This window comes from Nonomuraea sp. MTCD27 (genome assembly GCF_041950495.1).
Taxonomy (GTDB): Bacteria; Actinomycetota; Actinomycetes; order Streptosporangiales; family Streptosporangiaceae; genus Nonomuraea.
This window is the reverse complement of sequence record NZ_JBGNUW010000004.1, coordinates 383,792-610,562: the sequence shown is the minus strand read 5'-3', so window position 1 is coordinate 610,562 and position 226,771 is coordinate 383,792. Positions and strand designations below refer to the sequence as shown.

Sequence of the window (226,771 nt, the reverse complement as noted above, 5' to 3'; positions counted from 1 at the left end):
TCGGCGGCGATCCTCGCGTCGCTCGCCGTGCTCCTGCCGCTCAGCCTGCCGTACTACGACGCTGAGGCCTGTGCCGAGGTGCGGGTGTTCAGCGGCAGGTGGTTCGCGGAAGTGGTGAGCCATCTCGGGACGGGCACGAGCGTGGCCCTCCTGGGTGCCGCCCTGCTGGTGCTGCTCGCCACCCGGACCACGGGCCCGGCCGAGGAGAGGCCCGCCGGGGTGGCGGTGCGGCGGGTGTCGGCCTTTCTCCTCTGCTACTGGACCGTTGCCGTGTTCCTGCTGGTCAGCGGCATCATGCCGATGGACTTCGTGAGCGCCGGCCTGCTGGCCTGGCTCAGCATGGTCTTCGGTCCCTGGCCGCTGTTCGGGCTGGTGGCGGTCCTCGCTCTCCTCGTGGCGGTGCTGCGTCGGCTGCGGGTGCCGCGCTGACGCGGGTCAGGCCGTGGCGCCGCCGTCGATCACGTGGTCGGCGCCGACGACGAAGCTCGACTCCGGCGACGACAGCCACAGCGCCGCGGCGGCGATCTCCTCCGGGGTGGCCACGCGGCCGATCGGCAGCGCGCCCCTCATGCGGTCGTCCCGGTCCTGCGGCGTCTCGCCGGGCCGCATGGACATGGGCGAGTCGATCGGGCCGGGGCTGATGGCGTTGACGCGGACGCCGTCGGCGATGTGGTCGCGGGCGGCCGTGCGGGTCAGGTGGCTCACCGCGGCCTTCGAGGCGGCGTACGCGCCCGCCCCCGCCAGGCGCCAGTGCGCCCCCAGGTTGGAGGCCACGTTGACGACGGCGCCGCCCCCGTGCGCCCGCATGTGGGCGATCTCGTGCTTCATCGACAGGAACACGCCCTTGAGGTTGACCGCGAGCACGTCGTCCCAGGTGTCCTCGTCGTAGTCGGCCAGCGGCGCCACCTGGCCGAAGATCCCGGCCGCGTTGAGCGCCACGTCGAGCCCGCCGTACCGGGAGACCGCCGCCTCGACCATGGCGGCGACCTCGGCCGAGCGGGTGATGTCCACGGTGAACGCGCTCACCCGCCCGCCGTTCTCCTCGGCCAGCTTCACGACCTCGGCCAGGCGGTGCGCGTCGCGCCCCGCGACGAGCACCGCCGCGCCTTCCCGCGCGTACGCCAGCGCCGCCGCCCGCCCCACGACCCCGCTCGCGCCCGTGACGAGCGCGACCTTGCCGGCAAAACGTCCAGTCATAATTCCATACCAATCGTTCTCAAATCACGACAGCTGTCATGGCCTGTTCGACCGCGTCCCGCAACCTGCGCGGGTCCGGGTCGGCCCGGCCGAGCACCCTGAGCCCCTGCAGCAGCACGAGCAGGAACCGGGCCAGCGCGTACGGGTCCTTGCCCGCCTGCAACTCCCCCTGGGCGCGCGCCCTGACCAGCGCCCCGGCCAGCGCCGTCTCCAGCCCCGCCCAGCTCTCCGTCACCTTGCGGGACACCTCCGCGTCGCGCGTGGCGAACTCCACGGCCGTGTTGACCACCATGCAGCCCCGCCGCAGCTCGTCGGCCAGGCATTCGGCCACGTAGGAGTCGAGGAAGGCGCGGATGGCGGGCAGCGCCGGGCCCGGCTGGGCCAGCGGCGCGACCACATCGCGCTGCTGGAGGTAACGCTCCAGCGCCTTCAGGTACAGCTCGCGCTTGCCGCCGAAGGTCGCGTAGATGCTCGCCCGCGCGATTCCGAGGCGCTCCACGAGGTCGGCCATCGACGTCGCCTCGTAGCCCTGCTCCCAGAACAGCTCCAGCGCCTGCTGCAGCGCCGCGTCCGGATCGAACTCCTTGGTCCTGGCCATGGTCGTGAACGCTAGCAGTATCGAGAACGATCGGTCAATAAAATTACTTCACGGCCCCGCGCAGCACGCCCGATATCACCCAGCGCTGGGCGAACAGGTAGACGAGCAGCGCCGGGGCCAGGGCCATCAGGTAGGAGGCGAAGGCCGTGGTGTAGTCGGTGCTGAACTGGCTCTGGAAGACGTACTGGACCAGCGGGAGGGTCCTGGCGCTCGGGCTGGACAGCACCACCAGCGGCAGCAGGAAGTCGTTCCACGCCCACAGGAACGTCAGGATGCCCACGGTGGCGTTCATGGGGGCGAGCAGCGGGAAGATCACCTTCCAGAAGACCGTCCACGTGCCCGCGCCGTCCGTGCGGGCCGCCTCCTCCAGGGCCCGCGGGATCGACTTGATGTACCCCACGTAGAGGAAGATGTTGAAGGCCAGGCCGTAGACGACGTACAGCAGGATCAGGCCTGCCTGGTTGTCCAGGCGCAGCAGCGAGGTCTGCTTGATGACCGGCAGCATGATGATCGGGAACGGCACGAACAGGGCCGAGACGAAGTAGAAGTACAGGCCCTTGAACAGGCGGCGGTGCAGGTTGCGGGCGATGGCGTAGGCCACCAGCGAGTTGGTCAGCAGCGTCAGGACCACGGCGCCGACGGTGACCAGGGCGCTGTTCAGGGCGGCCCGCGGGTAGTTCGTCAGGTGCCAGGCGTCGGCGAAGTTGCTCCAGCGGGGGTCGGCGGGCAGGCCGAAGCCCGCGCCCGCGAGTTCGGCCGGCTCCTTCAGCGCGGTGACCACGGTGAAGTACAGCGGGACGAGCACGGTCAGCGCGCAGGCCGCCATCAGGGCGGTCAGCCAGGGGTTGGTGTGTCGCATCAGGCGCTCATTTCGCGGCGTTGCAGGACGCGGAGCTGGAAGGCGGAGACGGCGACGATGACGAGGAAGTACACGATGGCGTTGGCCGTCTGGTACGCGTACTCGCCGCCCTCCAGGCCACCGCTGTAGATGAGCAGGGAGACCGACGTGGTCGCGGTGCCGGGGCCGCCGTTGGTGAGGGCCACGATGTGGTCGAAGACCTGCAGGAAGTTCTTCAGCGACAGCACCATGTTGATCGTGAAGAACGGCGCGATCAGCGGGAAGACGATCGACCTGAACTGCCGCCACGAGCCCGCGCCGTCGATCGTGGCGGCCTCCCGCACGTCGTCGGAGATCGTCTGCAGCCCGGCGAGATAGATGATGATGTTGAACGCGGCGGCCTGCCAGACGGCCACGGCGACGATGCCGAGCCAGGCCAGCCCGGGGTCGGCCAGGAGGTTCGTGCTCAGCGCATCGATGCCGAGCGCCTGGGCGACGGCCGGGATCGAGTTGGCGAACAGGTAGTTGAAGATGTAGCCGATGATGAGGATGGCCAGCACGTTCGGGATGAAGAAGATCCCGCGCAGCGCGGTGCGGAAGCGGATGCGCGCGTTGAGCCCGAGCGCGATGGCCAGGGCCAGGGCGTTGGTCAGCACGGTGGCCACGACGGCGAACCGGAAGGTGAACAGGTAGGCGTCGAGGATCCGGTCGTCCCTGAGGAGGTTCACGTAGTTGCGCAGGCCGACGAATCCGTACGTGCCGTACCCCGGGGAGTCGGTGAGGCTGTAGTAGAAGCCCTGGAGGACGGGCACGGTGTGGAAGACCAGGAACAGGACCAGGGCCGGCAGGACCATCCAGTAGTAGGCGCGGGAGGTCGTCATGAGGTGCTCCGGGCGGCGACCTTGTCCCACTCGCGGTCGAGGTCGCGTAACAGGCGGGCCTGGTCACCGTCGATCAGGAACTGCTGCAGGAGCTGCTCCAGCGGGATCGCCAGCGGGATGTGGTGGTCGGCGTAGCCGGTGAGCCGTCCCTCCTCGAAATACGGCATCAGCCCGGCCAGCGCGGGGTCGCCGGAGGCGGCGTCCTCGATCGGCGGCACGGCGCGCTGCTCCCGCGCGTAGGCGGTCATCACCTCCGGCCGCAGGAGGTGCTCGATGAAGGCCAGCGACTCCCGAGGGTGCTCCGGCTCGCGGGGCATGGTGAGCGCCACGTCCACGCCCGAGACCAGCCGGGTGGCCGCGGGGTCGCCGGTCGCGGGCAGGGCGAACGTGCCGATCTCGAAGCGGGGGCCGGAGGTGGCGATGGCCGGGAGGGCGAAGCTGCCCTGCAGGTACATGGCCGCCTTGCCCTGGGCGAAGGCGAGGTTGCCGTCCTCGTACGTCCGGGAGTGCCGGTCCGGCTGGGTGAACCCGAACAGCTCCCGTAACTTGGCCGCCACCGCCGGATACGCGGCGGCGAACGAGGTCCGCCCGGCCGCGCGCCGCGCGAAGAAGTCGGGCGGCGCCGCGTTCGCGGCCAGCGCGTTGAAGGCGGGCAGCACCGTCCACGCGTCCGCCAGCGTCCCGTAGAACGGCGTGACCCCGGCGGCCTGGAACGTCCTGGCCGCGGCGACCACCTCCGGCCAGGTGGTCGGCGGCCGCACGCCGTGCCGCTCGAACAGGTCCTTGTTGTAGATGACGCCGTTGCCGTTGGAGGCGAACGGCATCCCGTTGCGCTCCCCCGCCCGGTGCACGCCCAGGTCGTCGAGGATGCGCTGGATGGGCGGGGAGACGCGGGACGGGGTACCGGAGAAGTCGTAGAACACCCCGGCCGAGGCCAGCTCGCCGAAGACGCCGTTGCCGTTCAGCGCCATCACGTCGGGGACGTCGTCCTTGACCAGCCTGGCCCTGATGGCGCTCTCGGCCGTGGGCGTGTGGTTCTGCACGACGTGGATGCCGGGGTTCGCGGCCTCGAAGTCCCTGATGATCCGGTCGAAGGTCTCGATCGCTTCCGGCTTGAACTGGAAGAACTCCAGCGTGACCCGCGTGTCCGCGGGCTGCGCGGCACAGGCGGTGATGAGCAGCACCCCGGCCACGAAGAGGGCGGTCCGCTTCATGACCGGGTCGCTGCCCCGTCAACGCCCGGTCATGTCTCCCGGCCGCCATCCGGCTATCTGGGTGTGAGGACCCACCGCCAGGCGCCGTCCTTGTCGCTCTTACGGTTGGCGGCGAGCTGGGTCATCCTGGAGCCGTCCACGCTGACGAGCACCAGCCCGTTGTCGAACTCGTCCTCGCACTCGCCGGCGCAGCCCAGCGCGAGGACGTTGTCGTTGTCCGCCCAGGCGTGCAGTTGCAGCACCCGTTGCCGGCCGGCGACCCTGCCGGTCGCGACCTCGGTGATCTCCGTCGGCAGGCCGTCCCGGCCCAGGACCAGCCGGCCGTCGGGCGAGGTGGCCGAGATCCGCGAGTAACCGACGTACCGCTGGTCCTGGGGGGCCTCCCGCCGCCGGCCGTCGAGGGTGAGGAAGATCCGGTCCGGGTCGGTGTCCGTGGGCGTCCAGATCATCGTGCCGTCCAGGCTCCAGCCCAGGTCCTGGCGACCGTTCAGGTTGTAGGGCGGCAACGCGTGATAGTCGGCCGTCCCCGCCCGCACGTCGACGATGTAGTAGCCGATGCGCGGGCTCCCGCCCCGCGGTGGCGCCGCCTGGTCGCCCTTGCCTTCGAGGAGGTCGGGGTAGCGGGAGTAGGCGGTGGCCAGGATCCTGGTGCCGTCGGGGGACCAGGCCACGGACCCCACGGGGTGCTCCAGGTCGATCCAGGTGAGCATCCGGCGGGTGTTCAGGTCGAGCACGCCCAGCCGCCTGCTGATCAGGTCGCCTTCGAGCACGGCCGCCACCTGGAGCCCTGGGGCGACGTCCACCCAGGCGTACGGGGTCTCCTCGTAGCCGCCGGTGCGCGGGTCGTACAGGGACCAGGTCCGCCGTACGCGCTGCTCGGTCTCCGAGATCTCCTCTCGCCGGGTCACGTAGTACGCCGACACGGCCATGCCCCCCGCGGCGATCAGCTTGGCCGGCGGGCTGTTCCCGGTGTCGGTCCGCACGTCCGTCGGGGCGGGCGACGGCCGGGCCGGCAGCGTGATGCCGGTGGCCGGGACGACGACGCGCTCCGGCTCCCGCCGGCCGCCGACGAACACGGCGACGGCCACGATCATCACCGCCACCAGCACCGCCGCTCCCACGGGCTTCCAGGCACGCCTCCGTAGCGCCCGGTCGGCCAGGTCGTGCGGCACCCTGGCCTCGCCGGCCCATTCCTCCAGCGTGTCGCGCAGCAGTCGGGTCACCTGGCCACCTCCAGTGCCTGTGCCAGCTCGGGGGCGATCTCGCGCAGCCTGGCCAGGGACCGGTGCGCGGTGCTCCTGACCGTGCCGACGGAGCAGCCCAGCATCCGGGCGACCTCCTGCTCGGGCAGATCCTCGAAATACCGCAGCACCAGCACCGCGCGCTGGCGGGCGGTGAGCCTGGCCAGGGCGGCGCGCAGCACCATGCGCAGCTCGCTCTGGTGGTGCGCGTCGCGCTCCTCGCGCTCGGGCGGGCTCGCCTGCACCACCTCACCGCGCCGCACGCTCGCCCGCCACCAGCTGACCTGCTGCCGGTACATGATCTGCCGGGCGTACGCCTCCGGCGCCTGCACCCGCCGCCACTTGCTCACCAGCCTCGCCAGCGCGGTCTGCACCAGGTCTTCGGCCGCGTGCTGGTCACCACCGGTGAGCAGGAACCCGAGCCGCATGAGGGCAGGCGAACGCGCCGCGACGAACTCGCGGAACCGTTGCTCGTCCGCGGCGTCCACGGTCACCTCCAGGGGGATCGACATCACCCTCTCAGACGCCCCCCGCGGCTCCCGCTATGCGCCGCCTACCGCATCAGATCAGGATCGCCTTCGTCCGGCCCGGCCTGCCTGGGCACCTCCAGCAGCCCGAGGGTGTCCTGCTCGCCCCTCCGGGTGATCACCTCGTTGATCGCCTCGGTCAGCTCCTGCCTGTCGTAGGCGCCCTCGGGCAGCTCGTTGAGGTGCGTCAGCAGGTCGGCCGGCAGGCCCACGTGCCGCGAGACCTGCGAGTAGACCTCCCTCATCGCGACCCGCTCGCGCCCCTGGAACGCCTCGTCGATGGCCTGCTGCAACTCGTCGAGCACCGCATGATCCGTCATCGTCATCCTCCCCTAGGTCCGGTGAGCAGGTCTTCGGCCTGCTCCATCACCATGTCCACCGAGACGTCGCGTACCCATGACACGTCGTGCGGGCAGCGCTCGGCGCCCGGAGCCACGCCGCCGGCGCCGCAGCGCGGGCAGGCCGTGGTCCAGGAGATCAGCGGCCGGTGCGCGGTCCTGCTGAGCGGGCCGGCGTTGATCAGGTTGCCGCACCAGTAGACGGCGACGGTGGGGGTTCCGACGGCCGCGGCCAGGTGGCGCGGGCCGGTGTCGTTGGCGATCAGCAGGTCGCAGCGCTCGTACAGGGCGGCGAGGGCGCCGATGCCGAGCGTGCCGACGACGGGGATCGCCGGCCGGCGCATCGCGGCGATCACGCCTGTCACCAGGTGCTCCTCCTCGCGCGTACCGGTCACGGCCACGGGACGGCCCGTGCGGTCGGCCACCTCGGCGAAGCGCTCCACCGGCCAGCGCCGCCGGGGATCGGTCGCGCCCGGGTGCACGGCCACCAGCCCGCGCGGCGGCTCCCCGAGCGCGCGGGCCAGCTCGGCGCGGTCCTCGGCGGTGACCGCCACCCGCGCCTCCAGCCCGCCGCCCACCGCGCCGACCAGCGCGGCGACCTGGAGGAAGCGGAGGGTCTCGTGGTGATAGTCGGTGTACGGCACCCAGCGGTCCAGGCTCTCCGCCCCCGGGGCGCGCATCCCGGCGGTCACCCTGGCGCCCAGCCGGCGCATGAACGGGTTGGAGAACCGCCCGCCCCCGTGGATCTGCACGGCCAGGTCGAACCCGCGCCCCCGCAGCTCCTCGCACAGCCCGTCGGGCGCCGCATGCCCGGCCTCCGGCGTGGAGACGCCGGTGATCGGCGGCAGCGCCACCACGTCGTCCACCGGCCCCGGCCGTCCCGTGAGGAACTCGGCGTGCCAGGCGGTGCCCAGCAGCGTCAGGTGCGCGCCGGGGTAGGCCCGCTTGAGCGCCTCCAGCGCCGGCACGGCCATGAGGTAGTCGCCGAGCGCGTTGGCCCGCAGCACCGCGATCCGGCGTACGCCGCCGACCAGCGCCTCCAGGGCGGGACCGTCCCTGGCCGGCACGAGCACATCGAGATCTGAAGGGCCGCGCATAGCGGCCTGGCTACCCAGGGATCTCCTGTCCGTAACTTCCGCCATACCGGGTTTGAGCAGGTCTTTCGCAGGTACTCGCCTTCCATGGGCACAGACAGGGTGATCCGCGCCGTGGTCGTCGGCGACGTCATGCTCGACTCGTGGCTGCACGGCTCGGCCAAGCGTCTGGCCCAGGAGGCGCCGGTGCCCGTGATGAGCCTGGAGGCGACCGAGGACGCCCCGGGCGGCGCCGCCAACACCGCGGCCAACCTGGTGGCGCTCGGCGCGCGGGTGCACCTCGTCGGCATCGTGGGGGACGACGACTGCGGGGACAAGCTGGTGCAGTCGCTGCGCCTGCTCGGCGTCGGCACCGACCTGGTGACCGTGCCCGGGCGGCGGACGGCGCACAAGCGGCGGCTGGTCACCAGCGGCCAGCTCACCGCGCGCTACGACGAGGAGGACCTCGACGCCATCCCGGAGGAGGCCGAGCGGGAGCTGCTCGGCCGGCTGGCCGCGGCCGTGGCGGACGCCGACGTGGTGGTGGCGTGCGACTACGGCGGCGGGGTGTTCACCACCGCCGTGCGGCGGGCGCTGGCCGGGCTGCCGCTGCTGGTGGTGGACGCGCACGCGGTGGCGCCGTGGCGGGAGTGCGGGCCGGCCGCGGTCCTGCCGAACTACGCCGAGGTGGTGCGCCTGCTGGGCGACGGGACGGGCGGCTGGACCGGTGACCGGCCGGCGTACCTGATGGCCCGCTCGGACCGGCTGCTGGAGCTGACGGGCGCCGGGATCGTGGTGACCACGCTGGACGGGGAGGGCACGCTGCTGCACAGGAGCGGCCACCCGCCTTACCGGACCTACGCCTCGCCCGCGCCCCAGCACATGGCGACGGGCGCGGGCGACACCTACGCCGCCGCGTTCGCGCTCTGGCTGGCCGGCGGCGCGTCGCCGGAGGAGGCGGCGGAGGCGGGCCAGGCGGCGGCCGGCGTCGTCGTACGCCGCCAGGGCACCGCCATCTGCACCCGCTACGACCTGCTGCGCGCCCTGCGCCGCCAGGAGGGCACGGTGCAGACGGCCGAGCGCCTGGCCCAGCTCCTGGACGAGCACCGGCGCAGGGGCGAGCGGGTGGTGTTCACCAACGGCTGCTTCGACGTGCTGCACCGGGGCCACGTGACCTACCTGGAGCAGGCCGGCCAGCTCGGCGACGTGCTGGTGGTGGCGGTCAACAGCGACGCCAGCGTGGCCCGGCTGAAGGGACCGGGCCGGCCGGTCAACCCGTGCGAGGACCGGATGTCCGTGCTGGCCGCGCTGAACGACGTGGACTACGTGACCGAGTTCGACGAGGACACCCCGGAGCGGCTGCTCAGGATGATCCGGCCGGAGCTCTACGTGAAGGGCGGCGACTACACCGCCGAGATGCTCGCCGAGGCCCCGCTGGTCCGGTCGCTGGGCGGCGAGGTACGGGTGCTCGGCTACCTGCCGGACCGCTCGACCACCGCCATCATCGGCCGCATGCGCTCGCTCCCGTGAGGGTTTAACCGGGGTGCCGTTCGGTAGGCGCCACACCATGACACAGACCCTGCGGACCCCTCCTGACCTGGACGAAGGCGTACGGGAGCGGCGGGAGCGCAAGCCGGTCGCGCGTGCCGCCGCCCGTGGCGCGATCGCGTCCATGGCGATGTCGGGCCTGCGGCAGCTCACCACCGCGTTGGGGCTGGTCCCCACGACGCCGCCGGAGTCCGTCATCGAGCGGACCGCGCCCACGGCCTTCCACCGCATCCCGGTCGACCGCCGGCCGGCCGTGGTGGAGATGGTGCACTGGTTGTACGGCGCGGGCGGCGGCGCGTTCTTCGCCCTGCTGCCACGGGTGGCGCGCAGGCAGCCGTGGGCGGGCCCGGCCTACGGGGTGCTGGTCTGGGCCGCCTTCGAGATGGCCATCGCGCCCGCGCTCGGCCTGCACCGCCGGCACGGCGCCGCCGAGCGGCTCGCGCTGCTGGCCGACCACGTCCTGTACGGCACGGTGGTGGCCGCCTCGCCCTGGCCGCACGAGGACGACCGCTGAGGGCGCCTACTCCCGCAGCGCCCTGGTCAGCCACGGGCGCAGGATCGGCAGCACGGTGGCCGCCTGCATGGCTCCCATGTGGTCGAGCCCGTCCAGCACCTCGACGTCCCAGCCGAGCGCTTCGAGCTCCGCCCGGTGCCGCACCAGCGGTCCCCCGATGTCGACGACCACACCGCCCCACCGCTCGTCGTAGCTGATCGCGTCGGCGGACCCGGCGAAGCACAGCCGGGGGCAGGAGAGCCGGACCGCCCGGTCGTCGAAGCCCCGGAGGGCCTCGTACAGCGTGACGAACTGCTTGGCCTGCTCCTCGGTCGTGCTGACCGCGGCCGAGGACCAGTCGTAGGCGTCGTCGGAGCTCTTCAGGACGGGCGCGGGGTTGACGGCCTCGGCGTACGCGGCCTCGGTGACCCGCAACATCTCCGCGTACGGCCCGCCGTACGGCGGATACCCGCCCATGACCAGCGCGGCGAGCCGGTCGGTCCGGATCGCGAGCTGCAGCCCGCTCAGCCCCAGCCACGAGTACCCGTAGTACGCGAACCGCTCGGCCCCCACCGCGTCGGCCACGGCCAGCAGGTCGGCGGCCACGTTCTCGGGCGTGAGCGTGTCCGGCTTGGGGGTGCTCAGGCAGTGACCCGTGTAGTCGAAGGCCACGACCTGGAAGGCGTCGCTGAGCCCGTCTATCAGGGAGCGCCCGAGCGCCGGATCGGCACCCCACTTGCGCAGCTCCTCGGCCTGCTCGCCTTCCACAGGCTGTGGATCGACCGGCAGCAGCACGGCCGGGCCGGACCCGTGCACCTCCACCTCGATGGTGCTCCCGTCGTGCATCCTCGCTCGGCCCATCGTGCGCCCCCTAACTCAGTACGCCGTAAAGAATCGTCACCGCAAGGATAGCTTATGGCGTAAAGAGTCTCAACGGATTGGGGACGGGCACCCACCGCATGGCCGCGCCGTCGGCGTCCAGCCAGCGCAGCAGGAGGTTGGCCTTGGCGGGGATGTGGGCGGCGGCGAGCAGGTCCCGCAGTTCGGGCGGATCGCCGTACTCCTTGGCGGCGGCGGCGAACACGGCTCTGGCCCGCGCCCACAGCTCGTCGCCCAGCCGGGGACGGCGGGCCGTCACCGCACCGGCGATCTCGCACAGGTTGTTGGTCAGCAGGCAGTAGACCAGCCGCTCCCACGCCCGCACGCCGCCCAGCACGGGCGAGCCGAGCCGCGGGTGCCGCTCGGCGACGAGCTTGACGCCCTCGTGGTCGCGGAACAGCGCCTGCGCGGGCAGTCCCCGCTCGTCCACCGCGACCAGCACGTTCTGCAGGTGGCATTCGAGCACGACCCCATGGCGCAGGTACGCGTGCAGGACCGGCGGCACCACGTGCTCCAGGTACCGCTCCCACCACACGAGCGCCCCGTCCTCGTCCAGCCCGTCGAGCGGGTCGCCGGGGAAGCCCTCGCTGATCCCGGCCGCCTGCAGCGCGGTCAGCCCGGGCCGCACGTGCTCGCGCAGCCCGTCGCGGACGATCACCGCCAGCGCCTCGCCCCCGTCCCCGCCCAGCTCCGCGCTGCGGTAGCCGCGGTCGCGCAGCACGGCCGGGCGCGGGAGGTGCTCGGGAAAGTCGTCGAAGGCCGCGTCCACCAGGGCCACCACCGTCTGGAGGTGGCGCAGGTCGTGCAGCCACAGGCGGCGCACGTCGTTCGTGATCCGCACGTCCAGGCTGAACTTGCAGAACAGGTCCGCCTCCGGCAGGTACACCGTGCGGATGGACGCGGTGGGCACCGCCGTGGCCGCCGTGACCCCCAGGTGCCGCAGCCGGCCGTCCCGCAGGCCGCCGAGCAGCTCCACCTGCCAGGGGTGGGCGGGCAGCAGGACCAGGCCGTCGCCGGCCGGGCCGCCGAGCCGGTCCAGCGCGCCCGCGTCCCCCTCCTCCACCAGGTCCTCGGCGGGCACGCCGAGGAGCGTCAGGGGGAAGCTCGTGCGCGCCTCGGGCGAGTAGCGCAGCCACGCCTCGGGGCCCGACCCGCCGCGCGCCTTGGGCGCGGGATGGTAGCGGTGGCCCGCCACGAGGGCCTGCTCGGAGCGCAGGTACGGGTCCGCGGGCAGCACGGCGGTCCGCCTGGCCGCCAGCAGCGCGGCCGTGACGTCCCGGCTCTGGAGGATCTCGGCGGGCAGCACGTCGTTGCCGACCCCGGTGCTCGCCCGCAGCTCCGCGGCCGTCAAGGCGACCAGGTCCGCCAGCGGCAGCGGGCACCAGCCGTCCGGGGTGCGCAGGGCGGGGGCGGTGGGGAAACGCGTGCCACCAACGCGCAGCACTTGGCCGGTCGCGGGCAGCAGGTACGTGCCGGGGCCGTCGGGCCGGGCCACTTCCCGGATCAGGCAGTTGAGCAGCGCCGTCACCGCGAGGACCTCGGCCTCCGCAGCTGCCTCCCACCCCGGCCCGGAGGGTGGAGGAAGGACTTCAGTAGATGCCATGTCGACCCTACTCCTACCCTTTGTCCCGATTAGTGCCCACAGGGTAGCTACGCGGCATGTTTCTGGGAAAGGTGGGAAATATGAGGCCGTTGGAGGCGGACTTCGCCGCGGAGCTGGCCCTCGTGCGTCCCGACCTGTCCGCCGCGTACGCCGGGGCGCTCCCCGGCGCGCGCGCCGCCGTCCTGGGCCGCCTGTGGCGGGGGCTGCTGTACGAGCCGCTGCCCGGGCTGACGGCCTCCGGTCCCGCCTGCGTGCTGCTGGCCGACGGGCGCAGCCTCACGGGGCGGGCGCGGCGGCCGTACGACCTCGGGGTCGAGCCCGCGCTCTGGCTGGACGAGCGCCCCCACACGCACCCGGCCGAGTTGCTGGCCGCCCTCGGCCTGCCCGGCACGGACCGGCTGGTCGAGGACCTGGACAACAGCGTCGCCTCGCTGGCCCTCTCCCGCGCGGGCGCCTCCGCCCGGCCCGCCGCCACGCTTGAGGACTACGAGCAGAGCGTGGTGGACGGCCACCCCTATCACCCGGGCTGCCGCAACCGCCCGGGCGTCTCCGTGGCCGAGCAGCTCGCGTACATGCCGGAGCACCGCCCCACGGTCGCCCTCGACCTCCTGGCGCTGCCCGTACGGGACTGCCTGGTCACGGGTCCGTGGCCGGCCTCCCTCATGGACGGCGACCGGCTCCTGCTGCCCGTGCACCCCTGGCAGACCAGGCACGTCCTGCCCGCCCTGGGCCTGCGGCCGTACGCCACGGGGGTCATCAGGACCCGGCCGCTCATGTCCGTACGGACCCTCGCCCCGCTCGACGGCGGCCCGCATCTCAAGACGGCCTTCACCACGCGCATGACCTCGGGCGTCAGGGACATCTCCCCCGGCTCGGTACGCGACTGCGTCCCCCTGTCGCACCTGCTCACCACGCTGTCCGCGCGGTGCGGCGGCGGGCTGCGCATCGCCCGCTACCTGGCCGGGGCGGCGGGCTCGGTGCACGGCGAGCACAGCGCCGACCTGTCGGCCATGCTCCGCGAGCCCACGCACGAGGCCGGGACCGTGCTGCCCGTCGCCGCGGTCACCCGGGCGACGGCGCGCACCCCGGGCGCGTGGCTGGCCGCGTTCGCCCGCCTGGCCCTGACGAACGCGCTGGGCCTGCTGTCGCTCGGGGTGGCGCTGGAGGCGCACGGCCAGAACCTCGTGGTGGCGGTCGGCGGTGACGGCCTGCCGTACCGGCTGATCTACCGCGATCTGGCCGACGTCAGGATCAGCCCCGCCAGGCTGGCCCGCAACGGGATCGAGGTCCCGCCGGTCAGCGCCCGGCTCCTCACCGACGACCCCGCGGTCCTGCACGCCAAGCTGTTCGGGTCGCTGGTCGGCACCACGTTCGGCAGCCTGATCTCCCTGTTCGGGCAGGGCGACCGGGCGGTGGAGGCCCGGCTCTGGGACGTGGTGGCCGCCGCCGCCCGGCGGGCGTTCGAGGCGCTGCCCGGCACCCCGGACGTACGCGCCGACCACAACGCCCTGTTCGGGGCGCGGGTCGCGGTCAAGGCCCACCTGCTCTCGCGGCTGGAGGGCGCCCCGCCGGTCGACAGCTGGACGAGCCTGCCCAACCCCCTCGCCGCCCGCGTGGCCCTTTGATACCGAATCACCTGGCTCTTTCCGCCGCCGGGTAGGAGGATGGGCGGCGAGCCGGAAATCCGCCGGCGCGGCGGTCCCGATCGCGCGGTGGCGGGTGGGGAGGGGGGCTTGCGATGATGCAGCTGTCGGTGCGCCTTGTCCCGGTCGACGACGCCACCCTGGTGGTCGCCCTGACCGGAGAGCTGGACTCGACGACCAGGCCGGTGCTGGCCGCCTTCCTGGATCCGCTGCCGAGGTCGCCGGTGAAATACGTGCTCGTGGCGGCGGGAGACCTCTGGTTCTGCGACCTGAACGGCCTGGAGCAGTTCGCGTACACTCACGGCGTCCTGCAGGGCAAGGGCGGCCACCTGGCCATCGCCGAGGCCCAGCCGGCGCTGCGCCGCCTCATCGGGCTGATGGCCGCGCATGCCTGCGCGGCGATGCCGGTGTTCGCCAGCATGGCGGAGGCCCTCGCGGCCGCCGGAGTGGTGGAATACCAGACGCCGGCGTTGCTCCCTGCCGGCCACCGCCACCTGCCGCGCCTGCGCAGCGTGCCGCGCGTCCAGCCGTCCGTCCGCGACCGTCCCCGGCCCGCGCGCGAGCTGCCACCCGGCCGGTCGGAGACCGATCCGCCCAGGCCGCCCGCCGGCCCCGAAAACGGCCCACCCGAAAACGGCCCACCCGAAAACGGCTCACACGAAAACGGCTCACACGGGCACGGCTCACACGGGCACGGCTCACACGGAAACGGCTCGCTACCGGCGATCATCCATCAGTCGCGCACGCTCTGCGAGCAGGCCGTCCACCAGCAGCAGACCCTGGCCGACCAGCTGGCCGCGGCGGCCAGGGCCCGCATGCGGCTGATCACCGCCCGCGAGCGCTGCCACGACAGCCTGGGAGCCCTGCGCGCCAACCTCACGCATGCGCGCTGGGCCCTGGAGCCCCGCTGCGCGAGCTCGGCCGGGCCCCGATTTCCGCGTCCCGGTCCCTGATCTCCGGCCGAGGCGCATGTCCTCCCCATTCCTGGACAGGGGGAGGAGATGGCGACAGCGGTGCGCGACGTGGTCGTGGTCGCCGCGTCCGCGGGCGGTGTCGACCCGCTGCGGATCCTGCTGAGCGAGCTGCCCCCTGACCTGCCCGCCGCGGTGCTCGTGGTCCTGCACGTCGCGCCGCGGGGAGGCAGCGTACTGGCCGGCATCCTGGACCGGGCCGGACCGCTCAGGGCAGCTCCCGCCGTGGACGGCGAACCGGTGCGCCCAGGCCGCGTGTACGTCGCCCGTCCCGACTTCCACCTGCTCCTGAACGACGGCAAGGCGCGCCTTTCCCGGGGCCCGCGGCACAACGGGCACCGCCCGGCGGCCGACCCGCTGTTCATGAGCGCGGCACTGGACGCGGGACCGCGGGCGGCGGGCATGGTGCTGAGCGGCACGCTGGACGACGGGGCCAAGGGTTGCGAGGCGATCGACAGGCAGGGGGGCGCGGTGGCCGTCCAGGATCTCACGGAGTGCGCCTTTCCCGGCATGCCCAGCGCCGCCAGGACGGCGGTGCCGAGCGCCCAGGCGCTCCCCGTACGCGACCTCGCGAGGTGGATCCTGCGGCAGAGCCGTACCACTGTCGGCACGGAGGGCCAGGTGTACGACAACGAGATCGAGCAAGAGGTCGACCAGTTCCTGCGGGAGACACCGGCGCTGGCCGAGCCGGGGGGCGAGTTGATCGCCTTCAGCTGCCCCGAGTGCAATGGCCCTATATATGAGCAGAAGGTGGGCACGACGACGTCCCGATACGTCTGCCGGGTCGGCCACGCCTATACCGGCGACAGCATGATGAGCGCCCAGTCGGATGCGGTCGAGCGTGCCCTGTGGGTGGCGATCCAGCGGCTGGAGGAGCGGATACGGGTGCTGGAGCGGCTGCGGCACTCCGCCGGGGAACGGGGGCGGGAGCACTCGCTGCGGTACTTCCACGAGGAGGCGGAACGCAACCTCGAAGCCCTGAATACCATTCGCATGCTGCAATCCCGCATCGGCCGCAACGGCGGCACTCCACTGCCAAGTTGACCTCACGGGATCGGCGTAGTCTGCCGTTGTGGCATCAGAGGAAGAGCGTGAGTTCGACGACCTCCTCGTCCTCCTCAAGGAGACCCGCGGGTTCGATTTCACGGGATACAAACGCAACACCCTCATCCGGCGGATCGCCCGCCGGATGGAGACGCTGAAGCTGCGCGACTACGGCGAATACCGCGATCTGCTCGAGCTGGAGCCGGAGGAGTTCACGAGGCTCTTCGACAGCTTGCTGATCAACGTCACCGGCTTCTTCAGGGACACCTCGGCATGGCAGCGCCTGCGCGAGCTCGTCGTCCCCGCCCTGCTAGACCAGAAGCCCACCGGCCGGCCCATCCGCGTGTGGAGCGCCGGCTGCGCGACCGGCGAGGAGGTCTACACGATGGCCATGGTGCTGGCCGAGGAGATGGGCATCGACCAGTTCCGCGACCGGGTGAAGATCTACGGCACGGACCTGGACGACAAGGCGCTGCAGGTCGCCAGGACGGGCGTCTACGCCGACCGCACGCTCACCGACGTGCCGATCGACCTGCGCGAGACGTACTTCGAGCCGCTGGACAACGGCCACTCCTTCCGCCGCGACCTGCGCCGCCAGCTGATCTTCGGGCGCAACGACCTCACCCGCGACGCCCCCATCTCCCGCGTGGACCTGCTCCTGGCGCGCAACACGCTCATGTACTTCAACACGGAGATGCAGCTCAACATCGTCCGGCGCTTCCACTTCGCGCTGTCGGACCCCGGCTTCCTGTTCCTGGGCAAGGCGGAGATGCTGCTCAACCACAGCGACAAGTTCGTGCCGGTGGACCTGCGCATGCGCCTGTTCCGGAAGGTCAGGCCGGCTCACCACGACGACCGGGCGCCGTGGCCGGTCACCGGCACCGCCGACGATCTCGCCGCACGCCCGCCCACACTGGTGTCCGTGGCGCTGGCGGCCGGGCCCGTGGCCCAGATCGTCGTGGACGCCGCGGGCAACCTCGCGCTGGCCAACGCCAAGGCCGAGTCCCTGTTCAACCTCAACCCGCGCGACGTCGGCCGCCCCTTCCAGGATCTGGAGGTCTCCTACCGGCCCGTCGAGCTGCGCTCGGTCATCGAGCAGGCCCGCCACGACCTGGGGCCGGTCGAGCTGCGCGAGGTGATCTGGCACCGCGCCGGCCTGCCGGAAAGGGGCGTCTTCGACGTCTCCGTCGTTCCGATGCTCGCCTCGGGCACCCTCGTCGGCGTGGGCATCCACTTCTGCGACGTCACCCGCTACCGCACGCTCAGGACCGAGCTGGAGCTGGCCAACGGGCAGCTCGAACAGGCCTACGAGCAGCTGCAGTCGCTCAACGAGGAGCTGGAGACCACGAACGAGGAGCTCCAGTCCACCAACGAAGAACTCGAGACGACGAACGAGGAACTCCAGTCCACCAACGAGGAGCTGGAGACGATGAACGAGGAGCTCCAGTCCGCCAACGACGAGCTGCAGCACATCAACGACGCCCTGACGGCCCGCACGATCCAGCTCGACGAGGTCAACACGTTCGTGTCCTCGGTGGTGCGCAGCCTCGGCGACGCCGTGGTGGTGCTGGACGAGGAGCTGCGGGTGGCCGTCTGGAGCTCCGGGGCGGAGGAGCTGTGGGGCGTGCGGGCGGACGAGGCCATGGGCCAGGCGCTCGGCGGCCTCGACATCGGCCTGCCCCTCGACCCGCTGGTGCCGCGCCTGCGGGCCGCGCTGACCGACGGGTCCGATCCGCTCCAAGCGGTGGACGGCCTGGTGCTCGACGCGGTCAACCGCCGGGGGCGGCCGGCGCCGCTGACCGTGCACCTGTCCCACCTGCGTACGGAGGACGGCGCCGTCCACGGTCTCATCATGGTGATGAACGTGCTCACCTCTTAGGCCGGGGTCTCAGCCGGTGACCAGCTCCGCGAGCGGGATCCGGCGGAAGGCGATGGTCTCGTACGGGCCGAAGTTCCCGGTCTCGTACAGCAGGCCGACCGTGTCGCCGTCCACCCGCACCAGGTCGGAGTAGGCCGCGGGCAGCCCGGACACCGTGTGCGCCACCCGCCAGGTGACGCCGTGGTCGTCGCTGGCGCGTACCGTCATCAGCGCCCGCGCGTCGGGGGCGGCCGGGCCGGAGAACAGCAGCACGTCCGGCGAGTCGCACCACGACACGCTGCCCTCCACCACCGGGCCCACCAGCCCGGCCTGCGGGCGGAAGGGCAGCTCCAGCGTCTGGCCGCCGTCGGCCGAGTAGGCGTCGGCCCTGGTGCCGGGGGCGGTGGAGTCGGTGCGGGTGTTGAGGTAGACGCGCCCGCCGGGCAGCTCGGTGGCGGTGGTCTCGTTGACGTTGACGTACCCGTCCGGGTTGTCGTCGACGTACCCGATCCGCCAGGTCTGGCCGCCGTCGTCGCTCAGGAGCGCGTGGCCGCCGTTGTACTTGCCCTCGGTCCCGTTGTCCTGCCCGCTCGGCGGCAGCGAGTGGTTGGCGGGGACCACGAGGCGCCCGGCGTGCGGGCCCTGCCGCAGCACGAGCGCGTGGCCGGGCGTCGTCGCGTACCAGCGCCACTCGGCCCGCTTCACGCTGCCGGTGATCTCGCGCGGCTCCGACCACGTGACGCCGTCGTCCTCGCTGACCTGTACGAACACCCGCCGCCCGTCGGCCGCCGCCACCTGGCCGCGCCTGATCTTCTCCTCGGTCGCCGAAGGGCCCTGCCGGACGAAGACCAGCACGATCCGGCCGTCGTCCAGCACGACGGGTGCCGGGTTGCCGGCCGTGCCCCGGCGCGGCTCCGTGGCCACCACCTGAAGGGCGCCCCACGTCTGCCCGCCGTCCGTGGACCGCCTGAGCACCAGGTCGATGTGGCCGGAGTCGGAGGCGGAGCCGCGCCGCCCCTCGGCGAAGGCCAGCACCGTACCGGTCGTGGTCACCACGGCCGCCGGGATCCGGTAGGTGTGGTAGCCGTCCGTCTGCTGCCGGTACGGGACCGACGTCGGGTAACGATCCGCCATGCGAGCACGCTACGGCTCCCGGGTTAACGGACTTCGACGCCAGCCGTACGTGAAGACAAATGAGGCGAGCGGTGGAGTAGCGGTGTAAACGACAGAAGGGACGCCCGCATGACCGCCCCTCCAGAGGTGGACGATCCACCCAGACAGGCCGACGACGCGAGCGTGATGAGCGAGTCGTTACGCCGGCCGGAGCGGTTCGCGATCCTCTACGACCGCTACTTCGAGGAGATCTACCGCTACCTCGCCGCCAGGCTCGGCACCGAGGCCGCCGACGACCTCGCCGCGGAGACGTTCCTGATCGCCTTCCGCAAGCGGCACACGTACGACGCCGGGCTCGGGGCCGTACGGCCGTGGCTGTACGGCATCGCGACCAAGCTCGTCGCCGGCCACCGCAGGGGCGTGACCAGGATGCTGGCGGCGTTCCGCCGCGCGCGGCCGGCCGACCCGGTCGAGGCGGGCCCCGAGGACCGGGTGCCGAGCCGGGTGGACGCGGCGAGCGTGCGGGGGCCGCTCGCCGGGGCGCTGGCCGCGCTCTCCCCGGGCGACAGGGACGTGCTGCTGCTCGTGGCCGTGGCCGGGCTGAGCTACGAGGAGGTGGCCGAGTCGCTGGGCATCCCGCCGGGCACCGTCGGCTCCCGCCTCAACCGGGCGCGCAAGCGGGTCAGAGCCGCGCTCGGCGACGTCAATCCCATGATCGGAGACGCAGATGGATGACCTGTCCGCGGTGCGGGAGCAGCTCGCCGTGCCGGGGCCCACCACGGAGACGGTCGCCCTGGGGCGGGCCAGGCTCCTCCGGGAGATCGCCGCGGAGCGGCCGCCGAAGGCGAGGATCCGCGCGGCTCGCTGGACCACGTTCGGCCTGGGACTGGCCGGAGCGGCCACGGCGGCCGTCATGATCGCCTCCACGGTCGCGGCCCCCGAACCGGTCGCGCCACCCTCGGCGCGGCAGATCCTGCTGGCCGCCGCCACCTCCGTCGCCAAGCGGCCCGCGGAGGGCTCCTGGTGGGGCAACAAGCTGGTCAGAGGCGCCCGCTTCCACGATCCCACCGGCCGGTACGTCATCCAGACGGCCACCGCCGAGGAGACCTGGATCCAGGCCGGCGAGGTGACCAACCCCCACTGGATCGTGCAGCGCTACCTCGGGGCCAAGCCCGCCACGCCGCGGGACGAGGCCGCCTGGCGCGCCGCCGGCTCGCCGTCGTCCTGGGCCTACAGGACCGTCAACCCCTCCGACCTGGCCGGCAACCCGTTCGACGTCGAGGCCGCGCCCGGGGAGCCCGAGTCGTACGAGTCGCGGGACGTGGAGTGGCGCCTGCTCTTCACCGGCAAGACGCTGGCCGACATGGACCAGCTCCCCGCCACCCCGGAAGGGCTGCGCGCCCTGATGGAGCCCTCCTCCGGCGACATGGAGGGCCTGCTGCACAACCTGCAGAGCCTGATCGCGTACGTCCCCGTCCCGTCCGAGGTCCGGGCCGCGGCCTACCGGCTCATGGCCTCGCTGCCCGGGGTGATCGCCCAGGGACCGGCGACCGACCAGCTCGGCCGGACCGGACAGGCCGTCCTCTACCGCCAGCCCAGCCACACGCGGTCGGGCCGGCAGGTGCAGACCCGGCTGATCGTCGACTCGGCGACCGGCGAGCCACTGGCCGTCGAGACGCTCACACCGGACACGGGGGAGCTGATGTCGTTCGTGGCGATCGAGCAGAGCGTGTGGACCGACCAGAAGCCCGACTTCCCCAACCCGCAGCCGCGCGACTGACCAAGAGAGACCTTCATGCGAACCCTACTGACCACGGCCCTGACCACAGCGGCACTCGCGGCCCCGTCACCCGCCGCCCACACGCTCCAACCGCCGGCCCACTCGACCCCCGCCCTGACGTCCGGCCACCACGCACCAGCCACCACGGCCCGGACGGCCGAGACCCGCACACCGCCCAGCACCACCCTCACCGCCGCAACCCACACAACTGCCGCCACCACCCTCACTGCCGCCGGACACACGACAGCCGCTACCGCCGTCACTGCCGCCGGACACACGACAGCCGACGCCACCCTCACTGCTGCCGGCCACATGACTGCCGCTACCGCCCTCACTGGCGCGAGCCACACGACGTCCGCCGATGCCACCGGCCGGACCGGCGTCGGGACACGGGAGGCGGTCGCCGAGGGCAAGTACTGGCGCACCAGAACCCTGCAGGTCATGACCCACCCCCGCCAGGTCGGCCGGGGCGACAACAAGTACTGGCTGGTGGAGCGGCGGCTCAGCGAGACCTGGACCTTGCGCGACGGCCGGGCGTGGACGACCTTCCGGCGGCTGGGCGCGACACCCAAGTCCGCCGCCGACCGAGCCGCATGGAAGCGGGACGGATCCCCCAGGAAGTGGAGCTACCGCACCGAAGGCATGCTGCTGGAGCTGTCGATGGAGCCGCAGAAGGGCCGCGTGATCCCGCCCAGGCCCCCGCACGGCTGGTTCCTGGGATACACCCGATTGACGTTCGAGGAGCTGCAGGCCGCCCCCACGGACCCGAAGGAGTTGAAGACCTGGCTGCACAAGCTCTACAGCACCCCGGGCGAACCTCCGATCGACCCGAGCGCTGACCTCCCGTCCGCGTACGCAGACTTGATGCACCGCCTGCCCGCCCCCAAGGCCGTACGAATGGCCGCGTACCAGCTGCTGTCCCAGATGCCCGGCGCGACCGTCACCGACGCGGGCAAGGGCCGCAAGAAGGTCACCGAGCACTCGGAGCGTCCCAACACCAAGGCCCGGCACGCCCGGATCATCGACACAAGGGACCTGCTGCTGGTGGGGACGGAGCTCGACACCATCCACAACGGCAAGCAGCTGAACGCCAAGACGTGGACCACGGATGTGAAGTCCGGCTGGACCGACAACGAACCAGCCGCCTCCTGAGCCCACCCGCGGACACGCCCCTGCCGCCGTGGAGTCGCCTCCACGGCGGCAGCGTCCTGGGGTCCCAGCTCAACGGATGACCGGATCGCGGGGTGCCGGCCCGCACCGGTAAGCCCCTGAGGGACCGGGGCACCGACCCCACGACGGCACCCCGGGCCCCGCCTCAACGGTGACAGGACCCAGGGTGCCGACCCCGCATCGGCAGGCCCCGGGCCCACAGCACCACCGCCCTACGGCGGCAGGGCCCCGGACAACAGCCGGATCACCCGCTTCACCCGCTTCAGCCGGCGAACACGATCACGTTGTCGCGGTAGCTGCCGCGTGCACGGTCGAACGTCCCACCGCAGGTGATCAGCCTGAGCTGGGCACGGCCCCTGCCCGAACCGTAGACCTCCTTGTTCGGGATGCGGTCCTTGGCGTAGCGGGCCAGGCGGCCGACCACGAAGGTGGCCGTGCTGCCGTCGGCCCGATCGACGTGGACGCGGTCACCCTTGCGCAGCTGGGACAGGCGGTAGAACACGGCCGGTCCGGTCTTGGAGTCGACGTGACCGGCGATCACGGCGACCCCCTTCTCGCCCGGCTCGGGCCCCGCCTTGTTCCAGCCCACCCGGTCGAACCTGGTGGGGGCGATCAGACGGCCCTCGGCATCGAGCCGCAGCGGGGTCACCCGGGTGGAGACGTTGATGGCCGGGATGCGTAACCGTACGGGCTGGGCCACGTCCCCGGACCCACCTCTACGACTCCCTACGCTCAGCGCCGACCCCTCGCCAGCCCCGTTGGTCGTCCGTGCGTTGGCCCCACCCGCGCTGCCACCAACCGCAGGCCGCACCCCGTCGCCGGTCCCGACGGTCCCGTGGTGAGGGCCGCCGCCGAAAGTGTTTCCGGTGGTGCAGGCGCTGGTTGCGAGCAGGGCGCACGCGGTGGCAGCCAGGAGCGCGCGCATGGTCAGCCCCTCGCGAAGAAGGTGCGCCGCAGCCAGTAAGCGCCCACCGCGAACAGCCCGGCGCCCGCCAAGCTCAGCGGCACCAGCGGCACCGCCCCGCCCTCGTCGGTCGCACTGCTCCCCGCGGCCTCACGCACAGTGAGCTCACCGCTTGAGGACCCGCTTCCGTCAGACCCACCAGTGGCAGTCCCACCGCCGACGGTCCCATCGCTGGCGGTCCCACCGCTGGCGGTCCCGCCCATGCCGGTGTCCACGCCACCGCGAGGGGCGCCGTCGTCATCATCGTCGTCATCGCGCGACGCCGCCCCGCCGACACCGGTGTCCACGCCACCACGCGGCGCACCATCATCGTCATCGTCGTCGTCCCGCGACACCGCCCCACCGACGCCCGTGTCGACGCCACCGCGAGGGGCAGCGTCGTCGTCATCGTCGTCATCGCGCGACGCCGCCCCGCCGACACCGGTGTCCACGCCACCACGCGGCGCACCACCGTCGTCGTCACCGTCTCCATCGTCCCCGTCGTCCTCATCGTCGTCGTCGTCGGCCGAGGTGGTGACGTGGATGCTCGTCGGGGCGGTCGCCGCCTGGGCGGCTGTTGTGGTGAGGATGGCGCCGACGGCAGCCGGCAGGAGTGTGATCGTGATGGCGAGCAGCAGTCGCCGTAATGCCTGACCCATGGAAACCCTCCTGGATGGTGTCCCGCGGTGACTTCCGCGGGTGGTTTCAGGGTGTCGGGCGGCCGTTGGACCACGATGAGGTCGAGATGAAAGGACTCTCACGGCCGACGCCGGCAGTCGTCCGCTGCACCGGGGTTCGGCAGGTTTTCCGGCCCGGCGTGATAGGCCGCCGACCTGTCGTGAAACCATTTCAACGTAGCCGAGCGAGCACATGTGGAGGCTGGGGTGGCTGACGAATTCGACGTCATCGTGATCGGTGCGGGTCCCGCCGGTGAGAACGTCGTGGACAGGGCCGTGCGGGGTGGGTTGACGGCGGCGATCGTCGAGGAGCGGCTGGCCGGCGGCGAGTGCTCCTACTGGGCGTGCGTGCCGAGCAAGGCGTTGCTGCGGCCGATCGACCTGGCCGGCGAGGTGCGCCGGGTTCCCGGGCTCAAGCTCGGGGAGATCGACGTGGCCGCCGTGCTGGCCCGGCGCGACGAGGCCGTCTCCAACTACAGCGACGCCGGCCAGGTGCGCTGGGTCGAGAGTGTGCCCGCCGAGTTCGTACGCGGCCGCGGCCGCCTGGACGGCCCCAAGCGCGTACGCGTCACCACGGAGGACGGCGGCGAGCGCGTGCTGACCGCCCGCCAGGCCGTCGTGCTGGCCACCGGCAGCACCGCGGTCGTGCCGCCCGTGCCCGGCCTGGCCGAGGCGAAGCCCTGGACCAGCCACGAGGTGACGGCGACGAGCTCGATCCCCGAGCGGCTGGTCGTGCTCGGCGGCGGCGTGGTCGCCTGCGAGATGGCGCAGGCCATGCACGGTCTGGGCGCCCGGCAGACCACCGTGCTGGTACGCGGTGGCCAGTTGCTGAACCGCATGGAGCCGTTCGCCGGGGAGATGCTCGCCGAGTCGTTCGCCGAGGACGGCATCGACGTACGCTTCCACGCCGACATGGTCAGGGTCGAACGCCCCGAGCCCGGCGGCAAGGCGACCGTGCACCTGGCCGAGGGCCCGCCGCTGGAGGCCGACGAGCTGCTGGTGGCCACCGGCCGCCACGTCGCCACCCGCGACCTGGGCCTCGACACGGTGGGCCTGCCCGACGACGCGCCCGTCAAGGTGGACGACAGCATGCGGGCCACCGGGGTCCCCGACGGCTGGCTGTACGCCGTGGGCGACATCAACGGGCGGGTGCTCCTGACCCACATGGGCAAGTACCAGGCCAGGATCTGCGGCGACGTGATCGCCGCCCGCGCGCGGGGCGACGAGCTCCCCGCGATGCGGGACCTGGCCGACGGCTACGGGGCGCCCCAGGTCGTCTTCACCGACCCGCAGATCTGCGCCGTGGGCCGGACCGAGGAGGCGGCTCGCGCGGACGGCTTCCGGGTCCGCGCGGTGGACTACGACATGGGCGCGGTCACCGGGGCCTACCTGCTGGGCGACGGCTACCGCGGCCGGGCCAAGGCCGTCGTGGACGAGGACAGGAAGGTGCTGCTCGGCGTCACCTTCGTCGGGCCGGGCGCGGCCGAGTTGCTGCACGCCGCCACGATCGCGGTGACCGCCGAGGTGCCGCTCGACCGGCTCTGGCACGCGGTGCCGTCGTTCCCGACGGTGAGCGAGGTGTGGCTGCGGCTGCTGGAGGCGTACGGGCTGTAAGCAGGCGGGCCCGAAGGAAGGCGAGCTGCGAGAACGCGGGCCTTGAGAAAGGCGGCCTGTAAGAAGGCGGCTGTGAACGGCGGGCAGTAAGGGTAAAGGCGCGGGCGGGGTCGAGACCGGCTCAGAGCTCAGGCTCAGGCTCAGGGCTCAGGGCTCACGGCTCAGGCCGCGTCTCTCGGCGGGCCGCGCAGGATCGCGGTGGTGGGCTCAGGGGAGCGTCCTCCCGACCGCAGCATCAGCTCCGCCACCGTCTCCTCGACGCTGTCACGCAACTCCACGTGCGACAGCAGATCCGTCAGCCGCAACACCGAGAGCAGGTGGTCGGAGGGCCGCACCAGGATGATCCGGCCGTCGCCCTCCTCCTCCATCCGCTGCATCGCCATCGCCAGCACCCCGATGACCGACGAGTCGTAGAAGTCGAGGTCGGCCAGGTCCAGCACCAGAACAGGTCCCGCCGACCAGTTCCACACGGCGTTGATGCGAGCGCTGAAGCGGACCCTGCCGTCGTGATCGAGCACGCCGCTGGCGCGCATGACCGTGCAATGGAGATGCCGGGTCGTCTCGATGCGCAAACCGCTTCTGCCCACACAGACAAACTGCCCAGTGAGCGGCGTTATCACAGGTGATCGCTATTTTTCCGGACCTATTGGGCCCCGCCGTCCCCCCGATTACCGAGAGGACCGCTGACCAGCTTGCGCATGAGCACGGTGAGCGTCTCCATGTCCTCGCGGGTGAGGGGCGAGGCCAGGCGGGCCAGGTTCGCGGCGTGTTCGGTAAGCGCGTCGTCGACGATCCGCAGGCCCTCCTCGGTCAGCCGGACGCGGAAACTGCGCCGGTCGGCGGGGTCCAAATTGCGCTCCACCAGCCCGGCGGCCTCCAGCCGGTCGAGCCGGTTGGTCATGCCGGCCCGCGACATCATCAGCACCTCCGACAGCTCGGAGGGGATCAGCGTGTACGGCGCCCCAGCCCGGCGCAGCGCCGCCAGCACGTCGAACTCGCCCTGCCGGAGCCCGCGCTTGGTGAAGACCCGGTCCACCTGCGGCACCATGAGCCGCATGGCCTGGGCGAGCCGGCCGAAGACGTCCATGGCCGACAGGTCGAGATCGGGCCGCTCGCGCCGCCACTGCTCGAGGATCCCGTCGATAGCGTCGCCCATGAACCCGCATCTTATTCGAGCGAAAACTATTCGCGCCCGTAGCACCCGGTGCCGACGTCCGTCCTCGGCGCGGATCCCGGGGAGGAAGGCGCGGGTTCCCTGGAGGGAGGCCCGCGCGCCCTGACCGAAGGGAGTGCGGCCGGCGGTGGCCGGCCGGAGGCGAGTGGCGGACGGTGGTGGCCGGCCGGAGGCGAGTGGCGGACGGTGAGGCTAGTGCTGGGTGCCGGACTCCAGGGTCGGTACGGCGTCCGGGCACGGAGCCAGGACCACCAGCAGCGGCGAGTTCGACGGGCTGGGCAGCACCAGCTCGGTGATGTTGCCGCGCACGTTCTGCTCCGGCGCCCCCGCGTCCCCGTCCCTGACGCTGAGCACCCGCTCCACGGACGGCGCCGCAGAGTTCAGCAGCTTCCTGGTGGCGTGGCGCAGCCAGCGCAGCTCGCTGTTGACCCGCCGCCACGTCGCGGGGATCACGCTCACCGCCTCCGCCTTGGTGCCGAGCCGGAGCGTGATCAGGCCGCTGGACCCGAACCGGTCCTTGAGCACGGGGTTGACCACGAACATGCCCGAGCGCAGCGCGCGTACGCCCTGCCTGTTGAGGTTGGCCAGCCCGCCCGCGCTGATCAGCGAGTAGAGCTCGCACCGCGACCCGTCGAGCGTGTCGGGATCGTAGTCCACCGGCGGCGGCTCCTCGAACACGACCTTGTCCAGCCGCACCCCCGCCACGCCGTCCTCGGCGACGCGGCCCGACACGGCCCGGCGCACCTCCTCGCTGACGCCGTCGCCCTCGGTGATGTCCAGCGCCTCGATGCAGATCAGGCCGTCGTCGGGGATCTCCTCCGGCGACAGGTCGAAGGCCACCCGGGCGTGCGACTTCCGGCCGCGCAGCAGCACGCACTGGCGCAGCCGCCCCTGGGAGCGGATCTGGACGAACCGCGGCAGCGTGCTCGCCGGCTCGGTACGTCCCTCGTGCCAGCCGCTCACCGACCGTTCGTCGGTGGACAGCGCCACCTGCACCCGCAGCGGCCGCCCCTGCGCCGACACCTTGAAGCCGGCCAGCCCTGAGGTCTCGAACCTGCCGAGGATCTGGCGGCCGCGGTGCAACCGGTCGGTCACCTGCAAAGGAGCGGCCTTGCCGCTGGTCAGGTGTACGGGCGGGATGGCGGGAAGGATCACCTGGTCCAGGTCGGTGGCGGATCCTGAGCTGCTCATCTGGTGCTCCTCGAGGGGGTGAGTGTGGTGGCCAGCCCAATCGGGTCGTGGAAGTCGAATCGGGTGAGGACGGGTTCGCGCCGTTCCCACATGCGGGCGACCGCACCGTAGAGGGGGTCGCCGTCGTGCTCGACGTGCCGCAGGTTGACGGCGAGCGCCTGGGCGTAGTCGTCGCCGTGCTCCCAGTGGGGCACGAGCTGGCTGGGCACGTCGGCGCCGCAGCGGCGCAACCAGAGCCACAGCCGGGCGCGCTCGCGCTGCTCGGGCCCGAGGAGGGACTCCCCCTTGGCGTGCCTGGCGACGGCCTCCCCGAGCAGCAGCCGGTGTTCGGACGGCGAGCCCGGGACGTGGGTGGCCCCGCAGGCGGCGCCCTCCGACCAGCCGGCCTGGATGACGGGGATGCCGAAGGCGGGCAGATCGCTGTCCTCGAACGTGACGCCCACGTCCGCCATGCTCCACAGGAGGTTGGCGGACAGCCCGCCGGTCACGCCCCTCATGCGGGGATGGCCGGCGACGGGGGCGGGGTTGAGGAACAGCCAGTTCGCGGACTCGTCGGCGGCGGCGAACTCCGCCGTCGTCCCGAACAGCTCCGCGTCGCGATCCGGCGCGTGGCCGAACACGACGATGGTGGGCCGGTCGGGGTCGAGGCCCAGCCGGGCGCAGCCGTAGTAGCGGAGCTGGCGGCGCTCGGTGTCCGTACGGACCTGGTAGCCGCTCTTCGCCCGCCAGGCCACCCGCTCCGCGCCGGGCCTGATCAGCTCCCTGTGCGGCCAGACCTGCCGCTCGAAGAACGCGCCGACCCGGGCGGGCAGCTCGTCCTCGATCGAGCACGAGCCCTGGTCGGGGAACAGCGCGTACGCCTTCAGCGACCCCGTGCCGTGCACGTGCACGACGGGGACGTCCCTGCGCACGGCGCGGTCCGGCCGGCTCGTGACCAGCGCGCGGGGCGGCACGTCGGGCCGGATGTCCCCCGCGGCGCCGAACGCCTCGGCCAGCCGCCGCCACTCCGGCGCGGTCAGCGCGACCAGCCGCGCGGAGAGCAGGCCGCAGACCGCCCTGGCCACCAGCAGCGTACGCACCACGACCCGCAGGTCCTCGTCGTACGCCTCCGCCACGACGCATCCGTCGCCGCCGGCGGGCTCGCCCCAACAACTCCTGGCAGCGGCGAGCAGACGATCCACGTGCTCGCCATCCCCGACGCGACGCATAAGCCCCTCCACCAAGGCCAGGAAGAAATGCCCTGGTAGACGTTGCCAGATCGCGGCCGGGCCGCCCCGCCGCCAACACGCTTCTTTGCCGCCGGCTGGCAGAAACTAAAGTCTCCCGTCACAGCCAGCGCAGGAGCCCCAAGATGCCCGAACCCCTGGTTTGCGCCTGAATCCGGCGAAAAACCCCGCGTACGGCCGAACAATCGAGCCGCGGAAGGCGTCCAAGGTTTTACATGGAGCACGTCATGCCCGGGTTTAGGATGCACCCTAAATGCCACGAGGGGGAGGGTTTACCGTTATGGGTTCCCGTTTGTCGAGTGTCGCACGCCTGACGGCGGCCGCGGCGGCGGCCGGCGTCGTGGCCGCCGCCATCGCGCTGCCCGCGGTCGGGGGTACCGGAGCGATGTTCGTCTCGGCATCGGAGGATCTCGGCATCAAACCCGAGGAGCTCAAGGAACCCCCGCTGGCCGAGCGGACGACCGTGCTGGACGCCAAGGGCAACGAGATCGCCTACTTCTGGGAGGAGTACCGCGAGAGCATCGCGCTCGACCAGGTGGCCGACATCATGAAGACGGCCATCATCTCCATCGAGGACTTCCGCTTCTACGAGCACGGCGCGATCGACATCGAGGGCACGATCCGGGCCCTGGCCAAGAACTTCACCTCGGGCGGCATCGCCCAGGGCGGCTCGTCCATCACCCAGCAGTACGTCAAGCAGGTGCTGCTCAACTCGGCCACCACCGACAAGGAGCGGAACGCGGCCCTGGAGGCCAGCTACGCGCGCAAGCTCAAGGAGCTGCGCTACGCGATGGCGGTGGAGAACAAGTACACCAAGGACGAGATCCTGGAGAAGTACCTCAACATCGCCTACTTCGGCGCCGGCGCCAACGGGGTGGAGGCGGCGGCCAAGCGCTTCTTCGGGGTGAGCGCGTCGGAGCTGACGCTGGTGCAGGCCGCGACGCTGGCCGGCGCCGTGCAGGACCCCAACTCGACGGACCCGAACCTGGGCAAGGCACAGCAGAAGGCCCTGCTGGCGCGGCGCAACGTGGTGCTCGACCGGATGGCCGAGCTGAAGAAGATCACGCCCGAGCAGGCCGCCGAGGCCAAGGCCAAGAAGCTCGGTTACAAGGGCATCGACATCCCGGGCGGCTGCGGGGCCAGCGACTACCCGTACTTCTGCATGTACGTACGCAACGAGGTGCTCAGCAACCCGGTCTTCGGCAAGACGGCCAAGGCCAGGAGCCAGTTCCTCAACCGGGGCGGCCTGACGATCCAGACCACGCTGGACCCGAGGATGCAGAAGGCCGCCGACGCGGCGATCAGGAAGCACGTGTTCGCCTCGGACAACCCGGTCGCCTCCGAGGCCCTGGTGGAGCCGGGCACGGGCGCGATCAAGGCGATGGCCGCCAGCCGCAAGTACGGCAACAACAAGCGCAAGAAGGAGATGTCGTACAACGTGGTGGCGGACGCCGTGCACGGCGGCGGCGTCGGCTTCCAGGCGGGCTCGACGTTCAAGACGTTCACCCTGATCACCGCCCTCAAGGAGGGCATGAAGATCAACGACGGGTTCAGCGTCGGCAGCGGCTACCGCGCCCCCTACTACTCCACGTTCAAGAACTGCAAGGGCGAGAACATCGGCGACCCCAGCCACACCGTCACCAACGACGAGGGCGGCGGCGGCTTCAAGTCGCTGGCCACCGGCACCTGGGGCTCGGTGAACACCTTCTTCATGATGCTGGAGCAGAAGGTCGGCCTGTGTGACACCATCCAGACGGCCAAGTCGCTGGGGATCAAGCGCTCCGACGGCCTGGCGCTGACGGAGTACGAGACGTTCACGCTCGGCACCAACGAGATGGACCCGGTGACCGTCGCCAACGCGTACGCGGCCATCGGCGCGCGCGGCAAGTACTGCGCGCCCATGGCGATCACCAAGATCACCGACCGCTTCGGCAAGGTGAAGACCTACAACCCGAAGTGCAAGCAGGCCCTCGACCCCGAGGTGGCGGACGCCGCGGCGGACATCCTGTCCGGCGTGTTCACCAAGGGAACCATGCGCGGCGTCGGCGGCATCGGCCGTCCGGCGGCGGGCAAGACCGGCACCACGGACGCGCAGGCCACCGCCTGGTTCGCCGGGTTCACCCCGGACCTGGCGGGGGCGGTCAGCATCGGCGACCCGCGCGGCTCCCAGGACTACAAGCTCAACAACATCACCATCGGCGGCCGCTACTACGCCTCGGTCTTCGGCGCCTCGATCCCCGGGCCGATCTGGAAGGACACCATGATCGCCGCCCTGAAGGGCACCCCGGCGACCGACTTCACCCCGGTGAACACCTCCCGCTTCGGCGGCTGCGGCTCGGGGTGCCGACCGGTGGTCCAGCCGGAGCCGGACGAGGACCAGGAAGGCTTGATCGACGAAGGGGATCTGGCCGAGTTCGGAGAATGATCACGGGTAGGAGGGGTTTCCTGATTGTCGGATAAGACAAATCGGACACGTAAATATGCCGTGATCCACACCCGACACAGAAACCTCTGCCGGTTACCAGCGCCTCTAGCTGAGCAAATTCGGAGTGCGTCCGCACAGTGGGACGCACTCCCTGCAAAGGCCCTATTAACAGCGGCGAAACATTGGTAACGTGGGAGCGCTCCCAGGATCTTTCCGCGAGGTGCTCCATGACCGAGCAGCCCACACTGGCACAGGTGGCGGCCGCTGCAGGGGTTTCCCCCGCGACCGCATCTCGAGTCCTTACAGGCTCGGTGCGGGTCAGTACCTCGACCCGCCGCCAAGTCTACGACGCCGTGTCCCGCATGGGATACGTCCGACAACGCGCACCCCGGGGAACGGCCGCGAAAACCATGGCCGACGGAGTCACAGCGGTGATCTGTGACCACCTTCCCCGGCTCTTCTCCGAGCCCTACTACGCCAGGCTCCTGTCCGCCGCGGGCGCCGTGATAAACGAGCACGGCACCCACCTCATGGTGACCACCGTCACCCCCACCTCATCCACGCTGCCCGCCCTGTCCGGCGCGGTGCTCATCGTGGGCGCAAGAGAGCGTCATCCCCTGGCGATCAAGTTATCCACCTCGGGCATACCGGTGCGCAACATCGGCCGCCCGCCCCACGACCTCAAACTCCCGTTCGCCGACGTCGACAACCTCGACGGCGGCCGTCAGGCGGCCGAACACTTCCTGCTGTCGGGCCGCCGTAACGTCGCCGCCATCGGCGGCCCGCCGTCCTTACCCGGAGCCCGTGACAGGTTGGAGGGCCTCATACGCACCTTGCAGGCGGCCGGCGCACCCGACGTACCCGTGGCCTACGGGGACTTCACCGCCGCGTCGGGCACGCACGCGATGCAGTGGCTGTTACGCCACGCGCCCGGCCTGGACGCGGTCTTCGTGGCCTCCGACCTGATGGCGGCGGGCGCGATCCAGGCCCTGCGCAGGGCAGGACGCAAGGTGCCGGCGGACGTCGCGGTGATCGGGTTCGACGACGCCCCGGTCGCCAGGCACACCGTCCCGGCCCTGACCACCATCCGCCAGCCCGTCGAGGAGCTCGCCACCGTCGCCACCCGGCTGCTCCTGACGGGGGCCGCGGGAATCGACCCCGTACTCCCCACGGAACTGGTCATCCGTGAGTCGGCTTGAGCCTGGGGACGTGCTGGCCCGGCGGTATCTGTTGCTGGACCCGCTGGCCCGCGGGGGCATGTCGGTCATCTGGCGTGCCTTCGACCAGTCCCTGCACCGGATGATCGCGGTCAAGGTGCTCACGGCCTCGCTGCACACCGACCCGGGAGATCGGGTCAGCGTACGCAGCGAGGCCCGCGCCGCCGCGCGCTTCATCCATCCCGACTCCATCGAGATCTACGACTACGGCGAGACCGTCACCACGAGCGGCGGCGTCGCGGCCTACGTCGTGATGCCGCTGCTCGACGGCACGCCGCTGGCCGAGCGCATCGAGACGGGCCCGCTGCCGTGGCCGGACGCGGCGTCCATCGCGCTGCGGCTGGCGCGGGTGCTGATGGCCGGGCACGCCCGCGGCCTGGTGCACCGGGACGTCACGGCGGAGAACGTGCTGCTCACCGCCAACGGGCCCAAGCTGCTCGACTTCGGTATCGCGGCCTGGGCGGGCGACCCCGACGACGATCGCGGCACCCCTCCCTACGTCGCCCCCGAGCGGCTGCTCGGCGCGCCGACCCATCCGGCGGTCGACGTGTACGCCCTGGGCGTGCTGATGCACGCCATGCTCACGGGGCGGACGCCGTACCCGGAGACCACGTGGGAGGAGATCGAGGCGGCTCACCGCACCGAGCCCCCTCCCCGCGTCCCCGGCGTGCCGAACGCCGTCGCCTCGCTCTGCCAGCGCTGCCTGGCGCACGAGCCGGAGGAGCGGCCGACGGCGGCGCAGATCGTCTCCGCGCTGACCTCCGCGCTCGGCACGGTGACGCTGGGCCGGCACGTGCGGCGCGGCCTCACCGTGACGGGCTCGGCGGCCATCGCCCTGTCCGCCATGCTCTGGTTCCAGCAGCAGACGGGGCCGCCCCCGCAGCAGCAACAGCAGCAGCGAGTGGCCGAGCCGGCGCCGGGGCCGACGGCGCGGCTGATCGAGAGCTCGCCGTCCGCGACGATCACGGTGGAGCAGGCCGCGGCCGGCTTCAGGACCGTGCTGGAGGCCAGGACGCCGTGCGGCGCGACCGACGCCGACGTCGTGCTGGACCTCCGGCAGGTGCTGGACACCGCCGTGGCGCCGCGGCACGGCCCGGCGGAGTCCAGGACCGAGAGCCTGCGCCAGAAGCTCTCCGACCGCATGCGGGAGGGCCGGCTCACCCCTGCCTGCCTGAGCGAGCTGCAGGCCAGGCTGGACGACATCGACGCGGCGCTGCGGCACGACTGAGATTGATGAGGGGTACGGCAGCACCAGCCGTACCCCTCCGCGCGCGGGCTGGGCCCCTCGCAAAGCGATGCCCGCGCGAGCCTCATGCGCAGGTGTAGCCGCTGGGTACCTGCGTGTTCCCGGCCGGCCGCGTCGCCTGGTAGCCGAACGACGTGGTGGCGCCGGACGCCAGCGGGCCGTTGTGCGACAGGTTCCGGACCGTGACGGTGCCGCCGCTGACGGTGTAGCTCGCGTTCCACATGCCGGTGATCGTGTGCCCGGACGGCAGCGCGAACGTGACCGTCCAGCCGTCGAGCGCCGAGGTGCCCCGGTTGGTGACGGTGACCGGCTGGATGACGTAGCCGTTGTTCCAGGCGGTCTGGGTGGTGGCGGTGGCCGTGCAACCGCCGCCGGTCCCGCCGGTCTGGGTGGTCACCGTGACCGTCGCGGACTCGGGCGAGAGGTTGCCCGCGGCGTCTCTCGCCCTGATCCGGTAGCGGTAGGTGGTGGCGGGGCTCAGGCCGGTGTCGGTGTAGGAGGTGGTGCTGCTGGTGCCGACCCTGGTGAACGTGTCGCCGGTCGCGCGCAGCACCTCATAGCCGGTCACGCCCACGTTGTCGGTGGAGGCGGCCCAGGTGAGGGTGGCCCCGGACGAGGTGACGTTCGAGGCCGACGGCGTGCCGGGGGTGCTCGGCGGGGTCGGGTCGGTGGTGCCGCCGCCCGAGCCGAACGAGAAGGAGTTGACCGCCAGGCCGGTGCCGCCGATCCAGGGCTCGAACCCGGCCTGGACGCTGGTCAGATACCACGACCGCTGGCCGTAGCCGCGGTTGACCACGTCGGAGTAGAAGGTGTCGATGGTGAAGTCCAGCGAGGTGGCGGGCGAGGTGCGCACGTAGGAGATCACGTTCCAGCCGATGTTGCCGTACCAGACCTGCCAGGTCGCGCCGGCCAGGTTCACGGTGCCGACCTGGGAGCCGATCGGCTGGATCGAGCCCTGCCGGTTGAGCCAGATCATCAGCTCGGCGCCGGTGTTCTGGCCGTCGGTGCGGGGCGTGGGGTCGAACCAGAGGTCGTAGGAGGCGTTGTAGGTGCCGGAGCTCGGGTACGTCATGCTGACGCTGCTCCGGAGCCCGGCGAAACCGCCGGCGCTGGCCTGCATGGGCAGGTTGCTGCCGGTGGTGCAGTTGGCGTAGTGGCAGCCGGCGTAGATCGACGGGTAGCCGGCCGGCGCGCCGCTCGTGGAGTTGTTGTGGGCCGCCTGCGTGACGGTGAAGCCGCCGTTCTGGTTGACGTCGACGCACTGCGCGGTGCTCGCGCCCCAGACGTTGTTCTGCACGATGTAGCGGCCGTTCTGGATGCTCGCCGAGCCGTACTTCTCGCAGAGCACCGGAGCGGCCTGCGCCGGCGCGGCGAACAGGCCCATGGCGAGTAACGCCCCGATGATCAGGTGGATGTGCGCGTGCCTCATGGCGTGTTGCTCCCGCCTCTCTGACAGTGGAGTGTAGTGGGAGCGCTCCCAGCGTTCACCCTCTCCGGGGCCGTCCGGTACGGCAAGCAGCGGTGCCCGCGTGCGAGCAGGGGCGGGGCACCCACCAGGGGAAACCGTGACCAAGATCGGCTGAAAGTTTCACCGATCGTTGTCGAATCCGGAAAAAGCGTGATTCAATTCGCTCGCCGGGCGGGCAGGTCGTGGGCAGGTTTCCTCTGTCGTCAGCGCAAGGGAATCCCCATGAAGTTATTCAAGTCGGCGGCACTCACCGCCGTCCTGGTCCTGATCACAAGTGTTCTGATGGTGCCCACGCAGGCACAGGCCCACGGCGTGTCCATGTTCCCGGGCAGCCGTACGTTCCTGTGCTGGCAGGACGGCCTGCGGGACAACGGGCAGATCCTCCCCTACAACCCCGCATGCGCGGCCGCGGTCAACCAGAGCGGCGCGACCCCCCTGTACAACTGGTTCGCGGTGCTGCGCTCCGACGGCGCGGGCCGGACCACCGGATTCATCCCCGACGGGCAGATCTGCAGCGGCGGCACCGGCGGGCCCTACGACTTCTCGGCCTACAACGCGGTCCGCTCCGACTGGCCGCTGACCCACTTGACCTCCGGGGCCTCCATCCAGATGCGGCACAGCAACTGGGCGCAGCACCCCGGCGCGTTCAACTACTACGTCACCAAGAACGGCTGGAACCCCAACGGGCCGCTCAAGTGGTCCGACCTCGAGCCGTTCGGCAGCGTCACCAACCCGCCCGCCAGCGGCGGCGCCGGCGGGCTCAACTACTACTACTGGAACGCCCAGCTGCCGTCCGGCAAGAGCGGCCGGCACATCATCTTCACGCACTGGATCCGCTCGGACAGCAACGAGAACTTCTACAGCTGCTCCGACGTCGTCTTCGACGGCGGCAACGGCCAGGTGACCGGTGTCGGCCCCGGTGGCAGCAGCCCCGGCCCCAGCCCCACCGTCACGCCGACCGACCCCGCTCCGACGGGCGCCTGCACCGCCACGTGGAAGGCCACCGACACCGGCTGGGCCGGCCACTTCCAGGGTGAGGTGACCGTGAAGAACACCAGCACCAGCGCCATCAACGGCTGGACGGTCAAGTGGACGTACGCCGGCGGCCAGAGCTTCGACGGCTCACCGTGGAACGGCGTGCTGTCCACACAAGCGCCCAACGTGACGGTCAAGAACGCCACGTACAACGGGCAACTCGCACCGAACGCCTCCACCGCGTTCGGATTCAACGCCACCGGCTCGATCCCGAGCCCCGCACCGACCCTGACCTGCACCAGCCCGTGATCAAAACGCGTCGCGGGCTCGTCGCGGCAATCGTCACCCTGGCCGGCCTGACCCTGGCCGGGGTGACGTTCTTCGCTGCCAGGCAGCCGTCCTCCCAGCTCAACGCGGAGCTCGCCGCCCAGGTGACCCTGATACTCGAGCAGGCCTCGCCCGGCGAGCACCACGCCCACGGGCACAGCTTCGACTCCCGCGTCGTGTGCGCCGTGGAACCCTTCGGCACCGAACCCCGGAACGCCACCTCGCTCGTGGAGGTGACGTGGGTGTATGCCCGCCACATGTGCGCGATCACCGGGGAGAGCCCGGACTGGGCCGCCTCCGTACGCGCCTCGGGGCCGATCGCCGTCAAGATCAGCATCCCGCCCCAGGTCAGGGTGCCCGAATCGGGAGCCGGCTACCCGGACCGGGTCCGCCGGCTCATCCCCCGGCACTATCACGAGGAGGCGTTCGCCGAGTTCGCCGACGACACGGCGATCGAGGCGGCCCGCGAACGCTTCGCCCTGGCGACCTCGACCGCCAAATAGCCCCCCACCCGTGAGGAGGCCCGGCCCCCTGGCCGCGCCTCCTCACGGCCTTCAGGGGCCCGCCGAGGCGCTGACGCGGCGCCCGCGGAGGGGCTTGTGCCAGGGGGGGACGTCCGGAGCGGCACGCCACACACGCGGCGAGCCCGACGGCCACCGCGCCGCGGTCGAAGACGGCAGTCGGGCAGTGTCGTCGGCGTGCGACCTTTCGCGATCACGCCTCCAGCAGCGCAGCAGGCGCCGGCGAAGCAGCAGCGCGGCACGGCGAGCGCGGCGGCGGCGCGGCAGCGCGGTGGCGGCGCAGTGGCGCGACGGCGCGGGACTGCGAGCGCAGTGGCGCGACGGCGCGGGACTGCGAGCGCGGTGGCGCGGTGGCGCGGGACCGCAGGCCGGGCGGGAGCGGGAGCGGGGCCGAAGCGGGTGGGGAGAAAACGGACGCGGCCGAGTGGAGGTTTCGGCCGCGTCCGTCCCATCCGGGCGGGATGGTTTGTTGGGCAGGAATAGCTGGTTAGGGCCTCACCTCCTCATACGCACCCGGCTGCCGGGCAGTTCGGTTGGCGCACGTGTAACCGGACGGGATCGACGTGTTCCCGGCCCGCCGGCCGGCCAGGAGGCCGAAGGTGGTGCCGGCGAAGTCCGGCGCGGTGCGGAGCGCTCTCATGTGCCGCCTTTCCCTGAGCCGATGGAGCCGCCCCCGCCGCTACTGCGGCGGGGGCGGAGTCTCGGATCAGGCGGGGGTGCAGGTGATCGGGTCGGGAGCGGTGGAGGCGCCGTTGGCGATGAAGCCGAACGTGGTGGTGGCGCCCGGCGCGAGCGCGCCGTTCCACGCCTCGTTCTTCACCGTGACCGTGGAGCCGGACACGGTGTGCTTGCCGCCCCAGAGCTGGGTGATCGAGTTCTGGGAGTTCCAGGTGACCGTCCAGGCGCTGGTGGCCGACGTGCCGGCGTTCTTCACCGTCACCTCGGCCTGGTACGCGCCGCCCCACGTGTTGACCACCTTGTAGGTGGCCGTGCACCCGCCGGCCGCGGCGTCGGAGGTGGTGAACGCGGTGCCGTCCGAGGCCGCCGAGCTGTTGCCCGCCTCGTCCCGCGCCACCACGGTGACCGTGTAGCCGGTGGCGGGGGTGAGGCCGCTCAGGTCGAACGACGTGGTCGTGGCCGTGCCTGCCTTGGTGGACCCCAGGTAGACGTCATATCCGGCCACGCCCACGTTGTCCGTGGACGCCGCCCAGCTCACCCGCGCCGCCGAGGAGGTGATCCCGGACACCGTCGGCTTGCCGGGCTTGCTGGGCGGCGTCCCGTCCACCGTGTCTGACGTGGTGAACGCCGTGCCGTCGGACTGCACCGACGTGTTGCCTGCCGCGTCCCTGGCCACCACGTGGGCGGTGTAGGCCGTGGCAGGGGTGAGCCCGCTCAGGTCGAAGGACGTGGACGTGGCGGTTCCTACCTTGGTGGACCCCAGGTAGACGTCGTAACCGGTCACGCCCACGTTGTCGGTGGAGGCGGTCCAGCTCAGCCTCGCCGAGGAGCCCGAGATCGCGGAGACCGCGGGCTTGCCCGGCTTGCTGGGCGCCGTCGTGTCCACTTCCTCCGGACCCGGCGGGTCACCCCAGATCTTGGTGGCGCCGCTGTAGAGGGTGATGTTCCCGGTGCGCACCGGCGTCGTGCCGGGCGTGGTGGGGATGTTCCGGTACGACCAGTCGTTGGCCGGGTCCCACGTGCCCGCGCTGGCGATCCTGAACTGCACCTCCCTGCGGTGCTGCGACTGCCCGGCGGGCGCGATGGCCTGGCCCGAGCAGTCGATGTTCACGTAGTACGTGCTGCCGCTCGCCTGGTGCAGCGTCGGCGCCTTGCACTGCGTGTAGGCCGACGACACGCTGATCTGCGAGGCCGTCGTCGAGCCGTCGAGGGTGAAGTAGTAGCGGAACGAGCCGTCGGACAGGACCCTGGCGGGCCAGGCCGACTGGTTGCGGACGATGGCCTTGATCTCGGTGAACCCGGTCCCCGAGGCGTTCACGCCCGCCTCGACGAAGATCTCCGGGCCGTCCGGGGTCTCCTCGGCGGGGAAGCCGGCCGCCGGGGCGCCGCCGTACTCCTTGTACAGCCTGGCCACCGCGCTGGTGAAGCCGGCGTTGTAGTCGGTGGCGACCTCGTTCATGACGTAGTCGTCGCGCTTGTCGGTGTAGGCGTCGTTCGGGTCGGGCGGGCCGCCGACGAGCGCGCCGTACAGGGTGTGGCGGGTCTGCTCGGGGTTGGTGATCTGGTCGGTCCACGAGCCGTGCGCCGTGCGGTGGTGCGGGTTCTTCGGCGGGTTGGCGCCGAACCCGATCAGGTACGAGGAGTTGCGCGGGTTGTCGCCCAGCGTGTAGTTGATCTGCCGGACCGCGAAGTCGTGGTAGCGGGCCTTGCGCGTGGCGTCGGTGATCGAGTCACTGTGCACCAGCGCCGCGAACGAGGTGTTGGCCGCGTACCGCAGCGAGCCCCACCGGTCGAGCACGGCCTGCCCGCCCGGCGAGTACTTGACCTGCGACCCGTTCACGCCGACCGTCCACCAGTCGAGCCAGCGGTTGGCGTCGTCCAGGTACTGCTGCTTGCCGGTCAGCTTGTGCAGCAGCACGTACGCGCCGTACGACTTGTCGTCCCAGGCGATCGTCCACTTGTACGACTTGGTGCTGGTCTGGGGTTCGGTACCCAGGTTGGCGTAGCCGCTCTCAGCCTTGGCCAGGTAGGAGGCGTCGTTCGTGGCCCGGTAGAGCCAGATCGCGCCCCACACCAGCTCGTCGTTGAAGCCGCTCCACGAGTTGTAGAAGCTCGACGCGTCGGTGATGCACTCGCTGTACTTCTTCCTGACGGTGTCGGCGAAGGAGTAGAGCTGCTTGGCGTGCGTCACCAGCGTGTCGGCATAAGACGGATTTGTCGGGCGGAAGACGATCGACGATGCCGCCATCGCCGCCGCCGTCTCCCCCGCCAGGTCCGACCCGCCGCATGACGCGTCGATCTTGTACGCGGGCCGCGCCATCGACATCGCCTCGGCCGGGCCCCACCAGGCGTGGTCCGTTCCGCCGTTGCCGACCTGCCCGTAGAGCACGTTCGGCGACGGGTGGGCCTTGATGAAGTAGTCGTTGACGAACTTGAGATTGTTGAGCAGGTGGGTGAGCTGGCCGGAGCCCGCGTAGGCGTCGCGGTACTCGACCGCGCCCCAGGCCAGCATGGTGGCCGAGAACGCCATCGGGAAGCCGAACTTGACGTGGTCGCCCGCGTCGTACCAGCCGCCCGTGAGGTCCACGCCCACGTCCTTGCCGTCGTTCAGGCCCGAGTCGCCGCGCCAGGAGACGCGGTTCCAGTCGGGCAGCGCGCCCGACTGCTGGGCCTCGTAGAACCACAGCGACTTCTGCAGCGCCTCGCCGTAGGCGAAGGCGGGTGCGGCAGCGGCGGCGTGGGCCGCCGGCCCCGCCCCGAACAGGGGCAGGACCAGCGACGCCACGGCGATCAGTGTTGCCTTTTTCACGGGAAGAGCCGCCCGTACTCGGCGAGGGCGACGGCTACGTCCACCTGCGCCCAGAACCGGTGGTAGTTGAAGACGGGCGCCGGGCCCGTCCCCTTCAGGAAGGCGTCGACCTTCGGCCAGTCCGGGTCGTTCCGGTAGAAGGACCGGATCGAGATGAAGGTCGAGCTGGAGTTGATCGTGTCGCCGTTCGGCATCTCGCCGGTCCAGCCGGCGGGCACGTACACCGGGTCGTCGATGCGGTTGTAGTCGGCCTTGGTCTCCGGCACCGACACGCCCTTGGCGTCACGGTTCTCCCAGACGCCGTCGAGCAGCGCCTTGGCCGTGTCGCGCGCCTCGGCGTGGTTCGCCCTGGCCGCGTAGTACATGAGCACCTTGGCGTAGGAGCCGGCGACGCCCACGTCCTGCGTGTGGTCCACGACGGTCACGTGCAGGCCGGGGTTGGCCGGCGGCATGCCCGTCGTCGCGTTGAAGTTGCCGGCCGGCTGACCGGTCCAGCGCAGCGTGGACGGGATCTGGTAGCTGCCGTCGGAGCCGATCGTGGTGTTGTCCAGCGCCCACGTCACCCACTTGTCGAGCAGCGCCTTGGCGTCGGCGTTGCCGGTGGCGTAGTAGAGCTCCGCGACCCGCTCCATCGTCCACGCCTGGAAGCCGAACCACTGGTTCGACGGCGGGTCGTGGTAGACCGGCTGCCAGTCGTAGGTCATGCCGTGGAACTTCGGCAGCCCCGCCGGCGGCGTGGCGTAGTGGCCCTCCCAGCTGTTGGTCGCGCCACCGGCGATGGCGCCCTCGGCCGACTGCAGCCACGTGTAGAACTGCAGCTGGCGCGTCATGCTGGTGCTCCAGTCGGCGGCACCGGTCGAGCTCTTCGGCTTGAGCTCGGCCACGTTGGCCAGCGCCCAGGCCGCGAACGGGTTCTGGTAGCCGGAGTGGTTGTGGCTGGAGCCGATGCGCCAGGCCCAGCCGGCGCTGGAGTCGGTCGCGCCGCCCCATGCGTAATACCAGCTCAGCAGGTAGTTGGAGGCGTTCTTGCCGGTGCCGGCCGGGCACGAGGGGCTCGTGCAGCCGGGCTGCTTGAAGTACTTGTCGTACATCGCGTAGCGCAGGTAGTCGCCCATCTTGGCGGCCTTGGCCACCGTCGCGGAGATCTGCGACTCCTTGCCCTGCTCCTTGGCCCAGGTCTGCGCCCAGTACGCCACCTGCACCGCGCGGGCGTCGGCGTCGGGGGCGTTGGTGTACTTCCACTGCTTGGCGTACGAGGAGTCCTTGATGAACAGGTCCAGGTAGCCGTTGGTGCCGCCGTGGGCGAAGGTGTCGCAGGACGGCTGCGGGATCGTCTCGAAGACCGACTCCTCCGGGCCGCGCTGGTAGGTGTTGATGTAGGCGGGCCTGGTGGTGCCGTCGCCGCAGCGGCCGAAGCCGTAGGTGTTGTCGACGTCGAGCAGCCAGTGCATGCCGTAGATGTCGCGCGTGCCGTACGCGCTCTGCAGCTCACCGGCGATCGGATCGGTGCCCACGCTGACGCCGGAGTCGATCTGCGACGGGTAGCTGCTGATCGAGTTGTACTCGGCCGCGTACGTGGCGGGCTTCGAGGCGTTGTAGAACGAGTTCGTCGGCTGGTCGGCGGTGGCCGGGATGATGTACTTCTCCATCGAGGCCCACGCGTTGTTGAACTTCGTCCAGTCGCCGGTCACCTGCCCGTAGGTCGCCTCCAGCCACAGGTAGTAGCTGTAGGCCTCGGACGTGGTCTCGTGCCCGTGGTCCGGCGCCTCGACCAGGAACGTCTCGACCGAGTGGTACGGCACGCCCTCGGGCGAGAAGTAGCCGTTGGCCGGGTCGTGCAGCTCGTTGTAGAGCTCGACGAAGCGCTGGACGTACTCGTTGTCGCCGCCGACGTCGTCGTCCGCCTCGGAGGCCGCGACGTCCACCGGCGTGTACCCGGTGGCGCTCACCCTGATCACGGCAGAGCCGCTCGTCGTGTCGCCGTCGTTGGCCGCGGCCAGCGTGACGTTCTGCGCGGTGTTCCAGTTCGACGGGGTGAACGTGAGGCTTGCACCGGCCGACACCGTGACGTCGGCGTCACCGCTGGCGCGGGCCGTCGTGACCGTCACGTTCGACGAGGGAGCCTGCGACAGCTTCACGCCGAAGGTCGCCGTCCCCGCCTCGGGCACGGACAGCGTGGTCGGGCTGACCACGAGGGCCGGCCCGGTGTTCGGCGAGACCGTGATCCCGACCGGCGACGAGGTCGTGGTCAGGCCGGCGTTGTCGGTGGCCCTGGCCGTGATCGAGTAGCTGCCGGCCGCCACGTTCGTCCAGCTGTAGCTGTACGGCGAGGAGGTGTCGGTGCCCAGCAGCGTGGAGCCCTGGAAGAAGTCGACCTTGGCGACGGTGCCGTCGGAGTCGGCCGCGTTCGCCGCGATCGGCACGGTGGCCGGGGCGGTGAACGTCTGGCCGGCGGTCGGCGAGGTCAGCGACACGGTGGGCGCGGTGCCGGTGCCGGGGCCGCCGCAGGTGACCCCGTTCACGCTGAACGAGGTCGGGCTCGGGTTGCTGCCCGTCCACGTGCCGTTGAAGCCGATGTTGGTGGAGGCGCCGGTGGCCAGGGTGCCGTTCCACGGCATGTTCGTGGCCGTGACCCGGGTGCCCGACTGGGACCAGTTCGCACCCCAGCCGCTCGGGGTGTACCGCTGTCCGGTGGTCGGGAAGTCGAAGCCGAGCGACCAGGACGTCAGGGGGTCACCGGTGTTCTTCAGCGTGATGTTCGCCGTGAAACCGCCCGAGCCGGTGCCCCACTGGTTGGCCGCGTACGTCACGTCACACGCCACGGCCGCCTGGGCGGGACCGGCTGCCAAGGCCGTGGTCGTGCCCGCGACGAGGACGAGGGTCGTGGCCACGGCCAGCCGTCTCGATAAGCGCGTCAAAAGGGATGAAGGTCTGTACTTCACGGGGTCTCCATGGGAGTAGGGATGTGGGAGCGCTCCCAAAGTGGATTGTGGGTGCCCGGCGGCGTATGTCAACGGAATGGCGGTTCGGTAACCCCCGTGTTTCCTCTCACCAGGCTGCCAGGGATGAAAGTTTCATCCCCGTTCCGGGGTATTCAACGAGCATGCGGGGCGGCGGACACCTTCTCGACGGCCGCCCTCTGTACAGGGCTCCGAGCGCGGCTCACCATGGGAGCGCTCCCAGCCACCTAAGTACTGGAGATGATCGCTCGTGAGACTCCACCGCGGCCTCCGCAAATGGGCCGTGACCATGACCGCCGCGAGTGTCGCGGCCTTAGGACTCGTCGTCGGCCAGGGCACGGCCGCGAACGCCGCCGTCACCTGCGACGTGGCCTATACCGCCAACCAGTGGGGCACCGGCTCAGGCGGTTTCACCGCGAGCGTCACGCTGAAGAACACCGGTGATCCCCTGACGTCGTGGTCGCTGGCCTTCGACTTCCCGACCACCGGCCAGAGGTACACGCCGACCGGCTGGGGTGCGAACTGGTCCCAGTCGGGCACCCGGGTCACGGCCACGAACATGCCGTGGAACGGCACCCTGGCCACCGGCGCCTCCACCAACATCGGGTTCAACGGGACCTGGACCGGCACGAACCCGAACCCCACCTCGTTCAGCGTGAACGGGGTCACCTGCGGCGGCACCGGCCCGACCACCCCGTCCGTGGTGGCCTCGGCCAGCGCGGTCGCGGTCAACGAGGGCGGCACGGCCACCTTCACCGCCCGGCTCTCCTCCGCGCCCACCTCGAACGTGACCGTCACCACCGCGCGGACCAGTGGTGACACCGACCTGACCGTCAGCTCGGGCAGCTCGCTCACCTTCACCCCGTCCAACTGGAGCACCGCGCAGACGGTGACCCTGGCCGCCGCCCAGGACTCCGACACCGCCGCGGGCACCGCCGCCTTCAGCGTCGGCGGCACCGGCGTCACCGGCGCCTCGGTCACCGCGACCGAGGTGGACGACGACGCCACAGTGGAGCAGTCGATCATCGTGTCGCCGCCCGCGGTGACCGTGCCCGAGGGCTCGACCGGCACCTACACGGTCCGCCTGGCCGCGCAGCCGTCCTCGAACGTGACCGTCACCACGACGGCCGGCAGCGGTGACACCAACCTCACCGTCTCCTCCGGGGCCAGCCTGACCTTCACCCCGGCCAACTGGAGCACCCCGCAGACGGTGACCCTGGCCGCCGCCCAGGACTCCGACACGGCCAACGGCAGCCGCCCCTTCACCGTCGCCTCCACCGGCCTGACCTCGCGTACGGTCACCGCCACCGAGGCCGACGACGACGGCGGCACCAACCCGACCCACGTCGAGAACCCGTACGCGGGCGCCACCGGCTACGTGAACCCGAACTGGAGCGCCAGGGCCGCGGCCGAGCCCGGCGGCTCGGCGGTCGCCAACACCTCCACGGCCGTGTGGATGGACCGCATCGCGGCCATCGCCGGCTCCTCCTCGGCCATGGGCCTGCGCGCCCACCTGGACGAGGCCGTCCGGCAGGACGCCGCCAACGGCTCCGCGCCGCTGACGATCCAGGTCGTCATCTACAACCTGCCCAACCGCGACTGCTCGGCGCTGGCCTCCAACGGCGAGCTGCTCATCGCGCAGGACGGGTTCAACCGCTACAAGACCGAGTACATCGACCCGATCGCGGCCATCATGCGCGACTCGGCCTACGCCAACCTGCGCATCGTCACGATCATCGAGCCCGACTCGCTGCCGAACCTGGTCACCAACCTCAACTCCTTCGAGAAGTGCCGCGAGGCCAACGGCGCCGGCGGCTACCGCGACGGCGTCCGCTACGCGCTCAACCAGCTGCACGCCATCACGAACGTCTACACCTACATCGACGCCGCCCACCACGCGTGGCTCGGCTGGGACTCGAACTTCAACCCGTCCGTGAACCTCTTCTACGAGACCGTCGCCGCCACCACCGCCGGGGTGGACAGCGTGGACGGCTTCATCGTCAACACCGCCAACTACTCAGCCACGACCGAGCCGCACTTCACCATCAACACCATGGTGGGCAGCACCACGGTCAGGCAGTCCAAGTGGGTGGACTGGAACTACTACGTCGACGAGCAGAGCTTCGCCACAGCCCTGCGCAACGCGCTCATCAGCAAGGGCTTCCGGCAGGGGCTCGGCATGCTGATCGACACCTCCCGCAACGGCTGGGGCGGCAGCGCCCGCCCGAGCGGGCCGAGCACCTCGACCAACGTGGACGAGTTCGTCAACCAGTCCCGCATCGACCGGCGCATCCACGCCGGCAACTGGTGCAACCAGAGCGGCGCCGGCCTGGGCGCTCGGCCCACGGCCAGCCCGGCCACCGGCCTGGACGCCTACGTCTGGATCAAGCCTCCGGGCGAGTCCGACGGCGCCAGCCGGGACATCCCGAACGACGAGGGCAAGAAGTTCGACCGGATGTGCGACCCGACCTACACCGGCAACAGCCTCAACGGCAACAACATGTCGGGAGCCAAGGCCGACGCCCCGCTGTCCGGCCAGTGGTTCTCGGCCCAGTTCCGTGAGCTGCTGCAGAACGCCTACCCGCCCGTCAACTGAAGACCCGGCCGGCCGGGGGACCCGCCTGACCCGGGCCCCCGACCAGCCTGAGGGGCCCGCCTGACCCGGGCCCCTCAGCTGCCGGAAGGGGCTCGGGGGGCCACACCCCCGGGCCCCTTCCCAGGGTCAACGCCCCCGCCGCCACTCCGACACGATCTCGTCGGCGTCGAAGGGCATCAGGTTCAGCGGCGGCCCCGACAATCCGGTCCTGATCGCCTCCCGGATCCTGTGGTTGATCTCCTCGACGATCCGCCGGGCCTCGGCCTCGGAGCGAGCCCCACGCGCCGCGGCCAGCGCCTCCTCGGCCTCCTTGCGCAACGCCAGCGTGGGCGGCAGGGGCATCGACAGCCCCTCGCTCTCGACCTTCTGCTTGATCCACCACATCTCGTCGGGATGCCGATCGAGCCCCGGCAGCGGCTTGCCCTTGCCGGGCAGGTCGTCGAACTCGCCCCGCTCCTCCGCCTCACGGATCTGCCGGTCGATCCAGGTCTCGAAGGGAAGCCCGACGGGTTTGCGGTCGGTCACGTACGGATCTCCTCACGCGAGGTTGTGACTGGGTGCCACCGGACCGCGCCAGCCCAGCACGGCCTCGGTCATGCGCACGGACGCGACCGTCGCGGCCACGTCGTGCACGCGCAGGATGCGTGCGCCCTTGAGGACGGAGACGACGTTGACGGCGATCGTCCCCTCCTTCCGCTCCCCCTGGGGGCGGTCGATCGTCTCCCCGATGAAGTCCTTGTTGGACAGCGCCACCAGCGTCGGGTAGCCGATCGAGGTGATCTCCTCGAGCCGGCGCGTCAGCTCGAGCGAGTGGAAGGTGTTCTTGTTCAGGTCGTGCCCCGGATCGATGATGATCTTGTCGGGGGCGATCCCCGCCTTCAGTGCGAACGAGACCCGCTCCCGCAGGAAGTCCGCCACCTCGGAGACGACGTCTGAATAGCTCGGCCGGAAGACCCGGCGGCCGGGCCCGCCGAGGCTGTGGGTGACCACCACGCCGACCCCGGTCTCCGCCGCGACCTCGGCGAGGCCGGGCTCACGCAGGCCGTTGGTGTCGTTGATGACGTCGGCGCCGGCCTCGACGGCCGCCTTCGCCACCTCGGGGCGGTGGGTGTCGACGGAGATCACGGCGTCGGTGGCGGCCCTGACCCGGGCGATGACGGGGGCGACGCGGTCGATCTCCTCAGCCACCCCGATCTGCGCCTGGGCGGCGCTGAAGGCGAAGCCGCCGATGTCCACCCAGTCGGCCCCGGCCGCCACGGCCCGCGTCGCCGCCGCGACCGCGCCGTCGAGCTCGAAGGTGCGGCCCTGGTCGTGGAAGGAGTTGGGCGTCCTGTTGACGATGGCCATGATGGCGACCTGGCGCTCGAAATCGAACTCACGCCGCCCGATGCGCCGGACCGGAGAGATGATCCCGGGGAAAAGCATTTCGCCGCTCACGTAGTGATCCCTTTCCGTCCCCTCGAGCCTACCTGGCGCCCGGCCAGGTCAGATGGCCCGGGACGGCACCGGGATCAGGCGGTGAAGCGGCCGAACAGGCGTCCTCCGCACGCCGTGACCCTGATGCGCCGCATGCTCCTGTGGGTCCGGTGATCGGGGCCCCGCGGTAACCGCATGGTGAGCACGACCGTGGTGCCGGCGGGCCCGGTACGGAAGTCGGCCACGTCGCACAACCGGCGGATCAGGTAGATGCCCCGGCCCGTGTAGGAATGGTCGGACGGCCGCTTGCCGCCGTTGACGTACTCCTGGGGAATGCCCGAGCCCCGGTCGCTGGTCTCGGCGCGGATGACGCCGTCGACCGTCCACAGCTTGAAGCGCCCTGCCCCGCCCGCGTGCTCCACGGCGTTGACCACGCTCTCGTGCACGGCCAGGACGAAGTCGTCCAGCCGGGGACCGTGCAGGCCACAGCTCGCGGACTGCTCGGCCACCGCATGGCGCAGCTTGGTGATGTCTTGGAGGGTGAACCTCTCGGTCATCAAGGTGCGCATGTGCTCCTCCGTGTCTTTCCGACACGCAGGGCCACGCTTCAGGACCTCGCGTGGTGATTCCCTTTCCCCGACAGCCGGAATTTACACACAGTCAGCTCTTTACGGACGTCCGCCAATGCCGCCGGCGAGCTCGCGTACCCGGCCGATCGGGCCGCCGTCCGGGGCCAGCGGCGCGGTGTCCATGCCGGCACCCTCGCGCAACCCGTCGAACAGCTCCCGCATGGCGTCGAACGACGTGTGCCGCGGCTTCCAGCCGAGCACCTCTCTGGCGCGCTCCGTCTTCATGACCGGAATCCGCAGCGCCAGGTCCAGCAGGCCGGGCGCGGCGGGCACGAGCCGCAGGTGCCAGCCCGCGGACACGGCCGCCCTGGCCAGCCCCTGCGGGACCGGCACCGTCCGGGCGCCGAGCATCCTGGCCAGGTCGTGCGGGTCGAGCACGGGCTCGGCGGCGATGTTGAACGCGCCCCGCACGGGCTTGGTGACGGCCAGCCGGTACGCCTCGGCCGCGTCCTCGGCGTGCAGCACCTGCATCCGCAGCCCGGGGATGTCCGGCACGAACGGGATCCGCCCGGCCTTGATCAGCCGCCGCGGCACGAACGGCCCGGCGAACAGCCTGCGCTGCTCGGTCGCGGCCGCCCGCTGGAAGATGAAGCCGGGTCGCATCCGCACCACCCGGATGTTCGGGTGATCGTGCTCGAAGACGTCGAGCACCCGCTCGACGTACGCCTTCTCCCGCCCGTACGCGGCCCCCGGCCAGCCGTGCGTGGGCCAGCTCTCGTCCACCGGCCGGTCCTTGGGCCCCGGCGAGTACGCCCCCACCGAGGAGGCGTGGACCAGCGCGGGCACCCCCGCCTCCGCGGCGGCGCGGAAGACCCGCATGCTGCCCAGCACGTTCGCCCGCCAGGTGGTGGCGGGGTCCCTGGTCGGCTGGAACAGCCACGCGAGGTGCACCACCGCGTCCGCCCCGTCGAAGATCCGGGTCAGGTCGCCGGTCGCCACGTCGGCCTGCCGCCAGTCGGTGCGGTCTATCCGCCACCCGGGGAGCCGGCGGGCGACCCCCACGATCGAGGTCACGCCGCCGTCCGCGGCCAGCGCGCGCACCACGCTGGTGCCGACGTTCCCGGTTGCTCCCACCACCACGACTCTCATGGATGCTCCGCTGCCCGCCTCCCGGGCCGCGAAACCCCTCTGAGCTGGCAGGTCACGGCTGGAGCAGGATCTTCACCGCGCCGTCGGCCTTCTTCTGGAACATCTCGTACGCATGGGGCGCATCCTCCAGCGGCAGCCGGTGGGTGGTCAGGTCCATCACGCCGAGCGGGTCGGAGTCGTCGGTCAGCAGCGGCATCAGCGCGCTGACCCACTTCCTGACGTGGGCCTGGCCCATGCGCAACGTGATGCCCTTGTCGAACATGCGCAGCATGGGCAGCGGGTCGGTCATGCCGCCGTAGACGCCGATGACCGAGATGACGCCGCCGCGGCGGACGGAGTCGATGGCCTGGTTGAGCGCGGCCAGCCGGTCCACGCCGGCGTTCGACATGAGCGGCGCGGCCACCGCGTCGGGCAGCAGCCCGGTGAGCGTCTGGGCGATCTTGGCGGCGGTGGAGCCGTGGGCCTCCATGCCGACGGCGTCGATGACCGAGTCCGTGCCGCGTCCGGAGGTGCGCTGGCGGATCTCCTCGGGGACGTTGTGCACCTCGCTGGCGTCGATGACCTCGACACCGTGACGGCGGGCCATCTCCAGGCGGGTGGTGATGCCGTCCACGCCGATCACGCGGTGGCCGAGGTGGCGGGCGATGCGGGCGCACATCTGGCCGATGGGCCCGAGCCCGAAGACGGTGACGCTGCCGCCGTCGGGGATCTCCGCGTACGCGACGGCCTGCCAGGAGGTCGGCAGCACGTCGGACAGGTACAGGAACCGCTCGTCCGGCGGCCCCTCCGGGACCTTGATGGGCCCGAACTGCGCCTCGGGCACCCGCAGGTACTGGGCCTGACCGCCGGGCACCTGCCCGTAGAGCCTCGTGTAGCCGAACAGGGCGGCGCCCATGCCCTGCTCGCGGACCTGGGTCGTCTCGCACTGCGCGTAGAGCTCCATCCCGCACATGTGGCAGTGGCCGCAGGCGATGTTGAACGGGATGACCACCCGGTCTCCGGGCTTGATGTTGTCGATGGCGGAGCCGACCTCCTCGACCACGCCCATGGGTTCGTGCCCGAGGATGTCGCCCTCGGCCATGAACGGCCCGAGCACCTCGTACAGGTGCAGGTCGGAGCCGCAGATGCCGCTGCTGGTGACCCTGATGACAGCGTCGTTGGGCTCCTTGATCGCCGGGTCGGGGACCTCTTCGACCCGTACGTCGCGCTTGCCGTGCCAGGTGACTGCTTTCATGCTCGTCTCCTCATTGCCGGGGCACAAATGCCGCATACCCCCACATAGCTCATCAAACAGCCTCCAGGCCCCGCAGCGCGCCTAGACTGCGCGCATGGCACCCACACCGCTCACACCCGACGAGGCCGCCAGATTCCGCGTCACCATGTCCGAGTGGCTCGCCAAGGAGCTCCTGGACAACGGCTCGGTACGCCTGTCCGCCGTGGACGACCCCGACCTCCAGCGCAACTTCCAGGAGGTGGTGCACCGGACGAGCGAGCTGCTCCGGCGACCGGTGATCAGCATTGCCGGCAGCCGCGGCATGACGTTCGAGCTCGGCGACGAACAACTGCCTGGCCAGGAGCGCTCCCCCATAACACCGTGATAGGGGCCATTTGCCACGACCGCTCCTCGTATCCGGTCCCGTACGGTGACGGCACCCCCCAGTACGAGGAGAGTCACCAATGCTCCCCAGAAAGACCCGGACGGCGGGCATCGCGTTAGCCGTCACCCTCATCGCCGTCCCGGCCGTCGCCCTCGCCGCGAAGGGCGCCTCGGCCCAGGACGACAACCTCTACGAGATGGCCAGGACGAGCGCGTCCATCGCGGCCGACCCCCCTCCCGGCCTCGTGGACGCGCTCGCCCGCGACCTCGGCGTCACCGGCGAGCAGGCCGAGGCGCGCCTGGTGAACGAGGCCGCAGCGGCCGGCGTGGAGCCCAGGCTCAGGGCCCTGCTCGGCCCGTCGTACGCCGGCACCTGGGTCACCGGCCCCACCGCCACCCCCGTCGCCGCCACCACCGACCCGTCGAAGACCGCGGCGATCGCGGCGGCCGGCGTCGCGGCCCGCGTGGTCAGCCGCTCGCTCGACCGGCTCGACCAGGTCAAGGCCACCCTCGACCAGGCGTCGGCCACCGCCCCGGGGACCGCGCCGGTCTGGTACGTGGACGTCGTCGAGAACACCGTGGTCGTCCTGACCTCCACGCCCGCCAGGGCCGCCGCCTGGGTGCGCGCCAGCGGCGCCGACGTCTCCGCCGTCCGCGTCGTACGCTCCGACGAGCGGCCGGAGCCGTACTACGACGTGCGTGGCGGTGACGCGTACTACATCGGCTCGGGCTCGCGCTGCTCGGTCGGGTTCTCGGTGACGAGGGCCGGCTCGCAGGGCGGCTTCGTGACCGCCGGCCACTGCGGCTCCACGGGCGCGACCACCACGGGCGTCAACCGGGTGGCGCAGGGCACGTTCCGCGGCTCCTCCTTCCCCGGCAACGACTACGCCTGGGTCGAGGTCAACACGCAGTGGACCCCGGTCGGGGTCGTGAACGGCTACAGCGCGGGCATCCTGCCGGTGCGCGGCTCGGCCGTGGCCCAGCCCGGCTCGTCGATCTGCCGCTCCGGCTCGACCACCCAGTGGCGCTGCGGCTCGGTCCAGCAGCTCAACACCAGCGTCACCTACCCGCAGGGCACGGTCAGCGGCGTGACCAGGACCAGCGTCTGCGCCGAGCCCGGCGACTCGGGCGGCTCGTTCATCTCGGGCGACCAGGCCCAGGGCGTCACCTCAGGCGGCTCGGGCAACTGCGGCTCGGGCGGGACGACGTACTTCCAGCCGGTCAACGAGATCCTGGCCACGTACGGGCTGACCCTGGCCACCCAGGGCGGCGGCCCGACCGGCTCGCCGACCGTCACGCCGACCGACCCGGGCGGCACCTGGGCGCCGAACACGGCGTACGCGACGGGCGCCACCGTCACCTACGGCGGGGCCACCTACCGCTGCCTGCAGGGCCACACCTCGCAGGCGGGCTGGGAACCGCCCAACGTGCCCGCGCTCTGGCAGCGCGTCTAGCGGAAGCTCCAGGCCGGGGAGCCCCCTCCCCGGCCTGGGCCTATCCCCGCTCCCGCTCCTCGGCGATGCGCATGGCCTCCTCGACCAGCGTCTCCACGATCAGCGACTCGGGGACGGTCTTGACCACCTCGCCCTTGACGAAGATCTGCCCCTTGCCGTTGCCGGAGGCCACACCCAGGTCGGCCTCGCGCGCCTCGCCCGGTCCGTTGACCACGCATCCCATGACCGCCACCCGCAGCGGGTGCGGGAACCCCTCGAGCGCGGCCGTCACCCGGTCGGTCAGCGTGTAGACGTCCACCTGGGCCCGCCCGCAGGACGGACAGGAGACGATCTCCAGCCTCCGCTGCCGCAACCCCAGCGACTCCAGGATGCCGATGCCGACCTTGACCTCCTCCACGGGCGGCGCGGACAGCGACACCCTGATCGTGTCGCCGATCCCCTCGTCGAGCAGCACCCCGAAGGCCACCGCCGACTTGACCGTGCCCTGCATGAGCGGCCCGGCCTCGGTCACCCCCAGGTGCAGCGGGTAGTCGCAGCTCCTGGCCAGCAGCCGGTACGCGGCCACCATCACCTGCGGATCGTGGTGCTTGACCGAGATCTTGATGTCGCGGAACCCGTGCTCCTCGAACAGCGAGCACTCCCACAGCGCCGACTCCACCAGCGCCTCCGGCGTCGCCTTGCCGTGCTTCGTGAGCAGCCTGGGGTCGAGCGAGCCGGCGTTGACGCCGATGCGGATCGGCACGCCCCGGTCGGCCGCCGCCCGGGCGATCTCGCCCACCTTGTCATCAAATTTCTTGATGTTGCCGGGGTTGACCCGCACGGCCGCGCAACCGGCGTCGATGGCGGCGAACACGTACTTCGGCTGGAAGTGGATGTCGGCGATGACCGGGATCTGCGACTTGCGCGCGATCTCCGGCAGCGCGTCGGCGTCGTCCTGCGACGGCACCGCCACCCGGACGATCTGGCAGCCGGCCGCGGTCAGCTCGGCGATCTGCTGCAGGGTGGCGTTGACGTCGGCCGTGACCGTGGTGGTCATCGACTGCACCGAGACGGGCGCGTCGCCGCCGACCGGCACGTCACCCACCATGACCGTCCGCGAGGCCCGCCGGGGCCGGCGGGCCGAAGGTATCCCGAGATCTACAGCGGCCACCTGTTCAGCTCCTTCCTGATGGCGTACGCGATGCCCTGGCCGGTCAGCCCGGCCTCGGCCAGCAGCTCGGACCGGCTGCCCTGGCCGACGAACTCGCACGGCAGCCCGAGGTTGAGCACGTGCCGGCCGGGCTCGCACGCCTGCCGCAGCAGAGCGCCGGCCCCGGAGGCGGCGATGCCGTCCTCGACCGTGACGACCAGCCGGCTGGCGCAGGCCGCCTTGCGCAGGTCGTCGGAGACCGGGATGACCCAGCGCGGATCGACCACGGTCACGCCGACGCCCGCCGCCGACAACGTCGCGGCGGCGCTCAGGCACGGCTCGGCCATCGGCCCGACGGCCACGAGCAGCACGTCCTGGCCGCTGGACGACAGCACGTCCACCTCGCCGATGCTGCCGGCGGGCGGGATCTCCGCCTCGACCGCGGCCTTGGGGAAGCGCAGCGCCGTGGGGCCGTCGTGCTCCACGGCCTCCTCCAGCAGCTCGCACAGGCGCACCACGTCACGCGGCGCGGCCACCCGCATGCCCGGCACGATGGACAGCGCCGCAAGGTCCCACATGCCGTGATGGCTGGGCCCGTCGGGACCGGTGATCCCGGCCCGGTCGAGCACCAGCGTGACGGGCAGCCGGTGCAGCGCGATGTCCATCAGCACCTGGTCGAGGGCGCGGTTGAGGAACGTGGCGTAGATCGCGACCACCGGGTGCAGGCCGCTCATGGCCAGGCCCGCGGCCGAGGCCATGGCCTGCTGCTCGGCGATGCCGACGTCGAACATGCGGTCGGGGAAGCGCCGGCCGAACGCCGCCAACCCGGTCGGGCCCGGCATGGCCGCGGTGATGGCGACCAGGTCGTGGCGCCGCTCGCCCAGCGCGCACAGGTGGTGGGAGAAGGCGTGCGTCCAGGTGCTCCCGCCCGTCGAGCGGGGCCGCCCGGTGGCGGGGTCGGTGACCGGGATCGCGTGCAGGTGCTCGTCGAGGTCCTGCTCGGCGGGCTCGTAGCCGCGGCCCTTGCGGGTGACGCAGTGGATGACGACCGGCTCCCGCAGCTCGCGGGCCGTACGCATGACCTGCTCCAGCGCCTCGATGTCGTGCCCGTCGACGGGCCCGAGGTAACGCAGGCCGAGGTTCTCGAAGACGGTCACGCCGGGGGCGGCGCGCAACCGGCCGAGGTGCTCGGCGCAGCCCCCGAACGTCGGCGCGTAGGAACGGCCGTTGTCGTTGAGCACCACGATCACGGGCCGGTGCCGGGCGGCGCCCAGGTTGTTGAGCGCCTCCCAGGCCACCCCGCCGGTGAGCGCGCCGTCGCCCACCACCGCCACCACGGCCCTGGTGTCGCCGCCGGCGATCCGGCGGGCCTTGGCCATGCCGTCGGCGTAGGCCAGCGCGGTGGAGGCGTGGGAGCTGTCCATGTGGTCGTGCGCCGACTCCTGCCGGCACGGGTAGCCGCTCAGGCCGCCCCGGCAGCGCAGCGCGTCGAAGCCCTCGCGGCGGCCGGTGAGGATCTTGTGCACGTATGCCTGGTGGCCCGTGTCGAACACGATCACGTCGTCGGGCGAGTCGAACACCCGGTGCAGCGCGATCGTGAGCTCCACGACGCCGAGGTTCGAGCCGAGGTGGCCGCCCCTCGCGCTCACCTTGTCGATCAGGAAGTCGCGAATCTCGCCGGCCAGCCCCGGAAGCAGCTCGGCGGGCAGGGCTCGAAGGTCGTCAGGGGTCGAAACGTAGGGCAGCAGGGTCTTCATGAGATCCCCAGACCTTGTAACTGCTGTGGCAAAAGAAGGGTTGAGCTACTAAAGACACTTTACACGCTCCGTATTCAATGAGTAACTATTGGTAGTGACGGACTGACAGAAGGAGCCGCGCGCATGCCGGTGAGCTTCACTCAGCACTCCCTTGGTTCAAGAATTGACCGGCGCCTGAGCGGTTTCCTGGAAACCTGGCGCACCCCGGTTTCCGACCCAGGTGTCGAAGCCGCCTACGGCCTGCTGGCCGACTTCATCCTCGGCGGCGGCAAGCGCGTGCGGCCGCAGCTGTGCTACTGGGGCTGGCGCGGCGCCGGTGGTGACGATTGCGAAGAGATCATCAGCGCGGCCGCGTCCCTTGAGCTGTGTCACGCGGGCCTGCTGATCCACGACGACATCATGGACGGCAGCGAGCTGCGCCGCGGCCAGGCCACCGTGCACCGGAACCTGGCGGGGCTGCACGACGGCCCGGGCGCGGAGGCGTTCGGGCGGGCGGGCGGCATCCTGCTCGGCACGCTCAGCCTGGCCTGGTCCGACGCGCTGCTGTCGTCGTGCGGGGTGGAACCGTCCCGGTTGCGGGCCGCGCACCACGTGTTCGACGCCATGCGGACCGAGGTCATCAGCGGCCAGTACCTCGACGTGCTCGCCCAGCTCCGCTCGGGCGCGACCGAGGCCGAGGCGCTGACGGTGATCCGCTACAAGAGCGCCAAGTACACCGTCGAGCGGCCGCTGCAGATCGGCGGCGCGCTGGCCGGCGCCTCGCCGGAGCTGCTGGACGCCTACTCGCGGTTCGGCGTGCCGCTCGGCGAGGCGTTCCAGCTGCGCGACGACGTGCTCGGCACGTTCGGCTCGTCGTCACAGACCGGCAAGTCGGCGCTGGACGACCTGCGGGAGGGCAAGCAGACGGTGATGTACGCGCACGCCGTCCAGCACGCCTCACCCGCCCAGCTCGGCCACCTCAGGACCTGGCACGGCAACCCCGCGCTGACCGAGGAGCGCGCCGCCGAGGTGCGGCAGATCCTGGTCGACACCGGGGCGCTGGCCAGGGTCGAGCAAATGATCGAAGAACGCGTGCGCGAGGCCGTGTCGGTCCTGGCCGAGGCGCAGATCAAGCCCGAGGCCGCCACCGTGCTGGCCCTGATGGCCGATCAGCTCGCGCACCGCATCAAGTAAGGAGATCCCCCATGGGACGGGTACTTCTCGCGGCTCCGCGCGGCTACTGCGCGGGCGTCGAACGCGCGATCATCACCGTGGAAGAGGCGCTGAGACGCTTCGGGCCACCCGTGTACGTGCGAAAGCAGATCGTGCACAACACCTTCGTCGTCGACGACCTCACCCGGCGCGGCGCCGTCTTCGTCGAGGAGCTCGACGAGGTCCCCGACGGCTCGCTGGTCGTCTTCTCGGCCCACGGCGTCTCGCCGGCGGTGAAGGGGGCGGCGGCACGGCGCGGGCTGCGGACGATCGACGCCACCTGCCCGCTGGTCACGAAGGTGCACAAAGAGGCCGTACGGATGGCCGAGGCCGGCTACGAGATCGTGCTGATCGGCCACGCCGAGCACGAGGAGGTCGAGGGCACGCTCGGCGAGGCCCCCGAACGCATCCACGTCATGGACCCGGCCAGGCCCGACGACCTGACGGCCGACGGCTCCCGGCCGATGAGCTGGCTGTCGCAGACCACGCTCGCCGTGGACGAGACCATGCGGGCGGTCACGGAGTTGCGCCGGCGCTTCCCCGACCTGGCCGACCCGCCCAGCGACGACATCTGCTACGCCAGCCAGAACCGCCAGGAGGCGATCACCAGGATCGCGCCCGAGTGCGAGCTGGTCATCGTGGTCGGCTCGGCCAACTCCTCCAACTCCCAGCGGCTGGTGGAGGTGGCGCTGAACGCGGGCGCGGACGCGGCCTACTTGGTCGACCGGGCCGCGCACGCCGAGGAGGAGTGGCTCGACGGGGTGCGGACCGTCGGCGTCAGCTCCGGCGCCTCCGTCCCCGAAGGGCTGGTCGTGGAATTACTCGACTGGCTCGCGAACCGCGGATACGCCGACGTGGAGCCGGTGACCCTGACCGAGGAGACCCTCACGTTCTCCCTGCCGCTCGAACTCCGATCGACCCGCAACCCCGGCTAGGCCCCGAGATTGGTGGTGCAGCACGATGACCGAAACGACTCATTCCTCCGCTCCCGAGAACGGCAACGGACAGCTCAGCCTCAGCACCGATGCCGCCAAACAACTCGCGACGACGACCAAGACGCCGCCGCAGATGCAGGAGATCACCTCCCGCTGGCTGCTGCGGCTGCTGCCCTGGGTGCAGTGCTCCGGCGGCGTGTTCAGGGTGAACCGGCGACTGACGTACACGCTGGGAGACGGCCGGATCACCTTCAGCAACACCGGTTCCGAGGCGCGGGTCATCCCGGCCGAGCTCACCGAGCTGCCCATGTTGCGCGGATTCGACGACATGGAGGTGCTCGAAGCGCTGGCGGGTCGCTTCACCCAGCGTGAGGTCGCGGCCAACGAGGAGATCGTCTCCGAGGGCGGCCCGGTGGACCGGCTCGTGCTGATCGTCCACGGCCGCGTGGCCAAGGTCGGGCGCGGCTCGTACGGTGACGAGCAGAACCTCGGCGTGCTGGCCGACGGTGACTATCTCGGCGAGCAGACCCTGATCGAGGGCGGCCAGTTCGAGTTCAGTGCCCGGGCCAAGACGGCCACCACCCTGCTCACGCTCTCCCGGCAGGACTTCGAGCAGCTCGCCGAGCAGGCTCCCGCGCTGCGCGAGCACGTGGAGCGCTGGCGGACGAGCGGCGACCACGACACGAACGACTACGGCGAGGCCGCGATCAACATGTCGGCCGGCCACGTCGGCGAGGCCGTGCTGCCCGGCACGTTCGTGGACTACGAGCTGAGCCCGCGCGAGTACGAGCTGAGCGTGGCCCAGACGGTCCTGCGCGTGCACAGCCGGGTCTCCGACCTGTACAACCAGCCGATGAGCCAGCTCGACCAGCAGCTCCGCCTCACGGTCGAGGCCCTGCGCGAGCGCCAGGAGAACGAGCTGATCAACAACAGGGAGTTCGGCCTGCTCCACAACGCCGACTTCAGCCAGCGCATCCGCACCCGCTCGGGCCCGCCCACCCCCGACGACCTCGACGACCTGCTGTCCACGGTCTGGAAGGAACCGTCGTTCTTCCTGGCGCACCCGCAGGCCATCGCCGCCTTCGGCCGGGAGTGCAGCAAGCGCGGCATCTACCCGCAGTCCAGCGAGGTCAGCGGGCATCGCGTGCCGGCCTGGCGGGGCGTGCCGATCTTCCCGTGCAACAAGATCCCGGTCTCCTCGACGCGGACGACGTCGTTCCTGCTCATGCGGACCGGCCAGGAGAACCAGGGCGTCGTCGGCCTGCACCAGACCGGCATCCCCGACGAGTACCAGCCGAGCCTGTCGGTCCGCTTCATGAGCATCAACGAGAAGGCCGTCATCTCCTACCTGGTCAGCGCCTACTACTCGGCCGCGGTCCTGGTGCCGGACGCGCTCGGCGTGCTGGAGGACGTCGAGCTCGGCAGGAACGGCTAGCCGGGCCCCCTACCTCGTCCGTCCGGTCCACAGAGATTGGTGGTGTTCATGTCAACGCAGCCCGACCAGGGCCCCGACCAGCGGCTGAGCCTCGACACCGCGGCGGCGCGCAATCTCGCCACGACGACCAAGACGCCCCCGCAGATGCGGGAGATCTCTCCCCGCTGGCTGCTGCGGGTGCTCCCGTGGGTGGACGTCACGGGCGGGGTCTACCGGGTGAACCGGCGGCTCACGTACGCGGTCGGCGGCGGCCGGGTGAGCTTCTCGAACACCGGGTCCCGCGTCCGGGTCGTCCCGCCGAGCCTGACCGAGCTGCCGCCGCTGCACGGGCTCGACGACGACCGCGTGCTCGACATCCTCGCGGGGCTGTTCGAGCAGCGGGAGTTCGAGCGCGGCGACACGATCGTGCGGGCCGGACGGCCGGCGGACGAGCTGGTCCTCATCGCGCGCGGCAAGGCGACCAAGCTCCAGGCGGGCCGGTACGGCGACCGCGTCGTCCTCGGCTCGCTGGCCGGCGGCGACCATGCCGGCTCCGACCGGGCTGGCTCCGACCGGGCCGGCTCCGATCTGCAAGCCGGGGGCGCGGTCTGGGAGTACACGCTGGAGGCCGGCACCGCGTGCACGGTGCTGGCCCTGCCGTGGGAGGAGTTCCACGCGGTGGCAAGCCAGTCGCCGGCGCTGCGCGAACACCTCGCCCGCCACCGCGCCCGGCGGGCCGCCCCGCAGAACAGGTGGGGCGAGGCCGAGATCGTCACGGCCGCCGGGCACCGGGGCGAGACCACGCTGCCCGGCACGTTCGCCGACTACGACCCCGGACCGCGCGAGTACGAGCTGAGCGTGTCGCAGACCGTGCTGCGCGTCCACACCCGGGTGTCGGACCTGTACAACCAGCCGATGGACCAGCAGGAGCAGCAGCTCCGGCTGACCATCCAGGCGGTGCGCGAGTCCCAGGAGCGCGAGCTGGTCAACAACCCCGACTTCGGGCTGCTGCACCAGGCCCACCCCGGGCAGCGCGTCTACACCCGTACCGGCCCGCCGGGTCCCGACGACCTGGACGAGCTGCTCTGCCGCAGGAAGAAGTCGCGCTTCTTCCTGGCCCACCCGCGCGCCATCGCCGCCTTCCACCGGGAGTGCAGCGCCAGGGGCGTCTATCCCGACAGCGCCGAGGTCGAGGGCTCCTGGGTGACCGCCTGGCGCGGGGTGCCCATCCTGCCCTGCGACAAGATCCCGATCACCCGGGCGGGCACCAGCTCGATCCTCGTCCTGCGTACGGGCGAGGAGGACCAGGGCGTCGTCGGGCTCTTCCAGAAGGGCGTCCCCGGCGAGCGGGAGCCGGGCCTCAGCGTGAAGTTCACCGGGATCGACGCGCGGGCCGTCGCGTCGTACCAGGTCAGCGCCTACTACTCGGTCGCGGTCCTGGTGCCGGACGCGCTCGGGGTGCTGGAGGACGTCGAGGTGGCGCGCTGACCGTCCACATGAAGGAGTGACGATGACCCAGCCGTTCGAACTGCCGGACTTCTACATGCCGTACCCGGCCCGGCTCAATCCCCATCTTGAAGAGGCTCGCGTGCACTCCAAACAGTGGGCGCGCGACATGGGCATGCTCGAAGGCTCGGGCGTATGGGAGGAGGCCGATCTCGACGCGCACGACTATCCGCTGATGTGCGCCTACACCCATCCCGACTGCGACGGCGCCGAGCTCAGCCTGATCACCGACTGGTACGTCTGGGTCTTCTTCTTCGACGACCACTTCCTGGAGGTCTTCAAGCGCACCGGCGACCTGGCGGGCGGCAAGAAATACCTCAACCGGCTGGCCCGGTTCATGCCGATGGGCGGGGACCTGGCCGTGCCGGAGCCGGCCAACCCGGTCGAGGCGGGGCTGGCCGACCTGTGGCCGCGTACGGTGCCGAGCATGTCGCCGGCCTGGCGGGCGCGCTTCGCGGAGAGCACCCGCAACCTGCTCGACGAGTCGCTCTGGGAGCTGGCCAACATCAACCGTGGCCGGGTGTCCAACCCGGTCGAGTACATCGAGATGCGGCGCAAGGTCGGCGGCGCGCCCTGGTCGGCCGGCCTGGTCGAGCACGCCGTGGGGGCCGAGGTGCCGGAGCGGATCGCGGCGTCACGGCCGATGCGGGTGCTGCGGGACTCCTTCTCCGACGCCGTGCACCTGCGCAACGACCTGTTCTCCTACCAGCGGGAGGTCGGGGACGAGGGCGAGCTGAGCAACGGCGTGCTGGTGCTGGAGCAGTTCCTGGGCTGTGACACGCAGGCGGCCGCCGACGCGGTCAACGACCTGCTGACCTCGCGGATGCAGCAGTTCGAGCACACGGCGGTCTTCGAGCTGGGGCCGCTGTTCGTGGAGCACGCCATCGACCCGCTCAGCGCGGCCGGGGTGCTGGCGTACGTCAAGGGGTTGCAGGACTGGCAGTCGGGCGGGCACGAGTGGCACATGCGCTCCAGCCGGTACATGAACGCGCGGGCCAGGGCGAGCCGGCCGCTGGGCATGTCGTCGATGGTCGACCTGCTGGGGGCCAAGCGGCTGCGCAACTTCGCGCACGTGCCGTACCGGCGGGTGGGGCCCTCGCAGATCCCCGACCTGTACGTGCCGTTCGAGCTCAGGCTGTCGCCGCACCTCGACGCCTCCCGGCGGGACACCGTGGCCTGGTGCCGCGCGATGGGCATGCTCGAGGCCCAGCCGGGAGTGTCCGGCTCGGCCGTGTGGGACGAGCAGAAGCTGATCGACAACGACCTGCCGCTGTGCGCGGCGGGCCTGCATCCCGACGCCACGCCCGAGGAGCTGAACCTGGCGTCGTTCTGGCTGGCGTGGGGCACGTACGGGGACGACTACTTCCCCGTCGTCTTCGGCCGGTCGCGCAACCTGGCGGCGGCCAGGGTGACGGTGGCCAGGTTCGGGGCGTTCATGCCGCTCGACGGCTCGGCCCCGCCACCACCGGCCAGCGCGCTCGAACGCGGGCTGGCCGACCTGTGGGCGCGCACGACCGCGCCGATGCCGCCCGCGGACCGGCGCAAGCTGCGCACGGCGGTCGAGCACATGTGCGAGGGCTGGTTGTGGGAGCTGGCCAACGAGATCGCCCACCACGTCCCCGACCCGGTGGACTACCTGGAGATGCGCCGGCTGACCTTCGGCTCCGAGCTGACGATGAGCCTGTGCCGGCTGCGGCACTCGAAGGGGATCCCGGAGGAGTTCTACGCCGGCGGCACGATGGTGGCGCTGGAGAACGCGATGATGGACGCCGGGCTGCTGGTCAACGACATCTTCTCGTACCAGAAGGAGATCGAGTTCGAGGGCGAGGTGCACAACTGCATCCTGGTGGTGCAGAGCTTCTTCGACTGCGACTACCCGACGGCGCTGGCCATCGTGAACGACCTGCTGGCCTCGCGGGTGCGGCAGTTCGAGCACATCGTGGACCACGAGCTGCCGATCGTCTGCGACGACTTCGGCCTCGACGCCGAGGCGCGGCGGGATCTCGACGCGTTCGTGGTGGAGCTGCACAACTGGCTGGTGGGCATCCTCAACTGGCACCGCGGCTGCTTCCGCTATGACGAGCCGTCGCTCCTGCGCCACAACCGGCCGCCGACGTGGCGGCTGGGCGGGCCGACCGGGTTCGGCACCTCGGCCGCGACCGTCAGCCCTACAGGGGCACGTGGTGGACCCTGGGCTGGTAGAACCACCCCATCATGCGCAGCAACCGCCGCTGGTACGGCGTGACGTTGTGCAGGCGGATCCAGCGCTCCGAAGGCGGCACCGTGGGCATGACGAGCACGCGCAGCCCGGAGACGTCGATGAAGGTCAGCTCGCCGGTGTCGACGACGATGTAGGTGCCCTGACGGCAACTCGCCAGGGCGCCGGCCAGCGCGGAGCTGTTGGTGGCGTCGATCTCACCGATCAGCGTGACGGCCGGAACCCCTGGCGCCGTCGCCACCGTGATCCTCAGCTGCTGGTCCTGATAGAGCAGCCGTTCCTGGACGCTCACGCTCCCCGCACCCCCCAACACGCGCTCTGGGGGTCGTCTTGCCGGACTGCCACTGGCAGGGGATGACCGCCTTGACCGCTGGCGATTAACCCGAATCCAGGCTACACGAGGTATGTAACGCTATGTAATTTTCGCCGTGAAATGACCGAATTACGGGGAAATCATGGCGGGCAGCGCTTTCCGAACAGGCCGGCCGTACCCGCGCCGGCTGCGGGCTTGACGAGCACCGGCCTGTTCGGAATCGCGATCTACCGTCGGTGGGGCTCGCCGCGCCCGCGCCCGGGCACGCGACCGGCCTCGAAGTCTCTCCGGCAAGGTGCCGCCACGAGGGGCCGTGGCTGCCGGAGCGCCTTCATGCCGGGCGTGCGGACGTGGGCCTGAGCCGCCGCCACCCGGGACGGATCAGTTGTTGTCGCCCGTGCCCTTCTCGTTGTTGAGCACATCGAGGTCGATGTCTTGCAGGTGCAGGGCCGTGAGAACGTCGATGTACTTCACCGAGTCGTTGAGGACGTCGTTGAGCACGGTCGCGTCGTCCAGGATGCTGAGCTGGCTCAGGATCTGCTTGTCTTTGTTGAACGCGTTGGGGCCGACGTCGGCCGAAGCGCTCGTGGCCGAGAACCCGAACAGGCAGCCCGCGATCGCTGCACCGGCAAGAACGCGACGCATCATTTCTGTACTTCTCCTTCGTCGGAATCGGCGCGGGATGCGCGTCATCGTAAATCACTCGCAAGGGCTGCGAGATTCCACGGGTAACAATCTCGCGGGCCGTCGACGGGTCGCAACCTGGCCGTGCTAAGTCAAAGTCAAATGCGCACCCCAATTCCTTGGCCGTAAATCACAACTAGTTCGGATATGTCCGAGTGGCCCTCATTTGTCCGGGGTGGCTTGCAGGGCAATTTTTCATCTTATGGCCATACGCGCGTACCGCATGGCCAAAGGGCGTTTTATCCGCATAGGGAAGGAGGAATGCTAGCGGAGGAACGACCTGGTGCGCGCCACGGCAGGGTTCGGCGCCAACGAGTCAGGGAGCGCTGAATATGCCATGAAAGGACTACGGGCGCTGCTGCTAATTGCGGTGGCGCACACGATTCCGGGCGGGCCGGTTCTGCCGGCCGCGGCGGCGGTCAATGGCTGTCCCACGCACATTTGCCGACCCCACTCGGCTCCGACCGTGCGGTCCGGGGCCGGGGCGATCGCGGTGCGGGCGGCGATGGAGATGATCGGCGTCCCGTACTCGTGGGGTGGCGGCGGGATCCGGGGGCCCGGGTTCGGGATCGGGAAAGGGGCCAAGGTCTGGGGGTTCGACTGCTCGGGGCTGACCGAGTACGCGTGGGCGCGGGCGGGGGTGCCGATCGGCTCGACCACGCAGGAGCAGTGGCGCTCGGGGATCAGGCTCACGAAGGAGCAGGTGGAGCCGGGGGACCTGGTCTTCTACGACAACGACCCGGGAAGCGCGGGGCCCGAGCACGTCGGGCTGGCGGTGGACGCGACCCGCATGGTGCACGCCCCGTACACGGGGCAGTTCGTCCGGGTGGATCCGCTCGACCGGCGGACCTTCATGGGAGTGGTACGGCCGACGGAGAGCGCGGCCAACCTCGATCCGCCGGTCGATTCGGCGGACGAGGTCTGAACGCGACCGCGCGGCCCAGGTCGTCCTGCAGTGATCGACCTGGGCCGCGCGGCGCTGAGAGCTCGGTGCGCACCAAGCCCGTGCCGTGGCTTCGCGAATTTCCACGGCCCGTACATCGGTACCTCAAGGCACCAGGAAGTCAATCTTGGCCGGGCGGGCCCCCGCCATTGCCCGGGAGCCGCCGATCAGCTTCCTGCCTACGCCACGTGAGGAGCCGTCAGTTGTTGTCGCCCGTGTCTTCCTCGTTGTTCAGGATGTCGGCGTCGATGTCGTTCAGGTGCAGCAGCGTGAGAATGTCGACGTACTTCACCGAGTCGTTGAGGACGTCGTTCAGTGCGGTCAGGTCGTCGAGGATGCTGAGCTGGCTCAGGATGCTCTGCCCGCTGTTGTTCGGGTTGGGGCCGACACTGGCCGAGGCCGCGGTGGCGGAGAAGCCCAGGGCGGCGGCCGCGATTGCTGCACCGGCCAGAATGCGACGGATCATGTTTGGTTTCCTCCATGGATCGGCGCGGAAAACCCGACGCCATAGTCGTTTGTGCAGGGCTGTGAGGTGCCGCCAATAACAATCGCGGCAGGCAGCGAGAACCGCAACTCAGAATGCCCTCATGAAGGTCAAGGAGGCGCCTCGATTTCTTGGCACTCGGTTTTCCCGCTCATCGACGGCGCTCGGTATATTGCGTGTACCGGCAGGCCGTCGAACGAGATTTGTTTTGGCCGCCCCCGAGAATGCCCGCGCAATCGTTCACCGCCGGTTAGGCAACGATCACCCGAAACTTGAGAATCTCCCGCACGCCGATCGGCGAATGGAGCCGGCGGCCGGACGGCATTGATCACCGGCCCTCATAGAAAACGACCATGAATTCCGGACGCCGGAGCTCGTCATCGCGGCCGGGGGTACGCCCCCGGGCGGGTCAGGAGGGGTCGCTCAGGTGGTCGAGGGCCGCCGAGAGCCGCTGGACGGCCTCCAGGCACTCGCGCGCCCCCTCGACCCCCAGCTTCCCCACCAGCCGGTCGGCGAACGCCTGGTGGGCGGGGACGATCTTGGCGATGGCCTCCCGCCCGGCCGCCGTGGGCTGGAGCAGCTTGGCCCGCCGGTGCGCCGGATTGGGCCGGTATTCGGCCAGCTCCCGCTCCACCAGCAGATCCGCGATCCGCTGCACCCCCTGCCGGGTCATCCCCATGGCCCGGGCGATGCCGGCGACGGGCAGCGGCTCGCGCAGGACGGCCCCGAGCACCTGCCACCACGCGGCCGTCATCCCCACCGGCCGCGCCAGACCCTCCGCCACGTGCAGGAACTGGCCGTAGAGCCGGAAGGAGCCCAGGGCCAGCCCGGACAGCAGGTCACCGCTCTCGCTCATGCCGCCATCAGCACCTCGTAGGCCGTGGCGTCGCTCCTGGAGAACAGCCGGAACCAGGCGTCCAGCACCTCGGGCCGGTAGACGTCGAGCCGCCGGAAGATCTCCCTGGCGAACGCCACCGGCTCCGTCGGCCCGGCCGTGACGAGGTCACCTCCGAGCACCGCGTCCCGGTCGAGGTAGTGCTTGGAGCCCGCGTATCCCGCCTGCGCCTCCAGATACTGCACCACGGCGCTGGTGTGGTCGCGGTCGTCCAGCAGCCCCTCGCGGGCCAGCCCGGCCGTGGCGCCGCAGATGGCCGCCACCGGCACCCCGGCGTCGAGGAACTCCCCGGCCTTGCGCGCGAACGGCGCCAGCTCCGCGCCCGCGTCCCACAGATCGGCCCCCGGCAGGATGAGCAGCGCGCTGTCGGCCGGGGAGAGCTCTTCGAGCGCGAGGTCCGGCGTGATCCGCAGGCCCCCCATGGTGACGATCGGATCGGTGGTCGGGCCGACGGTGACGATCTCGTAGCCGCCGGGCTCCCGCATGTAGCGCCCGTTGCGCAGGTGGGCGGTGGCGTGACCGGTTTCCCAGTCGGCGAGCGTGTCGTAAACGGCGTGGTGAACGATTCCCTTCATGACAGCATCTTGTCATTTCGACATCATGTTGTCAATCGATTCCCGTGCGAGGATAGGCGGCATGGCAGAGATCGTCGGCGGAGGACGTCCGGTCAACGACGCCGAACGGCGCGTGATCGCATATCTGCGAGACCACGCGCCCGCCGACTGGCTGCTGCTGCACAACGTCGAGGTCCCGCGCGGCCATGACGTCTTCGAGGTGGACCTGATCGTGCTGACCGGCCACTCGCTCGTGGTCGTCGACGTCAAGGGCACCCGGGGGCGCATCGAGGTGTCGGGCACGCGCTGGTTCCCGCCGCGCAGGGAGGCGTTCGGGTCTCCGGTGGCCAAGCTGCGGGGCACGGCGAAGGCGCTCAAGGGCCTGCTGGTCTCCAGGGCCACCCAGCTCGAACGCGTCTACGTCGACAGCCTGGTCGTGCTGACCTCGCCCGACGCCGAGCTGATCGACCCGGCCGGGCGCGACGCGGTCAACGTCGCCGACCTGCCCGGCCTGCTGGCCACGCTGAGCGACGTCTCGCGGGTCAGGCGCGGGTGCAGCCCCGACGCGAAGCCGTACATGACGGCGATCCTCGACGCACTCAACCAGACCGTGCGCCGCAGCACCGCCCCGCCCAGGTTCGGCAACTGGGAGGTGGAGGAGCAGCTCGGCGGCGACACCAAGGTCACCGAATATCGCGCGTTCAACGCCACGCTGCCGGGCAGCGAGACCGTGCTGCTGCGGGTCTACCAGGCCGACCCGCTGGCCGACCACACGGCGCGGGCGGCCGAGCGGCAGCGCATCGCCAACGCCTACCAGACGCTGGCCCGCATCCCGCCGCACCCGTGCGTGGTGCGCTCGCGCGACTTCTTCGCCATCGACGACGAGAGCCGCTTCGTGCTGGTGCTCGACGACGTGCACGGCGAGGCGCTGCACCTGGCGCTGGGCAAGGGCGCCCCGCTGGGCGTGATCCAGGACCTGATGCGCGGGCTGGCGCACGCGCACGCCAACGGCGTGGTCCACCGCGCGCTGACCCCGGCCGCCGTGCTCGTCACCGACGACGGGCGCGCGGTGCTGACGGGGTTCGACTACGCCAAGCCGGGGCCGCGCAACTACACCGTCGCCCACGAGCTGGGCAACGTGCTCGACGCCCACTACGTGGCGCCGGAGTGCCAGGAGCGGCCCGACCGCATGACGACCGCCTCCGACGTGTACGCGGCCGGGGTCATCGCCCACCAGCTCCTCACCGGCCTGCTCCCGACCAGCGCCGACGCCCAGGGCCCCGAGGTGCCCGAGGTGGTGCGCCGGATGCTCGACCACTCGCCGGCCAAGCGGCCCACGGCGGCCGAGGCGCTGCAGGCCCTGGAGAGCGCGCCGGCCGCCCCGGAGTCGAGGCTCAAACGGCTCGTACGCCGCATAGTGTCCCGCTCATGACGATCAACCTGCGCCCTGTGGAAGAGGACGACCTGCCCTTCGTCCACAGGCTCACCAGCGACCCGCACAGCACCGGCGAGTTCCAGTGGTACGGCTTCCAGAGCCCCCACCGCCTGCGCGACCGCTGGAGCAGCGGCTCCTCGTGCGCTACCTGTTCGACCACTCCACGGCCAACCGGATCGAGGCGTCCACCGAGCTCACGAACGTGGCCGAGCAGCGGGCGCTGGAGAAGGCCGGCTTCACCCGTGACGGAGTGCTCAGGGGCGCCGGGTTCCGGGCGGGTCAGTGGCGTGACGGCGTGCTCTACAGCGTGATCCGCTCCGACCTGGGTCAGAGGCTGGCGCGCAGGGCGCTGGCGTGCCGGAGATAGTCGAGCGCCAGCCCCGTGCGCCCGGCCGAGCGGTGCAGCTCCCCCAGGAGCTGGGTGGTGGACGCCTCGCCGCTGCGGTCCCCCAGCTCCTGGAAGATCTCCAGCGACCGTTCGAGCCCGGCCGAGGCCGGGGCCAGCTCGCCGCGGGCCGCCTGCAACCCGGCCAGGCTCTGCAGCGCGTACGCCCCGCAGTGCCGGTCCCCCAGCGACTCGAAGATCTCCAACGCGTGCCGGTGGAACGACATCGCCTGGTGCAGGTGGCCCATCTGGAGGCACACGCAGCCCTCCCGGTGGGCGTCCCCGAGCTCCTGGGCCAGCCGCATGGCCTGGCCGAGTGACTCCGACGCCTGCGCCAGGTCCCCCGACTTCAGGCACACGCGGCCGATGGCCTGGCGGGCGAAGGCCTCGCCGTGCCGGTCGCCGGTGGCCAGGAAGATCGCCAGGGCGTGCCGGAAGTGGCCGAGGGAGCGCGCGTGGCGGCCGCGGAACTGGCTGACCGCTCCGAGGCCGCAGATGGAGGTGGCTTCGGCCCTTCTGTCTCCTAATTCATGAAATATCCGGCGGGAGCGGGTGAAGCCCTCGGCGGACTCGTCGTACCGGTCCTGGTAGAGGCTCACCTGCGCCAGGCCCCTCAGCATGGCGGCCTCGCCGTACCTGTCGCCGGCCGCGCGGGCGGCGGCCAGGGCGGCGGCGTGTGTGCGCCGCCACGTCTCCAGGTGGCAGTGCAGGTCGAGGTAGGGCACCATCGCGGCGGCCAGCCCCCACGCGGACTCGGCCAGCCCGAGCCCGGCCGCCACCTCCACCGCCCCGGCCAGGGCCTCGTGCTCGGCCTCGAACCAGGTGACCGGGTCGGAGGCCAGCCGTTCGAGCGTGTGCTCGGGCAGCCGCCAGCGCGGCGCCCTGGCGGCGGTGAGGCTGAAGACGGTGGTAGGCAGCCGCGCCATGGCGTGCTCGGTGGTCGCGGTCCACGCCGCCAGCACCCGCCCGACCGCGTCCAGGCCGTCCCCGCGCTGCAGGGCGTGGCGGGCGATGAGGCCGGGCACCCGGTAGCGCGGCTGGCCCATCGGGTCGGTGCCGACCAGGTCCAGCAGGTTGACGTCCACCAGCAGGTCAGTGACGTCGTGTGCGCCGTGCCGGCCGAGGGCCGCGTCGACCACCCAGCCGGGCTGGGCGGGCGCGCCGAGCAGGCCCAGCGTGCCCAGAGTACGGGCGGCCTCCCGCGGCAGGCGCTCGTAGCCGTGGTCCAGGGTCGCCCGCACGTCCCGCAGCTCGCCCAGCCAGTCGTCCTCCAGCCGCTGCCGCAGCACCGACAGCGACCATCCGGGCCGCGCGGCCAGCCGCGTGCCCGCGTTCCGCACGGCCAGCGGGAGCCCGCCGCAGGCGGCCACGATGGCGCGGGCGGCCTCCCGCTCGCGCGCCACCCGCTCCGCGCCCGCGATCTGCCCGAGCAGCGACAGCGCCTCCTCGGGGGCCAGCTCGCCGAGCTGGATGCGGACCGCGCCGGGTAACTCGGCGATCCGGCGGCGGCTGGTGACGATCACCGCGCTGCCGGTGCCGGGCAGCAGCGGCCGTACCTGCCCGGCGTCGCGGGCGTCGTCGAGCAGCACCAGCATGGGCCGCTCGGCCAGCAGCGAGCGCAGCAGCGCCGAGCGCTCGGGCAGGGTCGGCGGCGCGGCGTCCACGCCGAGCGCCCTGAGCGCCTCGGCCAGCAGGCCGGCCGGCTCCCTGCCGCCCAGCTCCAGGTAGAGCTGCCCGGCCGGGTACGCCTCGCGCAGGGCGTGCGCCGCGTGCACGGCCAGCGCCGACTTGCCCGCCCCCGGCGGCCCGGAGATCACCGCGACGGCGAACGGCCGGCCCAGCTCGGCCACCGCGTCGGCCCGGCCGGTGAAGTCGGGCAGGTCGGGCGGGAGCTGGCGGGGCGCCGCCCGGAATACCCCGGCGGCGGTCCGGCGGCGCGGCGACGCCTCGCCCGCGCGGGTCGGGGCCTCGTCCGCCAGGATCAGCTCGTACGCGCCGCGCAGCCCGGCCCCAGGCTCGACCCCGAGCTCGTCCACGAACTGGTCGCGGACGCTTGCGTAGACCCGCAGGGCCTCGGCCTTCCTGCCGTCCTCGTGCAGGGTCAGCAGCAGGCGCCCCCACAGGTCCTCCCGGTAGGGGTGCTCGGCCAGCAGCCCGCGCAGCTCGGTGATGGCCCCGTCGCGGTCACCGCGCTCGATCCGCCGCTCGACCATCGCCTCGGCGGCGCGCAGGCGCAGCTGGTGCAGGGGTTCGAGGCGGCGGTCCCAGACGGGGCTGCCGGGCAGGTCGCACAGCGGCGCGCCACGCCACAGGGCCAGCGCCCCGGCGTGATCGCCCCGGTCGACCAGGTCCTCGAACGCCAGCAGATCGAGCGCGCCGCGGTCCACGTCGATCGCGTAGCCGCTGCCGTCGGCCCGCAGCCACTCGGGGCCCAGGTCAGTGCGGAGGTCGGAGCGGAGCGAGCTGACGTACGTACGCAGGTTGGCCTGGGCGGAGCGGGGCGGGCGGTGCGGCCAGAGCACCTCGGCCAGCCGGTCGGCGCCGACCACCCGCCCCGCGTCCAGCAGCAGCGTGGCCAGCAACAGTCGTGGCTTCCTGCCGGAGATCCGGACGGGACGCCCGTCGGAGCGGACCTCGAGTGGCCCGAGCACGTGGAAGGTGACCGTCATCCGCATCAGCTCCTCTACGGAGGCCTGACAGCTCTTTGTATCGGTTCTGGACGATTCTTGTGCGGCCTGTGCGGACCCTGGTCTCAGAGATCCCACGGGAAAGGATCACCTCATGAAGCTCAGCGGAGCAATGGTCGCGGGCCTCGCCTTGTTATTCGGTCTGGGTACGACCTCCGCCGCCGCGGCCGACCCGGAGCCGGAATCGCCGCAGGCGCAGATACTCGCAACGAACTTCCAGCTGCCGTTCCCCTGCGGCCAGAGCTGGACGGGCAACTCCAGCGCCAGCAGCGCGCACCAGTCGTGGGAGATCGACTTCAACCGGGGCAGCACCGCCGGCGCCGACCTCGGCGACCCCGTGGTGGCCGCCGCCTCGGGGACGGTGGCGATCTCGGCCCACCAGGGCTCGACCAACGGGTTCGGGAACCTCGTCAAGATCGACCACGGGGGCGGCTGGGCCACGTACTACGCCCATCTGAACGTCCGCTCGGTCAGCGCCGGCCAGGCCGTCTCGCAGGGCCAGCAGATCGGGACGGTCGGCAACACCAGCAAGCCGGGCAACAACATCTCGCCTCACCTCCACTACGAGGTACGGCTGGGAACCAGCTACCCGTCCAACATCCAGAAGGCCGTTTTCAACGGCGTCACGTTCGGGTACCCGCAGCAGACGCTGACCTCGAGGAACTGCGGCGGCTCGACCAACCCGTACACCCCGCAGGAGGTCTGCGGCTCGGGCTACAGCGTGATCGACTCGGCCGCGCTCGGCAGCGACGGCACCGTCTACCTGCTCTACAACAGCGGCAACGGCAACAACTGCGTCGCCACGCTGAAGTCGAGGTCCCTCGGCACGGCCACCGCCACCAGCGCCTACCTGGAGGTACAGGGCAGCACGAGGAAGACCGACTCGGGCAACTACGGCTACTACGCGGGACCGGTCATCGCCTCGGCGGCCGGCACGTGCGTCAGGTGGGGCGGCAAGGCCGGCGCGTCGGCCTACGACAGCCCGTTCGAGCACTGCGACTGACCTGACCCGAGCAGGCCGGGCGGAATTCCGCCCGGCCTGCTCGGCGGTGCCTATTCGGGAGTGATGGTGTCGAGCACGTCGATGACGTAGAGCATGGGCCGCTCCCCCGGGGACGGCACGGCCACCCGGCTGCCGACCCGCTGCCCGGCCAGCGCGTCCACCCAGGCGGCCGGCACGGCCCCCTCCTCCAGCGTGAACGCGCTGGGCCCGCCCCGCCGGTACGAGGAATCAACGACGGTCCTCGACGGCCAGGACGCGGCCACGTACTGGATGACCACCTTCGACCCCGCCACGACCTCCCGTCCCGACCCGTCGATGACGGTACGCGGCGGCGCGGCCGGCGTGAGGTCGGCCGGGATCACCGGCAGCGTGCGCCCGACGAGCCGCGCGTCCGGCGGGTAGCCGCCCAGGATGTCGAAGACGAACACCAGCGTGTCCGTCGGCGAGACGCCGGTCAGCGGCACGTTCGGGCCGAGGGCCTCGCCCGCCGAGCTGACCAGCATGACCCTGGTGCCCGCCGGCCGGCCGATGAGCGACTGCCGCCAGGTCTCCGACACCTGCCTGCCGTCGAAGACGACCGTGGTGGGCTGGTTGCCGTCGTAGGTGCTCATGTACGGCCGGTTGCCGGACCAGCGCCGGATGTCCACGTCGGCGAGCACCACGTCACCGGGCACCGTACGCCGCCCGCTGCCCACCGACAGCACCGTGATCCGCGGCATGCGCCCCGGCTGGCCCTTGGGTATGGAGACGATCGGCTTGCTGCCGAACCGCCCGGTGACGACGGGTTGCGTGCCCTCCTCGGCCAGGCCACACGACGTGGCGAGCATGAGGAGGGCAGGCCAGAACAGACGCACGATTTCCTCCCGGACCAGATCCGAAGGAGTTACTTGCCGCAAGTGCCAAAAGGAAAGCTTCGGGACGCGCCATCTCACGACAAACTTGTCCCGTGAGCGAGCGAGTCATCGGATGCGGCAGTCTGCTCTCGGGGGAGGAGTCGCTGTGAGCAAGCCCAACTTGGCGCGGCGGGTGGCGGAGGCGGCCGAGATCGCGCTGACCACCCGCAAATACGTGACGTTCATCGACGTCGTGACCGGCCTGCGCTGGCTGCACTCCAGGCACGTGGACACCTGGCGGCAGGGCCGGGCGGCCACGCTGGCCGAGCTGGCGGCGGTCGACGAGGAGCGCCTGGTCACCACGGCCGCCCTGCTGCGCGACTGGGCGCGCGCCAAGGGGCTCAGGCCGGTGGACACGCCCTACGTCGCCGGCACCCGCGACCGCCGCGAGCTGCGCTTCACCGCGCGGCACCCGCAGGAGCCGTTCCGGGTGCACTGGCTGTCCCCCGACCTCAGCGAGGCCAGGGTGCGGCGGCTCACCGAGACGCAGAGCAAGGCGCCCGACCTGGTGGCGGTGGCCCCGCTCGACGCCTGGACGTGCGCGTCCTGCGCCGACACCGGCCCCTACCTGATCATGGAGGACGACCGGCCCCACTGCCTGACCTGCGCGGACATGGACCACCTGGTGTTCCTGCCGGCCGGGAACGCGGCGCTCAGCCGCCGCGCCAAGCAGGAGAGCGGCCTGTCGGCCGTGGTCGTCCAGTACAACCGGCGGCGCAAGGTCTACCAGCGCCTGGGCCTGCTGGTGGAGGACGCCGCGCTGGCCGCCGCCGAGGACCGGTGCCTGGCCGACGAGGAGGTGCGCCTGCGCCGGCGCGAGCGCGACCGCGTACGCCGGGCGGAGCAGGACGTCGACTTCCAGGCCCGGATGGCCGCCGAGATCGCCCGGCTGTTCCCCGGCTGCCCCGAGCCGCGGGCGCGGGAGATCGCCGAGCACGCCGGCCAGCGCGGCAGCGGCCGGGTGGGCAGGTCGGCGGCGGCCAGAGCCCTCGACGAGAACGCGATCACCCTCGCCGTGATCGCCTCGATCCGGCACCTCGACACCGACTACGACCGCCTGCTGATGGCGGGCGTGCCCCGGATGGAGGCCCGGGAGCAGATCAGGGACCGCATCGAGCGCAAGCTCGATGAGTTCCGCGGGCCGCGCTAGTGTCGAAAACATGAGCGACTGGCACGACACACGGGAACAGCTCCGCGCGTTCGCACTCGGGCTGCCCGAGGCTCACGAGGACCACCCCTGGGGTGACACGGTCATCAAGGTCAACAAGAAGGTGTTCCTCTTCCTCGGCGTCGACGAGGAGACCGAGAAGTGGGGTCCCGCGTTCGGCGTGAAGCTGCTGTCGGAGGCCCACGGCCACGCGCTGACCGTCGAGGGCGCCCAGCCGAGCGGCTACGGCCTGGGCAAGGCGGGCTGGGTGACCGTGCCCTTCCTGTCGGCGCTGCCGGAGACCGAGATCCTGCTCGACTGGGTGGAGGAGAGCTACCGCGCGATCGCCCCCAAGCGCGCGATCAAGGAGCTCGACCTCAGGTGACGGCCAGCCGCGTGGCGTACCTCTCGTCCCGCCAGAGCTCCTTGTCCAGCACCTCCAGCAGCGTGGTGGCGGCGTCGTAGGTGTCGGCGTAGCCGATGTAGAGGGGCGCGAAGCCGAACCTGAGGATGTCGGGGGCGCGGAAGTCGCCGTGCACGCCCTGGTCGATCAGCGCCCGCATGACCGGGTAGCCGTCGGGGTGGCGCAGGCTCACCTGGCTGCCCCGCGCGGCGGGGTCGGCCGGTGAGGCCAGCTCCAGCCGGTCGCCGACCAGGTCGACGAAGAGCGAGGTCAGGGCCATGCTCTTGGCTCGCACCTGGTCCATCGGCACCCGCTCCCACACGTCGAGCGCCGCCTCCAGCGCCGCGAACGACAACACGTGCGGGGTGCTCACCGCGAAGCGCCTGATGCCCTCGGCGGGCCGGAAGCCGGTCTCGAACGCGAACGGCTCGGCGTGGCCGTGCCAGCCGGACAGCACGTTCTCGGCGGTGGCGTGGTGGCGGGGGTTCACGTAGAGGAACGCGGGCGCGCCCGGACCGGCGTTGAGGTACTTGTACGTGCAGCCGACCGCGAAGTCGGCCTCCGAGACGTCCACCTCCATGGCGCCCACGCTGTGGCACACGTCCCAGACGATCAGCGCCCCGGCCGCGTGCGCCTCGGCGGTGACCGACGGCACGTCGTGGCGGGCGCCGGTGCGGTAGTCCACCTCCGACAGCAGCACCACGGCGGCGTCGTCGAAGCGCCCCTCGGCCAGGTCGCGCAGCTCGTAACCGCCGCCGAGCAGTTTGGCCAGGCCCTGCACCATGTAGTGGTCGGTGGGGAAGTTCCGCACGTCGGAGACGATCACCCGGCGCTCCGGGCGCAGCCTCAGCGCCGCCGCCACCGCCTGGAAGATCGCGATCGAGGTCGCGTTGCCCACCACGACCTGCCCGGGGCCCGCGCCGATCAACGGGGCCAGCCGGTCGCCGGCGCTGAGCGGCTGCGCGTACCAGCCGGCGTGGTTCCAGCCTCCGACGAGCTGCCTGCCCCATTCGTCCTCGACGGTCCGCCGCACCCGCTCCGCGGTACGGCGGGGCAGCGCGCCCAGCGAGTTGCCGACGAGGTAGACGACCCCCTCGGGCAGGACGAACTCCTCCTTGAAGGCCCGCAGCGGATCCTCGGCGTCGAGGGCGAGGCACTGATCGCGATCCAAGTTCACTCCTGACGTGGGGGGATGGTGGCCAATACCCGGTTCACGCCATTCTGGTACTTCCGGACGTACCAGTTCTGCACCGGGTTGTGCCGCGCGTCCAGGCGGAACGTGCCGCGCGGCCCCGACAGCTCGCCCAGCTCCCCCAGCCGCCGCCCCAGATCGCCGCCCCTGGACAGCGCCGCGTCGATGAGGCGCATGGCGTCCCAGCTCTGCAGCGCCACCGCGGACGGGTTCTGGCCGGTCCTGGCCCGCCACCTGGCGACGAAGGCGGCGTTGTCCGGGTTGTCCAGCGCGGGCGAGTACATGCCGACGGTCGTGATGCCCTCGGCGTCCGGGCCGACGGCCCGCAGGACGTCCTCGTCCGTCAGGTTCATGCAGGCCAGCAGCTCGATCTTGGTGTCGTAGCCGAGCCGCTTGAACGCGGTGGTGAACGCGACCGCCTCGCCGCCGGCGTAGAAGGCGTACAGGAGCTTCGCCTCCGGCGGGATCTGCTCGAAGTACGGCTCCAGGTCGGTCAGCCGGCCGTACGGCGTCAGGATCTGCTTGAGCGGCTCGGCCCCGAAGCCCTCGGTGAAGCCCCTGAGCGTCTCGACGCCCGCCGAGTAGTCCGAGGCCATGACCACCACGCCCTGCCCGCCGTACCGCTCGGCGGCGTGGCGGCCGGCGGCGTGGCCGTGGTCGTGATTGGTGTAGGAGACGCGGAAGACGTTCGGGCCGGCCAGCTCGTCGGCGCCCGCGTTGGCGACCACCACCGGCGTACGGCCCGCCTGGCCGGCCACCGCCACGGCGACGGGCGAGGCGATCAGACCGGTGATCGCGTCCACGCCCTCCTCGTCGATGAGCTTCCTGGCCGCCTGCTGGCCCTGCTCCGGCGAGCCCCCGTCGTCGGCCACGACGAGCTCGGCCGGCCTGCCGCCCAGGCGCTCGCCGTGGTCGTCGAGATAGAGGCGCATGGCGGTCTCCATGTCGTCGCCGAGCACGGCGTACACGCCGGTTTGCGAGATGATCGCGCCGATCCTGACCGGGCGCTCGTCCTCATCGGGCGGCGGCACCGACCCGCCGCACCCGGCGGCCATCAGCACCGCCAGACCGACCGCGGGCAGCCCCAGCACGGGTACGCGCATGGGGTGGCTCCCTTCAGCCCAGGAACGCCTCGGCGTTGCCGGCGAGGAGCTTGGCGCGGGCCGCGCCGGACAGGAAGCCGGCGTTGCGGATCAGGTCACCCGAGGGTGACTCGCCCAGGGGATAGGGAAAGTCGCTGCCGAGCATCACATGGTCCTCCCCGAGGATGTCGACGAGCAGCCGCAGCGCGCGCTCGTCGAAGACGGCAGAGTCGACGCTGAACCTGCCGAGGTAGTGGGACGGCGGCCGTTCGGAGCCGCCGACCACGTCGTGCCTGCGGTGCCAGGCGTTCTCGACCCGGCCGAGCCAGAAGGCGAACGAGCCGCCGCCGTGCGCGAAGCAGATCCGCAACGTGTCCGGCACGCGGTCGAACACGCCGCCGAGGATCATCGCCAGGATGGACAGGTGGGTCTCCGCCGGCATGCCGACCAGCCACTGCGCCATCCAGCGCGCGACGCGCGGCCCCGTGGGCATGTCCCACGGGTGCACGAAGACGGGAACGTTCCGCCCGGCGCAGTGGCGCAGGAACTCCACGACCCCGGGGTCGTCGAGGTCGCGATCGCCGACGTGGTTGCCGATCTCCACGCCGCGGTGGCCGTTGTCCAGGCAGCGGTCGAGCTCCGCGCAGGCCAGCTCCGGGTCCTGCAGCGGCACCTGGCAGAACGGGATCAGCCGATCGCCGGCGCAGATCTCCAGGGCCAGGTCGTTGAAGACCTTCGCGATCCGTACGCCCTGCGCGGCCGGCCGGTCGTAGCCGAAGAAGACGGGCGTGGGCGAGACCACCTGCCGGTCCACGCCGTCCTTGTCCATCCGTTCCAGCCGGACCCGAGGATCCCAGCAGTCATCCTGAATTTTCCGGAATTGTCGGTCGTTGATGAGGATCGTCGCTTCGCGCTCCGACTCGATCCTCAGCCTGGGCGCCCCGGGCCAGCCCAGCTCGGGCCAGCCCTTGGGCACGTGGTGCGTGTGTACGTCAGTGACCATAGAGGACCATCTAGCCCTTGCCAGGGTGCAGCGCGCCGCATTGACCGCAGGTGCGGGCCTTCTCGTCGCCGTAGAACGCCTCGAAGACCGGCGGCAGGTCCTTGACGATGTCGCGGACCTGCAGCTCGACCTCGTGCACGAGGCCCCCGCACTCCATGCAGTACCACTGGAACTTCTCCAGCTCGCCCTCCGGCCGGATCCGCTCCACCACCAGTCCCACCGACCCGGCCTCGGGCCGCTGCGGGGAGTGCGGCACGCGCGGCGGCAGCAGCCACATCTGGCCCTCGCGGATGTGCACGGTCCCGGGGCCGTCCTCGGTGACGACGTTGACGTGCATGTTGCCGCGCACCTGGTAGAACAGCTCCTCGTACGGGTCCACGTGGAAGTCGGTCCTGGAGTTCGGCCCGCCGACCACCATCACGATGAAGTCGTTCGCCTTCTCGAAGACCACCTTGTTGCCGACCGGCGGCTTGAGCAGGTGGGCGTGCTCGTCGATCCACCTGGTGAAGTCAATGGGCGCAATCATGATCGCTCCTGCGGATGGTAGGCGACGGCTTGCATCTCGATGAGGAGATGGGGGTGCGGCAGCTGGTGCACCGCGACCGTGGTCCTGGTCGGCCCCTCCTCGTCGAAGAACTCGGCGTAGACCTCGTTGTATCCCCTGAAGTCGTTCATGTTCACCAGGTACGTGGTGATCTGCACCAGGTCGGCGAGCGAGCCGCCCGCCGCCTTGAGGATGTCGCCGACGTTCTCGATGACCGCTCTGGTCTGGGCGCGGATGTCCAGGTTCGTCGCCCCGTACTTGTCCACCTCCACGCCCACGAACGTGTCGTCGGGCCGCCGGCAGCTGGTGCCTGAGACGTACAGGAAGTCGCCGGCCCGTTTGACGTGCGGGAACCGCCCTCGGGGGGTGGCCTTGCCCGGCACCCGGATGGCCTTGGGCCTCACTTCCCGAACACCGCCCGCACGGAGCCGAGTCCCTCGATCCGCGCCTCGAACACGTCCTCGGGACCCACGGGCACCACCGGCCCCAGCGCACCGGTCAGCACCACGTCCCCGGCCCGCAGCGCGAAGTCGGTGCGGCCGAGCCGGGAGGCCAGCCAGACGGCGGCGTTGAGCGGGTTGCCCTGGCACCTCTCGCCGGCGCCGGTCGAGACCTCCTGCCCGCCGCGGCTCATCGTCATCCCGGCCGCGCGCAGGTCGAGCCCCGCCAGCGGCACGGGCGTGCAGCCCAGCACGAACGCGCCGCCCGAGGCGTTGTCCGCGATCGTGTCGGCCGCCGTGATGTCCCAGCCGGCGATCCGGGAGTCGGCGATCTCGATGGCGGGCAGCGCGAACTCCACCGCCCTGATCACGTCGGCCACCGTGAACGGCCCGCCCTCCAGGTCCCTGCCGAGCACCAGCGCGACCTCCGCCTCGGCACGGGGCTGCAGGAACCGCTCCACCGGGATCGGCAGCCCGTCGCCGTGGCACATGTCCGCGAAGAGCATGCCGAAGTCCGGCTGGTCGACGCCGAGCTGCTGCTGCACCACCGGGTTCGTGAGGCCGATCTTCCTGCCGACCAGCCGCCGCCCCGCGCCGAGCGCCCGCCTCGTGTTGATCTCCTGTACGGCGTACCCGTCGGCCGCCGTGCTGACCAGGTCCCTGATCGGTGCGCAGGGCTTGCCCGAGCGCGCCGCCTCCGCCAGCCGGTCGGCGGCCTGGGCGCGCGCGTCCACTGCCTGGGACCATTCGTCATGCATCGGGCTGCTCCAGTTTGATGGTGATCGTGGTGGGTTCGGAGTAGAAGTCGAGTGACCGGGTGCCGCCCTCCCGGCCGATGCCCGAGAGCTTCACCCCGCCGAACGGGGTCCGCAGATCGCGCAGATACCAGGTGTTGACCCAGACGAGCCCGGCCTCCAGGCGCTGGGCCACGCGGTGCGCGCGGTCGAGGTTGGTGGTCCACAGCGTGGCGGCCAGGCCGTAGTCGCTGCCGTTGGCCAGGTCGATCGCCTCGGCCTCGCTGTCGAAGGGGGCGACGTGGCACACGGGACCGAAGATCTCCTCCCTGTTGAACCTGGACCACTCCGACAAGCCTGTCACCACCGTCGGTTCCACGAAATACCCGGAATCGCGATGATCGCCGAATACAGGGACGCTGCCCCCCGTGAGCACCTTGGCTCCCTCCGAGCGGGCCAAGGCGTAGTAGGAGAGCACCTTGTCGCGATGTTCCGACGAGATCATCGGCTGGGGCTCCACCTCCTGGGCGCGAACGGCCAGCCGGGCGCAGAAGTCCTCGAAGATCGAGCGGTGGACGTACATCCGCTCGGTGCACAGGCAGACCTGGCCGCCGTTGGTGAAGACCGACTTCATGGTGCCCTCGACCGCCCGGTCGAGGTCGCAGTCCTCGAAGACCAGCCCGGCGTTCTTGCCGCCCAGCTCGAACGAGATCGGCTTGACCCGGTCGGCCGCCGTCTTCATGATCGCCGTGCCGGTGGCGGTGGACCCGGTGAACGTCACGGCGTCCACGCCCGGGTGCTCGACGAGCAGCTGGCCGGCCGGCCCGTGCCCGAAGATGATGTTGACCACGCCGGGCGGAAGCCCCGTCTCGGAGCAGATCTCGGCGAACACGGCGGCCGAGCCGGGCGTCTGCTCCGACGGCTTGACCACCACGGTGTTGCCCGCGACGAGGGCGGGCGCGAGCTTCCAGGTCATGAGCAGGAACGGCAGGTTCCACGGGACGATCACCGCGACCACGCCGTGCGGCCTGCGTACGGTGTAGCTGAGCGTCCCGGACAGGTGGAAGGCGTCGTCGGGACGCTGGGCGGCGATCTCGGCGAAGGCGCGGAAGTTCGCGATGCCGCGCGGGATGTCGAGCGTGCGCGTCTGGTCGAGCGGCTTGCCCGTGTCGGCGATCTCCGCCGCCACCAGGTCGTCGAACCGGGCCTCGATGCCCTCGGCCAGGCGCCGCATCCACCCGGCGCGCTCGCCGACGGGCATCCCCGCCCAGTCGCGCGCCGCCTCCCTGGCCGCGCGCACCGCCCGGTCGGCCACCTCGGGATCGGCCTCGTGGACCTGTCTGACCACCGCGCCCGTCACAGGGTCGTGGACGGGAAACGCCTTGCCCGCGGCCACCGGCTGGCCACCGATGAAATGGGTCAGCACAACAGTCTCCTCATCTCTCCCTCACTCCCCGGTATAGATCGCCGTGCGCTCCCTGGACAACAGGGTGTTCCGGGACACGGAACCCCCGATCGCATCGTCTCGCCGGAACGCGGCGCGCGCCATGCGCGATGCTGGTGGACATGCAGACCCGTACAGATCGAATCGCCGCCCACGACGGCTCCTTCGACGTCCGCGTGTGGCTTCCCGACTCCGGCACCGGCCCCGGGCTCCTCCTGGTGCAGGAGATCTACGGAGTGGGCCCGTACATCGAGAAGGTCGCCCTCGACCTGGCCTCCCGCGGTTACGTGGTGGCCGCGCCGGACCTGTTCTGGCGCCTGCGGCCACACTGGCAGGGCGAGCACACGCCCGAGGGCACGCAGGCCGCGATCGAGCTGAGCGCGGGCTTCGATCTCGCGCAGGGCGTGGCCGACTGCGCGCTCACGGTCGCCCACCTGGACGCGCGGCCCGAGGTGAGCGGCGGCGTCGGCGCGCTCGGCTTCTGCCTGGGCGGCTCGATCGGCTACATGCTGGCCACCCAGGTCGAGATGGCCGCGGTCCTGTCCTTCTACGGCTCGGCCGTCCCCGACGCGACCGGCCTGATGGAGCGCATCGAGGCGCCGCTGCTGCTGGTGTTCGGCGGCAGCGACCCCTACATCCCGCGCGAGCGGGTGGCGGTCGTCGAGAAGGCCGCCGAGTCCAGGCCGAACGTGGTCATGCACGTCGAGGAAGAGGCCGGGCACGCCTTCCACAACAGCGAGTCGCCGATGTTCCACCACCCGGAGGCCGCGGAGCGTGCCTGGCGGGTGGCGCTGGCCTTCCTTGAGGAGCATCTTCCCGCCCGATGAGACCTGTCCAGATGGACATCTTCCGGTACCCCTAGATCAATCGCCATCATGGTCGGATGGCGCGGACGTGGGAATTGTGGGGAAACGTCATTATTGCTGGTACGTTTGCGCTCCCCCTGGCCTTGCTAGCAATCTTGCTCCTCTCCCGCCACCGCGCCCGCGCCCGCCATCCGGCTGCCCTGCGCACCTCGATCGCCGACGTCGGCATCGCGGTCGGGACCGCTCCATGGATATGGATGATCCTCACGCCGTCGGACGGCCCGGCAGGGGTCGGCCTGGTCCCGTTCGCCGACCTCGCGGACCTGGCCGAGGCCCCGTGGGAGGCGGTGTCGGTGCAGGTCGGAGGCAACCTGCTGGTCTTCGCGGCGCTGGGCGCGCTGCTTCCCGTACGCAGCCGCGCCATGTCCTCGATCGCCCGCGTTGCGGCCATCGCGGCGGCATTTTCGGTCCTGGTCGAGGTGCTCCAGTATGTGCTGCGCCTGGGTCGTTTCTCGTCCGTGGACGACGTCATCCTCAACGCGGCAGGCGCTGCGATCTTCGCTTTGGTTACTCGCCGCTGGTGGGCCGATCGAATACCGGCCGGGACCGTTCCACGGTAACGGTCCGCTAAAACATCGCGGAATTCACCACACGGGCACGATCCGCTCAAAATCAGCCCGCGACCATCGCTTGCTTCTGTGCGATCGTGGACAAGACGGGGCAAGTTCTCTGGAGACGCCACAACCTGGTTGGTGACAGAGGGTGATCAAAGTTGTCTGAATCCCCGGTACCCCACGAGCCCCCTATCTATCGACGCATCGCCGACGGTCTCCGCGCCCGGATTCTGTCCGGCGAACTGCGCGACGGGGACCGACTACCGGGCGAGAACGCGCTCATGGCCGACTACGCAATCGCACGAGCCACCGCCAGGCAGGCGCTTGCCGTACTGATCAACGAAGGGCTGGCGGTGCCCAGACGAGGTTCGGGGGTTTACGTGCGGCTGTTCAAACCCATACGCAGGCACGGCTCGCGCCGTCTGTCACGAGAGCAGTGGGGCCAGGGGCGGGCCATCTGGGACGCGGACACGCGTGGCCGGCCTTTCACCGTGGACCGGGTGGAGGTGGCGTTGGAGCGAGCCACGGAGGAGGTGGCGGGCGTCCTGGAGAGCGGCGAGGTATGGGTACGGCGGCGCCGCTACTCGGTGGACACCAGACCCGTGCAACTGGCCACGTCCTACTTCCCCGCCCATCTGGTCGAGGGCAGCGCGATCACCCTCGCGGACACCGGCCCGGGCGGCGTCTATGCCAGGCTGAGCGACCTGGGCGTCCCGCCCGCCCACTTCACCGAGGAGGTTCGGGCCCGGATGCCGGGGCCGCGCGAGAGCGGGCTGCTCGACCTGCCGGGCGGCACCCCCGTCATCGTGATCTCGCGGACGGCGTACACGTCGGGCGGGTTGCCGATCGAGCTCAACGAGATGGTGCTGGACTCGGCGGCGTACGTACTCCAGTACGACTTCGACGCGTGATTCAAGCCGATCTGTCAAGCGATAGGTTGACCTGTCCGTCACGATCATTGAATTCTCTAGAGAGGTGCCGCATCTTCTAAGGAGATGGAAACCTCGCCTGGGGGCCCGGGAAAGGTGGACAGCGATGTCCTTTGATCGGCACCTTGCCGAAATCGCCCGGGAATACCCCCAGTGGACCATCTGGCGGAGCGATGCGGGCCGCTGGTGGGCCACGAGACACCATCCGCTCAGCGCGGCGCAGCGCGATGCCGGATGTGCGATGACCATCGACGCGGACGACCCGGACGGCCTGCGCGACCAGCTCCGGGACCAGGAGAGGCGGGCCGGCGAGCAGACCACGTGGCGGGCCGGCCCCGCACCTCCTTGACGCAGGTCGTGGAGCGTTCCGCGACCGGCGTACACAAGCAGCCCGGTGCCGGGTCCAGCGTCTCGGCGGCCCCGGTACCGGGCCCCCAAACAGGAGGGGCCACGAACGCGGAAGCCTCCGACCCTATCGGGGGCGGGGGCTTCCGCTCCCCACCCCCGTAGAGTCGTCGGCATGCTGTTCGAGCGGCGCCTGCGCGAGGGCATCCAGGATGGTTCGATCACCCTGGCCTTCAGGCGATGGAAACGTCCCCAGGTCACGGCCGGCGGGCGCTACCGCATGGGTCACGGGCTGATGGCGGAGGTCACCTCGGTGGCGGTGACCTCCGCCGAGGACGTGACGGAGGAGGAGGCCAGGGCGGCGGGCTATCCGGACCGCGCCGCCCTCCTCGCGGACCTCGCGGCGCGGGGCTCCGACCCCGTCCACCGCCTGGCGCTGCGCCTGGTGCGCGAGCCCGACCCGCGCGACGTGCTGGCCGCGAGCTCCACACTGGCCCAGGAGGAGGTGGCGGCACTCACCGCGCGGCTGGACCGGATGGGCCCCTGGGCGCTCCCCACGCTGCGGCTCATCGCCGCACGGCCCGGGGTGCGGGCCGGGGACCTGGCGCCGGAGGTGGGCCAGGACGTCGCCCGGTTCAAGCTCAACGTGCGCAAGCTGAAGGAGCTCGGCCTGACGATCAGCCTGGAGACCGGCTACCGCGTCTCACCACGGGGTGCGGCCTACCTGGCGGCCAGGCCCTGACCCCTGTCCCCACGGGGACAGGGGCGAGGCGGCCTGGTTACTTCTTCGCCTCCGACAGCCGGACGATGTGCACGTCCGTGTCGTCCGAGATGCCCTCTTCCTTGGGCTGCTGCTGCTCCTCGGGCTCGTCCTCCTCGACGATCACCCGCACGTCGTCCTGCGGGTTCTGCGGCGCCGGCGGCGTCGCGGCCTCGGGGACCAGCGGCCCGGCGTTCGACTCGCTGCGCATGAGGTCACCGAGCACCGAGCTGATCTCCGTCAGCCGCCGCACGACCTCGGTGTGCGTGTTGGACAGGTATTCGACCCGCCGCCCCGCCTGCTCGTCCAGCGCGGCGGTACGCTGCCGCGCGGCGGCCAGCATCGAGTCGGCCTCCCCGCGCGCTCCCGTCGTGAGCTGCTCGGCCTGCGCGGTCGCGGACTGCACCAGCTGCTCGGCCTGCGCGGTGGCGGACTGCACCAACTGCTCGGCCTGGGCGTGGGCGGACTGCAATGACTGCTCCGACTCGGACCGGGCCGAGGAGAGCAGCTGCTCGGCCTCGGACCGCGCCTCCCTCAGCGTCTCCTCGGCCTCCGTGCGGGCGGCGGTGAGCTGCTCCTCCGCGTCGCTGCCCGCCTGGGCCAGCATCCGCTCGGCGGCCTGCGTGGCCTCGCTCACCCGCCGCTCGGCCTCCGCCTGCGCGGAGGTGAGGATCTTGTCGGCGGTCTCGCGGGAGCTCGTGACGAGCCGGTCGGCCTCCGACTTGGCCGCGTCGCGCACGCTGGCGGCCTCGGCCTCGGCGTCCTCGCGCTTGGACGCGGCCTCCTCCTCTCCGAGCCGGAGGATCTGCGCGAGTCTGGGGCTGAGGTCCTCGTAGCTCTGAGGGGTCTCGACCATGCGCCGCCTGGCCTCGGCCAGCTCGATGCGGCCCTGTTCCGCCTGGTCGATCGCCCGTGCCAGCCTCTCCTCCAGATCCCGTATCTGGTTACGGGTACGGATCATGTAGTCGTGGACCTGGCGGCGGTTGTAGCCGCGCATCACGACTTCGAAGGTGTCCTCTTGCATCAGATCGGGAATGCTCTCGTGCTGGTGTGTCATGGGGGTTACCTAAGGGTGGTTTGCGTGAGGCGGGGGAAAACTGCGGGTTGTGAGGGTCTGGCGACGAGACGTCAGGAAACGACTTTCCTGCCATCTGCCCACGTCCGCAACCCGAACGCCATACCCCGACCTGGAATTACGATGTGTCGAATGTACATAGCAGCGTTGGACAACGGAGCAGTCCCAGACATACACCCTGAGGCGTACATAGCCCCCAGCGCCGTCGTGGTCGGCAACGTACGCGTGGGCCGGGCGTCCAGCATCTGGTACGGCTCCGTTCTCCGTGGGGACGACGAGCGGATCGAGATCGGCGCGGAGTGCAACGTCCAGGACCTGTGCTGCCTGCACTCCGACCCCGGCGAGCCCGCGATCCTGGAAGACCGCGTCAGCCTGGGTCACAAGGCGATGGTCCACGGCGCCCACGTGGAGTCCGGCGCGCTGATCGGCATCGGCGCGATCGTGCTGGGGGGCGCCCACGTGGGGGCGGGCACGCTGGTGGCCGCCGGAGCGCTGGTGGGCCCCGGCAAGAAGATCCCCGCGGGCGTGCTGGTCGCGGGCGTGCCGGGCAAGATCGTGCGTGAGCTCACCGACGACGACCGCGACTCTTTCGCGCGTACGCCGGACAACTACATGGCCAAGGCGCTCAGGCACCGGCAGGCGTCATCGCTTTGATCAGGACCTCGTCCGACACCGACGCGCTGTTGAGCGGGTCGGCATATTCCGGCAGCTCCGGCCTCAGGAAGCGGACGAAGTCGACCGTGACCTCGAGGTCGGGCGTGCCCTTGACCTGCGTGGCGTTGGCCTTGGCCGCGTCCTTCTTGAGCAGGCTGTAGCTGTCCCAGTCGGTGTAGGCCGTGATCCCCCACTGGAGCACGTCGGGCAGGGTCGACGGCCAGCGCCGGCCCACCTTCCACTTCCCGCCGTCCTCCTTGTACAGCGCGACGAAGACCCGGCCCACCCTGGCCAGCGAGAGCTCCACCCACCCGCTCTTGACGGCCAGCTCCTGCGGTTTGGAGCTGCCGTCCTGGGTGTACTTCACCTCGACCTGGCCGCTCTTCTCGCCGGTGCCGGTGGTGACCGACACCCAGTTGGGCTTGGCGTACGAGTTGGGCTGGCGGGCCATCAGCCCCCCGAGCGAGAACTTCCGCTTGGGCTGGCCGCCCTTCTTGCCCTCGACCTTGATCCGGGCGTGCATGACGATGTCCCCGGCGAGCTCCTGGTAGACGAAGGGGCCCCGGAAGCCGTCGAACCAGGCCGAGGTCTTGGGCTCCAGGTACAGCGAGCCCTTCACGGTCTTGTTCACGTCGTACTTGGCGATCCGGTCGATGTCCTTCTCGGTCTCGCTGAGCTTGGTCCACATCGTCAGGTCGGCGGCCTTGTCGAACTCCGTGGAGGCCGCGCCGACCTCCCCACCGGGCGCCGGGGGCGTGGCGTTCTGTAGCGTGAGTATGCCGGGACCGGTGGGCGTCGGCCGCGCCGACGTGGACGTACCGCAACCGGAGAGCACGCTTACGACTGCCAACATCCCTGCTACCTTCGCCCTCATAGCGGACATTCTGCCGTGAAATGCCGATGGATGATCCGAGTACTCCCAGTACGATGACCGCCGTGCCACCCTGGGACGCGTTCACCGCCACAGAGGCGGAGGTCCGCGCGATGGTCGCGGACCCGCGCTGGCAGGGCCTTTCCGTGCCCGACCGCGCCCACGTGCTCGCTGCCAGAATTCTTGTGACCCCAGCCGGCGACCGATGGATCTTCGGGGCCCACGCCCGCTGGCACCTGCTCGACCCCGCCGACGGCCGCTGGCACCTGGCCCCGCCGCCGAGGGGCACGCGGGTCCGCCAGGTGGGGCACCCGGCGGCGGCCCTGCCGGACGACGTGGTGCCGGCCGGCCACGACTTCCACGCCGAGCCCGGCTCCGTCCAGTCGTTCGTCGGCCCCGACGTGCCCGAGAGCCTCACCGAGCAGGTCCGCGTGCTGGTACGCGCCGGCGGGCGCAAGTCGGAGCTGGACTACCCGCTGACGGCGTTCGACGAGATCTTCGCCTCCGACGTGCCGAGCACCGTGGCGGCCGTCTGGGGCACGATCATGTGGTGCGCGTACGCGCCGGCCTTCGACGGCAACGAGCGGCTGATCACGGTGTTCGGCGAATACCTGCGCCGCCCGCTGCCCGGCGACGAGTGGGTGCGCTGGCTGCCCGCCCCGCCGCTCCTCGACCTCGTCACGCTCGTGGTCGAGCGGCTGCGGGCCGGGCGCTCGCGGGAGGCGCTCAGGCTGGCCGCCGTGATGGCGGACACGGCCCAGATCCTGCTGCTGGACACCCGCTTCAGGCCGCGGGCGCTGGCCCTGCTCACGATGGTGGAGCCCGTGCTGCGCCGGCCGGGGCTCGACGACGCGCACGACGCCGCCGAGCCGGTGCGCCGGGCGTGGCTGGGGCGCTGCCCGGCGCGGCTGTGCCGGGCCCTGCTCGTGGAGAACGACCCGGAGGCGCACTTCTCCCACGCCCTCTACGACCTCGTGGAGGCGCTGTCCTTCATGCCGGACCCGCGGGAGGCCGCGGCCGCGTTCCTGGCCGACCTGTCCGACTCCAGGGGGACGCTGCCGGGGCGGCTGGACCACCGGCTGCGGCTGGCGTACGAGGAGTTGCGGCGCGCGGGGCGCACCGGCACGTCCGCCGCCGAGTCGACGCAGCCGCAGGGCTTCCCGGTCCGTACGGGCGGGGTCTCGGTCGCGCCGGCCCCGGTGCTGGAGGTGGCGCCGCCGGACCGGGCGAGCGGGGCGGCGGTGCTCGGGGCCGCGTATGCCATGGGGCTCGCGTGGGGCCGGCTGACGGGGGCCAAGGTGCCGGAGCGGGGGCTGGCGGGGCAGGCGGCACTCGTCCGTAAGATCGTCCACGAACGCGACGATCACCACACCGGTCACGCCTAAACCACTAATACCGTTATTTCACCCTTACTCCCCCTATATCGTTCTAACACTTCTGATAACAGCAAATTCGCTGAATTGTGATCTCGGATTCGGGAAATGATCCTCCTGGGGGCCCCGCGGCGCGGAAAGGAATGACTCCGATGGGCCATGTCGCCGGAAGGGCCTCAGCCGTAACCTCGTAGAGGGTGTGGGCTGCGGAAGGAAGGACGACGCGGTGGGGCACGACGACCTGGACTCTCGGGTCCACGACCGTGTCGCGTTGGACGAGATTGCGCTCTACGCCGAGGTGCTCACGGCCGTGGCTGTCAGCGAGCGGCGGCTGACCTTGGACGAACTCGACGACGCGCTCGGATTGCGGACTTCGGCGAGCCGCTGAAGGACCAACACGATTACTAGCCCCGGGGACCTAGTTCCCGGCTCCAAAGGGGTCGGGAAGGCTGGTTTCCGGGGTTTCTCATAACTAGTCAATCCGCCGCCCGGTCCTCCGACTTACGGACGAGACGGCCACTCCTACGAGCGCACGAGGCGGGCGATCGCCGCCGAGGCCTCCTTCACCTTCGCCTCGGCCTCGGGCCCGCCGGTGTTGATCGCGTCGGTCACGCAGTGGGAGATGTGCTCCTCGAGCAGCCCCAGCGCCACCGCCTGCAGCGCCCGCGTCGCCGCGGAGACCTGGGTGAGCACGTCGATGCAGTAGGCATCGTCGTCGACCATGCGCTGCAGGCCCCTGATCTGCCCCTCGATCCGCCGCAGGCGCGTCAGATAGGCCTGCTTGTCCCCGCTGTACCCATGCATGGTTCTACGGTACCCGTAACAGGTATCCGCTAGCGGAGATCGGCGATGAGCTTCTCCCACTGCTCGGCCACCTCGTCGGCCGAGTGGCGCACCGCCGTGTCCCGCGCCCCCGCCGCGAGCGAGCGCCGCCTGCGCTCGTCGTCGATCAGCGCCAGCAGCGCCGCCGCGAACAGCTGCGGATCGCTGTCCGCCTCGGGCACCAGCACGCCGTTGTAGCCCGTCGCCACGAACTCCCTGGGCCCCCTGGCCCCCTCGAAGGCCACCACGGGCACCCCGCACCCCATGGCCTCCAGCACGGTCATGCCCAGGTCTTCACTGTGCGAGGTGTTGGCCACGATCGACGCCTTGGCGAACTCGCCCGCCAGATCCGGCGTGGTGCCCATGAAGTAGACGTGGTTGTGCAGGTTGAGGTCGCGCACCAGCGCTCGCAGCCGGCGCTCCTCGGGCCCGCCGCCGTAGAGCCGCAGCCGCCAGTCCGGCCGCTTGTCCGCCACGATCGCGAACGCCCGGATCAGCCGGTCGTAAGCCTTCATCGGCACCCACCGCCCGCCGGCGGCCACGATCCGGTTGTCCATCCGCGAGCGCGGCCACGGGCCGCTCGGGAGCGCGTCCAGCACGCTGTGCACGACGGGCCCGTCGCCGAGGAGCTTGGTCCACTCCTCCTGGGCCGACTCCGTGGCCGTCACGACGGCGCTCAGGCGCGGGTAGAAGCGTTGCACGGGACCCGGCACGGCCGGTCGGCCCCACTCCCGGGCGATCTTGATGGTCTCGCGCGGCGCGTGCCGGGCGGCCTGGACGCCGATCCCGGGCCGGGTCGTGATCAGGACGTCGGACCTGAGGTTGCGCAGCACCCGCCACAGCGCCACCTCAGTACGCACCTGGCCGCGCGGCAGCAGGTGCCTGACCCCCGGCCTGGCGTCGACCACGCTGCGCATGGTCACCTTCGGGCCGACGGGGAAGAACGGCTTCTCCTTCTGCCGCCTGATGCTGATCACCTCGACGTCGTGCCGCTCGGCGAGTGCGGTGGCGAGGTTCAGCGTGGCGCGGACGTCGCCCCGCATGGCGTACGCCGAGGCGAGGACCAGGCTGACCTTCATCCGCCGACCTCGATCCGCAGCTCGTCGTCCGCGGTGTAGCAGGGCTTGATGAGCACGCCGTCCACCCTGGCCGACGGGTAGTGCAGGCGGCGCCGCTTGCCGTCGACGTCGTCGAGCCGCGCGCCCAGCCGCAGCGGCGTCGGCACCCCGTCGACCTCCAGCGCGGGCTCCCAGGTGCCGGAGCTCGCCGCGCCGTCGGGGTCGGCGGCCAGCACGTCCACGAGGGAGACGGCGGCGTGGAAGCGCACGCCCTGCACCGTGGCCGTGGCCGACAGGTGGGCGCTGGTCTGCCGCCGGTCGAGCGTCAGGACGGCCTCGTGGCGGGAGTCGTCGTCCTCGAGCCCGGTGAAGGCCAGCAGGCCCATCACCTCGAAGCGGCCCTCCCTGAACCAGATGGAGCGCACCTCGGCCACCGGCTCGGCGTCGGAGATCTTCAGCGCCAGGAACCCGTTGCGGGTGCGGTAGGAGCGGTAGGCGAGGGACCGTTTGCACAGCGCGTACGCGTCGAGGTGGTCGAGCGAGAAGCCCGGATCCACGCTGCGCAGCCTGCTGCGCTTGCCGTCATTGCGCAGATAGGCGTCCCAGCGCCCGGTGCTGAGCTCCAGCGGCGCCAGCGAGACCGCCAGCGTGGCCTCACGCGCCCGCGCGCCTGGACTGCCGAGCAGCACGTCGCGTTCCACCCCCGTGGTGCGATGCCTGAGAACGAGTTCGGTGCCGTCTTCCAGTGGTTCGTCGATGGCTAGTCGCAGGGAGAGCACGTCGGCCAGGGTGACCTCGGCGTCCGTGACGACGACGCCCATCACGAGCCCCCTCCCCGTCGAATAGAGCCATGCGACGTTGAGGTTACCGTGATTTTCCCGTTATGTGGATGCCGGATTTCGCGCAGACACACCCGTTGACAGGCGAAACTCCTCCACACCAGGTGTGGAGGAGTCCGACATCTCGTGGTCAGGAAGCTCCCTTGACCGACTTGATCAACAGCTGGGCCACGTCCACGACTTCGAGCGACTCCTTGGCCTCGCCGTTGTTCTTCTTCTCGTTGATGGCGTCACCGAGCATCACCATGCAGAACGGGCAGGCGGTGGAGACGGTGTCGGGATTCGTGGTCAGCGCCTCGTCCACGCGCTCGGTGTTGATGCGCTTGCCGATGCGCTCCTCCATCCACACGCGCGCGCCGCCGGCGCCGCAGCAGAAGCCGCGGTCCTTGTGGCGGTGCATCTCCTGGGTCTGCACGCCGGGCACCTTCGACATGATGTCGCGGGGCTGGGAGTAGACCTTGTTGTGGCGGCCGAGGAAGCACGGGTCGTGGTAGGTGATCTTCTCCTCGATCGGCGTGACCGGGGTGAGCAGGCCCTCGTCGACCAGCTTGGACAGCAGCTGGGTGTGGTGCACGACCTCGTACGTGCCGCCGAGCTGCGGATATTCGTTGGCGAGGGTGTTGAAGCAGTGGGGGCAGGTGGCCACGATCTTCTTCACGCCCGCGTCGTTGAGCGTCTCGATGTTCTGCTGGGCGAGCATGTTGAACAGGTATTCCATGCCCAGCCGCCGGGCCGGGTCACCGGTGCACGCCTCCATCGGGCCGAGCACCGCGAACTTCACGCCCGCGATGTGCAGCAGCTCCGCGACGGCCTTGGTGGTCTTCTTGGCCCGGTCCTCCAGCGCGCCCGCGCAGCCCACCCAGAACAGGTATTCGGCGTCCTCGGGCATCTTCTCCTCGACGACCTCGACCTCGAAGTCGAGCTCCTCGATCCAGTCGGCCCGCTTCATCTCGGACATGCCCCACGGGTTGCCCTTGTTCTCCAGGTTCTTCACCATCACCCCCGCCTCGGACGGGAACGACGACTCCACCATCACCTGGTAGCGGCGCATGTCGAGGATGTGGTCGATGTGCTCGATGTCCACCGGGCACTGCTCGACGCAGGCGCCGCAGTTGGTGCAGGACCACAGCACGTCGGGGTGGATCACGCCGTCCTCGCCGACCAGCGGCTTCTCCAGCAGCGCCAGCACGTCGGTGTCCTTGTGCTCGACACCACCCGCGGCCGCCATCAGGTACGGTGCCACCTTGAAGGCGTGGTCACGCTGGTCGAGGATGAGCATCTTCGGCGACAGCGGCTTGTCGGTGTTCCACGCCGGGCACTGCGACTGGCAACGGCCGCACTCCGTACAGGAGTAGAAGTCGAGGAAGCCCTTCCACGTGGTGTCGCCGATCTTGCCGCGCCCGAGCCGCTCCGGGTCGAGGTCCTCGTCCTCGAAGTCGACCGGCTTGCCGTCCACGCGCATCTCCGGCGCGCCGCCCAGGCCGTCGGGGCGGCGCGAGAAGAGCACGTTGAGCGGGGCGGTGAAGATGTGCAGGTGCTTGGAGTTCACCACGATGACCAGGAACACCAGCATGAAGCCGATGTGCAGGAGCAGCGCGATCTCCTCCAGCAGCCCGCTCTGCGGCAGCACGTCACCGAGCGCGAGCGACACGAAGGCGCCCGAGGAGTAGGGGAAGTTGCCGTTGGCGGCGGCCGCGCCGCGGGCGAGGAAGAGCGTCCAGATGATGTTGAAGATCATGAACAGGACGAGCCACGCGCCGCCCAGGTGCGAGCCGGAGAAGCGGGAGTCGCGGCCGAGCGTCTTGGGCGAGTTCTTGATCCGGATGATCGCGAAGGCGACCAGGCCGAGCAGACACGCGACGGCGATGAAGTCCTGCAGGAAGCCGAGCACGCCCCAGGTCCCGATGAGCGGGATGTGGAAGTCGGGCCTGCCGGTGATCGCCCCCTGGATGATCGCGCCGTACGCCTCCACGTAGACGGTCAGCAGGATGAAGAACGCCCACATGACGAAGAAGTGGGCGGTGCCCGACGGCGTCCACTTGAGCAGCTTCTTCTGCCCGAACACCTCGACGAGCTGAGCCTTGAGCTCGTCGCCCACATGTGTCCTGGCATATTCGATGCGCTCGGGCGCGGGCGGTCCCACGGTCGCGAGCCTGTACAGGAACAGCGCCCTGCGGCCGGCCATTGCCACCGCCAGGACGGTCATGACGAGCCCGATGATGGCTACCCAGAGCACGGGGTCCTCCCACAGACGACGTTGGCTGTCAGCGTACGGTCACCCGCTGCGCAGGCATACGACCAGATCCTACCCACGAGTAACTTTACCGGTCTACGTGACATACCCTAAGGTCACCGACATATCCAGAACAATGCTCTAGGCGGTGAAGTACCTCTGGATGGTCGGCGCGAGCAGCTCGACCAGCTCGTCGTGACCGGCGCTGGCCAGCGGTTCCAGCTTGATGACGTAGCGGGCCATGATGACGCCGAGCATCTGCGCGAAGGCGGCCTCGACCCTCAGGTGCGGCACCCGCAGCCGGTCGGCCACCTGGAAGAGCAGGGCGTTCGTGATGAACTCCCGGAACATCGCGACCGCCTGGTCGTGGGTCACGGCCGAGCGGATCAGGGCCAGCAGCGGCTCCCTGGTCTCCTCGGAGGCGGTGACGCGCAGGATCATGCGTACGAGCCGCTCCCCGATCTCCTCGCGCGGCCCCTCCAGCAGCACCGGGAGGACGTCCTGCGGCGTGATCGGCAGGGCCATGGCCGCCGCGAACATACCGGCCTTGGTGTCGAAATAGTGGTGCACGAGGGCGGGATCGACCTGGGCCTCCCTGGCGATGCCGCGCACGGTGGCCTTGTCGAACCCCTTCTCGGCGAAGACCCTCCGCGCCGCGGTGAGGATCTCCCCCCGCGTGTCGGCCGACCCGGGCCTGCGCCCGGGACGCCGCTTCACCGTCACCGGCCCACCGCCAGGTAGACCCGCATCGGCACGGACAGCAGCCCCTCGGGGAACGCCTTGCGCAGCTCCACCCGCTGCCGCTCGACCAGCTCGTCGGCGCGCTCCTGCGACAGCGCCGCCATGTAGGAGTGGGAGCGCAGGTCGAGCAGGAAGTCCTCGATGCCGACCAGCCTGGTCCACGGGATCCAGCGCTCGGCGATCACCTCGAAGGCCGAGGCGATGGGCGGCACCGACCACTCCTCCACCGCGGGGCCCCAGTAGCTGGGAACCTCCTCCGCCAGGCGCGCCTCGTAGGCGGCCAGCCACTCGGCCTGCGCGGCGTGGTTGAGGTTCCAGCAGCCCGCGATCGCGCCCTCCGGCCGTAGCACCCGCCTGGCCTCGGCGATCGAGGCCACCGGGTCCAGCCAGTGCCACGACTGGGCGTACGTCACCAGGTCGGCCACCCCGTCGGCCAGCGGCAGCGCGTTGCCGTCCGCCAGCACGGCCGCGGCCGGGGCGCCCTCCTCGGCGCCGGTCCTGGACACCAGGCGCCGCAACATCGGCTCGCCCGGGTCCACCCCGATGACCCGCGCGCCGCGGGCCCTGAGCGCGCGCGTCATGATGCCGGTGCCCGCGCCGATGTCGACCGTGGTGGCGCCGTCCAGCTCGACGCCGGACACCTCGGTCAGCGCCCGGTAGAGCTCGTCGGGGTAGTGGGGCCGGCCTGCGTCGTAGGCGTCCGCCACGCGATCGAACGACCTGCCCAGATTCTTGATGGGACCTGTGTTCATGTGGATGCCGCCAGGTGCAGCCGGGCGAAGGCCAGCCCCTCCGCCAGGTCGTCGATCCGCTCGGTGCGGCTGGTCGCCTTACGGGTGTTGATCTCGAGGACCACCAGCCCGGAGTAGCCGTTGTTGGCCAGCCGCTCCAGCATCTGCGCGCACGGCTGGTTGCCCCTGCCGGGGACCAGGTGCTCGTCCTTGTTCGTCACGCCGATGCCGTCGGCCAGGTGCAGGTGCGCGAGCCGGTCGCCGAGCTTGACGGCCATCTCCATGGCGTCGGAGCCCGACACGGCGGTGTGCGAGAGGTCCAGCGTCACCTGCGGGAAGTCGTAGTCGATCGGGTTCCAGTCGGGCGAGTAGGGCACGACGTCGTTGCCCCTGGCCCGCAGCGGGAACATGTTCTCCACCGCGAACGTGACATCGGTCTCGTCCCGCATCCTGGCCAGCCCGGTCTCGAAGTCGCGGGCGTAGTCGCGCTGCCAGCGGAACGGCGGGTGGACGACGACCGTCGAGGCGCCCAGGCGTTCGGCCGCCTTCTGCGCCTTGACCAGCTTCGCCCATGGGTCACGGCCCCAGACCCGCTGCGTGACCAGCAGGCATGGCGCGTGAATGGCCAGGACGGGTATCTCGTAGTGCGCGGAAAGCCGCTCGATCACGTCGATGTCCTGGCTCACCGGGTCGGCGCCGACCATGATCTCGACGCCGTCGTAACCCAGGCGGGCGGCCAGCTCGAACGCGTCAGGAGTGCGTTCCGGATATACCGAAGCGGTGGACAATGCGATCTTCGCATTGGGCACGCGGATGACATCAGCCACGCTGCCAGCCTAAGCCGGAGAAGCCGATCTGGCGCGCGAGCCCCTGTGGTGAGGCGCGTTCCGGGTTACCGCTCCATCTACTGTTATGGCATGCCACGGATAGCGAAAGGTGCGATTCCCAGCCCGAACATCTGGAACACGCCCCAGGTCTACGAGCTGGAGAACCGCGCCGTCGATCCCGAGGGGGCGGCCGACGCGGCGATGCGCGCCCTGCGTCCCTGGGACGGCGCCACCGTGCTCGACATCGGCTGCGGCACCGGTTACCACCTGCCGGTCCTGGCCGCCCAGGCGGCGCGGGTGATCGGCGTGGAACCGCACGGCGACCTGGCCGCGCTGGCCCGCCGCCGCTGCGCGGGCCTGGCCAACGTGACCGTGCACGCCGCCGCCGCCCAGGACCTGCCGCTGCCGGACGCCGGGGTGGACGTGGCCATCGCGCGCTGGGCGTACTTCTTCGGTCCCGGCTGCGAGCCGGGGCTGCGCGAGCTGTCCCGGGTCGTACGCCGCGGCGGGGCGGCCTTCGTCGTGGACCTCGACGCCACGCGGGGGTCGTTCGGGCGCTGGTTCTCGCACACCGTGCCGACCTACTCCGCCCGCGAGGTCGAGGCGTTCTGGGATCTGCACGGCTGGCAGCGCCGGCCGCTCGACCTGCGGATGGCCTTCCAGCGGCGGGCGGACCTGGAGGCGGTGCTGCGCATCGAGTTCGCGCCAGAGGTGGCCGAGCAGGCCATCGCCGAGACGCCGGGCCTGGAGCTCCCCTACCCGAACGTTCTGCGCTGGCGCTACTTCTGAGGCTTGACCCTGACGCCGGTGTCAACGTTTACCGTGGTGGCATGCGCATCGGTGAGCTGGCGGAACGGACCGGAGTGAGCACCCGCTCGCTCCGCTACTACGAGCAGCACGGGCTGCTCAACGCCCGCCGCGGGTCCAACGGCTACCGCCACTACAGCGAGGACGACGTCAGGCTGGTGTCCGAGATCCGGGCCCTGCTCCAGATCGGTTTCACGCTGGAGGAGACGCGGCCGTTCGTGGACTGCCTGCGCCGGGGGCACAGCACCGGGGGGTCGTGCGCGGAGTCGGTCGAGGTCTACGAGCGCAAGCTCAGCGACATCGACCGGGAGATCCGCGTGCTGCTCGCCCGCCGCGCCGAGGTGGCCGCCCAGCTCGCCCAGTCGTGCCCAGGATGCTTTGTTAGGGGATGAAGATGATCACGTTGACCACGGACAACTTCGAGGAGCAGGTGCTCAAAAGCGACAAGCCGATGCTGGTCGACTTCTGGGCCGAGTGGTGCGGGCCGTGCCGGATGGTGGCGCCCGTGCTGGAGCAGATCGAGTCGGAGTACGGCCTGGCGATCGGCAAGCTGAACACCGACGAGAACCCCGAGATCATGGCCCGCTACGGGGTGATGGGCATCCCGACGATGATGTTGTTCGAGAACGGCGAGCCGGTCAGGCGGATCGTGGGCGCCAAGCCGAAGCGCATGCTGGTCTCGGAGCTGGGGCTGTCCCAGGAATAGTCGTGGATCGCCGGCGACTGTCGAAGATTGTCGGTGCCGGCCGCTAGCCTGCTCCGCATGGCCAAGACTGCCCAGAAGCCCGGATACCGCTGCGCGGAGTGCGGTTGGCGCACCACCAAGTGGGTCGGCAGGTGTGGAGAGTGCCAGGCTTGGGGCACGGTCGACGAGGAAGGCGCCCGCACCGGGGTCAACGTCGTCCAGGCGGGGGCCACCACCGCTCCGGCCCTGCCCATCGGCCAGGTCAAGGCGGAGATGGCGACCGCCCGCACGACCGGCGTGGCCGAGCTCGACCGGGTGCTGGGCGGCGGCCTGGTGCCGGGCGCGGTGGTGCTGCTGGCCGGCGAGCCGGGCATCGGCAAGTCCACGCTGCTGCTGGAGGCCGCGGCCCGCATCGCCGAGCGCACCACGGTCCTCTACGTGACGGGCGAGGAGTCGGCGGCCCAGGTGCGCCTGCGGGCCGACCGCATCGGCGCGATCCAGGACCAGCTCTACCTCGCCGCCGAGACCGAGCTGTCGGCCCTGGTGACCCACGTGGAGAAGGTCCAGCCCCAGCTGCTCGTGGTCGACTCGGTCCAGACGGTCGGCTCCGCGCAGGCCACCGGCGTGCCGGGCGGCGTGACGCAGGTGCGCGAGGTCGCGGCCAACCTGGTGCGCCTGGCGAAGGAGCGCAACATGGCCACCGTCCTGGTGGGTCATGTCACCAAGGAGGGCTCCATCGCCGGCCCCCGCACACTGGAGCACCTGGTGGACGTGGTGCTCAGCTTCGAGGGCGACCGCCACTCCAGGCTCCGCATGGTGCGAGCGATCAAAAACCGGTTCGGCCCCACCGACGAGATCGGCTGCTTCGACCTGCACGAGCGGGGCATCGAGGGCATCACCGACCCGAGCGGGCTGTTCGTCTCCCGGCGCAGCGAGCCGGTGCCCGGCACCTGCGTCACCGTCACGGTCGAGGGCACCCGCCCGCTGCCCGCCGAGGTCCAGGCCCTCGTCGCCCGCACCGAGGCGCAGCAGCCCCGGCGCTCGTCCTCCGGCCTCGACACCTACCGCGTGCAGATGATCCTCGCGGTCCTGGAGCGCCGGCTCAACGCCCGCCTCGGGGGCTGCGACGTGTTCACCGCGACGGTCGGCGGCATCAAGCTGGCCGACCCGGCCGTGGACCTCGCGCTCATGCTCGCCGTCGCCAGCGCCGCCGGTGACAAGCCGCTGCCACCCGGCCTGGTGGCGCTGGGCGAGGTGGGGCTGGCCGGCGAGCTGCGCCCGGTCAAGGACGTACGCAGGCGGCTGACCGAAGCGGCGCGACTCGGTTTCAAACGTGCCCTCGTGCCCGCGGGCTCCCTGGAGGAAGACACCCGCAGGCGCGGCAGCCAGCGCGCTCTGGTGCCCGTGGGGCCGGTGGCGTTCGCACCCGGGTTCGAGGTGGTCCAGGCGGAGAACGTCTGGGACGCTCTCACACACGTCACATAGCGCGGCTAAGCTGAGGTGACCGATCGACACGGGGGTCAGGTGGATAGGAGCTCGGACGACCGCCGTCGCGAAGCCCTGGCCGCTGTAGCGCCGGGCACACCTCTGCGCGACGGCCTGGAACGCATCCTGCGCGGGCAGACCGGCGGGCTGATCGTGCTCGGCTACAACAGGGTCGTCGAAGAGGTCTGCAGCGGCGGCTTCGAGCTCGACGTCGAGTTCTCGGCCACCAGGCTCCGCGAGCTGGCCAAGATGGACGGCGCCATCGTGGTGAGCGGCGACCAGAAGATCGTGCGGGCCGCCGTGCACCTCGTGCCCGACCCCTCCATCCCCACCGACGAGTCCGGCACCCGCCACCGCACCGCCCAGCGCGTGGCCAGGCAGACGGGCCTGCCGATCATCGCCATCAGCAAGTCGATGCGCATCATCGCCCTCTACCTCGACGGCATCCGCTACGTCCTGGAGGAGTCGGCGGCCATCCTGTCCAAGGCCAACCAGGCCCTGGCCACCCTAGAGCGCTACAAACACCGCCTCGACGAGGTCTCCGGCACCCTGTCGGCCCTGGAGATCGAAGACCTGGTCACCGTCCGTGACGTGTCGGCCGTGGCGCAGCGGCTGGAGATGGTCCGCCGCATCTCCGACGAGATCAAGGGCTACGTCGTCGAGCTCGGCACCGACGGCCGCCTCCTGTCCCTGCAGCTCGACGAGCTGGTGGCCGGCGTCGACTCCGAGCGCGAGCTGGTCATCCGCGACTACCTCCCGGCCCCCGCCGGCCGCCGCCAGCGACGCCTCCTGGAGGCTCTGCACGACCTCGACAAGCTGTCGGGCAGCGAACTCCTCGACCTCTCGGCCGTGTCCCGCGTCCTCGGCCACAACGGATCCGACCAGCTCGAAAGCCCGGTCAGCCCCCGTGGCTTCCGCCTCCTGGCCAAGGTGCCCCGCCTGCCCGCCACGGTGGTGGACCGGCTGGTCAACCACTTCGGCGGCCTGCAGAAGCTTCTCGCGGCCAGCATCGACGACCTTCAGGCGGTCGGGGGCGTCGGGGAGTCCCGGGCGCGCAGCGTCCGCGAGGGCCTGTCCCGCCTCGCCGAGTCCTCCATCCTCGAACGCTACGTCTGAGCTTCGCCGGAGGGCGGCAACCCCCATACGCCTCGGGCATGACCCGACGCTCGCCCCGCTGGACAAGGCGCCCATCACGCGCGCCGGGAAGAGCGGGCGCGACCGGGTCCCCGATCGGGCGGGACGTACGCGAAGCCGGGCTACCGGAGGTGGAAGACGCCCTTGGCGCTGCGCAGCTTGCCCATGCGGACCATGGCCACGTACGTCCCCGGCAGGGCCGCCGCCGGTGTGGCGCGGCAGTCGGAGCTGGAGCGCCGCCGGTCCCACTCCAGCGAACGCACGTACGGCACCCCCCGCTGCAGCTCCTTGACCTCGGCGCCCTCGCCGCTCACGCAGTCGGCGGTGGACCAGATGCGGTCCGCGCCCGAGGTGATGCGGACCTCCATGGCGCGCGGGCCCACGTCGGCCGTGCACATCACCGACCCCGTGTTCACCAGCGTGACCAGGAAGCCGGGCCGGGAGTCACCCGGGTAGATCTGCTCCTTGCCGCCCTGGAGGCTCAGCACCAGGTCCTCCTCGGCGCACGGCTCCCCGGCCCGCTTCGGACGCTGCGTGGGCGTCGCCTTCGGGGTCGTGGGGGTCGGGGACGGGCTGGCCGTGCCCATGGCGAGCGTACGGAGGCCCGCCAGCAGCGGATCGACGGCAGGGGTAGCACTCGTGCCCGCGCTCACGCTCGCGCTGGGTGAGGACTGCGCGCTGGACGAGCGTTCGGGGCCGCTGCCTCCGCTGGAGCACGCCCACGCCACAACGGCCACCACGACGAGCACCGCCACCAGCACGCTCATCCGGCGCCGCCAGTAGATGTCACCGCCGTCGCCACGCATCGTATCCGGATCCATACACCAAGGATGGTGAGCGGCCGACGACGCAGAGTGACGACACGCCGAGCTTGGCCATCTCGCAATACCCTTGACCGCGTGGTTGAGCCGAACCTCCTGCACGCGCCCGTTCTGGACTGGTACGAGGACAACGCCCGGGACCTCCCGTGGCGGGCGACCGACGCGACCCCGTGGGGCGTGCTGGTCAGCGAGATCATGCTCCAGCAGACCCCGGTCGTACGCGTCCTGCCCATCTGGCACGAGTGGATGGAACGCTGGCCCACGCCCAAGGCGCTGGCCGCCGAGCAACCCGGCGAGGCCGTACGCCACTGGGGCCGCCTCGGCTACCCCCGCCGCGCGCTGCGCCTGCACGCCTGCGCCCGGGCGATCACCGAGGAGCACGGCGGCGAGGTGCCGTCCGACCACGCGACCCTGCTGGCGCTGCCCGGCATCGGCGAGTACACCGCGGCCGCCGTCGCCAGCTTCGCCTACGGCGGCCGGCACGCCGTCCTCGACACCAACGTCCGGCGCGTCTTCGCCAGGGCGGTCCGCGCGGAGGAATACCCGCCCACCGCCACCTCGGCGGCCGAGCGGCGGCTGGCGGAGAGCCTGCTGCCCGAGCTGGGCGCCGCCCGCTGGGGAGTGGCGGTGATGGAGCTGGGCGCCCTGGTCTGCACGGCGCGCGCCCCGCGCTGCGCCGACTGCCCGATCACCCACCTGTGCGCCTGGCGCCTGGCGGGCAAGCCCCCGCACACCGGCCCCGCACGCAAGGGCCAGACGTACGCGGGCACCGACCGCCAGTGCCGGGGCCGCCTGCTGGAGGTGCTGCGCTCGGCCCACGGCCCGGTGCCCAAGGCCGCGCTGGACGCGGTGTGGGACGATGCGGTGCAGCGCGAGCGCGCCCTGGACGGCCTGGTCGCCGACGGCCTCGCCGAGGCCCTGGACGACGGCACCTACCGCCTCCCCCACGCCTGACAACCCTCCTGCACCCACCAGGCCGCCCTTCCTACCGGGCTCCCCAGCGCCCGGCAGACCACCGCTCCCACCACCTCACCGCCCCAGGCGCCCACCTCCTCTACCGGCCCCCGGCACCGGCCGGGTCGCCGCTCCTCCCGCGGCTCTCCGACACCAGGCGGGCCATCGTCCCCACCGGCTCCCCCACACCAGGCGGGCCGCCATCCCCCGGCTCCCCGGGCACCCGGCGGGCCGTCCCTCCTACCGCCGGCTCCCGTGCGCGGCCGGTGGTCGCCGGGCGGGGGAGCTCATCGCACCCAGGGCGGTACGAGGCGCTCGGCGTCCTTCGGGGCCAGGTCGCACGCGTCCGGCTCCGAGACCCCGCCGGGGTTGTACGCCTGAGCCCCCGCCGGGGCGACCACCACCGACACGAACCCGCGCTCGGCATCGGCGAACATCTGCCGGCTCACATCCGCCGGCAGCACCATCGTGTCGCCGGCGCCCACCTCGTACCGCTCGCCGCCCAGCTCCACCACGGCACCCCCGTCGAGCCACGTCCACACCAGCTCGGCATCGAACGCGTGCACCGGCCCGACCATGCCCGGCCTGGCGTCCACCCGCCAGACGGCCTGCCCCGCCTGTCCCTGCGTCGGGGAGGCGAGGGTGGTCATGACCCCGTTGGGCGTCTCGACCTTGCGGGACTCACCCGCGAGAACAACGGACATCGATCTCTCCTCACTCTCACGCGATCCACGGCGGAACGCCGTAGTCGGCACCGTCCGGGGCGAACGCGCGGGCACCGGCCGCGGCCGTGACGACGGCGGTGTACCCGGTGCCGGGATCGGCCAGGACACGCCGTACCGTACGGGCCGGCATGACGACCGTGTCCCCGGCGGCGACGGCGTACGTCTCCCCGCCCAGCTCGACGGTCGCCGCCCCGGCGACCCAGCTCCACACCTGCTCGCTGTCGAAGTCGTGCACCGGCCCCTCGGCGCCGGGCCGGGCATCGACCCTCCACAGGGCTCTGGAGGCCCCTCCCTGCGTCGGCGAGGCGAAGGTCGTCATGACCCCGCCAGGAGTCTCCGACCGCCTCGCCTCGGCATCACGTATGACGGACACGCCGCTTTACCCCCTAAGATAGGCAACCACGTTGTCCATATAGTTAACCAGGTTGTCTATCGTGTCAACATACGGCTTCGAACTCCCGCTACGCCTGCTGCTCGCGTTCCGCACGCTGATCGACGAGCTGCACGCCGAGCTCGCCCGGCAGGGCCATCCGGACATGCGGCCCATGCACGGATTCGTCATGCAGGCGATCGGCCCCGGCGGCACCACGGCCGTCGAGCTGGGCCGTACGCTGGGCGTCTCCAAACAGGCCGCGGGCAAGACCATCGACACCCTGGAGCGCGTCGGCTACGTCGAACGCACCACGGACCCCCACGACAGCAGACGCAAGATCGTCCGCCTGACCCCGTACGGGATGGACGCGCTCAACCGTTCGGCCCGCATCTTCGACGAGCTGCGCGCCCGCTGGGCCGGCGAGCTCGGCGAGGACCGCCTGAGCGCCCTGGAGTCCGACCTGCGCAGGATGACCCCGGGCAACCCCTGGCGCCTGGACACGCCGGGGTGGTTCGGCAACCTCTAGACAACCGGTCCTGAACGACCGGTCCTGAACGACCGGTCCTGGACGACCGACATTCTCCTGGCGGACGGTCCTGGAGGGCCGCCGGCAATCTCCCGGCGGACGGTGGTCCTACGCGGCCAGCTGCAGGCCCAGGCTGGTCAGGCTCGTACGCGCCCAGGCCAGCTCCTCGGCCAGCAGCGACACCAGCGCCCCCGGCCCCTTGGCCCGCCCGGGGACGGTCAGGTTGTGCGTCTCCACCTCGATGTGCGCGCTGCCGCTCACCGCGCCCGACAACATCGCCGTGAGCGTGTCGTGCAGCACGGCACCCGTGTTCGGCGTCTCGCCGGTGTGGTTGTGCACGTGGCCCAGCTTGACCACGGGCGCCCCGGCCTTGGCCAGCCCCTTCAGCGCCGCGCCCGGCTCCTCGTCACCGCAGGCGAGGTGGCAGGCGTCCAGGCACACGCCCAGGTGCTCGGAGTCGATGCCGCCCACCCGCTCGAGCGCCTGCTCGGTGGTCTCCAGCACGCACCCCGGCCACGGCTCGAACCCGACCCTGATCGTCTTGCCGGTCGTGCTGTAGATACCGCGCAGCTCACGCGCCAGCCGCTCGAGGCGACGGGTCGCGATGGAGTGCAGGTCGGCGGGCCAGTCGCGGCGCCAGCCGATCGGGATCGTGGAGATGCTGCCGAACCGTACGTCCTCCGGCAGCAGGAACGCCAGGATCTTGGCCAGCGCCATCGTGTAGCGGTAGCGCTCCGGCTTGGCCCAGTCGGGCCCCGGGACCTCCTGGTTGCGGCCGCCGGTGCCGTTGAGGCTGACGACCTCCAGCCCGCGCTCCTCCAGGGAGCGGCGCAGCCGTACGAGCTCGATGCGGTCGGCCGTGAGGTGGTCGGCGACGCTCGGGGACAGCCACAGCCCGATGCCCATCCGCTCCACACCCAGCCGCTTGCGCACCGGGACCGCGTATCGGGTCAGGTGCGCGATGAGGTTCTCCAGGTCCTCAGCGGGGTGGACGCCTGCGTTGTAGGCGAGGTGAACGAGCGTTCCGTCATCGTGACGCAGGCGCATCGGTTTCCTCCACGGCTTGCTTGTGTGTGTTCCCGTCGCCCGCATCGGACGTGCGAACCCTGCGAGCATGCCTGCTAGCTGATGTCTCGCGCGTCCGCCCTGAGTTGATTTCTCACTACTCCCCGGGGAGCAGCCCTCAACTTAGGAACACGATCTTGTGGCTCACTTGGATGAGACTTGGTGAAGCTCTACGCAGTGTAGTACTACTCGCGGTGGCGGTATACCCGCACACCCAACATTTACGCAACGACGGCAACCTTCTCACTTCTCCCAAATCCCGGAAGTGAGGATCGCCAAGACGCCGTACGTGCCGCCCATCGCCTCGTGCGGCGAACATCGGACATAGGGGGAGGGATTGCCCGGACACGTCCCTATAGGCCCCCAGGGACGATCTCAGACCCGCCGCGCCCCTCCCCCGCCACCGCCGACGGCCGGCCGTGACTCCCCTCCCCGCCACGGCCGACGGCCGACCATGGCCCGGAACGCCTGGACGCGCCTGGCAGGCCCGCCCAAGCCATCACTATCGAGCGGGCACGCTCACGCGCCCGGCGTCACCCGCGCGGCCACGTTGATCCGGTTCCAGGTGTTGATCATCGCGATGGCCACCACGAGCACCGCGAGCTGCTCCTCGCTGTAGTACTCGGCCGCCTGCTGCCACACCGCGTCCGGCACCGCCTCGCGGTCGGCCAGCCTGGTCGCCTCCTCCGTCAGCGCCAGCGCGGCCCGCTCCGCCGGCGTGAACACCGTGGCCTCGCGCCAGGCCGCCACCATCCAGAGCCGCTCGTCGCTCTCGCCGGCCTTCTTCATGTCCCGGCTGTGCATGTCCACGCAGTAGGCGCAGCCGTTGATCTGGCTGGCCCGCAGCTTGACCAGCTCAAGGGTGGCGGTGGGCAATCCGCTGTCGTGCAGCAGCTTCTCGACCGAGAAGAAATGGCGGTAGATCTCGGGAACGTGCTTGGCGACGTTGATCCGCTGAGTCATGGGAACCTCCGTAATTTCGTCGTACGCAGCTAGGACAGGACAGCCCGTCCCGCTGTGACAGCTCCCGGCGAAAAAGGTTCGCACCAGGGCCCCTTCCCCTGGCCTCGGCTCTCTCGGCCCCGCCCGACTCCACGGGCCCGCCCATCGCAGCAGCGCCACTTTCCCGGTTCCCGCCCCGACGCCGGCGCAGCGCGGCGCCCATGAGCGGTACGGCCGCCCCCCGTACGCCAATGGCGACGACGGCGGACAGACCCGGGTGGGACGACGGGACGATGGGCAGCCCCTTCGAGGTAGTAGCGGGCAGCCGAATTCGATATGCACCGCTCACGCGAAACCCTGTACGGGCACGCGAAAAGCCCCCGCGTGAGTTTCCTCACACGGGGGCTTCCGTCAGAACGTCGTCAGTTCTGGATCGGAGCGGCGATCGCGGCAGCCGAGTCCGGGATCTTCGAGGACGTCTCGCCCTTGAAGAGGAACTTGGCGTTGTCGCCCTCGCCCTCGATCGTCACCTTCACGACCTGCCCCGGCCGGAGCTCGCCGTAGAGGATCTTCTCCGACAGCGAGTCCTCCAGCTCGCGCTGGATGGTCCGGCGCAGCGGCCGGGCGCCCATGACGGGGTCGTAACCCCGGTCCGCCAGCAGCTGCTTGGCCTCGGGCGAGACCTCGAGCCCCATGTCGCGGTCCTTCAGCCTGGCGTCGACCTGAGCGAGCATCAGATCCACGATCTTGATGATCTCGGCCGGCGTGAGCTGGTGGAAGACCACGATGTCGTCGACACGGTTGAGGAACTCGGGCCGGAAGTGCTGCTTGAGCTCCTCCTGCACCTTCGCCTTCATCCGCTCGTAGTTGGACTCGGTGTCGTTGGACTTGGCGAACCCGACCCCGATGCCCTTGGAGATGTCGCGGGTGCCGAGGTTGGTGGTCATGATGATGACCGTGTTCTTGAAGTCCACCACCCGGCCCTGGGCGTCGGTCAGGCGACCGTCCTCCAGGATCTGCAGCAGCGAGTTGAAGATGTCGGGGTGGGCCTTCTCGATCTCGTCGAACAGCACCACCGAGAACGGCTTGCGCCGCACCTTCTCGGTGAGCTGGCCGCCCTCCTCGTAGCCGACGTAGCCGGGAGGCGAGCCGAACAGCCTGGAGACGGTGTGCTTCTCCATGAACTCCGACATGTCCAGGCTGATCAGAGCATCCTCGTCACCGAAGAGGAACTCCGCCAGCGCCTTGGACAGCTCGGTCTTACCGACCCCGGAGGGACCGGCGAAGATGAACGAGCCACCGGGACGGCGCGGGTCCTTCAGACCGGCGCGGGTGCGCCGGATGGAGCGCGACAGGCCCTTGATGGCGTCGTCCTGACCGATGATCCGCTTGTGCAGCTCGTCCTCCATGCGGAGCAGGCGCTGCGACTCCTCCTCGGTCAGCTTGAAGACCGGGATGCCGGTGGCGGTCGCCAGGACCTCGGCGATGAGCTCCTGAGTGACCTCGGCCACGACGTCCATGTCGCCGGCCTTCCACTCCTTCTCCCGCCGCTCGCGCTTGAGCTGGAGCTGCTTCTCCTGGTCACGGAGGGCAGCGGCCTTCTCGAAGTCCTGCGCGTCGATCGCGGACTCCTTGTCGCGGCGGACATTGGCGATCTTCTCGTCGTATTCGCGCAGGTCCGGCGGAGCGGTCATCCTGCGGATGCGCATCCGGGAACCGGCCTCGTCGATGAGGTCGATCGCCTTGTCGGGCAGGTAGCGGTCGCTGATGTAGCGGTCGGCCAGCTGCGCGGCGGCCACCAGGGCGTCGTCGGTGATCGACACGCGGTGGTGCGCCTCGTAGCGGTCGCGCAGACCCTTGAGGATCTCGATCGTGTGGCTGAGGCTGGGCTCGGCCACCTGGATCGGCTGGAAGCGCCGCTCCAGCGCCGCGTCCTTCTCCAGGTACTTGCGGTATTCGTCGAGCGTCGTCGCGCCGATCGTCTGCAGCTCGCCGCGGGCCAGCATCGGCTTGAGGATGCTGGCGGCGTCGATCGCGCCCTCGGCGGCGCCCGCACCCACGAGCGTGTGCAGCTCGTCGATGAACAGGATGATGTCGCCGCGCGTGCGGATCTCCTTGAGCACCTTCTTCAGGCGCTCCTCGAAGTCACCGCGGTAGCGCGAACCGGCGACCAGAGCACCGAGGTCAAGCGTGTAGAGCTGCTTGTCCTTCAGCGTCTCGGGCACCTCGCCCCTGACGATCTTCTGCGACAGGCCCTCCACGACGGCGGTCTTGCCGACGCCGGGCTCGCCGATGAGAACCGGGTTGTTCTTGGTCCTCCGGGAGAGGACCTGCATGACCCGCTCGATCTCCTTCTCACGGCCGATGACCGGATCCAGCTTGCCCTCGCGGGCGGCCTGGGTCAGGTTTCGGCCGAACTGGTCGAGCACCAGGGAGGTCGACGGGGCCGACTCCTGCGGCCCGCCCGCCGCGGCAGGCTCCTTGCCCTGGTAACCGTGCAGCAGCTGGATGACCTGCTGCCTGACACGGTTGAGATCAGCTCCAAGCTTGACCAGCACCTGGGCCGCCACACCCTCACCCTCGCGGATGAGCCCGAGCAGGATGTGCTCGGTGCCGATGTAGTTGTGACCCAGCTGCAAAGCCTCACGGAGCGACAGCTCGAGGACCTTCTTGGCCCGCGGGGTGAACGGAATGTGCCCCGACGGAGCCGACTGGCCCTGGCCGATGATCTCCTCGACCTGCTGGCGCACACCCTCAAGGCTGATGCCGAGGCTCTCCAGAGCCTTGGCGGCTACGCCCTCACCTTCATGGATCAAACCAAGAAGAATGTGCTCAGTGCCGATGTAGTTGTGGTTGAGCATCCTGGCCTCTTCTTGGGCCAAGACGACAACACGCCTCGCTCGGTCGGTGAACCTCTCGAACATCTCGTCGCTCCTCACAGAGCGGTCAGTCAGGCCGGTAAATCCGGTCCCGTCCTCCCGCATGCTAGCCCTGGCTCGGCGAACCGTGCCCACTCGCCGCTGACACGCTCTATAGCAGACACGTTCCCCGAGAGCAGGGCGTTCACCCTCCATCCAACTACTGTTCGGGGGTGACGTGTTCCCGATACGCCGCAAGCGAACGATGTTTAGGACCCTTCGCGGAAGCGGCTGTAAATTGCCGCCCGCGGCGTACGCGGATCCGCACGGGCCGGCCATCGGACGCCGGGGCGTGAAGCCGGCGCAGGGACGCCTCTACTCCCATGCATCTCAGATGCCGCGCCCGTATCTTGATACCTAATCATCCTATGTCCCACCGCAATGCTTGGCCAAGCGAGCGCGCTACGCCCTGAGCACAACACGGTACGGACCGCACATCCGTACGGCGGGACACATACGGTACACACGGTAATCGATAATCCGGCATCCGGTCAGCCCGGTTACCGGATCCATCCCGCATCATGAGACGCCATCCCCGGGCGGCGGCGGGATTCCGGCACTCTCCTCACTCTTGCAGTTGCGTGGCAATCGCACTCTGAGGGGCTGAAGATTGTGCACCGGTGCCCCGGGAAGCGACATTGTGCGAGGGATGCTCATACTTGCGGGTTATGCCCCGCTCCCGGCGGCCGTTATACCCAGCGCCCCCGCAACCCGCCGAGCGAGGCGACGCTTCCGCACAGAGCGGGGTTTGGGCGGCCGGACGCCCATGAAGATCTCGCGAAAAGCGTTACAGCGAGTGATGATCGCCACCGGGTTAACCGCGCCCGCGATTTTCGCGATGGCCCGTTCCACGGGCGCGGTTGGATGGGGGCGGCGCCCGCCCGCCGCGGCTGGCCAATGTCGCCGCCTCGTGGCAATGCACGGCGGGGAACGCCATGCCGCGCGTGCCGGGCGTTCGTTGAATGCGGCGTGGGCACACCACACGGCATTCGGCCGCGCAGAGCATGGCGCCATCACATATCTGGCACCGCCCGGTGAGGGCAGGAACGTGTGCCCAAAACGCCCGCATATGGGGCCCAGGAGATCAACATCCGGGGAGGATCCCGGTTTCGGGAACACCCCAGAAACGATCATGCGCTTATGGCGGCCGCCGGGGTCCAAGGCGAACATCATAAGCGCATGGTCGAGAGCCGGCTCCTTAGTGAGCAGCTTCGTACTTCTCCACGACGGTGGAGGCGATGCGGCCGCGCTCGCTGACCGGCAGGCCGTGAGCCTTGGCCCACTGCCGGATCTCCGAGCTCTTCTCGCGGCTCATCGCACGGTTGCCGCCGCGGCCACGGCGACGCGTGGGTACGGCGCCCGCCCTGCGCGCATGCTGCACGAAAGGCGTGAGAGCGTCCCTCAGCTTCTTCGCGTTAAGGTCGCTGAGGTCAATCTCATAGGAGGAGCCGTCAATAGCGAAGCTGACCGTCTCATTGGCCTCGCCCCCATCGAGGTCATCGATGAGAATCTCCTGGATCTGCTTGGCCATCTACGCAATCCTTTCGCGGAGCATTGTTTCATTCGCCTGCCCAAACATATACCCGGAAAGGCGTGGAGACAATTCAGCGCTACGGGGATTCGGCTGACTAGCCGATCAGTTCTGGCTCTCGGGCTGATCCTCGCGGTTTCGACGGCCTCCCAGGGCCTCCGACCGGACCAACTTCACTACGCCAAAGATGAAGGCGCCGCCCACCACCACAGGGGGGATGAGCGCTGACAATACGTCTGTAAGGGCTTCCATTCGTCCTCGCCTCCACGGCTAGCGGGGTTTCGGGGGCGCATTATGCGCTGGGAGCGCGGCCCGGTGAGCCCGGCTCCTCATGACAGCGCAGGCGACTACCGCCCGCACCCGACCATAGCGGCACACAGATGCCCTGCGCGTCGCAGGGGCGCCAACATCCGGCAACCCGGACGCCCCATAGCCTAATGCCAGTCTCTCCAGGCTCCTTACCGGATCAAGCGAAAATTTTGCGAAAAGGCACCCACCAGGCATCTGCCCAGGTACGGATGGCTCAGCGAAGATCTTTTACCACCCGCGTACCGGCCAGCCGGTCGTGCGGGCCCCGCTCCAGCGGCTTGTCGATCAGGATGAGCAGCCCGACGCCGAAGAGCAACATTCCCGCCAGCAGATTGGCGACCGGAATGCCCATCAGCATCACGGGGGCGGGATAGACCAGGGCCCGTTTGAGCAGTGCGCGGGACGGCAGGTCACCCGGCGCCAGGCGAATCCTCATGATCGCCTTACCGAACGTCCGCCCGTACCGGGAATGCGCCCACCAGTCGTAGCCCGCATAACCCAGCCCGGCCACCAGCCACGCGAACACGCCCGGGAGCCGCCCCTCGAACACCTCCATCATCCCGACAGTTCGGAAGATGCCCCACAGCGCGATGAACAGAATGTAATAGAAGACCCCGAAGACGAGTGCTTCAATCAACCGGGCGGCGAGCCGTTCCCACCATTCCGCGGGCGGCGCGTCCGGCCGCGGGACCGTCCCGGCCATAACTTCCCACCTCGCGTCATCGTCGGCTTGGATCTCCATTCTGGTACGGGCACGTGGACAAAACACAGGGGCCGGCGGGAAGCCGGCCCCTGTTTTGTGTGTGCGGAGGACTACTTGATCTTCACCACCACGGTCTTCGCGAACTTGTCCGCGAAGGTCAGGTGCAGCGGCTTGTCCCAGAGCTGCGATGCACCATTGAGGGCGTAGATCACAGCGGCGAGCAGGGGGCCGAGCAGAGGCACCCAGTAGAGGATGTAGCCGCCCACCGTCACGAGCGCCCGCTTGAGCGACACGTCGGTCGGCAGGCCCTCCGGCTGCACGTGCCCGCCGATCTGGACGACCTTGATGCCCATCACCATCTTGCCGACCGTCTGGCCCTTCATCTTGACCAGGAGGAAGTCGTAGGCGACGTAGATCAGGGTCGCGACGATCGAGACCACGAGGTAGTACAAAAGCCCGAAGGTGAGGCCGCTGGTGATCCCGGTGATGGAGCTGTAGGAGGGATAGAGCGGGGTGAGGACCAACTGCACCAGGAACAGCACGATGCCGAAGATGACACCGTCGATGATCCTGGCCACCAGCCGCTGCCACCACTCCGCCAGCGGCGCCGGCGCCCCGGGCGGCTGGACGCCGACCGGCTGGCCGTAGGGCTGGCCGTAACCGGGCTGCTGCCCGTAACCGCCCTGGCCGTAAGCCTGGGGCTGCTGCCCGTAGGCCTGGCCGTACTGCTGCTGGTCGCCGTACTGCTGCTGGCCGTAGCCGGGCTGGGCGTAGCCGGGTTGGGACTGCTGCTGCTGCCCGTAACCCTGCTGCTGACCGTAGTCAGGCTGGGACTGGGGCTGCTGGCCGTAGCCCTGCTGCTGACCGTAACCCTGCTGACCGTAGTCGGGCTGGGACGGCTGCTGCTGTCCATAGCCCTGCTGGCCGTAACCCTGCTGCTGACCGTACTGCGGCTGCTGGCCCGACTGCGGCTGCTGGCCGTAGCCCTGCTGCTGGCCGTAGTCAGGCTGGGACGGTTGCTGGCCGTAGCCCTGCTGGCCATAGTCGGGCTGGGACGGCTGGGACGGCTGGGACGGCTGTTGCTGCTGGCCGTAACCCTGCTGGCCGTAGTCGGGCTGGGACGGCTGCTGCTGCCCGTAGCCCTGCTGGCCGTAACCCTGCTGCTGACCGTACTGCGGCTGCTGGCCCGACTGCGGCTGCTGACCGTAGCCCTGCTGCTGGCCGTAGCCCTGCTGACCGTAGTCGGGCTGGGCCGGCTGTTGCTGCTGACCGTAGCCCTGCTGCTGGTCATAGCCCTGCTGGCCGTAGCCGGGCTGGGACGGCTGTTGCTGTCCGTAGCCCTGCTGGCCATATTGCGGCTGCTGCTGGCCGTAGCCCTGCTGCTGGCCGTACTGAGGTTGCTGGCCGTAGCCCTGCTGCTGGCCATAGCCTTGCTGGCCGTACTGGGGCTGCTGCCCGTAGGCATCGTCCGCCCGGTAGCCGACCACAGTGACGTCGGGATCGGGCTCGCCGGGGTGGCGGCCCGTGTTCTGCTGCCCGTAGGGGGTGGCAGGCGCAGAATTTTCGCCGGATTCGTCCTGTGGATACGGCGGCTGTCCGGTGCTCACCGTGTCACCTCGCTTCGAGTGCGCATGTGGCACGTGTCAGGACACATGCCTGTGCTGCCCAACGTATCGACATAGGTATCAACAATCACCTTTCCATCTGGTCAAGGTCCGCGTCACCCGATGTCAGATGGAGCAGCATGCGGGTGTTGCCCAGGGTGTTCGGTTTGACGTGTTCCAGGTCGAGGAACTCCGCCACACCCTCGTCGTACGAGGCCAGCAGTTCGGCGTACACCTCAGGGGAGACCGGTGTGCCCTGAATCGGGCGAAAGCCATGCCTCGCGAAGAAGTCGACCTCAAAAGTCAGGCAGAATACACGCCGCAGACCCAGATCCTTCGCCTGCTGTATGAGAGCTGAGACGATCCGATGGCCGACGCCCATCCCCCGGCACTCGGGGTCCACGGCAACGGTGCGGACCTCGGCGAGGTCCTCCCAGAGCACGTGGAGTGCGCCGCAGCCGACCACCTGTCCGCCCAGCTCGGCCACCCAGAACTCCTGTACGTCCTCGTACAGGGTCACCGTGGCCTTCTCCAGGAGCCGCGGTCCCGCGCCCGCGTAGGTGTCCACCAGGCGCCTGACCGTCCGCACGTCGGGCGTGCGGGCACGCCGGACCACCACCGCGGTCTCGGGCACTGTCAGTTCGGCCACCTGCTCCATGGCTCTCCAGAGTACAGATGTCATTACGGCTCAGCCCTAACTCCCATCTCTGGGCTCATCCTGTTACATCCCGTTGCCATGCGGGCACGCACCCCGCGGATCTCTGCATTCGGCCCCATCGACGGCAAACAGGACATAAAGTCGGTTCTGCACGAGCGTGCACGAGATCACCTTGTGACCCTTCGGTTGTGAAACCTCTACAGACTCGGCAGTTCTGGTTGAGCACGAACCCGGAGTGCATTAGTGTCCTGCGACGATGTTCCCCGCGTATCGCGACGAGGGGGACACGCCCAATCCCCGCGAGGGGAGCCGGGGACCCGCCGGTGGCGTCACCCGACGCCACCACTGGGGTGAATCCGAATCATTCGGTAGGGCTGCTCCGGCCCGAACCCGTCAGCTAACCCGGTAGGCGTCTATGAGAGGAGCTGGTTGGTGGAGCTCACGCTCAACCGTGGGGGGAAGGCGGCGGGCAAGCACGCCCGCCCTCCGGAACGGGCCCGGCGACCGCGCCGCTTCGGTGTGGTAAGTGTCACAATCGCCGCGCTGCTGATAGCCATCCCCGTCGGTTCGGCGTCCGCGGACCCCAAACCGTCGCTCCAGGACCTGGCCAAGCAGGTCGAGAAGATGCACACGGAGATCGAGACGCTGTCCGAGGAGTACAACGGCCAGCGGGAGAAGCTCAAGACCGCCAAGAAGGCCTCCGAGGCCGCGCAGAAGACGCTGGCGACCAGTGAGGCCGATCTCGAGGCCAAGCGCGCCAAGGCCGCCCTGCTAGCCGAGAACGCCTACATCACCGGCGGCCTGGGCAAGGCGCTGGCGTTCGCCACCTCCGAGGATCCCGACACCTTCCTCGACCGCGCCGCCACCACGTACGTGCTCGAACAGCAGCAGGGCGAGGAGGTCAACCAGGTCGCCAGGGCCAGGGAGGCCGCCGAGCGCGCCAGGGCCGGCGCCAAGACGCGCATCGAGGAGGTCCAGGAGCTCGTCTCCGAGCTCGACACCAAGCGCGACAAGATCACCAAGCTGGTCACCAAGGTCGAGAGCAACCTGTTCCAGCGGGCGCTGGGCGAGGCCGGCCGGCCCGGCACGCGGGCGGTGCGCGTGAACCTGCCGATCATCGGCGGCGGCAAGGCGGCGCAGGCCGCCCGGTGGGCGCTCACGCAGCAGCTCAAGCCGTACGTCTGGGGCGCAGAAGGCCCGAACTCCTACGACTGCTCGGGCCTGGTCATGGCGGCCTACCAGCAGGTGGGCATCTCCCTGCCGCACTACACGGGCAGCCAGTGGACCGCCGGCAGGCACATCTCCCGCGAGGAGCTGCGGCCGGGTGACCTGGTCTTCTTCTACAACGACCTGCACCACGTGGGCATCTACCTCGGCGGCGGCATGATGGTGCACGCGCCGCAGACCGGTGACGTCGTCCGCATCGCCTCGATCGCCCGGCGGCCGTTCGCCGGCGCCGTCCGCATCGCCGACTGAGCCCCGGGCACCGCCCGCCGCTAGATCAACTGGCGGCGGGCAGCCCAGGCCACCGCCTCGATCGCCGTGGCCACGCCGATGCGGTCGCAGATGCCCCGCAACCTCCGGCGTACCGTCCGCCCGCTGATATCCAGTCGTCTCCCCACCCGGTCGACCGTGACCCCCTTGGCCAGCTCCGCCAGCAACGCAAGGTCCGCATGGCTCAGCTCAACACCTTCAGTGAGCACATCCATCGGGAGCCCTCCCCCCCAACAGCAGAACTTGGACCGATCGACCCGGCCAAAGTTGCTCCTCGCAGACGGTAAACGCATCCTGGAAAGGTCGTCAAGCATGACAATCTCCACCCTTGACGAGCACTATTGACATGATCCGAAATATGTGACGTACTCGCGATATGTCGGCACCGATCGTCGCCCGATGAGTGATCTCGTCGAGCCTTCCCCAGCTCCGGATCCGGCGTCGATGAGCGCGGCGGACGTCCTGGGTTTCGACCCGTTCGACAAAGGGTTCCTGCGCGATCCGTACGCCCGTTATCGCGAGATGAGCGCGCGCGGGCCTCTCTTCCGCACGCGCGGCGGGCTGCTCGTCGCCACCACCCACGAGCTCTGTACGGTGCTGCTGCGCGACCCGCGTTTCGGCCGCGGCTCCGCCGAGGCGAACCGGAACAACCCAGGTCAGCCCGTCGAATCGTTCCTGTGGCTGGACCCGCCCGACCACACCAGGCTGCGTGCCCTGGTGAGCAGGGCCTTCACCCCGCGCATGCTGGAACGGCTGCGCCCGCGGATCGAGGCGATCACCGCCGAGCTGGTCGCCGGGTTGCCCGAGGAGGCCGATCTCGTGTCCGGCCTGGCGTACCCGCTGCCGGTCATGGTCATCAGCGAGATGCTCGGGGTGCCTCCGGAGGACGAGGAGCGCTTCCGCGGCTGGAGCGAGATCCTGGCTCGCGGCCTTGACCCGATGCTTACAGACGACCTCGTATCGGAAACCGGGCGCGCCAGAAGGGAGTTTCGCGACTACTTCCGCGAGCTCTCCGCGATCCGGCGCGAGCGCCCCGGGGACGACCTCCTGAGCGCCCTGACGCAAGTACGGGAGCTGACCGAGGGCGAGCTGCTGGCCACCTGCGTGCTGCTGCTCGTGGCCGGGCACGAGACCACCGTCAACCTCATCGGCAACGGGGTGCTGCACCTGGCCCGGCACGGCCTGCTGGCGCACGCCGCGGAGCGGCCCAAGCAGGTGGTCGAGGAGGTGCTCAGGTACGACCCGCCGGTCCAGCTCACCTCCAGGCTCGCGATGGAGGACGTGGAGCTGGCCGGCGTGCCGGTGCCCAAGGGCACCCTCGTGATGGCGGTGATAGGCGCGGCCAATCGCGACCCGGCGGCCTTTCCCGATCCCGACCGCTTCGACGTCACCCGGGAGCCCGGGCGGCACCTCGCGTTCGGGCTCGGCATCCACTTCTGCCTCGGCGCCACGCTGGCCAGGATGGAGGGCGAGATCGCGCTGTCCGCCCTGGCCGCGGCGGCGCCCAAGCTGGAGCTGGCCGACCCGGCGCCGCCGTACAAGGAGAACGTGGTGCTACGCGGCCTGGCCGCGCTGCCGGTGCGCCTGCCCCGGCCCTAGTGGGTGGGCTTGACCAGCGGGAACAGGATGGTCTCGCGGATGTTGCGGCCGGTGAAGGCCATGATCATCCGGTCGATGCCCGCCCCCATGCCACCCGTCGGCGGCATCGCGTATTCGAGCGACTGCAGGAAGTCCTCGTCGAGCTGCATCGCCTCCAGGTCGCCCCCGGCGGCCAGGAGGGACTGCTCGACCAGGCGGCGGCGCTGCTCGATCGGGTCGTTGAGCTCGGAGTAGCCGGTGCCCAGCTCGGTGCCGAAGCCGATGAGGTCCCACTTCTCCGTCAGCAGCGGGTCGTCGCGGTGGGTGCGGGCCAGCGGCGAGGTCTCCAGCGGGTAGTCCATGACGAACGTGGGCTGGACGAGCGTGTGCTCGACGAGCGCCTCGAACAGCTCCTGCACGAGCTTGCCCGAGCCCCACTTCGGGTCCCAGTGGATCTCGCGATGGTCGGCCAGCTTGCGGAGCTCCTCCAGGGTGGTGGAGGTGGTGATGTGCTCGCCCACGGCCTGCGAGACCGCGTCGTAGAGGGTGACGCGGGGCCACTCGGCGATGCCGAGGTCGATCTCGGTGCCCTCGTGCACGACCACAGAGGTGCCCAGGGCGGCCATGACGGCCTTCTGGTACATCCGCTGGGTCAGGTCCGCGATGCCGTTGTAGTCGAGGTAGGTGCCGTAGGCCTCGACCATGGTGAACTCGGGGTTGTGCGTGGAGTCCGCGCCCTCGTTACGGAAGTTGCGGTTGATCTCGAAGACCTTCTCGATGCCGCCGACCACGAGCCGCTTGAGGTAGAGCTCGATCGCGATGCGGAGGTAGAGCTCCATGTCGTAGGCGTTGATGTGGGTCTTGAACGGCCGGGCCGTGGCGCCGCCGTGGATCGGCTGCAGCATCGGCGTCTCGACCTCGAGGTAGCCCTCCTCGTGCCAGAAGTCGCGCACCGCGCGCACCGTGGCGCTGCGGACCCGCGCCATCTTCCTGGCCTCGTCGTTGACGATGAGGTCGACGTAACGCTGGCGCACTCGCGCCTCGGGGTCGGTGAGGCCGACGTGCTTCTCCGGCAGCGGGCGCAGGCACTTGGCGGTGATCTCCCAGCTCTCGGCCAGGATCGACAGCTCGCCCCGGCGGGAGGTGATGACCTCGCCGCGCACGCCCACGTGGTCGCCCAGGTCGACGTCGCGCTTCCAGCGGGCCAGGGACTCCTCGCCCACCTTGTCGAGCGAGATCATGACCTGCAGGTCGGCGCCGCCGTCGCGGAGCGTGGCGAAGCAGAGCTTGCCGCCCACGCGGTTGAGCATGACGCGCCCCGCGACCGCGACCGTGTCGCCGGTGGCGGTGTCGGGCTCCAGGCCCTGGTATTTCTCCCTGACCTCGGCGTTGGTCGCCGTGCGTGGGAAATTCACCGGGTAAGGATCGACGCCCTCGCTGCGAAGGCGGTCGAGCTTCTCCCTCCGGATGCGCATCTGCTCGGGAAGTTCGTCGCTCACAACATCAAAGGGTAGGGGATATGGCGAACTGCAAGGGCTCGTCGGTTCTCTGCAGGACCGCTGCAAGAGCCCTCGCCTATCAATATCTCACGAGCTCAGGGGGGAGCCGGCAGGGAGCCGGCCCAGGGGAGCTCAAGGAGAGAAGATGTTGAAGAAGATCGCGACCGGTTTCCTCGCTGTCGCCGCGACCACCGCCGTGGCCCTGTCGCTTCCGTCGGCCGCCAGCGCCACCACGTCGGACCACGACGACTACTCCGAGTACTGGGGCCCGGTCTACTCCAAGTACCACCTGGCCAAGGCCGAGGGCCGGGTCAGCGTCGACTGGGACCACCAGGGCGACTCCAACGAGGTCTCGGTCAGAGGCCGCCTGTACGACCTGGACAACCGCTCCTACGGCCAGGGTGGCAAGTGCGCCTTCGTGAAGTTCGAGGCCAGCGACTTCGACCACGACTGGTCCCCGGTCTACTACAAGAAGTACTGCGGCTACCCGGGCTACAAGAAGTTCTCCTTCCAGGAGCACGACGTCTACAGCCTGCGCGCCAAGGTGTGCCAGATCGGCCCGCACAGCAACTACCCCAGCAAGTGCGGCCCCTGGGAGTACCTCTACACCGCCGAGAGCGAGTGACGTCTGAAGACACGAGCGGCCCCCTGCCCGAGCGGGGGCCGCTCGTTCGCCTTGTCAGGTGGTGTTGCGGTGGTAGACCAGGCGCAGCCCGATGAGCGTGAGCCACGGCTCGTGCACGTCGATCGACCGCGACTCGCCCACGACCAGCGCCGCGTGCCCGCCGGTGGCCACCACGGTCACCTCGTCGGGGTCGTCGGCCAGCTCGGCCGCCATGCGCTCGACGATGCCGTCCACCTGGCCGGCGAAGCCGTAGATGATGCCGGCCTGCAGCGCCTCGACCGTGTTCTTGGCGATCACCGAGCGCGGCCGGACGAGCTCCACCTTGTGCAGCTGGGCCCCGGCGGCGGCCAGCGCGTCCACGGAGATCTCGATCCCGGGGGCGGTGACCGCGCCGACGTATTCACCCTTGGCCGACACCGCGTCGAACGAGGTCGCGGTGCCGAAGTCCACGATGACGCAGGGGCCGCCGTACTGGTCGATGGCGGCCAGCGCGTTCACGATGCGGTCGCTGCCGACCTCTTTGGGGTTGTCCATGCGTACGGGCACCCCGGTGCGGATGCCCGGCTCCACGATCACCGCGGTCACGTCGCCGTAGTAGCGGCGGCACATCTCGCGCATCTCGTTGAGCACGCTCGGCACGGTGGAGCAAATGGCGATGCCGTCGACGTCGGCCCCCTTGAGCAGCGGTGACTGGGTCAGCAACCCCTGCAGGACGACCGCGATCTCGTCGGCGGTGCGGCGGGCGTCCGTGGCCAGCCGCCAATGCTCGATGACGTCCTCGCCCTCGAACAGCCCCAGCACCGTGTGCGTGTTGCCGACGTCGATCGTGAGCAGCATCAATTACCCCCGCAAATCCAACGCGATGTCCAGGGCCGGCGCAGAGTGAGTCAGCGCGCCTACCGCAAGGTAGTCAACGCCAGTTTCCGCTACATCACGGGCCGATTCCAAGGTCAATCCCCCGCTCGCCTCAAGCGCAACCCTGTTTTTCGCCCGATTTTTCACGACATGTACCGCATGTGCGGTGTCCTCAACCGTGAAGTTGTCCAGCAAGATCAGCTCCGCGCCTTCCTCGAGAACGGGGCCGAGCTGGTCCAGCCGGTCGATCTCCACCTCGATCGGCAGGTCGGGGTAGCGCTCCCTGACCGCCCTGAACGCCTCGGCCACGCCACCGGCGGCCACCACGTGGTTGTCCTTGATCAGGGCCGCGTCCGACAGCGACATCCGGTGGTTGACGCCGCCGCCGCAGCGCACCGCGTACTTCTCCAGCGAGCGCAGCCCCGGCAGCGTCTTGCGGCTGTCGCGCACGCGCGCGCCCGTGCCGTCGATCGCCTCGACCCACCTGCCGGTCAGCGTGGCCACCCCGGACAGGTGCGTGAGCAGGTTGAGCGCGGTGCGCTCGGCCGTCAGCAGCGCGCGCACCGGGCCCTCGACCGTCATCAGCACGTCGCCGGCCCTGACCCGCTCGCCGTCCTTGGCCCGGCGCTCGGCGCGGGCCGCGCCCAGCCGCACGAACACCGCCTCGGCCACCGCCAGGCCGGCCACCACGCCGTCCTTGCGAGCCACCACGTCGGCCACCGAGCGCTGCTCGGCGGGGATGGTGGCCAGGCTCGTCACGTCGCCCGCCTCCTGCAGGTCCTCGGCCATCGCGCGGTCGATCAGCGCGTCCACCTCGGCCGGGTCCAGCCCGGCGGCGGTGAGCTCCTGCGCCAGGCGCGGCGGCATCGCGTCACCGTGGGGCGTGTACGTCATGAAGGGGCCCTCCTCTGCCAGGGTCACGTCCAGGTGGCCCAGCCATTCGTGATCGTCGCGCTCGTCGTGGTCCTCGCGCCAGTGTGAACCGCGCGTCTCCAGCCTGGCGGCCGCCGCGCCGGTGAGCACGGTGGCGACGGTGAGCAGGTTCGTGGTCTCCCAGGACTCGGTGCAGGCCGGCACCTCTACAGGGGTCCAGCGGGCGTCGCGCAGCGCCCGCGCGGTGGCGATCAGCGACTCGCGGCTGCGCAGCACGCTCGCCCCGGTGCTCATGTGGGCCTGGATCCTGGCCCTGACCCTCGGGTCCACCAGCCCCTCGGCGGCCTCGTTCGCGACCGGCTCGCCCGGCGCCGGGCGTACCTCGTGGATGTCCTCGGCGATGCGCTCGGCGAAGACGAGCCCTTCGAGCAGGGAGTTGGAGGCCAGCCGGTTCGCGCCGTGCACGCCCGTGCAGGCGACCTCGCCGCAGGCGTACAGGCCGTCGATGGAGGTACGGCCGCGCAGGTCCGTACGGACGCCGCCGCTGGCGTAGTGGGCGGCCGGCGAGACCGGGATCGGCTCGGTGGCCGGGTCGATGCCGTGCTCGCGGCAGACCGCGTAGATCGTCGGGAAGCGGGACTCCCACTTGTCGCGGCCGAAGTGGCGGCCGTCCAGGTACACGTGGTCGCGCCCGGTCAGGCGCATCGTCCGCATGATGGCCTTGGCGACGACGTCGCGCGGCGCCAGGTCGGCCAGCTCGTGCGCGCCCTCCATGAACCGGTTGCCCTCGTGGTCGATCAGGAAGGCGCCCTCGCCCCTGACCGCCTCGGAGATCAGCGGCTGCTGGCCGGTCGAGCCCTCGCCGAGCCAGAGCACGGTCGGGTGGAACTGGACGAACTCGATGTCGCGCACCACCGCCCCGGCCCGCAGGGCGAGCGCCACGCCGTCGCCGGTGGAGACCACGGGGTTGGTGGTGGCCGCGTAGACCTGGCCCATGCCGCCGGTGGCCAGCACCACCGCCCTGGCGCGCACCGCGCCCACCCCGTCGCGGGCGCCCTCGCCCATGACGTGCAGGGTCACGCCCCTGGCCCGGCCCCGGGCATCCTTGAGCAGGTCGAGCACCAGCGCGTGCTCGATCACCTCGATGGAGGCCGCGCGGACCGCCTCGATGAGGGCCCGCTGCACCTCCGCGCCCGTGGCGTCGCCGCCCGCGTGCACGATCCGGCGCCGGTGGTGCCCACCCTCCCTGGTGAGCTGGAGCTCGCCGTCGGGCGTACGGTCGAAGCGGGCGCCGCGCGCCATGAGCCGCCGCAGCGCGCCCGGCCCCTCCGTCACCAACGTGCGCACCGCCCGTACGTCGCACAGCCCCACCCCGGCGACCAGCGTGTCGTTCAGGTGCTCCTCGGGGGTGTCGCGCGGGTCGAGCACGGCGGCGATGCCGCCCTGGGCCCAGCGGGTGGAGCCCGACGACAGCACGTCCTTGGTGACGACCAGGACCTTGGCCGCCGGTTCCAGCTCGGCGTAGCGCAGGGCCACGGTCAGGCCCGCGATGCCCGAGCCCACGACGACCACGTCCGCCTCTACGGTCCAGCCGGGTGCGGGAGCGGTCAGACGCAGGGGAATCGCCGGTGCACTCATTGGGGGTCTCCTCACTGAGGCGATTTCGTCACTATGACGATAACGCCTGGCGTGGCGTGAGCATGCCCCGGGGGGCTCAGAGACCCTCGGTCTTCTTGATGAAGGCCTCGTACTCGGCGAACGGCTCCAGCCCCATGGCCCTGCGGCGCTCGTCGAGCAGGCCGGGGTCCTCGATCGGCATGGGTTCCAGACCGTCGCCGCCGTCGTGGAACTGGGTGCCGTAGAGCTGGGGCCGGCCGGAGCGCACGCGTACGCGGTCCTCCAGGTACGCGAAGTCGTGCGCCGAGGCCTCGTCCGACTCCACGGCGTCGGCCATCACGTAGTGGAACAGGCGCTGCACCTCGGGCGAGGTGGCGTGCTGCGCCAGGAGCCAGGCCGCCCGCGCCGCCCGCTCCCCCACCTGGGAGATCAGCGGCCAGCCGCGGTTGGCGACCACGGAATAGAGCCAGGCGGTGTTGCCCTCGTCGAGCCTCTGGAGGCGCGCGAGCCGCTTGTCCCCGGGAAAGCCCTTGGCCGGGTCGCGCATCGCCTGGTCCATCTCCATGCGCCGGAGCAGCTCGGCCCGTAACTCCTCGTCCGTCATGCTCCCGACGGTAATCCGCCTCAGGCGGGATTCAAGGTGAGGGTGACGTTGTCGATCAGCCGGGTGCTGCCCACGCGGGCGGCCACCGCCAGCACGGCCATGCCCTGGTAGGAATCGCTCACTTCGACGAACGTGGCCGGGTCGACCAGCGCCAGGTAGTCCACGTCGAGCTCGGGGCCGGCCTCGTCGAGCACCGCCCGCGCCGACGCCCGGATCTCGCCCGGCGTCAGCTGGGCCGCGCCCGCCCGCAGGGCCCGCGAGAGCGCCAGCGCCATCCGCCGGTCGTCCTCCGACAGGTAGCGGTTGCGGCTGGACAGGGCCAGGCCGTCCGGCTCGCGTACGGTCGGCGCGCCCAGGATCTCGATGGGCAGGTCGAGGTCGGCGACCATGCGGCGGATGAGGGCGAGCTGCTGGGCGTCCTTCTGGCCGAAGACCGCCAGGTCGGGCTGGACCAGGTTGAACAGCTTGAGCACAACCGTGAGCATGCCGTCGAAGTGGCCCGGCCTGAAGGCGCCCTCGACGATCCGGCCCATCTCGCCGGAGGAGACGCTGATCTGCCGGTCGGGGGCGTACATGTCCTCGACGGCCGGGTGGAACACGACGTCCACGCCCTCGCCCCGGCACACATCCAGGTCGGCATCAAATGTACGGGGATAGCGTGAAAAATCCTCGTTAGGAGAAAATTGCAGAGGATTGACGAAAATGCTGACCACAACCTGATCGGCGCGCACCCGAGCCTGCCTGATCAGCGACCTGTGGCCCTCATGGAGCGCGCCCATGGTGGGGACCAGCGCCACCGGCCCATTGCGGCGCGCCTTGACCAGGTCTTCCCGGCTCCTGGCGACGATCAGCTCCATAACTGCCCTCCGAACGCGACGGTCAGGTCCATATATTGCCCCCCAGCGCGTCGAGCAGCCGCTCCGCCTCCTCCGGTTTGAGCAACCCCGCAGCCAGCGCCCGGTCCGCCGTGAGCCGGGCCAGCGCGATGTAGGCGTCGGCCGCCTCGGGAGCCGCCAGGATCAGCGCGTCGACGTGCTTGCGCACCGTGCCGGCGTCACCGCGCACGACGGGGCCGGTCAGCCCGGCGATGCCCAGCCGCAGCACGTTGTCGAGCGCGGCGCCGAGCAGCGGGCCCAGCATCCGCCCCGGGTGCTCGACGCCGATGCCCCGCAACAGGTCGGACGACTCCGCGATGAGCGTGACCATGTGGTTGGCCGCCCCGGCCAGGGCCGCGTGGTAGAGCGGGCGGTCGGCGTCGGCGATCCACACCGGCTCGCCGCCCATCTCGATCACCAGGGCCTCGGCGACCGGGCGCAGCATCTCCGGGGCGGTGACGCCGTAGGAGATGCCGGTGAGCTTGTTGAGGTCGTCGTCGCGGCCCGTGAACGTCATCACGGGATGCAGCGCGAGCGGCAGCGCCCCGGCCCGGGCCGCCGGGTCGAGCACCGACAGGCCGTACGCCCCGCTGGTGTGCACCAGCATCTTGCCCTGGAGGTCGGCCCCGGTGGCGGCCAGCCCGTTGACGAGGTCGGGCAGCGCGTCGTCGGGCACGGTGAGCAGGACGAGCTGGGCCGCCGCCACCACCTCGTCGGGACGGCACGGCGTCACGCCGAGCCGGTCCGCTGCCCACCGCTGCGAGTTGTCCGACACTCCGCTGGCGGCCACCACCCGGTGTCCCGCCTGCGCCAACGCGGCGCCGAGGGCCGAACCGACCTTGCCTGCCCCGAGCACGCCGACGGTCAGCCGTGCCGGGCGATCACCTGCGTCCATGACGTCTCACCCCTGTCGACCGTGATGGCACTGCCGACCAGCGTAACGGCCTCTCAGGAGTGAGAGCGTGACCGGTGCTTTGCCGCGCGTTGAGTTAACGACAAAAGCGACAAGGGCATACAAAACGTGCACCCCCTGTCGGAAGAGATGAGGAGAGGGGTTCATCGCATGGCAGCGGGCGCCGAGGCCCCGGATCGGGACCTGACGCCCGCACGATGCGACCTCTTGGAGGTGCGCCGGCTGGTCACCCGCCGAATGACCAGCGGGGAGACGAGCCCGGGGCGGCCTGCGCCGACCCGGGCTCTTTCCCTGCTCAGTGGTGACTGGGCGCGTAAGCGTTCGCGCCACCCTTGCAGCCCGCGACCGCGAGGCCGATGACAGCCACCGCGTTGCCGCAGACGTTGATCGGCGCGACGATCGGGATGTGCACTTGGTTGCCGGAGATCACGCCGCCGGTGCCGTTGGTGATGTCGGCGTGCGCCGGAACGGCCAGCGACATCATGGCAACGGCTCCGGTGACGACCATGACCTTCTTCAGCACGAGGGCTCCTCTCAGTTTCGCGGCCTGCGCCGCAGGTGCTTGCTCGAGAGTGAAGTGCTCCGCCACTTGGGGGTTGGCGCAACGCAATCACTCGATGACAATGGGTAAACGTTATCGCAAGTTGGCGACTTTGAGTAGTCATTCGATGACGATGCGTATCATCGGCCAGTCATGAGATAGTCCAGACATGTGGCTCACCTGGCGCGTCGCAACGGAGCGCGCGCTGTACGGCGAGGAGGGCTTCTACCTCCGCGAACGCCCGTCAGGCCACTTCCGCACCTCGGTCAGCGCCTCGGCGGCCTTCGCCGGGGCGGTGCTGGCGCTGCTGGCGGAAGTGGACGCCGAACTGGGCGAACCCGACGTGCTCGACCTGGTGGACATCGGCGCGGGGGAGGGCGTGCTGGTCACCCAGGTGCTCGACGCCGCCGAGCCACGGCTGCGCGACCGGCTGCGCGTCACGGCCGTGGACCTGTCCCCCCGGCCGGAGGGGCTGCCCGAGCGGGTCGAGTGGTCCAGCAGCCTGCCCTCCGACATCACCGGGCTGGCCATCGCCAACGAGTGGCTGGACAACGTGCCGCTCGACGTGGTGGAGCAGACTCCCGACGGGCCGCGGCTCGTCATGGTCGACGTGCACACGGGCGAGGAGCGGCTCGGCGGGCCGCTGCGACCGGCCGACCGCGTCTGGCTCGAGCGGTGGTGGCCGCTGACCCGCGTGGGGGCGCGCGCGGAGATCGGCCGCCCGCGCGACGAGGCGTGGGCCTCGGTCCTCGTCCGCCTCACCAGCGGCCGGGCGATCGCCATCGATTATGCACACCCTGTGGACAACCGGCCGCTGCACGGAACGCTGACTGGATACCGCGACGGGGCGGTCGTCGCCCCCGTACCCGACGGGACCTGCGACATCACGGCTCACGTCGCGCTCGACGCGTGCGCGGAGGCCGGGCGGCGGGCCGGCGCGATATCCACAACCTTGTCCACACAGCGCGCGGCGCTGCGGGACCTGGGGCTCACCGGCACGCGTCCGCCGCTCGACCTGGCCCGCACCGATCCGCGCGGCTACCTCCGGGCCCTGGCGAGGGCCTCGGAGGAGGGCGAGCTGATCGACGCGTCGGGGCTCGGCGGCTTCGGCTGGCTCAGCCAGCGCCGCTGAGCTCCGCCTCGGCCGGCGCGACTGAGCTCCGTCTCGGCCGGCGCGACTGAGCTCCGTCTCAGGCGGTGGCGCTGAGCTCCAGGGATTCGAGTCCGCGGATGATGTAACCGGGCTTCCAGGCCGGCTCCTGCCGCAGCTCCAGCTTGGGGGCCCGGTCCAGCAGCGCGCCGAACGACTCCACCAGCTCGATGCGGGCCAGCGGCGCGCCCAGGCAGAAGTGGATCCCGGCGCCGAAGGAGATGTGCGGGTTGTCGGCGCGGCCCACGTCGAGCCGGTCCGGGTCCTCGAACACCGCCGGGTCCCGGTTGGCCGAGCCGAACAGCAGCGCCACCTCCGAGCCGCGCGGGATCCGTACGCCGTGGACCTCGATGTCCTCCAGCACCCAGCGCTCGAACATCTGCAGCGGCGTGTCCCAGCGCATCAGCTCCTCGACGGCCGTGGGCAGCAGCGAGCGGTCCTCGCGCAGCCGGGCCAGCTCGCCGGGGTTCCTGAACAGCGACCACCAGCCGTTGCCCGTCACGTTCACGGTGGCCTCGTGGCCGGCGTTGAGCAGCAGGACGCAGGTGCCGACCAGCTCGTCGTCGGTCAGCTCGTCGATCTGGGCGAGGGCGCTGATGAGGTCGTCGCCGGGGTCGGCCCGGCGCTCGGCGGCCAGGGACTTGAGGTAGCCGGCGAACTCCGACGCCGCGCGTACCGCGGTGTGCTGGGCCTCGGGGGCGGGGTTGAGCTCGTACATGCCGCAGATGTCGGCCGACCAGGGGCGCAGCAGGTGGCGGTCCTGGTCGGGGATGCCGAGCATCTCCGCGATCACGGTGACCGGGAGCGGCTCGGCGACCTCGGCGATCAGGTCGCCGCCGCCCTTGTCCACGTACGCGTCCACCAGGCCCCCGGCGATGGCCCGGACCCGGGGGCGCAGCGACTCGACCATGCGCGGCGTGAACGCCCTGGAGACCAGCCGGCGCAGCCTGGTGTGCACCGGCGGCTCCACGTCGAGCATGCCCGCCCTGATCACCCGCCAGAACGGCTCCTGGAACTCCGGCTCCGGCTCCCTGCCGAACTCCTCGTGGGTGGCCACGTGCAGGTAGGAACGGCCCAGCCGGCGGTCTCTGAGCAGCGTGTTCACGTCGGCGTGCCGCGCGATGAGCCACTGGCCCGTCGGCTCGAAGTAGCTGACGGGCGCCTCGCGTCTCAGCTGGTCATAGACCCGGTACGGGTAAGCGACAAAATCCGGATTCCAAGGATCAAAGCCCACTATTGCATCTTAGGAGCGGGGTCCTCCTGCTTCGCATGCCTGCCGCGCATCCGGATGTTGAGCAGCTCCACGATGACCGAGAACGCCATCGCGAAGTAGATGTAGCCCTTGGGGATGTGCTGGTCGAGACCCTCGGCGACGAGCACCACGCCGATCAGCACCAGGAACGCCAGCGCCAGCATCTTGATGCTCGGGTGCGCGTCCACGAACCGGCTGATGGGCCCGGAGGCGAACAACATCACCAGCACCGCCACCACGACGGCCGCGATCATCACGCCGAGCTCGTCCACCATGCCGACGGCGGTGATGACGGAGTCCAGCGAGAACACGATGTCCAGGATCATGATCTGCACGATCACCGAGGTGAAGGAGATGGCGGCGGCCTGCTTGCCGTCCTTGCCGGGGCCGGGCTCCATGCTGTGGTGGATCTCGGTGACGCTCTTGCCCAGCAGGAACAGGCCGCCGAGCAGCAGGATCAGATCGCGTCCCGATATCTCCTGGCCGAGGACCGTGAACAGCGGCTCGGTGAGCTGGACCACCCATGACAGGCCGAGCAGCAGGAGCAGGCGGCTGATCAGGGCCGCGGCCAGACCGAGCACGCGGGCCCGGTCCCGTTGTTCCGGTGGGAGTTTCCCGGCCAGGATGGAGATGAAGATGATGTTGTCGATCCCCAGCACGATCTCCAGGGCGACCAGGGTGAAGAAGCCGATCCAGATCTGTGGGTCGGCCACCCATTCCAGCATCTGCGTACCTCCATGACTCATGGCTGACGGGGGTTTCCGGTAGCAACGAGTCAGGGGCCGGATTAGTTCGCGGCTTGCGATTCCTACCCTGGTGTCGGTTATAGTGCCGAACGTAGGTCATGAGTGCCAGCGACAAGCCCCGGCTAGCTGGCCGGCAACCCTCGCGTCCGCGGCGGGGTGCCCCGGGTGAAGACCTGGTCCGTCACGAGGTGTGGCGGGCAAGCGCGGGCTCCGTGGCTGCTCCCAGGGGTCCGACGACCCTGAGGAGGTTCGCCGTGTCCACTCTGACGATCTTCAGCTCCACCCCTGCCGCCGGGACGACGGCTCCCCCGGCCGCCACCGGCCGGACCATCCCCGCCGTGCTCGGCGCCGACCTCGAGGTGCCGGTCAAGGGCGGCCGGCTGGTGGGGTACGCCAACCTGGACTACGCCGCCAGCGCCCCCTGTCTGGAGCCGGTCAGCGCCGCCGTCGCCGCCGCGCTCCCGGCCTACTCCAGCGTCCACCGCGGCGCCGGCTACGCCTCGCAGCTCACCACCGCCAGGTACGAGCAGGCCCGCCACACGGTCAGGGCGTTCGTCGGCGCCCGCCCGGACGACGCCGTGATCTTCACCCGCAACACCACCGACGCCACGAACCTGCTGGCCGGCTGCCTGCCTGCCGGGACCACCACCGTGGTCTTCGACACCGAGCACCACGCCTCCCTGCTGCCCTGGCAGCGGTCCGTCCGGCTGGCGCCGCCCGCCTTCCCCGGCGAGGCCGTGCGCGCCGCCGACGAGGCGCTGGCCGGGATCGACGGGCCGAAGCTGCTCGTGGTCACCGCCGCCTCGAACGTCACCGGCGAGCTGTGGCCGATCGCCGCCCTGGCCCACATCGCGCACCGCCACGGGGCCCGCATCCTGGTGGACGCGGCGCAGCTGGTGCCGCACCGGCGGCTCAACCTCACCGCGCTCGACCTGGACTACGTGGCCTTCTCGGGGCACAAGCTGTACGCGCCCTTCGGTGCCGGCGTGCTGGTCGGGCGGCGGGACTGGCTGGCCGACGGGGAGCCGTACCTCAAGGGCGGGGGTGCGGTTCGCTCGGTCGGGGAGAGCGCCGAGTGGCACGACGACCCGGAGCCGCGCCACGAGGCGGGCACCCCGAACGTGCTGGGCGCCATCGCCCTGGCCGCCGCCTGCGACGCGCTGACCGCCACCGGCTGGACGGCCCTGGTGCGCGAGGAGGAGCGGCTGATCGCCCGGCTGCGCTCGGGGCTGGCCTCGATCGACGGCGTGCGGGAGCTGTCGCTGTGGGGGGACGATCACCCGCGGGTCGGCATCGTGTCGTTCACCGCGGCCGGCTACTCGGCCCGTGAGGTGGCCGAGGTGCTGTCCAGCGAGTACGGCATCGGGGTGCGCGACGGCAAGTTCTGCGCGCATCCCTTTGTCCGGCACCTGCTGGGTACGGCCGACGGCGGGTGCGAGGACGACACGGCCTCCGCGGTGCGGGCCTCGATCGGCATCGGCAGCACGCAGGAGCACGTGGACCGGCTGATCGAGGCGGTGCGCGACCTGGTCACCCGCTGACGCTCAGCGGTTCGGCGGCTTGCGGTGCTGCGGCGGCTCGTCCGAGACCAGGGCGTCGATGTCCCTCATGTCCTCGTCGTTGAGCCTGCCGGAGGTGGGTGCGGCCGGCTGCCTGGGCACGTCCGGCTGCTCCCGGGTCGTCTCCGCGGGCGTCGTGGGCCCGCCGACGTGGCCGGTGGGCGTCGTGCCCGTGGTCCTGCCCGGGGTGTAGGCGGCGAGGTCGTCCTCGGCCGCGCGCCGCTCCGAGCGCCGGCGGAACATCGCGTTGAAGATGCCGTCCAGCCCGATCCGGCCGCCGCCCAGCGCCAGGAACAGCAGGCACAGCGCGCCCAGCGCCCCCGGCAGCTCCCAGCCGCCGCCCTCGGTCAGGATGCCCCTGCCCCCGTGCACGAACGCGATCGCGCCGAGCATGTTGAGCAGCAACAGCAGCGCCACCGGGCGCACCAGCAGGCCGAGGATCAGCAGGATGCCGCCCACGGTCTCGACGAACATCGCGTACCCGGCGGCCAGCTCGGGCATCGGGATCTGCATGTCCCTGAAGCCCTGCGTGGTGGCGCCGTGGCCGCTTGCCCACTTCTGCCACCCGTGGGCCACGAAGATCACGCCGGTGGCGATTCGCGCGATCAGTGCCGCCACATCAAAAAGAACTCTCTTCATGGTGATTTCTCCCCCCGTTCCCGATATTCCTCCCCATGTCCGGCTTCGGGATGCATTTCCATACCATGTCTTGACCAACCCCCCTGCTGGATCACCAGCGGCGACGGTGGCAGCATGGCCGTATGACGGAACGTGTGGTCGGAATCGGCGCGGGCGCGAAAGAGCTGGCCACCGAGGACATGATTCTCAACATCGGCCCTCAGCACCCGTCCACGCACGGGGTGCTGCGGCTCCGGCTGACGCTCGACGGCGAGCGCATCGCCACCGCCGAGCCGATCATCGGCTACATGCACCGGGGCGCGGAGAAGCTGTTCGAGGTACGCGACTACCGTCAGATCATCATGCTGGCCAACCGGCACGACTGGCTGTCGGGCTTCGCCAACGAGCTCGGCGTGGTGCTCGCCGCCGAACGCCTGCTGGGCATGGAGCCGCCGGTCAGGGCCGTGTGGGCGCGCACGCTGCTGGCCGAGCTCAACCGGGTGCTCAACCACCTGATGTTCCTCGGCTCCTACCCTCTCGAGCTGGGCGCGATGACGCCGCTGTTCTACTCCTTCAACGAGCGCGAGCGCATCCAGGCCGTCATGGAGGAGATTTCCGGCGGGCGCATGCACTACATGTTCAACCGGGTCGGCGGGCTCAAGGAGGACCTGCCGCTCGGCTGGCTCGACCGGGTGGCCGAAGCCGTCGCGGAGACCCGGCGCCGCGTGCCCGACATCGAGAACCTCATCCTGCACAACGAGATCTTCGTCGCCCGGACCAAGGGGGTGGGGGTGCTGACGCGGGAGCAGATCATGCAGTACGGCGTCAGCGGCCCCGTCTCCCGCGCCTCCGGGGTGGACTTCGACCTGCGCCGCGACGAGCCGTACCTGGCCTATCCCGAGCTGCCGGTGAAGGTCGTCACGCGGAGCGGGGGCGACTGCCACGCCCGGTTCGAGGTCCTGCTCGAACAGCTCAAGGTCTCGCTCGACCTGGCCGAGGCGTGCGTCGAGCGGCTGCGCTCGCTGCCGCCCGGGCCGATCAACCAGCGGCTGCCGAAGGTGCTCAAGGTGCCGGAGGGGCACACGTACGCGTGGACGGAGAACCCGCTCGGCATCAACGGCTACTACCTGGTCTCCAAGGGGGACAAGACGCCGTGGCGGCTCAAGCTGCGCTCGGCCTCCTACAGCAACATCCAGGTGCTGCGCGAGATGCTGCCCGGTCACCTCGTGGCCGACATGGTGGCGATTCTCGGCTCCATGTTCTTCGTGGTGGGTGACATCGACAAGTGAAGGCCGCCGACGCCACCGACCGCGACAAATACGTCGACTGGCTGCGGGCGCTCAGCCTGATCGTCGTGGTGGTGTGGCACTGGGCGTTCACGATCCTGCAGTGGAAGCCGCACGGGCCCGAGCCCACCAGCCCGCTGGGCTTCACCTCGGGTCTGTGGATCCTCACCTGGCTGCTGCAGGTACTGCCGCTGTTCTTCTACGTCGGCGGGCATGTCCACCTGCTGTCCTGGCGCCGGGCCCAGACGCGGGGCGTGGGCATCGGCTCGTTCGTCTGGCGGCGCATCCGCGCGCTCGCCTTACCGGCGCTGTTCCTGTCCGGGGTGTGGGTCGTCATCGGGGCGGTGGTGACGTACACGTTCGGGGTGGACTGGATGTGGCGGGTGGTGCTGCTGGTGCTCAGCCCGCTGTGGTTCCTCGGCGTCTACCTGGTGCTCATCGCGCTGCTGCCGGTGTCGCTCTGGCTGCACCGGCGCTACGACGTGCTGACCCTGATCTGGCTCGGCGGCGCGGCACTGGTGGTGGACGTGCTGCGCTTCCGGTACGGGATCGACGGGGTGGGCTGGCTCAACATGGTCATCGTCTGGGGGCTGGCGCACCAGGCCGGGTTCTTCTACGACCGGGTGGTGGTCCTGCCCAGGCGCTATGACGTGGCCCTGCTGTGGACGGGGCTGTTCGCGCTGTTCGGGCTGGTCTACTCGGGCATCTACCCCGGCTCGATGGTGGGCGTGCCGGGTGACAAGTGGTCGAACATGGCGCCGCCCACGTTCGTGATCGTGGCGCTGCTGCTGTTCCAGATCGGGCTGGTCGAGGTGCTGCGGCCGGCCATGGAACGCGTGCTGGAGCGCCCGGGCTGGCAGCGGGTCAACGACTTCATCAACCGGTACTCGCTGCCGCTGTTCCTGTTCCACACCACCGGGATGGCCATCTCGCTGGGGCTGTCGTGGTGGTTGTTCGGCAGCCTCGGCGACCGGATCCCGCCGGACGTGGTGTGGTGGCTGGAGCGGCCGATCGCCGTCCTCGGCCCCCTCATCTGCACGGCCCCGGTCATATACCTCTTCGGCCGCCGCCGCACCCCGGTCAGGCAAATGCAGGACAAGGGTGTCGGCGGGTCCATAAGCTCTGAGCATGGCTGACATCGCCTTCCGGGCCAACGCCGAAGACGAGCGGATCATCCGCGCCGCCCTGCGGGAAGGTGAGCGGCCCAGCGACGTCCTGCGCCGCGCATTGCGCCTGCTCCAACGCGAGATGTGGCGCGACCGGCTGACCACCGGCGCCCGCCCGGCCGTCGAAGGGCTGGGCGAGCACAACTAAGAGCTGTTTCTCAGTCCCGCTTCTGGTCGTCCGGCTCCTTGGGGACGCGGCAGGCGTGCTCCAGGTAGAGGGCGGCGCAGATCAGCACGACACAGGACACGAACGACGCCGTAGCGACGAAGAACTCGCCCCGTGGCGTGTCCCGCTCGAGGATCCGGACCGTGTAGAGGGCGAACCCGGCGAACACGCCGCCGAACACCGCCCCCGCGTACGCCGACGCCTTCGCCAGCGCCGCCAGCCGGGCCACGGCCAGCGGCTCCACCGGCTTGGTGCCCGGTTTCCGGTCGATCCTGGCCTTGGTCGCCCAGGCGGTGTAGCCCTCGCCCAAGGCCAGCAGCAGCACCGTGGGGATCGCGGTCCACGGCATGAGGGGCAGCTCGGAGTAGAACGGGCTGATCGCCGCCATCGTGAGCAGGGCCACGACGACGACGATGCCGACCAGGTGGCCGGGGTGGGTGGGCTTCAGCTTCAATCGGGCCTCTGCAGCTTCAGGTCTTCGCGCAGGCGTACACCCTGCCTGTCGACCCCCTCCAGCAGCTCCGCCACCCGGCCGTGGCCGGGCAACCGGCCCTCGGGGTCGGCCTTCGACCAGGGCACGAGCACGAACGCGCGCTCGTGTGCCCGCGGGTGCGGCAACGTGAGGTCGGGGTCGTGGCAGACGGTCTCGCCCACGACGATCAGGTCGAGGTCGAGCGTGCGCGGCCCCCAGCGCTCCGCGCGTACGCGGCCGAAGGCGTTCTCCACGCCCTGCGCCCGCTCCAGCAACGTGCGCGGCTCCAGCGTGGTCTCCGCGATCACGATCGCGTTGAGGTACGGGCGCTGCCCGCCGGGCCCCCCGACGGGGTCGGTCTCGTAGACGGGCGACGCCTTGACGAACTCCAGCCCCGGGGCGTCGAACAGCGTGTCCACGGCACCCTGCAACGTCTGGAACCGGTGTCCCAGGTTGCTGCCGAGAGAGAGCACGACCTTCATGCGCGGCTCCGCTCGATGGTCACGATCACGTCGTCGAACGGCAGCGGGATCGGCGCCGCCGGTTTGTGCACGCTCACCTCGACCTTGTGCACCAGCTCGCTGGCCAGGCACACGTCGGCCAGGCGCTGCGCGAGCGTCTCGATCAGCTCGACCGGCTCGCCCGCCACCACCTCGACCAGCGCCTGCGCCAGCTCCCCGTAGTGGACGGTCTTGGTGAGGTCGTCGCCGGCCGCCGCCGGCGCGGTGTCGAGGAACAGCGTCGCGTCCACCACGAACTCCTGCCCGAGCTCCCGCTCGGCAGCGAGCACGCCGTGCCTCCCCCGGGCCCGCAGGCCCCTGAGAGCGATGCGATCAGCGCTCAAGCTCGCCTTCCTCCTCCTCGTCGTCGTCTCCCTGGAGCACCGGCGAGCCGTGGTGCATCCACAGCCGCCAGCCCTGCGAGGTGCGGATGTAGACGTTGCTCGCCACCACCTTGCCCGCGGCGAAGCTGGCCTCACCCTCCTCCCCGGCGGTCAGGATGTTCTCCACGCAGGTGAGGACGGCGACGTCACCCAGCACGGTCGTGTTGACGTCGGTCAGCACGAACTGGATGTAGGTGGTGTTCGCCATGATCAGGGCCCATGACCGCAGCACCTCCGAGCGGCCCGTCAGCAGGGTCCAGCCCGGGTGCACGCAGCTCACCTGGTCGTCGGTGGAGTCCTCGGCCCAGATCTCGGTCATCTTGTCGAGATCGGCGCTCTCGATCGCGGCGTAGAACTCCTGGTTGACCGTCTCGATGGCGGCGGTGTCGACGCTCATGTGTTGGCTCCGGCTCTCTTCCATGCGGCGGCCACGCGCACGGCATCGGCATTGGGACCTACCTCGTGCACGCGTACGCACCAGGCGCCCGCGTCCGCGGCCAGCGCGGTCACGGCCAGCGTGGCGTCGTCGCTGCGACTGAACGGCCGGGGCGTGCCGTCGGGACCCGCCAGCAGCCGCCCCAGGAATCGCTTGCGCGACGCCCCGATGAGCAGCGGGTAGCCCAGCTCGGCCAGCCGCGGGATCCCGGCCAGCAGCGCCCAGTTGTGCTCGGCGTTCTTGGCGAAGCCGAGGCCCGGGTCGAGCACGATCTGCTCCTCCGTGACGCCCTCGGCCAGCACCAGATCGACGCGCTTGCTCAGCTCCTCGCGCACCTCCGTGACCACGTCGGTGTAGACGGCGCGGGTGTCCATGTCATGGCTGTGACCGCGCCAGTGCATCACCACGTAGGCGACTCCGGTCGCGGCCACCACGCGCGCCATCTCCGGGTCGGCCAGCCCGCCGCTCACGTCGTTGACGAGCTGCGCGCCCGCCTCGACCGCGGCCCTGGCCACCTCGGCCCGCATCGTGTCGACGCTGACCGGAACTCCCTCGGCGCGCAACGCCCTGATCACCGGGACGACCCTGGCCAGCTCTTCCTCCAGGGGCACCCGGGCGGCACCCGGGCGGGTGGACTCGCCACCCACATCGACGATGTCGGCGCCCTCCTGGACCAGGTCAAGGCCGTGCCGGATGGCGGCCGCCTCGTCGAACCACATGCCGCCGTCGGAGAACGAATCGGGCGTCACATTGACCACACCCATGACGAGGCACCGCTCCGCACCTCCCGGCACGCTGATGGGCACGCTAGTCATGGGCCAAGCCTAGGCGCTTCCCCACACCTGGTGACATCGTGGGTACCCCGTTCGGTCTTCAGCGGCCCAGGATGAGCGCCATGGCCTCGGATCGGGTGCTGTCACTGGTGCGGAAGCTGCCGCGGACGGCCGAGGTGACGGTCTTGGCGCCCGGCTTGCGCACGCCACGCATCGTCATGCACAGGTGCTCGGCCTCGACCACCACGATGACCCCGCGCGGCTCCAGCACCCGCATCAGCGAGTCGGCGATCTGGGAGGTCATGCGCTCCTGGACCTGGGGCCGGCGGGCGAACACGTCGACCAGGCGAGCCAGCTTCGACAGGCCCGTGACCTGGCCCTTCTCGTTGGGGATGTAGCCCACGTGGGCCAGCCCGTGGAACGGGACGAGGTGGTGCTCGCAGGTCGAGTAGACCTCGATGTCACGGACGAGCACCATCTCGTCGTGGTCGACGTCGAAGACCTTGTTGAGCACCTCTTCGGGCGTCTGGCCGAGCCCCGAATACTGCTCGGCCATGGCGCGGGCGACCCGGGACGGAGTCTCGAGCAGGCCGTCGCGATCGGGATCCTCGCCGATGGCGTAGAGGATCTCGCGAACGGCCTTCTCGATCCGCCCCAGGTCGACGTGGTCCTGCGTCACGCACTGTCCCCTGACGGCAGGGCGTCCTGGTGCCCCGTGGTGAGCGAGCCGTTGGCCGACTGCTCCTTCGGGGTCAGGATCGGCGGGCGGTCGGACGGGAGCCGCTTGCCGTAGCCCGCGTAGGACGGACGGTGCTCCTTCACCACCACCGGCGCGAAGATCTGCAGCACCATGTCGCGGGAGAGGGTCTCCTTCTCCATGAGCTGCAGCACCAGGTTGTCGAGCACGTCGCGGTATTCGACCAGGATGTCCCACGCCTGGTCGTGCGCCGTCTCGATCATCCGGCGGACCTCCTCGTCGATCGTGGAGGCGATCTTCTCGGAGTAGTCGCGCTCGTGGCCCATCTCGCGGCCCAGGAAGACCTCGGCCTGGCCGGTGCCGAACTTGCGGGCGCCGAGCTGCTCGCTCATGCCGTATTCGGTGACCATCCGGCGGGCGACGGCGGTGGCCTTCTCGATGTCGTTGGAGGCGCCGGTGGTGGGCTCGTGGAAGACGAGCTCCTCCGCCGCGCGGCCGCCGAGCAGCATCGCGAGCTGGTCCATCATCTCCGACCGGGTGGCCAGGAACTTGTCCTCCATCGGCAGCGTCATCGTGTAGCCGAGCGCGCGGCCGCGGGACAGGATCGTGATCTTGTGCACCGGGTCGGAGTTGGGCAGCGCGTGCGCCACCAGCGCGTGACCGCCCTCGTGGTAGGCGATCATCTTCTTTTCCTTGTCGGACATGACCCGCGTCTTGCGCTCGGGCCCTGCCATGACACGGTCGATCGACTCCTCGAGGACGTCCATCGAGATCAGCTTCTGGTCGGCCCGCGCGGTGAGCAGGGCCGCCTCGTTGATCACGTTGGCCAGGTCGGCGCCGGTGAACCCGGGGGTGCGGCGCGCGATGACGTCGAGGTCGACGTCGGGCGCGAACGGCTTGCCGCGGCCGTGGACCTTGAGGATGCCCTTGCGGCCCTCGAGGTCGGGGCGGTCGACGGTGACCTGCCGGTCGAACCGGCCGGGACGCAGCAGCGCCGGGTCGAGGATGTCGGGCCGGTTGGTGGCGGCGATGAGGATCACGCCACCCTTGACGTCGAAGCCGTCCATCTCGACGAGCAGCTGGTTGAGCGTCTGCTCGCGCTCGTCGTGACCGCCGCCCAGGCCGGCGCCGCGGTGGCGGCCGACGGCGTCGATCTCGTCGATGAAGATGATCGCCGGGGCGTTGGCCTTCGCCTGCTCGAACAGGTCGCGAACACGCGAGGCACCGACACCGACGAACATCTCGACGAAGTCGGAGCCGGAGATGGAGTAGAACGGCACACCGGCCTCGCCGGCGACGGCGCGGGCCAGCAGCGTCTTACCGGTGCCGGGCGGGCCGTACAGGAGCACGCCCTTGGGGATCTTGGCGCCGATCGCCTGGAACTTGGCCGGGGCCTGCAGGAACTCCTTGATCTCCTGGAGCTCCTCGATGGCCTCGTCGGCACCCGCGACGTCGGCGAACGTGGTCTTGGGGGTGTCCTTGGTGATGAGTTTGGCCTTCGACTTCCCGAAGTTCATCACCCGCGAGCCGCCGCCCTGCATCTGGTTCATGACGAACAGGAAGATCAGCACGATGATGACGATCGGCAGGAAGCTCACCAGGATGCTGACGAGGAAGTTTTCCTGCGGCACGTCGGTGGTGAAGCTCTTGGTCTTCTTCGCGGCGACCTGAGCTTCCAGCTCGTCGGTCAGCTTGGCGCCATAACCGGTGACCCAGTAGGACTGGATGAGTTTGGTCGGGGTGTCGCCCTGCTTGACCACGATCGGGCTGTTCAACGTCAGCTCGATGCGCTGGTCCTTGTCGACGATCTTGGCGTTGCTGACGTTTCCGGCGCGAATCTGCTGAAGAACCGTGGACGTGTCCGCCTGCTTGAAACTACCGCCGCCACTCCAGAGCTGGGTGACGAGCAGGAGCAGCACGACGATGCCCAGGATCCACAGCAGTGGCCCACGTGTAAATCGCTTGAGATCCATCCGATGCGGAACCCCTTGCGGGCCCGTCCCTTCCTGACCATGGCCTGGAACCCCGGGCATGCCCGGGGCCGCGGCATCCGACACCGCGACTTCTGACTACCCGAAGGGGACGCACGGTCACCCTTCCGGAGTCTGAAGGTACACCGGCAGAGCGCACGGAGGGACCCGCCGCTACACCGGCCTTGCCCTATCAACGTACGTCACGTTGCGCGATGTTCCCGGCCATGGCGGAGAGTGCTACTTATAAACGTGTGGTGCCAGAGTTCCGATGAACGGCAGGTTCCGGTATCTCTCGGCGTAGTCGAGCCCATAACCGATGACGAACTCGTTGGGAATGTCGAAGCCCACATATTTGACGTCGATCGGCACCTTCACGGCATCGGGTTTGCGCAGCGCGGCGCAGATCTCCAACGAGGCCGGATTGCGCGACTTCAGGTTTTCCAGCAGCCAGTGCAGGGTCAGGCCGGAGTCGATGATGTCCTCGACGATCAGCACATGACGGTTCAAGATGTCGGTGTCGAGGTCTTTCAGCACGCGCACGACGCCGGAGGACTTGGTGCCCGCACCGTACGACGACACCGCCATCCAGTCCATCTGCACCGGGACGTGCAACGCTCTGGCCAGGTCGGCCATCACCATGACGGCGCCCTTCAACACGCCCACGAGCAGGATGTCCTGACCCGCGTAATCCTCGTCGATCCGCCCGGCAAGCTCTTTGATCTTCGCCTGGAGCTCGTCCTCGGGAATGAGGACCTTTTCCAGGTCATTGCCCATGTCGGCAGCGTCCACCTGTGGTTCCTTACGGGATGGGACTGATGGCGAATATCAGGGTGCCATACCGCCGTGCGGCGGCCAGACCCCCGGGTAGGTCCACGGCCTTCTGCCCGCGCCACCGCGTGATCAGCCGGTCCACGGCGAGCACATGGGTGGCGGACAGGGCTCCGGACGGGGCGCCCGCGGCGAGTGCCGCCTTCCGCAACACCCTTCGCCTGACGGCATCGGGCAGCTTCTCCAACTCCGCCACCGCGAGCTTTATCGACACGCCGATATCGCTAAGAGCGCAATTCTGGTACGCCGTCTCGGCCCATTGATCGAGCGCGTCCGCGTCCTCGCGCGCCATCCCGGCAGTCCTGGCGAGCGCCTCGGCCACCCCCGGACCGAGCTCCGCCTCCAGCACGGGCAGCACCTTCCGGCGGACGCGGACCCTCGTGTAGCGGGGGTCCTCGTTGTGCGGGTCGTCCCAGGGGTCGAGACCCAGGGCCCGGCAGGCGGCGACGGTGGTGGATCTGGGGAGGTGGAGCAGGGGGCGGCGGTAACGGCCGGCCGTGGCGGCCATGCCGGACAGCGAACGGGGCCCGCTGCCCCTGGCCAGGCCCAGGAGGACCGTCTCGGCCTGGTCGTCCCTGGTGTGGCCGAGCAGCACGACCTCCGCTCCCAGGCGGTCGGCGGCCTCCGCCAGGGCCGCGTACCGGGCCTCCCTGGCCGCCGCCTCCGGGCCGCCCGCCGTGCCCACCGTCACGGTGAGCACCTCGGCCGGGGTCAGGCCCAGCCGGTCGCGGGCCAGGTCCGCCACCGTCCTGGCGCGCTCGGCGGAGCCGGGCTGGAGCTGATGGTCGACGGTGAGCAGGCCGGCGCGCAGGTGCATGCGGGGCGCGACGAACGCGAGGGCGGCGGCCAGGGCCAGGGAGTCGGCTCCGCCGCTGCACGCGGCGAGGATCAGCGCGCCTTGCCGTACGTCGGCCAGCGCCTCACGCACTGCCCGGCGGACGTCGGCTACGGCTGGTTGTGGGCCCACGGCTGCCATTGTCCCGGCTCCCCACCCACCACCGCGCCACCCACCCGCCCTGGACGGCCGGTCACGGTGAAGGGGCGCCGACCGCCGCGGCGCTGCGCACGCGCGCCCGACCCGCCGATACGCCCCGCGCGGGCACCGTGAACGGGCGCCGGGCGCCGCCGCACCGCCACCCGCCGGTGCGGGGCGGCTTACGCGGCCCGGCCCGCCGAAGACGCCCGGGTGGGGACCATGAACGGGCGCCCAGCTCCACCGCGCCGACCCTCCGACGCGGCGTACGCGCGCGGCCTGCGCGGCGAGCGGTCAGGCGGGTCAGGCGGGTCAGGCGGAGGGGTCGGCGGGCGATGGGTGGACGGGTCAGGCCGGGAGGGCCGGGGTGCCGATCACGCGGCTGATCCAGGCGTCGGGGTCGGCGATCTCCTGGGTCGTCGGGAGGGTCTCCGGGGACGTCCAGACCTTGTTGAAGCCGTCCATCCCCACCTGGCCGACCACCTTGCGGACGAAGGCCGAGCCCTCCGCGTACTGCTTCATCTTGACCTCGATCCCCAGCAGCCGCCGCACCGTGCGGTCCAGGCGGGAGCCGCCCTCGCGGCGCTGGGCGAACTTGGCGCGGATGTCGGCCACCGAGGGCACCACTGAGGGCCCCACCGCGTCCATGACGTAGTCTCCGTGGCCTTCCACGAGGGTCATCACGGCGGTCAGGCGGTCGAGGATCTCCTTCTGGCCGGGCGACTGGATGGCGTCGATCAGGTTGCCCTCCCCGCCGCGCACCACGTCGGCCACCGTGTCGGCGGCGTTGCGGAGGCGTTCGAGGAGTGTGGGCAGGTCGAGGTCGGAGGCGAGCAGGAACTCGGTCATCTGCGAGCGCACGTATTCGCGCAGCCAGGTCACCCCGGTGAACTGCACCCGGTGCGTCTCCTCGTGGAGGCAGACCCACAGGCGGAAGTCGTGCGGGTTGACGTTCATCTCACGCTCGGCGTGGACGATGTTGGGGGCGACGAGCGTCAGGCGGCCGGCGGCCTCCTGGCCCGTGGGGTCGGGCGGGAGGAACAGCTCGTACTGTCCGAGGACGCGCGAGGCGAGGAAGGCCAGCACGGCCCCGACCTCGACGCCCGTGATGCGGGAGCCGACGGCCGTGACGATGGCCGGCGGCGCGTTGGAGCCGTTGCTCATGCGCTGCGTCAGCGGTTCGAGCACCACGCGGAAGCCCTCGACGTTCGCCTTGATCCAGCCGGGCCGGTCCACGATGGTCGCGGGCTGCGGCGCGGTCTCTGTGTGGATCTTGGTGAACTCGCGCACGTGGCCCTCGGCCTCGCGTGACAGGGTGCGGAGCTCGGTGACGGCCTGCCTGGCCTCCTCCCGGCTCACCTGAGGACCGGGGCGCACCAGGCGCGTGCCGGTCGTGACGGCCAGATCCCAGTCGATCACCTGCATAACGTCCACCGTACGTGGTTCTCCTCGACGCTGCGAAGGACCGCCGTCACGAACGTGCGACGGTCGCCGCCAGCCGGTCGAGCACGGGCTCGGCGTTCACCGGCACCTGGTCGGCCATGAACGCGAACGTGACCAGCCGCCCGTCCTTGGTCGTCGCCATCCCCGCCAGCGTGTTGATGTTGTTGAGCGTGCCGGTCTTGGCGCGTACGAGGCCCACCTGCCCCTTGCTGTCCTTCCCCGTGAACCGGCGGCCGTTGCCCAGCGTGCCGGTGAAACCCGCGATCGGCATGCCGGAGGCGATGGCGTGCAGGTCGGGGTGGCTCGCGGCGCCGGCCAGGGCGAGGGCCTTGGCCAGGGCGTTCGGGCTGATGCGGTTGCGGATGGACAGGCCGCTGCCGTCGTCGAGGGAGACGTTCTGGGCCACGCCGAGGCGCTGGAGCACGGCGACCACGGCCTTGGCGCCGCCCGCGAAGGACGCCGGCTGGCCCTCCTTGAGCGCGACGTGCCGCATCAGGGCCTCGGCGAGGTCGTTGTCGCTGCGGGTGAGGGTGTGCTCGACGAGGGAGTAGAGGGGGGCCGAGTCCACCTTGCCCAGTTCGGGGGCGTTGGCCGGGGCCTTGGCCGGGCGTACGGACTTCGCGACCGAGATGCCCTGCTTGGTGAGGAGCTTGGCGAAGGCGGCGGCGGCGTATTGGGGCGGGTTGGGCACGCGCGGGCTGCGGAAGCGGGGGTCCTGGCGGCCCTCGTCCATGGTGAGGGCGTAGACGGGGGCCACCTCGCCGTCGGGGATGTAGTTGGGCTTCCAGCCGGGGGCCTTCGGGGTGCCGGTGAACAGGGTGGTGTCGTACGACAGGGTGACCTTGCGGATGCCCTGGGACTTGAGGGTGGCGGCGGTACGGGCGGCGAGCGTCGCCAGGCCGGCCTGCTTCGGGTAGGTCGGCTTGGCCGAGGGGCCGGCGAGGAGGGGGTCGCCGCCGCCGACGAGGACGACGGTGCCCGGCTTGGGGCCCTGGACGGCCCTGGTGGACAGGCGGGTGTCGGGGCCGAGGGAGGCCAGGGCGGCGGCGCAGGTGACGATCTTGGTGGTGGAGGCCGGGGTGACCGCCATGTCGGGGTTGGCGGCGAAGAGCTGCTCGCCGGTCACCGTGTCGATGACGACCGCACCCACCCGGCCGCCGAGCGCTTTGTCACCCAGGGCGCTGGTGAGCTGCCGCGTCAAAGTACCCTTAGTCGGGAGAGGTCCGTCTCCTGACCTCGCCGACAGCTGGGCCAGCACAGGCCCGGAGGTGACCACGGGGACGGGGGGAGTGCCTTCCGCCGGTGACGCCGTCGGCTTGGTCGGTGAAGACCCGCTCGTCAGCGCGCCAAGGCTGAACTCGGTGGTCATCGCGTAAACGCCGGTGACGATCGTCAGGGCCTGGAGCACGGCGAGAGTGGTCAGCATCACCCACCGGTCGCGCCGCGCCACGTCGCCTGCCCTCTCTCCTGTGTTCGCTTACGAGACATTAACGCCCAGCCGGGGGTGCCCGGGGGCCTGAGCGGAGGAACCGCGGTGGAGTTCGACGTTGTCGTTGAGATTCCCAAGGGGCAACGGAACAAGTACGAAGTGGACCACGAGACCGGGAAGATCAGGCTGGACCGGCTCCTGTTCACCTCCACGCAGTACCCCGCCGACTACGGCTTCATCGAGCACACCCTCGGTGAGGACGGCGACCCGCTGGACGCGCTGGTGCTGCTGCAGGAGCCGACGTTCCCCGGCTGCTACATCACGTGCCGGGCGGTGGGGATGTTCCGCATGACCGACGAGAAGGGCGGTGACGACAAGGTGCTCTGCGTGCCGTCCACCGACCCCCGGATGCATCACATCCAGGACATCCATCACGTGTCGGAGTTCGACCGCCTGGAGATCCAGCACTTCTTCGAGGTCTACAAGGACCTCGAGCCCGGCAAGTCCGTCGAGGGCGCCAACTGGGTCGGCCGCATCGAGGCCGAGGCCGAGATCGAGCGCTCGTTCCGGCGGGCCAAGGAGGAGGGGCACCACTAGAGCCCCCTCAGCGGGGCCTGGTGGCGCCCACCAGGTCCCCGCGCCAGATCGAGGCGACCCGCACCACGTCGCCGGTCTGCGGAGCGTGCACCATCTGGTCGCGCCCGACGTAGATCCCGACGTGGTGGATGGTCGATGGGTCGCCGGTGTGGGCGAAGAAGAGCAGGTCGCCGCGGCGCAGCTGGTCCAGCGGCACGTGCGGGCCGGAGGTCCATTGCGTGCCGGTCCAGTGGTCCAGCCGCACGCCCGCCTTCTCCCATGCCCGCATCGACAGGCCCGAGCAGTCGTAGGTCTCCGGGCCGTCGGCCGCCCACACGTACGGCTTGCCGAGCTGGGTGAGCGCCCAGTTCGCGGCCGCGTCGCCCATGGTCGACCCGCCGGCCACCAGCCCGGCCAGGGCCGCCGCGCGCCGCCTGGCCAGCAGCTCCGCGCGGCTGCGGGCGGCGTCCACCTGGCGCTGCAGGCTCTCCTTGCGCGCCGTGAGCTCCTTGGTGTCGCGCCGCTGCGCGGCCACCGCGGTCTCGGCGGCGATCTTGGCCTGCCGGGCGCGCTCGGCGGCCGCCTGCCGAGCCGCGTACGCGCCCTCGGCCTGGGCCCGCAGGATCGCCGCGACCTCCTGGGCGTCGCGCATCCGGCCCAGGATCGCGGACCGCTCACCTCTGAGGTGGCCGAGCACTCCCGCCCGGTGCAGGAACCCGTCCGTGCCGCCCTGGTCGAGGAGCATGCCCACGACCGGCTTCATCAGCCCCAGCCCGCCGTAGCTCTCCGCCGCCAGCAGGGCCACGTCCCGACGGGCCAGCTCCACCTCGGCGTCGGCCGCCGTCAGGCGCGCCCTGGCCTGCGCGTACGCCTGCTCGGCCTGCCGGAGCCGGACGACCTCCCCGTTGTACGCCTCGACCAGCCGCTCCACCTGGGCGGCCAGCTCGTCCAGCCGAGACTGCGCGGTGACCAGCTCGGCGGTCGTCCGGCTGAGGTCCTGGGACCGGTCGCGGACGGCCTGCCGGGCCTTCTTGACGTCGCGCGAGGAGGGGCCGGGCTCGGCCTCGACGGGCGGGCACAGGGCGACCAGCAGGCAGCCCGCGAGGAGCCCGGCCCGAAATGCGCGCATAGGTCCCCCTGACCACGGATGGTTACTCTATGCACACAGTTCCCGGCCATTCACTCACGTAACGTAAAGACTCCTCACGTCAGCTCGTCGTCTCCGACGGGGTGACCGACGGCTCCTCGGTGGGCGTGGGGGTGGCCGTCTCCGTCGGCGTGGCGGTCGGGGTCGGGGTCTGGGTGGGAGTCGGGGTGGGGGTGGGCGTCGGGGTCGGGCAGGGCGTCCGCGTGCCGGGGCCGGACGGTTGCGGCTCCTCGGGCGCGTCGGTCGGCGGGGCCTTCGTCGGGGGCTCCTCCGGCGGCCGGCTCGGCTCGGGCCCGGGATCGGAGCCTGGGTCGGGCTCGCCCGGAGGCGACGACGGGGGCGGGCCGCTGGTGGGCGAGGACTGGACGTACGACGGCACCGCGGCCGGCGGCCCTGGCGTCGGCGACCCGGTCACCCCGAGGGGCTGCGTCGAGGTGCTGTCGAGGATGGGCACCACGGTCAGCGGCGCGTCCTGGGGATCGGCCCGCCAGGGCAATCGGATCCCGGGCGGCTCGCCCGTCGCCGGGAACGCGGCCGTCGCGACACCTGTCACCCCACCGTTCTCCCTCCCGATCTGATCGAAGATCACCGCTATCGCCACCACGGCCGCGACCGCCGCCAGCGCGCCCGCCAGCGCCTGAGGCCACTTCCGGCCCTGCCTGCCCGCGGAAACGGGAAACCCGGCGGCGCCCAGCACACCGCTGCGCCTGGCGACATAGCGGCGGTAGGGCAGCAGCTCGGGATCGACGAAGCAGCTCATCACCCTGATGCGCAGCGAGTCGGGCAGGACGGCCCCGGGCAGCAGCTCGTAGACCTTCGCCGCCGAGATCTCGCGCGCGCGGTGCGGCGCGCAGACCTCGCAGCGCGGAAGGTGCCTGACGAGGTGCTCGCGCATCTCCTGGGTCAGCTCGCCGGAGAACCCGGCCAGGATGCGAGCGCGCCGCGGGCAGTCGTACGGGCCCTTCCTGGCCAGGATCTCGGCGGTGATCGCGTCGCGCAGGCGCTCGCGGGCCTCCGCCAGGAGCAACTCCACCTGGCGCGGCGGCAGGCCGAGCACCTGGGACAGCTCGGCGGCGGGCAGCTCGTGCCGGTGGACGAGCTCCAGCGCCTCCCGTTCGGCCAGGGGCAGGCTCTGCACGGCGTTCCACGCCATGACGCGCAGGTCGGCGTCGGCCGGATCATCCAGTGGGGGCGCCTCGGCCAGCGCCTCCGCCGCGCCGGGCGGCGCGGCGGCCCTGCGGCGCAGGCACTCGACGCGGGCCAGCGCGTAGAGCCAGGCGGCCAGCCGGTCGGGGTCGGCCAGGGCACCGGCGTGCGCCTCGGCGGCGATCAGCGTGTCGCGGAGCGCCACCTGGGCGCTGTCGGCGCTCAGGAGCAGGGACCAGCAGTAGCGGTAGACGCTCTCCGCGTACGCGTCATAGAGCGCGGTCAGTGCTCCTGGATCACGGGCGCGGAGTGCTTCGACCAGGACGCGGTCATTCATGTAACCGAAGGTAATGGATCGGTAACTAGTAGTTCTACCGGTTCCACGCCGATGGCATCGCTTGTCGGGCAGGACGCCCGAATTCCGTGCTGATAATTCGGGCTATCGCGCTATAAAAGCGATTTACTGCTTGTGCTCGGAAACTACCTGTGTGCTCCGGTCCACCACGAACGGCTCGCTCGTCGGCTTGACCGTGTGCATGGGCACGGCCCCGGAAAGGGCCAGGTCCTCGTACGGGCGGCCGGTGGATCCCCAGGTCCTGGCGGCGATCTCGGTCTTGGCCACCTCGGTGCCCTTCGGCAGGCCGGTCACGGTGAGAATGAAGCGCGGCGGGCTGCCGGCCTCCACCTCGTCCACGAACGTGCTGCCGCCACCGAGCAGTTTGCCCGACTTGTCGCGCAGCAACGCGTTCACGACGAGCGTGGTCGCCGAGATTTTATAAGGATTTCCGACATATCCCGTAATAAGGTATGAGCCATCTTTCTGGCGCATAGTCTGAACACGCGAGATCGGGAACCGCTGGAAGGCCGAGGCGATCCGCGCCGCCGGCCGCCACTGCGCGGGGCGGTACTGGATCGTCACCTTGGCCGGCTTCTGCGTGGCGCTGGCCTGGCCGGTGAAGGCCAGCGACCCGCCCGGCGGCACGGCGTCGAGCGGCTGGTCCATCTTGAGCACCTCGGCGCCCTTGGCGTCGTGCCCGACGATCGTGGCCACCACGTGCTCGCCAAAATGCCACGGGTTGGCGTTGCTGAGCACGCCGGCCCAGTTGACGGCGTACCCGTCGGCGGACTTCACGATATTCGAGACCTGCTCCTTGAGAGCGAGCGGCTTGAGCTGTTGTACGGGCTGTTCCTCACTCGCGCACCCGGAGAGGCAGAACGCCCCGAGTGCGAGGAGGCTGACGGTTCGGCTACGCGGGATCACTTTGCCGTGATAACCCGAGCATGGGTACGGCTGGCAGTGGACACGCGCCAGCCGTACCAAGTCTTTAACGCTGGCGGACCACTCTGGCCTCGTCCCAGACCGGTTCGGAGGATTCGTAGACGTTGCCGTCGGAGCCGAAGACCAGGTAGCGATCGAAGTCGGCGGCGAACCAGCGGTCGTGGGTGACCGCCAGGACCGTGCCGTCGAACGCGTCCAGGCCCGCCTGCAGCGCCTCCGCGCTGGCCAGGTCGAGGTTGTCGGTCGGCTCGTCGAGCAGCAGCAACGTGGCCCCGGACAGTTCGAGCAGCAGGATCTGCAGGCGCGCCTGCTGCCCGCCGGACAGCGTGTCGAAGCGCTGCTCGGCGATCAGCCCGGCCAGCTCGTAGCGGGCCAGGGCCTTCATGGCCTCGTTCTTCAGCTTGGCGTGCTCGGCCATGACGATCTCGACCGGGGTGCGGCCGAGCAGGTCGGGCCGGGCGTGGGTCTGGGCGAAGTGGCCCGGCACCACGCGGGCGCCCAGCCTGGCCGCCCCCTCGTGGGCGATCTGCTCCCCAGCCAGCAGGCGCAGGAAGTGGGACTTGCCCGAGCCGTTGGAGCCGAGCACCGCGACGCGCTCGGAGTACCACACCTCCAGGTCGAACGGCCGCATGAGACCCGAGAGCTCCAGCCCCTCGCAGATGACCGCGCGCTTGCCGGTGCGGCCGCCGCGCAGGCGCATCTTGATGTTCTGGTCGCTCGGCGCCACCTCCGGCGGCCCGGCCTCCTCGAACTTGCGCAGCCGCGTCTGGGCCGCGTGGTAGGCGGCGGCCATGCCGTCGTTGTAGCGCGCCTTGTTCTTGAGCATGTTGACCAGGGCCTTGAGCTTGGCGTGCTCCTCGTCCCAGCGCCTGCGCAGCTCGTCGAGGCGCTCGTTGCGGGCCTTGCGGGCCGCGGCGTACGTGGTGAAGCCGCCGCCATGAATCCAGATATTTCCGGACTCGACGGTGATGATGCGGCCGACCGCGTTCGCCAGGAGCTGGCGGTCGTGGCTGACCAGCAGCACGGTCTTGGGCGTCTCCTTGAGCTGCTGCTCCAGCCACTCCTTGCCGGGGACGTCGAGGTAGTTGTCGGGCTCGTCCAGCAGCAGCGTCTGGTCGGGCCCGCGCAGCAGCGCCTCCAGGACCAGGCGCTTCTGCTCCCCGCCCGACAGCGTCGACACGTCCCGATATTTCACCCGGTCGAAGGGCACGCCGAGCGCGGCCACCGTACAGGTGTCCCAGAGCACCTCGATGTCGTAGCCGCCGGCGTCGGTGTAGTCGCTGATGGCCTGCGCGTAGCGCATCTGCGTCTTCTCGTCGTCGCGCTCCATCATGGCCAGCTCGGCCGCGTCGAGCCGGTCGGCCGCCTGCCGCACGGCGGGTGGCGCGACGCTCAGCAGCAGGTCGCGCACGCTGCTCCCGTCGCGCACGCTGCCGATGAACTGCCGCATCACGCCCAGCCCGCCGGAGCTGGTCACGCTGCCCTCCACCGGCTGCGCGTCGCCGGCGATCAGGCGCATGAGAGTGGTCTTGCCCGCGCCGTTGGGCCCGACGAGCGCCGCCTTGACGCCTTCGCCGATCCTGAAGGACACGTCGTTGAGCAGGGGCCGCCCATCGGGCAGCACGTATGTCAAATGTCCTACTTCAACGTGGCCCATCCTGGCAGGGTAGCCGCCGCCCGCCACGCGGTCACCCGGATTTCCGCTCGCTCACACAGGCCCTAGACAGTAAGTGATCTAATGACTAGAACTGTAGGGAACCCCCTCCCCTAGGACAAGTGATGACGCGATTCCGCACTGCCCTCGCACCCCTCGCCATCGCGTTGCTCGGCCTCACGGCCGTACCGCAGCAAGCCTGGGCCGCCCCGCCCAAACCCGTACCGACCGTGCAGGGGAAGCAGGCCGCCACGGCCGCCTCCCCCTGCGCGCCCACGGTCACAGGGGCCACCACGAACGCCCGGCTGACCAGCCTGTTCACCACCCACGGCAACGACAACAGCAGCCTGAACGACTGGACCGGCGCCGACGGGACCTACTCGCTCAGGCTGCCGAGCGGGCGGGAGCTGTGGGTGTTCTCCGACACCTTCCTCGGCCGGGTCGACCCCGACGGCTCGCGGCCCCCGGTGGTCGAGGAGGGCGGTACGACGGTCTTCCTCAACAACTCCTTCGCCGTCGAGCGGGACGGCCGGCTGTCCACCATCCATGACGGCACGGCCGCGAAGCCGGAGGCCGTCATGCCGCCGCGCGACAAGAACCACTGGTACTGGGCCGGTGACGCGACGCTGGCCGGCGGGATCGTGGAGGTCACCTACCAGGAGTACGAGCGCTACGGCCCCGGGGCGTGGGACTGGCGCTGGCACCGGAACGTGCTGGCCAGGTTCGCCCCCGGGCGGCTCCAGCAGCCGATCAGCGTGCACGACCTGCCGTCGGGGCACGGCGTCTCCTGGGCCTCCGGGACCCTCAAGGACGGGGGTTACACCTACGTCTACGGGGTGGAGGACCTCGGCTCGCCCAAGTACATGCACATCGCCCGGGTCAAGGGGCAGAGCCTGCTCGGCGCCTGGGAGTACCTCAAGGCCGACGGCACCTGGTCGGCGAGCGAGGCCGACTCGGCGCGCGTGATGAGCGGGGTGGCGAACGAGTACAGCGTCAGCCGCGTCGGCTCCGGATACGTGCTGATCACGCATGACACGACCGAGGCGCTGAGCGCGAACATCGTGGCCTACTCCGCGTGCTCCCCCTTCGGCCCGTTCACCGGCAGGCAGCACGTCTACACCACGCCCGAGACCGGCGGGAACATCTTCACCTACAACGCCCACGCCCATCCCGAGATCGCCGGCGGCGGGCTCGTGGTGTCGTACAACGTCAACAGCTTCGTCAACACCGACCACTACCGCGACGTCTCCATCTACCGGCCCCGGTTCCTGGATGTGACGTTCGGGTGAGACGCAACTGGGCGGCGCGCCTGCGGCTCGGCACCATCGCCGGGCTGCGGGCGGTCACGCTGGAGAACGAGCGGCTGCGCGTGACCGTCCTGCCCGGCAAGGGCGGCGACGTGGTGGAGTTCCTGCACAAGCCCACGGACACGGACTTCGTCTGGCTCTCGCCGCAGGGTCTGCGCGACCCGCACGACCACCTCCGGGGCGCGGCCGACGACGTCGCCCAGTTCGTCGACCACTACGAGGGCGGCTGGCAGGAGGTCTTCCCCAACGGCGGCGCGCCGAGCGAGTACCGCGGCGCGCGGCTGGCGCAGCACGGCGAGGTGTCCGGGCTGCCGTGGGAGTGCGCGGTCGTGGCCGACTCCCCCGAGGAGGTCGCGGTACGGCTGAGCGTGCGGACGCGGCGGCTGCCGTACCGGGTGGAGAAGGTCTTCCGGCTGCGGTCGGGCACGGCGGCGCTGGAGATCGAGGGGCGGGCCACCAACGAGTCGGACCTGCCGCTGCATGCCATGTGGGGGCAGCACATCGTGTACGGCCTGCCGTTCCTGCGCCCGGGGGCCCGGATCCGGCTGCCGGAGGGTGTGCGCGTGATCCCGCACGAGAGCGCGATCAACCCGGCGGCCGGGCGCAGGGTCCGGGCCGGCGGGCCGTGGGAGTGGCCGGTCGTGCCGGCCGACGGCGGCGGCGAGACGGACCTGAGCGTGGTGCCGGGGCCGGGCGGGCCGAGCGACATCGTGTACCTGACAGGCTTCGACGAGGGTTGGTACGAAATTTCGGGGGATATCGGTATGCGGGTGGAGTGGGAGGCGGCGCTGCTGCCGTACCTGTGGATGTGGCAGGAGCTCGGCGCGTCCACGGGCTACCCGTGGTGGGGGCGGGCCTACACGGTCGGGCTGGAGCCGTTCTCCAGCATGCCGACCGACGGCCTGGCCGCCGCCGTGGCCAACGGCACGGCGCTGGCCCTGGACCCGCAGGAGACGAAGGTGCTGAGGTTGCGCGCGGAGGTGCTGGCATGAACGAGTTCGGCGGCAAGGTGGCGCTGGTCACGGGCGGTTCGATGGGGATCGGGCGGGCGGTGGTGGACCGGCTGGCCGACGGCGGGGCGTCCGTGGTCTTCTGCGGGGTCGACAAGGACGCGGAGCTGGACAGCGAGCACGTCACCGGCAGGATCGCCGACGTGCGCCGGGCCGGCGAGATGCGCGACCTGGTGGACCTGGCCGTGACCAGGTACGGCGGGCTCGACATCGTGGTGACCTGCGCGGGCGTGCAGCGCTACGGCACCGTCGAGGACACCCCGGAGGACGTCTGGGACGAGGTGCTGGACATCAACCTCAAGGGCGTCTACCTCGCGTGCAAGGCCGCCGTCCCCCGGATGCGCGAGCGCGGCGGCGGCTCGATCGTGATCATGTCGTCGGTGCAGGCGTTCTCCTCGCAGGCGCAGGTGGCGGCGTACACGGCGAGCAAGGCCGCGCTCAACGGCCTGACCAGGGCCATGGCGCTCGACCACGCGGCCGACGGCATCAGGGTGAACGTGGTCTGCCCCGGCTCGGTGGACACCCCCATGCTGCGCTGGGCGGCGGACCTGTGGCGGGGCGAGCTGTCGCAGGAGGAGCAGGTGGCGCAGTGGGGCCGCGCCCACCCGCTGGGCCGCGTGGGCCGGCCGGAGGAGGTGGCGGAGCTGGTGGCGTTCCTGGCGGGGCCGCGCTCGTCGTTCATCACGGGGGCCGAGCACCGCGTGGACGGCGGCCTGCTGGCGCAGAATCCGGCGGCGCTGCCGGAATAGCCGCACCGATCGCCGCGCGAACAGCGTCACGAATGGCTTCCGAATAGGTCTTGCGCAGCCCACGGGTTCCTCCGGTCGCACACCCGAGCTGGCAAGAGTTGCGTCAATGCGACGAAGTCTCCGGTCATACCCCTGATACGAGTGGGTCTGGCGGGCCTGGGCACGCGACCCCTTTCCCGGGGCGCGCAGCCCTTATGGAATCGGCGAGTCACGACGGCTCGTATTCGATTCGGCACGCTAAGTTACGAGGTCGAAACGACTCACCCATGAGGAGAGACCTGTGAGGCTATCCAAGAAGGCCGCCGGCTTCGTCGCCGCGGCCGCTATCTTCGCGGCGGTCGTCCCCGCTGCCGCCGCGGTGGCAAGCCCCCGCTCGACCTGCTACGGCGGTCGTGTCTGCCTGTACGCCGGCTTCGACTACAACCGCGGACAGGTCGACCACTGGCGGGACTTCGTCAAGGACGATTCCAACTTCGCCGACAACAACTGGCTGAACTGGGACTTCAGCAACTCCTGGCACAGCATGAACAACGAGACCAGCTCCGTCAGGAACCGCATCGGCTGCAGCGCCACTCTCTGGCAGCACCCGGGTTACACGGGCGCCCACAGCACGTTCACGCACAACTCGAACGACGGTTTCCTGGCGAACAACGCCATCGGCAACAACCGCACCAGCGCGATCGACATCTGGTGCCACTGAGCAATAAGGGGAGTGCCGGTTTCCGGGCTTGGCCGCCGGAAACCGGCTGCCGCGGTCTCCTCGCCAGCGCGCTGTTGCTGGTGACGACCACCGCGGCCTGCGGCGCCGACGAGCCCGCGCCACCGACGCCCGTGCGGGGCGTCACCAAGGTGTCGCAGCTGGTGCTGCCGTTCGACGCCTACAAGACCACTCCCGAGCAGCGGGCCGTCCTGGGCAACGCCCACAACCACCTCGTCGTCCGATGCATGCGCAAGCAGGGCATCAGCGTCGCCCCACCGGCCGAGGACCCGGCCGAACTCGCCGCCGTGGACCCCGGCAACTCCCGCCGCTACGGCGTCACCGACACCGAGGCCGCCAAGCGTCACGGTTACCACCTGGCCAGGCCGCCCTCTCCCGACACGACCGGCGCCTGGGCCACCAAGCTGCCGAAGCGGACCCGGCACCGCCTGTACGGCACCGCGGCGGACCGCGGCTGCCTGGACCGCGCGACGCTCACCCTGGACAAGGGGGCGCGCAAGGCGGACTGGCCGTGGCTGTCCCTGCAGGACTCGCTCACGCTGGAGCAGGCCGCCAAGCACCCGTCGGTGACGGCGGCGATCAAGCGCTGGCAGTCGTGCATGAGCCAGGCCGGCCACTCCTACCCCGCTCCCGAGGCGGCCATCGCCGACGGCCGCTGGAACCTCGACGAGGCCGCGGTGAGCGAGGAGGAGCGGCAGACCGCGACCGCCGACACCACGTGCAAGTGGTCGTCGGGCCTGGTCGCCGCCTGGTACGCGGCCGACGCCGAGTTGCAGCGGACCGTCATCCGCGACAACCCGGGCCGCTTCGCCGCCCTGCGCGCCAACCTCAGGCAGCGCCTGAGCCGGGCCTCACGCCTGCTCGCCGAGCACGAAGGCGGCCAGGTCCGCTGACTGGGCGAGCCTGCTGGGCTCGTGGACGTACATCATGTGGCCGGCCTCGTAGTACCTGAACTCCACGTTGCCGGCCAGCTCGGCGGGCACGGGCAGGTGGGCGAAGGTGTGCTCGGCGGCGAAGTACGGGGTCGCGCCGTCGTGGTACCCGCAGGCCACGTGCACGCGCAGGTGCGGGTTGGCCCGCATGGCGGCGGCCAGGCGCGAGGCCACCTGCACGTGCGCGTTCTCGAACTCCTTGTACGACCAGGGCCGCACGCGCGAGGTGAGCACCTCGTACGGCAGGTCGTTGGCGTAGCCCAGCTCCGAGCGAAGGTAGTGGTTGAGGGCCGCGCTGTAGGGACCCATGATCGCGTCCATGCTGGGGTCGGCGGTGAAGTGCTCGCGACCGGAGTCGGGGTCCCAGCCGGTGAAGCGGCCGTCGAGCCGCCCCACGATCTGCCGCCGGGAGCGCAGCACCTCCGTGAAGTACCGGATGTGCTCGATGCGCAGGTTCACCCGGTCCACGTAGTCCTCGCTCAGCCCGGTGAGCGCGGCCACCCTGGCGACCGCGGCCGCACGCTCCTCGGGCGTCAGGCGGTTGCCGCGGGTCAGCGCCCACAGGTAGTCGCCGCCCGCGTACTCCTCGGCCTCGCGCAACACCTCGGCCAGCGGCCGGTCCCCGTGCAGCCCGTGGTAGTGCGCGATGGCCGCGTAGGTCGACAGGTAGAGGGCGTAGGCCAGGTCGTTGCCCTCGTTGAACTCGCCCGTGATGAAGTCGAGCACCGAGGAGATCAGCATCACGCCGTTGAGGTACATGCCGTAACGCGACTGCAGGTGGTCGGCCAGCCCGGCGGCCCGCACGGTGCCGTACGACTCCCCGGCCAGGAACTTCGGCGACATCCACCGCCCGTTCCTGGTGGTCCACAACCTGATGACCTCGCCGACGGACTCCAGGTCGCCGGTGAACCCGTGGTACGGCTCCGCCTTCTCCCCCTCGGCCGCCCGCGAGAACCCGGTGGAGACCGGGTCGATGAAGACCAGGTCGCTCACCCGCAGCAGGCTCTCCTCGTTGTCGGCCAGCCCGTACGGGGGCGGCAGCAGCGCCCCGGCGTCCCCCATCACGACCCGGCGCGGCCCGAGCACCCCCAGGTGCAGCCACACGCTGGACGACCCGGGCCCGCCGTTGAACGCGAACGTGACCGGCCGGCTCAGCGGCTCGGCCCCGTCCAGCGTGTACGCGGTGACGAACACCTCGGCCTTCGGTCGCAGACCCTCGAACTTGCCGTCGGTGATCACCTCCTCGCGCAGCACCATGGTGCCGGTGGTGGCGGTGTAGGACTGGCCGGACGGCAGCGTGTGGGAGGTGGCGACGAGGTTGTCGGCAGGCGCGGCAGGCTTTGACTCTTCAGACATATCGCCCCATTATGGTGCGATTTCCCGATGCGGGTCCGCGAAGCGCTCGTTGGGCACCGTGGCGTACCAGCCGGGCCGCCCGGGGTCCCGGTCGTACGGGTAGCCGCCCAGCTCCCGGTAGAGCTCCGCGTAGCGGGCCACCCGCTCCCGGTCCAGCCGCACGCCCAGCCCCGGCCCCGGCGGCACGGCGATGGCGCCCTCCGAGTACGCCATCTTGCCGCCCTCGATCACGTCGTCCCTGAGCTGGTGGTAGTGCGCGTCGGCGGCGTAGGTGAGGTTCGGCAGCACCGCGCCCAGGTGCAGCATGGTCGCGAGCTGGATGCCCAGCTCCCCCGACGAGTGCACGGCCACCCCGAGCTGGAACGTCTCGCACACCCCGGCCGCCTTCACGCACGGCCTGATGCCGCCCCAGAAGGTCGTGTCCAGCAGCACCACGTCGGCGCCCCTGCGCAGGACGTTCGAGGCCAGCTGCTCGAAGTTGACCACGACGGTGTTGGTGGCCAGCGGCACCCGGACCTGCTCGCGTACGAGCCTGAGCCCTTCGAGCCCCCAGACCGGGTCTTCCAGGTAGTCGTTGTTCAGCCCCTCGATGGCCCGGCCGAAGCGCAGCCCCTCGGCCACCGAGAGCACGGCGTTCGGGTCGTAGCGCAGCCGGTCGCCGGGGAACGCCGCGGCCAGCGCCCGGTAGCACTCCAGCTCGTAGTCCGGCGGGAAGACCCCGCCCTTGAGCTTGTGCACGGTGAACCCGTGGGCCTCCTTGAGCGCGGCGGTGTGCGCGACGAGCTGGTCGGGGGTGCGGATCTCGGCGTGGCCGTCGGCGGCGTACCGGAAGAACAGGTAGGAGGCGAACGGCACCTCGTCGCGTACGCGCCCGCCGAGCAGGTCGTGGGCGGGCACGCCGAGATGCTGGCCGACGAGGTCGATGCAGGCGAACTCGATGGCGGCCAGCAGCTGCGTGCGGTTGTTGTAGAGCGAGGCCGTCGGGTTGGCGATCTTGAAGCGCAGCGCCTCCAGCTGGAAGGGGTTGTGGCCCTTCAGGTACGGCATCAGCGCACGGAAGGCCGACTCGGCGCTCTCCCCGCCACCTCCCATCTCCCCCAGGCCGATCAGCCCGTTGTCGGCCTCGACCTCGACGATCGTGCGGACGAACCGGCCCCAGTGGGCGCCGTTGCTGTGCCGCAGCGGCGCCTCCAGCGGCACGGCGACCGTCGTGGCCCTGATGTCAACGATCTTCACTGGCGCGTCCCCCTGACGACGGCCACCCCGCAGGCGGGCAGCCGTACCTCGACCGTCTGTTGCCCCGGCATCGACACCCTGACCTCGACCGGCTCGGCGGCCAGCGACTGCAGCCGCACGCCGTCCCAGCCCAGGGACGTGACCAGCACGTCGGGATGGTCCACGGACACGTACGTCTCGGAGACGTCGGGGCTGTCGGTGATCAATGCGCCCACGAACGGCTCGCACAGCCCGGAGGCCGCCGCCGCGCCGAGCCGCCTGCCCTGGACGCCCGCTTCCGAGGTCACCGCGTAGCGGAACGTGGTCTCGCCCTGCTGCTGCGCCGGGAAGTTGGTGTCCCAGATGTTGTTGAGCGCCCAGGAGTAGACCGTGCCGTCCTCCTGGTCGAGCGTGGGCGGGAACGGCGCGTACGGCATGTGGATGGTGCCGAGCTGCACGAGCGGCGCCTCCAGCGTGGCCCAGGCGACGGTCAGCTCGGGGTCCTCGAAGGCGATCCAGTGCCTGATCGGCAGCATGTACTCGGCCGAGCCGGGCACCCGGGGCACCTCCGGGCCGCCCACCCCGCCGGTCAGCTCCCAGGCGGTGGGCCGGCCGGCGGCGAACGGGAAGGCCAGGAAGACCGCCTCCTTGGCCGGGGTGCCCTGCTTGGCCAGCTGGTAGGTGAGGTCGAGGCGGGGCACGCCGTGGTACAGCTCGATCGTGGTGCGGATCCAGTCGACGCCCTTGCCACTCAGCTCCACGACCAGCTTCTCGCCCACGGCCGTCCGCTTGGCCTCGGTGATGGTGGCGTGCCTGCCGATGGCGCGGTCGCCGAGCAGCGTGCGGTCGTGCGCGCCGACGTGCCCGGACAGGTGGTTGAAGTGCGGGGCGGTGGCGTACTGGTCGTAGACGTACTGGCCGAAGCCGGCCGCCGCGTCGCCGTTGACCAGCTCCCGGCCCGCGCGCTTGTCGAAGATCGAGCTGAGGTAGCCCTCGCGCACGTCGTACGCCACCCGGTAGAACTCGTTCTCGATCACCCCGCTCAGGTCCAGCTCGACCGGCTCGGGGGCCTGGCTCTCACCCGGCACCACGTCGACGCGGGCGTAGCCGAACCCGGCGACGTCCGGGACGACCGCGTGGACGTGCCGCCCGATCGGCCGGGTCGGCCAGTCCACCGGGTCCACGAACTCCTCGTGGTGCGGCAGCGTCCGGCCGGTCCGCGAGTCCACCAGCGCGATCGGCACGTCCACGCCCACCACGTCCCTCGGCAGGAACGCGCGCACGATGTCGGTCCGCGTCCAGGTGCCGGGGTTGAAGACGGCGAAGGAGGCCAGGGCGCCGCCCTCGGTGCCCGACTCCGACAGGGCGGCGGCGAACCTGCGGGTGGCCGCGTGCAGCAGGTCGGCCGCGTCGTCCTGGGCCGAGTACGCGCCGGAGGACTTGCGCGTCCACTGCAGCCCGCCCGAGTCGCCCGCCTCCTCGGCGTCCTCCCACGGGTTGGCCGCGCCCCAGGTGTGCTCGTTGAACAGCGCGACCTTGTCGTAGGCGGCGTCGATCTGCTCGGTGGCGTCCACGCCGGCGATGGTGTGCAGCGTCTCGGCGACGCGCAGGGCCGACTGCGCCCGGCGTACGTACCCGAGGGGGCGCGCGCCGGAGCCGAGCCCGTCGGCCCACCAGTCGGTCCAGTCGCCCTCGTGCACCGCCAGCCGGTCGTGGTAGCGCTCCTCGACGTGCTCGAAGAAGTCGCTGTTCACCGCACTTCTGAGGCGGGGGTAGGCCCACTGCTCGTTCCACCGGCGCGCGATCGACGCGGGCACGATCGACGGCCCGGCGTTGTCGGCGTGCGCGCCCTGCACCCGCAGGTGCAGCACGTCCAGCTCGTACGGCTCCTTCGGCGCGTCCGGCCCCTGCCACCCGAACGTCCCCGGCCCGTACGGGTAACCCCGCGTGGCCAGCGCCGACAGGTAGCGCGGCAGCAGGTCGTCGGCCAGCTCGTAGGAGTCGGTCAGCCCGACCGTGTTGCCCTCCATGTACGCCATCCCGTGCGGCGTGTCGGTGAACCACACGATGATCTCGTTCCCGCTCGGCGCCCGCCACCGGAACGGCCTGGTGAGCTTGTCCCCGCCGTGCAGGTAGGGCACCGACCGCCCGGCCCAGTTGTGGGCGGCGGCCAGATAGCGCACGCCCGCCGAGCTGAGCGCGTCCACCAGCCCCACGACCGCTCCCGGCACGTCGGTGTGCATGGCCGACCTGGTCGCGAAGCCGTACTGCCGCTCCAGCTGGGCGGTGAAGCGCAGCTGGCGGTACAGCTCCTCGGTCGAGCACGCCTCGGTGTGCAGCTGGAACGGCAGCGCCGTCACCTCGATCACGCCGGCCCTGGCCAGCGCGGCGAACGAGTCGACCATCTCCTTGGGCCGGGCGTCGAGCCACTTCAGTGCCGGCATCGACGACTCGACCGTCCACCTGAACTTCGCGTCGTCCGGCCAGGACGCGGTCTCCTCGGCCAGCCGCAGCGCCGCGTCGAGGTAGTCGAGGTGGTGGCGCAGCACCGTGCCCTGCGGGTCGGTGTAGCCGATGTCCAGGTGCGAGTGGTGCACCACGAACACGCTCCACTTGCGCTGGGGGGTCACCGTGACCTGCGCGGTGCCGACCACCCCGGCGTCGTCGCGGCACTCCAGGGTCAGCTCGCGCGGCGCGTCCACCTCGGGCACCAGCAGCGTCACGTCGGTGCCGGACGCGCTGTCCACGCCGACCAGCACGTGCGTGAGCGGCTCGGTGCTGGAGACCCGGACCGCCTGGCGGCCGTCGTGGGTGAACAGCGGCAGCACCGCGACCCGTACCTCCAGCCCGCGCACGCTGATGACGGGCGTCGAGGTGTCGTCGCGCAGCGCCTGCCTGATCCCGTCGTAGTCGGGGCTCCCCAGGCTGCGCTGGAGCAACCGGCTGGTCATTGAACACTCCCTAGAGACAGGCCCCTGGCGAAGAGGCGCTGGGTGGCGAGGAACAGCACGACGGTCGGCAGCGAGACCACGAGCCCGGCGGCCAGGCCGACGGGGACGGGGGTGCCGGCGTACACGTCGGTCATGAGGCCCGCGATGGCGGTCATCACCGGCCGCACGTCCTCGGTCTGCGTGAGGGTCAGGCCGAAGATGAGGTCGTTCCAGATGAAGGTGAACTCGAGGATGAACACGGCCATCAGCGCGGTGAACGAGATCGGCAGGTAGATCCGCCAGAAGATGCGCCAGGTGGTGGCGCCGTCCATCCGGGCGGCCTCGAAGATCGAGAAGGCCACGCCGGTGTAGAAGTTGCGCAGGACGAACGCGGCCAGCGGCACGTTGATGGCCGTGTAGATGAGGATCATGCCGACGCGGCTGTCGTACAGGCCGGCGTCGCTGTAGCCGACGAAGAGGGGCACGAGCAGCATCTGGGAGGGGAACACGGTGCCGCCGAAGATCAGCAGGAACCACCAGAAGCCGTGCCTGAGCCGCAACACCACGATCACATACCCGGCCAGCGCCCCGATGATCACGCCGAGCAGCGGCGAGACGAGGCTGTAGAGCGCGGTGCTGGCCAGGCTCTGCGTGAGGTTCGCGCCCTCCAGGGCCCGGCCGAAGTTCTCCAGCAGCGCGAAGTCGCCGGACGGCACCCACGCCCGGCCCGGATCGTACGACTCCGCCGGCCGGGAGGCGTTCACGAGCAGCAGGTACGTCGGCCCGAGCCAGATCAGCCCGAGCACGACCAGCACGACCCGCCTGATCATGCGGCCGTCACCTGCCTCCGGAGGTACAGGTAGGACGCCAGCCCCGTGACGACGGTCAGCATCACCGCCACCGCCGAGCCGTAGCCGTAGTCGCTGGCCACGAACGTCTCCTTGTACATGGTCACCGCCAGCGTCTCGGAGTTGCGCCCGGGGCCGCCCTGCGTCAGCACCCACACGATGTCGAACGTCTTCAGGCTGGCCACCAGCGCGAGCCCGACCACGACCGCCGTCAGCGGCCGCATGAGAGGCCAGATCACGTGCCGGAACAGCCCCCACCCCGACGCACCGTCGAGCCGGGCCGCCTCGATCGGCTCCTTGGGGATGGACTGCAGCCCGACCACGAACAGCAACGTGTTCACGCCGAGCTGCTGCCACGTCCAGACCGCGAGCATCGCGAACGTGTTGGCCGGCGACTCCTGCAGGAACGCGGTGTCCACGCCCAGCAGCAGGTTGGCCACGCCGTCATGCGACAGGATCGGGCTCCACACCATGGCCAGGCCCGCGCCGCTCAGCGCGTACGGCAGCATGAACGGCACCCGGAACCACGCGCCGCCCTTGATGTCGTAGGACAGCACCGCGACCAGCAGCCCGAGCCCGACCGGCAGCACCATGGTGCCGATCACCCAGATCAGCGTGTTGCGGGTCGAGGTGAGCAGCGCCGCGTCGTCGAACAGCTTGGCGAAGTTGGCCAGGCCGATCCACTGCGGCGGCTCCAGGCCGTCGTACCGGGTCAGGCTCAGGTAGGCCGTCCACAGGAACGGCGCGTACAGCAGCCCCGCGACCAGCAGGGCCGCCGGCGCCACGTAACCGTGCCGGAACCGCCCGAGCATTGGGCGTGCACTCACTGATGCGTGCTCCAGTACTCGTCGGCGGCCTTCTGGATCGTGTCCAGGACCTCCTTGTAGGTGTCCGGCTCGGTGACGAACTTGGAGAAGCCGTCCAGCGCGGCCGTCAGGATGGGCGGCGGCGTGGCCTCGAAGTAGCGGTTGACCAGGCGGTACTTGCCGCCGCCCGCGTCCTTGGTGACGGTTCCGAGCACCTTGTCGTCGATCGTCACCTTGGGGTTGGCGCTCACGTCACCCCGGCTCGTCGCCCACTTCTCCTGGGCCTGCGAGGTCGTCCACCACTTGAGGTACTTCATACTGGCGTCGGGGTCGGCCGCCTTGGTCAGCGAGCACAGCGGCCCGCTCTCGAAGATCATCGAGGTCTTGGGGAGCGACGGGTTGACGTTCGGGATGACGAAGAAGTCGTAGTCGGTGCCGGCCTTCATGCTCCGCTGGGTCATGCTGGTGTTGAACCAGGTGCCGAAGGAGACCATCGCGGCCTTGCCGTTCTTCATCACGTCGCCGGGGTCCGTCTTGTCACCCGGGTTGATGAAATATCCGGCGTCGATGAGCTGCTTCCACTTCTCCATCACCTGGACCACGCCGGGGTCGGTGTACTTCGCCTTGCCGGTGGACAGGCGGTCGTACAGGTCGGGGTCGGTGCCGGCCATGAGCTGCTCGAACCAGACGAAGGAGAACAGCACGCTGGTGTGGTAGAAGGCCTTGACGCCGTTCTTCTTGAGCGTCTCGGCGGTGGCGACCAGGTCCTCCCACGTCTCCGGGGGCTTGAGACCGTACTTGTCGAAGATCTTCTTGTTGTAGAACATGCCCCAGTACGCGACGTTCATCGGCACGCAGTACTGCTTGCCGCCGATCGTGTAGTAGGGGACGAGGTCCTGCGACAGGTCACCGGCCTTGATCGCCTCCTGCCAGACGGCCGTGGTGTCGGCCACCTGCTTCTGCTTGACGATCTCCTCCAGCATCCCCCCGGTCTGCCAGGTGAACAGGTCGGGCTTGACGTTCGTCCGGAACGACGCCTTGATGAACGCCTGGTACTGGGCCGAGTCGGTGTATCCCGTCGGCTTCATGCCCAGGCCGATGCTCTGCTTGGACAGCGCGCCCATCTGGTCGAAGTACTTCGTCCACGCGCCCTTGTCGTTGTACAGCGTCAGTTCGGTCTTCTTCTGCGGCGCCGCGGCGCCGTTGCCACCGCAGGCGGTCAGGACGAGCGCCGCCACGCCGAGCGTGGCCACACGTGACCGGAACATGGGCCGGCCTCCTTGGTTCTTATCGGGGGGTTCGCAACCTTTGCTCTACAACCGTCTTCACGTCGACCAGGTGGGCCCGCATGCGCGCCTCGGCCTGCGCCGCATCGCCTGCTTCGATGGCCTCCAGGATCGCCAGGTGCTCGTCGTAGTCACGGCGCCGGTCGTCGAAGATCTGCAGGATCTCGCGCTGCTCCGGCCCGTGGACGGTGAGCAGCGAGTCGACGACCTCGTGCAGCACGCTGTTGCCCGCCATCCGGGCGGTCGCCCGGTGGAAGGTCATGTTCGCGTCGTGCAGCTCGGCGTCCTCGCCGCGCAGGTGCCTGCCCGCCTCGTCGAGCACCCGCCTGAGCGCCGCCAGCTCCTCGCGGCCGACGTGCTCGGCGGCCATCGCGGCCAGCGGCGGCTCGATCACGATGCGCGCGCCGAGCAGCTCCAGGAGCTGGGCGGCGTGGATCTCGCGCATGTTCGGGTTGGGCAGGACCAGCCGTTCGATGTCGGCCCCGACGTAGATGCCGGAGCCGTGCCGCATCTCGATGGCCCCGGTGGCCTCGAGCCTGCGTAGCGCCTCGCGCAGCGTCGGGGTGGTGACGGCGAAGCGCTGGGAGAGCTCCCTGGTCGAGGGCAGCCTGTCGCCGGGCCGGTGCCCTCCCGTACGGATGAGCTCCAGCATGCGCTCGGTCAGAGCGTCGGAAAGCGTGGGCCGCGCAACCTCGGACATATCAAGTGATCTAATCACTTCTGGCGATCGGCGTCTATGAGGAAAGTGTTTTTCGCCCCAGGAGACGGGTGATGGTGCGGATCGCGGCCGTCCTACTTCTTGATCAGGTTCATCATGATGTCGATCTGGCCCTTGCGGGAGCTCTGCACCTGGGCCGCCCACCGCTGGACCTCGGGGTTGGCGCCGCCCGACACCTCGGCGGCGGCCATCTGAACGGCGTCGTCCTGGTGCGCGATCAGCAGGTTGCACAGGTCGTACTCGAAGTTCTTCGACTTCTTCAGCGCCTGGACCTGCTTGACGTCGGTCTCCGGCATGCCGCCGTGGTGATCGTGGGCGCTTGTGGCCGGGGCGAGCGGCTGGTCCCAGGAGTGCAACCAGCGCAGCATCATCTCGACCTCGCCCTGCTGCGTGCTCTCGATGGCCGCGGTCAGCGTCTTCAGCTCGGGAGTGGTGGCGCGGGACGTGCCCACCTTGGCGATCTCGATGCCCTGCCGGTGGTGCTGCACCATCATCTGGACGAACATCACGTCCTCGGCGTTCACCTGCGGCTCGGGCTCGCCCTGACCGCACGCGGCGGCCAGCAGGAGGCACAGGGCCGCTAAGACCTGCCTTACGCGCACTGGTGACTCCTCTAACTGATAGGAAACCTTCCTAAGAGTTGACGATTTCCACCAGGCGCGCAAGGCCCGGCACATCCGCACCGTAACCGTACACAAGGGGTTACGTCATGTCCGCAGGAAGCCGAGCGCCTCCTCCGTGTGCTGCCGGGCGATGCCCAGCATGAACTCCCGGTCGGGGAAGTCCCCGTCGAGCAGCCGCAGCGGCCCCGCGACCAGCGACAGGTGCTGGGCCAGGCGATAGAACCGCAGCCTGCGCTCGTCCAGCCCGTCGACGCGCAGCGCCGCGTAGTGGTCGTGGAAGCGGATGCGCAGGAAGACGTGCTCCCATTCGACGTCGAAGAACATGGTGCCCTCGATGTCGATGAGCACCGGCTCGTCGTGCTCGTCCATCAGCACGTGGTCGGGCCCCAGCTCGCCGTGGATGAGACCGTGGTCGGAGCGCGGCTCCACCCTCGCGGCCAGCTCCCGCGCCTTCTCCTCCAGCGCCTCCCGGGCCCGCCCGATCGTCACGACCCGCGACGCGGCCTCGGCCAGGTCCCGCAACGCCCACTCCAGCACCAGCTCGGGGCAGGACCGCCGCAGACCCTGGCCGCTCTCGACCAGCGCGACCCGCCCGAGCTCCGGCGACCGGCACCCGGCCATCGCCCGCAGGCTGCCCGCGAGCCGGTCCAGCGCCTTCGGGTCCCTGCCGAGCCGCTCCTCCAGCGTGCCGCCGCGGACGTCCTCGATCAGGGCGACGTCGGCCGGGTAGTGCTCGTGGCCGGCGTCGGCGAAATGCAGGCGCGGAACGCGTACGCCGAGGGAGCTCAGGCGCGCGTGCGCGGCCTCGAAGAGCCGCAACCCGGACGGCTCCGTATCCCTTGCCGCGGTGTCCCAGAAGTTCTCCTCCTCGGACCAGACGTAGAGGACGACGCTCGGGCCGCTGTCGAAGGAGAGCCGATAGACCCCCTTGCTGCTGCCCCCTCGGAGCCGGTCCACCCCGGCGAGCCGGCGGCCGGGCCCGAAGACCTCGCGCACCAGACCGCCGAGCCGCTCCCGATCCGCGAACCTACGCGGCCCCCTGCCGCACCGATCCCCCACGGCCGGTGCCGCGTCGCTCATGTCCCCCGCTCCAGCCGGGGCCGCGCCGGTCATGTCCCCCGCTCCAGCCGGGGCGGCGCCGGTCATGTCCCCCGCCCCAGTCGGGCCCGCGTCTGCCTGCTCGCTCACAGCCCCTGCTCCAGCCAGTGCCGCATCGGCGCGAAGCCCAGGCCGTCCTCGAAGAACGCCAGCGCCGTCTTGTTGACGGCCCACACGTCCGTGACCAGGCTCGTGCAGCCCACCTCCCTGGCCGCGACGCGAACCGCCTCGACCAGCGCCGAGCCGGCGCCGCCCCTGACCGCCGCCGGATCCACCGCTATGTGCTCGATGGCCGCGAAGTTCCTGGGCCGCGTCAGCACGTCGCCGGCACGTCGGTGGACGGTGGCCGTGACGTAGCCGATCGCACCCCCGCGCGACTCGGCCAGGACGGTGGCGTCTTCCTGTGTGGCGGGTCGCACCCGTATTCGGTCGTCTGTCATGGAGGGATCGTGGACCTCGATCATCGGGCGGCGCCACGGGTTTTCCCGGCCGGTCCACGATTGACATCAACTTCGCTTGAGGTTGCACCGTGTCGGCATGGGACTCTTCGAGATCGGCGTCATTCTGCCCGGGGTAGCCGTACAGCGCAGGGACGGCCTCACGCTGCAGGATGCCGCCCGGCACGCCGAGGACGCGGGGCTGGACGGCATCTGGCACGGCGACCACCTGGCCGTCGGCGGGCCGACGCTGGACGCGCCGATCGCCCTGGCCACCGCCGCCGCCGTCACGAGCCGGATCCGGATCGGCACCAGCGTGTTCATCCCGGCCATCCGCCCCCTGGCCTGGGCCGCCAAGCAGATCGCGACCCTCGCGTACGTGTCCGGCGACCGCCTCGTGCTCGGGGTGGGGTCCGGGGGCGGCGCTGGGCAGTGGGCGGCGGCCGGGGTTCCGTACGGGGAACGCGGGCGGCGTACGGACCTCGCGCTGGAGCTGCTCCCCCGGCTGCTGGCAGGCGACCCGGTCACCCTGCCGACCGACCACACCCCACCCGGACCCACCCCTGACCAGCCACCCACACCCGACCCCGCCACCCCCGCGCCCGGCCGGCCGCGCCTCCCGTCCGAGACCGGACACCGGCAGAAGCCGGGGCCGGTTTCAGCGGCCGGGCAGCGGCAAGGGCCGGGCGGTGCCGGGGCGAGCGTCCAGTTGGCGCCTGCCGTGGCGATGCCGCAGGTGTGGGTCGGGAACGCCTCGGCGGCGGCGATCCGGCGGGCGGCCCGCCTCGGCGACGGCTGGTTCCCTTCCCTGATCTCACCCCACGAGGTCGCCTCGGGCCGGGCCCGTCTGGCGGAGCTGGCCGCCGGGCACGACCGCCCGGCGCCGCTCATCGCGATCGGCGGCACCGCAGCCCTGGGCACCGGCCCCGGCCTCCCCTCCCGCGAGGAGATCGCCTCGAACATCGCCACCGGCTACGGCCGCCCCCTCCAGGACGTCATCGACCTCCCGCTCACCGGCCACCCGAAGGCGGCCGCCGAACGGCTGGCCGAGTACCGCGAGGCCGGCGCGACCCACGCGGTCATCGGCATCTCGGGCGGCGACTGGCGCGCCCAGGTGGACCTGCTGGCCGAGGTCAGAAGCCTGCTGGGCTAGCGGCTCCCCAGGGATCGGCGACCCGCGGGGGTCAACCGCTCCCCAGGCGTCTGCCCTTCGGCGCGCGCGTCAGCCGAGCCGCGAGGCGGCGGTCCAGCAGTCCTCGGCGCCCGGCTGCCCGCACCCCCTCAGCCGATCGAGCACCCTGCCCAGATCGGCGGTCCTGGCATGGTCCGGGTCGTTGGACTCCTGCCCCGGATCCCGCACGGTGTCGTAGTACTCGGGCCTCGGATCCCCTTCGTACTCCACGTACAGCTCCCCGGCCGTCCGCACGGCCGCGTAGCTCGGCGGCCCCGGGTTGCCCGGCTGCGGTTCCTCGGCATCCGGGTCCGGCTCCCCGGGCGCGGCCGGATCCGGCTTGACGTGCTCGATCAGCGCGGCCTGCCGCCAGTCCGTCACCTTGCGCCCCTGGACGAGCGGCAACAGGCTGCGCCCGTCGCGGTTCTCCGCCGTCACCCCCGCCATGTCGAGGAAGGTCGCGAAGAGGTCCACGTTCTGGGTCAGTGCCGCGCTCACCAGATCACCCCGCCGCCCGGCGGCCGGCCGCTTGACCAGCAGCGGCACCCGTACGTCGTGGTCATAGGCGGTGGACTTGCCGCGTACGAGCCGATGCTGCCCCAGGTGGAACCCGTTGTCGCTGGTGAAGACCACATAGGTGGCCCGGCGCTCGGCCTCGGTCAGCGTGGCCAGCACCCGCTCCACCATGTCGTCCACCGACTGCACCATCCGGATCCGGTCCCGGAAGTCCTTGCGCAGCTCCTTGACCAGGCTGGGCCCGATGGGCGCCCGCCGGACCCAGGACGGCTTGTCGGCCGTGTCCTCGTCGAACGCGGGCAACGCGGCCACGTCGATGGTGGCGCAGTCGGGCCCGCCGCAGTCCCCGTGCGGAAACTCGCCGGCGGGAAACTGGTTCTTCGGCCGGTCGCGCCGCGCGGGCGGGAAACGCGGCTCCTTGTCACCCGGCTGGGCCCCGATCCTGGCATGCGGCGCGAACGGCGAGACCTGGAGGAAGAACGGCTCCCCCGGCGCGTGCCGCCGAGACCGCTCGATGAAGTCCACGGCGCGCTGCCCGAGCTCGTCCACCAGATAGGTGCCGCCGGAGGGGTCGATCGGCTTGTCCCCGGCCGTCTCCTCCTTGATGTAGCGGGTGAGCTGGTACTTGAACTCGCTGTATCCACCGCCCGCCGACACGTGCCACTCGTCCCACCCGACCGGCACGTGATAGTCGTCGGCCACCGGATATTCGTTGATGTACTTGCCGAGGTAACCCGTCCGATAGCCGGCCTGGTCCAGCGCGACGGCATACGTACGCCCCTCGTGTGGCGCGAACGCCCGGTAACCGCCACCGTCCGACCCCGTGTTCGTGGCGACCCCCGTGTTGTGCGGGAACTGGCCGGTGAACATGGAGGCCCGCGACGGGCAGCAGAGCGAGTTGGACACGTAGTAGTCGGTGAACGTCGTGCCGTCGTGGGCCAGGCCGCGCACGGCGTCCATGTACTGGAGCAACTCGGCCGACATGTCATCGACCAGGAAGAAGATGATGTTCGGCCGTCTGGGCGCGGCCGACGACGTCCCGGCCCCCGCCTGCGTGGCCACGGTCATGGCCAGCACGACGGCCAGCGCCACCGCCAGGCCTCTCCTGATGTTCCCCGCCACGGACATGACTGCCCCTCTGACAGACGATGGAGATCGGCGTCGACGCTAATCCCGGACGAAACCTCCGGGCAACCGATCCGCCCTCCAAATCTCCTGGGAAACCGCGAAGTTGCCGCCGGCCGGCGAAGTCCAGCAGGATTGTCGGCACACTTTCCACGAAGGCGGCCTGGTGGATTTCACCGTTCAGTACGACCCCACTCCCGACGAAGTCGTGCGGGCTTTCGAGCAGGGCGCGAAACGCCAGCTCAGGTTCTTCTACCGGCTGCTCCCGTCAATCCTGGTGATCGCGGGCGTCGTATGCGTCCTGACGGGCGGGCGCGCCCTGGGCGTCGGCATGTTCGCCGGAGCGGTCGCGTTCCCCTTCGTCCTGAACTGGTCGATCCGCCGGATGTCCAGGCGCCAGGTCGCCTACCTCTGCGTGCCCACCACGCTCCACCTGACCGGCGACGGGTACGAATGCCGCACGGAACAGATCACCACCACCATGCGCTGGTCCTTCTTCACCGAAGTGGTGACGGGCCCGGAATTCTGGCTGCTCATCGTGAACAAGCAACCCGCGGCCTTCCTCCCCAGGCGCGCCTTCACCCCGGAGCAGCAGGCCGAACTGGAGGCGGTCCTGTCGGCGACGGGAAAGACGGGGGCCGCCTGAGGCACGGCTCACACGGCCTCGCTCTGACGCCTCCCCGGCCGGCCCTTGGCCTCGCGGTTCTTGCGCCCGTTCCTCCTGCGCTGCTCCACCACGAAGAGCAGGAACGGAAAGATCAGCGAAAGGGCGAACTCCTTCATGCCCAGGCCTCCCAGCCCCACGGCGAGGCCGCCGGCGCCCACGGAGACCACGACCAGCCCCGACGGCCAGTGACGGGTCAGCCTGGAGCGCAGCACGACCTTGCGGTGATGGGCGCGCAGGATGGCGGCCGGCGAGCGGTCCCGCGCGCTGCCGCGCTGCACGACGACGGCCTCCCGCGACCAGGTCGTGATGTCCCCGGCCCGCAGCAACGGCACGCGCTTCAGGTCGAGGAGGGCCTGCATGCAGGGCCAGGTGCTCCAGAGCGTCGGCTGCTTGCTGGTGTACTGGCCCGGCCAGTAGCCGGAGAAGCGCCTGTCGTCGTCCTCGGTGATCTGCGAGCGGATGATGGTGTTGGCGGCCCTGGTGACGAGACCCGCGGGCGGGCCGTCGGGGTGGCGCAGGAGCGCCGACAGCGCGATGGGCAGGGCGTGATGGTAAATGACCTGATCCCATCCCTGGTCGCGGTCCCGGTCGTCATTTCTGGAATTCGGGTACGGGCTCACGTGATATGACTCGATGGACCCGTCGATAATGGTCGGATCGACATTCTCGCAGAGCCAGGAATAAGCCCGCAGCAAACGCTGGTCCCGCCATGTCGCGTTGATCTCCGAGAGGGTGAGGAGCACGAAAGACGTGTGCGGCACCGTGGTCTGCTCCCCGGCATTGGCGCTCCATCCGAAATTGCCCTCGTCCTGTTGCCGCAGGAGCCAGTTGACCCCGTCCGCGACGGCCTTGTGCCGGGGGTGGAGGCAGTTCAGCGCGCGCAGGCCCAGGCAGGTCAGCCACACGCGCGATCGGCATCCGCGATGCGACCCCCAGCCGCCGTCGTCGTTCTGGTTGTTGATCAGCCACGAGAGCGCGCGCCCCACGTCCGGCCCGCCCTCCGCATGGTGCAGCCGGGCGTGTCCCAGGAACCTCGCCACCCAGCCCGTCGCCTCCATCAGCGGGACCCGGGCCTGCGTCTCGGTCCACCAGCCGCCGTCCTGGAGGGGGTCGTCGGACGCCACCTGGCTGGCCCGCAGGAACGACAGGCCGGCATCGAAATTCGCGAACCCCACCTGTTGCTCATGGAACGCGGTCAGGGCGATGGCGGTCGCGGTCGCCGCCGGCTTGGGGTCGGCCAGCCTGTGGTGCCACCCGCCCCCGTGGGGTGTGGCGGTGTAGGTGGCCTTGAGGAGGCCGAGCGCAGCTTTCAGACACTCATCGACGTGCATTACGTCAATCGCTTGCGCCATACGGAATGCCGATCTACCTGAGGGGTTGTCTAGAGAGATACCCGGCATTCATGCACATATCACCTTGCGTACTTTATGAGCACTATGCGGCTGGAGTAACACAAGGGATTGCATGCAATACTGACTTGGGTGTCATCTCGCAAACACTCACTCGGGCATTTTGTATCATTCCTCCCAAAATGGGGAGATGTGGTCATGATAGGCGGCCACCACGATGATGCGGCACAATTGATGGCAGATGGGCGATATGTAGCCCATCATGCGCAGTGGTCGGGATCGAATTCGCCGGGGCACCCGCGCTCGCTGAGACGCGCCCCTCTCGGCGACTCCAAGCTCCCCTACCCGGCCGCCGCCTTCGCCGGCGCCTGGCTCCACGTCGAAGCGGACACCCCCAACCCGGAGAAGCTGCTCGGCGAGATGGCCCGTACGGTGCGTGCCGAAGGCGTGATCGGCGTGCACACGGCGGACGCGACCGACCTGCACGACTCGATGCTCGCCGAGGCCGACCGCCTCGGGCTGCGCCCGCGACCCGGCGGAGCGGGCCAGTCGTTCGTGGCCACCGCCCCGGACCTCGCGGACGGCGCCCACGGCGACGAGCACTGCGTCTTCTGCCACCCGCTCCGGTTCCGGATGAACAGCGTCGCGGGCCTGCCCGGCGCGGCCGGGGTGCTGTGGGGCGACGACAACGTCTTCGTCATGCCCGACCTCGCGCCCGTCGCGCCCGGGCATCTCCTCATCGTCACCACCGAGCACCTCACCGCGCTGGCGAGCGCCGACCCGGGCCTCATCGACGTCGTCGAATCGGCGAAGAACCGCGTACGAGAGCTGTTCCGGGCCGCCTACGACGGCTCCGACACGGTCTTCGTCGAGCACGGCCCGGCCCAGCCGTCCGGCGGCGGCAACTGCGTCGACCACGCGCACCTGCACTGCCTGCCGGCCGCGCTGGTCGGCTCCATCGGCGACGAGCTGGACGCGTTCCTGGCGGAAGGCCGACTTCCGGTGAGCCGGACCCGGGTCACCTCCCCGCACGACGTGCGAGCGCCGTACATTTATCTGGAGGAGGCCGGAACAGCCCAGGTGGCACACCTGGGACCGGTGGTCACGAGCCAGCTGCTGCGCCAGATCGCGTTGCGGACGACCGGCGACACCGGGCCCTTCCGGTGGCAGGAACGCTTCGTGCGACACGACAGTGTGCGACTCCACCATGACACACTCGGCTCCCTACTACCCTTCCTTGGCCCGTGAAATGAACCTGCGTCCCGGCGCGACCCTCGCACAGTACGGCGAGCGCGCCATCCTCGAAGACGTCGTCCTGCCCCGCTTCGGCATCCAGTCCGACGACTGCGCCACGCTCGCGCCCGTCCCCGCCGGTCACGACATCGTCATGACCATGGACCCGTGCCCGACCCCCGTCGTCTGCCTCCTCGAACAGCACCTCGACGGGAAACCCGTCGACTACTGGCACTACGGCCGGCTCACCGTGCTCATCAACGTGAGCGACCTGGCGGCGATGGGCGCCAGGCCCGCCGGTCTGCTGGTCTCGACGGTGATGCCGGCCGACATGCCGATGACCGACTACAACCGGTTCCTCGACGGGCTCGAGGAGGCCGGCGAGGAGTGGGGCTGCCCCGTCCTCGGCGGCAACATCAAGGACGGCGACGTCTTCACGGCGACGGGCACCGCCGTGGGCACCGTCCCTCGCGGGACCGCGCTCGCCAGGACGGGCGCGAGCACCGGCGACCTGGTGTGCGTCCTCGGGGACATGGGCCTCTTCTGGTCCGCCGTGCTCGCCCGGCTGCGCGACGTACGGCTCGACGGTCTCGACCCCCAGCATTCACGTGCCCTCGACCAGGCCCTCTACCGGCCCTCCGCCAAGGTGGAGATCGGCATGGCGCTGGCGGCCGAGGGGCTGGTCACGGCCTGCATGGACGCCTCCGACGGTGTGAGCGGCTGCCTGGTGGAGCTGGCCCGCCGCAACGGCGGGTCCGTCCACCTCGACCAGGCGCTGCTGACCCCGTCGGCGCCCGTCGCGTACGTGGCCGAGGCGCTGCGTGTCGACCCCCGCAGCCTCATGCTGGCGTGGGGCAACTGGGAGCTCGTCGTCACCACGCCACCCGGCCGGCTCGACGCGCTGATGGCCCTGGCCGCCCGGCACGGCACCACCTGCCGACAGATCGGCGAGCTGCGGGACCCCAAGGATCATCTGGTCCTGCTCGACGGGGAAGAGGTGACGGACTTCTCCTCCGAGCGCTTCACGAACCGCTCCTACTTCACGCACGGCCTGAACGCGTACGCGGACTGGCTGCTCAAGCAGACCTTCACCGTCCCGCCCGCGGCAGAGGAGGGCCTCTAGGCTCTCATCACCCCGCCATGCCCCGGCCACCTTCCGCCCGGGGCATGGCACCGCCGACCGGTCAGAGCGTGAGGCAGCCCACGAGCGGGACCTCGGGCGGGACGGTCACGGCGGCGACGGGATCCGCGGCGCCGCCGGTCGTGCAGTTGGTCATCAGGATGGGATCCACCTTGCTGGCCGACTCCAGGACCTGGACCTTCGCGGGATCGACGACGGCGTGGGCGGCTGTGGCGGGCAGGGTCATGCCACCGGCGACGGCGATCAGCGCGGCTACCTTACGGGGCGATACACGCATCCGAAACCTCCTCGATGTGTATGCGAACAACTATCGTTCGTTACGGATAGTAGTTAAGACCTAACGCCTTGTACATGACAGGTACATGAGAAACGCGCCGCCGTTGCGCTCCCGTATCGGTCAGGGGGTCAGGACGGTCTTGCCGGCCAGCCGTCCGGCCGCGGCCTCGTCGTGCACGGCGGGCAGGTCGGCCAGCGTCCGTCGCCCGGCGACGTCGATCCTCAGATCCCCGGCGTCGACCCGGGCGACGAGCTCGGCGAGCTGGGCGGCATCGCTGCGCACGAAGACCCGCACCGTACGCACCCTCCGTCCGGCGTCCTCGGGCCCCGGGGTGGTGGTGCTGACGAAGACCCCGCCGTCAGCGACCAGCTCCACCAGCGCCGCCGTCTCCTCCGGGCCGGTGGACACCAGGTTCAGCACCGCGTCGAACCGCTGCCCGGCCACCGCCTGCGGCAGCGGGGTGGCCGTGTAGTCGACGATGCGATCGGCACGATAGGAGCGCACGCGGTCGAGGCTGCGCGGGCCGGCCGTGGCGGTCACGGTCGCACCGGCCTGCTTGGCCAGCTGGACGGCGTACCCGCCGACGGCACCGCCCGCGCCGTTGATCAGAATCGTCTGCCCGGCCTCCAGACCGGCGTGCTCGAACAACGACTGCCACGCCGTCAGCCCGGCCGCGGGCAGGGCGGCGGCGTCGGCCAGGTCACCGGTACGGGGGGCGGCGGCCAGCGTCCCGGCGGGCGCGGCGACGTACTCGGCGGCGGCGCCGGGCGCGGTCATCGGCAGGAACGCCACCACCGCGTCCCCGGCCTTCCAGCCGGTCACCCCCTCGCCGACCTCGGCGACGACCCCGGCCACGTCGAAGTTCGGCACGTGCGGGAGAGCCAGCGGGAACACCTCCCGCAGATAACCGGCCCGGATCGCGACGTCCACCGGATTGAACGAGGTGCCGGCCACCTTCACCACGACCTCCCCCGCACCGGCCACCGGACGGTCGGCCTCCTCGTGGACCAGGACGTCGCTGTCGCCGTAGGAGTGGTAACGCACTGCCTTCATGATCTCTCCTCCGCTTGGTGCTTCGAATTTGAAGCGCATGATGACGGTAACGTGCTTCGAGTTCAAAGCAATACCTTTGAGAGGGGTGACACTCGTCACAGTGCTACGAATTCAAAACAGATACGATGGAAGAGTGATCCAACAGGCCGATGACGCCGGCGCCGATGACGTCCAGCCGCTCGACCCCCAGCAGCTGGGGGCCTACTTCGTGCTGAGAGAGGCCGTCAGCCTCCTTGAGCACCAGGTCGAGCAGCAGCTACGCGCCGACGGCGACATCAGCTACGTGCAGTTCACGCTCCTGGCCCGCCTCCACCACGCCGACGGCCCCCTGACCATGACGCAACTGGCCGACGGCGTCGTCTACAGCCGCAGCGGCCTGACCTACCAAGCCGGCCTGCTGGAGAAGGCCGGCCTCATCACCCGCGGCGCCACCCCGGAGGACGAACGCGCCACCCTGGTCACCATCACCGACGAGGGCCGCGCCCTGCTCGAACGCGTCCTGCCGGGTCACGTCCAGCTCTCCCGCCGCCTGCTGTTCGACCCCCTGACCGACGACGACGTACGCCGGCTCGGCGACATCATGACCCGCGTACGCGACCACATGCGCGCCCAGCCACCCCGCTCCGCCGCCCCCCGCAAGCGCCGCTCCAGCCCCAAACAGGACTGACCCCCGACTTGGGCTCAGCGCGCATGCCTCGAGATGGCCGTACCGACACCTAACCGGCGCGCCCCGACAGTTCACCCCGCACCCGGTACCGGTAGCGCAGCGGCGACACCCCCACCTCCCGCTTGAACGCGGTGCTGAAGGCACTCTCCGACGCGTACCCCAGCTCGGCCGCCAGCGACCCGACGCGGACATCGCCGTCACGAAGAGCCCGCTGCGCCAGCAGCATCCGCCAGCGGTTGAGATAGGTCAGCGGCGGTACGCCCGCCACGGTCCGGAAGCGTTCGGCGAACGACGTCCGCGACATCGCCGCGGCCCGCGCCAGTTCCTCCAGACCCCAGTGCCTTCCGGGTTCGGCGTGCATGAGGCCGAGCGCCGGGCGCAACCGCTCGTCGGTCAGCACCCGTAGCCATCCCGGGGGCAGCTCGGCCTGGTCGACGTACGCGCGCAGCACCTCGAGCAGCAGGAGCTGGCCGTACTGCCGGATCGCGAACGCCGAACCCATCCGGTTCGCGATCACCTCCTCGAACAGCCGGTCGAGCGTGCCGCGCAGACTCGACGCCGCGGCAGCCGATGCCCGGACCACCCCCACCGGCGGAAGCGCCTGCAGGAGCAGGGTCCGACCGGCCGGGTTGAGGTCGACGCGCCCGCCGATGACGACGTCGTCGGTACCGCAGTCGGCGCCGACGAAGCGGGTGAAGGAAAAGCCCTCCTCAGGCACGATCTCGCGGGGCGGCCCGTCGCCCGTGCCGCCCTCGAGCCGCAGCCACGACCGGTTGTTCAGGATGGCGACGTCGCCCGGTCCGAGCTCGACCGGCCCCTCGATGCCGTCGGCGGTCAGCCGCCCGCGCCCGCACACCACCGCGAGGAGCTTCAGCGGATCCTCGACGGCGGTACGCGACACCCAGGGCCCCCGCGCCGCGAAACCACCCGACAGCAGACCACGGACCTCGACGAGGTCGAACACCTCGGACAGCTGATCGACGACCATTTCCGTACTATCGCGCAAGAAAACCGGACCGTCAAAGATTCAAAGTACGAGCGACCACGCGCAGAGTGGTGACATGACCAAGAACCAGTACCCCATCGGATCCGGCTTCACCGCGGCATCGACAGCTGACGAGGTGCTCAAGGGCATCGACCTTTCCGGCCGGAACGTCGTCATCACCGGCGGCCACGTCGGGCTCGGCCTGGAGACCACGCGTGCGCTCAGCAAGGCCGGCGCGTCCGTCACCGTGGGGTCGCGGAACCCGGACCGTGCCGCCCCCGCGCTGGCCGGGATCGAGCGCGTCGAGGTCGGCCGGCTGGACCTCCTCGACCCGACGTCGATCGACGCCTTCGCCACCCGCTACCTCGATTCCGCTCGTCCGCTCCACATCCTGATCAACAACGCCGGCATCATGGCCGTCCCGCTGGTCCGAGACGCGCGCGGCTACGAATCACAGTTCGCGACCAACCATCTCGGCCACTTCCAGCTGACCCTGGGCCTGCTCCCCGCCCTGCGCGCCGCTCACGGCGCCCGAGTCGTCAACGTGACGTCCGGCGGCCACCGGCTCTCCGACATCCGCTGGGACGACCCGCACTTCACCACCGGCTACGACGGCATGCTCGGCTACGGCCAGTCGAAGACCGCCAACGTCCTGTTCGCCGTCGAGCTGGACCGCCGATGGGCCGCGGACGGAATCCGCGGCTACGCCGTCCACCCGGGCATCGTCGTCGGCACGAACCTGGCCCCGTCGATAACCGAGGACGCGCTGCGCGCCATGGGCCTGATCGACGCCGCCGGCCGGCCGATCATCGACCCCGACCGCGAGAAGAAGACACCCCAGCAGGGCGCCAGTACCAGCGTCTTCGCCGCCACCAGCCCACTGCTCGCCGACATCGGCGGTGTCTACCTGAAGGACAACGACATCTCCCCACTGGACACCCCGAGACCCATCAACTTCGGCACCGAGGACGACATCCCGTCCGACGTCGTACCGCACGCCGTCGACCCGGACTCGGCACGACGGCTGTGGGAGCTGAGCGAGCAACTCCTCAAGGCGTAACGCCCTCGATCACCGAAGTGGCCGCCGACGCCCACGCAAAAGGCCCTCCCGGATCATCCGGGAGGGCCTTCGAACTGTGAGCCGCCTTGGGGATTCGAACCCCAGACCCCTTCATTACGAGTGAAGTGCTCTGGCCGACTGAGCTAAGGCGGCATCTGCCGTGCAGCGTGAAAGAGTCTACAGGAGCCCGGGGGGTTCTCGCTCCCACCGATCATCCGATGCCAGGACAGATCGCCTCGCCCTCCGGCGCCACCCCCGCCACCAGGTGTCGGCCACACACCGCGACCCGTTGAGGTACGCGGTGTGCCCGTCGCCTCCGTACCTCAGCAGCACACCCGACCCCAGTTCGCCGGCCAACCCCCGGCCCACTTGTAAGGCGTGGCCGGATCGCGCTCGGTGCCGATGACCAGCATCGGCCCGGCCCCCTTCGCGGTCAGGGAACGGTTGTGGAGCAGGAGCGGCCCGTCCCCCTGAACGCCCGCCAAAGGATCTCGGTCAGCAACGGCCGCCGGTCCGCACGCCGAAGCAGAGCACCCACCTCTCCCCGACCCGCCGCTGACGGTACGGCTCCGTCGCCACGTTCGGCGTCATCGTTCATGAGGAGCCTGCTGGCGCGCTAACTGTTGGTGTCCAACAGCGCGCGACCGAGTCCGGTCAGGCGATGCAGCGTCCGGTTGAAGTCGCGATGGCTGGAGATCAATCCGGACTGCCGCAGGACGGTGGTGTGCTCGCTGGCCGAGGCCGGGGAGATGCTCAAGTGGCGGGCCAGCGCAGTTGTGCTCATCCCCTCGCGCATGCCGATGGCATCCAGCACCGCAGCCCGGGTCGATCCGATCAGCGCTCCGAGCGCGGCTGACACCATCGAGGTGCGCGACGGCAAGGCGTCCGGCCCGCGCACGACAGGGTAGATCAACACCGGCGGCAGATCGGGATCGAACATCGTCAGTGGTCCGCTGACGCAGAAGTACGACGGGATGAGCAGCAATCCTCGGCCGCGAAGGTGAAGCTCCTGGTGGCGGTGTCCGGGGATGCGGAGTTCGCCGGCTGACCAGGTCATCATCGGGCGCAGGCCGGCCAGCATTCCTTCCACACCGCCGGTGGCCAGGGCGGAGGTACGGATCCGGCGGTCTTTCTCCAGGGCGGCGTCGATACTGCGCCGGTAGGGCATGACGATCAGGTCGTAGCAGGTACGCATGGCCTCGGTCAGGTCGGCAATCACGGCAGGTTCGCCGGTGGCCAGGCGCCACGCACTGTCGGGTAGCCGACGCGTGGCGGCGAGGCGGCCGACGTCCCGCTTGAGCATCGGGATGGGAGTGGTGCGAAGCGCCTCAATACCGTGATCCAGACCGTGTATCGCCTGGATGGGGTTCAAGAAGTCCGGGAAATAGCCCACGTTCGGGGTCAAGGTCAGCAGCAGGCCCCGTACCTTTCCGAGCTTTGCGTGCCGTACCGCCTTGCATGCCTCCTGGCGCCATGCGGTGAACAGCAGGTCGCCTCGCTGCGGTCTGAGCATCTGCAGGCTCAGGACCAGTTCCCACAGCGGGTCCGCCCCGGCGGCGATCCTGGTCCGCGCGATGTCCTCGCTCGTGAAATAGATCCTGAGCATGAGCGGCCATCCATGGGTGGGTGACGAACCCTCTGACTGTTTCGTTGGAGAATTGCTATTCAATAGCATTTTCAATGAAGTTCGCCATTCAGGCCGTCGGCATACCTGGTACGGCGCCCTATGCCGGCCTTACGGCGCCGTAAGTACGCCGCGTTGGCGCGTTCCTGGCTCTGACCTGCCCGGAGCTGGGTCTTTCGGCCACAACCGAAAGACATGGACAAGGGCGCGGCCCCCGTGGACGATCCCAGGAAGAACGGGGTTCACGATCTACGAGGGGATGAGAATGCGTTCGATCATTCGGCTCGTGTTAGCGGCATGTGTCGCGTTGCCTGTCTTCGGAAGCAGCCCAGCCGCCGCATTCACCGCCGCCGACTCCTGGCACCGGGATTCAATCCCGTACACGCTTCACGCAGGCTACGTAAATGGCGTGTGGCGGAACGTCGCCCGCCTCGGCGAAGGCGAACTGTACTGGACCGACTACGGCGCGCGAGTCACCGTCTCGTTCTGGCTCAAGGACTTCGCCACGGACGGATACTGTGCAGCAGGCTGGGTCGACGAGTTCGGCTACGAACCTGTGCAGACGCACACGCGTCTGGAGTGCAACGGCGTGGACAAGTGGGTTTCGGTAAGCCTCCCGTCCACCGGGCAACGTATCTGTCAGATCACCGTTCGAGTGGGGCGTCAGAAGAGCAGCGGAGCTCTTCCACCCGAAAGCGCTGGACCCTGGTGGACGACAGTGGGTAGCTGGAACAACCGCGACGGGTGCTGAAAACAGCCTGAGCACGGCATTAGTCCGGCCCTCGATGGACCCGCGCGCAAACCGTCGAGGGCCTTGACGTTTCCGTACCAAGGCCCGCAGCCCCGGGCTCCCCATCGCCGTAGCGCGTCCCGCATCCCTGCCCGCGGGAAAACGAGCCTCCCTCCGCCTCGCTTCACATGACAACGGGCCGGCGGCGCTCGTAGATCAACGAACCGCCTCGCGCCGACAACGCTGCCCTCAGCCCTCACCGGAGGGGTGCTGACCGGTCGAATCCTGCTCCTTGCCGTACATCGTCTCGTGCTGGATGCGCGGCGAGCACACCGACGCTGAGGGGCACGCACAGCGCCGTCCACCGTCGTCGAGGCGCACCGTCACCGTGTCCGACGGCACGTTGTGCCCCACCACGGTCCCGTCCCCTACAGGGGTGCTCACGCGGCTTCCGGCCCTGGGCATTCTGTTGCGGGTCTCGACGTACAACGGGTGCTCGTACTTCAGGCAGCACATGAGCCGCCCGCACGCTCCCGCGATCCGCAGCGGGTTGACCGGGAGGTCCTGGTCCTTGGCCATGCGTACGGAAACGGGCTCGAAGTCCTTCAGGAACGTGGCGCAGCACAGGTCACGGCCGCAGGGGCCGATGCCGCCCTGGAGCCGCGCCTCGTCCCTGGGCCCGATCTGCCGCAGCTCGACCCTGGCCCGGAGGTTGCGGGCCAGGTCGCGCACCAAGGCACGGAAATCCACCCGATGCGGCGCCGAGAAGTAGACCGTGTAGACGTTGTCCTCGTCGAGGTAGTCGATGCCGACGACCTTCATCGGCAGCGTGTGCCGCTTGATCAACCGTTTGGACACGCTGCGTGCCTCGGCCCTGCGGCGCTTGTTGGTCTCGTCGCGGCCCAGGTGCTCCTCTCCCGCCAAACCTGCGCACACCGGCAAACCGTCGATGTCCTCGCTCGTGTATTGCGGCGCCCACACACACTCCGCCACCTCGGGACCTGAGTCCGTCGGCACGAGCACCTTGTCGCCCACTTTGGGGCTGTGCTCGCCGGGATCGAGGTAGTAGAGCCTCCCGTAGCGGGTGAAGCTCACGGCCATGATCATTCCCATGGGCTCGAGCTCGCCTCCTGACGGCCTAGGGGTAACTGGCTGCCTTCCTTGCCACATTACGTGTGTCCGTGGGCCGGCGGTCAGGGGTGCCGGCCCGGATCTTCGGTGATCACTTCCCGGCGGGGCACACCTTGCTGTCAGGAAGGAGCAGGCCGAAGTTGTCGGCCAGCGCCAGCCGGTCGTCCGTGCACGGCTGGTAGAGCACCTGGGCCACCCCCGGTTGCCGCTTCAGCTCACTGACCAGGTCCTGCCCGTCGAACGCCGCTGTGAGCCTGATCCTGAACCTCTCCGGCATGTCCTCCACCTTGGTCGCCTTGATCAACGCCTCGTTGTCCTCGAACGCCTGCTGGAAGTTCTTGAACGCCGACGCCTGATCCTCGAAGAGGACCTCCTCCACCCCGGGCATGCTCTCGATCAACTTCTGGATCGCCGTCTTCTGGGCCACCGTCGCGCCCTTTCCCTCCTTGGTGACCACCGGCTCGCCGTTCTTTCCGTTCACGCTCTCCCCGCCGCACGACGGCAGGCTCGCCCCCTTCGAGCACAGGAAGACACTGATCTGCCAACTCCGGCCGGCCTCGGTCTGCGGGCGGACGTCGGACTCGGCCTGGTCGGCGACGTGCTGGATCCCGCCGAGCCCCCGGAGCGACTCCTTCACCTGCCGCCGGTCGCCATCGTGCCTGGTCTTCAATCTGAACGCGGCCGGCAGGTCGGTGACCTTGATCTCACCCGTCAGTGACGTGTTGTGCGCGAAGGTCTTCTTGAAGTTCTCGTAGGCCGTCGCCTGGTCCACGAAGAACACGCTGTCGACCTGCTGCGACTGGTGCAACGCGCGCTCGATCGCGCTGACCTGCTCACGGCTGGCGGCGCGGCCCTGGCAGGGCGACTCCTTCGGCGCCGACTTCGTACACAGGAAGACGGTCATCTCCGTCCCGCCGCTCTGGGCCGGCGGGTCCGCCGCCACCGCGCGGTCCTCGGCCCCTGGGCCACCGCGCAGCACCACGGCGGTGGCCGCCCCCGCGAGCACCACGGCCACCGCCACGGTCACCAACCGGAAGTCCACCCGGGACCTGCGCCGCTCCGGCACCCGCAGCGGCCGCAGCGTGCCGATGTCCACCGTCGCCCCGGCCTCGACGAGGGCCTCCCGCAGTCGGTCTTCCACAGGGCTGTTCATGAATCCTCCCCAAGCGCTCGGCCGAGAGCCGCCAGCCCCCGCGCGATCGTGGACCTGGCCGTGCTCGCGCTGATCCCCATCGTCTCCGCGATCTCCTGATCCGGGAGATCGAAGTAGTAGCGCAACGTCAGCGCCTCCCGCTGCCTCCGCGGCAGCCGGCGCAGCGCCAGCATGACCTCCCGCCGCTCCTCGCCCATCAGCGCGGCACTCTCCGCCGACCAGACAGGCGGTTCGTACGGCACCGCCCGCCGGAACACCGTCGCCCGCCTGCGCAGCACCGACCGGCACCCGTTGAGCACCGCGGAACGCACATAAGCGAGGGCCTTGTCGCCATCGCGCAACCTCGCCCGGCCGGCGTGGGTGCGCGCGAACGCCTCCTGCACGACGTCTTCCGCAGTCGCCTGATCGCCGACCATGATGAGGGCCAGCCGCACGAGGCCGACGTGGTGCTCGGCGAAGATCGACGCCACATCGACCCGCCGCCGCGCCAGGTCTTCTTGTTGGGTGAGCAGTTCGACTTCCACATAACAGAGACGCCTGTCGGCCTCATCTGCTGCTCGGGTCACACGGTTATCTTCGGCCTCTCACCGCACCGGGCCGTCCCGATGAGCGCACCCTGTGGACGGGAGCCATGCCCACCCACACCGCGTACGCGCGGCCCTGGCCGGGGGTGCCGGGTCGCCGCTTACCGCTGCTTCTGCGCCCACACGCCCGGAAGTGGCGTCCGCAAGCCGATCCCGTACGCCACGCTCAGCTTCGTCCGGCCGGCCCGGCCGCCGCTGCTGACGTACAACGCGGTGGGAAGGCTGCTGGGATCAGTCTTCACGAACCACGCGCTCATACCGCGGCCGCTCAGGACTTACTCGTCTGGCTCAGGGCCGCAGTGCCAGCATCATCGCCTCGACGGCCATCTGCGGATTGACGTTCGCCGCCAACCGCTCCCTGCACTGCATGATCGCGTCGATCCGCCGCAACGTCTCTTCGGGCGTGGACGACTTGGCCAGCTGATCCAGGTCGAAGCGGATGTCGTCGTTGGCCAGCTCCACCCCGGCCGCCCCGAACTGCATCGTCAGCACGTCCCGATAGAACGACACCAGCTCCAGCAACGCCGCGTCCAGCGAGTCACGCTTGATCCGCGTGGCCCGCGACTTCTGCCGGTCCTCCAGCTCCTTCAGCGCCCCGGCCCCGCCGCGCACCAACCCCCGGTTGAGCCCCTTGCCCGTGGACCCCTCCCCGTACAGCTTGCGCAGCTCCGACGTCTCGCTGTCGTTGAGCAGGGCCGTGGCGGCGGCGGCCTCCTCCTCGGCCGTCTTCACCAGCCGCTCCGCGGCGGTGACGCACTCACCGACGCCGGTCAGCGAGCGCGGGATGCTCAGCACCGCCTCCCGCCGCGCCCTGACGCCCTCGTCCAGCGCGAGGGCGCGCGCGCGGCTGATGTGCCCCTGGGCGGCCCGCGCGGCGAACCTGGCGGTGTCCCAGGGCACGCTGTCGCGGGTGGCCAGCACGTGGGCGACGGCCTCCGTGGCGGGGGTGGTCAGGTTGACCATGCGGCAGCGCGACCGGATGGTGATCATCAGGTCGTCGGGGGCGGGCGCGCACAGCAGCCAGACCGTCCGCGGCGGCGGCTCCTCGATGGCCTTGAGCAGGGCGTTCGCGGCCGACTCCGTGGCCCGGTCGGCGTCCTCGAACAGGATGACCCGCCACCGCCCCTGCGTCGGCGCCCCGGCCGCGCGCAGGATCAGCTCCCTGGTCTGCTTGACGCTGTAGGAGAGCCCTTCGGGGCGTACGGACTCCAGGTCGGGATGCGAGCCGATGAGCACCTGGTGGCACTGGTCGCAGTGGCCGCAGCCGCCGTCGCGACACATGAGCGCCGCGGCGAAGGCGCGGGCGGCGTCCTCCCGGCCCGAGCCCGGCGGGCCGGTGAACAGCCAGGCGTGCGTCATGCCGGCGCCGCGCCCCCCGGCGACGACCTCGCCGGCCGCCGTCGCGGCACGCGACAGCACGGCTGTCGCCTGGTCCTGTCCTACGAGGTCATCGAAAACCGTCACGACGTAAGGCTAGTTGCACTTCACCTTACGAGGGGACGAGTGGCGGCTAGTCGCGGATGGCGGGCATCGTGCCGGTGATGTCCTCCGACTCGCGCGGCACCGGGTCGGGCAGGATCTCCCTGATCCGGTCCTGGATCTGCCGGGTGATCACATCCTGCGGCAGCGTGCCGTCCACGACGAGGTAACGCTCGGGCGCCGCCGCCGCCAGCGACCTGAACTCCTTGCGCACCCGCTCGTGGAACTCCAGCGGCTCGGACTCGATCCGGTCGGCCGCCCCGCCCAGCCGGGTCAGCCCCACCTCGGGCGGGGTGTCGATGAGCACGGTCAGGTGCGGCACCAGCCCGCCGGTCGCCCAGGCATTGATCTTCGACACGTCCTTGGGGTCGAGCGCCCGCCCCGCGCCCTGGTAGGCCAGCGAGGAGTCGACGTAGCGGTCGGTGACCACGAGCGAGCCCCGGTAGAGGGCCGGCCTGATCACCTTCTCCACGTGCTCGGCCCGGTCGGCGGCGTACAGGAGGGCCTCGGAACGCGCCGACAGCCCCCGCTCGGCCGCGTCGAGCAGGATGGCGCGCAACCGCATGCCCACCTTGGTGGAGCCCGGCTCGCGCGTCTGCACGACGTCGAAGCCCTGGTCGCGCAGCCAGATGGCGATCAGCCGCGACTGGGTGGTCTTGCCCGACCCCTCGCCGCCCTCGAACGCCACGAACAGCCCGGGCACGTGCTCGGCCGCCTCGGTGGGGAAGCGCTCGCCGCGCACCGCCGCGATCAGGTCGGCCGACAGGGAGACGCCCTTCCTGTCGTCCATGTGCCGCAGCGCCAGCACGCCGACACCCATCGCGAGCACGCCGCCGATCACCAGCACCAGGTTGGTCCCGTCGAACCGGTAGCTGAACTCGCCCAGCCCCAGCACGTGCACCCCGAAGAGCGCGCCCAGCGGGTTGGCCACGGAGACCACGAACAGCAGGGTCACCCGCGCGGTGGACTGCAGGAACGAGAACGTACGGCCCCGCAGCGAGTCCTCGACCTCGAGCCCGATCAGCGTGTAGCCGATGATCCAGGCGATCCCCGCGCACGCCCCCAGCACCACGGTCAGCATGACCACGATCACCAGGTTGTGCACCAGCGCGATCGCCACCAGCACCAGGCCCGCGACGGTGATGGCCAGCCCGAACAGCCGCCGCCGGGACAGCTCGCGCAGCAGCCTGAGCCCGAAGAACATGCCCAGCGCCATGCCGACGAAGACCGCCCCGAACACCACGCCGTAGGCCGCGTCACCGCCGCCGAGCGCCACCACGTAGACCTTCGCCACACCCACCACGGCCCCGCCCGCGGCGAACGCCCCGAGCATGCCGATGACCAGGCCGCGCACCAGCCGGTTGCCGCCCACGAACCGCCAGCCCTCGACCACCTGCTTCAGCACGGAGGGCGTGGAGATCGCGCCGTCGCGCTTGGGGATGTCCCGCAGGGTGAAGATCAGGAACGCCGACACGAGGTACGCGCACGCGTTGACGACCAGCGCCAGCCCGGTGGCGTCGCGGCCGGCCAGGAACGGCACCATGCCGGTGACCAGGTCGCCCGCCACCGACAGCGCGGCGAACAGCATGGCCGCGATCGGCGCGGTGCCGTACGTGACCAGCAGGTTGAGCTGGTTGGCCGCCTCGAGTTGCGCCTTGGGCACCAGGTTGGGCACCGTCGCGTCCTTGGCCGGCACCCAGAACAGGTTGACGCACTCGACCAGGACGGTCGCGATGATGACCCACTGGTAGCTGTTGACGAACGGGATCGACAGCACCACCGCGAACCTGGCCAGGTCGGCCGTGAACATCGTCAGCCGCCGGTCGAACCGGTCGGCGAACACGCCGGCGAGCGGCCCGAGCAGCACCGCCGGCAACATCTTGGCGACGAACACGCCGCCGACGGCCAGCGACTGCACGCGGTAGTCGCCCTGAGTGAGGTTTCCGGCCAGGGCCGTGAGCGCCAGGAGGTTGAGCCAGTCACCCAGACTGCACACCGACATGGCCGTCCAGAGCCGTCGGAACGGCGCATTGGCCAGCACGTGGGTGGGGCGGCTTCGGCCAAGGGCAGTCATGATTTCAGCGTATCCAGGTGTTGGCCGGAGTGGGGCAGACAAGAGAGGAGCCGGATATTCCCGGCTGCTCGTGGCTGAGGGTATTACGTGATCGGGCTCGGGCGCAGGTTACACACCTGGAATAGGCCCCCAAAAACATCATCAATTCATAACTCCGGCCTCATGTCGCGCCTCTTCTACCAAAGGCCCCCACTCGGCGCGGATCTCCTCGGGAAGCACGAGCTCGTCCCACAGGTCGATCAGCAGCACGCCGTCCACGTGATCGAGCAGCTCATCGGGCCCGCCCTCGCACAGCAGCGCGGTGTAGGCCGCCCGCCGCTCGTCCCGGTCGGCCAGGTCGTAGGCCCGGCCCGCCACCCGCACGACCCCCAGCGCGGCCGCCACCGGCAGCCGCGGCAGACGGCTGGGCACGTGGAACTTCCGCCCGTCGCCGGTCACCCGCGCCGCGCACTCGACCTTCGCCTCCAGCACCAGCCGGAACCCGGCCGCGTCGAGGATGCGCCCCGCGGTCTCGAGCGTCGGCGACTTCCTGCCGTGCTCGTAGGCCGACAACGTCGTCCGGGACGTGCCGCTCACGCTGGCCAGGGCCTTCTGGTTGAGGCTCGCGGCATTCCTGGCCTGCTTGAACAGCAGACCGCCCCGCCTGGCCCAGATGGCGACGTCCTGCCCCAGCACCCGCTCCATCGGCGAGGAGACCATGCCCTACCTCCGAAAAGTATCCGGTCGGATACTCTACGCCATCATGGCGCCGGGTGACTACCGCATCACGAAAAGTCAACTCCGGAGTTCCAGGATCGTGATCTCGGGCGGAGCCCCGACACGCACTGGCGGTCCCCAGAAGCCGGCGCCCCTGGTGACGTACACCTGTACGCCGTCCACCGTGGCCAGCCCCGACACCACCGGCTGCTGCAGCCCCACCACCAGGTTGAACGGCGCGATCTGCCCGCCGTGCGTGTGCCCGGACAGCTGCAGGTCGACGCCGTGCCGCGCGGCCTCGTCCACCTGGACGGGCTGGTGCGCGAGCAGCACCGTGGAGCGGCCGGTGTCGCGCCCGCCGAGCGCCTTGGCGAAGTCGGGGCCGTCACCGCCGGCGGCGCCGCCGACGTCGTTGACGCCGGCCAGGTCGAGCACGGCACCCTGGTGTCTGATCTCGACCCGCTCGTTTCGCAGAGAGCGTACGCCGAGCTCCCCGAGCTCCTCGATCCACTCGCCGGGTCCCCCGGGGGAGAAGTACTCGTGGTTACCGGTCACGAAATATGCCCCGTAGCGGGACTCAAGGTTCTTCAACGGCCGGGCCAGCGCCCCGAGCTGGGCCACCGACCCGTCCACCAGGTCGCCCACGATCGCCACCACGTCGGGCTGGAGGCCGTTGATCATCCGGACGATCCGCTCGGTGTGCCCGATGCCCGTGAGCGGCCCCAGGTGGATGTCGCTCACCACGGCGAAGCGCAGGCCGCCCAGCCGCGGATCCAGCTTCGGCAGCGTGACCTTGACCGGCTCGATCACGGGGTCGCCCAGCGCGCTCGTCATGCCGTACCCGACCGTCCCCATCGCGCTCACCCCGGCGATCGCCGCGGTGGTCCGCTCCAGGAAGATCCGCCTGCTCATGGGAGCGACCGCCGGGGCCTCGACCTCCGGCGCGGCGGGCTCGAAAGCGGCAGAGCCCGAAACGGCAGGCCCCGAAACGGCAGGCCCCGAACCAGCCGACCCGGAAGCGGCCGACCCGGAAGCGGCGGGCTCCTCCGACGGCGCCGCGCCCGCCGGCACCGCGACGGGCGTGGCCACGGGCTCGGGCGCCCGCTCCCGCCGCTCTGCCCTGCGCAGGAACCCCAAGGCCACGGCCCGCGGGATCTCCAGCACGGCGAGGATCACGACCAGGTAGAACATCAACGCCAGCCAGATGTAGCCCGGCCAGGCCACCCAGCTCTCCAGGCCCATCCTCGTGCCCACGAAGGTCGTCACGAGAATCGCGAGCAACGCGACCAGGCTCCAGGTCAGGGTCTTGCGGACCCACCCGGGACCGGTCGTGCGACGCACCAGGCGATTCCACAGGTACCAGTGCGCGAGCAGGACCGCGGCCACGAAAACCAAGACGAACACACGAACGATGCTACTTCCGGCGGCCATACCCCGTTGACCGCCGGAATGTGATCTATGACTTGGTGGCCGGCTTCTTCGCGGGAGTCTTCTTCGCCGGGGCCTTCCGCGTGGTCGTCTTCTTGGGCGCCGGGGCCCGCTCACGCCGCTCGGCCAGCAGCTCGGCCGCCCGCTCGATCGTGATGTCCTCGACCGTGTCACCCTTGCGCAGCGACGCGTTCGTCTCGCCGTCGGTCACGTAGGGCCCGAACCGCCCCTCCTTGACCACCACGGGCTTCTTGGAGTTGGGGTCGTCGCCCAGCTCCCGCAGCGGCGCCGCGGCCGCGGCGCGGCCCCGTCCACGCTGCTTGGGCTGCGCGAACAGCTCCTTCGCCTGGTCGATGGTGACCGTCAGCAGGGCGTCCTCGGAGGCCAGCGAGCGGGAGTCGGTCCCCTTCTTCAGGTAGGGGCCGAACTTCCCGTTGTGCGCCACGACCTCCTCGCCCTCCAGCTCGCCCACGACCCGCGGGATCGTCAGCAGCTTGAGCGCGTCGTCCAGCGTGATGGTGTCCAGCGACATCGACTTGAACAGCGAGCTGGTGCGCGGCTTCGGAGCGTCGGCCTTCTTCGTACGCCGCTTCGGGGCCTCCTCGTCGGCGGCCGGCTCCGGCAGGACCTCGGTCACGTAGGGGCCGTATCGTCCGTCCTTGGCCACGATCATGTGCCCGGTCGCCGGGTCGTTCCCGAGCTGCCGGTCGCCCGTCGGCCGCGAGAACAGCTCCTCGGCCTTCTCCGCCGTCAGCTCGTCGGGCGTCATGTCCTCGGGGACGTTGACCCGCGCGCCGTCCCTGTCGAGGTAGGGGCCGTATCTTCCGACCCGCAGCACGATGTCCGTGCCCTTGACCGGGAACGAGCTGATCTCCTTGGCGTCGATGTCGCCGAGGTCGGTGACCATCTCCTTCAGGCCCTCGTCGCCGTCGGCGCCGTAGTAGAAGCGCTGCAGCTCCGGCACCCGCTCCGCCCGGTCGTTGGCGATGTCGTCGAGCACCTTCTCCATGTCGGCCGTGAAGTCGTAGTCGACCAGGTTGCCGAAGTGCTGCTCCAGCAGGTTGACCACGGCGAACGCCAGGAACGACGGCACCAGCGCCGTGCCCTTCTTGAACACGTAACCGCGGTCGAGGATGGTCCCGATGATCGAGGCGTACGTCGACGGCCGCCCGATCTCCCGATCCTCCAGCTCCTTGACCAGCGACGCCTCGGTGTAACGCGCGGGCGGCTTGGTCGAGTGACCGGCCACGTCGAGGCGCGACACGCTGAGCGCGTCGCCCTCCACCAGGTTCGGCAGCCGCTTCTCGGAGTCGTCGCGGTCGGTCGAGGGGTCGTCGGCCCCCTCGACGTACGCCTTCAGGAACCCGTAGAACGTGATCGTCCGCCCGGAGGCGCTGAACTCGACGTCCTCGCCGGCCGTCGACCTCCCGCCCACCTTCACGGTGATCGACTCGCCGACCGCGTCCTTCATCTGGGAGGACACGGTGCGCTGCCAGATCAGCTCGTAGAGCCGGAACATGTCGCCCGACAGCCCGGTCTCGCCGGGCGTGCGGAACTCCTCGCCCGAGGGCCGGATCGCCTCGTGCGCCTCCTGCGCGCTCTTCACCTTGCTGGAGTAGACGCGCGGCTTGTCGGGCACGTACGCGGCGCCGTACAGCTTGATCGCCTGCGACCGCGCGGCCGCCACCGCCGTCTCCGACAGCGTGATGCTGTCGGTACGCATGTAGGTGATGAAGCCGTTCTCATAGAGCCGCTGCGCGACCTGCATCGTGTATTTGGCGGAGAAGCCCAGCTTCCGGCTGGCCTCCTGCTGCAGGGTGGTCGTCCGGAACGGCGCGTACGGCTTGCGCGTGTACGGCTTGCGCTCCACCGACTTGACCGCGAACGACGCCCCCTGCAGCCGCCCGGCCAGCTCTCCCGCGGCGGCCTCGGACAGGTGCAGCACGTCGGCGTTCTTGAGCTGCCCCGTGCTGGCGAAGTCGCGCCCCTGCGCCACCCGCCTGCCGTCGACCACGGTCAGCGTGGCGGTGAAGTCGCGCGGCCGCTCCTCGGGCTTGTTCGTGTCGAACAGCGCCTGCAGGTCCCAGTAGTGGGCGGAGGTGAACGCGATGCGGTCACGCTCGCGCTCCACGACCAGCCGCGTCGCCACCGACTGCACCCGGCCGGCCGACAGCTTTGGCTTGACCTTCTTCCACAGGACGGGGCTGACCTCGTAACCGTAGAGGCGGTCGAGGATGCGCCGGGTCTCCTGGGCGTCCACCAGCCGGAGGTTGAGGTCGCGCGGGTTGGCCACGGCGTCCCGGATCGCCTGCGGGGTGATCTCGTGGAACACCATGCGATGCACGGGGACCTTGGGCTTGAGCACCTCCCGCAGGTGCCAGGCGATCGCCTCGCCCTCGCGGTCCTCGTCAGTGGCCAGATAGAGCTCGTCAGCGTCCTTCAGCAGCTGCCGCAGCTTGGCGACCTGTGACCGCTTGTCGGGGTTGACGACGTACAGCGGCTCGAACTCGTGCTCGACGTTGACCCCGAGCCGTGCCCAAGGCGCCCCCTTGAACTTCTCGGGGATGTCGTCGGCCTTCTCCGGCAGGTCGCGGATGTGACCGATGCTCGATTCGACGATGTAGCCGCGCCCGAGGTACCCGGCAATCGTCTTCGCCTTGGCGGGCGACTCGACGATCACCAGGCGTGTTCCGCCGGCGCTGCCGTTGTTGGCTGGCACGCTGCTTCCTACCTCGCTGTTCGCTTGCAAATCCCCCTGCCGGGAGTCGGCACAGACTGAAAGGTAACCCGACTCGCGGAAATTTCCTTCCCCCGGGCTACCCACTAGCTTCCGGGTCCACCCACAAGCACGCAGAATAAGGCCCATCGAGCGGCATGGCGCCCTGACTCACCCTGGAGACTAATCGTTGTGCTCGACTACTCCTACATGGATATCTTCATCCCGCGCGACCTCACTCGCGAAGCAGCACGTCAACTGCTGACCGAACACGCAGAGTACGGTCAGTGGGAGCTCGCGCGCGTACGTGTACACCCCGACGGGAGCCGTCACGTCCGCCTGCGGCGCAAGATCCTGCGAGTACGCCGCACGCTCTGACCGCGAACATGGCTTTGCCCGCCCCGGGCCGCGCCCCCGGAACGGGCAAAGCATCTATCGCTTACTGCTCACGGGCTGTGAGCAGCAGCCGTACGGTGTTATGTGCTTCCTGATCCCTTACTTACGGCCGATCCGGAACCGGCGGGCCGAGGCGAACAGCGTCGCCGAGGCGGCCAGCAGCGAGCCCAGCACGAGAGCGAGCAGGGAGCCGGAGTTCATCCCGGTGAGACCGGCGGGCTGCTCGGCGCTCATCAGGCCGAGGTCGCCGACCGGCAGGCTGCGGGTGGCCGATGTCACAACGCCGCCGGCCGGGGTGGAGGCGACCAGGTCGGTGGCCGGGTCGAGCGCGGAGATCGGGCTGGAGGAGGTGGCGCGGCCCTTGCTGTCGACCGGGGCGGACACCGGGTTCTTCCTCGGCTTGGCCGGGGCCCCGGGCAGGCCGGGCAGCTCGGGGAGCTGCGGCAGGCCGAACGTCTGCGTGAGGTCCTGGACGGCGGGCACCTGCTGGGAGACGCCGGCGACGTTGCCGACACCCTCGATCGGCTTGGTGACCTCGGCGAGGTTGCCCATGTCCTGGAGCTGCTTGGTCAGCTCGCCACCGCCGGCGAGACCCTGCACCTGCCCGGTGAGACCGCTGACGTCGGGGACCCCGCCCAGGACCGGGAGGGCGGGCGTGATGGGCAGCAACCCGCCCTTGGCCGCCGCCACCTTGGTGTTGGCGCGGGCGAAGCGCTCGAACCCGTCGGGGCCCTCGGGCCCGGGCCTGCCGACGTGCGAGCCGCCGAGGCACCCGGCCGCGGCGTCGCCCAGCACGGCCGCGGCGTTGCCGCAGACGTTGATCGGCGCGGCGATCGGCGCGACCGCCTGGTTGCCCGCCAGCACCCCGGCCCGGCCGGAGGTGCGGTTGCCGCCCCCGCCGACCCCGTCCTGCGGCCAGACGCCGGCGCCGCCCCTGCAGTGGGCCTGGGACCTGCCGAGCACGGCGGCCGCGTTGCCGCAGACGTTGATCGGCGCGGCGATCGGCGCGACCGCCTGGTTGCCCGCCAGCACCCCGGCCGCGCCGGAGGTGTGGTTGCCGCCGGCTCCCCTGCCGCCCTTCTTCACGGTGGCGCCGCCCTTGCAGCCGGCGAACGCGTGGCCGAGCACGGCCGCGGCGTTGCCGCAGATGTCGACCGGGGCGCTGACCGGCGCGACCGCCTGGTTGCCGCTCAGCACGCCGGCGGTGCCCGACGTGGTGTTGCCGCCCGCGCCGGAGCCGCCGCCGGAGTTCAGCACCTTCGAGCCGCCCTTGCACCCGGCGGTCGCGTTGCCCACGGCGTTGCCGCAGACGTCGACCGGCAGGCTGACCGGGGCGACGACCTGGTTGCCGCTGCCGGCCCCGAAGCGCCCGTCGGTGTCGTTGCCCGTCGAGCCCGCGGCCATGTGGCGGGCCTGGTAGCGGTTGCCGGGGCCGCCGTTGTTCGTGACGGTCGAGCCTCCCTGGCAGCCGGAGAACGCCCGCCCGAACACGGCCACCGAGTTGCCGCAGATGTTGATCGGCGCGGTGATCGGCGCGATGACCTGGTTGCCGCCCAGCACGGAGGCGTCACCCGACGTACGGTTGCCGCCCGCCCCCACGCCGGTGTTGTAGACGCTGGAGCCGCCCTTGCAGCCGGCCGTCGCGTCCCCGAAGATCGCCACCGCGTTGCCGCAGACGTTCAGCGGGGCGGAGATGGGCGCGGTGATCTGGTTGCCGCCCAGGACGCTGGCGTTGCCGGAGGTCTGGTTGCCGCCGGCGCCGCCCCTGCCCTGGTTGCGGACGGTGGCGCCGCCCTTGCAGCCCGCGTCGGACTTGCCGATCAGGGACACGGCGTTGCCACAGGCGTTGACCGGCGCGCTGATCGGCGCGTTCAGCTGGTTGCCGCCGAGCACGCTCGCGTTGCCCGAGGTCCTGTTGGGGATGCCTTCCCGGCCCGAGTTGACGACCTCGGCGCCGCCCTGCGAGGTCGCCTCCGACTTGCCGGCCCCGGCGACGGCGTTGCCGCTGATGTCGATCGGCAGGGAGACGGGGAGGTTGACCTGGTTACCGCCGCCGACGGACGCGTCGCCCGAGGTGTCGGCCAGCGCGGTGCCGCTGCCGCCGAACGACATGACTGCCACGGCCAGCAGGGCCGCGGGGCTCGATGCCTTCGCCCACGTACGCATGATGAATGCTCCTAGTGGTTCTTGGGGGGATTACCTGAACGGTTCGCGGGCAGCCCGAGGCCGTGCGCGGTCTCACGCGACCTCACGCGACTTCATGTGATCTCATGCGATCTCATGCGACTTCGCGCACAGCGGAGACCTGGGACTCGCGAACCAGCTGAACTGACGTGTTCACCCGCAGGCGGAGGGATTCAAGCCACGCTCCGCCGCGCTACTTTCCGGGGACCCGCCGGCCGACGTCGTTCGTTGTGATTCGTCGGCTCCGGCCAGGGTCCTGGCGGGATCAGTCAGGTGAGAAGGAGGGATCGTCCGCCGCTGTGCGGACGACGGGGGGAAGCAGGCGCGCCAGGGGGGCGCGCCCAGCCTGGAGCCGCGGGTCGAACACGGACCTCGCGACATCCCCGGTTGCGGGCCCGAAGGGGCCGCTGCCACCGCCGTTGGGCACCAGACCATTGGTGTCCAGGATCTTTCCGGCGCTGGATGGTGCAGGCAGGCCAGGATCCCGCTGGCTGTTGAGGCCGTCCACCGTACGCCCGGCCATGGCCTCGGCGTTGTCCGACGCCGAGACACGACCCGGGATGTCGGGAGACTGATGTGCAGCCCCGGCACCGTCCGTGACCGCTGTCGCCGCGGTGCCGTCTCCGGTCGCTCGTGACGCCTCGACGGCGTCGCCGGCCGTTCCTGTCGCCGCGGTGGCGTCCGCGGCCGCCGGAGCGGCGGTGAGCATGCCGAACACAACAGCAAGCAGCCACCCGGCGGCCACCAGGGCGCCAATCGCGACTGCCCGCACGACGAGCCGACGGGCACCGGCCGCGAACCGCGCCATCCGGTCGACCCGATCGGTGGTCACGTCCTGCGCCGGGACAGTCACGCGCGGGCGACGCGCAGCACGGGCCTCAGCCCTCTGCAGTCGCACCGCCTCGCGCGTCACATGCCCTCCCGAGCTCCAGAACCGGCCTCACGTCGTGAGGCCGGTCCGTGGACTCACCCCTCAACGGTCCGTAACCGTAGCAGCACCCAAGGTTGCCGCAAGGCCTTTTCACCTGAGACCCAGGAATTGGCCAACTCCCCACCACCCAAACCATCCGCAACCACCCCATCACCCTCCGCGCGCCCCCACGTAAGCCCCAATGGAGGCCCTGGGGGCGGTCTCTACGGGGGTGCGGATTCTTGGTATGACGCACTCCTCAGAGTTTGCTAACCTTACTGAGCCGACGCGGGATGACGGTCCCACGTGCAGGCACCAAGTCCGGGTGGCGGAATAGGCAGACGCGCTAGCTTGAGGTGCTAGTGCCCAGTGATGGGCATGGGGGTTCAAGTCCCCCCTCGGACACGTAAGTCGTATGTATCTGGATGATTCTGGATATGACGATCGGTCACCCGAGATCAGCTCCGGCTGAGCTCGGGTGATTTCGTTTGCGGCGCCCCTCCCTCCTGGTACGGGCGAGCGATCTACGATGAACGGCTTCGCTCCGGGAACATCCACGCGCAACGCATGCGGTCAGCGTGCCTCCGACGGCGAGCAGGTACGCGGCCAGCAGGTGGTCGCCGAACGGGAGCCGGACGGGCTCGGCCGCCTTCACCGTCATCGGGTGGTCGCACGGAGCTCGTCGAGCGCGCGGAGCCGGAGCCCGCCCCGCACAGCCGCGCGGCATCCTCGACATCCCTCGACGTCCATGCCCGCCGGAGCTCGCACGACTCGATCCGGCCTGTTCGAGCAGGTCTGGGCGCACGCGGCGGACCTCGAACCGCACCCCGCGCCGGCCGCAGCCCCAGGGAATGGCAGGTGCTGCACCTGCTGTCCGGCGCCGACAAGGACGAGACCGCCGCCAGGGAGCTGGGGTGAGCCTGTGGACCTACCGCAAACACACGTGGCCGAACTGCTCGACCGGCTCGGCGCCGCGAACCGCTTCCAGGCCGCCCTGCCAGGGTGATGCGCCGGAAATTCGGGCTGTATATACGTCTGCAGATTTAGTCTCGCAGCGAGGTCTGCGGGCAGTGGAGGTCGCGCTCTCGCGGGGAGGAGCGTGTCGAGGTATCTGCCTCCGGTACCCGGGTGGCTGCGGGCTTCACCCGAGCAGCGACGCGGTCAGCCGCGCCTCCGGCGTGCCGATGGCGGTGAACAGGTCGTGAGCGTGCCGCCAGCACTCCCGCCCGCCCCGCCGATCGCCGGTGCGGAGGCGGGCGCGGCCGAGGAGCAGCAGCGCACGGGCGTGCTCCAGCCGTTGCCCCGAGCGCGCGGCCAGGTTCGCCGCGCGCTCGCCCGCCAGCATCCCCTGCTCATCCTCGCCGTCCGCCAAGTGGATCGCCGCCAGCAGGGTGTGCAGCCGCGGCACGTCCAGCGGGCTGAACTTCCTGTTCAGGGCGAGGGATCGGGTCGCCAGTTCGCGGGCCGCGCCGTGGTTCCGTACGCAGAATTCGGCCCGGGCGCGGCCGAGCAGGACCTGGCCGCTGCTCATGCCCGACTTCGCGGCGAGCCGGCGAGCGGCGGTGAGCCGGTCGAAGGCGCGGTCCACCCGGCCGAGCCGCAGTTCCGCGTCCGCGAGGCCGAGCAGCGAGGCCAGCTCGGAATTGCGGTTCTCGACGGACACGGCGATGTCGAGGGCGCTGCTGAAGGCGGCGACGGCCTGCTCGGGGCGCCCCGCGTCGCAGTGCACCAGTCCGGCCGTCTCATGGGCGACGCCCTCCGCGTAGCGCAGGCCCGCGGCCCGGGCCACGGCCAGCGCCTCCTCCAGGATCTCCGTCGCCTCCGCGAACCTCGCCTGCTGCTGGCGGACCAGGCCCAGGTTGACCAGGGTCAGCGCCTGCATGTGCCGGTCGCCGGAGGCGCGGGCGAGCGGCAGGGCGGCGGCCAGGCACTCCTCGGCCTGCCGCAGCCGGGCGAACTCCAGGTGGACGGAGGCCAGGTTGCCCAGCCCGCGTACCTGGCCGTGCGTGTTGCCCAGCGTGCGGTTCAGCGCCACCGCTCGCCGGTAGCGCGGGATCGCCCGGTCCGGCCGGCCGAGCTGCTTGAGCATCACCCCACAGGCCGACAGCGCCATCGCCGCGCCGCGTATCCAGCCGGCCCGGCGGCTGAGGTCCAGCGCGCGTTCGCTCTCCCGCAGGGCCGTCCGCAGATCCGCCATGCGCCAGCGCGTCGTGCCGAGCACCAGGTACATGGCGGCCTGGCCCCGGAGGTCCCCCTCCCGCTCGGCGGCCGCCAGCCCGATCCCGGCGACCCGCAGCCGCTCCCCCAGCGTCGCCCGGTGGTGCAGCAGCTCCTGGGCCGCCTCGACCAGCAGCCAGGCGTAGCGCCGCGGGCCGTGCGCGGCGGCGTGCGACACGGCAGCCGCCAGGTTCTGCCATTCGCTCTCGAACCAGGCGACCGCCTCGGCCTGGTCGCCGAACGGCCGGTCCTGGCCGCGGGGCAGGTCCGGGGTCTGGAAGCCGCACGCCTCGGTGGCCGCGACGAGAAGGTGCAGGTAGTGGTCGAGCAGGCGGCGCACCGCGGCCTCGCGCTCGGCGGGCGGGTCGGCCTCGCGGGTGCGCTGCGCGGCGTACTCCAGGACGAGGTCGTGAGCGGCGAACCGGCCCGGGCCCGACTCCTCGATCAGGTGGATCCGGGCCGCCCCGCCCAGCAGTTCCTCGGCCACGGCCTGGCCGGTTCCCGCCAGCGCGGCCGCCGCGGCGACGGAGATCTCGGCGCCGGGCACCAGCCCGAGCAGGCGAAACATGCGCTGGGCAGCCGTGGGAAGGGCCTCGTACGACGCGTCGAGCGAGGCGCGGACGGCCACGTTCTCGTCCCCGTCCACGCGCAGCCCGGTCATGCGGCCCCGGGCCGTAAGGCGGTGTACGCAGTCGTCCACCGTCCGGTGGCCGTACTCGCCGACCCAGGAGGCGGCGATGGAGAGCGCGAGCGGAAGGCGGCCGCACAACCGGACGAGCTCGGCCGCGGCGGCGGGGTCGCGGCGGGCCCTGGCTTGGCCGACGGCCTGGGTGAGCAGGCGCAGGGCCTCGTCCTGGTCGAGCACGTCCAGCGTGACGCGCTCGACGTCGTCCACCGCCACCAGCCCGCTGAGGCGGTGGCGGCTGGTGATGACGATCCCGCAGCCGGGGGGCGCGGCCAGCAGCTCGCGGACCTGCCGCGGGTCCGCGACGTCGTCCAGGACGATGAGCACCCGCCGGCCGGCGAGGGTGGTCCGGTAGAGCGCGGTCTGCGCGTCCACGTCGACCGGGATGTCCGCGGCTCTCAGCCCGAGGCCCTGCAGGAGCAGCGTCAGCGCCTCGGGGAGGGATCTCGGGTCGGCCGGGCCGAAGCCCCGCATGTCGACGAAGAGCTGCCCGTCGGGGAAGCGCCCGGCCGCCCGGTGCGCCCAGTGGACCACCAGCGCCGTCTTGCCCACCCCGGCGGGCCCGACCACGGCAACCCGATGCGCCGCGTCGAGCCGCCGCAACACCTCTTCCCGGCCGACGAACCGCGTCAGACCGTGCGGCAGCTGATGCGGCGTCTGCGCTCCGCCCGGCCGGACGTCGTCCTTCAACAGCCGCTGGTGCAGGTCGCGCAGCTCCACGCCGGGTTCGACGCCCAGCTCGCCGACCAGCCGGGCGCGGAGCTCGCGGTACACCGCCAGCGCCTCGGGCAGCCGGGCGTCACGGTGCAGCGCCCGCATGAGCAGCCCGTGCGGGCGCTCCCGCAACGGGTGCTCGGCGACGAGCCTGCGCAGGTCGGCGAGCACGCCCTCGCCGTGGCCGCACTCCAGCAGGAGTTCGGCCCGCCGCTCGGCCGCCTCCACGTGCAGCTCCACGAGCCGGCTCCGCTCGGTTTGGGCGGCCAGGCCGGTCAGGTCGGGGAACGGGTCGCCGCGCCACATCGCCAGGGCCCTGTCGCAGCTCGGCAGGGCGTCCGCGCCGGCGTGGCGGGCGCCTTCGACCAGGGCGGTGAACTCGGCGAGGTCCAACTCGTCCGGCCCGACCCTGGCCAGGTAGCCGGGGCTGCGGGTGACGATGATCAAGTTCCCCCGAACGCCCAGGGCCCGGCGTACCTCCGCGACCAGCGCGCGGATGCGCGGCGCGGCCGACGACGGGGGGCTCTCGCCCCACAGCGAGCCGGCCAGGCGCTCGGTGGGCACCACGCGACCGGGTTCGAGCAGCAGCGTCGCCAGCAGCGCCCGCTGCCTGCCGGTCAGGTGCACCGCCCGGCCGTCGACCGTGACCTCCACGGGACCAAGCAGGAGGAACCGGACGACAGACACGGGCCGACCGTACCAAGATCCATGCGGAATCCGTGCAAGATCCGTGCCGTCCGGTGCGAAGTTGGTCGCCGACGGCACGCGAACAGGGAACGATCGATGCGACCACGGCTCAAAGAACTCTCCTGGGAACGGGACGGCGACCGGCTCCGCCTGGTCTACGACCCGCGCGACCAGTTCCTGCTGGCGGACCCCGACGGCTCGGTGGAGAAGCTGCTGGCGCTGCTCGGCGAGGGCGGCCGGACGGTCGAGGAGCTCGCCGGCGTCCTCACGGTCGACGCAGCCGATGTACGTGCCGCCGTGTCGGCGCTGGACGCCCACGGGCTGGTCGAGGACGGCGACCGCCTCGGCGGGCTCACCCCGGACGAGGCCGAGCGACACTTCAGCACCCTGGCCTTCCTCGAGTCGTTCGGCTCCCTCGACCGCAGCCATGAGGACCTGCACCGGCGGCTGCGCGAGTCCCACGTGCTGGTGCTCGGCACCGGCGGCCTGAACTCCACCGTGATCCCCCACCTGGCCGGTCTGGGCGTCGGCCGGCTGACCCTGCTCGACCGCGACCAGGTGGAGCCCCGCAACTTCGCTCGGCAGTACCTGTACCGCTGGGCCCACCTCGGCGCTCGGAAGGCGACGCAGGCAGCCGAGTGGGTGCGGACGTTCGACCCGGCCGTCGAGGTGGACGCGATCGACGCCTCGATCGAGGGGCCCGACCAGCTCGCCCAGCTCGTCGGCCGGCTCCGGCCCGACGTGGTGGCCGCCGGCGTCGATTCCCCGAACGAGATCGACCTGTGGGTCAACCGGGCCTGCGTACAGCACGGCGTGCCCTTCGTCCGCGGCGGGTTCCTGGTCACCACCGGGGCGGTGTGGTCGGTCGATCCGGGGGTCAGCGCGTGCCGGGCGTGCATTCCGGGGGATCCGGTGGATCTCACGGCGTACGCCGATCCGGACGAGCCGACCCGCAACGCGATCTCGGCGATGCGCCTGCACCTGAACCGGCCGCAGCGCAACCGGGGCATCGGCCCGGTCGTCGGGCTGCTCGGTTCCTATGCCGCCTTCGAGGTGCTCAGATACTTGACCCGTTTCGAGCCACCGGCACACGCCGGTCGGCCGCTCGTCCTCGATTTCGCCCACGGTTGCGCGGCGAATCACCCGGACGAGTGGCAGCGCGATCCAGCCTGCACGGTATGCGGGGGGAGGTGACCATTGTGAAGATCGAGATCGTTCGCGTCGAGAGCACCCGCCTGACGGGCAACATCTGCATGTCCACCTGAGCGAGCGGCCGGGGACCGCGCTTCTGCGTGCGGCCCCGGCACTCGCCTTTCGTCCAGCATGCTCACGCACCTCGTCCTGCATTGTCACGGACCTCGTCCAGCATTTCCCGGAGCGAAGATGACCGCCCTCCCTGCGACGGAGCTGCGCGCGCGGGCGGCCTGCCTGACCGTCGGCTTCGACGGCGAAGCGTGGATCCTCGGACGACCTGACCTGGGCGTCTTCGTCGCCGTGCCCGAACCGGGAGCGGTCTTCGTCACCACCCTCCAGGAGACCGGATCCGTCGCGGAGGCCACCGCCCGCGCCAGTGAGATGGCGGGCGAGCACGTGGACGGCGACGAGTTCGTCGCCGGGCTCACCGCCGCCGGCCTGTTCGAGGCGGCCGCGGAGCCGGACGCCCCCGGCCGGATCAGGTGGATCGAGGGAGTCGGCCCCGAAGCGGCGGCCCGGCTCTTCGGGCGAGCGGGGTGGACGTGTTATGCCGCAGCCGCCATGACGGCCCTCGCCATCCTGGCGACGCGCCCCGATCTGCGCCCCTCGTGGAACGACGCCTGGTTCCTCCCGAGCCCCGGCCTGTCGCTGCTCGCCGTGCTGCTGCTCACCATCGCCTGCACCGCCCTGCACGAGGCCTGGCACTGGCTGGCCGGCCGGGCCATCGGCATCCCCGCGATCTTCAGGCTCAGCTACCGCGGCGTCTACGTCGTCTTCGAGACCGACCTCACGCAGATCGTCACCGTGCCCAGGAACCGCCGGCACGGCGTGTACCTGGCGGGCATGGCCATCGACGCCGTCGTCCTGGCCATCGTCCTCGGCCTGCGCCTGCTCGAACCGCCCGGCGTGCTCGACGGCCTGCTCGCCGCGACCGCCCTCCTGCAGCTCTCCCGGATCATCTGGCAGTGGGCCGCGTTGCCGCTGCGCAGCGACTCGTACGCCCTGCTGGCGAACGCGCTGCGCTGCCACAACCTGTACCGGACGACCTGGCTGACCGCCAAGGCAAGGCTGCTCGGGCTCACCGCGAAGGAGACCGCCGAACTGGACGCGGCCAGCGCGAGGGATCGCCGGGTCGCGACCTGGTTCGCGGTGCCTTACCTGGCGGGCATCGCGGTCATGGCGTGGTTGTTCGTCACCGTCGCGCTGCCCTTGGCGATGTCGCTCGGGCGGTGGGCATGGGGGCAGCTCGGCAGCGCGGGGATCGGGTCGTTCGGGTTCTGGGAGGCCGTTGTGGTGGTCGCGTTCACGGGGGCGGAGCTGCTTCTTCCGGTGGTGCTGGCAGTGCGGGAACGCCGCCTGCGCCGGACCGGCCGCCTCCTGTAGGTTCCGGGGCTTTCGACGTACGTGACCTTGATGCGGCGGTTGTGCCGGTCCAGAAGCTCGACGTTCAGGCCGAGGACCTGGCCGGAGCGGGCGGCGGTCCCATACAGCCTCGTTGGTGTCGAACGCCGACGCTGCACCCGACTGGTTCGGCTGGCACACCGCCATGCCCAGCGGACGCGGCATGGCCGCGGTGGCGGCATGGCGAGCGGTGGATGTGTGGGACAACGAAGAGGTGCTGCTCATCGACTACGACGGCCCCCATCCCCACACGCTGATGGCCCGGGACCTCAAACCTGGCGGGCTGATGATCGACAAGGTCGGGATCCTGGAAATCGGCGCCGCCGCGCAGTGGGACCGACTACGCGAGGCCGACGAGGCGCCCATCGCCGAACGACTCGCCCGCCGCCTCCTCCCCTGATCAGTTGGAGGTACCTCGTGGCATCGAGGGCGTGCAGTCACCGCTGGCCGATGCAAGGACCGCGCAGGAGCTCCCGGTCGTGATCTCCGGCATCCGCGGGGGTTCCCGAAGCCCCACCGGGGCGATATCCCCACGCAGTAGTTTTGGTTCCGCGGCAGAAAGGGGGGATTCCGTGCCCGGCATGGCCCGTGAACGACTGGCCGAGTTGCTCGATGCGTCGGCCGAGCCGGCCGCGTCCAGCGTCTATAGAAAGGTCTCCAAGACCGATCTGTCGGTGGTGGTCGAGGGGGTCGGCCCGCTGCGGTTTCCCGTCTCCGACAAGCAGGCCGTGCAGCTGCGCGGGCTCGGCCGCCGTGCGCGGTTCGGGCGCGGCGAGCAGACCCTGACCGATCCGGAGGTTCGCGACACCTGGGAGATTCCCAAGGAGTCGGTGCGCGTCGAGTGGACGGAGGCGTTCGCGGCCGTCCTCGACGGAATGCGCGCGGAGCTGGGCTTGCCGCCGCTCTGCGAGCTCACACCGGAGCTGCACTCCATGCTCCTGTACGAGACCGGGCAGTTCTTCGTCGCCCACCAGGATTCCGAGAAGGACGACGCGATGGTCGCGACCTTGGTGGTGACGCTGCCGTCCGCGCACACCGGCGGCGAGCTCGTCGTCGAGCATCAGGGTCGGACCAAGGAATACCGGGGGCTGAAGACCGCGGTCTCGCTGGTGGCCTTCTACGCCGACTGCCGGCACCAGGTTCTTCCCGTGAAGACGGGCAACCGCGTCACCCTCACTTACAACCTGCTCCTGACGGGCGACGGCCAGGCCGTGACGGCCGGGCATCCGCTGGTCAGTGATCTCGCGGCCTGCCTTCACACGCACTTCGCCACCCCGGTCGTCCTTCCGTACAGCAATCGCAGGGGCGATCCGCCGGCGCGGCTGGCGTACCTCCTCGACCATGAGTACACCGCCCGCGGGCTGAGCTGGTCCCGGTTGAAGGGCTCCGACGCCGCACGGGGTGCCCTGCTGCGGGCGGCGGCGGAGCGGGCGGGTTGCGAGATCACCCTGGCCCTCGCGGAGATCCAGGAGACCTGGGATGCCTACGATCCCGACGAGGACGAGGATGCGTGGTACGGCGACCACGAGGACGAGGACCCCGACGACCACGAGGACACTCACAGCGCGGACGACAAGCAGTACGTCCTTCAGGACATGATCGAAACCTCCACCACGCTAGCCCACTGGATCGGCCCGGAAACAGGGCGGCTCGAGAACATCTCGCTGGACCTGAGCGATGCCGAGGTGGCCTCGACGACCCCGACGGCTGACATGGCGCCCTACTCCTCGGAGTACGAGGGCTACATGGGCAACTACGGCAATACCCTGGACCGCTGGTACCGGCGAGCTGCGCTGGTCATCTGGCCGCGGGGCCAAGGCTTCGCCAGCCGGGCCGAGGCGTCTCCGGGATGGGCGCTGGACGAACTCATTGCGATGGCCCACGCCGGAAGGGTTACGGAGGCATGTGAGGCGGCGCGGTCGCTGGAGCCCAGCTGGCACGCCGCAGGCCGTTACGCCGATCAGACCGAGCTTCTCCGCAAGGCGCTGGAGGCAGCCAGGGAGCTGGATGACGCGCAGATCGCCGCCATGCTGCTGCGGCCGTTCGTGTTGGAGCGGCTGGTCCCAGGGCACGGCCCGGCATTCGCCGACCTGGCGGCGCACTACGGTGACACCTGGATCGGTGGTCTGCTGCACGGCTGGTCCGAGGGCTGGAGGCCCAGCTCCTACGGCCTCGCCCAGGAGTCGCTGAAATGGCTCGAGAATCTCCCACGGCTGTGTACCGCGCTCTCGGTGGAGGGAAGCCCGTCCACCGAGGCCGCCCGCCGCATCGTCGATCTGTCCTGGACGATGTTCGCGGGCCAGGTCGGTCCAGCGCTCGACGGGCCCCTCACCTCCCGGCAAGAGGCATGGCTGACCGCCTTGGGGGCGCCATGCTCCGGGATCATCGCGGCCGCGGCCCAGCTCGGATCGACGAGCGTGCTGGAGGACGCCCACAAGCTCGCGCGGACGGCCGGTGACCGGGCGCACGCGCTGGCGATGGCCACACTGCGCGCTGCCGGAGGGCACAGAGCGGGCTTCGACGAGCTGGCCATCGACTGTGCCGAACGGATCCGGGCATTACTGGCGCAGCCACGACGCGCGCCGGGCGACTGGTCGATCGAGCTGCCCACCGGATGCGCGTGCGAGCTGTGCGAAGTGCTCGGCACGTTCCTCCGGCATCCTGAACGGCGAGCTCTCGACTGGCCGCTCGCAAAGGACAAGCGCAGGCATGTCCACGCCCGGATAGACGACGCGGAGCTGCCCGTCCGTCACCAGACCAGACGGCAGGGCCGCCCGTACACCCTGGTTCTGGCCAAGACAGAAGCGTTGTTCGAAGCGGAGCGTCTCGCCCGCGAGCGCCACGAGACGGACCTGGCCTGGCTCACCACCCGCAGCCGGAAGGTCTCCACCTGACAGCGACCTCCTGCGCACGGCCCTCGGCACATGACCGCTCCATGAAGCTGTCTCGCCCCGCGGGGTGGACCCTTTGGTTCGTCACCGGTCCCGCGTTCGCCGAGGCACCATCATCGGGAGGCCGGATGAATGCCTGACCGGCCGCCCGGATGTTCAGAACTTACCGATATTGATCGAGCCCAGGACATCTCCGGCCTGAATAACCGGCCCACTAACGCGAGCGTTGCCGCCAATGGTGTTACTCACGTCGCGCTTGTGTTGAGTGAGATGGATCGTATCGTTCGTCCACCCGATCAACGATTCTGCGAATTCCGCGTCCGCGTTGGCGTGGTCTACCAGCGCCTTTGTGATCTCTTCCGGCGACTGTGTGCCGAGCCGCTCAAGGGCCGCGACAGCATGGGGGTTGGTGTCGGAACTCCGACGCACGAGAGTGATCAATGAGGTCCACGCGTGCTTGCCGGCTTCTCCTGCGGCTCCCCCGATTATCGCCGAGACGATCGCAGCCAGGGCGGAGATTGCGCTCGGGTCCATCGCGCCTCTTTCGGTGCGGGATTTTCTCCCAGCTTACGTCCTGCGGTATGTGTCCCGGCTCGCGGTCGCGGGCATCGGTCGGGAGCTTCCGACTCCACCCGGGCGGACGGCACTCCGTCAAGCGCGGTGCGTGGGCTCCGGCGCCAGGGGCGCCGGGTTCGGCCATGGGTCCCGGCGCATTGCGGGGCACCTGATAATCCGTCATCGTTGCACTTGTGCCTTTACACCAAGCCGCTTGAACGCGTATGGAGGGATGCCGGGATTCAATCTGAAGATTGGTGCCGAAGCAACGTGATGGTCAACCGAAATCTGTCCGAAATTGTACATAACGATGTGACGGGAGTGGTTCACGGGCCGTTAGTCCAAGCTCATGATATTTTCGGCGGCATTCATTTCCATACTGTGGCTTCACTGCCTGCGCCGAGCCAGCTTCCGCCGCGGCCACGCCTCGTCGATCGCGAATCCGTCATCGCCCACCTCGATGCGCTGCGGGAGGAGGCTACCGATGTCCCGCTGGCCGTGTTGCTGACGGGGTCTGTGGGCGTGGGAAAGAGCGCGCTGTCGCTGGCCTGGGCGCACATGATTCGCGAGCGTTTCCCGGATGGGCAGTTGTACACCGATCTGCGCGGACATTCCACCGACATCCCGGCGTCCCCTCACGAAGTACTTGGAGACTTCCTCCAATCCCTGGGTGTCCCGACGGACCTCATCCCCGGCGAGCTGGCACAGCGCTCGGCGCTGTATCGCACGGTGACCAGGGACCAGCGGGTTTTGGTAGTCCTCGACGACGCGATAACCGCAGCCCAGGTACGGCCGCTGCTCCCGGCCTCGTCCGCGAGCATCACCGTGGTGACCAGTAGATACCGGCTGGCGGGCTTGTTGATGCATGGAGTGCGTGGGGTTTACGTCGATCGGTTCGACGCCGAGGCGAGCCTTGCCCTCCTGCGCGATGCGCTGGGAAGTGACCGGCTCGAGCAGCAGCACGAGGCGGCTGCCGAGTTGGTGGAGCTGTGCATGCGGCTGCCGCTCGCATTGAGCGTCGCGGCGGCCCGCCTGGCTGCACGTCCGAGCTGGCCCATCCGCGAGATGGTCGCCGCGCTGGCCGAGGAGCAGAGGGCCCTGGCGGCGCTGACGATCGGAGATGACGTGGCAATGCGCTCCGCGCTCGACCTCTCCTACCGCGCGCTGCGCTCCGACACCGCCCGGCTGTACCGGCTGCTAAGTCTCTGCCCTGGGGACAAGTTCGGCGGCGATGCGGCAGCGGCGCTGGCCGGCATCTCGAGGATGGAGGCGAGGCGGATGCTGGGAGAGCTGACCGACGCGAACCTGTTGACCGACATGGCCGACGGGCGCTGCCGCTTTCATCACGCGTTGGTCCGGCTGCACGCTTCCCACCTGGTCGAGATTGAGGACCAGCAGGAGGCCCGAGACCTTGCCGTTGGCCGCCTGCTCTCCTGGTATCTCGCCACAGCCGCGTGCGCGGAACGCCGATTGCGGCCGCACCGCACACGACTGCCCCGAGACGCCGAACCACCTCCCGCCGAGGTGACGGACTTCGGAGGTCCGGAGGACGCACTCAGGTGGCTGGAGTCGGAACGCGCGAACCTGAGCGCCGCGGTCACTCTCGCACACGAGCAAGGGCGTGAAGCGACCGCATGGCAACTCGCCGACGCAATGTGGGCCCTGTTCCTCTTCATGGGCCATCACGTGGAGCGGCTCGAAGTGGAGGAGACGGGACTGGCCGCCGCACGCTCCTGCGGCGACATGTACGCCGAGGGGAAGATGCTGAACCGCCTGGGGCTGAGCCTCAATACCCTCGGCCGTCACGATGAGGCGGCCGCACGATTCGAGGAAGCGCTCGAGATCTGGCGACGTCTTGGTGAGCGGGAGAGGGAGATCGGGTCGCTGCGCAGGCTGGGCTTGGTCGCTGCCGGGCGTGGTGACCACGGCGCCGCCATCGCCCGGCTCACGGACGCGAGTGCCGCATATCAGACACTGGGGGCCGGCCGGAAAACAGCTCTGGCCTTGATCGACCTCGCGGGTGTGCTCCTGGCTCAGGACCGCGGTCTGGACGCGGTGATCCATCTGGAACGGGCGCGGCGCCTGCTCGCAGAAGTCGACGACTCATACAACCGTGCCCGTGTGGACATCTTCCTCGGTCATGCGCACGCCGGGCTGGGAGAACACGACAAGGCCGGCCGGGAGTTGCGCGCAGCGCTTGAGGCGATGGCTGAGCTGGGGTCCTCAGTGGGCCGGGCCGCGGCGCTGGAAGGGCTGGGGGACCTGGCTGAACGCACCGGTCGTAGGGGCGAGGCGAGACGGATGTATGAGGCGGCACTGGAAACGATAGGACAGGAAGGATCTATCGGATATTTCAGGATCAAGGAACGTCTTGAGGCGTTTGACCGTTATCCTGGAGTTTGTCATGAAAATAAAAAAGGCCACCGTCCGGATGGAGCGGCGGCCGAGGGGGCAGATTAGGGCTGATCAGCCCATCATGATACCCAGAAGACCCATCATGATACGCACGACGACTTCCTGGGTGGTAACGAGCATTTCCTGGTGCAACTTACGTCCTTTCCAGACATTCTGCACATCGTCGATCATGAGCCCCCGACGCGCTCATAATAAGCGGGAAGTGGCTGACCCGCCACATGCTTCACATAATCAAGCCCCAGCAGCTTCCAGCGCCTCCAGGCGCTGCCGCAGGACGCCCGCCTCCGGTGCGCTCAGACGTTCGAAGATCGTGAGTGCTTGACGCCACGGTCGTGCCGCGACCCTCCTCCCGTGCATGCACAGAAGGGCTTCGCCCAGTCCCAAAAGTGAGCTGGCCTCGAGAAACGGGTCGCCAAGCTGACGAGCGAGGGCCAGCGCCTGCTCGCATGTTTCCCGAGCGGAGGCGAACTGGCCACTGAGTCGCTGACTGTCTCCGATCCTCAGGAGCGCGCGTGAGGATTCGTACGGATCTCTTATGTCCCGTGCAATAGCCAGCGCTTTCTGGAAATGGATCAGCGCCTCGGCATTGAGGTCCATGCCCAGATATGTCGATCCGATATTGCTGAGCGTGTCGGCCTCATGGCGCCGGTCGCCGGTCTCCTGGTATATCGACAGTGCCTCGCGGTAGAAGTGCAGAGCCTCGTCGCGACGCGCCTCGCGCTCCAGGCAATTGGCAATGTTATTGAGTGCCACAGCCTCGTTCTGACGCCAGCCTGCCTCTCGCAGAATGACGAGCGCCTCCCTGAAGAGCCCGAGCGCGCTTCGATAATCGCCATGGCTGAAATGCAGCTCGCCCAGGTTGTTCAGAATCATTGCCTTTGTGGCGACATCGCCTGTCTCGCTCACGATCTCGAGTGAGTTCTCGAAGGCAGCCATCGCCTCCTCGGCACGTCCAAGGTACGACAAGGCGATTCCCCAATGCAGCAGCGCATTGCCTTCGCCATGCCGGTCCCCGATCGCGCGAAACAAGGTGAGTGCCTTCTCCGCGTAGCCCAGGGCCTCCCGGTTGCGGCCGGAGAGCCAGGACACGCGGGCGAGGTGATCCAGCGTGTCCGCCTCTCCGCGGCGGTCGCCCATTGCTCGAAAGGTGTCGAGGCCTCTGCCGGCGTGCTCGAAGGCTGCGTCGTAATGACTCATGCGGCTACGTACCAGACTGAGTTCGAGATCCACGCGCGCCTCACCCTCGCGATCACCTGTTTCCTGGCAGGTGCGACGGGCCAGTTCGTGAACGCGGGCGGCGTCCTCCCAGTGCGCCGAGCGTTCCAGATAGGTCGCGACGGCATGCGAAAGCTGGATCGCGTGCGTGGGATGGCCGTTCTCGGCGGCGTAGTGAATGCACATCAGTAAGTTGGACCGCTCGGCACGCAACCATTCGGCGGCTGAGCGCGGCCTGCCGATGAGCGTCAGATCGGGTCTGTGGGCGACGGTCACATCGGCGCGGCGCCTGTACGGATAGAGAGCACGGTCGGCCTGGTCAGCGGCGTACAGGTAAAAGTCGAGCAGCCGGTGGACGGCTCGCTCCAGTTCCTTCGGAGTCTCCTCCTCAGTGGCACGTTCCCGGGCGTATGCCCGCAGGAGATCGTGAAAGCGCACCCGGCCGGAATCCGGCTCTTCCACGAGATGACGATCGATCAGCTCTTCCAGGGCATGTTCCGCCCGAGCGGGATCGCATCCGATCAGGGCGGCGGCTGCGCCGACCGAGAGGTCGGCTCCAACGTGCAGCCCGAGACGACGAAAGGCCTCCCGCCGTTCGGACGACAATTCCCTGTACGACAGTTCGAACGCGGTGAGGAGGTCGCTGTCCCCCGCATACATCTCGGCCAGCCGGTCTTTGGACCGCGACAGCTTCACCACCAGGTCACCGACGCCTCGAGCCGGCCGGTGGCGAAGCCTGTTCGCCATGATCGTGACCGCGAGCGGCAGATGACCGCAAAGGCGGACTAGCTGGTTGACGTCGCCGGCATCGAGCCGTCGATCCTGACCGACGATCCGGCGGAAGAGCAGTGCTGCCTCAAGCGGCATGAGCGCGTCCAGCGACAGCGGCCTTGCCCCCTCCAATCCGGCGAGCCGCCGTCGGCTCGTGATCAGCACGAGGCAACCGGCTCCGCCCGGCAGAAACGGTCTCACTTGGTCGGCACCCGCTGCATCGTCGAGCACGATCAACATCCGGCGGTTGGCGAGCCGCGCGCGCCACAGTGCGGCACGCGGCTCCAACGCCTCGGGGATCCGCTGTGGATCCTCTCCCAGAAGCCGTAACAGGGCCTCGAGGCCTTGGGCGGGATCAATCGGCGGTTGATGGGGATCGTGGGCGCGAAGATGGAGATACCACCGTCCGTCCGGATAGCGGTCCGCGAGCTCATGAGCCACGTGGACAGCGAGCGCCGTCTTACCGACGCCGGCCATTCCGTCAATGGCTCTGATCATCACTGTTGCAGCGGAACGCTCCAGTTCCTCGTACAGTTGGCTCAGCTCCGTCTCTCGCCCGGTGAAGTCAGGAATGTCGCGGGGCAGGTTGTCGGCGAGAGGTCCCGCGTGGCCCCGGGGACGTTTGGGCGACGCGGCCAGGTCGGTGTCGCCGCGCAGTATGCGCTCGTACGTTCGGCGGAGAGAGGGCCCCGGCTCGGCACCGAGGTCTTCGACGAGGCGATGACTTGCCCGGTGATAGGCCTCCAGTGCCTCGCCCTGACGCCCGCAGCGATAAAGGGCGACCATCAAGTGTTCGACGAACGACTCGTCGTAGGGATATTGGTGAATGAGACCATACAGCTCGCCGACCAGGTCGGCATGGTGGCCCGTGTCGAGTTCCATGGCGAGCCGCAAACCGACCGCGGCGCGATGCTCGCTCTCCAGGCTCGTCCGCAGCTTGGTCACCCATTCTCCGGACAAGCCGGAAAGTGGATCGCCGCGCCAGAGTTTCTCCGCCGCCCGGAGTAGCCGCAGCGCATCTTCCTGATCCCCACTGTCCGAGATGGCTCGTGCTTGTGCGGTCAGGCGGCGAAATCGATGCAGATCGGTCGTTTGCGGGTCGATTTCCAGCACGTAAGCGCCTGAACGAGAGCTCAGCCGTACCGCGGTGTCGCCGGATCGCCGGTTCAAACGACCGCGTAAGCGTGCGATATAGCTATGGATACTCTCGCGCGCCTTCGACGGCGGTGTGTCGTCCCAGACCCGGTTGATCAAAGTTTCGATGGACACGGGCTGTCCAGGAGTCAGAAGCAGCACGGCGAGCACGTGCCGTTCCTTGGCCGAGCCGAGCTCACATGCCTCTCCGTCGGCCCAGGCCTCCACGGAGCCGAGTATTCGGAACTCCATGAATGTCCTTCCAGAGATCAGAGGGCCCTCGCCGCCAGTTTCTCGCAGAGCTGGTTAACGGTCCATATGTCATCCGTTACCTGACTTCTCCGCTTCACGGTTGTTGCAAGGTTCTGTCCAGGGATCTGAGGGATTCTCGGATTGTGCCGTTGAACGGGGATTACGGCCAGGCGAATGCGGCGATGCGAACCGCACACAGCTGACAGGGGGTCGACAGTCCGATGTCGTGTTCAGAGGATTACCGCGTGCCAGTCGGGCCGGATGCGCCGCGCTGGGTGACACGTCGCAGCCGGAAAACCGTGTTGGCAGTCGTCCACACGGTCACCTCGGGGCAACGCTTGCTGGACGTCGCCCGCCTTCTCGCCGCCGACCTCCGGGTCCAGGTGGTCTTCACGATCGCGCCCGACGTTTTCAGTAATGGCGTGACCGAATTGCTCCGGCGTATCGGCGTCGTCGTCCTGCCGTGGCACCTGGCCGTCCGCGAGCAATTCGACCTCGCCATCTGCGCCGCCTACGGGGGGATCGAGAGCGTCCGCGCACCGCTCGTGGTGATCCCCCACGGGGCCGGTTACAACAAGCTGGTCAGCCGCCGGCTGGGCGGCGGAGCAGTCGCGGCCCGAGGCTTGTACGGACTCAGTGCTCAGGAACTCGTCCGGGACGGCACAGTGATCCCGTCAGCTATCGTGCTGGCCCACAACGCCGAACGTCAGCGGCTGGCGAGAAGCTGCCCAGAGGCTGTCGGGGTTGCCGCAATCATCGGGGACGCCTCCCATGATCGGTTGATCGCCAGCTCCCATGAGCGACACGCCTATCGACGTGCCCTCGGAGTCACGGACGAGCATGAACTCGTGGTGGTGACCTCCACCTGGGGATCCAACTCGCTCTTCGGCAGACACGCAGGATTGCTCCGGCGGATGCTCACCGAGCTTCCCCGCGACCGATACCGCATCGCCGCCCTTCTCCACCCGAACATCTGGTTCGGTCACGGCATCTGGCAGGTCCGCAGCTGGCTGGCCGACTGTCTGCGGGACGAACTGGCGTTGGTACCGCCCGAGGCGGATTGGCGAGGTGTCCTCGTCGCCGCCGATCACGTGGTGGGTGATCATGGTTCAGCCGCGGTGTACGGCACTGTCTGCGGTGCCCCGGTCTCACTGGTGGGCGATGCGGTGGGCGACGTGGATCCGGAGTCCGCCAGCGGACTGCTGGCGTCGTCGGCACCCCGGTTGCGACTCGATCAGCCCTTGCCGGCCCAGCTGCGCTGGGCGGCCGCGCATCACCATCCGGGACGGCATGCCGCGGTCGTGGAACGGCTCACCTCGGCTCCAGGCCGCTTCGACCGGAACATGCGGCGGCTGATGTACCGGCTGATGCGGCTGCCGCAGCCGCTCATCCTGCCGCGAGCCGATCCAGTCCCCCCACCGTTTCTGCTCAGTTCGCCCGACCATACGGCCTGCGAGGAGAGAAGATGAGCAGCTCGATAGTCGTAGCGGGTGTCACCAGCCTGTACATGGCCATGCCCGTGATGGACTTTCCGCTGCCCTACGTACGGGAGCAGTTTCCCGAGTGGATGAGGGCCGAGGTGTCCGGAGCGGCGTGCCATATCGCCAGCACCCTCCATTCCCTCGGCGACGAAGCCCGCCTCTGCACTCTCGTAGGGCAGGATCCGGCGGGAGAGGCGATCGGCACGGCGCTCCGTGCCCGAGGGTTGTGGGGTCCGGGGGTAGTGACGGCGCCACGATCCTCCCTCGGCGTTGTGCTGGTAGCCCCGGATGGGCAGTGTTCGGGCCACCCGTATGTCGCAGCCGTCAACGCCCTGGAATATCCCACTGAGATGTTCCGTCGCCTAGCCCGTGGCGCCGACCTCGCCGTGCTCACCAACACCTCGTTCGTCCGGCCCCTGCTGGGAAGCGCGCGCGAAGAAGGTGTGCCGATCGCGGTCGACGTCCATCTGATCACGGACGTGGACGACGCGTACAACCGGCCTTGGCTGGAGGTCGCCGACATCATCTTCTGCAGCCACGAGCGGCTGCCCTGCTCTCCAAAACAGTGGGTGGCGCAGATCTTCCGTCGTTACCCCGGCTGCACGGTCGCGGCCGTTGGCCTCGGCGAGCGGGGGTGCGTCATGGGGCTGCCCGACGGGGCCCTGGTCGAGGTCTCGGCCGTCGCGCCACGCGGCGTCGTGAGTACCGCAGGGGCAGGAGACGCCCTCTTCGCGTCGTTCCTGCACAGCTGGCTCGCCACGCGAAATCCCGTGTCGGCGCTCCAGGACGCGGTGCTTCACGCCGGTTGGAAGATAGGCAGCACCTTCCCCAGCGCGGCCTCGTTGACGGCCACGGAGGTGGCTCGGCTGCGGAAAAGCCACTCTGTCGTCACGCTTCTCAATCGCTGGGACACCGGCACTTAGGAGGGGCGTCATGGCCGCGAGCCATCCGACAACCCGCCGCCGAGGGCATCGGCGAGTTGGACATCGTCGGGGTCGCGGCGGCCATCACCAACGCGATCTACCACGCCACCGGCACGCGCGTCAGGACCCTCCCCGTCGCGCCGGGCAAGTTGCTCCTATAGGCACCGTCACAGGTATCGCGTTAATGGCGGAACCGACCCCTCCTACGATTGCCAAAGGACTGAGTGGCGCCGATGGGAGTCCGGAGGATGCACGGTCCCGGCAGGCTCGAAACTGAGATCATGGATCGCCTGTGGTTGCGTGGGCACCCCGCAGCAGTCCGTTAGGTGTTCGAGACCTGCGGCAGGGGAGGACCATCGCCTACACCACGGTCATGACCGTGATGGACAACCTCCACAAGAAGGGTTTGCTGCACCGCCAGCTGCCGGCGTTCGCCGTCGCCGTGCCCACCTCCGTGGTGGGTCACGTCGCAGCACACCGAAGCCCTGTCGCTCCTCGGCAAACACGACCTCGACCTCGACGCGCTCGTGTGGATCACGACGAGCGGCCGGCGTGCTGCCTGCCCGGCCGGAACGGGCACGCGGTCATCACCACCGGCGCGCTGCGCTCGCTCGCCGGCCGCCCGTCGCTGCCGTTCCTTCCGGGTTACTACGATGGTTGATAGTAGGTAGTTGTAGACTTGCGGCATGACGTTCGCGGGACAGCGGCTGCGCATGGGTGCCGTCGGGGTGGCGTTGGGCATCGCGCTGACAGGCTGCGGCCAGTCGGCGCAGGAGCCGGGCGGAACGACCGATGCGGATGTGGGCATGGGACACGTGCACGGGCTCGGCATCGACCCGGCCGATGGAGCCCTCTACGTCGCGGGCCACCATGGCCTGTTCAAGGTCGCCTCCCCCACGACGGTCACCCGGGTCGCCGACCGCGATCAGGACCACATGGGCTTCACCATCATGGGACCCAAGACGTTCCTGGCCAGCGGGCACCCCTCAGCGGAGGACGTCTCACCGGAACGACCGCCGCACCTCGGCCTCATCAAGTCGACGGATTCCGGGCTCACCTGGAAGACGGTCTCGGAAGACGGTTCGGCCGACTTTCACTCCATCCAACCCGCCGGCGACAACCTGTACGCCTACGACAGCCAGACCTCGAAGGTCTGGCGAAGCATCGACGGCGGCGGCACCTGGACCCAGGGCACCGTGGAGAAGGTGATCGACCTCGGGGCGAGTGCCGAGGAGTCGTCCCGCATCTACGCCACGACACCCGACGGGCTGAAGGTCAGCGAGGACGGCGGGCTGAACTACAACGACCTCACCAAGGCCCCCTTGCTCAGTCACATTGACGTCCTGCCAGGCGAAATCCTCGTGGGCGCGGCAGCCGATGGCCAAGTCCACATCAGCCGGGACTCCGGCAAGACCTGGTCGATCGCCGGAAAGGTGCCCGGCCAGGCGGCCGCGTTCACCGCCGTGGACCGAGAGCGCCTGCTGGCGGCCATGGAGGACGGCACGGTGCTGGAATCCAAGGACGGCGGCAAGACCTTCGCCACAGCCTTCTCACCCACCTGATGAGAACGTCGGCGACCGGGCCGATCCCCTCATGCGCGTACCAGCCTGGCGATGGCGTCGCCGGCCTCCTTGACCTTCGCCGCGGCCTCCGGGCCGCCCTCTCGGGTGGCTTCGGCGACGCAGTGGGCCAGCTGCTCCTCCAGCAGGGCCAGGGAGAACGACTTCAGCGCGCTGGTCGCCGCGGACACCTGCGTCAGGATGTCGATGCAGTAGGTGTCCTCCTCGACCATGCGTTGCAGGCCACGGATCTGCCCCTCGACGCGGCGCAGCCGTGTGAGGTGGCCTTTCTTGCTCTGGATGTGCCCGGCCATGCCTCGCCCTGCATCGGCCCACCGCCACCCCTCCGCCGTATGTGCGCCCGGCACGATTCCGCAGCCGGCCGAAGCCACGGGGCCGGACTCGATTCAGGCCCCGGACAACTCGCGTCCCGAACTGCGGCAACCCAGCAATGAAGGATGGCTCCACGCCGTTCGGCGTGGAGCCATCCCTGTGTGGTGCTAGTTGAAGCGGCGTAGCCGCAGGCTGTTGCTGACCACGAAGACGCTGGAGAACGCCATCGCCGCGCCCGCGATCATCGGGTTGAGCAGGCCCATCGCGGCCAGCGGCAGGGCGGCCACGTTGTAGGCGAACGCCCAGAACAGGTTGCCCTTGATCGTGGCGAGCGTGCGGCGGGACAGCCGGATGGCATCGGCGGCCACCCGCAGGTCACCGCGGACCAGGGTCAGATCGCTCGCCTCGATCGCGGCGTCGGTGCCGGTGCCCATGGCCAGCCCCAGATCGGCCTGGGCCAGCGCGGCGGCGTCGTTGACCCCGTCGCCCACCATGGCCACCACCTTGCCCTCGCCCTGCAGCCGCTTGACCACCTCCACCTTGTCGGCGGGCAGCACCTCGGCGATGACCTCGTCGATGCCCACCTCGGCCGCGACGGTCCTGGCCACCGCCTCGTTGTCACCGGTCAGCAGCACCGGCGACAGACCGAGCGCACGCAACTGCGCGATGGCCTCCTTGCTGGTCGGCTTGACCGCATCGGCCACCACCAGCACCGCCCGCGCCCGGCCGTCCCAGCCGACCGCGACCGCGGTACGGCCGGCCGCCTGAGCCTGGTGCAGTTCCCGCTCCAGATCCGCCGGCAGGTGCTGCGACCACTCCGCCAGCAGCCGGGGACGGCCGACCAGCACGGCGTGGCCGTCCACGATGCCCTGCACGCCGAGGCCCTCGACGTTGGCGAAGTCCTCCACGACGGCATCGGATGCGGCCGCGCGGGCGATGGCCTGGCCGATCGGGTGCTCCGAGGCGTGCTCCAGCGCCCCCGCCAGGCGCAGCACCTCTTCCCGGCTCTCCCCCTCGGCCACGTGCACGGCCGCCAGCGCCATCCGGCCCTCGGTGACCGTGCCGGTCTTGTCCAGCACCACCGTGTCGATCCGGCGGGTGGACTCCAGCACCTCAGGACCCTTGATCAGAATGCCGAGCTGAGCGCCACGCCCGGTGCCGACCAGCAACGCGGTCGGGGTGGCCAGACCCAGCGCGCACGGGCAGGCGATGATCAACACCGCCACCGCCGCGTTGAACGCCGCGCCCACCCCGTCACCGGTACCGAGCCAGAATCCCAGTGTGCCCAGGGCCAGCGCGATCACGATCGGCACGAAAATCCCGGAGATGCGGTCGGCCAGCCGCTGCGCCTGCGCCTTGCCGGTCTGCGCCTCCTCCACCAGCTTGGCCATCTGGGCGAGCTGGGTGTCGGCGCCGACCCGGGTCGCCCGGACGATCAGCCGGCCGCCCGCGTTCACGGTCGCGCCGGTGACCGCGTCGCCCGCGCCCACCTCGACCGGCACGGACTCGCCGGTGAGCATCGAGGCGTCCACCGCCGAGGAGCCCTCCTCGACCACACCGTCCGTGGCGATCTTCTCCCCCGGCCGGACCACGAACCGGTCCCCCGCCTTGAGCTGATCGACGGGCACCCGCCGGCCGTCGGCCAGCTCCACGTCCTTGGCGCCCAGCTCCAGCAGCGCCCGCAGCGCGGCACCGGCACGCCGCTTGGAGCGCGCCTCGAAGTATCGTCCGGCCAGGATGAACGCCGTCACCGCCGCGGCCGTCTCCAGGTAGATGTTGCCGGAGCCATCGCTGCGCTCGATGGTGAACGCGAACGGGTGCGTCATGCCCGGCGTGCCGGCCGTACCGAAGAACAACGCCCACAACGACCAGCCCAGCGCGGCCAGCGTACCGACCGAGATCAGCGTGTCCATCGTCGCGGCGCCGTGCCGCAGATTCGTCCAGGCGGCCTTGTGGAACGGCCAGCCCGCGTACGCCACCACCGGGGCGGCCAGCGTCAGCGACAACCACTGCCAGTTGGTGAACTGCAACGCCGGAATCATCGCCATCGCGACCACCGGCACCGACAGCACCACCGAGGTGATCAGACGCTGGCGCAGCGGCCGGAGCTCGTCCTCCGGCTCCCGCTCGACGGTATCGGTCTCGGTCTTGGGCGGGGCGGGCAGCGCGGCCGTGTAGCCGGCCTTCTCGACCTCGGCGATCAGCTGCTGCGGGTCGACGCCTTCGGCGAAGGTGACCTTCGCCTTCTCGGTGGCGTAGTTGACCGTCGCGCTCACCCCGTCCAGCTTGTTCAGCTTGCGCTCGATGCGGTTGGCGCACGAGGCGCAGGTCATGCCGCCGATCGAGAGCTCGACCGCGTTCTGCCGGTCATCGGTGACCTGGGACATCACCCTTCTCCTTCCTCTCGCTCAGTGGCCGTGGCCGTCATCGGCGTGCCCATCGGATGTGGGCGTGGGGGTGGGTGTGGCCTCGGGGATGGCCGGTCGCTCGCCCGCGCCCAGAGTGAAGTCCGCGGTACGGACCTTCCCCTCGTGCTGGAAGTCGAGGAACAGCCGGTAGTCGCCGGTGCTCGGCACCTCGGCGTAGAAGACGATCTCGGGGCCCGCCACGGTCTTGCCGTCGCCGGGCTCCCCGTCCGGGTGCACGTGCAGGTAGGCCAGATCCCGGGCGCGCAGGGCCACCAGGTGGCCGTAGGCGCCGAGGTAGGGCTGCAGGTCGGTGACCGGCTTGCCGTCCCTGCTCACCTTCAGGGTGAGCTTGCTGGACTGCCCCGGCGTCAGCTCGCCGTCCAGGCTGACGGTGTATCCGTCGACCTTCGCGGTGCGGCTCTGCTTGGGCAGCGCCTCCGGCCGGTAGTCGCCGGTCGCGACCAGGTCGGCGCCCAGCGTGAGGGCGCTGCCGCCGGTGGGCGCGAAGTCGGCGAAGACCCGGTACGCGCCCGCGCTGGGCAAGGTCAGCTTGACCGACCAGACGCCGTCGGGCGCCATCTCCGGGTGCACGTGCCGGAACGTCCCAAGGTCGCGGGAGGCGACGATGAGGTGCAACTTCTTGTCGTGCTCAACCTGGTAGTCGGTGACGGCTTTGTTGTCGGGGCCGGTCACCGAGAAGCGGAAGTCGGTGGGCTCGCCGGGCTTGAGCGTCGTGGTGAGTGGATTGAGGGTGTAGCCGTTCTCGGACACTTGGAGCCCCCCGGGGGTATCGTTCTCCGCCGGCTGGGCACCGTGCTCATCGCCGTGCGCCGGGCTCGCGACCGGGGCCGCCATCGCGGCGTGGTCCTCGGCCGGGGGCGACCCGACCGGCCCCACCACCTTGCCCACGCCCAGCGCGCCGCCGAACACCACGGCCAGCCCCAAAACGTAAGAACCAAGCTTGGTCGCGGCGTTCACTGCTTCGCCACCTCGTAACCGGCCTCCTCCACCGCGGCGACAATCTTCGCCGGGTCAACCGGGCCGTCGCTGTCCACGGTCAGCAACCCGCTCGCCAGATCCACCTCGACATGGGTGACACCGGCCACGTCTCCGACCTCTTCCCTGACCGAACTGACGCAGTGGCCGCAGGTCATGCCCTTGACGGTGTAGGTGACGGTGGTGCTCATGGCGATCTCTCCTTCACTCAAGAACGGACAAGTCTGGCGATGGCGTCGGAGGCTTCCTTGACCTTGGCGTCGGCCTCCGGGCCGCCCTTCTGGGTGGCCTCGGCAACGCAGTGGGCCAGGTGCTGCTCCAGCAACGACAGGGAGAACGACTTCAGCGCGCTGGTCGCCGCCGACACCTGCGTCAGGATGTCGATGCAGTACTTGTCGTCCTCGACCATCCGCTGCAACCCGCGGACCTGCCCCTCGATCCGGCGCAACCGCATCGCGTGGTCCTGCTTGGTGCCGCTGTATCCGGCCATGTCCACCCCTCTCCCCTGTCGATCGCTCAGAACAACACCATACCCCCCTACCGTATTCCCTGCAACGGAAGGCAGTGCCCTGCTGCCGACGTCGCGAGCCCGGTTCGATCTGGGGCCGGTCCCGCTGGTCCTGATCGTGGCCGTCCACTCGATCTTGTCATCGGTCAGACAGCCGATCTTCGGCGCGTTGGCGGAGGATCGCAGCCTGCGCCTCGTCGGGGCGGCGGGCGTGCTGCTGGCCTCGTTGTTCCTCAGCCTGCTCAGCGTCGCGCCCCCTGGTGGCGGGAGGTTCGACCGCGCCGGATCGGGCCCTCGACGTGGTGCGGTTCACGGCTGACGAGGATGATCGGGTTCGCCCTCGGGGCCGTGCTGGTTCTCGCCATCGTCTCGGCCTCCAGCATCGACGCCACCCCGTGGCCGATGACACCGGGCATCGTGCTCGCCGCCCTGGCGTTCGTGCTGCTGCCCGACTGGGAGCCGCATGAACGCAGGCCGCGTTCTGCTGTACGGAATGGATCGGCCGGGAGCGGGCCGGCAAGGTTTCGGGCTGATCCGGCTGTCACAGATCCCCGTGCCGCCTTGTCGTTATCGAGGAAAGCCCACACAACCGCACCACGTGAGGTTCCCATCATGAGTAGCGAAAACTCCAATGCGACTCCGCCGCCGACGGTGGAGATCCTCGCATCGGTCCCGAACACGCCGATCCCTGACAATGCCGTGGCGACGACCGTCCTGATCACTCTGCCGCCCGGCAGCCCGGGCAACCCGCCGCACCGCCACACCGGCCCCGGGTTCGGATACGTGGTCAAAGGCGAGATGATCTTCGAGCTGGAGGGCGAACCGGAGCGCGTCATCAAGGCCGGAGAGACGTTCTGGGAGCCGGGCGGCGACGTCATCCACTACCAGGGCGGCAACAACCTCCCGGACGCCGAGACCGTATACCTCGCCACGCTGCTCGGTGTGCCCGGGCAGCCGGTGGTCATACCGGTGAGCGCGGAAGAGCTCGAGGCGCGTCGGGACCGCCGGGCACCTCGCCCGTGACGACCGGCGGGGGGAGGCCGGCCGCGTACCGGCCTTCCCCCGCCAGGCCCAAGCGGAACGCCCCGGCTGTCACCCGCCGACCACGGGGCTTCCCTCAAGATCGGATTACCGTGGTCGTCGAGCGCCCGCCCGGCGCACGACCGTGGCAGCCATGGCACTCCGGCCAGGTGAGCACACGTCTTCGCTGACCTGTCAGCCTGGCGAGTCCTGACCCAAGGCCCGCATGCACGTCACACGCGACCAGGATTCTGCGCGACACCGACGCCACGACGTTCGACGTCTTTGAGCGGCCCGCCGTCCGTGAGGCAGAGGCGTTCATCCGCTATCAGCCGTAGTACGTCGCGTGGATGGCGCAAGTTGCCCGGAACTGGGGGATGACCTCCTCGCTTTCTGTACTATTTCGCCCCAGGTTCGGATACTTACGAGGAGGCATCGTAGTGGCCGTGTGGACGAGGCTCGGGCGAGCAGCGGTAGCCGCAGCGTTAGCCTTGATCGCACTGGCCGCGACCCCCGGCGACGCTTTCGCCGATCCGTCACCGGCCAAGGTCCGGGCCAAACTGGTGAAGCTGAACGAACAGGCCGATCAGCTCGTTGAGCGGTACAACCAGGCGAACGAGGCGTACAAGACGGCCAAGAAGAAGTACGAGACCCTCAACACCGAGCTCAGCCGCAAGGACGCCCAAGCGAAGGTTCTCCGCGAAGAACTCACCGCGATAGCGATCAACGGCTACCAGAACGGCCCGCTCACGGGCTGGCAGGGGTTCGCCTTCCAGGGCGACCCGGGAACGGCCTTGAGCAGCATGGCCGCTCTCGAGCAGTTGGCACAGGACAGGGCGGCCAAGATACGTGCCTACGAGGCGACCACGAAGGAGTTGCGGGATCGACGTGCCGAGGCCGAACAAGTCCTGTCGGAGACCGACGACGCACGCGACAGGGTGCGCGGTGAGAAGGCGAAGGTGGACAAGCTGGTCGACGAACAGACCAAGCTCCTGCGACGGCTGGGCACCTTCCAGGCGGGCGACCCCAACAGCCCTGGCATCCAATACACCGGCCCGGCCTCAGGCAACGCCCGCCTCGCGCTCCAGTTCGCCTTCGGGCAGGTCGGCAAACCGTACCGATACGGCGGCACCGGGCCCGGCTCCTATGACTGCTCCGGCCTCACCCAGGCCGCCTGGCGCACCGGCGGGGTCGAATTGCCCCGGACGACCTGGACCCAATGGGCCTGGGGTGCCGGCCGACGCGTGCCCCTGAACGCGCTGCAGCCTGGAGACCTGCTCTTCAGCAAGGGACTGGGACACATGGGCATGTACGCCGGCAACGGGAAGATGGTGCACGCTCCTCAGACCGGAGACATCATCAAGGTGGTCGACCTCGACGACTACTGGCGCAACCGCCTGCTCGGCGCTGTTCGTCCCTGAGCGGACCGCCGATGTCCCTGGCATGTGGTGCCCGACAGGCCGCCAGTGCCGGCGAGTGGTAGAAATACACCACACTGGCCAGCGCGCCGGAGGGAGACTGCATGCGAATCCTGGACGTGCGTCGCAGCGAGGGCGTCTTTGCCCTGCTCGTCCCAGCCGCACATCCGGACGCGAAGACCGTCAGTGTGGACATCTCCCGTGATGCGACAAGACGATCAGGGTATCGGCCGCATCCACGGGCTGGGTGTCGATCCGGGGGACGGGGTCCTCTGCCCGGCAGGCCATTACGGCCTGTCCAAGGCCACCTGATCGGTGGCCACCCCGACGACCCGCAGGCCACCGACCCGCGCCTGGGCCTCATCCACGGCAGCGACGCCGAACGCACGCGGGCGACCGTGTCCGAGAGCGGCGCCGAGCTGGACCGTAGCTACGCGACCATCCTGCGCGGGCCGCGGGTGAGCACGGACGTCTTCCGCCCGGCAGCCCCATGAGCGCTCCCCGGCCCAACCCCCGTCGTAGGTCCGGCGGCTTCATGAGCGTCCTGCGCTCGCCGCTCGTGCTCATCCTGGCCACCGTCGTCATCATCGCGGCGCTCGCCTACGTCGTGCCCGCCATCGCGCTCGCCGGGAAGGTCCCTCCCGGCACCCGGGTGAACGACATCGATATCGGCGGGCTGCCATCCGAATCCGCTCGCGCCCGCCTCGAAGAGGGCCTGAGCGGGCGGTTGACGCAGCCGATGACGCTGATCGCGGCGAACAAGCGGAAACAGCTCACGCCCGCAGAGCTGGGGCTGGGCTTCGACACGCAGGCGACGGTCGCGGCCGCGATGGAGGGCGCCACCACGCCGGTGGGCATCGCCCGCTCCCTCTTCGGCACCCGGCAGATCCGTCCCGTGGTCACCGTGGACGACAAGCGGCTCGCCGCCGGACTCGCCGGCCTGGCCAAGTCCGTGGACAAGAAGCCGGTGGAGGGCGGCATCCGTTACCAGGGGCTGGAACCGCGAGCCACACTGCCGAAGCCTGGCCGGACGCTGGATCGCGACGGGTCGGCGCAGGCCGTACGGGCCGCCTTCGTGGCCGGCCTCACCTCCGCCGAACTGGACGTTCAGGTGACGCCACCCGCCCTTACCGCCGCCGAGGTCCGTCGCGTCGCCGCGAGCACCGCGCGCACGGCGGTCGCGGCTCCTGTCACGGTCGCCAGCGGCGGCAAGGAAGCCACCGTGTCGAGAGAGCAGCTGGCCGCCGGCCTCCGCTTCGTCTCCGACGGCAAGGGCGGCCTGCGGCCCTCCTTCAACGCCTCCGACGTCACCCCGGCCCTGGCCAAGGCCCTGGTGAGCACTCCGCCGAAGGACGCCTCCTTCAAGATCGTCAATGGCCGGCCACTGGTCATCCCCTCACGAGCGGGCCGTGGCGCCGAGGTCGAGGCGCTCGGTCCGGCGATCAACGAGGCCGTGACGGCAGACGACCGGCGCGTCGAGCTGCCCGCGGTGGCGCGGCAACCGCGGGTGACCACCGCCGAGGCGAAGAAGCTGGGCGTCAAGCAGAAGGTCAGCTCGTACACCACCCAGCACCCCTGCTGCGCCCCGCGCGTGACCAACATCCACCGCATCGCCGATATCGTGGACGGCTACGTGGTACAGCCCGGGGAGACGTTCTCGCTCAACGGCGTGGTCGGCCGGCGGGACAGGGCGCGTGGGTTCGTCGAGGCGCCGATGATCCTCAACAACCGGTTCGTCAACGACGTCGGTGGCGGCGTCTCACAGTTCGCCACCACCATGTTCAACGCCGTCTTCTTCGGCGGCTTCGAAGACGTCCAGCATCGTGCCCACCAGTTCTACATCTCCCGCTACCCGGCCGGTCGCGAGTCCACGGTCTCGTATCCGCAACCGGACTTCCGCTGGCGCAACGACTCGAAGTACGGGGTGCTCATCAAGACGTCGTACACCGGCACCTCCATCACCGTGGATTTCTGGAGCACCAAGCGCTACGAGATCGAATCGCAGAGTTCCGGGCGCTACAACGTCAAGCCCGTCACGGAGCTCACCGACTCCGATCCTGAGTGCATCCCCATGGAGGGCGCGGAGGGGTTCGCCATCGACGTGTGGCGCATCTTCAAGAAGGACGGGAAAGTCCTCCGCAAGCAGCGCTTCCACACCGTGTACGACGTCGAGCCCCGCCTTACCTGCACGAAGTCCTAGGTCGACGATCGCGGACAGTTGAGCTGCACGGCAGGTGAGATGGCCGCATCGGTGTGGGTCGGCCGGGAGGACGGACCGGGAAGGAGTTCCCGGGAGCGCCGGTGTCTGTAACTCGCTGCGTGCTGTTCGCTCTATTCGGTGGCCGGTGTCTCCCCCCGAGCGTCGCGAGGCGGTTGGCCCGTCCCGTCATGCGCGGCTTTGAGGGCCTGGAGCTCGCGATGCAGTGCCTGGATCGCGACCAGAGCGACGCCGTTGGCGTCGATGCAGCTGATGGCCGTGTCGGTGCCGCCCAGCCCGAACGCGGCCCACCAGTCCTGGGCCATCGGGCCCAGATGACGTACGTGCTCGTCATCCCAGCTGTAGCGCCAGGTACTGATGGGCAGCGCGACGACCTTGGCCAGGACCTCGTCGCCGTCGAGAGGACGGTCGCCGTCGGCCGGCGCGGGAGTGGGCCGCGATGGTGGGCTCAACGCCATGCCACCGGCGTGATCGCCGTCTTCAGGTTCCGGTCGGACGCCCGCATCTTCGTGCCTTCCGCCGAATCGTGCCGGCGGTCGAGGTGGACGACCTGCCCGGAGGTGCTGCCGAGCCAGACTCCCGGCTCGCCGAGCTGGGCGGAGTAGGTGACACTGCTGCCGTTGGCGCCGGTGACGGTGACGTCGGCGCGGCTCAGATGCCAGTCGTCGTCGGGGACGTCGGGCGGCGGGGTGAAGCGCACGTAGACGGGGTGGTCGATCAGGTCGCCGAGGGTGCGCCGGGGGCGGCGCGGGTCGTTCCAGTCGGGCTTGACGACGTTGCCGCCCTCGCCGAGGACATAGGTGTCCGCGGAGTCTCTCTGCTGGTCGGTGACGTCTGATCGGGCCAGGCCGAACTCGCGCCCCGCGATGCCGAGGCTGATGGACGCGCGGTCGTTGGAGACGCCGCCCTGCGTGCCGTCGTCGGGATCGTCGCCGCCGGTGGCCAGGTAGACGGAGATGCTGGTGATGAGTTCGTCGCTGTGCCGGGGGTCGGATGACATGATGCAGTTCCTCCCATGTCACTTATCGTGGTTGATTGACTACTAATTGTTATTCCACGTGGTTGACATGGGGCACATGTCCTCAAGGTGCTCTTGCCCTTGCCTTCAGGAGAGAGTCACTTGGGCAGGGCGACGCCTACCGGCACCTCGGGACGACCGCCGGCGGGTTCTCTAACCGTCGATGATGCGATCGAGCCAGTCGCCCAGCAGTTGGCCCTCGGAGGGGCTGAGGACCTTCAGGTCCGGGAGGGCGGCCCTGAGGGCGATGGCGCCGGACACGACGTCGTCCCCGGTACGGGAAGATCCGGTCGGGGCGGGTTCGGTGATCGCGTGGATGACCGACTCGCGGACGATCCGGGCGGCGTCCATGTCGCGTTCGGCCTCCGGTGTCGCGATCAAGGCGAGCGTGGTGCCGCGGCCCGCCGCGTGGATCACGCGCGCCGCCCGTTGCTCCGGGACGCGGAGCCGACCGGCCAGGGCGACACGGTGCACCAGCCCGGCGAGGACCTCCGCGGCCTGCTTCGCCCCGTCGGGCTCGGCACCCGGTCGTGGGCTCCCGTAGATCAGCGAGTACAGAGCGGGCTCGGCGAGGCCGAACCAGATGTGCAGATCCCAACCGCGCCGCAGGTCCTCCACGGGGTCGCCGCTGGGTGTGATGCCGCGTTTCTCGGCGAGGTACGACATGAGCCCTCGTCCGGCGACGGCATCCAGAAGGCCCTGCTTGTCACCGAACAGCCGGTACAGGATCGGCGCCTGCACGCCGGCGGCCTTACAGACGGCCCTGGTCGAGACGGCGTCCCTTCCCGCACGCGCCAGCAGGTCCGCCGCAACGTCGAGGATCGCCTCCCGCTTGTCCATGCTCGCCGTCATGTATCGATGATAACAGATGTTCGTCACCATGGATAACATTTCTGATAACGCCATCTTGTTATCGATGTATTATCGATGCTAACTTTAAATTGTTAGCGCTTGTAGCGAGGAGGGTGTTCATGAGTACCGGATCACGGGTCGCCATCGTCACCGGTGGGTCGCGGGGGATCGGCCGCGCCGTCGCCGCCAGGCTCGCCGCGGCAGGCCAGGACGTCGCCGTCGTCTACGCGTCCCATGCCAAGGAGGCGGACGCCGCCGTCGGCGAGATCGAGGCGGCCGGCACCCGCGGGATCGCGCTGCGGGCCGACGTGGCCGACGAGGATGCGGTCGCCGCCGCCTTCGACGCCGTGGAGCAGCACCTCGGCCCTGTCGACGTCGTGGTCAACGCAGCGGGTGTGATGGCGCTGCAGCCGACCCGCGAGCTGGACCTGGCCGAGCTGGACCGGCAGTTGCGCGTCAACGTACGGGGCACGTTCGTCATGGCGAGGAGGGCCGCGCGGCGGATCCGCCCCGGCGGCGCCATCGTCGCCGTCTCCACCAGCGTCACCCGCCTGCACCTCCCGACCTACGGCGCGTATGCCGCGACCAAGGGGGCGGTGGAGGCCCTCGTCCCGATCCTCGCCAAGGAGCTCGGCGACCGCGACGTCACGGTCAACGCGGTGGCGCCGGGCCCCACAGCCACGGAGCTGTTCTTCGACGGCAAGTCGCAGCAGGTCATCGACCGGATCGCCGCGCTGAGCCCGATGAACCGGCTCGGCACCCCGCAGGACGTCGCAGAGGTCGTCGCCTTCCTGGCCGGCCCCGGCCGGTGGGTCAACGGCCAGATCGTGTTCGCCAATGGCGGCGCCGCCTGACCCCGCGCTCGGCCATAGAGAAGGGGATCCCCCATCGGACGGTTCGCCACGTAGCGGCCCGGGTGGGGACTGCGTGCCGTCCCCCCGCCCGGCGCGCCCGACCGACATGAAGGAAAGATCCGCCATGCTTCTCATCCCACGTACCGGCGGCCGCCTCAGCGCCGTCGCCGCTCTCCTCTGCGCCCTGGTTCCGCTGTCCGCGTGTACGAATCCGGAACCCCGCGCGTCACAGAACAGCACAGCGCGGGATACGCGCGGCCTGGTCCCCGGCGAGGTCACCGAGATCGCCCGCGGCCTGACCATGCCCTGGGGCCTGACGTTCCTCCCGGACGGCTCCGCCCTGGTGTCCGAGCGGTCGTCGGCACGGATCCTGCACGTCAGGCAGGGCCGCGATCCCGCGCCGATCGGCACGGTTCCCGGCGTCGAGGTGAGCGCCGAGGGCGGTCTCCTCGGGCTGGCAGCCTCACCGTCTTTCGACAGCGACCGCACCGTCTACGCCTATGTGTCGGCCTCGCCCACCAACCGCGTCGTGGCGCTGCGCCTCACCCCCGACCTGCGCTCCCTGCGCCAGGACCGGGTGGTCCTGGACGGCATCGCGACCGCCGACCGCCATCACGGCGGGCGCCTGCGCTTCGGGCCGGACGGCAACCTCTGGATCGGCACCGGCGACGCCTTCTCGCCCGAGAACGCGGCCGACGACGAGTCGCTGAACGGCAAGATCCTGCGGATCCGCCCCGACGGATCCGTACCGCCGGACAACCCCTCGGGGACCGCCGTCTACTCCAGCGGCCATCGCAACGTGCAGGGCATCGCGTTCGGCCCCGACGGCACCGCCTACGCGTCCGAACTCGGTCACCGCGCCTGGGACGAGCTGAACGTCCTGCGCCCGGGACGCGACTACGGATGGCCCGAGTCCGAGGGCCGGAACGGCTCGCACGGCGAACGGCCGCTCTTCACCATCCATCCCGACGACGCCTCGCCGTCCGGCATCGCCATCGCGGGCGGAGCCGTCTGGATGGGCGCGCTCGGGGGGCAGCGGCTCTGGCGCCTGCCCGTCGACGGCCCGCGGGCGGACGGCGACCCCGTCGCCTACTTCGCCCAGCGCTACGGACGGATCCGCACGGTGGAGCCGGCACCCGACGGCTCTCTGTGGATCACGACCTCCAACACCGACGGAGCGACGTGGGGCGGCACCGCCGCCCGGCCGGGCGACGATCGGATCCTCCGCGTCGAGCTCGTCCGGCCCACCTCCTGATCCGTCCTCATCACCGGAGCCGCCACCCGCATCGGCGACCTCACCGCCCGGGCCCGGCACACCGCGACGCCAGGCACGGGGTAGGGGCCGGCCAACCTGCGAAAATAACTCTATGAATTGAGTCAACTACGTTGTGTAATGGAGGCGTCGCAGAGCGAGACCTACAACATCGGAGGTTCCCCCATGCCACGCATCCCCGCCAAGATCATCGCTGCACTCGTATCGGTCGCCATGCTCAGCCTCTCCGCCGCCACCCCCGCCCATGCGGCCGGGCCGGCCTACTTCGAGTTCACCGACACCAACGGCTACCCGCGGTTCGTCTTCCAGCTCACCGATCAAGCCAAGATCGCGCACGCGCGCCGGATCCTCAGTGGCGAGGAAACGCAGCGCATCCACGTCCACGGCCGGATCCTCAAGAGGACCGTCGCGTACAATCCCCGGTGGAGCTACCACCTGCAGCCTGAGACGATCGACTTCTTCGAGATGGCCATCGAGGTCTGCGACTCCAGCATGCAATACCTTGAGGACCATCTGGACGAGGCCGGCGGCGCGTTCCTGCCCGGGGGGCACTGGTGCCCGTGGAGCTCCCGGCTGGTCCGTGAGGTTCCCGTCTCCTAGAGCCTGCTGACGCCACGACCCCCCGGGGATCCCTGGGGGGTCGTGGCGTGTCAGCGGCTCAGCGGGCGGCGGGCAGGCCGGCGAAGAACGCGATGACGTCCGCGGCCAGCAGGTCAGGCGCCTCCAAGGCGGCGAAGTGGCCGCCGCGGGGCATGTCGGTCCAGCGGACGAGGTTCGCGGCCTGCTCGACCCGCTCTCTCGGCTGGATCGGCAACTCGTACGGGAACGCGGCGACGCCGACCGGGACCTCGATGCGGCGTCGTGGGGAGAGCACCAGCGGGTCCGCCGCGCTCTCCTTGTACATCCGCATCGACGAGGTGATGGTCTGGCTGAACCAGTACACGCTGAGATTCGTCAGGATCTCGTCGAGCCCCACGGGGACCGCTCCGCCCGTCGCGCTCCGATCGGTCCAGGCATGGAACTTCTCGACGATCCACGCGGCCATGCCCACCGGCGAGTCGGCGAGCGCGTAACCGAGGGTCTGCGGGCGGGTCGCGTGCATGTGCGAGTAGCCGCCCTCCTCGCGCGCCCAGGCCTCCCGGCGGGCGTCGTAGCGGGGCCCGGGGCCGTCCGGCGGCTCCTCCGTACCGCCCTCGAACCTGAACGACGGGAAGTTGAGGTGGACGCCGATGACGGCACCGGGTTCACGCAGGCTCATGCGCATGGCTACGCCGGCGCCGATGTCCCCGCCCTGGACGGCGTACCGGGAGTGGCCGAGCCCCTCCATCAGGGTGTGGAACAACCGGGCGGTCACCTCGGGGGACGTGCCCGGGGCGGTGGGGCGCGCGGAGTAGCCGAACCCGGGCAGCGAGGGGATCACCACGTCGAGCACGAGCCCGCGCGACGCCGCGGCCGCCGTGAGGGACGGTACGGCCGAGAGCATCTCCACGAACGAGCCTGGCCATCCGTGGAGCAGGAGCAGTGGCAGCCGTGCGTGGCCGGGGGTCTCCGGAGCGCCCACGATGTGGACGAAATGGAGCCGGTGACCCTCGACGTCCGCCATGAACTGGGGAATCTCGTTGAGTTCCGCCGCCTTGCGGTGCCAGTCGAAACGCGCCCACTCCTCGACGACGTGACGGAGGTAGGACCCGTCCACA

208 protein-coding genes, 2 tRNA genes and 2 riboswitches (2 of these 212 cut by a window edge) are annotated in these 226,771 nt (G+C 70.3%); of the genes, 83 read left to right on the top strand and 127 right to left on the bottom strand.

Features of this window, described 5'->3' with window-relative positions:
* Window positions 1–429, top strand: the 3' portion of a protein-coding gene (locus ACBJ59_RS15075) for a hypothetical protein (RefSeq protein WP_375110777.1). The gene continues 282 nt to the left of window position 1, outside the view; the window shows 429 of its 711 coding nt (coding positions 283–711); its start codon lies off the left edge, out of view; the stop codon is at window positions 427–429.
* Window positions 430–435: 6 nt separating this feature from the next.
* On the opposite strand, the gene ACBJ59_RS15070 is transcribed toward ACBJ59_RS15075, so the two are convergent.
* Genes ACBJ59_RS15070 through ACBJ59_RS15030 form a run of 9 tightly spaced genes read right to left on the bottom strand, consistent with a single transcriptional unit; the run spans window position 436 to window position 7,931 of the window.
* Window positions 436–1,197 (bottom strand): SDR family NAD(P)-dependent oxidoreductase, encoded by a 762-nt coding sequence (locus ACBJ59_RS15070; RefSeq protein WP_375110776.1) that lies wholly within the window; start codon window positions 1,195–1,197, stop codon window positions 436–438.
* A 19-nt stretch (window positions 1,198–1,216) separates the two neighbouring features.
* Window positions 1,217–1,795 carry a TetR/AcrR family transcriptional regulator gene (locus ACBJ59_RS15065; RefSeq protein ID WP_375110775.1) on the bottom strand — a complete coding sequence of 193 codons (579 nt, stop codon included), beginning with the start codon at window positions 1,793–1,795 and terminating at the stop codon, window positions 1,217–1,219.
* Window positions 1,796–1,838: 43 nt separating this feature from the next.
* On the bottom strand, window positions 1,839–2,654 hold the full coding sequence (locus ACBJ59_RS15060) for a carbohydrate ABC transporter permease (protein ID WP_375110774.1): 816 nt from the start codon (window positions 2,652–2,654) through the stop codon (window positions 1,839–1,841).
* Window positions 2,654–3,514 carry a carbohydrate ABC transporter permease gene (locus ACBJ59_RS15055; protein WP_375110773.1) on the bottom strand — a complete coding sequence of 287 codons (861 nt, stop codon included), beginning with the start codon at window positions 3,512–3,514 and terminating at the stop codon, window positions 2,654–2,656. Before ACBJ59_RS15055 ends, ACBJ59_RS15060 begins: the two co-directional genes overlap by 1 nt.
* Window positions 3,511–4,728: an ABC transporter substrate-binding protein gene (locus tag ACBJ59_RS15050; RefSeq protein WP_375110772.1), complete on the bottom strand. Its 1,218-nt coding sequence runs from the start codon at window positions 4,726–4,728 to the stop codon at window positions 3,511–3,513. Before ACBJ59_RS15050 ends, ACBJ59_RS15055 begins: the two co-directional genes overlap by 4 nt.
* 53 nt (window positions 4,729–4,781) lie before the next feature.
* On the bottom strand, window positions 4,782–5,951 hold the full coding sequence (locus ACBJ59_RS15045; protein ID WP_375110771.1) for a hypothetical protein: 1,170 nt from the start codon (window positions 5,949–5,951) through the stop codon (window positions 4,782–4,784).
* Entirely contained in the window at window positions 5,948–6,481 is a 534-nt protein-coding gene (locus ACBJ59_RS15040) for a SigE family RNA polymerase sigma factor (RefSeq protein WP_375110770.1), read from the bottom strand. The genes ACBJ59_RS15045 and ACBJ59_RS15040 overlap by 4 nt, the downstream gene beginning before the upstream one ends.
* 41 nt (window positions 6,482–6,522) lie before the next feature.
* Window positions 6,523–6,816 carry a hypothetical protein gene (locus ACBJ59_RS15035; RefSeq protein WP_375110769.1) on the bottom strand — a complete coding sequence of 98 codons (294 nt, stop codon included), beginning with the start codon at window positions 6,814–6,816 and terminating at the stop codon, window positions 6,523–6,525.
* A 2-nt stretch (window positions 6,817–6,818) separates the two neighbouring features.
* Window positions 6,819–7,931, bottom strand: coding sequence for a glycosyltransferase family 9 protein (locus ACBJ59_RS15030; protein ID WP_375110768.1), 1,113 nt, complete (start codon window positions 7,929–7,931; stop codon window positions 6,819–6,821).
* 84 nt (window positions 7,932–8,015) lie between these two features.
* Here ACBJ59_RS15030 and rfaE2 point away from each other — a divergent pair, with 84 nt between their 5' ends.
* Window positions 8,016–9,437 carry a D-glycero-beta-D-manno-heptose 1-phosphate adenylyltransferase gene (gene rfaE2 / locus ACBJ59_RS15025; RefSeq protein WP_375110767.1) on the top strand — a complete coding sequence of 474 codons (1,422 nt, stop codon included), beginning with the start codon at window positions 8,016–8,018 and terminating at the stop codon, window positions 9,435–9,437.
* Window positions 9,438–9,474: 37 nt separating this feature from the next.
* A complete protein-coding gene (locus tag ACBJ59_RS15020) occupies window positions 9,475–9,969 on the top strand; it encodes a hypothetical protein (protein ID WP_375110766.1) in 495 nt (164 codons plus the stop codon).
* A 6-nt stretch (window positions 9,970–9,975) separates the two neighbouring features.
* Here the strand turns inward: ACBJ59_RS15020 and ACBJ59_RS15015 are convergent, their stop codons facing one another.
* Both ACBJ59_RS15015 and ACBJ59_RS15010 read right to left on the bottom strand, forming a co-directional pair.
* Complete coding sequence (locus tag ACBJ59_RS15015; RefSeq protein ID WP_375110765.1) at window positions 9,976–10,809, bottom strand: alpha/beta fold hydrolase; 834 nt, start codon at window positions 10,807–10,809, stop codon at window positions 9,976–9,978.
* A 52-nt stretch (window positions 10,810–10,861) separates the two neighbouring features.
* The gene (locus ACBJ59_RS15010) at window positions 10,862–12,430 is read right to left on the bottom strand and encodes an IucA/IucC family protein (protein WP_375110764.1); all 1,569 of its coding nucleotides are present in this window, start codon (window positions 12,428–12,430) and stop codon (window positions 10,862–10,864) included.
* Window positions 12,431–12,510: 80 nt separating this feature from the next.
* On the opposite strand from ACBJ59_RS15010, the gene ACBJ59_RS15005 reads away from it, so the two are divergent.
* The 4 genes from ACBJ59_RS15005 to ACBJ59_RS14990 all read left to right on the top strand — a co-directional run bounded on the left by ACBJ59_RS15005 (window position 12,511) and on the right by ACBJ59_RS14990 (window position 17,967).
* Complete coding sequence (locus ACBJ59_RS15005; RefSeq protein ID WP_375110763.1) at window positions 12,511–14,055, top strand: IucA/IucC family protein; 1,545 nt, start codon at window positions 12,511–12,513, stop codon at window positions 14,053–14,055.
* Window positions 14,056–14,168: 113 nt separating this feature from the next.
* On the top strand, window positions 14,169–15,026 hold the full coding sequence (locus tag ACBJ59_RS15000; protein WP_375110762.1) for an STAS domain-containing protein: 858 nt from the start codon (window positions 14,169–14,171) through the stop codon (window positions 15,024–15,026).
* Between the two features lie 48 nt (window positions 15,027–15,074).
* On the top strand, window positions 15,075–16,088 hold the full coding sequence (locus ACBJ59_RS14995; protein WP_375110761.1) for a chemotaxis protein CheB: 1,014 nt from the start codon (window positions 15,075–15,077) through the stop codon (window positions 16,086–16,088).
* A 28-nt stretch (window positions 16,089–16,116) separates the two neighbouring features.
* Window positions 16,117–17,967 (top strand): CheR family methyltransferase, encoded by a 1,851-nt coding sequence (locus ACBJ59_RS14990; RefSeq protein ID WP_375110760.1) that lies wholly within the window; start codon window positions 16,117–16,119, stop codon window positions 17,965–17,967.
* Window positions 17,968–17,976: 9 nt separating this feature from the next.
* Here the strand turns inward: ACBJ59_RS14990 and ACBJ59_RS14985 are convergent, their stop codons facing one another.
* Window positions 17,977–19,080: an exo-alpha-sialidase gene (locus ACBJ59_RS14985; RefSeq protein WP_375110759.1), complete on the bottom strand. Its 1,104-nt coding sequence runs from the start codon at window positions 19,078–19,080 to the stop codon at window positions 17,977–17,979.
* Window positions 19,081–19,188: 108 nt separating this feature from the next.
* On the opposite strand from ACBJ59_RS14985, the gene ACBJ59_RS14980 reads away from it, so the two are divergent.
* The 3 genes from ACBJ59_RS14980 (at window position 19,189) to ACBJ59_RS14970 (ending at window position 21,991) form a co-directional block, all read left to right on the top strand.
* Entirely contained in the window at window positions 19,189–19,794 is a 606-nt protein-coding gene (locus tag ACBJ59_RS14980; protein WP_375110758.1) for an RNA polymerase sigma factor, read from the top strand.
* Complete coding sequence (locus ACBJ59_RS14975) at window positions 19,787–20,839, top strand: CU044_5270 family protein (protein WP_375110757.1); 1,053 nt, start codon at window positions 19,787–19,789, stop codon at window positions 20,837–20,839. Before ACBJ59_RS14980 ends, ACBJ59_RS14975 begins: the two co-directional genes overlap by 8 nt.
* A 312-nt stretch (window positions 20,840–21,151) precedes the next feature.
* Window positions 21,152–21,991: a hypothetical protein gene (locus ACBJ59_RS14970; protein WP_375110756.1), complete on the top strand. Its 840-nt coding sequence runs from the start codon at window positions 21,152–21,154 to the stop codon at window positions 21,989–21,991.
* A gap of 280 nt (window positions 21,992–22,271) precedes the next feature.
* On the opposite strand, the gene ACBJ59_RS14965 is transcribed toward ACBJ59_RS14970, so the two are convergent.
* Both ACBJ59_RS14965 and ACBJ59_RS14960 read right to left on the bottom strand, forming a co-directional pair.
* Window positions 22,272–22,709 carry a class F sortase gene (locus tag ACBJ59_RS14965; RefSeq protein ID WP_375110755.1) on the bottom strand — a complete coding sequence of 146 codons (438 nt, stop codon included), beginning with the start codon at window positions 22,707–22,709 and terminating at the stop codon, window positions 22,272–22,274.
* Between the two features lie 227 nt (window positions 22,710–22,936).
* Window positions 22,937–23,611 (bottom strand): hypothetical protein, encoded by a 675-nt coding sequence (locus ACBJ59_RS14960; RefSeq protein ID WP_375110754.1) that lies wholly within the window; start codon window positions 23,609–23,611, stop codon window positions 22,937–22,939.
* 225 nt (window positions 23,612–23,836) lie between these two features.
* Here ACBJ59_RS14960 and ACBJ59_RS14955 point away from each other — a divergent pair, with 225 nt between their 5' ends.
* Window positions 23,837–25,243, top strand: coding sequence for a dihydrolipoyl dehydrogenase family protein (locus tag ACBJ59_RS14955; RefSeq protein ID WP_375110753.1), 1,407 nt, complete (start codon window positions 23,837–23,839; stop codon window positions 25,241–25,243).
* 161 nt (window positions 25,244–25,404) lie between these two features.
* Here ACBJ59_RS14955 and ACBJ59_RS14950 read toward each other — a convergent pair whose 3' ends face one another.
* The 4 genes from ACBJ59_RS14950 to ACBJ59_RS14935 form a co-directional block, all read right to left on the bottom strand.
* Complete coding sequence (locus ACBJ59_RS14950; RefSeq protein ID WP_375110752.1) at window positions 25,405–25,830, bottom strand: STAS domain-containing protein; 426 nt, start codon at window positions 25,828–25,830, stop codon at window positions 25,405–25,407.
* A gap of 56 nt (window positions 25,831–25,886) precedes the next feature.
* Window positions 25,887–26,399, bottom strand: a complete 513-nt coding sequence (locus tag ACBJ59_RS14945; RefSeq protein ID WP_375110751.1) for a MarR family winged helix-turn-helix transcriptional regulator — start codon at window positions 26,397–26,399, stop codon at window positions 25,887–25,889.
* Between the two features lie 210 nt (window positions 26,400–26,609).
* Window positions 26,610–27,608, bottom strand: coding sequence for a hypothetical protein (locus tag ACBJ59_RS14940; RefSeq protein WP_375110750.1), 999 nt, complete (start codon window positions 27,606–27,608; stop codon window positions 26,610–26,612).
* Window positions 27,605–28,816: a hypothetical protein gene (locus ACBJ59_RS14935; RefSeq protein WP_375110749.1), complete on the bottom strand. Its 1,212-nt coding sequence runs from the start codon at window positions 28,814–28,816 to the stop codon at window positions 27,605–27,607. The genes ACBJ59_RS14940 and ACBJ59_RS14935 overlap by 4 nt, the downstream gene beginning before the upstream one ends.
* 310 nt (window positions 28,817–29,126) lie before the next feature.
* On the opposite strand from ACBJ59_RS14935, the gene ACBJ59_RS14930 reads away from it, so the two are divergent.
* The 3 genes from ACBJ59_RS14930 (at window position 29,127) to ACBJ59_RS14920 (ending at window position 33,704) form a co-directional block, all read left to right on the top strand.
* Complete coding sequence (locus ACBJ59_RS14930) at window positions 29,127–31,259, top strand: transglycosylase domain-containing protein (protein ID WP_375110747.1); 2,133 nt, start codon at window positions 29,127–29,129, stop codon at window positions 31,257–31,259.
* Window positions 31,260–31,486: 227 nt separating this feature from the next.
* Window positions 31,487–32,458: a LacI family DNA-binding transcriptional regulator gene (locus ACBJ59_RS14925; RefSeq protein ID WP_364114159.1), complete on the top strand. Its 972-nt coding sequence runs from the start codon at window positions 31,487–31,489 to the stop codon at window positions 32,456–32,458.
* Window positions 32,445–33,704 (top strand): serine/threonine-protein kinase, encoded by a 1,260-nt coding sequence (locus ACBJ59_RS14920; protein WP_375110746.1) that lies wholly within the window; start codon window positions 32,445–32,447, stop codon window positions 33,702–33,704. The genes ACBJ59_RS14925 and ACBJ59_RS14920 overlap by 14 nt, the downstream gene beginning before the upstream one ends.
* Before the next feature lie 82 nt (window positions 33,705–33,786).
* Here the strand turns inward: ACBJ59_RS14920 and ACBJ59_RS14915 are convergent, their stop codons facing one another.
* Window positions 33,787–35,151: a cellulose binding domain-containing protein gene (locus ACBJ59_RS14915; protein WP_375110745.1), complete on the bottom strand. Its 1,365-nt coding sequence runs from the start codon at window positions 35,149–35,151 to the stop codon at window positions 33,787–33,789.
* A gap of 261 nt (window positions 35,152–35,412) precedes the next feature.
* On the opposite strand from ACBJ59_RS14915, the gene ACBJ59_RS14910 reads away from it, so the two are divergent.
* The gene (locus tag ACBJ59_RS14910) at window positions 35,413–36,474 is read left to right on the top strand and encodes a lytic polysaccharide monooxygenase (protein WP_375110744.1); all 1,062 of its coding nucleotides are present in this window, start codon (window positions 35,413–35,415) and stop codon (window positions 36,472–36,474) included.
* Window positions 36,471–36,995, top strand: a complete 525-nt coding sequence (locus ACBJ59_RS14905; protein ID WP_375110743.1) for a hypothetical protein — start codon at window positions 36,471–36,473, stop codon at window positions 36,993–36,995. The genes ACBJ59_RS14910 and ACBJ59_RS14905 overlap by 4 nt, the downstream gene beginning before the upstream one ends.
* Before the next feature lie 724 nt (window positions 36,996–37,719).
* Here the strand turns inward: ACBJ59_RS14905 and ACBJ59_RS14900 are convergent.
* The gene (locus tag ACBJ59_RS14900; RefSeq protein WP_375110944.1) at window positions 37,720–40,554 is read right to left on the bottom strand and encodes a glycoside hydrolase family 9 protein; all 2,835 of its coding nucleotides are present in this window, start codon (window positions 40,552–40,554) and stop codon (window positions 37,720–37,722) included.
* Complete coding sequence (locus ACBJ59_RS14895; protein WP_375110742.1) at window positions 40,497–43,391, bottom strand: glycoside hydrolase family 48 protein; 2,895 nt, start codon at window positions 43,389–43,391, stop codon at window positions 40,497–40,499. Before ACBJ59_RS14895 ends, ACBJ59_RS14900 begins: the two co-directional genes overlap by 58 nt.
* Before the next feature lie 358 nt (window positions 43,392–43,749).
* Here ACBJ59_RS14895 and ACBJ59_RS14890 point away from each other — a divergent pair, with 358 nt between their 5' ends.
* Window positions 43,750–46,056 (top strand): glycoside hydrolase family 6 protein, encoded by a 2,307-nt coding sequence (locus ACBJ59_RS14890; protein ID WP_375110740.1) that lies wholly within the window; start codon window positions 43,750–43,752, stop codon window positions 46,054–46,056.
* Between the two features lie 126 nt (window positions 46,057–46,182).
* Here ACBJ59_RS14890 and ACBJ59_RS14885 read toward each other — a convergent pair whose 3' ends face one another.
* From ACBJ59_RS14885 to ACBJ59_RS14865, 5 genes are all read right to left on the bottom strand, one after another.
* Complete coding sequence (locus ACBJ59_RS14885; RefSeq protein ID WP_364114175.1) at window positions 46,183–46,581, bottom strand: DUF1992 domain-containing protein; 399 nt, start codon at window positions 46,579–46,581, stop codon at window positions 46,183–46,185.
* 12 nt (window positions 46,582–46,593) lie between these two features.
* Window positions 46,594–47,493 (bottom strand): dihydropteroate synthase, encoded by a 900-nt coding sequence (gene folP / locus ACBJ59_RS14880; RefSeq protein ID WP_375110739.1) that lies wholly within the window; start codon window positions 47,491–47,493, stop codon window positions 46,594–46,596.
* 74 nt (window positions 47,494–47,567) lie between these two features.
* Window positions 47,568–48,041: an ATP-binding protein gene (locus ACBJ59_RS14875; RefSeq protein WP_375110738.1), complete on the bottom strand. Its 474-nt coding sequence runs from the start codon at window positions 48,039–48,041 to the stop codon at window positions 47,568–47,570.
* A 99-nt stretch (window positions 48,042–48,140) separates the two neighbouring features.
* A complete protein-coding gene (locus ACBJ59_RS14870; protein ID WP_375110737.1) occupies window positions 48,141–49,190 on the bottom strand; it encodes an NAD-dependent epimerase/dehydratase family protein in 1,050 nt (349 codons plus the stop codon).
* A gap of 52 nt (window positions 49,191–49,242) precedes the next feature.
* Window positions 49,243–50,424: a zinc-dependent alcohol dehydrogenase gene (locus tag ACBJ59_RS14865; RefSeq protein WP_375110736.1), complete on the bottom strand. Its 1,182-nt coding sequence runs from the start codon at window positions 50,422–50,424 to the stop codon at window positions 49,243–49,245.
* A gap of 94 nt (window positions 50,425–50,518) precedes the next feature.
* On the opposite strand from ACBJ59_RS14865, the gene ACBJ59_RS14860 reads away from it, so the two are divergent.
* Window positions 50,519–50,788: a hypothetical protein gene (locus ACBJ59_RS14860; protein WP_375110735.1), complete on the top strand. Its 270-nt coding sequence runs from the start codon at window positions 50,519–50,521 to the stop codon at window positions 50,786–50,788.
* Between the two features lie 79 nt (window positions 50,789–50,867).
* Entirely contained in the window at window positions 50,868–52,241 is a 1,374-nt protein-coding gene (locus ACBJ59_RS14855) for a carbohydrate-binding protein (protein ID WP_375110734.1), read from the top strand.
* Window positions 52,242–52,281: 40 nt separating this feature from the next.
* Here the strand turns inward: ACBJ59_RS14855 and ispG are convergent, their stop codons facing one another.
* Window positions 52,282–53,391, bottom strand: a complete 1,110-nt coding sequence (gene ispG / locus ACBJ59_RS14850) for a flavodoxin-dependent (E)-4-hydroxy-3-methylbut-2-enyl-diphosphate synthase (protein WP_375110733.1) — start codon at window positions 53,389–53,391, stop codon at window positions 52,282–52,284.
* Window positions 53,379–55,127 carry a 1-deoxy-D-xylulose-5-phosphate synthase gene (locus tag ACBJ59_RS14845; RefSeq protein ID WP_375110732.1) on the bottom strand — a complete coding sequence of 583 codons (1,749 nt, stop codon included), beginning with the start codon at window positions 55,125–55,127 and terminating at the stop codon, window positions 53,379–53,381. Before ACBJ59_RS14845 ends, ispG begins: the two co-directional genes overlap by 13 nt.
* A gap of 129 nt (window positions 55,128–55,256) precedes the next feature.
* On the opposite strand from ACBJ59_RS14845, the gene ACBJ59_RS14840 reads away from it, so the two are divergent.
* From ACBJ59_RS14840 to ACBJ59_RS14820, 5 genes are read left to right on the top strand one after another with little or no spacing between them, the layout of a single operon-like run.
* Window positions 55,257–56,300, top strand: a complete 1,044-nt coding sequence (locus tag ACBJ59_RS14840; protein ID WP_375110731.1) for a polyprenyl synthetase family protein — start codon at window positions 55,257–55,259, stop codon at window positions 56,298–56,300.
* A gap of 11 nt (window positions 56,301–56,311) precedes the next feature.
* Window positions 56,312–57,253, top strand: a complete 942-nt coding sequence (locus ACBJ59_RS14835; protein WP_375110730.1) for a 4-hydroxy-3-methylbut-2-enyl diphosphate reductase — start codon at window positions 56,312–56,314, stop codon at window positions 57,251–57,253.
* A gap of 25 nt (window positions 57,254–57,278) precedes the next feature.
* Window positions 57,279–58,688 (top strand): family 2B encapsulin nanocompartment shell protein, encoded by a 1,410-nt coding sequence (locus ACBJ59_RS14830; RefSeq protein WP_375110729.1) that lies wholly within the window; start codon window positions 57,279–57,281, stop codon window positions 58,686–58,688.
* A 48-nt stretch (window positions 58,689–58,736) separates the two neighbouring features.
* Complete coding sequence (locus tag ACBJ59_RS14825; protein ID WP_375110728.1) at window positions 58,737–60,155, top strand: family 2B encapsulin nanocompartment shell protein; 1,419 nt, start codon at window positions 58,737–58,739, stop codon at window positions 60,153–60,155.
* Between the two features lie 22 nt (window positions 60,156–60,177).
* A complete protein-coding gene (locus ACBJ59_RS14820) occupies window positions 60,178–62,418 on the top strand; it encodes a germacradienol/geosmin synthase (RefSeq protein ID WP_375110727.1) in 2,241 nt (746 codons plus the stop codon).
* On the opposite strand, the gene ACBJ59_RS14815 is transcribed toward ACBJ59_RS14820, so the two are convergent.
* Both ACBJ59_RS14815 and ACBJ59_RS14810 read right to left on the bottom strand, forming a co-directional pair.
* Window positions 62,342–62,683 carry an STAS domain-containing protein gene (locus ACBJ59_RS14815; RefSeq protein ID WP_375110726.1) on the bottom strand — a complete coding sequence of 114 codons (342 nt, stop codon included), beginning with the start codon at window positions 62,681–62,683 and terminating at the stop codon, window positions 62,342–62,344. The two genes, ACBJ59_RS14820 and ACBJ59_RS14815, sit on opposite strands and share 77 nt — an antisense overlap.
* Window positions 62,684–63,085: 402 nt before the next feature.
* Window positions 63,086–63,352 (bottom strand): hypothetical protein, encoded by a 267-nt coding sequence (locus ACBJ59_RS14810; RefSeq protein WP_375110725.1) that lies wholly within the window; start codon window positions 63,350–63,352, stop codon window positions 63,086–63,088.
* 502 nt (window positions 63,353–63,854) lie between these two features.
* Between ACBJ59_RS14810 and ACBJ59_RS14805 the strand changes: the two genes are divergently transcribed.
* Window positions 63,855–64,313 (top strand): C40 family peptidase, encoded by a 459-nt coding sequence (locus tag ACBJ59_RS14805; RefSeq protein WP_375110724.1) that lies wholly within the window; start codon window positions 63,855–63,857, stop codon window positions 64,311–64,313.
* Between the two features lie 217 nt (window positions 64,314–64,530).
* Here ACBJ59_RS14805 and ACBJ59_RS14800 read toward each other — a convergent pair whose 3' ends face one another.
* The 3 genes from ACBJ59_RS14800 to ACBJ59_RS14790 form a co-directional block, all read right to left on the bottom strand.
* Complete coding sequence (locus ACBJ59_RS14800) at window positions 64,531–64,797, bottom strand: hypothetical protein (RefSeq protein ID WP_364114209.1); 267 nt, start codon at window positions 64,795–64,797, stop codon at window positions 64,531–64,533.
* A gap of 427 nt (window positions 64,798–65,224) precedes the next feature.
* Window positions 65,225–65,671, bottom strand: a complete 447-nt coding sequence (locus ACBJ59_RS14795; RefSeq protein ID WP_375110723.1) for a MarR family winged helix-turn-helix transcriptional regulator — start codon at window positions 65,669–65,671, stop codon at window positions 65,225–65,227.
* Window positions 65,668–66,285 (bottom strand): type 1 glutamine amidotransferase family protein, encoded by a 618-nt coding sequence (locus ACBJ59_RS14790; RefSeq protein ID WP_375110722.1) that lies wholly within the window; start codon window positions 66,283–66,285, stop codon window positions 65,668–65,670. Before ACBJ59_RS14790 ends, ACBJ59_RS14795 begins: the two co-directional genes overlap by 4 nt.
* Before the next feature lie 61 nt (window positions 66,286–66,346).
* Here ACBJ59_RS14790 and ACBJ59_RS14785 point away from each other — a divergent pair, with 61 nt between their 5' ends.
* On the top strand, window positions 66,347–67,696 hold the full coding sequence (locus tag ACBJ59_RS14785) for an NERD domain-containing protein (protein WP_375110721.1): 1,350 nt from the start codon (window positions 66,347–66,349) through the stop codon (window positions 67,694–67,696).
* A gap of 142 nt (window positions 67,697–67,838) precedes the next feature.
* On the top strand, window positions 67,839–68,066 hold the full coding sequence (locus tag ACBJ59_RS14780; protein ID WP_375110720.1) for a GNAT family N-acetyltransferase: 228 nt from the start codon (window positions 67,839–67,841) through the stop codon (window positions 68,064–68,066).
* On the opposite strand, the gene ACBJ59_RS14775 is transcribed toward ACBJ59_RS14780, so the two are convergent.
* Window positions 68,027–70,753 (bottom strand): BTAD domain-containing putative transcriptional regulator, encoded by a 2,727-nt coding sequence (locus tag ACBJ59_RS14775; RefSeq protein WP_375110719.1) that lies wholly within the window; start codon window positions 70,751–70,753, stop codon window positions 68,027–68,029. The two genes, ACBJ59_RS14780 and ACBJ59_RS14775, sit on opposite strands and share 40 nt — an antisense overlap.
* A gap of 112 nt (window positions 70,754–70,865) precedes the next feature.
* On the opposite strand from ACBJ59_RS14775, the gene ACBJ59_RS14770 reads away from it, so the two are divergent.
* Complete coding sequence (locus ACBJ59_RS14770) at window positions 70,866–71,774, top strand: M23 family metallopeptidase (protein WP_375110718.1); 909 nt, start codon at window positions 70,866–70,868, stop codon at window positions 71,772–71,774.
* 50 nt (window positions 71,775–71,824) lie between these two features.
* Here ACBJ59_RS14770 and ACBJ59_RS14765 read toward each other — a convergent pair whose 3' ends face one another.
* Window positions 71,825–72,628: an FKBP-type peptidyl-prolyl cis-trans isomerase gene (locus tag ACBJ59_RS14765; protein WP_375110717.1), complete on the bottom strand. Its 804-nt coding sequence runs from the start codon at window positions 72,626–72,628 to the stop codon at window positions 71,825–71,827.
* Between the two features lie 145 nt (window positions 72,629–72,773).
* On the opposite strand from ACBJ59_RS14765, the gene ACBJ59_RS14760 reads away from it, so the two are divergent.
* Complete coding sequence (locus ACBJ59_RS14760; RefSeq protein WP_375110716.1) at window positions 72,774–73,817, top strand: DUF2293 domain-containing protein; 1,044 nt, start codon at window positions 72,774–72,776, stop codon at window positions 73,815–73,817.
* A 10-nt stretch (window positions 73,818–73,827) separates the two neighbouring features.
* Window positions 73,828–74,199 carry an MmcQ/YjbR family DNA-binding protein gene (locus ACBJ59_RS14755; RefSeq protein WP_375110715.1) on the top strand — a complete coding sequence of 124 codons (372 nt, stop codon included), beginning with the start codon at window positions 73,828–73,830 and terminating at the stop codon, window positions 74,197–74,199.
* Here ACBJ59_RS14755 and kynU read toward each other — a convergent pair.
* Genes kynU through ACBJ59_RS14720 form a run of 7 tightly spaced genes read right to left on the bottom strand, consistent with a single transcriptional unit; the run spans window position 74,192 to window position 80,638 of the window.
* The gene (gene kynU / locus ACBJ59_RS14750) at window positions 74,192–75,388 is read right to left on the bottom strand and encodes a kynureninase (RefSeq protein WP_375110713.1); all 1,197 of its coding nucleotides are present in this window, start codon (window positions 75,386–75,388) and stop codon (window positions 74,192–74,194) included. The two genes, ACBJ59_RS14755 and kynU, sit on opposite strands and share 8 nt — an antisense overlap.
* A gap of 2 nt (window positions 75,389–75,390) precedes the next feature.
* Window positions 75,391–76,512 carry an ABC transporter substrate-binding protein gene (locus ACBJ59_RS14745; RefSeq protein ID WP_375110712.1) on the bottom strand — a complete coding sequence of 374 codons (1,122 nt, stop codon included), beginning with the start codon at window positions 76,510–76,512 and terminating at the stop codon, window positions 75,391–75,393.
* Between the two features lie 13 nt (window positions 76,513–76,525).
* Window positions 76,526–77,494, bottom strand: coding sequence for an amidohydrolase family protein (locus ACBJ59_RS14740; protein ID WP_375110710.1), 969 nt, complete (start codon window positions 77,492–77,494; stop codon window positions 76,526–76,528).
* A gap of 10 nt (window positions 77,495–77,504) precedes the next feature.
* Window positions 77,505–78,020 carry a 3-hydroxyanthranilate 3,4-dioxygenase gene (locus ACBJ59_RS14735; RefSeq protein ID WP_375110709.1) on the bottom strand — a complete coding sequence of 172 codons (516 nt, stop codon included), beginning with the start codon at window positions 78,018–78,020 and terminating at the stop codon, window positions 77,505–77,507.
* Window positions 78,017–78,442, bottom strand: a complete 426-nt coding sequence (locus tag ACBJ59_RS14730; RefSeq protein ID WP_375110708.1) for a RidA family protein — start codon at window positions 78,440–78,442, stop codon at window positions 78,017–78,019. The genes ACBJ59_RS14735 and ACBJ59_RS14730 overlap by 4 nt, the downstream gene beginning before the upstream one ends.
* On the bottom strand, window positions 78,439–79,236 hold the full coding sequence (locus tag ACBJ59_RS14725) for a fumarylacetoacetate hydrolase family protein (protein ID WP_364114239.1): 798 nt from the start codon (window positions 79,234–79,236) through the stop codon (window positions 78,439–78,441). The genes ACBJ59_RS14730 and ACBJ59_RS14725 overlap by 4 nt, the downstream gene beginning before the upstream one ends.
* Window positions 79,229–80,638 carry an aldehyde dehydrogenase family protein gene (locus ACBJ59_RS14720; protein WP_364114241.1) on the bottom strand — a complete coding sequence of 470 codons (1,410 nt, stop codon included), beginning with the start codon at window positions 80,636–80,638 and terminating at the stop codon, window positions 79,229–79,231. Before ACBJ59_RS14720 ends, ACBJ59_RS14725 begins: the two co-directional genes overlap by 8 nt.
* A 140-nt stretch (window positions 80,639–80,778) precedes the next feature.
* Here ACBJ59_RS14720 and ACBJ59_RS14715 point away from each other — a divergent pair, with 140 nt between their 5' ends.
* The 4 genes from ACBJ59_RS14715 (at window position 80,779) to ACBJ59_RS14700 (ending at window position 84,092) form a co-directional block, all read left to right on the top strand.
* Complete coding sequence (locus ACBJ59_RS14715) at window positions 80,779–81,483, top strand: dienelactone hydrolase family protein (protein WP_375110707.1); 705 nt, start codon at window positions 80,779–80,781, stop codon at window positions 81,481–81,483.
* A 56-nt stretch (window positions 81,484–81,539) separates the two neighbouring features.
* Window positions 81,540–82,082 (top strand): VanZ family protein, encoded by a 543-nt coding sequence (locus ACBJ59_RS14710; protein ID WP_375110706.1) that lies wholly within the window; start codon window positions 81,540–81,542, stop codon window positions 82,080–82,082.
* Window positions 82,083–82,234: 152 nt separating this feature from the next.
* Window positions 82,235–82,987 (top strand): GntR family transcriptional regulator, encoded by a 753-nt coding sequence (locus ACBJ59_RS14705; protein ID WP_364114247.1) that lies wholly within the window; start codon window positions 82,235–82,237, stop codon window positions 82,985–82,987.
* A 538-nt stretch (window positions 82,988–83,525) separates the two neighbouring features.
* Complete coding sequence (locus tag ACBJ59_RS14700; RefSeq protein WP_375110705.1) at window positions 83,526–84,092, top strand: hypothetical protein; 567 nt, start codon at window positions 83,526–83,528, stop codon at window positions 84,090–84,092.
* Window positions 84,093–84,129: 37 nt separating this feature from the next.
* Here the strand turns inward: ACBJ59_RS14700 and ACBJ59_RS14695 are convergent, their stop codons facing one another.
* On the bottom strand, window positions 84,130–85,167 hold the full coding sequence (locus ACBJ59_RS14695) for a hypothetical protein (protein WP_375110704.1): 1,038 nt from the start codon (window positions 85,165–85,167) through the stop codon (window positions 84,130–84,132).
* 150 nt (window positions 85,168–85,317) lie between these two features.
* On the opposite strand from ACBJ59_RS14695, the gene ACBJ59_RS14690 reads away from it, so the two are divergent.
* The gene (locus ACBJ59_RS14690) at window positions 85,318–85,839 is read left to right on the top strand and encodes a gamma carbonic anhydrase family protein (protein ID WP_364114253.1); all 522 of its coding nucleotides are present in this window, start codon (window positions 85,318–85,320) and stop codon (window positions 85,837–85,839) included.
* On the opposite strand, the gene ACBJ59_RS14685 is transcribed toward ACBJ59_RS14690, so the two are convergent.
* A complete protein-coding gene (locus ACBJ59_RS14685; protein WP_375110703.1) occupies window positions 85,811–86,692 on the bottom strand; it encodes a hypothetical protein in 882 nt (293 codons plus the stop codon). The genes ACBJ59_RS14690 and ACBJ59_RS14685 overlap by 29 nt on opposite strands.
* Before the next feature lie 74 nt (window positions 86,693–86,766).
* Here ACBJ59_RS14685 and ACBJ59_RS14680 point away from each other — a divergent pair, with 74 nt between their 5' ends.
* Both ACBJ59_RS14680 and ACBJ59_RS14675 read left to right on the top strand, forming a co-directional pair.
* Window positions 86,767–88,095, top strand: a complete 1,329-nt coding sequence (locus ACBJ59_RS14680; protein WP_375110702.1) for a hypothetical protein — start codon at window positions 86,767–86,769, stop codon at window positions 88,093–88,095.
* 214 nt (window positions 88,096–88,309) lie between these two features.
* Entirely contained in the window at window positions 88,310–88,471 is a 162-nt protein-coding gene (locus ACBJ59_RS14675; RefSeq protein WP_020540796.1) for a hypothetical protein, read from the top strand.
* Window positions 88,472–88,605: 134 nt separating this feature from the next.
* Here ACBJ59_RS14675 and ACBJ59_RS14670 read toward each other — a convergent pair whose 3' ends face one another.
* The 7 genes from ACBJ59_RS14670 to ACBJ59_RS14640 all read right to left on the bottom strand — a co-directional run bounded on the left by ACBJ59_RS14670 (window position 88,606) and on the right by ACBJ59_RS14640 (window position 95,334).
* Complete coding sequence (locus tag ACBJ59_RS14670) at window positions 88,606–88,887, bottom strand: metal-sensitive transcriptional regulator (RefSeq protein ID WP_364114259.1); 282 nt, start codon at window positions 88,885–88,887, stop codon at window positions 88,606–88,608.
* Window positions 88,888–88,916: 29 nt separating this feature from the next.
* On the bottom strand, window positions 88,917–89,984 hold the full coding sequence (locus tag ACBJ59_RS14665) for a glycosyltransferase (protein WP_375110701.1): 1,068 nt from the start codon (window positions 89,982–89,984) through the stop codon (window positions 88,917–88,919).
* A complete protein-coding gene (locus tag ACBJ59_RS14660) occupies window positions 89,981–90,784 on the bottom strand; it encodes a hypothetical protein (RefSeq protein ID WP_364114263.1) in 804 nt (267 codons plus the stop codon). Before ACBJ59_RS14660 ends, ACBJ59_RS14665 begins: the two co-directional genes overlap by 4 nt.
* Window positions 90,785–90,932: 148 nt before the next feature.
* Window positions 90,933–93,038 carry a (Fe-S)-binding protein gene (locus ACBJ59_RS14655; RefSeq protein WP_375110700.1) on the bottom strand — a complete coding sequence of 702 codons (2,106 nt, stop codon included), beginning with the start codon at window positions 93,036–93,038 and terminating at the stop codon, window positions 90,933–90,935.
* Between the two features lie 138 nt (window positions 93,039–93,176).
* Complete coding sequence (locus ACBJ59_RS14650; RefSeq protein WP_364114267.1) at window positions 93,177–93,758, bottom strand: TetR family transcriptional regulator; 582 nt, start codon at window positions 93,756–93,758, stop codon at window positions 93,177–93,179.
* Window positions 93,755–94,528, bottom strand: coding sequence for a class I SAM-dependent methyltransferase (locus tag ACBJ59_RS14645; protein ID WP_375110699.1), 774 nt, complete (start codon window positions 94,526–94,528; stop codon window positions 93,755–93,757). The genes ACBJ59_RS14650 and ACBJ59_RS14645 overlap by 4 nt, the downstream gene beginning before the upstream one ends.
* Window positions 94,525–95,334, bottom strand: coding sequence for a sugar phosphate isomerase/epimerase (locus ACBJ59_RS14640; protein WP_364114271.1), 810 nt, complete (start codon window positions 95,332–95,334; stop codon window positions 94,525–94,527). Before ACBJ59_RS14640 ends, ACBJ59_RS14645 begins: the two co-directional genes overlap by 4 nt.
* 90 nt (window positions 95,335–95,424) lie before the next feature.
* Here ACBJ59_RS14640 and ACBJ59_RS14635 point away from each other — a divergent pair, with 90 nt between their 5' ends.
* Genes ACBJ59_RS14635 through disA form a run of 5 tightly spaced genes read left to right on the top strand, consistent with a single transcriptional unit; the run spans window position 95,425 to window position 99,427 of the window.
* Window positions 95,425–96,123, top strand: coding sequence for a class I SAM-dependent methyltransferase (locus ACBJ59_RS14635; protein ID WP_375110698.1), 699 nt, complete (start codon window positions 95,425–95,427; stop codon window positions 96,121–96,123).
* 41 nt (window positions 96,124–96,164) lie between these two features.
* A complete protein-coding gene (locus ACBJ59_RS14630; RefSeq protein WP_375110697.1) occupies window positions 96,165–96,533 on the top strand; it encodes a MerR family transcriptional regulator in 369 nt (122 codons plus the stop codon).
* Window positions 96,534–96,535: 2 nt separating this feature from the next.
* Complete coding sequence (gene trxA, locus ACBJ59_RS14625; protein ID WP_375110696.1) at window positions 96,536–96,847, top strand: thioredoxin; 312 nt, start codon at window positions 96,536–96,538, stop codon at window positions 96,845–96,847.
* A gap of 57 nt (window positions 96,848–96,904) precedes the next feature.
* A complete protein-coding gene (gene radA, locus ACBJ59_RS14620; RefSeq protein ID WP_375110695.1) occupies window positions 96,905–98,311 on the top strand; it encodes a DNA repair protein RadA in 1,407 nt (468 codons plus the stop codon).
* A gap of 39 nt (window positions 98,312–98,350) precedes the next feature.
* Window positions 98,351–99,427 carry a DNA integrity scanning diadenylate cyclase DisA gene (disA, locus tag ACBJ59_RS14615; RefSeq protein ID WP_364114281.1) on the top strand — a complete coding sequence of 359 codons (1,077 nt, stop codon included), beginning with the start codon at window positions 98,351–98,353 and terminating at the stop codon, window positions 99,425–99,427.
* Window positions 99,428–99,567: 140 nt separating this feature from the next.
* Here disA and ACBJ59_RS14610 read toward each other — a convergent pair whose 3' ends face one another.
* Window positions 99,568–100,266, bottom strand: coding sequence for a hypothetical protein (locus ACBJ59_RS14610; protein WP_364114283.1), 699 nt, complete (start codon window positions 100,264–100,266; stop codon window positions 99,568–99,570).
* Between the two features lie 78 nt (window positions 100,267–100,344).
* Here ACBJ59_RS14610 and ACBJ59_RS14605 point away from each other — a divergent pair, with 78 nt between their 5' ends.
* A complete protein-coding gene (locus ACBJ59_RS14605) occupies window positions 100,345–101,220 on the top strand; it encodes an A/G-specific adenine glycosylase (RefSeq protein WP_375110693.1) in 876 nt (291 codons plus the stop codon).
* A 287-nt stretch (window positions 101,221–101,507) separates the two neighbouring features.
* On the opposite strand, the gene ACBJ59_RS14600 is transcribed toward ACBJ59_RS14605, so the two are convergent.
* Window positions 101,508–101,924 (bottom strand): cupin domain-containing protein, encoded by a 417-nt coding sequence (locus tag ACBJ59_RS14600; RefSeq protein WP_375110692.1) that lies wholly within the window; start codon window positions 101,922–101,924, stop codon window positions 101,508–101,510.
* A gap of 16 nt (window positions 101,925–101,940) precedes the next feature.
* Complete coding sequence (locus ACBJ59_RS14595; RefSeq protein WP_375110691.1) at window positions 101,941–102,264, bottom strand: cupin domain-containing protein; 324 nt, start codon at window positions 102,262–102,264, stop codon at window positions 101,941–101,943.
* Between the two features lie 115 nt (window positions 102,265–102,379).
* On the opposite strand from ACBJ59_RS14595, the gene ACBJ59_RS14590 reads away from it, so the two are divergent.
* Entirely contained in the window at window positions 102,380–102,844 is a 465-nt protein-coding gene (locus ACBJ59_RS14590) for a MarR family winged helix-turn-helix transcriptional regulator (RefSeq protein ID WP_375110690.1), read from the top strand.
* Window positions 102,845–102,952: 108 nt separating this feature from the next.
* Here ACBJ59_RS14590 and ACBJ59_RS14585 read toward each other — a convergent pair whose 3' ends face one another.
* The 7 genes from ACBJ59_RS14585 to ACBJ59_RS14555 form a co-directional block, all read right to left on the bottom strand.
* A complete protein-coding gene (locus tag ACBJ59_RS14585; RefSeq protein ID WP_364114293.1) occupies window positions 102,953–103,891 on the bottom strand; it encodes a TIM barrel protein in 939 nt (312 codons plus the stop codon).
* Between the two features lie 537 nt (window positions 103,892–104,428).
* A complete protein-coding gene (locus ACBJ59_RS14580; protein WP_375110689.1) occupies window positions 104,429–104,872 on the bottom strand; it encodes a carboxymuconolactone decarboxylase family protein in 444 nt (147 codons plus the stop codon).
* Window positions 104,873–105,273: 401 nt separating this feature from the next.
* Window positions 105,274–107,775, bottom strand: a complete 2,502-nt coding sequence (locus ACBJ59_RS14575) for an ATP-dependent Clp protease ATP-binding subunit (RefSeq protein ID WP_375110688.1) — start codon at window positions 107,773–107,775, stop codon at window positions 105,274–105,276.
* Window positions 107,776–108,967: 1,192 nt separating this feature from the next.
* Window positions 108,968–109,300, bottom strand: coding sequence for an Lsr2 family protein (locus ACBJ59_RS14570; protein WP_375110687.1), 333 nt, complete (start codon window positions 109,298–109,300; stop codon window positions 108,968–108,970).
* A gap of 523 nt (window positions 109,301–109,823) precedes the next feature.
* Entirely contained in the window at window positions 109,824–110,312 is a 489-nt protein-coding gene (locus tag ACBJ59_RS14565) for an RDD family protein (RefSeq protein ID WP_375110686.1), read from the bottom strand.
* Window positions 110,313–110,422: 110 nt separating this feature from the next.
* Window positions 110,423–111,919 carry an RDD family protein gene (locus tag ACBJ59_RS14560; RefSeq protein WP_375110685.1) on the bottom strand — a complete coding sequence of 499 codons (1,497 nt, stop codon included), beginning with the start codon at window positions 111,917–111,919 and terminating at the stop codon, window positions 110,423–110,425.
* A gap of 85 nt (window positions 111,920–112,004) precedes the next feature.
* On the bottom strand, window positions 112,005–112,574 hold the full coding sequence (locus ACBJ59_RS14555; protein ID WP_364115714.1) for an amino-acid N-acetyltransferase: 570 nt from the start codon (window positions 112,572–112,574) through the stop codon (window positions 112,005–112,007).
* Between the two features lie 277 nt (window positions 112,575–112,851).
* A riboswitch (cyclic di-AMP (ydaO/yuaA leader) is annotated at window positions 112,852–113,001 on the top strand.
* Between the two features lie 5 nt (window positions 113,002–113,006).
* Between ACBJ59_RS14555 and ACBJ59_RS14550 the strand changes: the two genes are divergently transcribed.
* Window positions 113,007–114,050: an NlpC/P60 family protein gene (locus tag ACBJ59_RS14550; protein WP_375110684.1), complete on the top strand. Its 1,044-nt coding sequence runs from the start codon at window positions 113,007–113,009 to the stop codon at window positions 114,048–114,050.
* A gap of 20 nt (window positions 114,051–114,070) precedes the next feature.
* Here the strand turns inward: ACBJ59_RS14550 and ACBJ59_RS14545 are convergent, their stop codons facing one another.
* Window positions 114,071–114,283, bottom strand: coding sequence for a LuxR C-terminal-related transcriptional regulator (locus ACBJ59_RS14545; protein ID WP_043615366.1), 213 nt, complete (start codon window positions 114,281–114,283; stop codon window positions 114,071–114,073).
* Between the two features lie 184 nt (window positions 114,284–114,467).
* On the opposite strand from ACBJ59_RS14545, the gene ACBJ59_RS14540 reads away from it, so the two are divergent.
* Complete coding sequence (locus ACBJ59_RS14540) at window positions 114,468–115,667, top strand: cytochrome P450 (protein WP_375110683.1); 1,200 nt, start codon at window positions 114,468–114,470, stop codon at window positions 115,665–115,667.
* Here the strand turns inward: ACBJ59_RS14540 and lysX are convergent.
* Window positions 115,664–117,145, bottom strand: coding sequence for a bifunctional lysylphosphatidylglycerol synthetase/lysine--tRNA ligase LysX (gene lysX / locus ACBJ59_RS14535; protein WP_364115723.1), 1,482 nt, complete (start codon window positions 117,143–117,145; stop codon window positions 115,664–115,666). The two genes, ACBJ59_RS14540 and lysX, sit on opposite strands and share 4 nt — an antisense overlap.
* Window positions 117,146–117,290: 145 nt before the next feature.
* Here lysX and ACBJ59_RS14530 point away from each other — a divergent pair, with 145 nt between their 5' ends.
* Complete coding sequence (locus tag ACBJ59_RS14530; RefSeq protein WP_364115726.1) at window positions 117,291–117,770, top strand: hypothetical protein; 480 nt, start codon at window positions 117,291–117,293, stop codon at window positions 117,768–117,770.
* Window positions 117,771–117,824: 54 nt separating this feature from the next.
* Here the strand turns inward: ACBJ59_RS14530 and ACBJ59_RS14525 are convergent, their stop codons facing one another.
* The 6 genes from ACBJ59_RS14525 to ACBJ59_RS14500 form a co-directional block, all read right to left on the bottom strand.
* Window positions 117,825–118,607: a type III pantothenate kinase gene (locus ACBJ59_RS14525; RefSeq protein WP_364115729.1), complete on the bottom strand. Its 783-nt coding sequence runs from the start codon at window positions 118,605–118,607 to the stop codon at window positions 117,825–117,827.
* A 3-nt stretch (window positions 118,608–118,610) separates the two neighbouring features.
* Complete coding sequence (locus tag ACBJ59_RS14520) at window positions 118,611–121,136, bottom strand: L-aspartate oxidase (protein WP_375110682.1); 2,526 nt, start codon at window positions 121,134–121,136, stop codon at window positions 118,611–118,613.
* A gap of 76 nt (window positions 121,137–121,212) precedes the next feature.
* Entirely contained in the window at window positions 121,213–121,719 is a 507-nt protein-coding gene (locus tag ACBJ59_RS14515; protein ID WP_375110681.1) for a DUF6624 domain-containing protein, read from the bottom strand.
* Window positions 121,720–121,739: 20 nt separating this feature from the next.
* Window positions 121,740–122,576 (bottom strand): pantoate--beta-alanine ligase, encoded by an 837-nt coding sequence (panC, locus tag ACBJ59_RS14510; RefSeq protein ID WP_375110680.1) that lies wholly within the window; start codon window positions 122,574–122,576, stop codon window positions 121,740–121,742.
* 22 nt (window positions 122,577–122,598) lie between these two features.
* The gene (locus ACBJ59_RS14505) at window positions 122,599–123,489 is read right to left on the bottom strand and encodes a Rossmann-like and DUF2520 domain-containing protein (RefSeq protein WP_375110679.1); all 891 of its coding nucleotides are present in this window, start codon (window positions 123,487–123,489) and stop codon (window positions 122,599–122,601) included.
* Window positions 123,490–123,802: 313 nt separating this feature from the next.
* Window positions 123,803–124,030, bottom strand: coding sequence for a chaplin family protein (locus ACBJ59_RS14500; RefSeq protein ID WP_375110678.1), 228 nt, complete (start codon window positions 124,028–124,030; stop codon window positions 123,803–123,805).
* Between the two features lie 187 nt (window positions 124,031–124,217).
* On the opposite strand from ACBJ59_RS14500, the gene ACBJ59_RS14495 reads away from it, so the two are divergent.
* Window positions 124,218–125,180 (top strand): SAM-dependent methyltransferase, encoded by a 963-nt coding sequence (locus ACBJ59_RS14495; protein ID WP_375110677.1) that lies wholly within the window; start codon window positions 124,218–124,220, stop codon window positions 125,178–125,180.
* Window positions 125,181–125,238: 58 nt separating this feature from the next.
* On the opposite strand, the gene ACBJ59_RS14490 is transcribed toward ACBJ59_RS14495, so the two are convergent.
* Entirely contained in the window at window positions 125,239–126,432 is a 1,194-nt protein-coding gene (locus ACBJ59_RS14490; protein WP_375110676.1) for a cytochrome P450, read from the bottom strand.
* A complete protein-coding gene (locus ACBJ59_RS14485) occupies window positions 126,432–127,175 on the bottom strand; it encodes a TerC family protein (protein WP_375110675.1) in 744 nt (247 codons plus the stop codon). The genes ACBJ59_RS14490 and ACBJ59_RS14485 overlap by 1 nt, the downstream gene beginning before the upstream one ends.
* 115 nt (window positions 127,176–127,290) lie before the next feature.
* A riboswitch (SAM riboswitch) is annotated at window positions 127,291–127,406 on the top strand.
* Between the two features lie 44 nt (window positions 127,407–127,450).
* Here ACBJ59_RS14485 and ACBJ59_RS14480 point away from each other — a divergent pair.
* Window positions 127,451–128,737 (top strand): aminotransferase class V-fold PLP-dependent enzyme, encoded by a 1,287-nt coding sequence (locus ACBJ59_RS14480; protein WP_375110674.1) that lies wholly within the window; start codon window positions 127,451–127,453, stop codon window positions 128,735–128,737.
* A 3-nt stretch (window positions 128,738–128,740) separates the two neighbouring features.
* Here ACBJ59_RS14480 and ACBJ59_RS14475 read toward each other — a convergent pair whose 3' ends face one another.
* Window positions 128,741–129,394 carry a DoxX family protein gene (locus ACBJ59_RS14475; protein WP_375110673.1) on the bottom strand — a complete coding sequence of 218 codons (654 nt, stop codon included), beginning with the start codon at window positions 129,392–129,394 and terminating at the stop codon, window positions 128,741–128,743.
* 122 nt (window positions 129,395–129,516) lie between these two features.
* Between ACBJ59_RS14475 and ACBJ59_RS14470 the strand changes: the two genes are divergently transcribed.
* Genes ACBJ59_RS14470 through ACBJ59_RS14460 form a run of 3 tightly spaced genes read left to right on the top strand, consistent with a single transcriptional unit; the run spans window position 129,517 to window position 131,973 of the window.
* The gene (locus ACBJ59_RS14470) at window positions 129,517–130,662 is read left to right on the top strand and encodes an NADH-quinone oxidoreductase subunit D (protein WP_364115759.1); all 1,146 of its coding nucleotides are present in this window, start codon (window positions 129,517–129,519) and stop codon (window positions 130,660–130,662) included.
* On the top strand, window positions 130,659–131,795 hold the full coding sequence (locus ACBJ59_RS14465; RefSeq protein WP_375110672.1) for an acyltransferase: 1,137 nt from the start codon (window positions 130,659–130,661) through the stop codon (window positions 131,793–131,795). The genes ACBJ59_RS14470 and ACBJ59_RS14465 overlap by 4 nt, the downstream gene beginning before the upstream one ends.
* On the top strand, window positions 131,788–131,973 hold the full coding sequence (locus ACBJ59_RS14460) for a hypothetical protein (protein WP_375110671.1): 186 nt from the start codon (window positions 131,788–131,790) through the stop codon (window positions 131,971–131,973). The genes ACBJ59_RS14465 and ACBJ59_RS14460 overlap by 8 nt, the downstream gene beginning before the upstream one ends.
* 10 nt (window positions 131,974–131,983) lie before the next feature.
* On the opposite strand, the gene ACBJ59_RS14455 is transcribed toward ACBJ59_RS14460, so the two are convergent.
* The 11 genes from ACBJ59_RS14455 to dacB form a co-directional block, all read right to left on the bottom strand.
* Window positions 131,984–132,445: a DUF3180 domain-containing protein gene (locus tag ACBJ59_RS14455; RefSeq protein ID WP_375110670.1), complete on the bottom strand. Its 462-nt coding sequence runs from the start codon at window positions 132,443–132,445 to the stop codon at window positions 131,984–131,986.
* Window positions 132,442–132,945, bottom strand: a complete 504-nt coding sequence (gene folK, locus ACBJ59_RS14450) for a 2-amino-4-hydroxy-6-hydroxymethyldihydropteridine diphosphokinase (RefSeq protein ID WP_375110669.1) — start codon at window positions 132,943–132,945, stop codon at window positions 132,442–132,444. Before folK ends, ACBJ59_RS14455 begins: the two co-directional genes overlap by 4 nt.
* Window positions 132,942–133,307: a dihydroneopterin aldolase gene (folB, locus tag ACBJ59_RS14445; RefSeq protein ID WP_375110668.1), complete on the bottom strand. Its 366-nt coding sequence runs from the start codon at window positions 133,305–133,307 to the stop codon at window positions 132,942–132,944. The genes folK and folB overlap by 4 nt, the downstream gene beginning before the upstream one ends.
* Complete coding sequence (locus ACBJ59_RS14440; RefSeq protein WP_364115776.1) at window positions 133,297–133,743, bottom strand: nuclear transport factor 2 family protein; 447 nt, start codon at window positions 133,741–133,743, stop codon at window positions 133,297–133,299. The genes folB and ACBJ59_RS14440 overlap by 11 nt, the downstream gene beginning before the upstream one ends.
* Window positions 133,740–134,546 carry a dihydropteroate synthase gene (gene folP / locus ACBJ59_RS14435; protein WP_375110943.1) on the bottom strand — a complete coding sequence of 269 codons (807 nt, stop codon included), beginning with the start codon at window positions 134,544–134,546 and terminating at the stop codon, window positions 133,740–133,742. The genes ACBJ59_RS14440 and folP (ACBJ59_RS14435) overlap by 4 nt, the downstream gene beginning before the upstream one ends.
* 109 nt (window positions 134,547–134,655) lie before the next feature.
* Window positions 134,656–135,234, bottom strand: coding sequence for a GTP cyclohydrolase I FolE (folE, locus tag ACBJ59_RS14430; RefSeq protein WP_364115779.1), 579 nt, complete (start codon window positions 135,232–135,234; stop codon window positions 134,656–134,658).
* Window positions 135,231–137,225, bottom strand: a complete 1,995-nt coding sequence (gene ftsH, locus ACBJ59_RS14425) for an ATP-dependent zinc metalloprotease FtsH (RefSeq protein ID WP_364115782.1) — start codon at window positions 137,223–137,225, stop codon at window positions 135,231–135,233. Before ftsH ends, folE begins: the two co-directional genes overlap by 4 nt.
* A gap of 237 nt (window positions 137,226–137,462) precedes the next feature.
* On the bottom strand, window positions 137,463–138,014 hold the full coding sequence (hpt, locus tag ACBJ59_RS14420) for a hypoxanthine phosphoribosyltransferase (protein ID WP_375110667.1): 552 nt from the start codon (window positions 138,012–138,014) through the stop codon (window positions 137,463–137,465).
* A 10-nt stretch (window positions 138,015–138,024) separates the two neighbouring features.
* A complete protein-coding gene (tilS, locus tag ACBJ59_RS14415; protein ID WP_375110666.1) occupies window positions 138,025–139,029 on the bottom strand; it encodes a tRNA lysidine(34) synthetase TilS in 1,005 nt (334 codons plus the stop codon).
* A gap of 345 nt (window positions 139,030–139,374) precedes the next feature.
* Window positions 139,375–140,451 (bottom strand): zinc-dependent metalloprotease, encoded by a 1,077-nt coding sequence (locus ACBJ59_RS14410; RefSeq protein ID WP_375110942.1) that lies wholly within the window; start codon window positions 140,449–140,451, stop codon window positions 139,375–139,377.
* 46 nt (window positions 140,452–140,497) lie between these two features.
* Window positions 140,498–141,919 carry a D-alanyl-D-alanine carboxypeptidase/D-alanyl-D-alanine-endopeptidase gene (gene dacB / locus ACBJ59_RS14405; RefSeq protein WP_375110665.1) on the bottom strand — a complete coding sequence of 474 codons (1,422 nt, stop codon included), beginning with the start codon at window positions 141,917–141,919 and terminating at the stop codon, window positions 140,498–140,500.
* An 84-nt stretch (window positions 141,920–142,003) separates the two neighbouring features.
* Here dacB and ACBJ59_RS14400 point away from each other — a divergent pair, with 84 nt between their 5' ends.
* Window positions 142,004–142,495, top strand: coding sequence for an inorganic diphosphatase (locus tag ACBJ59_RS14400; protein ID WP_106243463.1), 492 nt, complete (start codon window positions 142,004–142,006; stop codon window positions 142,493–142,495).
* Between the two features lie 7 nt (window positions 142,496–142,502).
* Here the strand turns inward: ACBJ59_RS14400 and ACBJ59_RS14395 are convergent, their stop codons facing one another.
* The 4 genes from ACBJ59_RS14395 to ACBJ59_RS14380 form a co-directional block, all read right to left on the bottom strand.
* Window positions 142,503–143,603 (bottom strand): NlpC/P60 family protein, encoded by a 1,101-nt coding sequence (locus ACBJ59_RS14395; protein WP_375110664.1) that lies wholly within the window; start codon window positions 143,601–143,603, stop codon window positions 142,503–142,505.
* Between the two features lie 79 nt (window positions 143,604–143,682).
* Window positions 143,683–145,104 carry an RNA polymerase sigma factor gene (locus ACBJ59_RS14390; RefSeq protein WP_375110663.1) on the bottom strand — a complete coding sequence of 474 codons (1,422 nt, stop codon included), beginning with the start codon at window positions 145,102–145,104 and terminating at the stop codon, window positions 143,683–143,685.
* Between the two features lie 123 nt (window positions 145,105–145,227).
* Window positions 145,228–146,028, bottom strand: a complete 801-nt coding sequence (locus ACBJ59_RS14385) for a hypothetical protein (protein ID WP_375110662.1) — start codon at window positions 146,026–146,028, stop codon at window positions 145,228–145,230.
* A gap of 64 nt (window positions 146,029–146,092) precedes the next feature.
* Window positions 146,093–147,703, bottom strand: a complete 1,611-nt coding sequence (locus ACBJ59_RS14380) for an ABC-F family ATP-binding cassette domain-containing protein (RefSeq protein WP_375110660.1) — start codon at window positions 147,701–147,703, stop codon at window positions 146,093–146,095.
* A gap of 122 nt (window positions 147,704–147,825) precedes the next feature.
* On the opposite strand from ACBJ59_RS14380, the gene ACBJ59_RS14375 reads away from it, so the two are divergent.
* The 5 genes from ACBJ59_RS14375 (at window position 147,826) to ACBJ59_RS14355 (ending at window position 152,377) form a co-directional block, all read left to right on the top strand.
* On the top strand, window positions 147,826–148,989 hold the full coding sequence (locus ACBJ59_RS14375) for a DUF4185 domain-containing protein (protein ID WP_375110659.1): 1,164 nt from the start codon (window positions 147,826–147,828) through the stop codon (window positions 148,987–148,989).
* A complete protein-coding gene (locus tag ACBJ59_RS14370) occupies window positions 148,986–149,999 on the top strand; it encodes a DUF4432 family protein (RefSeq protein WP_375110657.1) in 1,014 nt (337 codons plus the stop codon). Before ACBJ59_RS14375 ends, ACBJ59_RS14370 begins: the two co-directional genes overlap by 4 nt.
* A complete protein-coding gene (locus ACBJ59_RS14365) occupies window positions 149,996–150,766 on the top strand; it encodes an SDR family NAD(P)-dependent oxidoreductase (protein ID WP_375110655.1) in 771 nt (256 codons plus the stop codon). Before ACBJ59_RS14370 ends, ACBJ59_RS14365 begins: the two co-directional genes overlap by 4 nt.
* A 280-nt stretch (window positions 150,767–151,046) precedes the next feature.
* Window positions 151,047–151,466, top strand: a complete 420-nt coding sequence (locus ACBJ59_RS14360) for a peptidase inhibitor family I36 protein (RefSeq protein WP_364115816.1) — start codon at window positions 151,047–151,049, stop codon at window positions 151,464–151,466.
* A gap of 80 nt (window positions 151,467–151,546) precedes the next feature.
* Window positions 151,547–152,377, top strand: a complete 831-nt coding sequence (locus ACBJ59_RS14355) for a hypothetical protein (protein ID WP_375110653.1) — start codon at window positions 151,547–151,549, stop codon at window positions 152,375–152,377.
* Here the strand turns inward: ACBJ59_RS14355 and ACBJ59_RS14350 are convergent.
* From ACBJ59_RS14350 to ACBJ59_RS14305, 10 genes are all read right to left on the bottom strand, one after another.
* Window positions 152,336–153,772, bottom strand: a complete 1,437-nt coding sequence (locus ACBJ59_RS14350) for a S10 family peptidase (protein WP_375110652.1) — start codon at window positions 153,770–153,772, stop codon at window positions 152,336–152,338. The two genes, ACBJ59_RS14355 and ACBJ59_RS14350, sit on opposite strands and share 42 nt — an antisense overlap.
* A gap of 9 nt (window positions 153,773–153,781) precedes the next feature.
* Complete coding sequence (locus ACBJ59_RS14345) at window positions 153,782–155,008, bottom strand: enolase C-terminal domain-like protein (protein WP_375110651.1); 1,227 nt, start codon at window positions 155,006–155,008, stop codon at window positions 153,782–153,784.
* On the bottom strand, window positions 155,005–157,938 hold the full coding sequence (locus tag ACBJ59_RS14340; RefSeq protein WP_375110650.1) for a glycoside hydrolase family 38 C-terminal domain-containing protein: 2,934 nt from the start codon (window positions 157,936–157,938) through the stop codon (window positions 155,005–155,007). Before ACBJ59_RS14340 ends, ACBJ59_RS14345 begins: the two co-directional genes overlap by 4 nt.
* Window positions 157,935–158,747, bottom strand: coding sequence for a carbohydrate ABC transporter permease (locus ACBJ59_RS14335; protein WP_375110649.1), 813 nt, complete (start codon window positions 158,745–158,747; stop codon window positions 157,935–157,937). Before ACBJ59_RS14335 ends, ACBJ59_RS14340 begins: the two co-directional genes overlap by 4 nt.
* Window positions 158,744–159,592 (bottom strand): carbohydrate ABC transporter permease, encoded by an 849-nt coding sequence (locus ACBJ59_RS14330; protein ID WP_375110648.1) that lies wholly within the window; start codon window positions 159,590–159,592, stop codon window positions 158,744–158,746. The genes ACBJ59_RS14335 and ACBJ59_RS14330 overlap by 4 nt, the downstream gene beginning before the upstream one ends.
* A complete protein-coding gene (locus ACBJ59_RS14325) occupies window positions 159,589–160,839 on the bottom strand; it encodes an ABC transporter substrate-binding protein (RefSeq protein WP_375110647.1) in 1,251 nt (416 codons plus the stop codon). The genes ACBJ59_RS14330 and ACBJ59_RS14325 overlap by 4 nt, the downstream gene beginning before the upstream one ends.
* 19 nt (window positions 160,840–160,858) lie before the next feature.
* Window positions 160,859–161,557: a FadR/GntR family transcriptional regulator gene (locus tag ACBJ59_RS14320; protein ID WP_375110646.1), complete on the bottom strand. Its 699-nt coding sequence runs from the start codon at window positions 161,555–161,557 to the stop codon at window positions 160,859–160,861.
* 92 nt (window positions 161,558–161,649) lie between these two features.
* The gene (locus ACBJ59_RS14315) at window positions 161,650–162,177 is read right to left on the bottom strand and encodes a DUF305 domain-containing protein (RefSeq protein ID WP_375110645.1); all 528 of its coding nucleotides are present in this window, start codon (window positions 162,175–162,177) and stop codon (window positions 161,650–161,652) included.
* A 105-nt stretch (window positions 162,178–162,282) separates the two neighbouring features.
* Window positions 162,283–163,386 (bottom strand): phosphotransferase family protein, encoded by a 1,104-nt coding sequence (locus tag ACBJ59_RS14310; RefSeq protein ID WP_375110644.1) that lies wholly within the window; start codon window positions 163,384–163,386, stop codon window positions 162,283–162,285.
* On the bottom strand, window positions 163,383–163,736 hold the full coding sequence (locus tag ACBJ59_RS14305; protein ID WP_375110643.1) for a GNAT family N-acetyltransferase: 354 nt from the start codon (window positions 163,734–163,736) through the stop codon (window positions 163,383–163,385). The genes ACBJ59_RS14310 and ACBJ59_RS14305 overlap by 4 nt, the downstream gene beginning before the upstream one ends.
* A gap of 97 nt (window positions 163,737–163,833) precedes the next feature.
* Here ACBJ59_RS14305 and ACBJ59_RS14300 point away from each other — a divergent pair, with 97 nt between their 5' ends.
* On the top strand, window positions 163,834–164,886 hold the full coding sequence (locus ACBJ59_RS14300) for an LLM class flavin-dependent oxidoreductase (protein WP_375110642.1): 1,053 nt from the start codon (window positions 163,834–163,836) through the stop codon (window positions 164,884–164,886).
* Between the two features lie 69 nt (window positions 164,887–164,955).
* Here the strand turns inward: ACBJ59_RS14300 and ACBJ59_RS14295 are convergent, their stop codons facing one another.
* Window positions 164,956–166,548: a sulfatase gene (locus ACBJ59_RS14295; RefSeq protein ID WP_375110641.1), complete on the bottom strand. Its 1,593-nt coding sequence runs from the start codon at window positions 166,546–166,548 to the stop codon at window positions 164,956–164,958.
* Between the two features lie 163 nt (window positions 166,549–166,711).
* Here ACBJ59_RS14295 and ACBJ59_RS14290 point away from each other — a divergent pair, with 163 nt between their 5' ends.
* On the top strand, window positions 166,712–167,191 hold the full coding sequence (locus ACBJ59_RS14290) for a YcxB family protein (protein ID WP_375110640.1): 480 nt from the start codon (window positions 166,712–166,714) through the stop codon (window positions 167,189–167,191).
* Between the two features lie 8 nt (window positions 167,192–167,199).
* Here ACBJ59_RS14290 and ACBJ59_RS14285 read toward each other — a convergent pair whose 3' ends face one another.
* A complete protein-coding gene (locus tag ACBJ59_RS14285) occupies window positions 167,200–168,612 on the bottom strand; it encodes a prenyltransferase/squalene oxidase repeat-containing protein (protein WP_375110639.1) in 1,413 nt (470 codons plus the stop codon).
* Window positions 168,613–168,795: 183 nt separating this feature from the next.
* On the opposite strand from ACBJ59_RS14285, the gene ACBJ59_RS14280 reads away from it, so the two are divergent.
* Together ACBJ59_RS14280 and ACBJ59_RS14275 are read left to right on the top strand one after the other, a co-directional pair.
* Complete coding sequence (locus ACBJ59_RS14280; protein WP_375110638.1) at window positions 168,796–169,809, top strand: HIT family protein; 1,014 nt, start codon at window positions 168,796–168,798, stop codon at window positions 169,807–169,809.
* Window positions 169,799–170,917 (top strand): thiamine-monophosphate kinase, encoded by a 1,119-nt coding sequence (locus tag ACBJ59_RS14275; RefSeq protein WP_375110637.1) that lies wholly within the window; start codon window positions 169,799–169,801, stop codon window positions 170,915–170,917. The genes ACBJ59_RS14280 and ACBJ59_RS14275 overlap by 11 nt, the downstream gene beginning before the upstream one ends.
* 61 nt (window positions 170,918–170,978) lie before the next feature.
* Here ACBJ59_RS14275 and ACBJ59_RS14270 read toward each other — a convergent pair whose 3' ends face one another.
* Window positions 170,979–171,212: a hypothetical protein gene (locus ACBJ59_RS14270; RefSeq protein WP_364115867.1), complete on the bottom strand. Its 234-nt coding sequence runs from the start codon at window positions 171,210–171,212 to the stop codon at window positions 170,979–170,981.
* A gap of 120 nt (window positions 171,213–171,332) precedes the next feature.
* Window positions 171,333–172,265: an NADP-dependent oxidoreductase gene (locus ACBJ59_RS14265; protein ID WP_375110636.1), complete on the bottom strand. Its 933-nt coding sequence runs from the start codon at window positions 172,263–172,265 to the stop codon at window positions 171,333–171,335.
* Between the two features lie 133 nt (window positions 172,266–172,398).
* On the opposite strand from ACBJ59_RS14265, the gene ACBJ59_RS14260 reads away from it, so the two are divergent.
* Window positions 172,399–172,932: a MarR family winged helix-turn-helix transcriptional regulator gene (locus tag ACBJ59_RS14260; RefSeq protein ID WP_375110634.1), complete on the top strand. Its 534-nt coding sequence runs from the start codon at window positions 172,399–172,401 to the stop codon at window positions 172,930–172,932.
* A gap of 49 nt (window positions 172,933–172,981) precedes the next feature.
* Here the strand turns inward: ACBJ59_RS14260 and ACBJ59_RS14255 are convergent, their stop codons facing one another.
* Window positions 172,982–173,920, bottom strand: a complete 939-nt coding sequence (locus ACBJ59_RS14255; RefSeq protein ID WP_375110633.1) for an AraC family transcriptional regulator — start codon at window positions 173,918–173,920, stop codon at window positions 172,982–172,984.
* A 73-nt stretch (window positions 173,921–173,993) separates the two neighbouring features.
* Between ACBJ59_RS14255 and ACBJ59_RS14250 the strand changes: the two genes are divergently transcribed.
* The gene (locus ACBJ59_RS14250) at window positions 173,994–174,977 is read left to right on the top strand and encodes an SDR family NAD(P)-dependent oxidoreductase (RefSeq protein ID WP_375110632.1); all 984 of its coding nucleotides are present in this window, start codon (window positions 173,994–173,996) and stop codon (window positions 174,975–174,977) included.
* Between the two features lie 79 nt (window positions 174,978–175,056).
* On the opposite strand, the gene ACBJ59_RS14245 is transcribed toward ACBJ59_RS14250, so the two are convergent.
* The 3 genes from ACBJ59_RS14245 to ACBJ59_RS14235 form a co-directional block, all read right to left on the bottom strand.
* Window positions 175,057–175,130 (bottom strand) — tRNA-Thr (locus ACBJ59_RS14245).
* Window positions 175,131–175,300: 170 nt separating this feature from the next.
* Window positions 175,301–175,390, bottom strand: a complete 90-nt coding sequence (locus tag ACBJ59_RS14240) for a hypothetical protein (protein WP_375110631.1) — start codon at window positions 175,388–175,390, stop codon at window positions 175,301–175,303.
* Between the two features lie 203 nt (window positions 175,391–175,593).
* Entirely contained in the window at window positions 175,594–176,583 is a 990-nt protein-coding gene (locus ACBJ59_RS14235) for an ArsR/SmtB family transcription factor (RefSeq protein WP_375110630.1), read from the bottom strand.
* A 283-nt stretch (window positions 176,584–176,866) separates the two neighbouring features.
* Between ACBJ59_RS14235 and ACBJ59_RS14230 the strand changes: the two genes are divergently transcribed.
* Entirely contained in the window at window positions 176,867–177,352 is a 486-nt protein-coding gene (locus tag ACBJ59_RS14230; protein ID WP_375110629.1) for a hypothetical protein, read from the top strand.
* Between the two features lie 228 nt (window positions 177,353–177,580).
* Here ACBJ59_RS14230 and ACBJ59_RS14225 read toward each other — a convergent pair whose 3' ends face one another.
* The 8 genes from ACBJ59_RS14225 to topA all read right to left on the bottom strand — a co-directional run bounded on the left by ACBJ59_RS14225 (window position 177,581) and on the right by topA (window position 188,595).
* Window positions 177,581–178,444 carry a stage 0 sporulation family protein gene (locus ACBJ59_RS14225; RefSeq protein ID WP_375110628.1) on the bottom strand — a complete coding sequence of 288 codons (864 nt, stop codon included), beginning with the start codon at window positions 178,442–178,444 and terminating at the stop codon, window positions 177,581–177,583.
* Window positions 178,445–178,553: 109 nt separating this feature from the next.
* Window positions 178,554–179,615 carry a permease-like cell division protein FtsX gene (locus ACBJ59_RS14220; protein WP_375110627.1) on the bottom strand — a complete coding sequence of 354 codons (1,062 nt, stop codon included), beginning with the start codon at window positions 179,613–179,615 and terminating at the stop codon, window positions 178,554–178,556.
* Window positions 179,612–180,139 carry a SigE family RNA polymerase sigma factor gene (locus ACBJ59_RS14215; protein WP_375110626.1) on the bottom strand — a complete coding sequence of 176 codons (528 nt, stop codon included), beginning with the start codon at window positions 180,137–180,139 and terminating at the stop codon, window positions 179,612–179,614. Before ACBJ59_RS14215 ends, ACBJ59_RS14220 begins: the two co-directional genes overlap by 4 nt.
* A gap of 348 nt (window positions 180,140–180,487) precedes the next feature.
* Window positions 180,488–181,663, bottom strand: coding sequence for a DNA polymerase III subunit delta' (locus ACBJ59_RS14210; RefSeq protein ID WP_375110625.1), 1,176 nt, complete (start codon window positions 181,661–181,663; stop codon window positions 180,488–180,490).
* A 46-nt stretch (window positions 181,664–181,709) separates the two neighbouring features.
* Window positions 181,710–183,752 carry a dTMP kinase gene (tmk, locus tag ACBJ59_RS14205; protein WP_375110623.1) on the bottom strand — a complete coding sequence of 681 codons (2,043 nt, stop codon included), beginning with the start codon at window positions 183,750–183,752 and terminating at the stop codon, window positions 181,710–181,712.
* Between the two features lie 141 nt (window positions 183,753–183,893).
* The gene (locus ACBJ59_RS14200; protein WP_375110622.1) at window positions 183,894–184,451 is read right to left on the bottom strand and encodes a helix-turn-helix transcriptional regulator; all 558 of its coding nucleotides are present in this window, start codon (window positions 184,449–184,451) and stop codon (window positions 183,894–183,896) included.
* Window positions 184,452–184,526: 75 nt separating this feature from the next.
* A complete protein-coding gene (locus ACBJ59_RS14195) occupies window positions 184,527–185,852 on the bottom strand; it encodes a metallophosphoesterase (RefSeq protein ID WP_375110621.1) in 1,326 nt (441 codons plus the stop codon).
* A gap of 52 nt (window positions 185,853–185,904) precedes the next feature.
* Window positions 185,905–188,595 (bottom strand): type I DNA topoisomerase, encoded by a 2,691-nt coding sequence (gene topA / locus ACBJ59_RS14190; RefSeq protein ID WP_375110619.1) that lies wholly within the window; start codon window positions 188,593–188,595, stop codon window positions 185,905–185,907.
* A 207-nt stretch (window positions 188,596–188,802) separates the two neighbouring features.
* Here topA and ACBJ59_RS14185 point away from each other — a divergent pair, with 207 nt between their 5' ends.
* On the top strand, window positions 188,803–188,970 hold the full coding sequence (locus ACBJ59_RS14185) for a DUF5703 family protein (protein WP_375110940.1): 168 nt from the start codon (window positions 188,803–188,805) through the stop codon (window positions 188,968–188,970).
* A gap of 117 nt (window positions 188,971–189,087) precedes the next feature.
* Here ACBJ59_RS14185 and ACBJ59_RS14180 read toward each other — a convergent pair whose 3' ends face one another.
* Window positions 189,088–191,154, bottom strand: a complete 2,067-nt coding sequence (locus ACBJ59_RS14180) for a chaplin family protein (protein ID WP_375110618.1) — start codon at window positions 191,152–191,154, stop codon at window positions 189,088–189,090.
* Window positions 191,155–191,437: 283 nt separating this feature from the next.
* Entirely contained in the window at window positions 191,438–192,085 is a 648-nt protein-coding gene (locus tag ACBJ59_RS14175) for a hypothetical protein (protein ID WP_375110617.1), read from the bottom strand.
* Between the two features lie 316 nt (window positions 192,086–192,401).
* Here ACBJ59_RS14175 and ACBJ59_RS14170 point away from each other — a divergent pair.
* Window positions 192,402–192,487, top strand: a tRNA-Leu gene (locus ACBJ59_RS14170).
* 736 nt (window positions 192,488–193,223) lie between these two features.
* On the opposite strand, the gene ACBJ59_RS14165 is transcribed toward ACBJ59_RS14170, so the two are convergent.
* Window positions 193,224–196,385, bottom strand: a complete 3,162-nt coding sequence (locus tag ACBJ59_RS14165) for a BTAD domain-containing putative transcriptional regulator (RefSeq protein ID WP_375110616.1) — start codon at window positions 196,383–196,385, stop codon at window positions 193,224–193,226.
* A gap of 96 nt (window positions 196,386–196,481) precedes the next feature.
* Here ACBJ59_RS14165 and ACBJ59_RS14160 point away from each other — a divergent pair, with 96 nt between their 5' ends.
* From ACBJ59_RS14160 to ACBJ59_RS14145, 4 genes are all read left to right on the top strand, one after another.
* On the top strand, window positions 196,482–197,579 hold the full coding sequence (locus tag ACBJ59_RS14160; RefSeq protein ID WP_375110614.1) for a ThiF family adenylyltransferase: 1,098 nt from the start codon (window positions 196,482–196,484) through the stop codon (window positions 197,577–197,579).
* A 189-nt stretch (window positions 197,580–197,768) separates the two neighbouring features.
* A complete protein-coding gene (locus ACBJ59_RS14155; protein WP_375110613.1) occupies window positions 197,769–198,962 on the top strand; it encodes a hypothetical protein in 1,194 nt (397 codons plus the stop codon).
* A 115-nt stretch (window positions 198,963–199,077) separates the two neighbouring features.
* Window positions 199,078–199,380 carry a hypothetical protein gene (locus tag ACBJ59_RS14150; RefSeq protein WP_375110612.1) on the top strand — a complete coding sequence of 101 codons (303 nt, stop codon included), beginning with the start codon at window positions 199,078–199,080 and terminating at the stop codon, window positions 199,378–199,380.
* Between the two features lie 181 nt (window positions 199,381–199,561).
* On the top strand, window positions 199,562–201,874 hold the full coding sequence (locus ACBJ59_RS14145) for a 2OG-Fe(II) oxygenase (protein WP_375110939.1): 2,313 nt from the start codon (window positions 199,562–199,564) through the stop codon (window positions 201,872–201,874).
* Window positions 201,875–202,027: 153 nt separating this feature from the next.
* Here the strand turns inward: ACBJ59_RS14145 and ACBJ59_RS14140 are convergent, their stop codons facing one another.
* Complete coding sequence (locus ACBJ59_RS14140) at window positions 202,028–202,405, bottom strand: hypothetical protein (protein WP_375110611.1); 378 nt, start codon at window positions 202,403–202,405, stop codon at window positions 202,028–202,030.
* 294 nt (window positions 202,406–202,699) lie between these two features.
* Here ACBJ59_RS14140 and ACBJ59_RS14135 point away from each other — a divergent pair, with 294 nt between their 5' ends.
* Complete coding sequence (locus ACBJ59_RS14135) at window positions 202,700–204,886, top strand: tetratricopeptide repeat protein (RefSeq protein WP_375110938.1); 2,187 nt, start codon at window positions 202,700–202,702, stop codon at window positions 204,884–204,886.
* A 186-nt stretch (window positions 204,887–205,072) separates the two neighbouring features.
* On the opposite strand, the gene ACBJ59_RS14130 is transcribed toward ACBJ59_RS14135, so the two are convergent.
* The gene (locus tag ACBJ59_RS14130; RefSeq protein WP_375110610.1) at window positions 205,073–208,213 is read right to left on the bottom strand and encodes a BTAD domain-containing putative transcriptional regulator; all 3,141 of its coding nucleotides are present in this window, start codon (window positions 208,211–208,213) and stop codon (window positions 205,073–205,075) included.
* Between the two features lie 245 nt (window positions 208,214–208,458).
* On the opposite strand from ACBJ59_RS14130, the gene ACBJ59_RS14125 reads away from it, so the two are divergent.
* From ACBJ59_RS14125 to ACBJ59_RS14110, 4 genes are all read left to right on the top strand, one after another.
* Complete coding sequence (locus ACBJ59_RS14125; protein WP_375110608.1) at window positions 208,459–209,682, top strand: hypothetical protein; 1,224 nt, start codon at window positions 208,459–208,461, stop codon at window positions 209,680–209,682.
* Window positions 209,679–210,617, top strand: a complete 939-nt coding sequence (locus ACBJ59_RS14120) for a carbohydrate kinase family protein (RefSeq protein WP_375110607.1) — start codon at window positions 209,679–209,681, stop codon at window positions 210,615–210,617. Before ACBJ59_RS14125 ends, ACBJ59_RS14120 begins: the two co-directional genes overlap by 4 nt.
* A gap of 373 nt (window positions 210,618–210,990) precedes the next feature.
* Complete coding sequence (locus ACBJ59_RS14115) at window positions 210,991–211,278, top strand: hypothetical protein (RefSeq protein WP_375110605.1); 288 nt, start codon at window positions 210,991–210,993, stop codon at window positions 211,276–211,278.
* Between the two features lie 25 nt (window positions 211,279–211,303).
* Window positions 211,304–212,179, top strand: a complete 876-nt coding sequence (locus ACBJ59_RS14110) for a F510_1955 family glycosylhydrolase (protein ID WP_375110604.1) — start codon at window positions 211,304–211,306, stop codon at window positions 212,177–212,179.
* A gap of 29 nt (window positions 212,180–212,208) precedes the next feature.
* Here ACBJ59_RS14110 and ACBJ59_RS14105 read toward each other — a convergent pair whose 3' ends face one another.
* The 5 genes from ACBJ59_RS14105 to ACBJ59_RS14085 all read right to left on the bottom strand — a co-directional run bounded on the left by ACBJ59_RS14105 (window position 212,209) and on the right by ACBJ59_RS14085 (window position 216,403).
* The gene (locus ACBJ59_RS14105; protein ID WP_375110603.1) at window positions 212,209–212,490 is read right to left on the bottom strand and encodes a metal-sensitive transcriptional regulator; all 282 of its coding nucleotides are present in this window, start codon (window positions 212,488–212,490) and stop codon (window positions 212,209–212,211) included.
* A 186-nt stretch (window positions 212,491–212,676) separates the two neighbouring features.
* Window positions 212,677–214,896 (bottom strand): heavy metal translocating P-type ATPase, encoded by a 2,220-nt coding sequence (locus ACBJ59_RS14100; protein WP_375110602.1) that lies wholly within the window; start codon window positions 214,894–214,896, stop codon window positions 212,677–212,679.
* A gap of 21 nt (window positions 214,897–214,917) precedes the next feature.
* The gene (locus ACBJ59_RS14095; protein WP_375110600.1) at window positions 214,918–215,895 is read right to left on the bottom strand and encodes a hypothetical protein; all 978 of its coding nucleotides are present in this window, start codon (window positions 215,893–215,895) and stop codon (window positions 214,918–214,920) included.
* The gene (locus tag ACBJ59_RS14090; protein ID WP_375110599.1) at window positions 215,892–216,104 is read right to left on the bottom strand and encodes a heavy-metal-associated domain-containing protein; all 213 of its coding nucleotides are present in this window, start codon (window positions 216,102–216,104) and stop codon (window positions 215,892–215,894) included. The genes ACBJ59_RS14095 and ACBJ59_RS14090 overlap by 4 nt, the downstream gene beginning before the upstream one ends.
* A gap of 17 nt (window positions 216,105–216,121) precedes the next feature.
* The gene (locus ACBJ59_RS14085) at window positions 216,122–216,403 is read right to left on the bottom strand and encodes a metal-sensitive transcriptional regulator (protein WP_375110598.1); all 282 of its coding nucleotides are present in this window, start codon (window positions 216,401–216,403) and stop codon (window positions 216,122–216,124) included.
* 187 nt (window positions 216,404–216,590) lie between these two features.
* Between ACBJ59_RS14085 and ACBJ59_RS14080 the strand changes: the two genes are divergently transcribed.
* The 4 genes from ACBJ59_RS14080 (at window position 216,591) to ACBJ59_RS14065 (ending at window position 221,059) form a co-directional block, all read left to right on the top strand.
* Complete coding sequence (locus tag ACBJ59_RS14080; protein WP_375110597.1) at window positions 216,591–216,740, top strand: hypothetical protein; 150 nt, start codon at window positions 216,591–216,593, stop codon at window positions 216,738–216,740.
* A 5-nt stretch (window positions 216,741–216,745) separates the two neighbouring features.
* Window positions 216,746–217,444 carry a cupin domain-containing protein gene (locus tag ACBJ59_RS14075; RefSeq protein ID WP_375110596.1) on the top strand — a complete coding sequence of 233 codons (699 nt, stop codon included), beginning with the start codon at window positions 216,746–216,748 and terminating at the stop codon, window positions 217,442–217,444.
* Between the two features lie 437 nt (window positions 217,445–217,881).
* Window positions 217,882–218,862 carry an NlpC/P60 family protein gene (locus ACBJ59_RS14070; protein ID WP_375110595.1) on the top strand — a complete coding sequence of 327 codons (981 nt, stop codon included), beginning with the start codon at window positions 217,882–217,884 and terminating at the stop codon, window positions 218,860–218,862.
* Between the two features lie 532 nt (window positions 218,863–219,394).
* Window positions 219,395–221,059 carry a VanW family protein gene (locus ACBJ59_RS14065; protein ID WP_375110594.1) on the top strand — a complete coding sequence of 555 codons (1,665 nt, stop codon included), beginning with the start codon at window positions 219,395–219,397 and terminating at the stop codon, window positions 221,057–221,059.
* A gap of 131 nt (window positions 221,060–221,190) precedes the next feature.
* On the opposite strand, the gene ACBJ59_RS14060 is transcribed toward ACBJ59_RS14065, so the two are convergent.
* From ACBJ59_RS14060 to ACBJ59_RS14050, 3 genes are all read right to left on the bottom strand, one after another.
* On the bottom strand, window positions 221,191–221,529 hold the full coding sequence (locus ACBJ59_RS14060; RefSeq protein WP_375110593.1) for a tail fiber domain-containing protein: 339 nt from the start codon (window positions 221,527–221,529) through the stop codon (window positions 221,191–221,193).
* Complete coding sequence (locus ACBJ59_RS14055) at window positions 221,526–222,077, bottom strand: hypothetical protein (protein ID WP_375110592.1); 552 nt, start codon at window positions 222,075–222,077, stop codon at window positions 221,526–221,528. Before ACBJ59_RS14055 ends, ACBJ59_RS14060 begins: the two co-directional genes overlap by 4 nt.
* 171 nt (window positions 222,078–222,248) lie before the next feature.
* Window positions 222,249–222,947: a TetR/AcrR family transcriptional regulator gene (locus ACBJ59_RS14050; protein ID WP_375110591.1), complete on the bottom strand. Its 699-nt coding sequence runs from the start codon at window positions 222,945–222,947 to the stop codon at window positions 222,249–222,251.
* Window positions 222,948–223,066: 119 nt separating this feature from the next.
* Between ACBJ59_RS14050 and ACBJ59_RS14045 the strand changes: the two genes are divergently transcribed.
* The 3 genes from ACBJ59_RS14045 to ACBJ59_RS14035 all read left to right on the top strand — a co-directional run bounded on the left by ACBJ59_RS14045 (window position 223,067) and on the right by ACBJ59_RS14035 (window position 225,674).
* The gene (locus ACBJ59_RS14045) at window positions 223,067–223,801 is read left to right on the top strand and encodes an SDR family oxidoreductase (RefSeq protein WP_375110590.1); all 735 of its coding nucleotides are present in this window, start codon (window positions 223,067–223,069) and stop codon (window positions 223,799–223,801) included.
* A gap of 124 nt (window positions 223,802–223,925) precedes the next feature.
* The gene (locus ACBJ59_RS14040) at window positions 223,926–225,056 is read left to right on the top strand and encodes a PQQ-dependent sugar dehydrogenase (protein WP_375110589.1); all 1,131 of its coding nucleotides are present in this window, start codon (window positions 223,926–223,928) and stop codon (window positions 225,054–225,056) included.
* Between the two features lie 183 nt (window positions 225,057–225,239).
* Window positions 225,240–225,674 (top strand): calmodulin-binding protein, encoded by a 435-nt coding sequence (locus tag ACBJ59_RS14035; RefSeq protein ID WP_375110588.1) that lies wholly within the window; start codon window positions 225,240–225,242, stop codon window positions 225,672–225,674.
* Window positions 225,675–225,732: 58 nt separating this feature from the next.
* Here ACBJ59_RS14035 and ACBJ59_RS14030 read toward each other — a convergent pair whose 3' ends face one another.
* Window positions 225,733–226,771, bottom strand: partial view of an epoxide hydrolase family protein gene (locus ACBJ59_RS14030; RefSeq protein ID WP_375110587.1) — the 3' portion only. Its footprint extends 266 nt past the window's final position; 1,039 of the gene's 1,305 nt are visible here — the last part of the coding sequence; its start codon lies off the right edge, out of view; it ends in the stop codon at window positions 225,733–225,735.

Bases quoted from the DNA above. Each gene is read 5' to 3' on its own strand.
- ACBJ59_RS15070 (WP_375110776.1), bottom strand. From the start codon at position 1,197: ATGACTGGACGTTTTGCCGGCAAGGTCGCGCTCGTCACGGGCGCGAGC.
- ACBJ59_RS15065 (WP_375110775.1), bottom strand. From the start codon at position 1,795: ATGGCCAGGACCAAGGAGTTCGATCCGGACGCGGCGCTGCAGCAGGCG.
- ACBJ59_RS15060 (WP_375110774.1), bottom strand. From the start codon at position 2,654: ATGCGACACACCAACCCCTGGCTGACCGCCCTGATGGCGGCCTGCGCG.
- ACBJ59_RS15055 (WP_375110773.1), bottom strand. From the start codon at position 3,514: ATGACGACCTCCCGCGCCTACTACTGGATGGTCCTGCCGGCCCTGGTC.
- ACBJ59_RS15050 (WP_375110772.1), bottom strand. From the start codon at position 4,728: ATGAAGCGGACCGCCCTCTTCGTGGCCGGGGTGCTGCTCATCACCGCC.
- ACBJ59_RS15040 (WP_375110770.1), bottom strand. From the start codon at position 6,481: ATGTCGATCCCCCTGGAGGTGACCGTGGACGCCGCGGACGAGCAACGG.
- ACBJ59_RS15035 (WP_375110769.1), bottom strand. From the start codon at position 6,816: ATGACGGATCATGCGGTGCTCGACGAGTTGCAGCAGGCCATCGACGAG.
- ACBJ59_RS15030 (WP_375110768.1), bottom strand. From the start codon at position 7,931: ATGCGCGGCCCTTCAGATCTCGATGTGCTCGTGCCGGCCAGGGACGGT.
- rfaE2 (WP_375110767.1), top strand. From the start codon at position 8,016: ATGGGCACAGACAGGGTGATCCGCGCCGTGGTCGTCGGCGACGTCATG.
- ACBJ59_RS15020 (WP_375110766.1), top strand. From the start codon at position 9,475: ATGACACAGACCCTGCGGACCCCTCCTGACCTGGACGAAGGCGTACGG.
- ACBJ59_RS15015 (WP_375110765.1), bottom strand. From the start codon at position 10,809: ATGGGCCGAGCGAGGATGCACGACGGGAGCACCATCGAGGTGGAGGTG.
- ACBJ59_RS15010 (WP_375110764.1), bottom strand. From the start codon at position 12,430: ATGGCATCTACTGAAGTCCTTCCTCCACCCTCCGGGCCGGGGTGGGAG.
- ACBJ59_RS15005 (WP_375110763.1), top strand. From the start codon at position 12,511: ATGAGGCCGTTGGAGGCGGACTTCGCCGCGGAGCTGGCCCTCGTGCGT.
- ACBJ59_RS15000 (WP_375110762.1), top strand. From the start codon at position 14,169: ATGATGCAGCTGTCGGTGCGCCTTGTCCCGGTCGACGACGCCACCCTG.
- ACBJ59_RS14995 (WP_375110761.1), top strand. From the start codon at position 15,075: ATGGCGACAGCGGTGCGCGACGTGGTCGTGGTCGCCGCGTCCGCGGGC.
- ACBJ59_RS14985 (WP_375110759.1), bottom strand. From the start codon at position 19,080: ATGGCGGATCGTTACCCGACGTCGGTCCCGTACCGGCAGCAGACGGAC.
- ACBJ59_RS14980 (WP_375110758.1), top strand. From the start codon at position 19,189: ATGACCGCCCCTCCAGAGGTGGACGATCCACCCAGACAGGCCGACGAC.
- ACBJ59_RS14975 (WP_375110757.1), top strand. From the start codon at position 19,787: ATGGATGACCTGTCCGCGGTGCGGGAGCAGCTCGCCGTGCCGGGGCCC.
- ACBJ59_RS14970 (WP_375110756.1), top strand. From the start codon at position 21,152: ATGACTGCCGCTACCGCCCTCACTGGCGCGAGCCACACGACGTCCGCC.
- ACBJ59_RS14960 (WP_375110754.1), bottom strand. From the start codon at position 23,611: ATGGGTCAGGCATTACGGCGACTGCTGCTCGCCATCACGATCACACTC.
- ACBJ59_RS14945 (WP_375110751.1), bottom strand. From the start codon at position 26,399: ATGGGCGACGCTATCGACGGGATCCTCGAGCAGTGGCGGCGCGAGCGG.
- ACBJ59_RS14940 (WP_375110750.1), bottom strand. From the start codon at position 27,608: ATGAGCAGCTCAGGATCCGCCACCGACCTGGACCAGGTGATCCTTCCC.
- ACBJ59_RS14935 (WP_375110749.1), bottom strand. From the start codon at position 28,816: ATGCGTCGCGTCGGGGATGGCGAGCACGTGGATCGTCTGCTCGCCGCT.
- ACBJ59_RS14925 (WP_364114159.1), top strand. From the start codon at position 31,487: ATGACCGAGCAGCCCACACTGGCACAGGTGGCGGCCGCTGCAGGGGTT.
- ACBJ59_RS14915 (WP_375110745.1), bottom strand. From the start codon at position 35,151: ATGAGGCACGCGCACATCCACCTGATCATCGGGGCGTTACTCGCCATG.
- ACBJ59_RS14910 (WP_375110744.1), top strand. From the start codon at position 35,413: ATGAAGTTATTCAAGTCGGCGGCACTCACCGCCGTCCTGGTCCTGATC.
- ACBJ59_RS14890 (WP_375110740.1), top strand. From the start codon at position 43,750: ATGACCGCCGCGAGTGTCGCGGCCTTAGGACTCGTCGTCGGCCAGGGC.
- ACBJ59_RS14875 (WP_375110738.1), bottom strand. From the start codon at position 48,041: ATGCGCACCTTGATGACCGAGAGGTTCACCCTCCAAGACATCACCAAG.
- ACBJ59_RS14870 (WP_375110737.1), bottom strand. From the start codon at position 49,190: ATGAGAGTCGTGGTGGTGGGAGCAACCGGGAACGTCGGCACCAGCGTG.
- ACBJ59_RS14865 (WP_375110736.1), bottom strand. From the start codon at position 50,424: ATGAAAGCAGTCACCTGGCACGGCAAGCGCGACGTACGGGTCGAAGAG.
- ACBJ59_RS14860 (WP_375110735.1), top strand. From the start codon at position 50,519: ATGGCACCCACACCGCTCACACCCGACGAGGCCGCCAGATTCCGCGTC.
- ACBJ59_RS14855 (WP_375110734.1), top strand. From the start codon at position 50,868: ATGCTCCCCAGAAAGACCCGGACGGCGGGCATCGCGTTAGCCGTCACC.
- ACBJ59_RS14845 (WP_375110732.1), bottom strand. From the start codon at position 55,127: ATGAAGACCCTGCTGCCCTACGTTTCGACCCCTGACGACCTTCGAGCC.
- ACBJ59_RS14835 (WP_375110730.1), top strand. From the start codon at position 56,312: ATGGGACGGGTACTTCTCGCGGCTCCGCGCGGCTACTGCGCGGGCGTC.
- ACBJ59_RS14830 (WP_375110729.1), top strand. From the start codon at position 57,279: ATGACCGAAACGACTCATTCCTCCGCTCCCGAGAACGGCAACGGACAG.
- ACBJ59_RS14825 (WP_375110728.1), top strand. From the start codon at position 58,737: ATGTCAACGCAGCCCGACCAGGGCCCCGACCAGCGGCTGAGCCTCGAC.
- ACBJ59_RS14820 (WP_375110727.1), top strand. From the start codon at position 60,178: ATGACCCAGCCGTTCGAACTGCCGGACTTCTACATGCCGTACCCGGCC.
- ACBJ59_RS14810 (WP_375110725.1), bottom strand. From the start codon at position 63,352: ATGATGCGTCGCGTTCTTGCCGGTGCAGCGATCGCGGGCTGCCTGTTC.
- ACBJ59_RS14800 (WP_364114209.1), bottom strand. From the start codon at position 64,797: ATGATCCGTCGCATTCTGGCCGGTGCAGCAATCGCGGCCGCCGCCCTG.
- ACBJ59_RS14795 (WP_375110723.1), bottom strand. From the start codon at position 65,671: ATGAGCGAGAGCGGTGACCTGCTGTCCGGGCTGGCCCTGGGCTCCTTC.
- ACBJ59_RS14790 (WP_375110722.1), bottom strand. From the start codon at position 66,285: ATGAAGGGAATCGTTCACCACGCCGTTTACGACACGCTCGCCGACTGG.
- ACBJ59_RS14785 (WP_375110721.1), top strand. From the start codon at position 66,347: ATGGCAGAGATCGTCGGCGGAGGACGTCCGGTCAACGACGCCGAACGG.
- ACBJ59_RS14775 (WP_375110719.1), bottom strand. From the start codon at position 70,753: ATGACGGTCACCTTCCACGTGCTCGGGCCACTCGAGGTCCGCTCCGAC.
- ACBJ59_RS14770 (WP_375110718.1), top strand. From the start codon at position 70,866: ATGAAGCTCAGCGGAGCAATGGTCGCGGGCCTCGCCTTGTTATTCGGT.
- ACBJ59_RS14755 (WP_375110715.1), top strand. From the start codon at position 73,828: ATGAGCGACTGGCACGACACACGGGAACAGCTCCGCGCGTTCGCACTC.
- ACBJ59_RS14745 (WP_375110712.1), bottom strand. From the start codon at position 76,512: ATGCGCGTACCCGTGCTGGGGCTGCCCGCGGTCGGTCTGGCGGTGCTG.
- ACBJ59_RS14740 (WP_375110710.1), bottom strand. From the start codon at position 77,494: ATGGTCACTGACGTACACACGCACCACGTGCCCAAGGGCTGGCCCGAG.
- ACBJ59_RS14735 (WP_375110709.1), bottom strand. From the start codon at position 78,020: ATGATTGCGCCCATTGACTTCACCAGGTGGATCGACGAGCACGCCCAC.
- ACBJ59_RS14725 (WP_364114239.1), bottom strand. From the start codon at position 79,236: ATGCATGACGAATGGTCCCAGGCAGTGGACGCGCGCGCCCAGGCCGCC.
- ACBJ59_RS14715 (WP_375110707.1), top strand. From the start codon at position 80,779: ATGCAGACCCGTACAGATCGAATCGCCGCCCACGACGGCTCCTTCGAC.
- ACBJ59_RS14710 (WP_375110706.1), top strand. From the start codon at position 81,540: ATGGCGCGGACGTGGGAATTGTGGGGAAACGTCATTATTGCTGGTACG.
- ACBJ59_RS14700 (WP_375110705.1), top strand. From the start codon at position 83,526: ATGCTGTTCGAGCGGCGCCTGCGCGAGGGCATCCAGGATGGTTCGATC.
- ACBJ59_RS14695 (WP_375110704.1), bottom strand. From the start codon at position 85,167: ATGACACACCAGCACGAGAGCATTCCCGATCTGATGCAAGAGGACACC.
- ACBJ59_RS14690 (WP_364114253.1), top strand. From the start codon at position 85,318: ATGTACATAGCAGCGTTGGACAACGGAGCAGTCCCAGACATACACCCT.
- ACBJ59_RS14685 (WP_375110703.1), bottom strand. From the start codon at position 86,692: ATGTTGGCAGTCGTAAGCGTGCTCTCCGGTTGCGGTACGTCCACGTCG.
- ACBJ59_RS14680 (WP_375110702.1), top strand. From the start codon at position 86,767: ATGACCGCCGTGCCACCCTGGGACGCGTTCACCGCCACAGAGGCGGAG.
- ACBJ59_RS14670 (WP_364114259.1), bottom strand. From the start codon at position 88,887: ATGCATGGGTACAGCGGGGACAAGCAGGCCTATCTGACGCGCCTGCGG.
- ACBJ59_RS14665 (WP_375110701.1), bottom strand. From the start codon at position 89,984: ATGAAGGTCAGCCTGGTCCTCGCCTCGGCGTACGCCATGCGGGGCGAC.
- ACBJ59_RS14660 (WP_364114263.1), bottom strand. From the start codon at position 90,784: ATGGGCGTCGTCGTCACGGACGCCGAGGTCACCCTGGCCGACGTGCTC.
- ACBJ59_RS14645 (WP_375110699.1), bottom strand. From the start codon at position 94,528: ATGAACACAGGTCCCATCAAGAATCTGGGCAGGTCGTTCGATCGCGTG.
- ACBJ59_RS14635 (WP_375110698.1), top strand. From the start codon at position 95,425: ATGCCACGGATAGCGAAAGGTGCGATTCCCAGCCCGAACATCTGGAAC.
- ACBJ59_RS14630 (WP_375110697.1), top strand. From the start codon at position 96,165: ATGCGCATCGGTGAGCTGGCGGAACGGACCGGAGTGAGCACCCGCTCG.
- trxA (WP_375110696.1), top strand. From the start codon at position 96,536: ATGATCACGTTGACCACGGACAACTTCGAGGAGCAGGTGCTCAAAAGC.
- radA (WP_375110695.1), top strand. From the start codon at position 96,905: ATGGCCAAGACTGCCCAGAAGCCCGGATACCGCTGCGCGGAGTGCGGT.
- ACBJ59_RS14610 (WP_364114283.1), bottom strand. From the start codon at position 100,266: ATGGATCCGGATACGATGCGTGGCGACGGCGGTGACATCTACTGGCGG.
- ACBJ59_RS14600 (WP_375110692.1), bottom strand. From the start codon at position 101,924: ATGTCCGTTGTTCTCGCGGGTGAGTCCCGCAAGGTCGAGACGCCCAAC.
- ACBJ59_RS14595 (WP_375110691.1), bottom strand. From the start codon at position 102,264: ATGACGACCTTCGCCTCGCCGACGCAGGGAGGGGCCTCCAGAGCCCTG.
- ACBJ59_RS14585 (WP_364114293.1), bottom strand. From the start codon at position 103,891: ATGCGCCTGCGTCACGATGACGGAACGCTCGTTCACCTCGCCTACAAC.
- ACBJ59_RS14580 (WP_375110689.1), bottom strand. From the start codon at position 104,872: ATGACTCAGCGGATCAACGTCGCCAAGCACGTTCCCGAGATCTACCGC.
- ACBJ59_RS14575 (WP_375110688.1), bottom strand. From the start codon at position 107,775: ATGTTCGAGAGGTTCACCGACCGAGCGAGGCGTGTTGTCGTCTTGGCC.
- ACBJ59_RS14570 (WP_375110687.1), bottom strand. From the start codon at position 109,300: ATGGCCAAGCAGATCCAGGAGATTCTCATCGATGACCTCGATGGGGGC.
- ACBJ59_RS14565 (WP_375110686.1), bottom strand. From the start codon at position 110,312: ATGGCCGGGACGGTCCCGCGGCCGGACGCGCCGCCCGCGGAATGGTGG.
- ACBJ59_RS14555 (WP_364115714.1), bottom strand. From the start codon at position 112,574: ATGGAGCAGGTGGCCGAACTGACAGTGCCCGAGACCGCGGTGGTGGTC.
- ACBJ59_RS14545 (WP_043615366.1), bottom strand. From the start codon at position 114,283: ATGGATGTGCTCACTGAAGGTGTTGAGCTGAGCCATGCGGACCTTGCG.
- ACBJ59_RS14540 (WP_375110683.1), top strand. From the start codon at position 114,468: ATGAGTGATCTCGTCGAGCCTTCCCCAGCTCCGGATCCGGCGTCGATG.
- ACBJ59_RS14530 (WP_364115726.1), top strand. From the start codon at position 117,291: ATGTTGAAGAAGATCGCGACCGGTTTCCTCGCTGTCGCCGCGACCACC.
- ACBJ59_RS14525 (WP_364115729.1), bottom strand. From the start codon at position 118,607: ATGCTGCTCACGATCGACGTCGGCAACACGCACACGGTGCTGGGGCTG.
- ACBJ59_RS14520 (WP_375110682.1), bottom strand. From the start codon at position 121,136: ATGAGTGCACCGGCGATTCCCCTGCGTCTGACCGCTCCCGCACCCGGC.
- ACBJ59_RS14515 (WP_375110681.1), bottom strand. From the start codon at position 121,719: ATGACGGACGAGGAGTTACGGGCCGAGCTGCTCCGGCGCATGGAGATG.
- panC (WP_375110680.1), bottom strand. From the start codon at position 122,576: ATGGAGCTGATCGTCGCCAGGAGCCGGGAAGACCTGGTCAAGGCGCGC.
- ACBJ59_RS14505 (WP_375110679.1), bottom strand. From the start codon at position 123,489: ATGGACGCAGGTGATCGCCCGGCACGGCTGACCGTCGGCGTGCTCGGG.
- ACBJ59_RS14495 (WP_375110677.1), top strand. From the start codon at position 124,218: ATGTGGCTCACCTGGCGCGTCGCAACGGAGCGCGCGCTGTACGGCGAG.
- ACBJ59_RS14485 (WP_375110675.1), bottom strand. From the start codon at position 127,175: ATGCTGGAATGGGTGGCCGACCCACAGATCTGGATCGGCTTCTTCACC.
- ACBJ59_RS14475 (WP_375110673.1), bottom strand. From the start codon at position 129,394: ATGAAGAGAGTTCTTTTTGATGTGGCGGCACTGATCGCGCGAATCGCC.
- ACBJ59_RS14470 (WP_364115759.1), top strand. From the start codon at position 129,517: ATGACGGAACGTGTGGTCGGAATCGGCGCGGGCGCGAAAGAGCTGGCC.
- ACBJ59_RS14460 (WP_375110671.1), top strand. From the start codon at position 131,788: ATGGCTGACATCGCCTTCCGGGCCAACGCCGAAGACGAGCGGATCATC.
- folK (WP_375110669.1), bottom strand. From the start codon at position 132,945: ATGAAGGTCGTGCTCTCTCTCGGCAGCAACCTGGGACACCGGTTCCAG.
- ACBJ59_RS14440 (WP_364115776.1), bottom strand. From the start codon at position 133,743: ATGAGCGTCGACACCGCCGCCATCGAGACGGTCAACCAGGAGTTCTAC.
- folP (WP_375110943.1), bottom strand. From the start codon at position 134,546: ATGGGTGTGGTCAATGTGACGCCCGATTCGTTCTCCGACGGCGGCATG.
- ftsH (WP_364115782.1), bottom strand. From the start codon at position 137,225: ATGGATCTCAAGCGATTTACACGTGGGCCACTGCTGTGGATCCTGGGC.
- tilS (WP_375110666.1), bottom strand. From the start codon at position 139,029: ATGGCAGCCGTGGGCCCACAACCAGCCGTAGCCGACGTCCGCCGGGCA.
- ACBJ59_RS14410 (WP_375110942.1), bottom strand. From the start codon at position 140,451: ATGCAGGTGATCGACTGGGATCTGGCCGTCACGACCGGCACGCGCCTG.
- ACBJ59_RS14395 (WP_375110664.1), bottom strand. From the start codon at position 143,603: ATGCGCGCATTTCGGGCCGGGCTCCTCGCGGGCTGCCTGCTGGTCGCC.
- ACBJ59_RS14390 (WP_375110663.1), bottom strand. From the start codon at position 145,104: ATGAATGACCGCGTCCTGGTCGAAGCACTCCGCGCCCGTGATCCAGGA.
- ACBJ59_RS14380 (WP_375110660.1), bottom strand. From the start codon at position 147,703: ATGGGCCACGTTGAAGTAGGACATTTGACATACGTGCTGCCCGATGGG.
- ACBJ59_RS14375 (WP_375110659.1), top strand. From the start codon at position 147,826: ATGACGCGATTCCGCACTGCCCTCGCACCCCTCGCCATCGCGTTGCTC.
- ACBJ59_RS14365 (WP_375110655.1), top strand. From the start codon at position 149,996: ATGAACGAGTTCGGCGGCAAGGTGGCGCTGGTCACGGGCGGTTCGATG.
- ACBJ59_RS14350 (WP_375110652.1), bottom strand. From the start codon at position 153,772: ATGTCTGAAGAGTCAAAGCCTGCCGCGCCTGCCGACAACCTCGTCGCC.
- ACBJ59_RS14340 (WP_375110650.1), bottom strand. From the start codon at position 157,938: ATGACCAGCCGGTTGCTCCAGCGCAGCCTGGGGAGCCCCGACTACGAC.
- ACBJ59_RS14335 (WP_375110649.1), bottom strand. From the start codon at position 158,747: ATGATCAGGCGGGTCGTGCTGGTCGTGCTCGGGCTGATCTGGCTCGGG.
- ACBJ59_RS14325 (WP_375110647.1), bottom strand. From the start codon at position 160,839: ATGTTCCGGTCACGTGTGGCCACGCTCGGCGTGGCGGCGCTCGTCCTG.
- ACBJ59_RS14320 (WP_375110646.1), bottom strand. From the start codon at position 161,557: ATGTCCGAGGTTGCGCGGCCCACGCTTTCCGACGCTCTGACCGAGCGC.
- ACBJ59_RS14305 (WP_375110643.1), bottom strand. From the start codon at position 163,736: ATGACAGACGACCGAATACGGGTGCGACCCGCCACACAGGAAGACGCC.
- ACBJ59_RS14300 (WP_375110642.1), top strand. From the start codon at position 163,834: ATGGGACTCTTCGAGATCGGCGTCATTCTGCCCGGGGTAGCCGTACAG.
- ACBJ59_RS14295 (WP_375110641.1), bottom strand. From the start codon at position 166,548: ATGTCCGTGGCGGGGAACATCAGGAGAGGCCTGGCGGTGGCGCTGGCC.
- ACBJ59_RS14285 (WP_375110639.1), bottom strand. From the start codon at position 168,612: ATGCCGGGTATCTCTCTAGACAACCCCTCAGGTAGATCGGCATTCCGT.
- ACBJ59_RS14280 (WP_375110638.1), top strand. From the start codon at position 168,796: ATGGCAGATGGGCGATATGTAGCCCATCATGCGCAGTGGTCGGGATCG.
- ACBJ59_RS14270 (WP_364115867.1), bottom strand. From the start codon at position 171,212: ATGCGTGTATCGCCCCGTAAGGTAGCCGCGCTGATCGCCGTCGCCGGT.
- ACBJ59_RS14265 (WP_375110636.1), bottom strand. From the start codon at position 172,265: ATGAAGGCAGTGCGTTACCACTCCTACGGCGACAGCGACGTCCTGGTC.
- ACBJ59_RS14255 (WP_375110633.1), bottom strand. From the start codon at position 173,920: ATGGTCGTCGATCAGCTGTCCGAGGTGTTCGACCTCGTCGAGGTCCGT.
- ACBJ59_RS14250 (WP_375110632.1), top strand. From the start codon at position 173,994: ATGACCAAGAACCAGTACCCCATCGGATCCGGCTTCACCGCGGCATCG.
- ACBJ59_RS14240 (WP_375110631.1), bottom strand. From the start codon at position 175,390: ATGCTGGTCATCGGCACCGAGCGCGATCCGGCCACGCCTTACAAGTGG.
- ACBJ59_RS14235 (WP_375110630.1), bottom strand. From the start codon at position 176,583: ATGCTCAGGATCTATTTCACGAGCGAGGACATCGCGCGGACCAGGATC.
- ACBJ59_RS14230 (WP_375110629.1), top strand. From the start codon at position 176,867: ATGCGTTCGATCATTCGGCTCGTGTTAGCGGCATGTGTCGCGTTGCCT.
- ACBJ59_RS14225 (WP_375110628.1), bottom strand. From the start codon at position 178,444: ATGGGAATGATCATGGCCGTGAGCTTCACCCGCTACGGGAGGCTCTAC.
- ACBJ59_RS14220 (WP_375110627.1), bottom strand. From the start codon at position 179,615: ATGAACAGCCCTGTGGAAGACCGACTGCGGGAGGCCCTCGTCGAGGCC.
- tmk (WP_375110623.1), bottom strand. From the start codon at position 183,752: ATGACTGCCCTTGGCCGAAGCCGCCCCACCCACGTGCTGGCCAATGCG.
- ACBJ59_RS14200 (WP_375110622.1), bottom strand. From the start codon at position 184,451: ATGGTCTCCTCGCCGATGGAGCGGGTGCTGGGGCAGGACGTCGCCATC.
- ACBJ59_RS14185 (WP_375110940.1), top strand. From the start codon at position 188,803: ATGGATATCTTCATCCCGCGCGACCTCACTCGCGAAGCAGCACGTCAA.
- ACBJ59_RS14180 (WP_375110618.1), bottom strand. From the start codon at position 191,154: ATGCGTACGTGGGCGAAGGCATCGAGCCCCGCGGCCCTGCTGGCCGTG.
- ACBJ59_RS14160 (WP_375110614.1), top strand. From the start codon at position 196,482: ATGCGACCACGGCTCAAAGAACTCTCCTGGGAACGGGACGGCGACCGG.
- ACBJ59_RS14155 (WP_375110613.1), top strand. From the start codon at position 197,769: ATGACCGCCCTCCCTGCGACGGAGCTGCGCGCGCGGGCGGCCTGCCTG.
- ACBJ59_RS14145 (WP_375110939.1), top strand. From the start codon at position 199,562: ATGGCCCGTGAACGACTGGCCGAGTTGCTCGATGCGTCGGCCGAGCCG.
- ACBJ59_RS14140 (WP_375110611.1), bottom strand. From the start codon at position 202,405: ATGGACCCGAGCGCAATCTCCGCCCTGGCTGCGATCGTCTCGGCGATA.
- ACBJ59_RS14135 (WP_375110938.1), top strand. From the start codon at position 202,700: ATGGTCAACCGAAATCTGTCCGAAATTGTACATAACGATGTGACGGGA.
- ACBJ59_RS14130 (WP_375110610.1), bottom strand. From the start codon at position 208,213: ATGGAGTTCCGAATACTCGGCTCCGTGGAGGCCTGGGCCGACGGAGAG.
- ACBJ59_RS14120 (WP_375110607.1), top strand. From the start codon at position 209,679: ATGAGCAGCTCGATAGTCGTAGCGGGTGTCACCAGCCTGTACATGGCC.
- ACBJ59_RS14115 (WP_375110605.1), top strand. From the start codon at position 210,991: ATGACCGTGATGGACAACCTCCACAAGAAGGGTTTGCTGCACCGCCAG.
- ACBJ59_RS14110 (WP_375110604.1), top strand. From the start codon at position 211,304: ATGACGTTCGCGGGACAGCGGCTGCGCATGGGTGCCGTCGGGGTGGCG.
- ACBJ59_RS14105 (WP_375110603.1), bottom strand. From the start codon at position 212,490: ATGGCCGGGCACATCCAGAGCAAGAAAGGCCACCTCACACGGCTGCGC.
- ACBJ59_RS14100 (WP_375110602.1), bottom strand. From the start codon at position 214,896: ATGTCCCAGGTCACCGATGACCGGCAGAACGCGGTCGAGCTCTCGATC.
- ACBJ59_RS14090 (WP_375110599.1), bottom strand. From the start codon at position 216,104: ATGAGCACCACCGTCACCTACACCGTCAAGGGCATGACCTGCGGCCAC.
- ACBJ59_RS14085 (WP_375110598.1), bottom strand. From the start codon at position 216,403: ATGGCCGGATACAGCGGCACCAAGCAGGACCACGCGATGCGGTTGCGC.
- ACBJ59_RS14075 (WP_375110596.1), top strand. From the start codon at position 216,746: ATGATCGGGTTCGCCCTCGGGGCCGTGCTGGTTCTCGCCATCGTCTCG.
- ACBJ59_RS14065 (WP_375110594.1), top strand. From the start codon at position 219,395: ATGAGCGTCCTGCGCTCGCCGCTCGTGCTCATCCTGGCCACCGTCGTC.
- ACBJ59_RS14055 (WP_375110592.1), bottom strand. From the start codon at position 222,077: ATGTCATCCGACCCCCGGCACAGCGACGAACTCATCACCAGCATCTCC.
- ACBJ59_RS14050 (WP_375110591.1), bottom strand. From the start codon at position 222,947: ATGACGGCGAGCATGGACAAGCGGGAGGCGATCCTCGACGTTGCGGCG.
- ACBJ59_RS14045 (WP_375110590.1), top strand. From the start codon at position 223,067: ATGAGTACCGGATCACGGGTCGCCATCGTCACCGGTGGGTCGCGGGGG.
- ACBJ59_RS14040 (WP_375110589.1), top strand. From the start codon at position 223,926: ATGCTTCTCATCCCACGTACCGGCGGCCGCCTCAGCGCCGTCGCCGCT.
- ACBJ59_RS14035 (WP_375110588.1), top strand. From the start codon at position 225,240: ATGCCACGCATCCCCGCCAAGATCATCGCTGCACTCGTATCGGTCGCC.